The organism is Bacillus sp. 2CMS4F (assembly GCF_023161785.1).
In the GTDB taxonomy this organism is placed as follows: domain Bacteria; phylum Bacillota; class Bacilli; order Bacillales; family Bacillaceae; genus Bacillus; species Bacillus halotolerans.
In genome coordinates this window covers 518722-712692 of record NZ_JALNTO010000001.1, presented here as the reverse complement: position 1 = coordinate 712692, position 193971 = coordinate 518722, and the positions used below count along the sequence as shown (strand labels likewise).

Annotated in this window: 195 protein-coding genes, 8 pseudogenes and 3 riboswitches (1 of these 206 only partly in view); of the genes and pseudogenes, 148 read left to right on the top strand and 55 right to left on the bottom strand. The window is 42.4% G+C overall.

The window, feature by feature from the left end; genetic code table 11:
* Positions 1–94 precede the first annotated feature (94 nt).
* From MTN95_RS03305 to MTN95_RS03295, 3 genes and pseudogenes are all read right to left on the bottom strand, one after another.
* Positions 95–1930 carry a DNA ligase D gene (locus MTN95_RS03305; RefSeq protein WP_248336908.1) on the bottom strand — a complete coding sequence of 612 codons (1836 nt, stop codon included), beginning with the start codon at positions 1928–1930 and terminating at the stop codon, positions 95–97.
* A 3-nt stretch (positions 1931–1933) separates the two neighbouring features.
* Positions 1934–2818 carry a non-homologous end joining protein Ku gene (gene ku / locus MTN95_RS03300; RefSeq protein ID WP_483861562.1) on the bottom strand — a complete coding sequence of 295 codons (885 nt, stop codon included), beginning with the start codon at positions 2816–2818 and terminating at the stop codon, positions 1934–1936.
* 89 nt (positions 2819–2907) lie between these two features.
* Positions 2908–5309 (bottom strand): annotated as a pseudogene (locus MTN95_RS03295) (bifunctional diguanylate cyclase/phosphodiesterase).
* Between the two features lie 189 nt (positions 5310–5498).
* Here MTN95_RS03295 and MTN95_RS03290 point away from each other — a divergent pair.
* From MTN95_RS03290 to MTN95_RS03275, 4 genes are all read left to right on the top strand, one after another.
* Positions 5499–6167, top strand: coding sequence for a DedA family protein (locus tag MTN95_RS03290; RefSeq protein WP_059335905.1), 669 nt, complete (start codon positions 5499–5501; stop codon positions 6165–6167).
* Between the two features lie 256 nt (positions 6168–6423).
* A complete protein-coding gene (locus tag MTN95_RS03285; protein WP_044156151.1) occupies positions 6424–7218 on the top strand; it encodes a TerC family protein in 795 nt (264 codons plus the stop codon).
* A gap of 263 nt (positions 7219–7481) precedes the next feature.
* Positions 7482–8237: an RNA polymerase sigma factor SigI gene (gene sigI / locus MTN95_RS03280; RefSeq protein WP_024121148.1), complete on the top strand. Its 756-nt coding sequence runs from the start codon at positions 7482–7484 to the stop codon at positions 8235–8237.
* Entirely contained in the window at positions 8234–9379 is a 1146-nt protein-coding gene (locus MTN95_RS03275) for an anti-sigma-I factor RsgI family protein (RefSeq protein ID WP_105955517.1), read from the top strand. The genes sigI and MTN95_RS03275 overlap by 4 nt, the downstream gene beginning before the upstream one ends.
* A 10-nt stretch (positions 9380–9389) precedes the next feature.
* Here MTN95_RS03275 and sspD read toward each other — a convergent pair whose 3' ends face one another.
* Together sspD and MTN95_RS03265 are read right to left on the bottom strand one after the other, a co-directional pair.
* Entirely contained in the window at positions 9390–9584 is a 195-nt protein-coding gene (gene sspD / locus MTN95_RS03270) for an acid-soluble spore protein SspD (protein ID WP_010333988.1), read from the bottom strand.
* Positions 9585–9717: 133 nt separating this feature from the next.
* Positions 9718–10419: a DUF1836 domain-containing protein gene (locus MTN95_RS03265; RefSeq protein ID WP_105990701.1), complete on the bottom strand. Its 702-nt coding sequence runs from the start codon at positions 10417–10419 to the stop codon at positions 9718–9720.
* A gap of 171 nt (positions 10420–10590) precedes the next feature.
* Between MTN95_RS03265 and htpX the strand changes: the two genes are divergently transcribed.
* The 4 genes from htpX (at position 10591) to MTN95_RS03245 (ending at position 13496) form a co-directional block, all read left to right on the top strand.
* The gene (htpX, locus tag MTN95_RS03260; protein ID WP_248336904.1) at positions 10591–11487 is read left to right on the top strand and encodes a protease HtpX; all 897 of its coding nucleotides are present in this window, start codon (positions 10591–10593) and stop codon (positions 11485–11487) included.
* A 174-nt stretch (positions 11488–11661) separates the two neighbouring features.
* Positions 11662–13011, top strand: a complete 1350-nt coding sequence (gene ktrD / locus MTN95_RS03255) for a Ktr system potassium transporter KtrD (protein WP_024121152.1) — start codon at positions 11662–11664, stop codon at positions 13009–13011.
* Between the two features lie 156 nt (positions 13012–13167).
* The gene (locus tag MTN95_RS03250; protein WP_024121153.1) at positions 13168–13323 is read left to right on the top strand and encodes a hypothetical protein; all 156 of its coding nucleotides are present in this window, start codon (positions 13168–13170) and stop codon (positions 13321–13323) included.
* A 2-nt stretch (positions 13324–13325) separates the two neighbouring features.
* Positions 13326–13496: a hypothetical protein gene (locus MTN95_RS03245; RefSeq protein ID WP_024121154.1), complete on the top strand. Its 171-nt coding sequence runs from the start codon at positions 13326–13328 to the stop codon at positions 13494–13496.
* Positions 13497–13537: 41 nt separating this feature from the next.
* On the opposite strand, the gene MTN95_RS03240 is transcribed toward MTN95_RS03245, so the two are convergent.
* Positions 13538–14560, bottom strand: a complete 1023-nt coding sequence (locus MTN95_RS03240; RefSeq protein ID WP_059292898.1) for an acyltransferase family protein — start codon at positions 14558–14560, stop codon at positions 13538–13540.
* Positions 14561–14813: 253 nt separating this feature from the next.
* Between MTN95_RS03240 and MTN95_RS03235 the strand changes: the two genes are divergently transcribed.
* The 3 genes from MTN95_RS03235 to MTN95_RS03225 all read left to right on the top strand — a co-directional run bounded on the left by MTN95_RS03235 (position 14814) and on the right by MTN95_RS03225 (position 17739).
* The gene (locus MTN95_RS03235; protein WP_105955520.1) at positions 14814–17030 is read left to right on the top strand and encodes a PAS domain-containing sensor histidine kinase; all 2217 of its coding nucleotides are present in this window, start codon (positions 14814–14816) and stop codon (positions 17028–17030) included.
* The gene (locus MTN95_RS03230; protein WP_105955521.1) at positions 17027–17524 is read left to right on the top strand and encodes a methylated-DNA--[protein]-cysteine S-methyltransferase; all 498 of its coding nucleotides are present in this window, start codon (positions 17027–17029) and stop codon (positions 17522–17524) included. Before MTN95_RS03235 ends, MTN95_RS03230 begins: the two co-directional genes overlap by 4 nt.
* An 89-nt stretch (positions 17525–17613) precedes the next feature.
* Positions 17614–17739, top strand: coding sequence for a hypothetical protein (locus MTN95_RS03225; protein WP_142391714.1), 126 nt, complete (start codon positions 17614–17616; stop codon positions 17737–17739).
* Positions 17740–17774: 35 nt separating this feature from the next.
* Here the strand turns inward: MTN95_RS03225 and mtnA are convergent, their stop codons facing one another.
* The 3 genes from mtnA to MTN95_RS03210 all read right to left on the bottom strand — a co-directional run bounded on the left by mtnA (position 17775) and on the right by MTN95_RS03210 (position 21159).
* The gene (gene mtnA / locus MTN95_RS03220; protein WP_105990705.1) at positions 17775–18836 is read right to left on the bottom strand and encodes an S-methyl-5-thioribose-1-phosphate isomerase; all 1062 of its coding nucleotides are present in this window, start codon (positions 18834–18836) and stop codon (positions 17775–17777) included.
* Positions 18837–18843: 7 nt separating this feature from the next.
* Positions 18844–20037 carry an S-methyl-5-thioribose kinase gene (gene mtnK / locus MTN95_RS03215; protein ID WP_142391656.1) on the bottom strand — a complete coding sequence of 398 codons (1194 nt, stop codon included), beginning with the start codon at positions 20035–20037 and terminating at the stop codon, positions 18844–18846.
* A 104-nt stretch (positions 20038–20141) separates the two neighbouring features.
* Positions 20142–20296, bottom strand: a riboswitch (SAM riboswitch).
* Between the two features lie 83 nt (positions 20297–20379).
* Positions 20380–21159, bottom strand: coding sequence for a carbon-nitrogen family hydrolase (locus MTN95_RS03210; RefSeq protein WP_105990707.1), 780 nt, complete (start codon positions 21157–21159; stop codon positions 20380–20382).
* 93 nt (positions 21160–21252) lie between these two features.
* Between MTN95_RS03210 and MTN95_RS03205 the strand changes: the two genes are divergently transcribed.
* From MTN95_RS03205 to mtnD, 5 genes are all read left to right on the top strand, one after another.
* The gene (locus tag MTN95_RS03205; protein ID WP_248336902.1) at positions 21253–22449 is read left to right on the top strand and encodes a pyridoxal phosphate-dependent aminotransferase; all 1197 of its coding nucleotides are present in this window, start codon (positions 21253–21255) and stop codon (positions 22447–22449) included.
* 38 nt (positions 22450–22487) lie between these two features.
* Positions 22488–22588, top strand: a riboswitch (SAM riboswitch).
* Positions 22589–22672: 84 nt separating this feature from the next.
* On the top strand, positions 22673–23890 hold the full coding sequence (mtnW, locus tag MTN95_RS03200; protein WP_248336900.1) for a 2,3-diketo-5-methylthiopentyl-1-phosphate enolase: 1218 nt from the start codon (positions 22673–22675) through the stop codon (positions 23888–23890).
* The gene (gene mtnX, locus MTN95_RS03195) at positions 23887–24594 is read left to right on the top strand and encodes a 2-hydroxy-3-keto-5-methylthiopentenyl-1-phosphate phosphatase (RefSeq protein WP_202853570.1); all 708 of its coding nucleotides are present in this window, start codon (positions 23887–23889) and stop codon (positions 24592–24594) included. Before mtnW ends, mtnX begins: the two co-directional genes overlap by 4 nt.
* Entirely contained in the window at positions 24552–25181 is a 630-nt protein-coding gene (locus tag MTN95_RS03190; RefSeq protein ID WP_105990711.1) for a methylthioribulose 1-phosphate dehydratase, read from the top strand. Before mtnX ends, MTN95_RS03190 begins: the two co-directional genes overlap by 43 nt.
* A 15-nt stretch (positions 25182–25196) precedes the next feature.
* The gene (gene mtnD / locus MTN95_RS03185; protein WP_044156131.1) at positions 25197–25733 is read left to right on the top strand and encodes an acireductone dioxygenase; all 537 of its coding nucleotides are present in this window, start codon (positions 25197–25199) and stop codon (positions 25731–25733) included.
* A gap of 40 nt (positions 25734–25773) precedes the next feature.
* Here the strand turns inward: mtnD and MTN95_RS03180 are convergent, their stop codons facing one another.
* The gene (locus MTN95_RS03180) at positions 25774–26094 is read right to left on the bottom strand and encodes a YkvA family protein (protein ID WP_202853568.1); all 321 of its coding nucleotides are present in this window, start codon (positions 26092–26094) and stop codon (positions 25774–25776) included.
* 202 nt (positions 26095–26296) lie between these two features.
* On the opposite strand from MTN95_RS03180, the gene spo0E reads away from it, so the two are divergent.
* Together spo0E and MTN95_RS03170 are read left to right on the top strand one after the other, a co-directional pair.
* Positions 26297–26554 (top strand): aspartyl-phosphate phosphatase Spo0E, encoded by a 258-nt coding sequence (gene spo0E / locus MTN95_RS03175; protein ID WP_024121169.1) that lies wholly within the window; start codon positions 26297–26299, stop codon positions 26552–26554.
* Positions 26555–26640: 86 nt separating this feature from the next.
* Entirely contained in the window at positions 26641–27072 is a 432-nt protein-coding gene (locus tag MTN95_RS03170; protein WP_188323702.1) for a hypothetical protein, read from the top strand.
* A gap of 27 nt (positions 27073–27099) precedes the next feature.
* Here the strand turns inward: MTN95_RS03170 and MTN95_RS03165 are convergent, their stop codons facing one another.
* Positions 27100–28620: a sporulation kinase KinD gene (locus tag MTN95_RS03165; protein ID WP_105955529.1), complete on the bottom strand. Its 1521-nt coding sequence runs from the start codon at positions 28618–28620 to the stop codon at positions 27100–27102.
* A gap of 192 nt (positions 28621–28812) precedes the next feature.
* Between MTN95_RS03165 and mhqR the strand changes: the two genes are divergently transcribed.
* A complete protein-coding gene (gene mhqR / locus MTN95_RS03160) occupies positions 28813–29250 on the top strand; it encodes a MarR family transcriptional regulator MhqR (protein WP_024121172.1) in 438 nt (145 codons plus the stop codon).
* A 39-nt stretch (positions 29251–29289) separates the two neighbouring features.
* On the opposite strand, the gene motB is transcribed toward mhqR, so the two are convergent.
* The 3 genes from motB to clpE all read right to left on the bottom strand — a co-directional run bounded on the left by motB (position 29290) and on the right by clpE (position 33323).
* On the bottom strand, positions 29290–30075 hold the full coding sequence (motB, locus tag MTN95_RS03155) for a flagellar motor protein MotB (RefSeq protein WP_105955530.1): 786 nt from the start codon (positions 30073–30075) through the stop codon (positions 29290–29292).
* Positions 30047–30862: a flagellar motor stator protein MotA gene (motA, locus tag MTN95_RS03150; protein ID WP_024121174.1), complete on the bottom strand. Its 816-nt coding sequence runs from the start codon at positions 30860–30862 to the stop codon at positions 30047–30049. Before motA ends, motB begins: the two co-directional genes overlap by 29 nt.
* Before the next feature lie 361 nt (positions 30863–31223).
* On the bottom strand, positions 31224–33323 hold the full coding sequence (gene clpE, locus MTN95_RS03145; RefSeq protein WP_248336898.1) for an ATP-dependent Clp protease ATP-binding subunit: 2100 nt from the start codon (positions 33321–33323) through the stop codon (positions 31224–31226).
* A 365-nt stretch (positions 33324–33688) separates the two neighbouring features.
* Between clpE and MTN95_RS03140 the strand changes: the two genes are divergently transcribed.
* The 9 genes from MTN95_RS03140 to MTN95_RS03100 all read left to right on the top strand — a co-directional run bounded on the left by MTN95_RS03140 (position 33689) and on the right by MTN95_RS03100 (position 40861).
* Positions 33689–34729, top strand: a complete 1041-nt coding sequence (locus MTN95_RS03140; RefSeq protein ID WP_101865223.1) for a YkvI family membrane protein — start codon at positions 33689–33691, stop codon at positions 34727–34729.
* Between the two features lie 213 nt (positions 34730–34942).
* A riboswitch (PreQ1 riboswitch) is annotated at positions 34943–34987 on the top strand.
* Positions 34988–35115: 128 nt separating this feature from the next.
* Entirely contained in the window at positions 35116–35775 is a 660-nt protein-coding gene (gene queC / locus MTN95_RS03135) for a 7-cyano-7-deazaguanine synthase QueC (protein WP_024121180.1), read from the top strand.
* 1 nt (position 35776) lies between these two features.
* Positions 35777–36217 carry a 6-carboxytetrahydropterin synthase QueD gene (gene queD, locus MTN95_RS03130; protein ID WP_101860649.1) on the top strand — a complete coding sequence of 147 codons (441 nt, stop codon included), beginning with the start codon at positions 35777–35779 and terminating at the stop codon, positions 36215–36217.
* On the top strand, positions 36210–36941 hold the full coding sequence (queE, locus tag MTN95_RS03125; RefSeq protein ID WP_024121182.1) for a 7-carboxy-7-deazaguanine synthase QueE: 732 nt from the start codon (positions 36210–36212) through the stop codon (positions 36939–36941). Before queD ends, queE begins: the two co-directional genes overlap by 8 nt.
* 17 nt (positions 36942–36958) lie before the next feature.
* The gene (queF, locus tag MTN95_RS03120) at positions 36959–37456 is read left to right on the top strand and encodes a preQ(1) synthase (protein ID WP_003218613.1); all 498 of its coding nucleotides are present in this window, start codon (positions 36959–36961) and stop codon (positions 37454–37456) included.
* A gap of 489 nt (positions 37457–37945) precedes the next feature.
* Positions 37946–39145 carry a DUF3880 domain-containing protein gene (locus tag MTN95_RS03115; protein WP_248336896.1) on the top strand — a complete coding sequence of 400 codons (1200 nt, stop codon included), beginning with the start codon at positions 37946–37948 and terminating at the stop codon, positions 39143–39145.
* A gap of 11 nt (positions 39146–39156) precedes the next feature.
* Positions 39157–39324: a LysM peptidoglycan-binding domain-containing protein gene (locus MTN95_RS03110; protein WP_105955535.1), complete on the top strand. Its 168-nt coding sequence runs from the start codon at positions 39157–39159 to the stop codon at positions 39322–39324.
* Between the two features lie 27 nt (positions 39325–39351).
* On the top strand, positions 39352–40287 hold the full coding sequence (locus MTN95_RS03105; RefSeq protein WP_248336894.1) for a glycosyl hydrolase family 18 protein: 936 nt from the start codon (positions 39352–39354) through the stop codon (positions 40285–40287).
* A 283-nt stretch (positions 40288–40570) separates the two neighbouring features.
* Positions 40571–40861 carry a DUF3219 family protein gene (locus tag MTN95_RS03100; RefSeq protein WP_202853747.1) on the top strand — a complete coding sequence of 97 codons (291 nt, stop codon included), beginning with the start codon at positions 40571–40573 and terminating at the stop codon, positions 40859–40861.
* 120 nt (positions 40862–40981) lie between these two features.
* Here the strand turns inward: MTN95_RS03100 and MTN95_RS03095 are convergent, their stop codons facing one another.
* Positions 40982–41167 (bottom strand): YkvS family protein, encoded by a 186-nt coding sequence (locus tag MTN95_RS03095; protein ID WP_003232446.1) that lies wholly within the window; start codon positions 41165–41167, stop codon positions 40982–40984.
* 163 nt (positions 41168–41330) lie between these two features.
* Here MTN95_RS03095 and MTN95_RS03090 point away from each other — a divergent pair, with 163 nt between their 5' ends.
* The 5 genes from MTN95_RS03090 to MTN95_RS03070 all read left to right on the top strand — a co-directional run bounded on the left by MTN95_RS03090 (position 41331) and on the right by MTN95_RS03070 (position 46609).
* Entirely contained in the window at positions 41331–41525 is a 195-nt protein-coding gene (locus MTN95_RS03090) for a hypothetical protein (RefSeq protein ID WP_202853748.1), read from the top strand.
* A gap of 297 nt (positions 41526–41822) precedes the next feature.
* Complete coding sequence (locus MTN95_RS03085; protein ID WP_105955539.1) at positions 41823–42452, top strand: cell wall hydrolase; 630 nt, start codon at positions 41823–41825, stop codon at positions 42450–42452.
* A 117-nt stretch (positions 42453–42569) separates the two neighbouring features.
* A complete protein-coding gene (gene ykvU / locus MTN95_RS03080) occupies positions 42570–43907 on the top strand; it encodes a sporulation protein YkvU (protein WP_024121188.1) in 1338 nt (445 codons plus the stop codon).
* A gap of 49 nt (positions 43908–43956) precedes the next feature.
* Entirely contained in the window at positions 43957–44457 is a 501-nt protein-coding gene (stoA, locus tag MTN95_RS03075; protein ID WP_202853749.1) for an endospore biogenesis thiol-disulfide oxidoreductase StoA, read from the top strand.
* 238 nt (positions 44458–44695) lie between these two features.
* The gene (locus tag MTN95_RS03070; protein WP_202853421.1) at positions 44696–46609 is read left to right on the top strand and encodes a heavy metal translocating P-type ATPase; all 1914 of its coding nucleotides are present in this window, start codon (positions 44696–44698) and stop codon (positions 46607–46609) included.
* Between the two features lie 31 nt (positions 46610–46640).
* Here the strand turns inward: MTN95_RS03070 and MTN95_RS03065 are convergent, their stop codons facing one another.
* Positions 46641–46856, bottom strand: a complete 216-nt coding sequence (locus tag MTN95_RS03065; protein WP_044156111.1) for a hypothetical protein — start codon at positions 46854–46856, stop codon at positions 46641–46643.
* Positions 46857–47019: 163 nt separating this feature from the next.
* Between MTN95_RS03065 and MTN95_RS03060 the strand changes: the two genes are divergently transcribed.
* Positions 47020–48114, top strand: a complete 1095-nt coding sequence (locus tag MTN95_RS03060; RefSeq protein ID WP_248336892.1) for a M24 family metallopeptidase — start codon at positions 47020–47022, stop codon at positions 48112–48114.
* 53 nt (positions 48115–48167) lie between these two features.
* On the opposite strand, the gene MTN95_RS21490 is transcribed toward MTN95_RS03060, so the two are convergent.
* On the bottom strand, positions 48168–48293 hold the full coding sequence (locus MTN95_RS21490; RefSeq protein WP_010334030.1) for a hypothetical protein: 126 nt from the start codon (positions 48291–48293) through the stop codon (positions 48168–48170).
* A gap of 106 nt (positions 48294–48399) precedes the next feature.
* Between MTN95_RS21490 and MTN95_RS03055 the strand changes: the two genes are divergently transcribed.
* The 7 genes from MTN95_RS03055 to splB all read left to right on the top strand — a co-directional run bounded on the left by MTN95_RS03055 (position 48400) and on the right by splB (position 56137).
* The gene (locus MTN95_RS03055) at positions 48400–49365 is read left to right on the top strand and encodes a LacI family DNA-binding transcriptional regulator (RefSeq protein ID WP_101865214.1); all 966 of its coding nucleotides are present in this window, start codon (positions 48400–48402) and stop codon (positions 49363–49365) included.
* A gap of 61 nt (positions 49366–49426) precedes the next feature.
* Positions 49427–50293 (top strand): glucose PTS transporter transcription antiterminator GlcT, encoded by an 867-nt coding sequence (gene glcT, locus MTN95_RS03050; protein ID WP_248336889.1) that lies wholly within the window; start codon positions 49427–49429, stop codon positions 50291–50293.
* Between the two features lie 231 nt (positions 50294–50524).
* A complete protein-coding gene (ptsG, locus tag MTN95_RS03045) occupies positions 50525–52624 on the top strand; it encodes a PTS glucose transporter subunit IIABC (protein ID WP_044156106.1) in 2100 nt (699 codons plus the stop codon).
* Between the two features lie 98 nt (positions 52625–52722).
* Positions 52723–52989, top strand: coding sequence for a phosphocarrier protein HPr (locus MTN95_RS03040; protein ID WP_010334034.1), 267 nt, complete (start codon positions 52723–52725; stop codon positions 52987–52989).
* Positions 52989–54701 carry a phosphoenolpyruvate--protein phosphotransferase gene (gene ptsP / locus MTN95_RS03035; protein ID WP_059292877.1) on the top strand — a complete coding sequence of 571 codons (1713 nt, stop codon included), beginning with the start codon at positions 52989–52991 and terminating at the stop codon, positions 54699–54701. The genes MTN95_RS03040 and ptsP overlap by 1 nt, the downstream gene beginning before the upstream one ends.
* A 90-nt stretch (positions 54702–54791) precedes the next feature.
* Entirely contained in the window at positions 54792–55031 is a 240-nt protein-coding gene (gene splA, locus MTN95_RS03030; RefSeq protein WP_248336887.1) for a splAB operon transcriptional regulator SplA, read from the top strand.
* Between the two features lie 77 nt (positions 55032–55108).
* The gene (gene splB, locus MTN95_RS03025; protein ID WP_024121198.1) at positions 55109–56137 is read left to right on the top strand and encodes a spore photoproduct lyase; all 1029 of its coding nucleotides are present in this window, start codon (positions 55109–55111) and stop codon (positions 56135–56137) included.
* Here splB and MTN95_RS03020 read toward each other — a convergent pair.
* Positions 56130–56831 carry a GNAT family N-acetyltransferase gene (locus MTN95_RS03020; protein ID WP_105955559.1) on the bottom strand — a complete coding sequence of 234 codons (702 nt, stop codon included), beginning with the start codon at positions 56829–56831 and terminating at the stop codon, positions 56130–56132. The two genes, splB and MTN95_RS03020, sit on opposite strands and share 8 nt — an antisense overlap.
* A 157-nt stretch (positions 56832–56988) precedes the next feature.
* Here MTN95_RS03020 and MTN95_RS03015 point away from each other — a divergent pair, with 157 nt between their 5' ends.
* The 3 genes from MTN95_RS03015 to MTN95_RS03005 all read left to right on the top strand — a co-directional run bounded on the left by MTN95_RS03015 (position 56989) and on the right by MTN95_RS03005 (position 60341).
* Positions 56989–58956, top strand: coding sequence for a methyl-accepting chemotaxis protein (locus MTN95_RS03015; protein WP_202853419.1), 1968 nt, complete (start codon positions 56989–56991; stop codon positions 58954–58956).
* 136 nt (positions 58957–59092) lie between these two features.
* Complete coding sequence (locus tag MTN95_RS03010; RefSeq protein WP_248336885.1) at positions 59093–59959, top strand: NAD(P)-dependent oxidoreductase; 867 nt, start codon at positions 59093–59095, stop codon at positions 59957–59959.
* 205 nt (positions 59960–60164) lie between these two features.
* Entirely contained in the window at positions 60165–60341 is a 177-nt protein-coding gene (locus tag MTN95_RS03005) for a transposase (RefSeq protein WP_396022359.1), read from the top strand.
* An 8-nt stretch (positions 60342–60349) separates the two neighbouring features.
* On the opposite strand, the gene MTN95_RS03000 is transcribed toward MTN95_RS03005, so the two are convergent.
* Complete coding sequence (locus MTN95_RS03000) at positions 60350–60454, bottom strand: hypothetical protein (RefSeq protein ID WP_445817418.1); 105 nt, start codon at positions 60452–60454, stop codon at positions 60350–60352.
* Positions 60455–60467: 13 nt separating this feature from the next.
* Here MTN95_RS03000 and MTN95_RS02995 point away from each other — a divergent pair.
* Both MTN95_RS02995 and MTN95_RS02990 read left to right on the top strand, forming a co-directional pair.
* Positions 60468–61300 (top strand): annotated as a pseudogene (locus MTN95_RS02995) (transposase); the annotation flags it as partial.
* Between the two features lie 477 nt (positions 61301–61777).
* Positions 61778–62341, top strand: a pseudogene (locus MTN95_RS02990) (ATP-dependent Clp protease proteolytic subunit).
* A gap of 469 nt (positions 62342–62810) precedes the next feature.
* Here the strand turns inward: MTN95_RS02990 and MTN95_RS02985 are convergent.
* The 3 genes and pseudogenes from MTN95_RS02985 to MTN95_RS02970 all read right to left on the bottom strand — a co-directional run bounded on the left by MTN95_RS02985 (position 62811) and on the right by MTN95_RS02970 (position 64961).
* A complete protein-coding gene (locus MTN95_RS02985) occupies positions 62811–63206 on the bottom strand; it encodes a hypothetical protein (protein ID WP_101865211.1) in 396 nt (131 codons plus the stop codon).
* Positions 63207–63394: 188 nt separating this feature from the next.
* Positions 63395–64069 (bottom strand): annotated as a pseudogene (locus MTN95_RS21630) (transposase); the annotation flags it as partial.
* 115 nt (positions 64070–64184) lie between these two features.
* Positions 64185–64961, bottom strand: a complete 777-nt coding sequence (locus MTN95_RS02970; protein ID WP_029441230.1) for a CAP domain-containing protein — start codon at positions 64959–64961, stop codon at positions 64185–64187.
* A 338-nt stretch (positions 64962–65299) separates the two neighbouring features.
* Between MTN95_RS02970 and MTN95_RS02965 the strand changes: the two genes are divergently transcribed.
* Entirely contained in the window at positions 65300–67417 is a 2118-nt protein-coding gene (locus MTN95_RS02965) for a peptidoglycan D,D-transpeptidase FtsI family protein (RefSeq protein WP_142367350.1), read from the top strand.
* Positions 67418–67579: 162 nt separating this feature from the next.
* Complete coding sequence (kinA, locus tag MTN95_RS02960; protein ID WP_044156088.1) at positions 67580–69400, top strand: sporulation histidine kinase KinA; 1821 nt, start codon at positions 67580–67582, stop codon at positions 69398–69400.
* Between the two features lie 9 nt (positions 69401–69409).
* Here the strand turns inward: kinA and MTN95_RS02955 are convergent.
* Both MTN95_RS02955 and MTN95_RS02950 read right to left on the bottom strand, forming a co-directional pair.
* Positions 69410–70593 (bottom strand): annotated as a pseudogene (locus MTN95_RS02955) (aminotransferase A).
* Positions 70594–70794: 201 nt separating this feature from the next.
* Complete coding sequence (locus MTN95_RS02950; RefSeq protein ID WP_229148095.1) at positions 70795–70956, bottom strand: hypothetical protein; 162 nt, start codon at positions 70954–70956, stop codon at positions 70795–70797.
* A 207-nt stretch (positions 70957–71163) separates the two neighbouring features.
* On the opposite strand from MTN95_RS02950, the gene cheV reads away from it, so the two are divergent.
* Positions 71164–72075, top strand: a complete 912-nt coding sequence (gene cheV / locus MTN95_RS02945) for a chemotaxis protein CheV (RefSeq protein WP_248336883.1) — start codon at positions 71164–71166, stop codon at positions 72073–72075.
* Positions 72076–72117: 42 nt separating this feature from the next.
* On the opposite strand, the gene MTN95_RS02940 is transcribed toward cheV, so the two are convergent.
* The 4 genes from MTN95_RS02940 to MTN95_RS02925 form a co-directional block, all read right to left on the bottom strand.
* A complete protein-coding gene (locus MTN95_RS02940; protein WP_024121211.1) occupies positions 72118–72582 on the bottom strand; it encodes a YkyB family protein in 465 nt (154 codons plus the stop codon).
* Positions 72583–72707: 125 nt separating this feature from the next.
* On the bottom strand, positions 72708–74000 hold the full coding sequence (locus MTN95_RS02935) for an MFS transporter (RefSeq protein WP_248336881.1): 1293 nt from the start codon (positions 73998–74000) through the stop codon (positions 72708–72710).
* A gap of 75 nt (positions 74001–74075) precedes the next feature.
* Positions 74076–74570, bottom strand: coding sequence for a L,D-transpeptidase family protein (locus MTN95_RS02930; RefSeq protein WP_081638296.1), 495 nt, complete (start codon positions 74568–74570; stop codon positions 74076–74078).
* Between the two features lie 57 nt (positions 74571–74627).
* Positions 74628–75488: a metallophosphoesterase gene (locus MTN95_RS02925; RefSeq protein WP_248336879.1), complete on the bottom strand. Its 861-nt coding sequence runs from the start codon at positions 75486–75488 to the stop codon at positions 74628–74630.
* A 144-nt stretch (positions 75489–75632) separates the two neighbouring features.
* On the opposite strand from MTN95_RS02925, the gene fadH reads away from it, so the two are divergent.
* The 17 genes and pseudogenes from fadH (at position 75633) to MTN95_RS02840 (ending at position 89459) form a co-directional block, all read left to right on the top strand.
* On the top strand, positions 75633–76397 hold the full coding sequence (gene fadH, locus MTN95_RS02920) for a 2,4-dienoyl-CoA reductase (protein ID WP_248336877.1): 765 nt from the start codon (positions 75633–75635) through the stop codon (positions 76395–76397).
* A gap of 312 nt (positions 76398–76709) precedes the next feature.
* Positions 76710–78434: pseudogene (locus MTN95_RS02915) on the top strand (glycoside hydrolase domain-containing protein); the annotation flags it as partial.
* A gap of 72 nt (positions 78435–78506) precedes the next feature.
* Positions 78507–79025, top strand: a complete 519-nt coding sequence (locus MTN95_RS02910) for a hypothetical protein (RefSeq protein ID WP_248336928.1) — start codon at positions 78507–78509, stop codon at positions 79023–79025.
* Between the two features lie 94 nt (positions 79026–79119).
* Complete coding sequence (locus MTN95_RS02905; RefSeq protein WP_024121217.1) at positions 79120–79668, top strand: hypothetical protein; 549 nt, start codon at positions 79120–79122, stop codon at positions 79666–79668.
* A 152-nt stretch (positions 79669–79820) separates the two neighbouring features.
* Positions 79821–81044: an EAL domain-containing protein gene (locus tag MTN95_RS02900; RefSeq protein WP_248336875.1), complete on the top strand. Its 1224-nt coding sequence runs from the start codon at positions 79821–79823 to the stop codon at positions 81042–81044.
* A 247-nt stretch (positions 81045–81291) separates the two neighbouring features.
* The gene (locus tag MTN95_RS02895) at positions 81292–82200 is read left to right on the top strand and encodes a manganese catalase family protein (protein ID WP_248336873.1); all 909 of its coding nucleotides are present in this window, start codon (positions 81292–81294) and stop codon (positions 82198–82200) included.
* A gap of 190 nt (positions 82201–82390) precedes the next feature.
* The gene (locus MTN95_RS02890) at positions 82391–82630 is read left to right on the top strand and encodes a YkuJ family protein (RefSeq protein ID WP_003218671.1); all 240 of its coding nucleotides are present in this window, start codon (positions 82391–82393) and stop codon (positions 82628–82630) included.
* Between the two features lie 109 nt (positions 82631–82739).
* Complete coding sequence (locus MTN95_RS02885) at positions 82740–83258, top strand: ribonuclease H-like YkuK family protein (protein WP_024121220.1); 519 nt, start codon at positions 82740–82742, stop codon at positions 83256–83258.
* 139 nt (positions 83259–83397) lie between these two features.
* Complete coding sequence (gene abbA / locus MTN95_RS02880; protein ID WP_003218673.1) at positions 83398–83589, top strand: AbrB antirepressor AbbA; 192 nt, start codon at positions 83398–83400, stop codon at positions 83587–83589.
* A gap of 138 nt (positions 83590–83727) precedes the next feature.
* Positions 83728–84171, top strand: coding sequence for a cyclic-di-AMP-binding protein CbpB (gene cbpB, locus MTN95_RS02875; RefSeq protein WP_248336871.1), 444 nt, complete (start codon positions 83728–83730; stop codon positions 84169–84171).
* Positions 84172–84317: 146 nt separating this feature from the next.
* Positions 84318–85199 carry a transcriptional regulator CcpC gene (ccpC, locus tag MTN95_RS02870; RefSeq protein ID WP_044156069.1) on the top strand — a complete coding sequence of 294 codons (882 nt, stop codon included), beginning with the start codon at positions 84318–84320 and terminating at the stop codon, positions 85197–85199.
* A gap of 115 nt (positions 85200–85314) precedes the next feature.
* Positions 85315–85791, top strand: coding sequence for a flavodoxin (locus MTN95_RS02865; protein WP_105955554.1), 477 nt, complete (start codon positions 85315–85317; stop codon positions 85789–85791).
* Positions 85781–86674: a WD40/YVTN/BNR-like repeat-containing protein gene (locus MTN95_RS02860; RefSeq protein ID WP_248336868.1), complete on the top strand. Its 894-nt coding sequence runs from the start codon at positions 85781–85783 to the stop codon at positions 86672–86674. The genes MTN95_RS02865 and MTN95_RS02860 overlap by 11 nt, the downstream gene beginning before the upstream one ends.
* Positions 86675–86689: 15 nt before the next feature.
* Positions 86690–87142 carry a flavodoxin gene (locus tag MTN95_RS02855; protein ID WP_248336866.1) on the top strand — a complete coding sequence of 151 codons (453 nt, stop codon included), beginning with the start codon at positions 86690–86692 and terminating at the stop codon, positions 87140–87142.
* Positions 87143–87247: 105 nt separating this feature from the next.
* A complete protein-coding gene (gene dapD, locus MTN95_RS02850; protein ID WP_024121226.1) occupies positions 87248–87958 on the top strand; it encodes a 2,3,4,5-tetrahydropyridine-2,6-dicarboxylate N-acetyltransferase in 711 nt (236 codons plus the stop codon).
* 70 nt (positions 87959–88028) lie between these two features.
* Positions 88029–89153: an N-acetyldiaminopimelate deacetylase gene (locus tag MTN95_RS02845; protein ID WP_248336864.1), complete on the top strand. Its 1125-nt coding sequence runs from the start codon at positions 88029–88031 to the stop codon at positions 89151–89153.
* Between the two features lie 60 nt (positions 89154–89213).
* Positions 89214–89459: a YkuS family protein gene (locus tag MTN95_RS02840; RefSeq protein WP_010334064.1), complete on the top strand. Its 246-nt coding sequence runs from the start codon at positions 89214–89216 to the stop codon at positions 89457–89459.
* 34 nt (positions 89460–89493) lie between these two features.
* Here MTN95_RS02840 and MTN95_RS02835 read toward each other — a convergent pair whose 3' ends face one another.
* Positions 89494–90297, bottom strand: coding sequence for a mechanosensitive ion channel family protein (locus MTN95_RS02835; protein WP_105990728.1), 804 nt, complete (start codon positions 90295–90297; stop codon positions 89494–89496).
* Between the two features lie 244 nt (positions 90298–90541).
* Here MTN95_RS02835 and ahpA point away from each other — a divergent pair, with 244 nt between their 5' ends.
* The 3 genes from ahpA to rok all read left to right on the top strand — a co-directional run bounded on the left by ahpA (position 90542) and on the right by rok (position 92651).
* Entirely contained in the window at positions 90542–91084 is a 543-nt protein-coding gene (gene ahpA, locus MTN95_RS02830; protein ID WP_010334066.1) for a biofilm-specific peroxidase AhpA, read from the top strand.
* Positions 91085–91165: 81 nt separating this feature from the next.
* Positions 91166–91624, top strand: coding sequence for a thiol-disulfide oxidoreductase YkuV (ykuV, locus tag MTN95_RS02825; RefSeq protein ID WP_059292859.1), 459 nt, complete (start codon positions 91166–91168; stop codon positions 91622–91624).
* Between the two features lie 451 nt (positions 91625–92075).
* The gene (gene rok, locus MTN95_RS02820) at positions 92076–92651 is read left to right on the top strand and encodes a transcriptional regulator Rok (protein ID WP_024121230.1); all 576 of its coding nucleotides are present in this window, start codon (positions 92076–92078) and stop codon (positions 92649–92651) included.
* Positions 92652–92692: 41 nt separating this feature from the next.
* Here the strand turns inward: rok and MTN95_RS02815 are convergent, their stop codons facing one another.
* Positions 92693–93658: a coiled-coil domain-containing protein gene (locus tag MTN95_RS02815; RefSeq protein WP_024121231.1), complete on the bottom strand. Its 966-nt coding sequence runs from the start codon at positions 93656–93658 to the stop codon at positions 92693–92695.
* Between the two features lie 132 nt (positions 93659–93790).
* On the opposite strand from MTN95_RS02815, the gene MTN95_RS02810 reads away from it, so the two are divergent.
* The 16 genes from MTN95_RS02810 (at position 93791) to sipT (ending at position 110196) form a co-directional block, all read left to right on the top strand.
* Complete coding sequence (locus MTN95_RS02810) at positions 93791–94390, top strand: molybdenum cofactor guanylyltransferase (protein ID WP_248336862.1); 600 nt, start codon at positions 93791–93793, stop codon at positions 94388–94390.
* 51 nt (positions 94391–94441) lie between these two features.
* Positions 94442–95461 carry a MoeB/ThiF family adenylyltransferase gene (locus MTN95_RS02805; RefSeq protein ID WP_248336860.1) on the top strand — a complete coding sequence of 340 codons (1020 nt, stop codon included), beginning with the start codon at positions 94442–94444 and terminating at the stop codon, positions 95459–95461.
* Positions 95462–95478: 17 nt separating this feature from the next.
* Entirely contained in the window at positions 95479–96771 is a 1293-nt protein-coding gene (locus MTN95_RS02800) for a molybdopterin molybdotransferase MoeA (RefSeq protein WP_248336858.1), read from the top strand.
* The gene (mobB, locus tag MTN95_RS02795; RefSeq protein ID WP_202852478.1) at positions 96732–97253 is read left to right on the top strand and encodes a molybdopterin-guanine dinucleotide biosynthesis protein B; all 522 of its coding nucleotides are present in this window, start codon (positions 96732–96734) and stop codon (positions 97251–97253) included. Before MTN95_RS02800 ends, mobB begins: the two co-directional genes overlap by 40 nt.
* Positions 97253–97726, top strand: a complete 474-nt coding sequence (locus MTN95_RS02790) for a molybdenum cofactor biosynthesis protein MoaE (RefSeq protein ID WP_105954146.1) — start codon at positions 97253–97255, stop codon at positions 97724–97726. Before mobB ends, MTN95_RS02790 begins: the two co-directional genes overlap by 1 nt.
* Positions 97719–97952: a molybdopterin converting factor subunit 1 gene (gene moaD / locus MTN95_RS02785; RefSeq protein ID WP_105990735.1), complete on the top strand. Its 234-nt coding sequence runs from the start codon at positions 97719–97721 to the stop codon at positions 97950–97952. The genes MTN95_RS02790 and moaD overlap by 8 nt, the downstream gene beginning before the upstream one ends.
* A 238-nt stretch (positions 97953–98190) precedes the next feature.
* Complete coding sequence (locus MTN95_RS02780) at positions 98191–99948, top strand: ABC transporter ATP-binding protein (protein ID WP_248336856.1); 1758 nt, start codon at positions 98191–98193, stop codon at positions 99946–99948.
* Positions 99949–99958: 10 nt separating this feature from the next.
* A complete protein-coding gene (locus MTN95_RS02775) occupies positions 99959–101773 on the top strand; it encodes an ABC transporter ATP-binding protein (protein WP_248336854.1) in 1815 nt (604 codons plus the stop codon).
* 121 nt (positions 101774–101894) lie between these two features.
* Positions 101895–102590, top strand: coding sequence for a YknW family membrane protein (yknW, locus tag MTN95_RS02770; RefSeq protein ID WP_024121240.1), 696 nt, complete (start codon positions 101895–101897; stop codon positions 102588–102590).
* A 4-nt stretch (positions 102591–102594) separates the two neighbouring features.
* Positions 102595–103731: an efflux RND transporter periplasmic adaptor subunit gene (locus MTN95_RS02765; RefSeq protein ID WP_248336852.1), complete on the top strand. Its 1137-nt coding sequence runs from the start codon at positions 102595–102597 to the stop codon at positions 103729–103731.
* A complete protein-coding gene (gene yknY, locus MTN95_RS02760) occupies positions 103732–104424 on the top strand; it encodes an ABC transporter ATP-binding protein YknY (RefSeq protein WP_101860675.1) in 693 nt (230 codons plus the stop codon).
* A complete protein-coding gene (locus MTN95_RS02755; protein WP_248336850.1) occupies positions 104421–105614 on the top strand; it encodes an ABC transporter permease in 1194 nt (397 codons plus the stop codon). The genes yknY and MTN95_RS02755 overlap by 4 nt, the downstream gene beginning before the upstream one ends.
* 278 nt (positions 105615–105892) lie before the next feature.
* Positions 105893–106648 carry a DeoR/GlpR family DNA-binding transcription regulator gene (locus MTN95_RS02750; protein WP_044156039.1) on the top strand — a complete coding sequence of 252 codons (756 nt, stop codon included), beginning with the start codon at positions 105893–105895 and terminating at the stop codon, positions 106646–106648.
* Positions 106645–107556 (top strand): 1-phosphofructokinase, encoded by a 912-nt coding sequence (gene pfkB, locus MTN95_RS02745; protein ID WP_227598126.1) that lies wholly within the window; start codon positions 106645–106647, stop codon positions 107554–107556. The genes MTN95_RS02750 and pfkB overlap by 4 nt, the downstream gene beginning before the upstream one ends.
* Positions 107557–107570: 14 nt before the next feature.
* Complete coding sequence (locus MTN95_RS02740; RefSeq protein ID WP_248336848.1) at positions 107571–109472, top strand: PTS fructose transporter subunit IIABC; 1902 nt, start codon at positions 107571–107573, stop codon at positions 109470–109472.
* Positions 109473–109614: 142 nt separating this feature from the next.
* Positions 109615–110196: a signal peptidase I sipT gene (gene sipT / locus MTN95_RS02735; RefSeq protein WP_044156035.1), complete on the top strand. Its 582-nt coding sequence runs from the start codon at positions 109615–109617 to the stop codon at positions 110194–110196.
* 35 nt (positions 110197–110231) lie between these two features.
* Here sipT and MTN95_RS02730 read toward each other — a convergent pair whose 3' ends face one another.
* Positions 110232–110501, bottom strand: a complete 270-nt coding sequence (locus MTN95_RS02730; protein ID WP_010334087.1) for a hypothetical protein — start codon at positions 110499–110501, stop codon at positions 110232–110234.
* 184 nt (positions 110502–110685) lie between these two features.
* Here MTN95_RS02730 and MTN95_RS02725 point away from each other — a divergent pair, with 184 nt between their 5' ends.
* The gene (locus MTN95_RS02725; RefSeq protein ID WP_024121248.1) at positions 110686–112305 is read left to right on the top strand and encodes an ABC-F family ATP-binding cassette domain-containing protein; all 1620 of its coding nucleotides are present in this window, start codon (positions 110686–110688) and stop codon (positions 112303–112305) included.
* 59 nt (positions 112306–112364) lie between these two features.
* Positions 112365–113276 carry a ketopantoate reductase family protein gene (locus tag MTN95_RS02720; protein WP_105954156.1) on the top strand — a complete coding sequence of 304 codons (912 nt, stop codon included), beginning with the start codon at positions 112365–112367 and terminating at the stop codon, positions 113274–113276.
* A gap of 27 nt (positions 113277–113303) precedes the next feature.
* Here the strand turns inward: MTN95_RS02720 and MTN95_RS02715 are convergent, their stop codons facing one another.
* The 3 genes from MTN95_RS02715 to mreBH form a co-directional block, all read right to left on the bottom strand.
* A complete protein-coding gene (locus MTN95_RS02715; RefSeq protein WP_248336846.1) occupies positions 113304–114536 on the bottom strand; it encodes an aminopeptidase in 1233 nt (410 codons plus the stop codon).
* A gap of 113 nt (positions 114537–114649) precedes the next feature.
* A complete protein-coding gene (locus MTN95_RS02710) occupies positions 114650–114781 on the bottom strand; it encodes a protein YkpC (RefSeq protein WP_105954157.1) in 132 nt (43 codons plus the stop codon).
* A gap of 102 nt (positions 114782–114883) precedes the next feature.
* Positions 114884–115891 (bottom strand): cell shape-determining protein MreBH, encoded by a 1008-nt coding sequence (gene mreBH / locus MTN95_RS02705; protein WP_024121252.1) that lies wholly within the window; start codon positions 115889–115891, stop codon positions 114884–114886.
* A gap of 281 nt (positions 115892–116172) precedes the next feature.
* On the opposite strand from mreBH, the gene abhA reads away from it, so the two are divergent.
* From abhA to ade, 5 genes are all read left to right on the top strand, one after another.
* Positions 116173–116451 carry a transcriptional regulator AbhA gene (gene abhA / locus MTN95_RS02700; protein WP_024121253.1) on the top strand — a complete coding sequence of 93 codons (279 nt, stop codon included), beginning with the start codon at positions 116173–116175 and terminating at the stop codon, positions 116449–116451.
* A 189-nt stretch (positions 116452–116640) separates the two neighbouring features.
* Positions 116641–117927, top strand: a complete 1287-nt coding sequence (kinC, locus tag MTN95_RS02695; RefSeq protein WP_024121254.1) for a two-component sensor histidine kinase KinC — start codon at positions 116641–116643, stop codon at positions 117925–117927.
* A 15-nt stretch (positions 117928–117942) separates the two neighbouring features.
* Positions 117943–118773 (top strand): gamma-glutamylcyclotransferase family protein, encoded by an 831-nt coding sequence (locus tag MTN95_RS02690; protein ID WP_105990745.1) that lies wholly within the window; start codon positions 117943–117945, stop codon positions 118771–118773.
* Between the two features lie 71 nt (positions 118774–118844).
* Positions 118845–119510 carry a Ktr system potassium transporter KtrC gene (gene ktrC / locus MTN95_RS02685; protein ID WP_010334094.1) on the top strand — a complete coding sequence of 222 codons (666 nt, stop codon included), beginning with the start codon at positions 118845–118847 and terminating at the stop codon, positions 119508–119510.
* A gap of 156 nt (positions 119511–119666) precedes the next feature.
* On the top strand, positions 119667–121400 hold the full coding sequence (ade, locus tag MTN95_RS02680) for an adenine deaminase (RefSeq protein WP_248336844.1): 1734 nt from the start codon (positions 119667–119669) through the stop codon (positions 121398–121400).
* A 33-nt stretch (positions 121401–121433) separates the two neighbouring features.
* Here the strand turns inward: ade and rnjA are convergent, their stop codons facing one another.
* On the bottom strand, positions 121434–123101 hold the full coding sequence (rnjA, locus tag MTN95_RS02675) for a ribonuclease J1 (RefSeq protein ID WP_010334096.1): 1668 nt from the start codon (positions 123099–123101) through the stop codon (positions 121434–121436).
* 5 nt (positions 123102–123106) lie between these two features.
* Positions 123107–123316 carry an RNA polymerase subunit omega 1 gene (gene rnpZA / locus MTN95_RS02670; RefSeq protein WP_010334097.1) on the bottom strand — a complete coding sequence of 70 codons (210 nt, stop codon included), beginning with the start codon at positions 123314–123316 and terminating at the stop codon, positions 123107–123109.
* 381 nt (positions 123317–123697) lie between these two features.
* On the opposite strand from rnpZA, the gene MTN95_RS02665 reads away from it, so the two are divergent.
* Positions 123698–124471, top strand: coding sequence for a Cof-type HAD-IIB family hydrolase (locus MTN95_RS02665; RefSeq protein ID WP_248336842.1), 774 nt, complete (start codon positions 123698–123700; stop codon positions 124469–124471).
* Positions 124472–124512: 41 nt separating this feature from the next.
* Here the strand turns inward: MTN95_RS02665 and def are convergent, their stop codons facing one another.
* Both def and MTN95_RS02655 read right to left on the bottom strand, forming a co-directional pair.
* The gene (gene def, locus MTN95_RS02660; RefSeq protein WP_202852486.1) at positions 124513–125067 is read right to left on the bottom strand and encodes a peptide deformylase; all 555 of its coding nucleotides are present in this window, start codon (positions 125065–125067) and stop codon (positions 124513–124515) included.
* Between the two features lie 109 nt (positions 125068–125176).
* The gene (locus tag MTN95_RS02655) at positions 125177–125332 is read right to left on the bottom strand and encodes a YjcZ family sporulation protein (protein WP_024121259.1); all 156 of its coding nucleotides are present in this window, start codon (positions 125330–125332) and stop codon (positions 125177–125179) included.
* A 217-nt stretch (positions 125333–125549) separates the two neighbouring features.
* Here MTN95_RS02655 and MTN95_RS02650 point away from each other — a divergent pair, with 217 nt between their 5' ends.
* The 5 genes from MTN95_RS02650 to lpdA all read left to right on the top strand — a co-directional run bounded on the left by MTN95_RS02650 (position 125550) and on the right by lpdA (position 131586).
* Positions 125550–126221 (top strand): YkyA family protein, encoded by a 672-nt coding sequence (locus MTN95_RS02650; RefSeq protein ID WP_248336840.1) that lies wholly within the window; start codon positions 125550–125552, stop codon positions 126219–126221.
* Between the two features lie 408 nt (positions 126222–126629).
* Positions 126630–127745: a pyruvate dehydrogenase (acetyl-transferring) E1 component subunit alpha gene (gene pdhA, locus MTN95_RS02645; RefSeq protein WP_024121261.1), complete on the top strand. Its 1116-nt coding sequence runs from the start codon at positions 126630–126632 to the stop codon at positions 127743–127745.
* Positions 127746–127748: 3 nt separating this feature from the next.
* Entirely contained in the window at positions 127749–128726 is a 978-nt protein-coding gene (gene pdhB / locus MTN95_RS02640; protein ID WP_014113660.1) for a pyruvate dehydrogenase complex E1 component subunit beta, read from the top strand.
* Positions 128727–128840: 114 nt separating this feature from the next.
* Positions 128841–130169, top strand: a complete 1329-nt coding sequence (pdhC, locus tag MTN95_RS02635; protein ID WP_024121262.1) for a pyruvate dehydrogenase complex dihydrolipoyllysine-residue acetyltransferase — start codon at positions 128841–128843, stop codon at positions 130167–130169.
* 4 nt (positions 130170–130173) lie between these two features.
* Positions 130174–131586, top strand: coding sequence for a dihydrolipoyl dehydrogenase (lpdA, locus tag MTN95_RS02630; protein ID WP_105954163.1), 1413 nt, complete (start codon positions 130174–130176; stop codon positions 131584–131586).
* Between the two features lie 45 nt (positions 131587–131631).
* On the opposite strand, the gene slp is transcribed toward lpdA, so the two are convergent.
* Complete coding sequence (gene slp / locus MTN95_RS02625) at positions 131632–132006, bottom strand: peptidoglycan-associated lipoprotein Slp (protein WP_024121264.1); 375 nt, start codon at positions 132004–132006, stop codon at positions 131632–131634.
* Between the two features lie 432 nt (positions 132007–132438).
* Here slp and MTN95_RS02620 point away from each other — a divergent pair, with 432 nt between their 5' ends.
* Positions 132439–132558 (top strand): GapA-binding peptide SR1P, encoded by a 120-nt coding sequence (locus tag MTN95_RS02620; RefSeq protein WP_010334106.1) that lies wholly within the window; start codon positions 132439–132441, stop codon positions 132556–132558.
* Between the two features lie 36 nt (positions 132559–132594).
* Here MTN95_RS02620 and speA read toward each other — a convergent pair whose 3' ends face one another.
* A complete protein-coding gene (gene speA, locus MTN95_RS02615) occupies positions 132595–134067 on the bottom strand; it encodes an arginine decarboxylase (protein WP_105954164.1) in 1473 nt (490 codons plus the stop codon).
* A gap of 185 nt (positions 134068–134252) precedes the next feature.
* Between speA and MTN95_RS02610 the strand changes: the two genes are divergently transcribed.
* Positions 134253–134519, top strand: a complete 267-nt coding sequence (locus MTN95_RS02610) for a UPF0223 family protein (RefSeq protein ID WP_024121266.1) — start codon at positions 134253–134255, stop codon at positions 134517–134519.
* Positions 134520–134554: 35 nt separating this feature from the next.
* Here MTN95_RS02610 and MTN95_RS02605 read toward each other — a convergent pair whose 3' ends face one another.
* Positions 134555–135193: a YktB family protein gene (locus MTN95_RS02605; protein WP_105992126.1), complete on the bottom strand. Its 639-nt coding sequence runs from the start codon at positions 135191–135193 to the stop codon at positions 134555–134557.
* 238 nt (positions 135194–135431) lie between these two features.
* Here MTN95_RS02605 and MTN95_RS02600 point away from each other — a divergent pair, with 238 nt between their 5' ends.
* The 3 genes from MTN95_RS02600 (at position 135432) to MTN95_RS02590 (ending at position 136997) form a co-directional block, all read left to right on the top strand.
* Positions 135432–135620, top strand: coding sequence for a hypothetical protein (locus MTN95_RS02600; RefSeq protein ID WP_010334110.1), 189 nt, complete (start codon positions 135432–135434; stop codon positions 135618–135620).
* Between the two features lie 137 nt (positions 135621–135757).
* Positions 135758–136555 (top strand): inositol-1-monophosphatase, encoded by a 798-nt coding sequence (suhB, locus tag MTN95_RS02595; RefSeq protein ID WP_105954165.1) that lies wholly within the window; start codon positions 135758–135760, stop codon positions 136553–136555.
* Between the two features lie 25 nt (positions 136556–136580).
* Positions 136581–136997, top strand: a complete 417-nt coding sequence (locus tag MTN95_RS02590; RefSeq protein ID WP_248336926.1) for a GNAT family N-acetyltransferase — start codon at positions 136581–136583, stop codon at positions 136995–136997.
* A 99-nt stretch (positions 136998–137096) separates the two neighbouring features.
* Here MTN95_RS02590 and MTN95_RS02585 read toward each other — a convergent pair whose 3' ends face one another.
* The 3 genes and pseudogenes from MTN95_RS02585 to MTN95_RS02580 all read right to left on the bottom strand — a co-directional run bounded on the left by MTN95_RS02585 (position 137097) and on the right by MTN95_RS02580 (position 140238).
* Entirely contained in the window at positions 137097–138011 is a 915-nt protein-coding gene (locus tag MTN95_RS02585; RefSeq protein ID WP_248336838.1) for a class I SAM-dependent methyltransferase, read from the bottom strand.
* A 377-nt stretch (positions 138012–138388) separates the two neighbouring features.
* Positions 138389–138649, bottom strand: a pseudogene (locus MTN95_RS21625) (Rrf2 family transcriptional regulator); the annotation flags it as partial.
* Positions 138650–138672: 23 nt separating this feature from the next.
* Positions 138673–140238, bottom strand: coding sequence for a M4 family metallopeptidase (locus MTN95_RS02580; protein ID WP_248336836.1), 1566 nt, complete (start codon positions 140236–140238; stop codon positions 138673–138675).
* Between the two features lie 289 nt (positions 140239–140527).
* On the opposite strand from MTN95_RS02580, the gene MTN95_RS02575 reads away from it, so the two are divergent.
* From MTN95_RS02575 to MTN95_RS02560, 4 genes are read left to right on the top strand one after another with little or no spacing between them, the layout of a single operon-like run.
* A complete protein-coding gene (locus tag MTN95_RS02575) occupies positions 140528–142468 on the top strand; it encodes a hypothetical protein (RefSeq protein WP_248336834.1) in 1941 nt (646 codons plus the stop codon).
* Positions 142458–142718: a hypothetical protein gene (locus MTN95_RS02570; protein WP_248336832.1), complete on the top strand. Its 261-nt coding sequence runs from the start codon at positions 142458–142460 to the stop codon at positions 142716–142718. The genes MTN95_RS02575 and MTN95_RS02570 overlap by 11 nt, the downstream gene beginning before the upstream one ends.
* On the top strand, positions 142718–143239 hold the full coding sequence (locus MTN95_RS02565) for a sigma-70 family RNA polymerase sigma factor (protein WP_248336924.1): 522 nt from the start codon (positions 142718–142720) through the stop codon (positions 143237–143239). Before MTN95_RS02570 ends, MTN95_RS02565 begins: the two co-directional genes overlap by 1 nt.
* A complete protein-coding gene (locus tag MTN95_RS02560; RefSeq protein ID WP_044156016.1) occupies positions 143236–143529 on the top strand; it encodes an anti-sigma factor family protein in 294 nt (97 codons plus the stop codon). Before MTN95_RS02565 ends, MTN95_RS02560 begins: the two co-directional genes overlap by 4 nt.
* A 44-nt stretch (positions 143530–143573) precedes the next feature.
* Here MTN95_RS02560 and MTN95_RS02555 read toward each other — a convergent pair whose 3' ends face one another.
* Positions 143574–144179: a hypothetical protein gene (locus MTN95_RS02555; RefSeq protein ID WP_193660477.1), complete on the bottom strand. Its 606-nt coding sequence runs from the start codon at positions 144177–144179 to the stop codon at positions 143574–143576.
* 272 nt (positions 144180–144451) lie between these two features.
* Positions 144452–144640: a YlaF family protein gene (locus MTN95_RS02550; protein WP_010334117.1), complete on the bottom strand. Its 189-nt coding sequence runs from the start codon at positions 144638–144640 to the stop codon at positions 144452–144454.
* A gap of 111 nt (positions 144641–144751) precedes the next feature.
* Here MTN95_RS02550 and typA point away from each other — a divergent pair, with 111 nt between their 5' ends.
* Positions 144752–146590, top strand: a complete 1839-nt coding sequence (typA, locus tag MTN95_RS02545; RefSeq protein ID WP_010334118.1) for a translational GTPase TypA — start codon at positions 144752–144754, stop codon at positions 146588–146590.
* A 55-nt stretch (positions 146591–146645) separates the two neighbouring features.
* A complete protein-coding gene (locus MTN95_RS02540) occupies positions 146646–146963 on the top strand; it encodes a YlaH-like family protein (RefSeq protein WP_024121276.1) in 318 nt (105 codons plus the stop codon).
* Between the two features lie 59 nt (positions 146964–147022).
* Here the strand turns inward: MTN95_RS02540 and MTN95_RS02535 are convergent, their stop codons facing one another.
* Positions 147023–147232, bottom strand: a complete 210-nt coding sequence (locus MTN95_RS02535) for a YlaI family protein (protein ID WP_081638297.1) — start codon at positions 147230–147232, stop codon at positions 147023–147025.
* An 86-nt stretch (positions 147233–147318) separates the two neighbouring features.
* Positions 147319–147948, bottom strand: a complete 630-nt coding sequence (locus MTN95_RS02530) for a YhcN/YlaJ family sporulation lipoprotein (RefSeq protein WP_024121277.1) — start codon at positions 147946–147948, stop codon at positions 147319–147321.
* Positions 147949–148105: 157 nt separating this feature from the next.
* Between MTN95_RS02530 and MTN95_RS02525 the strand changes: the two genes are divergently transcribed.
* Positions 148106–149434, top strand: coding sequence for a PhoH family protein (locus MTN95_RS02525; RefSeq protein ID WP_024121278.1), 1329 nt, complete (start codon positions 148106–148108; stop codon positions 149432–149434).
* 4 nt (positions 149435–149438) lie between these two features.
* On the opposite strand, the gene MTN95_RS02520 is transcribed toward MTN95_RS02525, so the two are convergent.
* A complete protein-coding gene (locus MTN95_RS02520) occupies positions 149439–149924 on the bottom strand; it encodes a hypothetical protein (protein ID WP_059292838.1) in 486 nt (161 codons plus the stop codon).
* Positions 149925–150027: 103 nt separating this feature from the next.
* Between MTN95_RS02520 and glsA the strand changes: the two genes are divergently transcribed.
* From glsA to pyc, 4 genes are all read left to right on the top strand, one after another.
* Positions 150028–150957 (top strand): glutaminase A, encoded by a 930-nt coding sequence (gene glsA / locus MTN95_RS02515; RefSeq protein ID WP_248336830.1) that lies wholly within the window; start codon positions 150028–150030, stop codon positions 150955–150957.
* 97 nt (positions 150958–151054) lie between these two features.
* Positions 151055–151336: an Fpa/YlaN family protein gene (locus tag MTN95_RS02510; protein WP_003221339.1), complete on the top strand. Its 282-nt coding sequence runs from the start codon at positions 151055–151057 to the stop codon at positions 151334–151336.
* Positions 151337–151539: 203 nt separating this feature from the next.
* The gene (locus MTN95_RS02505) at positions 151540–152751 is read left to right on the top strand and encodes an FtsW/RodA/SpoVE family cell cycle protein (protein ID WP_106020361.1); all 1212 of its coding nucleotides are present in this window, start codon (positions 151540–151542) and stop codon (positions 152749–152751) included.
* A 74-nt stretch (positions 152752–152825) separates the two neighbouring features.
* The gene (pyc, locus tag MTN95_RS02500; RefSeq protein WP_248336828.1) at positions 152826–156272 is read left to right on the top strand and encodes a pyruvate carboxylase; all 3447 of its coding nucleotides are present in this window, start codon (positions 152826–152828) and stop codon (positions 156270–156272) included.
* A gap of 410 nt (positions 156273–156682) precedes the next feature.
* On the opposite strand, the gene ctaA is transcribed toward pyc, so the two are convergent.
* Positions 156683–157603, bottom strand: a complete 921-nt coding sequence (gene ctaA, locus MTN95_RS02495; protein ID WP_105954175.1) for a heme A synthase CtaA — start codon at positions 157601–157603, stop codon at positions 156683–156685.
* A 351-nt stretch (positions 157604–157954) separates the two neighbouring features.
* Here ctaA and cyoE point away from each other — a divergent pair, with 351 nt between their 5' ends.
* From cyoE to ctaG, 6 genes are all read left to right on the top strand, one after another.
* Positions 157955–158872 carry a heme o synthase gene (cyoE, locus tag MTN95_RS02490; protein WP_044156005.1) on the top strand — a complete coding sequence of 306 codons (918 nt, stop codon included), beginning with the start codon at positions 157955–157957 and terminating at the stop codon, positions 158870–158872.
* Positions 158873–159112: 240 nt separating this feature from the next.
* On the top strand, positions 159113–160183 hold the full coding sequence (gene coxB / locus MTN95_RS02485; protein WP_044156004.1) for a cytochrome c oxidase subunit II: 1071 nt from the start codon (positions 159113–159115) through the stop codon (positions 160181–160183).
* A 32-nt stretch (positions 160184–160215) separates the two neighbouring features.
* Positions 160216–162084 carry a cytochrome c oxidase subunit I gene (gene ctaD / locus MTN95_RS02480; protein WP_105954176.1) on the top strand — a complete coding sequence of 623 codons (1869 nt, stop codon included), beginning with the start codon at positions 160216–160218 and terminating at the stop codon, positions 162082–162084.
* Complete coding sequence (ctaE, locus tag MTN95_RS02475; RefSeq protein WP_010334132.1) at positions 162084–162707, top strand: cytochrome c oxidase subunit III; 624 nt, start codon at positions 162084–162086, stop codon at positions 162705–162707. The genes ctaD and ctaE overlap by 1 nt, the downstream gene beginning before the upstream one ends.
* Positions 162708–162709: 2 nt before the next feature.
* Entirely contained in the window at positions 162710–163042 is a 333-nt protein-coding gene (ctaF, locus tag MTN95_RS02470) for a cytochrome c oxidase subunit IVB (RefSeq protein WP_105954177.1), read from the top strand.
* 26 nt (positions 163043–163068) lie between these two features.
* Positions 163069–163962 carry a cytochrome c oxidase assembly factor CtaG gene (gene ctaG, locus MTN95_RS02465; protein ID WP_227599206.1) on the top strand — a complete coding sequence of 298 codons (894 nt, stop codon included), beginning with the start codon at positions 163069–163071 and terminating at the stop codon, positions 163960–163962.
* Between the two features lie 32 nt (positions 163963–163994).
* On the opposite strand, the gene MTN95_RS02460 is transcribed toward ctaG, so the two are convergent.
* Complete coding sequence (locus tag MTN95_RS02460; RefSeq protein WP_105954179.1) at positions 163995–164357, bottom strand: YugN family protein; 363 nt, start codon at positions 164355–164357, stop codon at positions 163995–163997.
* A gap of 139 nt (positions 164358–164496) precedes the next feature.
* On the opposite strand from MTN95_RS02460, the gene MTN95_RS02455 reads away from it, so the two are divergent.
* The 8 genes from MTN95_RS02455 to coaD all read left to right on the top strand — a co-directional run bounded on the left by MTN95_RS02455 (position 164497) and on the right by coaD (position 169430).
* Positions 164497–164943: a CBS domain-containing protein gene (locus MTN95_RS02455; RefSeq protein ID WP_010334136.1), complete on the top strand. Its 447-nt coding sequence runs from the start codon at positions 164497–164499 to the stop codon at positions 164941–164943.
* 85 nt (positions 164944–165028) lie between these two features.
* Entirely contained in the window at positions 165029–166066 is a 1038-nt protein-coding gene (locus MTN95_RS02450) for a CAP domain-containing protein (protein ID WP_248336826.1), read from the top strand.
* A 438-nt stretch (positions 166067–166504) separates the two neighbouring features.
* Positions 166505–166903 carry a YlbD family protein gene (ylbD, locus tag MTN95_RS02445; RefSeq protein ID WP_101860695.1) on the top strand — a complete coding sequence of 133 codons (399 nt, stop codon included), beginning with the start codon at positions 166505–166507 and terminating at the stop codon, positions 166901–166903.
* A 15-nt stretch (positions 166904–166918) separates the two neighbouring features.
* Positions 166919–167158 (top strand): YlbE-like family protein, encoded by a 240-nt coding sequence (locus MTN95_RS02440; protein ID WP_024121292.1) that lies wholly within the window; start codon positions 166919–166921, stop codon positions 167156–167158.
* 127 nt (positions 167159–167285) lie between these two features.
* Complete coding sequence (gene ricF, locus MTN95_RS02435) at positions 167286–167735, top strand: regulatory iron-sulfur-containing complex subunit RicF (protein ID WP_010334140.1); 450 nt, start codon at positions 167286–167288, stop codon at positions 167733–167735.
* A 54-nt stretch (positions 167736–167789) separates the two neighbouring features.
* The gene (locus MTN95_RS02430) at positions 167790–168062 is read left to right on the top strand and encodes a YlbG family protein (RefSeq protein ID WP_024121293.1); all 273 of its coding nucleotides are present in this window, start codon (positions 167790–167792) and stop codon (positions 168060–168062) included.
* A gap of 323 nt (positions 168063–168385) precedes the next feature.
* The gene (rsmD, locus tag MTN95_RS02425; protein WP_105954181.1) at positions 168386–168943 is read left to right on the top strand and encodes a 16S rRNA (guanine(966)-N(2))-methyltransferase RsmD; all 558 of its coding nucleotides are present in this window, start codon (positions 168386–168388) and stop codon (positions 168941–168943) included.
* A 1-nt stretch (position 168944) separates the two neighbouring features.
* Entirely contained in the window at positions 168945–169430 is a 486-nt protein-coding gene (gene coaD, locus MTN95_RS02420) for a pantetheine-phosphate adenylyltransferase (RefSeq protein WP_024121295.1), read from the top strand.
* Between the two features lie 12 nt (positions 169431–169442).
* On the opposite strand, the gene ylbJ is transcribed toward coaD, so the two are convergent.
* A complete protein-coding gene (gene ylbJ, locus MTN95_RS02415; RefSeq protein WP_024121296.1) occupies positions 169443–170669 on the bottom strand; it encodes a sporulation integral membrane protein YlbJ in 1227 nt (408 codons plus the stop codon).
* 180 nt (positions 170670–170849) lie between these two features.
* On the opposite strand from ylbJ, the gene MTN95_RS02410 reads away from it, so the two are divergent.
* Together MTN95_RS02410 and ddcP are read left to right on the top strand one after the other, a co-directional pair.
* Positions 170850–171629, top strand: a complete 780-nt coding sequence (locus tag MTN95_RS02410) for a patatin-like phospholipase family protein (RefSeq protein ID WP_105991250.1) — start codon at positions 170850–170852, stop codon at positions 171627–171629.
* Between the two features lie 4 nt (positions 171630–171633).
* Positions 171634–172659, top strand: a complete 1026-nt coding sequence (gene ddcP, locus MTN95_RS02405) for a protease DdcP (protein WP_105954183.1) — start codon at positions 171634–171636, stop codon at positions 172657–172659.
* 15 nt (positions 172660–172674) lie between these two features.
* Here ddcP and MTN95_RS02400 read toward each other — a convergent pair whose 3' ends face one another.
* Both MTN95_RS02400 and MTN95_RS02395 read right to left on the bottom strand, forming a co-directional pair.
* Positions 172675–173922, bottom strand: a complete 1248-nt coding sequence (locus MTN95_RS02400; RefSeq protein ID WP_248336824.1) for a nucleotidyltransferase — start codon at positions 173920–173922, stop codon at positions 172675–172677.
* A pseudogene (locus tag MTN95_RS02395) lies at positions 173919–174102 on the bottom strand (hypothetical protein). Before MTN95_RS02395 ends, MTN95_RS02400 begins: the two are co-directional and overlap by 4 nt.
* Before the next feature lie 27 nt (positions 174103–174129).
* Between MTN95_RS02395 and MTN95_RS02390 the strand changes: the two are divergent.
* From MTN95_RS02390 to gerR, 3 genes are all read left to right on the top strand, one after another.
* The gene (locus tag MTN95_RS02390) at positions 174130–174648 is read left to right on the top strand and encodes a YceD family protein (RefSeq protein WP_024121301.1); all 519 of its coding nucleotides are present in this window, start codon (positions 174130–174132) and stop codon (positions 174646–174648) included.
* Between the two features lie 21 nt (positions 174649–174669).
* Positions 174670–174849 (top strand): 50S ribosomal protein L32, encoded by a 180-nt coding sequence (gene rpmF / locus MTN95_RS02385; RefSeq protein ID WP_003154457.1) that lies wholly within the window; start codon positions 174670–174672, stop codon positions 174847–174849.
* 144 nt (positions 174850–174993) lie between these two features.
* Positions 174994–175575 (top strand): sporulation-specific transcriptional regulator GerR, encoded by a 582-nt coding sequence (gene gerR / locus MTN95_RS02380; RefSeq protein ID WP_103671375.1) that lies wholly within the window; start codon positions 174994–174996, stop codon positions 175573–175575.
* A gap of 53 nt (positions 175576–175628) precedes the next feature.
* On the opposite strand, the gene MTN95_RS02375 is transcribed toward gerR, so the two are convergent.
* Positions 175629–176111 (bottom strand): N-acetyltransferase, encoded by a 483-nt coding sequence (locus tag MTN95_RS02375; RefSeq protein WP_024121303.1) that lies wholly within the window; start codon positions 176109–176111, stop codon positions 175629–175631.
* 160 nt (positions 176112–176271) lie between these two features.
* Here MTN95_RS02375 and MTN95_RS02370 point away from each other — a divergent pair, with 160 nt between their 5' ends.
* The 15 genes from MTN95_RS02370 to MTN95_RS02300 form a co-directional block, all read left to right on the top strand.
* Complete coding sequence (locus MTN95_RS02370) at positions 176272–177168, top strand: 2-dehydropantoate 2-reductase (RefSeq protein ID WP_105954185.1); 897 nt, start codon at positions 176272–176274, stop codon at positions 177166–177168.
* A 70-nt stretch (positions 177169–177238) separates the two neighbouring features.
* On the top strand, positions 177239–178858 hold the full coding sequence (gene bshC / locus MTN95_RS02365) for a bacillithiol biosynthesis cysteine-adding enzyme BshC (RefSeq protein ID WP_248336821.1): 1620 nt from the start codon (positions 177239–177241) through the stop codon (positions 178856–178858).
* A 125-nt stretch (positions 178859–178983) separates the two neighbouring features.
* Positions 178984–179415, top strand: a complete 432-nt coding sequence (gene mraZ / locus MTN95_RS02360; RefSeq protein WP_003221402.1) for a division/cell wall cluster transcriptional repressor MraZ — start codon at positions 178984–178986, stop codon at positions 179413–179415.
* A gap of 68 nt (positions 179416–179483) precedes the next feature.
* A complete protein-coding gene (gene rsmH / locus MTN95_RS02355) occupies positions 179484–180419 on the top strand; it encodes a 16S rRNA (cytosine(1402)-N(4))-methyltransferase RsmH (RefSeq protein WP_248336818.1) in 936 nt (311 codons plus the stop codon).
* Between the two features lie 39 nt (positions 180420–180458).
* Positions 180459–180812, top strand: a complete 354-nt coding sequence (gene ftsL / locus MTN95_RS02350) for a cell division protein FtsL (RefSeq protein WP_003232200.1) — start codon at positions 180459–180461, stop codon at positions 180810–180812.
* Positions 180813–180817: 5 nt separating this feature from the next.
* Positions 180818–182962: a penicillin-binding protein 2B gene (gene pbpB, locus MTN95_RS02345; protein WP_433961230.1), complete on the top strand. Its 2145-nt coding sequence runs from the start codon at positions 180818–180820 to the stop codon at positions 182960–182962.
* A gap of 125 nt (positions 182963–183087) precedes the next feature.
* The gene (locus MTN95_RS02340) at positions 183088–185028 is read left to right on the top strand and encodes a stage V sporulation protein D (protein ID WP_105991237.1); all 1941 of its coding nucleotides are present in this window, start codon (positions 183088–183090) and stop codon (positions 185026–185028) included.
* Between the two features lie 174 nt (positions 185029–185202).
* Positions 185203–186687, top strand: coding sequence for a UDP-N-acetylmuramoyl-L-alanyl-D-glutamate--2,6-diaminopimelate ligase (locus MTN95_RS02335; RefSeq protein WP_248336813.1), 1485 nt, complete (start codon positions 185203–185205; stop codon positions 186685–186687).
* Positions 186688–186798: 111 nt separating this feature from the next.
* The gene (mraY, locus tag MTN95_RS02330) at positions 186799–187773 is read left to right on the top strand and encodes a phospho-N-acetylmuramoyl-pentapeptide-transferase (RefSeq protein WP_024121314.1); all 975 of its coding nucleotides are present in this window, start codon (positions 186799–186801) and stop codon (positions 187771–187773) included.
* Entirely contained in the window at positions 187774–189129 is a 1356-nt protein-coding gene (gene murD / locus MTN95_RS02325) for a UDP-N-acetylmuramoyl-L-alanine--D-glutamate ligase (protein ID WP_227599198.1), read from the top strand. It begins immediately after the preceding gene.
* Between the two features lie 59 nt (positions 189130–189188).
* Positions 189189–190289 (top strand): stage V sporulation protein E, encoded by a 1101-nt coding sequence (gene spoVE / locus MTN95_RS02320; protein ID WP_003221421.1) that lies wholly within the window; start codon positions 189189–189191, stop codon positions 190287–190289.
* 123 nt (positions 190290–190412) lie between these two features.
* Entirely contained in the window at positions 190413–191504 is a 1092-nt protein-coding gene (murG, locus tag MTN95_RS02315) for an undecaprenyldiphospho-muramoylpentapeptide beta-N-acetylglucosaminyltransferase (protein WP_044155976.1), read from the top strand.
* A 31-nt stretch (positions 191505–191535) separates the two neighbouring features.
* Positions 191536–192447, top strand: coding sequence for a UDP-N-acetylmuramate dehydrogenase (gene murB, locus MTN95_RS02310; protein WP_024121317.1), 912 nt, complete (start codon positions 191536–191538; stop codon positions 192445–192447).
* 129 nt (positions 192448–192576) lie between these two features.
* On the top strand, positions 192577–193368 hold the full coding sequence (locus MTN95_RS02305) for a cell division protein FtsQ/DivIB (RefSeq protein ID WP_024121318.1): 792 nt from the start codon (positions 192577–192579) through the stop codon (positions 193366–193368).
* On the top strand, positions 193365–193971 hold the 5' portion of the coding sequence (locus tag MTN95_RS02300) for a DUF881 domain-containing protein (RefSeq protein WP_059292825.1). Its footprint extends 89 nt past the window's final position; 607 of the gene's 696 nt are visible here — the first part of the coding sequence; it begins with the start codon at positions 193365–193367; its stop codon lies beyond the right edge, outside the window. The genes MTN95_RS02305 and MTN95_RS02300 overlap by 4 nt, the downstream gene beginning before the upstream one ends.

Below are 193971 nucleotides of genomic sequence, written 5' to 3'. Positions count from 1 at the left end.
TCTTTCTTTTATTTTATTACATGAGAATGGATATTTTAAGAAAAAATAAAGGCTGTCGAGATTTTCTCGACAGCCTGAGAGCTGACTGGATAAGTCAGCTCTTTTTCTTCAGCTGATTCAAAATAGCGGCAAGAGGTTCATCCTGCGGATTGCGGTAAAATTCATAAAACGGGCATCCGTGTTTCTTGACCCGGTCAACGACGGTATCGATTGTATACATTGCCGGTGTCAAAGATGGCTGCACCTCGTGCCAATACAGCGGCGCCGCTACGGTGCCAAGCTCGTTTCCCCTGGTGGAATAGGGGCAGATAATCGTTTTTCCTTCAGCATGCTGCAAATAATCGAGATACAATTTTCCATGCCTGTTTTTGATCAGGCGTTCGGTAGTAAATAGATCCGGAAATGCATTGGTACAATATTCGGCAATCAGCTGTGTAAATTGGCGTGTGTCCTCGTACGTAAATGCTTCTGGTGACAAGGGAATGTAAAGCTGAATCCCCTTGTTGCCGGAAAGCTTCGGATACGATGTGATGCCGAAGGATTCAAAGAGCCGTTTGAGTTCATTTGCTGCCTGAACAGCCATCAGAAAGTCATCTCGGGACGGGGGATCTAAATCAATGACAATCTCTGCGGGCCTTCTGCTTGTAATCGTTTGAAAAGGAACATGAAACTCTAAAGCGAGCTGATTGGCAAGCCACAATAAGGTGGACAGGTCCTTACAGACAACATGTTCATGGCTACCGTCAAAAAAGGATTGGACAAAGTCCGGTGTATAATCCGGCTTATTTTTTTGGAAAAAGGATTCGCCCCTTGATCCGTGCGGATAGCGAATAACCGTGACAGCACGGTCTTTGAGAAACGGGAACAGGTAGTCGCTGATTTCAATCATATACTGGATGAAATCTTCTTTTGTTTTTTTATGCTTTTCAAATATGATTTTATCCAGGCTTGTAAACTGCAGTTTTGGATGAACCGGCTTTGAGCGGCGCACAAGCTGTGCAAAGGTGCAGTCGGTCCAGTCCATTTGAAATTGAAATTTGACAAACGAAACCTCTCTTAGCGTGCCTTGTAAAATCGTTAAGTACTGGACAGTAGCGCAGATCGATGGTTCGAGCGTATATTCACCTGATGCTGTTTTATGTCCGTGCTGTTCCATAATCGCGCGTATTGCATTTTTTTCTTCCTCGCTCATCCCATGTGATACAGAGGCGACAGGCGTCATTACACCGTTTTTTAACACAGAAACCGTCAGAAATCCATTGTGAGGATTAAATCCTGTGATACAAACATCGGCATGTTTAAAGTTTTTATATTTCAGCCAATCAGATGACCGTTTTTTTTCGAGCCATTTGCTGTTGATTTTTTTTGCTACAATTCCCTCTCCGTCATACTTTATTACCTTCTCCCAAATCGGATCGAAGTGCTGGTAGGAGGGGATATACTGAATGGTTTCCTTTGCATAAAGATTTGGCTCAGCTGGGAGCTTTGCAGCAGACATCAGCTCATGCAGCGATGTTTTTCGGTCAATATAGGAATAAGTCGATACATCTTCTCCGCTTCGTTCCAAAAGGTCAAATGCGAGAAAGCAGCAAGGCCGAGAGTTTGCGGATTCCTGTATCTTGTCCGGCCGTTTCAAACGTCCCCGCACTTGAATATGTTCAAAATCTGAACGGAATGGATTCGCCAAAAACACGATTTCTCCGTCAAGTGTTAACGGAAGTTCCTTTTCTATATGCTGAAAAGCAGTTTCGGCAAAGTTAGCAATTTCAGGGAAGGTGCTGTTAAGTTCTAAGCCATTTCTGCTCGTTAATGTCACGCCTGACGGATGAATGCGGAGAATACAGCGAAACCCGTCATATTTTACTTCGTAACGCCATTCCGCTCCTTTTGGAGGTGACGCAGTAAGGACGGGCTGCATGGTAAACGCCATTGGTTATGATGTGCCGGAGACTTTTTTTCTAGTGGTTTTCTGCTTTTTTTCTCCGGCTCCTTTCGGTTCTCCGTCTTCGGCAGGTGCTGCCGCTGGTTTTTCCCGGTTCGGCCTTTTGGTTCGATCGATGCTGGCTTGAAGTGCGCTGACCAGGTCGATCACATCCTCACGAGGAGGCGCTTTGTCAGGAGTGACGGCTGTTTCTTTATTTTCCAGCTTATCATTGACTCTTTGCAGCAAGGCTTTTCGATACGTGTCCTCATATTGTTCCGGCTGAAATTCAGTTGTCAGCTCATCTATCAGTGTAATGGCGGTTTGCAATTCTTTATCATTTACATTTGTTTGATCAGGCACTCCGGGTACGTGGGCAGCACTACGGACCTCATCGGGATAATGGATGGATTCCATTACGATGCAATTTTCATATACGCGGAGAATGGCAAGCTGCTGTTTCGACCTGATCGTCATATTGGCGATCCCGATCTTTCCGGTGGATCGAAGCGCCTCGCGAAGAAGAGTATAGGCTTTCGTGCCGTTATCTCCGGGTCCGACAAAGTAGGAGCGGTTAAAATATATCGGGTCAATTTCCTGCAGCTGAACAAAATCGACAATTTCAACCGCTTTCTCTTCATGCTCCTGCTTTAAGCTTTTTAAATCTTCATCAGTCAGTACGACATATTTTCCTTTTACGTATTCATATCCCTTCACAATTTCGTCAGGGCTGAGCGTTTTTTCGCAGTTGGTGCACATTTTTTCATATTTAATTGGCGCATGATCTTCTTTATGAAGGCTTCTCAGTTTGATGTCTTTGTCTTCTGTGGCGGCATAAAGCTTGATGGGGATATTCACCAAACCAAAGCTGATGGATCCCTTCCACATTGTATGCATATCGATGAACCCCTTTTTTTCATTATTGTGGAGATGAGAGGGGTGATTCATGTGTAGTAACTTATGGGTATAAAAAACAGCCGGCGCTGTTAACGCGGCGGCTGGTTCAATATCAAGTGTTCAAGCTGTTCGGGCGGTATCGGCCTGCTGAAAAAGAAGCCCTGTAAATGGTCACAGCCTTTTTCGTCAAGCAGCTGTTTTTGGCCGGAGTTTTCCACGCCTTCGGCAATGACTTGTAAAGACAGCTGATGGCCCATGGCAATAATGGCGCCGGTAATTTGTTCTGATTTCGGGTGTGTCTGAATATCATCGATGAATGATTTATCGATTTTCAGCCTGTGGATCGGAAAGTCCTTTAAATAGCTTAGAGAACTATGCCCCGTGCCAAAATCGTCAATGCTGATCCTGATGCCTAATTTGGTTAAAGAAGATAGAACCTTTTTGGAGTGGTCAAGATTATCCATGGTCATGCTTTCTGTTACTTCAACTTCAAGAAGGCGAGGGGGAAGCATGTATTTAGAAAGTGTATTCTTGATGAGCGGAATCAGTTCCTCCGATTGAAACTGTCTGGCGGAAATATTAATGGCGACAGAAAGATCAAATCCTTTGTCGTGCCAGACTTTTGCCTGCCTGCACGCCTCATCAATAATCCACTTTCCAATATCAATAATAAGGCCGGTTTCTTCGGCAACACCGATGAATTCTCCAGGCGGACGCAGATTGCCGTCGGGAGTGACAAGGCGTATGAGCGCTTCAGCACCTGTCATTTTTTGATCTCTTGTACTGAATTGCGGCTGATAATGCAAGACAAATCTTTTGTTATCAATCGCTTCCCTCAGCTCCATTTCTTGATTAAGCTTGACGGTTTCTTTATTGCCGATTGAGAAAGAGTAGTATCTGTATTTGCTTTTGTTTCGCTCTTTGGCTGCATACATTGCCATATCTGCTTTTTTCATCAATTCAGGGCCGTCTGTTCCGTCTTTAGGAGAAATCGCAATTCCGATGCTGACGGATGTAATAAGGGTGTGTTCCTGAATTTTAAATGGCTTTTTGAATTGCTGAATGATTTTTTTAGCCAAAACATCGGCTTCGCCTGTTCCAGTATTGGCGTCAGTCAAAATAATAATGAATTCGTCACCCCCAAGCCGTGCGATAAATCCATTATCAGGTATAACGGATGAAAGCCGTTTAGCCGCGAGCTGGAGCAGCTGATCGCCGACATTATGGCCTAATGCGTCATTTATCACCTTAAACCGGTTCAAATCTAAGAAAAATACCACGGTGTTATAATCCAAGGCATGCTCGCGATTCAAGACCTTTGTTAAATGGGAGATCGCATGTCTTCTGTTGGGTAAATCTGTAAGAGAGTCGTAATGAGCCATTCTATGGATTTTTTTTCGGCTCTGTACTGTTTTGTCACATCTTTACAGATGACATATATGCTGTCCAATTCTTGGTTCACCTCAACAGGGATAAACGTAATATTTAAATGAAACTGGCCTTTGTCCGTCATGAGATTGGTATCGCTGTTAATGGCTTGCTTTTCGCCTTTGACCTGCTTAAAAAGCGCATTGATTTTTGGCGACATATAATGATTCCAATTTTGATGGTTTAGGCCGAAATTATTCATCATATCCTCACCAGCATGATTAGAAGAAATAATATCTCCTTTTAATGACAGGATAAAGATCGCATCAATATTATGAATGATTAAAGATTGAAACCGCTGTTCGTTATCCTTCATGCGTTCATTTTGTTTCATAAATTTTCGATCAGCATGAGAACTGAATAATAATAACGTTTGAATACAGAAGACGATTAAGGCAATCAGAATAGACCAATCGAATGTATGGACTTCCATATGATGGTCGGGAGGTGCAACATCCTCATAAAATGTAGCAGCCAACATTCCTGTATAATGCATTCCCGATATGCCAATTCCCATTATTAAGGCACTGATTATTTTATAAATCAGCAAATGGTCTGCAGGTTTTTTCATGGACAAGTCAAAGAAAATCTTTAGTGAGACGAAAGATGCTCCAATGGCAATGACAATGGATAATGTAAAAAGCAGCGGTTCATACATCATCATTACCCGGGAAATGGAAGACATTCCGATATAATGCATAGACGAAATCGATGCACCCAGCACCACCGATCCTGTAAGCAGTCTGTAAAAGGTTAGGATATAACGGCTGACGATATATAAAGAAACAAATGATCCAGAAACAGCAGCTGCAATCGAGGCAACTAAAGGCGCCAGTTCATAATGCATCGGCATCTCCGTATGAACAGCCATCATGCCGATAAAATGCATGGACCAAATCCCAAATCCCATAATGATAGAGCCTGCAATCAGCCACACCTTGCTTTTTAATCCTGTATGAATGGTGACTTTTCTTGAAAGTTCAAGGGAAGTGAACGATGCTGCACAAGCAATAAGAATAGATAAACATATGAGTGTTGTATTATACGTTGCGTGTAATTCCATATGGAGATTCCTCCGTGTGTTCCAGTCTTGTTGACTCTCCTTAATATCGGCTGTCAGCTAAAGAATTTCAGTCTATATGCCTGGAGAAATTGTCAGAAAAACGCTTGAAATGAAGATTCTCTGTTTTTAGTTCTGCTGACCGTCAAAAATATGTTAAAATCATTTTGATGTTTTGAGTGAAAAACAAAAATGTGTATACATAGATCAGGGAAAAGGGAAGTGAAGATGATCGAAGAATTGGTTATGTCCTGGATAGAAGCATTTAAAAGCTTATCTTATTTCGGAATTTTTCTGGCGCTCTGTATTGAATTTATTCCGGCCGAAATTGTCCTTCCGCTTGCAGGGTATTGGGTATCGAAAGGTGACATGACGCTTGCCGGCGCTGTTCTGGCAGGATCATTAGGAGGAGTCGCCGGTCCGCTCACCCTGTATTGGATCGGGCGTTATGGAGGCAGGCCGTTTCTTGAACGTTTCGGAAAGTACCTCTTTATAAAGCCTGAGGCTCTTGACAAATCGGATGAATTTTTTAAAAAACATGGCGGTTTTGTCGCTTTCAGCGGCCGCTTCCTGCCGGGGATCCGCACACTGATTTCCATACCATGCGGCATCGCAAAAATGAATGTCTGGGTGTTTTCTCTTTACACGTTTATCGCCATGCTGCCGATCACATTTGTTTATGTATATCTCGGTGTGAAGCTCGGGGAAAATTGGAAAGACGTTGGCTCTATTCTAGACCAATATATGCTTCCGATCGGGATCGCTATTTTGATCTTGTTTGTTCTTTATTTACTGATAAAGAAGAGAAAAAAACGAATTCAGTCTGAACATTTTTCAGTTTTTTTAAAAAATAAGCGTTGACAAATAAGCTCTCTCCGCATATCATTGACATATAATATGATATTTCTTGAAATCCCAAAGGGGAGTAGCGTCCGGAATGTTCCGGAAACAAAGTCGTCATTTCATGGATAGTGATATCCATCGGCTTTGTTGGCATGCCTGAATTCATGTCTAGCAAGACCTTTGCCTTATGTCGGCAAAGGTCTTTTTTGCATGTCCGGCCGGCATAAGATCGGATGAAGAGAAAGAAAACAACTTTTTTGGGAGGGTATCATTTATGGATGCAGCATTATTATTGGAGTATGGTTGGGTTCTTCTCGTCTTGATCGGGCTGGAAGGTATTTTAGCCGCTGATAACGCTTTAGTGATGGCGGTTATGGTAAAACATTTGCCGGAGGAGCAAAGAAAGAAGGCATTGTTTTATGGGCTGGCAGGTGCCTTTGTTCTGCGATTTGGCTCTTTATTCGCTATTTCTTTTTTGGTGAACGTATGGCAGGTTCAAGCCATTGGCGCGATCTACTTGCTGTATATTGCAGCAAGCCACTTGCTCAAAAGATATGTATTTAAGAAAGAAGACAATCATAAGGTGACGAAGCAAAGCGGATTTTGGCCGACTGTATTAAAGGTTGAGCTGGCAGATATCGCTTTTGCTGTTGACTCCATCTTAGCGGCCGTCGCTCTGGCCGTTACGCTGCCGGGAACTTCACTTCCAAAGATCGGCGGACTTGATGGAGGACAATTCTTCGTTATTTTGGCCGGAGGCATTATCGGACTGGTGATTATGCGGTTTGCGGCATCGATGTTTGTTAAGCTTTTAAAGGAACGTCCAAGCCTAGAAACAGCAGCTTTTGTTATTGTCGGATGGGTCGGGGTAAAGCTTGCTTTATATACACTCGCACATGATGACATCGCCATAGTGTCCTCGCACTTTATCCACTCAGGGACATGGAAGCTGATTTTCTGGGGTGTCTTAGCGGCGATCGCAGTTTGCGGCTGGTTTATGTCAGGCTCAAAAAAACAGGCGGAAGACGCACAAAACGAACAAAATGACAGAAGCCAAGAAAGGGCTTAATCAAAAAGACTCTGCTGAAAAGCAGAGTCTTTTCATGTTTGAAGCGTTTTCACAGACGAAATAAAATAACATTTTTATAACAGCTTTGTTACAAAAACCTCTTTTAAAACCCCCAAAATTCTCTTTAAAGGCACGAAATCCTGTATAGTACGTGAGAATGGATTGTCATAATTGAGACATTGGAAATCAATATTTCTTTTTCTCCTTTGCGATTCCCTATCAAATTAGCTATCATTAATGAGTAGTTATAGGGAGGAACTGAGGTGAAACCAGTGCTTAGCCTTTTGTTTAAATTGGGAAAAAAGAAGCAAACGCTTGAAAAATCTGTTGAAAGCATACAAAAAGGCAATAAAGATCTGCAAAACGAGTTGATACAGCAATATAAGCCATTTATCGCAAAGACGGTTTCATCCGTTTGTAAACGATATATAGATGAAAAAGACGATGAATTCAGCATCGGACTGATTGCATTTAACGAAGCTATTGAAAAGTACTCACCTGAAAAAGGAAATTCGCTGCTCGCATTCGCAGAGCTTATTATAAAAAGAAAAGTCATTGATTACATTAGAAAAGAAGCAAGAACCGCTCAAAATATTAATATGGATTTACAGGAGGGTGACGATCAGGAATCCTCACAAAGCCTGATTGAAGCCGAGCTTTCTATTGATGAATACCGCCGCCAGATAGAACAGGAACAGAGGCGGGAGGAAATTCTGTATTTTCAAAAGCAGCTCAGAGACTACGGTCTTTCATTTCAAGAGCTGCTTGAACATTCTCCAAAGCATGCGGACGCAAGGCAAAACGCCATAAAGGTGGCGCTCACCCTTGTCGAGCATGAAGAATTAGCTGCGATTCTTTATACGAAGAAACAGCTTCCTGTTAAACAGCTCGAACAGCTCGTTTCAGTAAGCAGAAAAACGATTGAGCGAAACAGAAAATATATCATTGCAATGTGCATTATCATTACCGGTGATTATATTTATTTAAAAGATTATCTTAAAGGGGTGCTGCACTCATGAGAAGAGGGATCATAGTAGAGAAAAATAAAAAATTCGTCACGTTGCTGACCCCTGACGGACAATTTTTAAAAGCAAAAAATGATCGCCAAACATATGAAATCGGAGAAGAAATCATGCTTCCGAGTGAGACACGCATGGGCAGAAGGGCCAGCTTTTTTGATGTTTTAAGACTGCGCCCTTTCAAAATGGGGATTTTTTCGATGACTGCTATTATGCTTTTTATTTTTATTATCCTCCCCGTTTTCTCTAATGACAAGGCCTATGCGTATATGACAATAGATATCAATCCAAGCTTCGAAATGGCGATAAACAGCGATTACGAAGTGATCGAACTGACGCCCTTAAATGATGACGGCAAGAAGGTTATCAGTGACATCGATGATTGGGAGGAGACTGATTTTAAAAAGGTGATAGACGATATTATTACGGATTGCAGCGAGCATGGATATGTAAAGGAATCGAAAGAAATATTGATTTCCACTGTTTATGAAAATACGGATGACGATACATATAAATCAGGAGTAAAAAAGCAGCTGAATGATGTAACGGAAAAATATAAAACGACATACCGCATGGAATCTCTCGAAACAGATATGAAAACGAGAGAAAAAGCAAAAAAAGAAGGCGTATCAACAGGCAGCTACATAAAATCGAATGAAAAGAATAACATGAAAGATCCAAATGAAGATTCTCAAAAATCCGGGGAAGAGGATCAAAAAAATACCGGCAGCGAGGAAGAAAACACGGATCAGACAGACGATCAGGACAGCAAACAAGGAGAAAATGAACAGCTGGATGATACGGATTCACAGAAAGAAGATACAACTGACACGCAGAATGATGATAGTGAACAGAATAAAGATGTAAAGGAATCAGATGAAAACACGAAAGTTGAAAAAGATGGGGATACTGAGCAAACCCCTACACAAGTTCCTCAAGATAACGGAAATGAAGAAGAAGACAATGGTGAACAGAATAGCAAGAATAGCAAAAATCGCAAAAATTGGAATAACGGTGAAAAAGGAAAGGATCATTCCTCATCTAATCGGGATAATGCTTCTTACCACCGTAATCCAAATGGCTACAGCAGCAATAATGAATCAGCTCAAACAGAAGATTCGCCGAGTGCCCCCGGCGAATAGAGTCCTGAGTTTATTTATTTGTGCCATTTAGCTGTGATTGTGCCTGCTGAACCAGACGCTTTGTCATTTCCCCGCCTACAGAGCCGTTAGCGCGTGAAACTGTATCAGAACCAAGGTTCACACCGAATTCTTGAGCCACTTCAAGTTTAAATTGGTCTAGTGCCTGCTCCACCCCTGGAACAACGAGTTTATTTCTGCTCGCCATCTTTTTTCATCTCCTTTTTCTATTAAGAAATTCTTAACGCGTATTTAGTTTGAAATGTACGGGGTTTATTTATGCTGGCAATTGTTGTGGGGGAATAAGAAACCCCCGGCAATTTGCCGGGGGTACATCCTGATTACAGTATGTCAGCGGTCATTTTGTTCGCGGTCGCCTGAATATGGAACGTCAAAATGGAGAGAACTGTAATGGCAATAATCTGCCTGATTTTGAGCCATTGGGCGTCACTCAGCTCTTCAAAATGGTGACGAAAAAGATCTGTTTCCTGTTCGACAATCTGCTGGAGATTTGATTCCTTCATGGAAGGAGTATCTTGGTGATAAATGGCATGCAGCACATGCGCGCAGCTTTCATAGTACGCTAACGGGCTGATGACATCATCAGATCTGTCTGAGATGGTGTTAAAAGCAACTTTTAAGATAGCTCGTATGTGTTCAAAGTCATAAATGGATTTTAGGTCACGTACAATTAAAAGAATCACTGCCTGTTCAACTGAATACTTTTTACCCAGCTCAGGATGGCCAATGAGATCTTTGATATCGCGTTTCACCCAATTTTGAATCGCGGTTGACTTTAACGAAGTCAGCTCGCATAAATTGCCAAGCTCAACGATTTCGTTGGTTGACAGGCCGTATTCTTTTTTCTGTTTTTTTCGTTCATATCTTGTAAGAAATTCTGGAATTTGAAGATGGCTTGCAGCTTCTTCCGCTGACATATTCGCCGATTTAACGAGAATGTCGAGCGGGCTAATGTCTCCCAGGCCTTTAAGGGAATAGAGCAGCCGTACCATCTCAATACGAGTGAGTTTAAAAATAGTCATTGTTCACCTCTTCAAGACAATTTGACGCGGATATAATCTCTATGTATAAATGCACTATTAAAGCGTCAGTAATACATTAACATCATACGTCTAAATCCTTGCATTTTCAAACAGATGTTTTATAATTTAAATATACAGGTTCATTTGATCTTAAAAATAACGGAGGTTATTATGGCGAAAAGAATTTTTCTGTTTATTTTAACGAATATTTTGGTGCTTACAACGATCGGAATTGTTTTATCTGTCATAAGCTCTGTCACTGGAGTTGGGACGTACTTTACAGCTGATGGCGGTATAGATCTTATTGCGCTTCTTGTATTCAGTTTAGTCGTCGGTTTTGTCGGTTCCTTTATGTCTCTTGCGATGTCCAGATGGATGGCAAAGACAATGATGGGTGTCAGAGTGCTGAATCCGGAGAAACATACACTTAGCCATGAAGAGCAGCAATTGGTTGACCGTGTTTATAGATTATGCCGCTCTGCCGGCTTAACGAAGATGCCGGAGGTCGGAATTTACCGCTCTTCCGAAGTGAACGCGTTTGCGACTGGCCCTTCAAAACGCCGCTCTCTTGTCGCTGTGTCGTCAGGCCTGCTTGATCAAATGGATGATGCTGCGGTTGAAGGTGTGCTTGCCCATGAGGTCGCTCATATTGCAAATGGTGATATGGTGACAATGACGCTTTTACAAGGTATTGTGAATACCTTTGTCGTCTTTTTATCACGGATTGCTGCATGGATAGCGAGCCGCTTTGTTAAGGAAGATCTTGCTCCGATTGTTCATTTTATCGCAATGATTGTGTTTCAGATTGTCTTTTCAATTCTCGGAAGCCTCGTTGTTTTTGCGTATTCACGCCACCGTGAATTCCATGCTGACCGGGGAGGAGCGGATCTTGCCGGCAAGGATAAGATGATTCATGCTCTTCGGACGCTTAAGAGCTATTCTTCCCGCATCATGGAAGAAGATCAGACAGCTGTCCAAACACTAAAGATTAATGGCAAGAAGCGGTCATCGCTTTTCTCTACTCACCCTGATTTAGATGAAAGAATCAGACGATTAGAAGCTAAATAAAATGAAAAACATCCTTCCTCTGAGAACCCTCAGAGGTTTTTTTTCTGTTTCACTTTGACTAAAATAATAAAAAAATATGCAAGTTAAGAAAATGTTTCGCAAAAGCCTTTAAAAATGGATCTAATATCTTTAGAATAATTACCGTACTTTAAAAGAGAGGCAGAAGGATTTCACATGAGATTAAAGCTTGGAAAATTGATACAGGCATTATCTCCGGCCCAGCTGATTGCATTATATTACTTTCTCGCAGTAACTGTGGCCCTGATATTGCTGAGTCTGCCGGCTGCCCATAAGCAGGGAGCGGATTGGACTTTTATTGACGCGCTTTTTACGGCTGTCAGTTCAGTCAGCGTCACGGGGCTGACGGTTGTGGATACAGCTGATACATTCAGCACTACAGGCATTTTTATTTTGGCATTTGTTCTGCAATTTGGCGGAATCGGGATTATGACGCTCGGAACGTTTATTTGGCTGATCATGGGAAAAAGAATCGGCCTTAAAGAACGGAAATTGATTATGGTAGACCAAAACCAATCCCAGTTTTCGGGTATTGTCAATTTAATGAAGCAGGTTCTTTTTCTTATATTGTGGATTGAATTTTTTGGAGGAATCATACTTGGCACTTATTTTTTAACCTACTATGATTCCTTTCAGGAAGCTTATTTACACGGGTTTTTTGCAAGTGTCAGCGCAACCACAAATGGCGGGTTTGATATAACAGGAAATTCCATGGTTCCATTCCGCCATGATTATTTTGTGCAGTTTATTACGATGCTTTTGATCATATTCGGAGCGATCGGCTTTCCGGTGCTTGTCGAAGTAAAGGACTTCTTGTTTTCAAAGCATCGGAGATATCCGTTTACGCTTTTTACAAAAATCACGACCATTATGTTTGGCTCACTCGTAGTGTTTGGCGCCATCGGCATCTATGCGCTGGAAGCGAGCCACTCATTTGCAGGAAAGGCATGGCATGATATTTTGTTTCTATCCTTGTTTCAATCAACAGCTACCCGAAGCGGCGGGCTTGCAACAATTGATATCAGCCAGCTGTCGGATCCTACGTTGTTTTTTATGTGCGCGCTGATGTTTATCGGTGCGTCACCAAGCTCAGTCGGGGGAGGCATAAGGACAACAACTTTTGCCTTGAATCTGCTTGCGCTGTTTCATTTTGCACGCGGCAATAAAGCGGTAAAAGTATTCAAACGGGAGCTGCACCCAGCAGATCTGATGAAGTCTCTTGTGGTCACAATGATGGCGATTTTGCTCGTTTTTGGAGCGACACTGATCCTTACAGTGACAGAAAAGCATTCTCTGCTGGAGCTTTTGTTTGAGGTATGTTCTGCCTTTGGAACGACTGGTCTGTCCCTTGGCATTACCGCTGATTTGAGCAACGTAGGAAAATGTGTCATTATGATCGTCATGTTTATCGGGCGGATCGGAATATTGACGTTCCTTTATCTGATCGGAAGAAAAGAAATTGAAGCAAATTACCATTATCCGAAGGAAAGAGTGATTATCGGATAATGAAACACCGCATCTGCGGTGTTTTTTTATTGCCAAAAAAAAGATGTGTGACCCGGCAACAGTTGGAGAACCTAACATAAACAGCTGCAGTGTTAATCAGCTGGCCTGCATTTTGAAGCGAAATAAAAATTAGAAATACTGACGAGGAGGATTTCTATGAAACGTAAGGCCGAGGTCGATGAAGCCATAAAAAATAACAATACACCGACTGAGAGTATGGACAGAAATGCATATAAGACTCAATATCACGACGACCCGAATTTCCGAGGGGCCAATCGCAATTCCAAACAAGGTCAGCAAGGAGGCGCGTGAACATGAAAAAGAACCAGCACAGCAAAGACATGCAAAATCATAAAAAGCCGATGAATAAGAAGGTGCTTGAGGAAGAATTCTCAAGTGAGCTTGGGGATTACAACGCCGGGAAAATCATTGAAACCCTTGAAGTAACAAAGCCGAAAAAGAAAAAAGAGAAAAAACAAAAATAAAAAACACCTCTTAGGCGGCATGCCGCTTAAGAGGTGTTATGTTATTTTAAATAGGCATTTTTGCTGCTTCCTCTGACTAGCTGCAGCAAGCCTGTCATTCTCAGTTCAATGAACGGCTGAGCAACCGTTTTGACGAAATTGCTTGAGAGAATGGAGGTAAGGGCTGCAGTTAAGAGCAGCAGGATGACTAAGTTTTGATAGTCAGTGAGTCCATCCTCAAGCCCGACCTGCCTGAGTGTTTTAATGATAAATCCGTGGAGCAGGTATACGTAAAATGTCCTTGTTCCCCACTTAGTAAAGAAATAGCGTTTTTGCGGAACAAGCGCTAAAAAGCTAAAGGTTGCCGCAAAGGCAAGTACATACCAGCCGATTCGGGAGAGGCCGCTTGCCAAGGTGACATCGCCAAATGATGAGTACGGCTTAGAGCCGAACAGCCATGAATAGTCAAAATCGATGCCCCAGCAGATGACAAATACGGCGGCGAGCACACCGAGCGCAATCTGTTTGCCTCGTTTTGATCTCAGTAAATCAAAGTGATGTTTATTCGAGTAAAATCCGACAAGGAACATCGGCAAGAATACAAATGTCCGGGACAGGCTCAGTGTGCTGCTGACAAAGTCGAGATAACCGATCAGCACGGCGATGCCGCAGCTGACAAACAGCGCCCAATGCTTAGAAAGCTTTGAAAAAGGATAGAGCAGGATATTCCAGAAAAATAAGCTTACCAGAAACCATAACGACCATTGCGGGTCAATCGGATTCACATTTGTCATGCTTTCGTCTTGAATAATGTAATAAAAGACGGAATAGATGCTTTGGAAAATCAAATATGGAATAATCAGCTTGACCGCCAGCTTTTTCACATATCCGGCGCGTTTAAAACCTTTGGCGAAATAACCGGATACAAGAATAAAGGCAGGCATGTGGAACGTGTAAATGAACTTGTAGAGGTAGAGCATAAAATTGTTATCATGAATAAAAGATCGAAGAATATGACCGAAAACAACAAGGAATATCAATAAGAATTTTGCATTGTCAAAATAACTGTCTCGCGATTTACTCATAGCATCACCTTCTCTTTAAATCAGTCACTAAAAGATTATTCCCTGTTGGTATTTATTTTAAAATAAAAGATCAAAAAGGATTTGAAAAAACGTCTGATTGTTAGGACGATGTAAAGTGACGGTAAGGATCGTTGAAAATGTCTTCTTTATGTAATCACGCTGAAATTTTCTGAAATGTATAGGGCGAATGAAGGAAGTTCATGCAATATGTAGAAATATTGAGGGATAGGTTTTGAAGAAGGAGTGTTTACGCATGGAAACTCTCGATGTCGAGACAAATTCAGATCTGAAAGAGGAACTGAAGCGCCTCAAACAAGAAAATGATCGGCTGAAAAAGGAATTACATCAGCATCAAGTGATTGTGAACAATACGCTCGATGCTATTTTTATATGTGATAATGATATGAAAATCGTGCAGGCAAATGAAGCAACAGCGAGGATGCTTCAAGTAGATGCGGAAGGTTTGAAAAAGCGTTCCGTTTTTGATTTTTTGTTTTCTATTCCAAAGGATGAGCTGGACCTTTCCGTGAAGAAGTTTTTTAAGAAAGGTTTTCTGTGGAAGGAGGTTCCGATCAGGCTGGACAGCGGAGCGACAAAATATATTGAGTTTCTTGCCAAAAGAGGGATTGGCGAGGATTTCTTTTTTGTCGTTATGAGAGACATTTCTTCAAAGAAAATTTTGGAGCGGGAATTTTCCATGAATGAACAGCTTTTTAAGGACTTGTTTGACAGAGCTGTCGACGGAATCGTTTTATTTGATAAAGACGGCGGCTTTATTGATGCCAATCTGTCCTTTTGCAAAAGCTTTGAAATCGACCAGAATGAGCTGTCGCATTTGTCGCTGTATCAATTCATTGACAGCGGATCGCGAAAAGATTTCGATAACATTTGGCACACGCTTTATCGAAAGGGAAAAGCAAAAGGCGAGCTGCCTGTCAGGCTTCGTTCAGGAGATCAGAAGCTGTTTGAATTTACGATTACGTCTAACATCATCAGCGGTTTTTATATGTCGATTATGCGGGATATCACGGAGAAGAGGTCCATGGAGCTCCAGCTATTTAAAAGTGAGGAGCGCTTCAGAGAAATTTTTGAAAACGCCATGGACGCTATTATCATCTGGTCGAATGACGGAAGAATCGTTAAGGCCAATCAGTCAGCTTGTAAAATTTTTGAGCTGCCGATGAATTTGCTGTTAAAAAGAAAGCTGTGTGATTTTCTCGTAGACTCTCAGCAGAAATACAGCTGGACGAAGAGGAAATATGCAAAATACGGTGAGATCAGAGAAGAGATGCTGTTTCAAATGGGCAACGGGCAGTTCAAAGAGCTTGAATTTACTTCAAAGCGGACTATACTTGAAAACCAGCACTTAACAATTTTAAGAAATGTCAGTGACCGAAAGCGGATGGAAAAGGAGCTTCGGGAAAGCGAGCTCAAATTCAGAAAAGTGTTCAACGGCTCAATGGACGGCAACGTATTATTCGACAATCAGTACCGAATCATCGACGCCAACCCGTTAGCGAGCAATATTTTGGGACTGCCGCATGAAGAACTAAAAAAACACAGCCTGCTTGATATTATTTCTTCCTATGAAATAGAAAATCTGGCATCACCGGCAAGGCAGATTAATTTCGATGAAATGGACAATGAGATCCCATTTTTGCTGAGCAGCAATGATAATCGAAAACTAGAATTTTCGTTTAAACGAAATATTATTCAAAATATGAACCTGGCTATTTTTAAAGATGTCACAGAGCGAAAAGAACTGGAAGAGCGTCTTCGCAAATCTGATACTCTCCATGTCGTTGGAGAACTCGCTGCCGGCATCGCTCACGAAATCAGAAATCCAATGACAGCTCTTAAAGGCTTCATTCAGCTCCTGAAAGGGAGTGTAGAGGGAGACTATTCTCTTTACTTCAACGTCATCACCTCAGAATTAAAGCGCATCGAATCCATCATCACAGAGTTTTTAATTTTAGCCAAGCCCCAGGCTATCATGTATGAGGAAAAACATGTGACACAAATTATGAAAGACACATTAGACCTTCTTAACGCGCAAGCCAATCTCAGCAACGTACAAATGCATCTGGATTTAGTCGGCGACATTCCGCCGATATACTGTGAACCGAATCAGCTGAAACAGGTTTTTATCAATATATTAAAGAACGCCATCGAAGTCATGCCTGATGGCGGAAATATTTATGTGACGATCAAAAAAGCTGATCAGGATCATATTCTTATATCTTTGAAAGACGAAGGAGTCGGAATCACAGAGGATAAATTAAAGCGTCTCGGAGAACCGTTTTATACAACAAAGGAACGGGGAACTGGACTCGGGCTTATGGTAAGCTATAAAATTATTGAAGAACATCAAGGCAAAATAATGGTGGAAAGTGAAGAAGGAAAGGGGACTGTTTTTCATCTTACACTTCCCGTCAGGCAGAATTTTGAAGAAAGAAGGTTAGACGAATGAATTACTATACGACAGCGGAAACGCCGCTCGGGGAGCTCGCAATTGTCGAGGAAGAAGGCAGCATCACCCGTCTCTTCCTCAGTAAGGAAGATTTGAGGCAGTGGAAAGAATCTGTTGAGAATACGGAGCAGGTGGAGACGGCTTTTTTAGCAGAAGCGAAAAAGCAGCTTCACGAATATTTTGCGGGAGAAAGAAAGATATTCTCACTGCCATTGAGCCAAAAGGGCACGCCTTTTCAGCAAAAAGTATGGGAGGCGCTTGCCATGATTCCGTATGGCGAATCACGAAGCTATGCTGACATTGCCGTAGCGGTCGGAAGTCCGAAAGCGGTACGCGCTGTCGGACAGGCAAATAAACGAAATGACCTGCCGATATTTGTTCCGTGCCACAGAGTGATCGGCAAAAACAGCACGTTAACAGGGTATGCCGGAAGTAAAACTGACATCAAAGCTTATTTGCTTAGCATCGAGCAAATCTCCTATAAAGAAAAATAAAACATATGGCACGTTCCCTTTTTTCGCCGCCGACATATGATTTTACTAAGTTAAAAAAGTTGGTCTGATGAAAGAGGAGGACAAAGCAATTGAAGCCGAGCCGCTCTGAGAAAATTGCCGTTTTTGCCGAGCTGCTTGTAAAACTGCATATCTTATCCAGCGCTCAAAAAGATGAAATAATCGATATGAATGTGAGCAAACAAAAAAACCGCTGACTCGGCCGAATATGAGCAAAGTCTTCAGCGGTTTTTTAATGAACCTTTTCGCCTGTAAACAGCTGTTCAATTTCTTCTTCATAGGAACCGGTCATAATCCCTTTTTCAGTGATGATCCCAGAAATAAGATGGTGTGGTGTAATATCAAAAGCAGGATTAAAGACAGGCACTTCAGCCGGAGCGGTTCGGACGCCGGAAATGTTCCTGACTTCTTCGGGGTCCCGTTCCTCTATCGGGATATCAGCCCCGCTTTTTACTTTTGTGTCAAAAGTAGATAAAGGTGCTGCTACAAAAAACGGAATATCGAAGGCGTTTGCTAAAATAGCAAGTCCGTAAGTGCCAATTTTATTCGCGGTATCTCCGTTCTTTGCAATTCGGTCCGCGCCAACGATGACGGCAGAAATTTGTTTTTCTTTCATTGTATGGGCTGCCATGCTGTCCGTAATCAGCGTGACATCAATACCGCCCTGCATCAGTTCCCAAGCAGTAAGCCGTGAACCTTGAAGAACCGGTCTGGTTTCACAAGCATAAATATGAAGCCCCAAATCCTTTTGTTTCGCCAAATAAAACGGGGCAAGCGCGGTTCCATAGCGGCTTGTCGCGATAGAACCGGCATTGCAGATTGTCATAATCTTGTCGCCTTTTTTGAAAAGCTGAAGCGCGTTTTGGCCAATCATACGGCACGTTTCTTCATCCTCGACTTGAATCTGAATCGCTTCATGGACAAGATTGGTTTTTGCTTCATTTACAGAAATGGCGTTTTGAATTGAATGGCTCAGTCTTTCGAGCGCCCATGATAAATTGATTGCTGTCGGCCTTGAACTGTTCAAATAATTTTTGATGTTATCCAATTGGAAGCGGAATTCCGCCACATTATCAGTTTCGATGTTTTTTGCCGCCAGCGCGAGCCCAAATGCTGCCGTAATGCCGATCGCCGGGGCTCCTCTAACTTTAAGTGAGACAATCGCGTCAAATACTTCTTCTTTCGTTGTCAGCTCCAAATATTCCGTAACATCAGGAAGCTTTTGCTGATTTAAAATCTTAATGGCTGTTTCTTTCCATTCAACAGAACGCGGAACAGCAAATGAATTGGTCATGGGTGAATCATTCCTTTACAAGTAACTTAAAACATTCAATAACATCCGTTATGGTTTTTAATTGTGAACGTTTTTCGATGAAGGCAGTACCGGTTTCCAGCGCCAGCCGTTTTCTTTCGATTCGTTTATCAAACGGTACGATTGTATCCAGATCTGCCACATGGGCAAGGCCGATGGTGCGGCGTATCAGTTCGCAGCCGGCAAACCCAATTGTCTCTTCAAAAATATGGCTGAGCGTATCAGCGAGATAACCGTCGATTTTGGCATACACCTCGAGACTGTTTTTCTCCCAGGCTTCACTGAATGTTGTTTGAAACGTGTCCCAAACTTGTTTTACATGTTCATATAATGGCTCTCGATCAGCACCGTCACGGCTGAGTGCATTTAACAATAAGTTGGCGATAAATTGGCCAACATCAAAACCGATTGGTCCGTAAAAAGCGAATTCAGGATCAATCACCTTTGTCTCAAGCTCGCTGGCAAAAATGCTTCCTGTATGCAGATCGCCATGAATCAGCGTCTCGGCAGATGTTAAAAATGACTTTTTCAGCTTAGCCGCTTCAACTTTGACCTTGTCATTTTTCCAAAGCTTTTCAACATATGGACGAAGCTCTTCCTCAAATTCATTTGTATCATGATCAAAGAAAGGATCTGTAAATACGAGTCTTTCGGTAATATCGCAGAGCTCAGGATTTGTAAATTGTTTAACAAGCTGTTTTTTCACCTTAGGTTCAAGTGCGTAATCAGAAGAGTAAAAAAGCGTTTTCCCTAAAAATTCGCCAATGTCTCGGGACAGATTTGGATAATTTTCACCTTCAAGAAGTCCTTTTCTAGCGATCTTCAGATGTGAAAGATCCTCCATGACCGTAACCGCCAATTCAGTATCTGAATAGTAAACTCTCGGTACGAGGTGAGGGACGTGTTCACCCTGACGGATCAGTGCGCTGCTTTCGATTCTTGCCCGATCGATTGTCAGCGGCCAGCTTTCCCCGACAACTTTTGCATAAGGAACCGCCTGTTTAATGATCAAAGCCCTGTCATTTTCTTGGTCATAAATATGAAAGACGTAGTTTAAATTTCCGTCGCCGATCTCCTGGCATGTCAGTGTGCTTTTGCTTTGAAATAAGCCGAGTTTCACCGCGAGTGCGACAGCGGAGCTTTCATTTAACGTTTCGTATAAAGGTGTTTTTGTGACTGCCATCGTCATTACCTCCAATTATGTAATTTCTTGATATGTGTGCCGCAAATGGCCGTAAAAAAGCCTCCTTCTCAGAGAGAAGGAGGCTTAACAATCATGTCCCGCCTCTCTTATCTCTCAGATCAAATCTGATGGAATTAGCACCGTGCCTTACGAGACCTCAGTCTCGGCGCCAAGAAGATGCGCCCCATTTCACAATGGAATTACGGTCGGTTGCTGTTGGGGTCAAAAGGCCAATCCCTCGCCCAACTCTCGATAAGAGAATATATTCACTTGTTAAACAATTCTAATTTATCAGTTGATGAACATAGTAACAGGTGTGTGATTGAATTGTCAATATATTTTTTAATATAAATCTTTTCTGATATCATCGAAAACAGGAATTTTCCCCCGCACCTCAACACTTTCTTGAAGGTCAATTTCCGCTCTGACACTGCCTTCTTCACGGCCGCCCTCGGCCAATATGCGTCCCCAAGGGTCTATAATCATGCTGTGCCCGGCGAATTCATTATCGGGATTAGATCCTGTGCAATTGCAGGCAGCGACAAAGCATTGATTCTCAATGGCCCTCGCAATAAGCAGGCTTTTCCAATGATCAAGGCGGGGCAGAGGCCATTCCGCAGAAATGAACAGCACGTTAGCGCCTTTTGTCGTATGTTTTCTGATCCATTCCGGAAAACGGATATCATAACAGATCAGTCCTGAGCTTTTGACGCCCTCAAGCTCGAAGTATCCGTCCTCGGAACCGGCTGATAAATACACATGCTCATCCATCAGCTGAAAAAGATGGGCTTTGCTGTACTCTTTAATGATTCGTCCTTCCTTATCTGCGATGAACATTGTATTATAAACATCAGAACCCTTTCTGACAGCAACAGATCCTGCGACAATATGAACCCCGTGTTTTTTTGCGGTTTTTTGCAGCCAGCTTTGAGCAGTGAGCCCGTCTTCATCAGCAAGCTGATCAAGATTGGCAAGGTCGTAACCGGTCGTCCATAATTCAGGGAGAACAAGAACATCAGCATTTTTACTCTCTTTTTCGATTAAAGATTCAGCCTTTTTTATATTTTCTGAAGGTTTTCCGTATGAAATATCAAATTGAAGACAAGATATGGTCCATTTCATTTTTTAACACCCCATATTTTTCTTTACTTTTTTCATTTAACCATATATGATACTGGACTATCATTTCAAGATTTTTTTAGAAGGTGAAAACAGATGAAATTTGAACATTCTCAAGTGCTGCAGGAACTGCCTAAACAATTCTTTGCTTCTCTTGTGCAGAAAGTGAACCGAAAGCTGAAGGAAGGACATGATGTCATCAATTTGGGGCAGGGGAATCCGGATCAGCCGACGCCCGAGCATATTGTGGAGGAAATGCAGCGAGCCGTTGCTCAGCCTGAAAATCATAAATACTCCTCATTTCGAGGTTCGCACAGTCTGAAATCAGCAGCGGCAGCATTTTATAACAGAGAATACGGCGTTCAGCTTGATCCGGAAACTGAAGTAGCCGTATTATTCGGCGGGAAAGCCGGTCTTGTCGAGCTGCCGCAATGCCTGTTAAATCCGGGGGATACGATTTTGGTTCCTGACCCTGGCTATCCAGATTATTGGTCCGGTGTCACGCTTGCGAAAGCGAAAATGGAAATGATGCCGCTCACTAAGGAAAATGCGTTTCTTCCTGAATACGCAAGCATTTCCCCTGACGTAAGAGAACAAGCGAAATTGATGTACTTGAATTATCCGAATAATCCGACTGGAGCCGTCGCTACCGAAGAGTTTTTTGGAGAAACGGTGAGTTTTGCGAAAGAAAACGAAATCTGTGTGGTCCATGATTTTGCTTACGGTGCAGTCGGCTTTGACGGACACAAGCCTTTAAGCTTTTTGCAGACTGAAGGCGCTAAGGATATCGGAATAGAAATTTACACGCTGTCCAAAACATATAATATGGCGGGCTGGCGGGTCGGTTTTGCAGTTGGTAACGCCTCGGTCATAGAAGCGATCAATCTTTATCAAGACCATATGTTTGTCAGTCTTTTCAAAGCAACCCAGCAGGCTGCCGAGGCGGCACTCTTATCTGAGCAGACATGCGTAGCGGAGCAAAATGCCCGATATGAAAGCAGGCGCAACGCTTGGATAGCGGCATGCCGGGAAATTGGCTGGGATGTAACAGCGCCTGCGGGTTCATTTTTTGCGTGGCTGCCGGTGCCTGAAGGCTATAGCTCTGAGCAATTCTCAGATCTCTTGCTTGAAAAAGCGAATGTGGCGGTTGCAGCAGGAAACGGCTTTGGTGATTATGGCGAGGGGTATGTCAGAGTGGGGCTCTTAACGAGTGAAGCTAGGCTTAAAGAAGCAGCTCATCGAATTGGCAAACTAAACCTGTTTACCCAAAAAGGCATTGACAAGATTCTTTAACGGTGGGATAATTCAAAATAATTTATAAAATCTATATTTTCTTATCAAGAGCAGGCAGAGGGACGAGCCCGATGAAGCCCGGCAACCGACTTGTAAAGCACGGTGCTAATTCTTGCAGCTGGCGGCTGAGAGATAAGATTCGGACGAGAAACGAAACCTCTTTAGACGCATTGCTGTTTGAAGAGGTTTTTTATATGGGTTAAAAAATGAAAGGAGCTCTGGCATGAGTGAATTATTAGCAACATATCTCCTGACCGAGCCGGGAGCCGACACGGAGAAAAAAGCAGAACAAATCGCAACTGGATTGACGGTGGGCTCTTGGACTGATCTGCCTCTGGTAAAGCAGGAGCAGATGCAAAAGCATAAGGGACGGGTTGTAAATGTCGAGGAGAGAGAGGGACATCTTGCATCAGGGAAACAAGCGGTTATCACAATTGCCTATCCCGAGGTAAATTTCTCACAGGATATTCCGGCATTGCTGACAACTGTGTTTGGCAAGCTGTCGCTGGACGGAAAAATCAAGTTAATAGATCTCGAATTTTCTGAAGCGTTTAAGCGGACACTCCCGGGCCCGAAGTTTGGCGTATACGGCATCCGGAAGATGCTTGGAGAGTTTGAAAGACCGCTGTTAATGAGCATTTTTAAAGGGGTCATCGGCAGGGACCTGAGTGATATTAAAGAACAGCTCAGGCAGCAGGCGCTAGGCGGGGTTGACGTAATCAAAGACGATGAAATTTTCTTTGAGACAGGTTTAGCACCTTTTGAAACAAGAATTACAGAGGGAAAACAAATTTTGAAAGAAACATACGAGCAGACCGGCCATAAAACGCTGTATGCAGTGAATTTGACTGGTAGAACGGCTGAGCTTAAAGATAAAGCAAGACGCGCTGCTGAATTGGGAGCGGATGCGCTTTTATTGAATGTTTTCGCTTACAGTTTGGACGTCATGCAAAGCCTTGCGGAAGATCCGGACGTATCAATCCCCATTATGGCGCATCCGGCAGTCAGCGGGGCATTTACATCCTCACCGTTGTACGGGTTTTCCCATGCCCTTTTGCTCGGAAAATTAAACCGATATTGCGGCGCTGACTTCAGTCTGTTTCCTTCTCCATATGGCTCAGTTGCGCTTCCGAAAGAAGACGCGCTGGCGATTCATGAAGAATGCGTAAGAGAAGATGCCTTTAACCAGACATTTGCCGTTCCGTCTGCCGGTATTCACCCTGGTATGGTTCCGCTTCTCATGCGTGATTTTGGCATTGATCATATTATTAACGCCGGAGGAGGCATACACGGACATCCAAACGGCGCCCAAGGCGGGGGCAAAGCGTTCAGAGCTATTATTGATGCGGTTTTGGAGGCGCAGCCGATTGAAGAAAAAGCCGGTCAATGCGAAGATTTGAAGCTTGCGCTTGATAAATGGGGAAAGGCTGAAGCCGTATGACGACTCAAAAACCGTTAATGATATGTGATTTTGATGGAACCATCACGATGAACGACAACATTATAAACATTATGAAAACATTCGCTCCGCCGGAGTGGACGGCGTTAAAAGACGGCGTGCTCTCCAGAACGATGTCGATCCAAGAAGGCGTCGGACGAATGTTCGGCCTTCTGCCGAGCAGCTTAAAAGAGGAGATTACGAGATTCGTATTAGAAGACGCAAAAATCCGGGACGGCTTTCGGGAATTTGTTGCATTTGTTAACAAGCATGAACTCCCGTTTTATGTCGTAAGCGGGGGGATGGACTTTTTTGTCTATCCGCTGCTTGAAGGAATTGTTGAGAAAGATCATATTTATTGCAACCGTGCGTCATTTGAGAACGAATTCATTCATATTGATTGGCCTCATTCTTGCAAAGGCACATGCACAAATCAATGCGGGTGCTGCAAGCCGACTGTTATTAAAGAGCTTTCTGAGCCTGATCAATATATCATCATGATCGGTGACTCCGTTACCGATGTAGAGGCGGCAAAGCTGTCTGATCTTTGCTTTGCAAGGGATTATTTATTAAATGAATGCAAGGAGCATCATCTCAATCATATCCCATACCATGATTTTCACGAAATAAAGAAAGCAATTGAAGACGTAACGGAGGTAAAGAAATGGCTGCAAAACAAGAGCGCTGGCTCGAGCTTGCCGAAGTAAAACGGGAATTGGCAGAAAGAGATTGGTTTCCGGCGACCAGCGGCAACCTGTCCATCAAGGTTTCTGATGAGCCATTGCAATTTCTCGTAACGGCGAGCGGAAAAGATAAACGAAAAGAAACGGATGAAGACTTCCTGTTGGTAGATCAGAACGGAGAGCCTGCCGAAAGCGGACATCATCTGAAACCGTCAGCAGAAACGCTTTTGCATACACATCTGTACAATAAAACAAATGCCGGATGCTGTCTTCATGTTCATACGGTCAACAATAACGTCATCTCAGAGCTGTATGGAGATCAAAACCAAATCACTTTTAAAGGGCAAGAAATTATAAAAGCGCTCGGCCTGTGGGAAGAGAATGCAGAAGTGTCCATTCCAATTATAGAAAATCCGGCTCATATTCCGACTCTCGCAGCGCTTTTCGCGGATCAGGTTACTGGAGATTCAGGTGCTGTCCTGATCCGGAACCATGGCATTACTGCTTGGGGAAGAACAGCATTTGAAGCGAAAAGAGTGCTTGAAGCATATGAATTTTTATTCAGCTATCATTTGAAGCTGAAAACACTCCAGCATCAGCTGGTTAAATAAAAGGGGGAACCGCAAATGGCAACAATTCGAATTCATGATGAGGCAAATACAACGATTGAAAATCAAGAGGAAGTGGCAAGCTTTCTGGACAGCCAAGAGGTGATCTATGAGCAATGGGATATCGCCAAGCTCCCTGAACAGCTTTCAGAAAAATATGACCTGTCTGAAGAAGAAAAACAGCAAATTCTTGACACTTTCGACGCTGAAATTAAAGATATCTCAGCCCGCCGCGGCTACAAAGCCCAAGATGTTATTTCTCTGTCTGACGCTAATCCGAAACTGGATGAACTGCTTGAAAATTTTAAAAGAGAACATCACCATACAGACGATGAAGTCCGTTTTATTGTAAGCGGACACGGAATTTTCGTCATTCAAGGCAAGGACGGCACATTTTTTGATGTCCGTTTAAACCCTGGAGATTTAATCTCGGTACCTGAAAATATCCGCCATTATTTCACGCTTCAAGAGGATCGAAAAGTTGTGGCGGTGCGGATCTTTGTTACATCTGAAGGCTGGGTTCCGATTTATGAAAAAGACAGCGTAAACCAATAAGAAGAAAAAGCCCCGTCCATAAAGGCGGGGCTTTTTTTGCTTATTGTAAACACCATTCTTCGTATTGGGACATTTCTTTTTTGATCAGCGTCCAAATCAAACTGAGAACGGCAGCATCGTCAAGAATTCCTAAACCGAGCACGAAGTCCGGAATCATATCAATCGGCATGATGATATAAAAGACAGCAGCTGTCAGAAGCAACAGTGTTTTAATCTGTGAACGGGGATAGTCACCGTTTCGCCAATCGCGAAGCATGTGACAAAAGATCGTGATATGATTGATTAATTTTTTGCGGGTTTTCCTTTTCAGAATAGCTTTTCCGCCTGCCGCACCGAGCATTATCGCTTTTTTTTTCTTCATTTAGCATTCCTCCTGCCTGCCGGTGTGTTTAAGATGGTCTTCGTCTGGGTATTGTTCTTCTAATCCTATCAATATATCTATTATAAATGAAAAATTAAGTTATTTAATAAAAATATGTTTACAAATAAAGTATAATCTGTAATAATGCACAATAACCCAATCAAACTTGTTTCCTATTTCTTAGCGGCGAGGGGTGAATTGAATGGGCTGTTCTTCTGAACAAGAAAGATTGCTGGTGTCTATTGATGAAAAAAGAAAGTTAATGATAGACGCCGCTAGTAAGCAGGGATTTACAGGGCATGACACAATCAGGCACAGTCAGGAGCTGGATTCTTTAATGAACGAATACCACCAGCTCATGCAAGAAAACGAACATTCCAAAGGAATTCAAGGCCTTGTGAAGAAATTAGGCTTGTGGCCCCGAAGAGACGTCATGCCTGCATATGATGCACATAAATAGCGGCGCTATCTGATGCATATATAAAGAGAGAGCTTTTCAGAAGCGCTCTTTTTTTCTGGGAAAATTTCATACGAAAGAGGGAACTGATGAAAGAACTGGCGGTAGTCATTACTGAAATGATAAACCAATTTCATGATGCTTTTATTTCGATATGCGGGATGCTTGGCATTCAATTAACCGACAAAGAAATGCATTTTTGGGTAATTGGAATATTTGGCATCTTCTTTTTCGCTGTCACTCACGCTGTATTTACATGGCTTTCTAAATGGAGCTTGACGGCTTTGTCCTTTATCTATACCATAACGATCATCATTGTTATCGTATTTGCAATTGAGATTCAGCAAAAAGTGACCGGACGGGGAAATATGGAGTTTTTAGATGCAACGGAAGGGTTAAAAGGCTTTTTGGTGTTCTTTTTCATCTTTTTGCTTTTGAAAATGCTTTTGCGTTTGATCCGATTCTTCTTTTCAGGAGGAGCAGTAAGCAAGGAGAATGAAAATACCCGTTCACGAAAATAAATAAGCCCTCCTGAGACTGTCAGGGGGCTAGGAAGAGGAGACGGGGAGAGTAATGGTAACCTCGGTTCCTCTTCGTACTTCACTTTCTATATGAATGGAACCTCCGTACATCAGCACGATCCGTTTACATACGACAAGCCCGAGGCCGGTTCCTTTTTCTTTAGAAGTGACAAATGGAAGAAAGATATGATCCAGCATTTCCTGTGATATCCCTTCACCGTTATCCATCACTTTTATAATGGCCTTTTTATCAACTGCTCCTAAGGAAATTGTGAGTTTGCCGCCTTCCGGCATAGACTCAAGGCCATTTTTCGCAACATTCAAAATGACTTGTTTAATATGATCTTTTGTACATTTTACTTTTAGAGGTTTATCAGTTAAAAATTTTAACTCTACCTCCACATTATATAAATTTCCTTCAGAATAGATGATCGGCATAATTTCTCCGATAATATCCTGAAGCGAGTTAAGCTCCCACTTCTCAGCTGTCGGTTTTCCGAGAACTAAAAACTCACTCACAATTTGGTTGATACGTTTAATCTCCTGATCGATAATTGAAAAATAAAGCTGGTCTTCTTCACCTTTATATTTCTTTTGCAGCAGCTGAATAAAACCGCTTATGCCGGTGAGCGGATTGCGGATTTCGTGAGCCGTGCTGGCAGCAAGCGTTCCGATCAGCTCTAATTTTTGCTGCTCATTTTCCGTGCGCTCCAGCTGGGTCCGCCGCTTCAGCAAATAATAAAGTACAAGAATAAAAAGAATATTCAGCAAGACTATAATACAGGAAAGAGGGAGCACAAGGCTTTTACTCAGCTCCTCTATTGTGACAGGATTCGGATATACTTTCATATTCCAGCTGATATCATCAAGATAACCGCTGACAGGTTTTTGATCTCTTGCGTAAGAAGCCTGTCCGCTTGAGAAAATCATTTTGTTATTTTCGTTCACAACCTCAATATAGACATCAGGGCTCAGCAAGTTAATCAGGTTTTGCAGATAGTCAATTTGTATAGCTGCCACAAGATAATCTGTGACATTTTTCTTTTCATCCAGCACGGGAACACAAATTGTAAAAATCGGCTGGCCTGTGATCCTGCTTGAATAGCTGTCTGTAATGACAGTCTTTTTTGTTTTTTTCGCTTTTGTAAAAAAGGATCTGTCGGCCAGATTGACTTTAGTTTTTAATTCTGTTGCGCTGGCAGTGACATCTCCTTTAGCATTGAGAAAATAAAGACCGGAAAACCTTGGTTCGGAATCAAACGTTTTTTCCAAAACAGTTTTCATTTTATTCATATCTATCGGTCTGTCGATAGCGATAGACAAGGACGTCATTCTCGCTTTTGTTTCCCCGATTAAATAATTTATTTTGTTGCGGTGAAGGTTCAGCATAACACTGGCTTCTTGCTTATGTTCTGCAGCTATTGTTTCTTTTTCCTTTTCATAGACGAAAAAGCTTATGACGAGTGCCGGAATCACTACTAGTGCAATATAAAGCTTAATTCTCCCGCAGGCGCCTTTTAGTATTTTCAATTTGCATCGCTCCAACATACACCTGATTAGAGGTATTATATCATTGTTTCTTCTTGTTTAATAAGAAAAAATAACCAAAATAATTAAGAAAAATATGTTGTTCACATGAATAATAAAAAAGAAGAGAAATATTGGAAAGATTTTTATTGACATTTCGGTATTTGTTTATTAATGTTTCTCTGTAACGGTTTCTAAAAGGATGATTGAGACATGACAGAAAAATCACTGAAGTTATTTATCGTGCTGTCACGCGCGTATCGGTCTATTAATGATCATATGAATAAGCATATTCATAAGCATGGACTGAATCCTACTGAATTTGCTGTGCTGGAGCTGTTATATCATAAAGGTGATCAGCCGCTGCAGCAGATAGGGGATAAAATTCTCTTGGCCAGCGGGAGCATCACCTACGTCGTAGATAAGCTTGAGCAAAAAGAGCTCCTTATTCGGAAAGCGTCGCCTACAGACAGACGAGTAACATTTGCACAAATTACCGAAAAAGGCATCAGTCTTTTGGATGATATTTTCCCTGATCATGCAGCTGAAATTGATGAAATGATCAGCGTATTAAGCGAAGAAGAAGTTGAAATGTGCACTGAAATGTTAAAAAGAGTAGGATTAAACGCAAAACAGTTTCATAATAAGTAAAAAAAGGAAGCCTTGTGATAGATCAGGCTTCCTTTTTTACTATTTTTCATTTGTTTCCGCTGCGCCTCTTGGCAAGATGAGAACCTCAACCCGCCTGTTTTTGCTTCGGCCTTCCGCAGTTTTGTTGGAGGCCACCGGTTTATACTCACCATAGCCTTTGGCACTGAACACTTTGGCATCAAGCTTAGGGTTCTCAATCAGAAGCCCCATGAAGTTTACGGCTCTCATCACACTTAAATGCCAGTTTGACTGAAATTCTGAATTTCTAATCGGCATATTGTCTGTATGTCCGCTGATAATGATGTTTCTCGGCGGATTAATCACAAGAAGGTTTGAAATCTCTTTTGCTAGGGGAATGTCTTCCTGGCGGATGGTCGCTTTTCCTGAATCAAAGAAGATGCTGTCTTTAATCGTGATCAGCAGGCCTTCCTTAGTCATCTTTGTTTCCAGCTGATGCTCCAGCTTTTTATTTTTAATGAACTTTTCCACCTGGCTCTGCACACTTTTAAGTTCTTCTTGATCAGCTGCTTTTTCCTTTTCTTTCTTGTTTTCCTTTTTCTCTTCTTTTTCCTTTTCCACTTTGTCGATTCCGTCTGACTCATTTTTAGGAGGGGTGACGCTGGAATAATCCAATACGCCGGTCCCGCCTGTAAAGACTTCATTAAATGATTTTGAAAGCATTTGAAATTTAGCTGCGTCAATCGAGCTGCTCGCATACAGCACAATAAACAATGCTAGGAGAAGGGTAAGGATATCGGCGTAAGGAACCAGCCATGATTCATCAACGTGCTCGTCCTCATGCTTCTTCTTCTTTTTTCTCGCCATTTTGCGCCTCTCCTTCTCGTTCTGCAAATTTCAAACGGTCCTTCGCAGGAAGGTACATTAAAAGTTTCTGCTCGATCACTTTCGGTGCCTGTCCTTCTAAAACGGACAGGACGCCTTCAATCATAATTTCACGGAGCTTGACTTCCTGTTTTGACTTGCGTTTTAATTTGTTTGCAAAAGGATGCCATAATACATATCCCGTAAAGATACCGAGAAGGGTGGCTACAAAGGCTGCACTGATGGCGTGACCAAGCTCATCTGTATTGTCCATATGAGAAAGTGCGGCGATCAGTCCGATAACAGCACCGAGCACCCCAAGTGTCGGCGCGTAAGTTCCCGCCTGTGTAAAAATAGCGGCTCCGGCCTGGTGTCTTTCCTCCATCGCTTCAACTTCTTCAGTCATGATATCTCTGATAAATTCTGCGCTTTGCCCGTCAACAGCCATGCTGAGACCGTTTTTCAGAAACGCGTCATCTACATTTTCAATACTTGCTTCCAAAGCCAGCAGGCCTTCACGGCGTGCAAGCTGAGCCCATTCAGAGAACATAGGAATGAGTTCTTCTATTGTCAGCTGTTTGTTTTCTTTAAATAGCACACGGAACAGCACAGGCACTTTTTTGATTTCTTTCGTTGGGAACGCAATGACTACCGCTGATATCGTTCCGGCGATGATAATTAAAATGGCAGCGGGATTTGCAAGAGCGGCGAAACTGACGCCTTTCAGAACCATTCCCACACTCAATGCAACAAAAGCAAGAATAATACCGATAATCGAAGTTTTATCCATAATTTTCACCAAATCCTTTTTTACTAGCTTGTCTATGGTTAATATCGGTATCAGTGTCTGGAACTTTAGGGACATTGTGAAATTGTTCATGAAATATTCAAGGAAGATACATAGAAGGGAGAAATAAACAAACGCGGGCTTTTCAGCAGGGGAAAGGCCGCGGGTTTTAACGTGCGTATCTGATTCTCTAAAGTGCTTTCGTATAACAATAGAAATAAATATTCATCATGTTCCATCTCTCTTTATGAAAAGTGTAAAGAAAGAAGAAGATGAGCGCGTCAGGGGATGGAATGACATGTTCTCGGACGAGAGAAGGATTTCACATAAAAAGCGGCTTCCCTGAAAAGGAAGCCGCTGATTTTTATTTTGCCTGAACTTTGATGTTATTATTTTCTGCTGTGACGTGAAAACTTGCAATCTCGTTATTGTCAAGCAGCAGATCAGTCATTTCGTCCTCAACCCATTCCTGGATCGTTCTTCTGAGCGGGCGCGCACCGAATGAAGGATGGTAACCCAGCTCAGCGATTTTTTCTTTCGCTTCATCTGAAACACTCAAGCTGATGCCGCGTTCTGCCAATGTTTCTTCCAATTCTCCAAGAAGAAGGCTGACGATTTTGACCAGATGCTCTTTTTCAAGGGAACGGAATTCGATGATGCTGTCAAATCGGTTGAGAAACTCAGGTTTAAAGAACATGCTGAGTGAATCAATTAATGTTTGTTCTTCAATCACGCTGTCTTCTGATTGGAAACCGACTTTCGTTTGTTTTTCACCAGTGCCTGCATTGCTTGTCATTATGATGACGGTGTCTTTAAAGCTTACAGTTCTGCCTTGGCTGTCCGTTAAGCGGCCGTCCTCCATAATTTGCAGGAACATATGCTGAACATCTGGGTGCGCTTTTTCAATCTCATCAAGCAGCACGATGCTGTATGGATTGCGGCGCACTTTTTCCGTTAATTGTCCAGCTTCCTCATGGCCGACGTATCCAGGCGGCGAACCAATGATTTTAGATACGGCATGTTTCTCCATGTATTCACTCATATCGAGGCGGATAATGGCATCTTTCGTACCGAATAATTCATCCGCCAGGGTTTTAGAAAGCTCTGTTTTCCCTACGCCGGTTGGTCCGACAAAGAGGAAGGAGCCGACTGGTCTGTTTTTTGATTTTAAGCCGGCGCGGCTGCGTCTGATCGCTTTTGCCACTTTTTGAACAGCCGCTTCTTGTCCGATGACGCGTTCACGAAGCTTTACTTCAAGCTCTTTCATTTTTGTTTGCTCATCTGCCTGCAGTTTCCCCACAGGAATGCCTGTTTTTTGTTCGACGATATCCTGAATGTGCTCAGCTTCCACTGTGACTGCGGAATGTGAAGAAGAGCTGTTCAGTTTTTTCTCCAGTGCGATTTCTTCATCACGGAGTTTTGCTGCCAATTCGTAATTCTCTTCTTCCAGCGCTTTTGTTTTTTCTGCTTCAATTGCAGTCAGCCGTTCAGCTGCATCTTCATCATTCAAATCATCAATTAACAGGTTGGCTTTAGATCCAGCTTCGTCTAATAAATCAATCGCTTTGTCCGGCAGATGTCTGTCCTGAATGTAGCGAGATGATAAAGTGACACAGGCTTTCAGTGCTTCATCGCTGAATGTCACGCCATGGTATGCTTCGTATTTGTCTTTAATTCCTTGCAGAATGCTGATCGCTTGATCAATTGTAGGCTCCTGCACCATGACAGGCTGAAAACGTCTTTCCAGCGCAGCATCTTTTTCAATTTGGCGGTATTCTTTCAGTGTTGTCGCTCCGATAACCTGCAGCTCGCCTCTGGCAAGAGCGGGTTTGAGAATGTTACCTGCATCCATTGAGCCTTCTGCAGAGCCTGCCCCAACGAGAAGGTGAATTTCATCAATGAAAAGAATGACATTTTTGCGCTCTTTCAGCTCAGTGATCAGCTGTTTCATTCTTTCTTCAAATTGACCTCTGATGCCAGTGTTTGCAACAAGGGATGCGACATCAAGCAAGTAAAGCTCTTTGTTTTTCAATTTATTTGGAACATCGCCTTCAGCGATTTTTAAAGCGAGCCCTTCTGCAATTGCTGTTTTCCCTACACCAGGTTCTCCAATCAGAACCGGATTGTTTTTGTTGCGGCGGTTAAGAATCTCGATCACACGCGCAACTTCTTCATCACGGCCGATGACGGGATCAATCAGACCGGCTTTTGCGCCGTTTGTAATATTTTGCGCCAGTTCATCAAGCAATCCTTTTTTCTCGCTTTGCTTAGCTGCGCTTTGTTCTTTCGGCTGGAATGCTTGTTCAAACGGAAAACCGAAAGATTGAGGACCCATGCTCATTGAAGGTTTACGAGTCAGTTCGTGATAGCAAGTTTCACATAAAACCATTTGTTTATGAACAGAATTTATTTGCATGTTAAGGCGAATCGTCGCCTCGTTTTGATGACAGTGTTGACAACGCATTTGCCAAAACCTCCTTATAAAATTTGATCATCTTTGACCAATCGGTTTAGAAAAAAAGGTCGACTTATTTGACCTTCTTTGACTATTAGTATACGCCAGATTCACTGGCTTTCAAAACCATTTGCTCAAAGCGGTCTTGTTTTTGACTAACTTTGACCAATGAAGCAATATAAAAAGACGGCTGGTTTGACCTTCTTTGATGAATAGTATACTCTGACCTTTTTTGACTTTCAAGGCTTTTGCTCAAAAATATTTTTGAATTGTTTACACAGTAAAACATGTTTTGTTCGTCTTTTCAAGGAACTTGTCTCATAGGCTATAAAAAGGCTAAAAGGACAATACTGCGGTTGGTTCGGAGGGGAGAAATGGAACAATCAAAAGGGTCTGCACATCAGCTCGCTTTTGTGTATGTAGGCACAGTAGTCGGAGCGGGATTTGCAACTGGCAGGGAAATTGTTGAGTTTTTTCTGAAGTTCGGCTGGTTCGGATTGCTTGGTATTATTATAAGCGGCGGGATGTTCACGTTTTTAGGCGCAAAGCTGATGATCATTTCAAAGCGAATCAATGCCAAGTCCTATCAGGAAATGAATATATACTTGTTCGGGGCGGCTGCCGGACGGATTATCAATGTCTTTATGCTGTTCGTTCTCCTCGGTGTCACATCTGTCATGCTGTCGGGGGCAGGGGCGCTTTTTGAGGAACAGCTTGGGATGTCCGCTCAGATTGGAATGCTGATCACAATTGGATTAAGTTTGATTGTGATGACAAGAGGAGTAAAAGGCATTTTCGGTGTAAATGTGTTTGTTGTACCGCTTTTGATTATCTTTTCTATGATTGTGGTGGCCGATTCATTTATTTTCAGTGAGACGCGGAATACAGCTCAGTGGGTGTGGCCGCATCGATGGGACTGGCTATTATCAGCAGTGTCATACGGAGCCTTGAATTTATCGCTTGCCCAGGCTGTTTTGGTGCCGCTGGCGAATGAAATGTCTTCAGAACAGGTGATAAAAAAAGGCGCTTTCATCGGCGGTACAATGCTGACAATTGTGCTTTCCGCAAGTTTTTTGTCTTTGTCGATGCTCCCGGATGTATTTTTGTACGATATTCCGATGGCTCAAGTGGTTTACCTCTTCGCGCGATCTGTACATTTGATTTATTTGTTAATTATATTCGGCGAAGTGTTCACATCGGTGATCGGAAACCTTTATGGGCTGGAAAAACAAGTGAAGAGCTTTCTTCCTATTAAAAGTAAATATATTTTTGCGGCCATAATGATTACGGCTTATATCACGAGTCAAATCGGCTACGGCAAGCTCATTTCAACCATTTACCCACTGTTTGGCTATGTGAGCTTGGCTTTCATAGGCGCTTTGGTCTGTAAAAAGCTCCCCCGGCGCAGTTTGTAATCACAATATTGAAACATATATAATAATGAAGCAAATGTTTATGTTAGACCCTGCGCCAGCCCGAAACGGATCTTAATTAGGTATTTTCGCTGTGTAAAAGGATCAAGGCGGAAAACATGAGACAGGCTTTTCGGCTATCATTTTTATTGTCAAGAAAAACAACATTATGGTAAGATAGCAGAAGTGAAAAATTGAAGAAAATCCGTTCGATATGCGGGAGAGGTTCTAGCTACACCCTCTATAAAAAACTAAGGACGTGCTGTATCCTTGGATACGGCCTTTTTTATGTTTTTCTAGAGCACCTTTCCGAAAAGGTGTTTTTTTATATTTAACAGTTGTAGCGATGTCTCTCGCCGAGATTTTTATAGCGGAGAAGGAGAGGAATCATGAAAAAGGAAAAAGCAATTGTCGTATTCAGCGGCGGCCAAGACAGTACCACATGTTTACTGTGGGCGTTAAAGGAATTTGAAGAGGTGGAAACTGTAACATTTCATTATAATCAGCGTCATTCGCAGGAAGTTGAAGTGGCGAAGGGGATTGCGGATAAGCTTGGCGTGAAAAATCATTTGCTTGATATGTCACTTTTGAACCAGCTTGCGCCTAATGCCCTGACGAGAAATGATATAGAAATTGAAGCAAAAGACGGCGAGCTGCCATCAACATTTGTTCCAGGCCGTAACTTAGTATTCTTATCTTTTGCGTCTATCCTTGCGTACCAAATTGGCGCCCGCCATATTATCACGGGCGTTTGCGAAACGGATTTCAGCGGCTATCCTGACTGCCGTGATGAATTCGTTAAATCTTGCAATGTGACGGTTAACCTGGCCATGGAGAAGCCATTTGTGATTCATACACCGCTCATGTGGCTGAATAAGGCGGAAACGTGGAAGCTTGCAGATGAGCTTGGCGCGCTTGATTTTGTGAAAAACAACACGCTTACATGCTATAACGGCATCATCGCAGACGGCTGCGGCGAATGTCCGGCATGTCATCTTCGCTCCAGAGGCTATGAAGAATATATGGCGATGAAAGGAGAGCGGGCATAAATTGTTATCTCAAATATATCCACAGGTCCAGCATCCATATTCATTTGAATTGAATAAGGACATGCAAATCTCTGCTGCTCATTTTATTCCGCGGGAAAGTGCGGGAGCATGCAGCAGGGTTCACGGGCATACGTATACCGTAAATATTACCGTTGCCGGTGATGAGCTTGACAATTCCGGCTTTCTCGTGAATTTCAGTGTGCTCAAAAAGCTGGTTCACGGCTCCTATGACCATACGCTTTTAAATGATCATGAAGAATTTTCTAAGGAAGACCGGTATTCACTGCCGACAACTGAAGTCGTGGCGAAAACGATCTATGACAAAGTGCAGGCTTATTTAAACACACTTGAGAATAAACCAAGCTGTGTGCAGGTGTTTGTCCGTGAAACACCGACCAGTTATTGTGTATACCGTCCAAAAAAGGGTGGTTTGAATGGCTAAAGGAATTCCTGTATTAGAAATTTTCGGCCCGACGATTCAAGGAGAAGGCATGGTGATCGGACAGAAGACAATGTTTGTCCGCACGGCCGGCTGTGATTACTCCTGCAGCTGGTGTGACTCCGCCTTCACTTGGGACGGATCTGCTAAAAAAGATATTCGCTGGATGACAGCCGAGGAGATTTTTTCAGAGCTTAAGGAGATTGGGGGAGACGCGTTTTCCCACGTAACAATCTCCGGCGGAAACCCGGCGCTGTTAAAACAGCTGGATGCTTTGATAGAACTGCTGAAGGAAAACAATATCCGTGCAGCTCTCGAGACACAGGGGACAGTCTATCAGGATTGGTTTACACTGATCGATGATCTGACGATTTCACCAAAACCGCCAAGCTCGAAAATGGTGACGAACTTTGATAAGCTGGATCACATTTTGACATCATTGAAAGAGAATAACAGACAGCATGCTGTCAGCTTGAAGGTTGTCATTTTTAATGATGAAGATCTCGAGTTTGCCAAAACTGTACACAAACGCTACCCGGGAATACCGTTTTATCTGCAAGTCGGTAACGATGATGTGCATACGGCAGACGACAAATCACTCATTGCACATTTGCTTGGAAAATATGAAGCGCTAGTTGATCAGGTAGCTGCCGATGCGGAGCTGAATCTTGTCAGAGTGCTTCCGCAGCTGCATACCCTGTTATGGGGCAACAAACGAGGAGTTTAATAGAAAGGAAGATAAACATGACGACAAGAAAAGAATCAGAATTAGAAGGTGTAACACTGCTTGGCAACCAAGGAACAAACTATTTATTCGAATATGCGCCGGACGTGCTCGAATCCTTCCCGAATAAACATGTAAACCGTGATTACTTTGTAAAATTCAACTGCCCTGAATTTACATCTTTATGTCCGAAAACAGGACAGCCAGACTTTGCAACAATTTACATCAGCTATATTCCTGATGAAAAAATGGTGGAGAGCAAATCACTCAAACTGTACTTGTTCAGCTTCAGAAACCATGGAGACTTCCACGAAGACTGCATGAATATCATCATGAATGACTTGATTGAATTAATGGACCCGCGCTACATTGAAGTATGGGGCAAATTCACGCCAAGAGGCGGAATTTCCATTGATCCGTACACAAACTACGGAAAACCTGGCACGAAGTACGAGAAAATGGCCGAGTACCGCATGATGAATCATGACTTGTATCCGGAGACGATTGATAATCGTTAATGAGAACCCACACTAAGTCCAATAAAAGTGTGACCTAGCGTGACTTTTATGCAGTGAAAAGTTGATATTGCAGAGGTAATTTAAGACGTACAAATGTGTACGTCTTTTTCTTTTATGCAAAAAACAATATATTAACGTAAGTTTTTTGGCAGAAAGACTAGCGAAATCAAAGGAAAGTATTTTGTAGATCGCTTTCTTTTCTGTGGGGCATCCGCACAAGCCTATTAAATGATGATTATAATTTTTATTTCTCATTATATATGGATGGCGTATCCGGCAATACCGAAAGTATTCTTCAGCTTCTGTTATATTTTTTCGTGTCGACGAGAGAAACGATTATTTTTCATTCCCTTCGAATGTAATTTTTCAGGAAGCTATTACGTCATCTCACATCTGAACGTTTTGTATAGACTAGTACCGTCACAAGTTATATTACAAATACATACCAATAAGTAGACATTAAAAAAGTGAAAGAGAGGACGAACATGTGTGAAAATTCTTTTTCTCGAGAGTCATCCTATGTGGCTCTATGGTTTACCGAATGGGTTTAGTGAAGCAGGCCATACCGTAATGATTTCAGGCCCTGTAAGTCGGGAAAATGTTACTGAAATGATAGAAGAATTCAAACCAGATCTAATCGTATCTATGGGTTGGACACCAGAGCATTCTAGGGAGAAGCAGGCCTGGATCCGCAATGCTACTAAAAAGGTGAAGATCCCCCTCGTTTATTGGGCAACTGAAGACCCGTTGCACACTCAAAACTTTACTATCCCGTTAATTAAAAAGATGAAACCGGATTTTGTTTTCACCGTTACACCTTCTCTGTGTAAAACTTATGAAAGAATGGGGGTAAAAGCGGCTCATTTAGACTTTGCATATCACGAAAGTATACATCATCAGATTAAACCATTGGACAAATATAGCTGTGATATAGCGGTGGTGGCTAATGCTTACCCTAATTTTCTTGAAGAACATCCGGAAGTGTTCCGCTCGTCCTCTTTAAAAACGCTTATTCGTCCTCTCATACAAAATGGTATTCGCATTGATTTTTGGGGGAAAAATTGGGAGAAAATGAGCAAACATATAGGAAGAGAAATTCCCCGGAATTGGATTCATGGATACCTTGATTATACTGAAGCATATAAAGTTTACAGTTCAGCAAAAATCATTCTCGGTTTGCAAAACTGTGAAAGCCAGCTTACGCAGCGCACCTATGAGATTCTTGGTTCCGGAGGGGTTTTATTGACATCGGATACACCAGCAGTTCGAGGTAAATTCAAACCTGGCCGCGATCTCATCGTTTCATCTTCCCCAAAAGAAACATTTGAAAAGGTTAAATACTATTTGAATCATGATAGCGAGAGAAAGAAGATTCGGATAAACGGTAAAAAGGCTGTAAAGAATGATTCCTATCGGCATAGAGCTGAGAGAATGCTTGAGGTGCTAAAAAGCAGAGGAATCTTAAGAAACCTAGAGGAAACCATTCATTATGTTGATGTTCTCAAAGAAAATTACGTGATCCATCATGTTGCTCCCGGTGAAACATTAACGAAAATCGCCATAAAGTATAAAGTTTCCCTTCAGCAAATCATGGAGCTAAATCATTTCAAATCAGATCAGATATATGCGGGACAAATCATTAAGATTAGAAAGAAACGGTCTAGAGATGTTAAAAATAATTTTTTCTAAAGGAGAGTAATATGAATGAACGGAAAAAAACCAAAACAGAAGTGAAAAGAACGCCTCGTTATATGGAATTTCCCGTGACTTATGAAGTATATTGTGTGGAATCCGGCGATACATTATGGACGATTTCAAAATCCTTTAATATTCCGGTACAACAACTTATGAATATTGTTAAAACTTGATATCTTTGAGAATGAAGGGGTTATGAGATGTTTCAAATGAGCTATTTCTATTCTGGATTAGGTTGTGATATTATTCAGCACGTTGATCAAACGAACGGAGTATTAAAAGTCGTGTCTCCTGACTTTTTCTATATCAGAAAAAATGGATCACTACTTCTCCGTTCAGCTAATCCTGATGTGATTAAAGCTCTTCATAGAAGAAAATTAAAAGTAGTTCCTTTTTTAAGCAATCATTGGAATCAGGATTTGGGTCGAGTTGCGTTAAAAAAACGAGTGGTTTTGGCTAAACAAATTTCTAATGCGATAGAAGAACTGAATCTAGACGGGGTCAATATCGATATAGAAAACCTTACAGAGAAAGATCGGCAGGCATTTACGGATTTCGTTAGATTAGTAAGAAAAGGTATTCCTAGGCACAAAGAGGTATCAGTTGCAGTGGCAGCAAATCCTTTTGGCTGGATGAAGGGCTGGCACGGATTATATGATTATGAGAATTTAGCTAAACATGCGGACTATCTAATGGTTATGGCCTATGATGAAAGCCAACTTGCTGGGCCTACTGCAAGTGTAGGATGGGTGGAAAAGTCCATTCAATATGCTCTAGCCCAAAAAATCTCTCCCAAAAAACTGGTTTTAGGATTGCCTTTCTATGGCCGTTGCTGGATGCAAGACCAAGCTAACTCACAAGCTATGTCACTTTACCTTGTTAACTCATTAGTAAAAAGGCATAACGGTACAATTATTTTTGACATAAAGAGTCAATCTCCAAAAGCTGTTTTTACGATCAAACACGATAAGAAGGATCTATTACCTCCAGGAACATATACATTATGGTTCGAAAATGAACAGTCACTCAGAGCAAAAATAAAACTCGTTCAAAAATATAACCTAAAAGGTCTTGGCAGCTGGAGTCTTGGACAGGAAGATTCGTCAGTCTGGAATAGAGTGTTTAAAAATATATAAGCGGAGGCGGTTAATAATCGTTAATATAGTTTCTCCTGCGGAATGCAGGGGATTTTATACATAAAAAAGACGAGTGAATCCGGGGGGGATGCCACTCGTCACCTTCTAATGAAAAGACGGGATGCTGGATGGCAGCTCGTCTGTTTTATTATAAAATATCGAACGTATGTTTGTAAAGACGTCTTTTTTTAAAGAAATGGTTAAAATAATGCTCAGAACAGATTCATTGTAAACGTTAACGGCGTTATGTTAAGATGCATGAACTGATAAGGAGTGATACCAAGTGAAAACATTGCGTTTAAACGATGTCACGTTAGAAATGTCAACATACCAAGAAGAGAGCGAGCCGAAGCGGAAAATTGCCTTTACCTTACATGTTACCAGTGAGACTTATCATGATATCGCTGTGCTGTTATATGAAAAGGCATTTAACGTCGAAGTTCCGGAACGAAATCTTGCCTTCCGCGGTGAAATCACAAATTATTCAACGTCATTGACCAACCTGTACGAAGCGGGGGCCGTGAGTGAATTTTATATCGAAATAACGGAAACAGACACGAACGCCGATTCATAATCGGTGTTTTTTATGTAAAAAAGCTGCCGGCCGGCAGCTTTTGAGAAAGCTAATTTGATATGTAAGGTGTTTAATTGTTCGTCTTGCAGTTTTTGCGAATGCGTGTGGTTGAAGGAGGATTTAATAGGAGTCTCTGATGATCTTGTAATTTTTATGATTAACAACAGTCAGTGAATCTAGCTCAAGATCCCGATAGTTATCCATAATGGTAACATCTACGATAACAGAATTCTCATTAACTTTTTCAACAACACCGGTTAATCCGTTTTTAAATTCAATGACGTTTCCGACCTTAGCGATTTTCACAAGCTTCCTCTCCTTTAAACATAATAATCCCTTTTGAAAGTATTAAACAGTATTTTTATTGAGAAGTAAAGCGATAAGGAGTTTTATCGTCCTAAGGAATTGTCCTGGCGCAGGAAAAATGATATATTGATTTTCGTTAAAGATTGAAAAGGGGGAGTTTTGATTGCGTCCCGAAGACATAACAGAACAGATTGCACAGCTTCGTACTGGTGAAATAAAAGAACTGAGAGTCCAAAAAGAACACTTTCTTGATTTCAGGGCCGTTTTATCGAAACAGGACGATTTTAAGCATTTCCGGGGCATTGCCCAGCAAGGCGGAGATGTGGTGTTTCAATATTTAGAACAGCCAAGAAGCTAAAAGGTTTCTCATAAGTGAGAAGCCTTTTTATCATATATGACAGAACGCCAGCCTTTTATTACAAATGATGTAACAGGCGTAAATAAAATGTAAAATTACAAAAATGGATAAATATGCTTTGAAATGACAAGATTTATAGAAAATCAGGCTGTTTTTTTGCCATTAATCAGTGCGTCACCCGGTATATTCCATCCTGATACCTGTTTGGGAGAGTTGGAAAATCTTTTTCCGTGAAATTGATTTGATCTCTTGTTAAGGTTATGAAGTGTTTTTTGAGCACTTTAAGGAGGAAACTGTATGACGACAAAATTTACTGCGCTAGCTGTTTTTCTTCTTTGTTTCATGCCTGCTTCGAAAATTGAACATACACAAGCTTCACTACTGAACACAAAGAAGACAAAACATGAAGAAGCTAAGCTGCTTACTCATATAAATCATGACACAGACACATCTTTCTCTTCACTGTCTGCTGATGAGGACAAGAAAAAAATAAAGCCGATCAAGCTATCAGCGAACACTGAAAAGAAAGAAAAAGAACAATCAGAGAAAACGAATGAGAAGAAAGAAACTTATTCTGAGTCTGAAAAAGAATTGCTTTCCCGACTCGTTCACGCAGAGGCGAAGGGCGAATCCTATGAAGGCAAGGTCGCTGTTGCAAGCGTTGTGCTGAACAGGACGGATAAGAAGGGCTTTCCCGATACAATCAGAGGGGTTATTTATCAGAAAAATGCCTTTGAACCTGTCGCAAACGGAAGCATTAATCAAGAGCCAGACAAAGAATCAATTGAGGCTGTTGAAGAAGCGTTGTCATCTAAAGACAGAGAAACAGAAGCCCTTTACTTTTATAACCCGAAAACGGCGTCAGATGACTGGATTCGCTCAAGGAAAATCATCGAAAAAATCGGCAGGCATGTCTTTGCCATATAAGCATAGAAGAGACCATTCGTCTCAGCTGTGCTTTTTTTTATAGAAAGAGTAAAAATAAAATAATTTTTGAACTTGTCTCATATGATGTTGGTAGTACAAGAGACAAGGAGAGACATCATGAATCGATTTGTAAAAGGGATTATTCTTTTATCCATTGCCGCCTTTTTCGCCGAATGCCTTGAATTTGTCGTGAATATGATTTTGGCGCGCGAGCTTGGCGAGCACGGGATGGGGCTTTACATGAGTATTTTGCCTACCATCTTTTTAATTATTGTCATCGCAAGCTTGGAGCTGCCAATATCAATTTCTAAATTTATCGCTGAATCAAATCCAAAGCTCCATGAAAGCATGCTGAGGCACGCCTTTCGAATGACAGCTGTTTTCACAGCCTTTTCCACCGCTGCCGCCAGTATTGCGCTTCCTTTTATTCCGGTGTTTGATACATATCACCCGTTTATCAAAGGAATTGTCATCGGCTTGATTCCTATTGTCGCCTTTACGTCAATTGCCAGAGGCTACTTTATGGGTGTGCAAAAAATGGGGAAGATCGCAATCGCTAATGTACTGAAAAAAATCATTCAGCTGTTGTGCTTGTTCATCTTCTTTCAATGGTACTCGTTTGAGCTGGACATGGCTGTGCTGATTTCGCTGTTTGTCCTTGTCGTGAGCGATGTGATCGTGCTTGTTTACTTGTATTCACAGTTTATCCTGGCGAGACGTGCGGTATCGGTTCAGCAGCATATCCATTTGCGCGGAAAAGATGTTAGAAAAAGACTGCTTGCCGTATCGATTCCGACAACCGGACTGCGCATTTTCCACGCCGTAGTCAACGCCATTGAGCCCTTTTTAGTAAAAGGAGCGCTTTTGGCAGCGGGCGTTGCCGGGACAACTGCCATCGATCAATACGGCATGCTTGCCGGAGTGGCTGTGACGATAGGGTCGTTTCCTGCTTTTATCGCCCATTCGTTAATGGTCGTCATGATTCCCAGTATTTCTGAAGCTTATTCTCTCTCACAATATGACATCGTATTAAAAAGGCTGAAGCAGTCGATCTTTATCACGTTGGGATATGGTATACCGGCTGTCTGGATCATGTTTCAGTTTGCAGAGCCCCTGACCCATCTGTTTTTTCACTCTCCTGAAGCACAGTATTATTTGCAGCTTTTGTGGCCGTACTTTCTCTTTCATTTATTTGTGATGCCCCTTCAGGCATGTTTAATCGGGATGGGCTTTGTCAAAGAAGCTTTTTATCACAACGTGTGGAGCCATCTCGTTGCGCTGAGTATGATGTATGTGCTGGGTTCAATGGAAAACCTGCAAATGCTCGGGATTATCCTTGGGATGAATACAGGCATGATTTTGCTGACGAGCCTACACTATACAACGATTTGCAAAGCGCTGCGTGTATCTGTTTTTCTGACGGGAGGAAACCGAACGCCGCGGATTGAAGGATGATAAATCTCTAGCGGGGCAAGCTATTTGAAAAGCATGAAAGGAAGATTCCATGTTGACAAAACGCTTGCCCCTCGCTATTTGCCTGATCTTATTTGCTATGATTTCATGGATGCCTCTATCGGCACAGGCTGCCACTAAACAGCCTGCTGTTCCTGCGGTTTTCCTCATGAAAACGATAGAAGGGGAGGATATCTCCATCCCAAATAAAGGACAGAAAACGATCCTGCATTTTTGGACTTCATGGTGTCCGCCCTGCAAAAAGGAACTTCCTCAGTTCCAATCATTTTACGAGGCTCATCGATCTGACAGTGTGAAGCTGGTAACGGTCAATTTAGTGAATTCAGAACAAAATCAGCAAGTCGTTGAAGACTTTATCAAAGCAAACCATCTGACCTTTCCGATTGTTCTCGACACAAAAGGGGATTTAATGAAGGAATATCATATTATAACGATTCCCACCTCGTTTTTGCTGAATGAAAAGGGTGAAATAGAAGAAACAAAAGTGGGGCCGATGACGGCTGAACAATTGAAAGAATGGACGAAAGAATAAGCTGAGAGCGTAGCCTTTCAGCTTTTTTGTCATATAATGAAAGGTGAACAGATATTAATGATAATTATTATCAAAAAGAAATTAAAATAATTATAATTGAAATTCTTTTTCTGCATGCTATAATTAAGAAAGACATCATGAAATAACCAACGATGAAGCTGCCTTCTGGGCGGCGGTTTTGTTTTTTATAAGAGAAATGAAGATGATTTGCGTTCTCAATTAGGGAGGAGAATTCGATATGAATGAACAAGTGATGCTTCAACATGATCAGCATCAGCCAATAAAGACAGAACAGCCAGAAAAAAGCTGGACCCAGCATGCGGAGCTTATCGCAGCCCTTGTGTCAGGTGCTCTTATTTTAGCAGGCTGGCTCCTTTCCTCACATCAGTTGTTATCGGTAACGCTATATTTGCTGGCCTTTGTCATCGGCGGATTTGCTAAAGCGAAAGAAGGAATCGAAGAAACGCTCGAATCCAAAACGCTGAATGTTGAGCTTTTAATGATTTTCGCTGCCGTGGGTTCCGCGTTGATTGGGTACTGGGCAGAGGGTGCTGTTTTAATCTTTATTTTTTCCTTAAGCGGAGCTTTAGAAACATACACGATGAATAAAAGCAGCAGGGATTTAACTTCTTTAATGAAGCTTGAACCTGAAGAAGCAACGCTGATTGTAAACGGTGAAACCAAAAGAGTATCGGTTGCAGATATAAAGGCTGGTGATACGATTGTTATCAAACCTGGAGAACGGGTGGCAGCTGACGGAATCATTGAATCTGGTTCTACAAGCCTTGACGAGTCAGCGTTAACGGGCGAATCGATGCCCGTAGAAAAAAACACCGGCGACGCTGTGTATACGGGAACTGTTAATCGAAACGGCTCCTTGACCGTCCGTGTTACAAAAGCAAGTGAAGATTCTTTGTTCCGAAAGATTATCAAGTTGGTGGAATCTGCGCAAAACAGTGTGTCACCTGCGCAAGCTTTTATCGAACGATTTGAAAATGCATATGTAAAAGGCGTTCTGATCGTGGTGGGGCTGCTGTTGTTTGTGCCGCACTTTGCACTTGGCTGGAGCTGGAGTGAAACCTTTTATCGCGCGATGGTATTTATGGTGGTGGCGTCACCTTGCGCACTTGTCGCGTCCATCATGCCGGCAGCGCTGTCCTTGATTTCAAATGGCGCCCGCAATGGCATGCTAGTGAAAGGAAGTGTATTTCTTGAACAGCTGGGATCTGTGCAAATGATCGCTTTTGACAAAACGGGGACTGTAACAAAAGGCCAGCCTGCGGTTGAGACGGTCAGACTGGCGGAAGGGTATGAAGAAACAGAAGTGCTTGAAGCTGTCTATGCGATTGAGAAGCAGTCCAGCCATCCGCTCGCGCAAGCCATTGCCGGCTACGCTGAAAGCCGCGGCATCAACAAGTCCGGCTACATATCAATCGAAGAAACGTCAGGCTTTGGTGTAATGGCTGAAGTGGCGGGTGCCAAATGGAAAGTCGGAAAGGCAGGATTTATTGGGGAAGAATTGTCAGCACAATTTTTGAAACAATCTGCATCAGATATCATTCAAAACGGCCAAACCATAGTGTTTGTGAAAAAGGAAGATCAAATTGCCGGCTGTATCGCTTTGAAAGATCAAATCAGACCTGAAGCAAAAGAAGTCATGGATGAACTGAGCCGTCTGGGGGTTAAAACGGCCATGCTGACGGGAGATCACGAGGACACGGCTCAAGCGATAGCGAAGGAAGCGGGAATGACAACAGTTGCAGCAGAATGTCTGCCTGACCAAAAAGTAAATGAAGTGAAACGATTAAAAGAAGAATTCGGGACGATTGCAATGGTCGGAGACGGAATCAACGATGCGCCGGCACTAAAAGCGGCGGATGTCGGCATTGCAATGGGCGGCGGAACAGACGTGGCCCTTGAAACTGCTGATATGGTGCTCATGCAAAACGATTTGAAAAAACTCGTAAAAATGTGCCGTTTATCACGGAAAATGAACAGGATTGTAAAGCAGAATATCGTATTTTCTCTCGCGGTCATTTGCCTGCTTATTTGCGCAAACTTTTTACAGGTGATGGAATTGCCGTTTGGCGTTATAGGCCACGAAGGAAGTACGATCTTGGTGATTCTAAACGGTTTAAGGCTTTTAAAATAAAAAACAGCGGTCCAAATGGGCTGCTGTTTTTTTATGGATCAAGTTTTACCTTCCTTTGCTTTTTCTCTTGATCCGGCCTTTTCATCACAATGATGAGAGCCAGGATGCAGCAAAGGAAGCCGGCTGCACAGCCTATGATAGAGCTGTAATAATAAAAATCCACCAGCTTCATACCGACAAAAGGAGCGGAAATTCCCGCAACTGTTAATAGAACAACTGCCTTACGTCTGAAAAAATTCATCAGCAAACGGAACAACTCCCTGCGATTTAACTCTCCTCTCAGTATACAAGATGACCGGCAGGAAATAAAATGATGGAAAACGGAAAGTCGCCGTGAAAGGCAAACACCCGTAAAACCTGTTACAATATATAAAGAACAATGCATGGCAAAAGGCAGGGAGGAACAAGAAATGAATAGAATACAACGCGTCTCTTCATGGCTGAAGGAAGCGGGGCATACTACCGCATTTATTCATACGAAAGAAAATGTATTTTACTTAACCGGTTTTTATACAGAGCCGCATGAACGTGTAATGGGTTTGTTTATCTTTCAAGAGGAGGAGCCATTTTTCGTTTGTCCGGGAATGGAGGCAGACCAGGCCCGAAATGCCGGATGGAATCACGAAATTATTGGCTATGCCGATCACGAAAATCCATGGGAGCTCATTGAAAAAGCACTCAAAAAACGAAATGTCAGCATACATACGCTTGCCGTAGAAAAGGATTCAATCTCGCTTTCGTGTGCCGAACAACTGAAGCATTCAGCTGGAGGGGCTCAATTTGTATCAGCAGAAGAAACACTTAACCAGTTTCGTCTGATTAAAGAGGAGCATGAAATTAAATTGCTGAAAGAGGCGGCGAAGCTTGCCGATTTTGGTGTTGAAGTCGGGACAGCTGCTTTGCGTGAAGGCATCAGTGAGGTGGAAGTTCTCGCTCAGATTGAGTATGAGCTGAAGAAAAAAGGAATTCAGGGCATGTCTTTCTCGACAATGGTGCTATTCGGGAAAAAATCAGGTCAGCCTCACGGAAATCCGGGAACAGCCACATTAAAGAAAGGCGATTTTGTCTTGTTTGACCTGGGTGTTATTATGGACGGCTATTGCTCTGATATCACGCGAACCTTTGCTTACAAAACCATCAATCCGAAGCAGGAAGAAATTTATGAGACGGTGCTCCAAGCGGAAAAAGCCGCGATAGAAGCAAGCAAACCAGGCGTGAGAATCGGAGATCTGGACTTAACTGCCCGCGGAATCATTGAAAAAGCCGGATACGGAGAATATTTCCCTCACCGGCTGGGCCATGGTCTCGGCATTTCAGTGCATGAGTACCCGTCGATGAGCAAAGCCAATGACACGCTGCTGCAGGAAGGAATGGTTTACACAATCGAACCGGGCATTTATGTGCCGGATGTTGGCGGCGTACGCATTGAAGATGACGTTCACGTAACAAAAGACGGAGCGGTTGCGCTAACTCAATATCCGAAGGAATTAACGATATTGCCGTAACAGGCAGAGATAAAAAAGGACTTTGTTCTCGACATCGTCCTTTTTTATCTGTTTTAAATAAAAAAATCATCAAACGTCCGAAATGGTTTCACTTCATGTTTTTGATTGAGCGGTCTTACGGCCAGGCAGCTTCCGCCCAGAACGGCCAGACATAATCCAATTAAAATGAAGAAACCCATTTATATCTTCTCCTTTCAGCAAAAAAACATCTAATCTGTCGGTACGTTCTTATCGTATTGTATGAAACGCATTCCAGATCAAGGGAAATCAGAAAGAAGGGATTTTATGGCTAATATTAAAGACATTGCAGACAAAGCTGGTGTCTCCGTTACGACGGTTTCCAGAGTCATAAACAATCATCCTTATGTAAGTGAAGAGAAAAGAAAAAGAGTGCTTGAAGCAATGGAAGTGTTGGAGTACACAAGAAATGTCCACGCTGTTCATTTGTCGAAGGGGTTTTCAAACATGATCGGTGTTGTGATGCCGACGATCGGCCTTCCTTATTTTGCGGAACTGATGGCGGGAATCTCAGACGCTGCCGCAGAATCAGGCATTCACCTCTCTTTATTCCAGACAAATTATGACGTGAAGAAAGAAATCTTTGCGCTGTCCCAATTAAAACAGCGCCAGGTTGACGGTTTGATTTTTTGCTCGAAGGCGCTGTCTGATGACAAGCTCAAGGAGTGGGAAGGGCCGATATTGCTTTGTCAGAATTCAAACAAGGGCGGGTTTTCCACAATCAGCATTCCTCATCAAGCTGCCTTCCGGGACGGACTCGACTATTTAATCGCCAAAGGGCACAAAAAAATAGCGATTTGCTTAGCGAGAAAAAAAGGCATGAACAGTCATTTTCGCATCAAAGCATATAAAGAAGCATTGGAAGAGATCGGAGAAACATTCAATGAAGAATGGGTGATTGAGAAAGCGATTACAATGAACGATGGAAAAGCGCTTTTTCATAAATGGAACAACTGGAGAGAAAGGCCGACGGCTATTTTTGTCGCGAATGACCAGGTATCGGCAGGGCTTTTACTCGAAGCGAAAGCTCAGAAAGTGTCTGTTCCGGATGAACTTGCGATCTTAAGCTTTGATAACCATGAAATCAGCCAATTGCTTGGGATATCAACCATTGATATTCAAGCGAAGGAAATGGGCAAGCAGGCGTTTGCCATGCTGGAAAAAAGGATTCAAGGTCAGCCGATTGAAAGCAGAGTTCTTGATTACCGTCTCATTGAAAGATCGACTGTTTAGTGAAAGCATGAAAAAAGGTTTGACGCGCATTCCGTTCGTTATGTACGATATGAGGTATTGAATGACAAAGGAGCTGAGGATCGTGAATGGGTCCTTTACAGTGAAAAAGGTACTGAATAATAACGTATTAATTGCTTCTCATCATAACTACAGTGAAGTAGTTTTGATCGGAAAAGGAATTGGTTTCGGAAAAAAACAAGATGATGTGATTGAAGATAAAGGGTACGATAAAATGTTCATTTTAAAGGACGAAAAGGAACAGAAGCAGTTTAAAAAGCTCCTCGACTATGTTGATGAAAAGCTCGTTGATATTTCAAACGATGTCATATACCACATCAGCAATCGGACAAACCGCTCACTAAATGAACATATTCATATCGCACTGACTGACCATATTGCATTTGCAATCAAAAGGCAGCAGCAGGGCTTTGATATGAAAAATCCTTTTTTAATGGAGACGCAGTCACTTTATCCGGATGAATATCAGATTGCCAAAGAAGTCATTGATATGATCAATGAAAAAGCAGGTATCTGCCTTCCGGAAGGGGAGATCGGTTTTATCGCCTTGCATATTCATTCAGCCCTGACGAATCGCCCGCTGTCTGAAGTCAATAAGCATTCTCAGCTGATGGCGCAGCTTGTCGAGGTGATTGAAGACTCGTTTCAAATGAAAGTAAATAAGGAAAGCGTCAACTATTTACGGCTTATCCGGCACATCAGATTTACGATAGAAAGAATTAAAAAAGAGGAACCGACTAAAGAACCAGAAAAATTAATGTTGTTATTGAAAAATGAATATCCGCTATGCTACAATACAGCTTGGAAATTGATTAAAATCTTGCAGCAAACATTGAAGAAACCAGTTCATGAGGCGGAAGCGGTTTATCTCACGCTTCATCTGTACCGATTAACCAATAAAATTTCATAAATTCAGTTTATCCTTTAAAAACGTGTTACTGATCCGATCAGGCATGAGTGATTGAGGGGAAAAAACGGGAAGGTCATTCTCGTTCTTTTGCGCACCCTATTTTGCTCATGCCTTTTTTGTTGTGTAAAAGGGCAAATGTAAACGGTTAAACTGGAAGACTTACGCCTGTGAATTCGTTGTCATGATTTTTAGCTGTAAGGTCAGACTAGTAAAAAGAGGAGGTCAATTCTTATGTTTAAAGCATTATTCGGCGTTCTCCAAAAAATCGGGCGTGCGCTTATGCTTCCAGTTGCGATTCTTCCTGCGGCGGGTATTTTGCTTGCGATCGGGAATGCAATGCAAAACAAGGACATGATTCAAGTCCTGCATTTCCTAAGCAATGACAATGTTCAGCTCGTAGCGGGTGTGATGGAAAGCGCTGGGCAGATTGTTTTCGATAACCTTCCGCTTCTTTTCGCAGTAGGTGTAGCCATCGGGCTTGCCAACGGAGATGGAGTTGCCGGGATAGCAGCAATTATCGGTTATCTGGTGATGAATGTATCCATGAGTGCGGTTCTTCTTGCAAACGGAACCATTCCTTCCGATTCAATCGAAAGAGCCAAGTTCTTCACGGAAAACCACCCGGCATATGTAAACATGCTCGGCATACCTACCTTGGCGACAGGGGTATTCGGCGGTATTATCGTCGGTGTGCTGGCGGCATTGTTGTTTAACAAATTTTATACAATTGAATTGCCGCAATATCTTGGTTTCTTTGCGGGTAAACGTTTCGTACCGATTATTACGTCAATTTCCGCACTGATTCTGGGTCTTATTATGTTAGTGATCTGGCCTCCGATCCAGCATGGATTGAATGCCTTTTCAACTGGATTAGTGGAAGCGAATCCAACCCTTGCTGCATTTATCTTCGGGGTCATTGAACGTTCGCTTATTCCATTTGGTCTGCATCATATTTTCTACTCGCCGTTCTGGTATGAATTCTTCAGCTACAAAAGTGCAGCCGGAGAGATCATCCGCGGGGATCAGCGCATCTTTATGGCGCAGATTAAAGACGGTGTACAATTAACAGCAGGTACGTTTATGACAGGTAAATATCCATTTATGATGTTTGGTCTTCCTGCTGCGGCACTTGCGATTTATCATGAAGCAAAACCGCAAAACAAAAAACTTGTTGCAGGTATTATGGGTTCAGCAGCACTGACATCCTTCTTGACAGGGATCACAGAGCCATTGGAATTCTCATTCCTATTCGTTGCCCCTGTCCTGTTTGCGATTCACTGTTTGTTTGCAGGGCTTTCATTCATGGTCATGCAGCTGTTGAATGTTAAGATTGGTATGACATTCTCCGGCGGTTTAATTGACTACTTCCTTTTCGGCATTTTACCGAACCGGACGGCATGGTGGCTTGTCATCCCTGTTGGTTTAGGGATTGCGCTTATTTACTACTTCGGATTCCGATTTGCGATCCGCAAATTTAATCTGAAAACACCAGGCCGTGAGGATGCTTCAGCTGAAACAGCAGCATCTGGGAAAACAGGAGAAGCAGGCGACCTTCCTTACGAGATCCTGCAGGCAATGGGTGACCAGGAAAACATCAAACACCTTGATGCTTGTATCACTCGTCTGCGTGTGACAGTAAACGATCAGAAAAAGGTTGATAAAGACCGTCTGAAGCAGCTTGGCGCCTCCGGGGTTCTGGAAGTGGGCAACAATATTCAGGCGATTTTCGGACCGCGTTCTGACGGATTAAAAACACAAATGCAGGACATCATCGCGGGACGCAAACCAAGACCTGAACCGAAAACATCCGCTGAGGAAGAAGTAGGGCAGCAGGTTGAGGAAGTCATTGCAGAACCGCTGCAAAATGAAATTGGCGAGGAAGTCTTTGTTTCTCCGATTGCTGGAGAAATTCACCCGATTACTGATGTTCCTGACCAAGTCTTCTCAGGAAAAATGATGGGTGACGGCTTTGCGATCCTTCCTTCTGAAGGCATCGTCGTTTCTCCTGTGCGAGGAAAAATATTAAATGTGTTCCCGACAAAACATGCAATCGGCCTGCAATCCGACGGTGGAAAAGAAATTTTGATCCACTTCGGCATTGATACGGTCAGCCTCAAGGGCGAAGGGTTTACGTCTTTCGTATCAGAAGGGGACCGCGTTGAGCCTGGACAAAAGCTTCTTGAAGTTGATTTGGACGCAGTAAAACCGAATGTACCGTCTCTGATGACACCGATCGTATTTACGAACCTTGCTGAAGGAGAAACAGTCAGCATTAAGGCAAGCGGATCAGTTAACAGAGAGCAAGAAGACATTGTGAAGATTGAAAAATAAGGGTATATAGTACGCTGTGCTTGTCAGATGACAAGTACGGCTGTATGATATAATATTGTGAAGTAATATAGCTTTAAGTTAAAAGGAGAATGATAAAAATGGCACAAAAAACATTCAAAGTAACTGCAGATTCTGGAATTCACGCTCGTCCTGCAACAGTTCTTGTACAAACTGCAAGCAAATACGACGCTGATGTTAATTTGGAATATAACGGCAAAACTGTAAACCTTAAATCAATCATGGGTGTTATGTCTCTTGGAATCGCTAAAGGCGCTGAAATCACAATTTCTGCTGCTGGCGCTGACGAAAACGATGCTCTTAACGCTTTAGAAGAAACAATGAAAAGCGAAGGACTCGGCGAGTAATGCAAGAATTAAAAGGGATTGGTGCTTCAGCCGGCATCGCGATTGCAAAAGCGTACCGGCTTGAAGAGCCAGATTTAACGGTTGAAAAGAAAAACATCTCTGATTCTGAAGCGGAAGTAAGCCGTTTTGATGAAGCGATTGCACGTTCTAAAGAAGAGCTCGAAAAAATCAAAGAGCATGCTTTGAAAGAACTGGGTCAGGATAAAGCTGATATTTTTTCTGCTCACCTTTTAGTTCTCAGTGACCCTGAGCTTCTGAATCCTGTGAAAGAAAAAATCAGCTCTGATTCTGTAAACGCTGAATTCGCTCTAAAAGAAACGTCTTCTATGTTCGTTACCATGTTTGAATCTATGGATAATGAATACATGAAAGAGCGTGCGGCAGATATCCGCGACGTAACAAAACGCGTAACGGGCCACCTGCTTGGCGTTGAAATTCCAAACCCAAGCATGATTTCAGAAGAAGTTATTATTGTAGCTGAAGACTTAACACCGTCTGACACGGCTCAATTAAACCGTGAGTTCGTAAAAGGATTCACAACTGATATCGGCGGACGCACATCTCACTCTGCCATCATGGCGCGTTCTCTTGAGATTCCTGCAGTTGTCGGAACGAAAGCGGCTACAGGCACGATCCAAAACGGCGTGACTGTTATCGTTGACGGTATTAATGGCGATGTCATTATCGATCCTTCTGCGGAAACTGTAAAAGAGTATGAAGAAAAACATAACGCTTATTTAGCTCAAAAAGCTGAGTGGGCGAAGCTGGTCAATGAACCGACTGTATCAAAAGACGGTCATCATGTAGAGCTTGCAGCGAATATCGGTACTCCTGATGATGTGAAGGGTGTTCTTGAAAACGGCGGAGAAGCAGTTGGTCTTTACCGTACAGAATTCCTTTACATGGGAAGAGATCAGCTGCCTACAGAAGATGAGCAGTTTGACGCTTACAAAACGGTTCTTGAGCGTATGGAAGGAAAATCAGTTGTCGTTCGGACACTTGATATCGGCGGAGACAAAGAGCTTCCTTACCTACAGCTTCCTAAAGAAATGAACCCGTTCTTGGGCTACAGAGCGATTCGTCTTTGCCTTGAAGAGCAAGAAATCTTCAGAACACAGCTTCGCGCGCTGCTTCGTGCAAGTACATACGGAAACTTGAAAATCATGTTCCCTATGATTGCGACAGTTAACGAATTCAAAGAAGCGAAAGCGATCCTTCTTGAAGAGAAAGAAAAGCTTGTCAAAGCGGGACAAACTGTATCTGACGACATCGAAGTCGGTATGATGGTTGAGATTCCGTCAACTGCAGTTATCGCTGATCAGTTTGCTAAAGAAGTTGACTTCTTCAGTATCGGAACAAATGATTTGATCCAATACACAATGGCAGCTGACCGTATGAATGAACGTGTATCTTACCTGTATCAGCCATACAACCCTGCAATCCTTCGCTTAATTACACTTGTAATTGAAGCGGCACATAAAGAAGGAAAATGGGTCGGCATGTGCGGAGAAATGGCAGGGGACGAAATTGCGATTCCGATTCTTCTTGGCTTAGGCTTAGATGAGTTCTCAATGAGCGCAACTTCTATCCTTCCGGCAAGAACACAAATCAGCAAATTGTCTAAACAAGAAGCTGAGTCATTCAAAGAGAAAATCTTATCTATGAGCACGACAGAAGAAGTTGTCGCGTTCGTAAAAGAAACATTCAAGTAATTCACAAAAACCAGACGGCCTCCGGCCTGTCTGGTTTTTTTCATAATCAGGGATGCAGCGGGGCACAATAACATGGCTAGGAGGGATAGAATGTCAAACGAATTTAACGCAGGAGATACAGTCTACGTCATCTACAGAAATCCGCACGCCGCCAATGTTGCTCATATAAAAGAAGCTGAAATTGTGTATCACCCATACCATGAGGGTGAGCTTTCCCTGTTTATATTTGAAACCTATCATCCGTTTGCTGAGGATGATGCTGTTTTTGCAAGCTATGAAGAAGCAAAAACGCTTTACAAAGAATTATTTGATATCGATCCGTACGAGTAACAAGGAAAACATTACAACTCATATCCTTTCCGCCTTATGAGAAAAGTAACGGTAGAAAAGGAAAAGGATGTGGCACCATGCAGAACCCATTTGTTCCGCAGCTCGTTTATATTGAACCGAGAGCAATGGAATATCCATTGGCACAGGAATTACATGATAAATTTGAAAAAATGGGCATCGAAATCAGAGAAACGACGTCCCATAACCAAGTGCGCAATATTCCTGGTAAAAACCATCTTCAGCAATACCGTAATGCAAAATCAACTTTAGTAATCGGCGTCCGAAAAACATTAAAGTTTGATTCTTCAAAACCGTCAGCTGAATATGCGATCCCGTTTGCGACAGGCTGTATGGGGCATTGCCATTACTGCTATTTACAAACCACAATGGGAACAAAACCCTATATCAGAACCTATGTAAATGTCGAAGAAATCTTGGACCAGGCGGATCAGTATATGAAAGAACGTGCACCGGAGTTTACAAGGTTTGAAGCTTCATGTACCTCAGATATTGTGGGCATCGACCATTTGACACATACGCTCAAGCACGCCATTGAACATTTTGGACAGAGTGAGCTTGGCAAGCTCAGATTTGTCACGAAGTTTCACCATGTTGATCACCTTTTGGATGCGAAACATAACGGGAAAACAAGATTCAGATTCAGCATAAATGCTGACTATGTGATTAAGAATTTTGAGCCGGGAACCTCTCCTCTCGATAAACGGATTGAAGCGGCTGTAAAAGTAGCGAAAGCAGGCTACCCGTTAGGCTTTATTGTTGCGCCGATTTACATCCATGAAGGCTGGGAGGAAGGATACAGGCATCTGTTTGAAAAACTTGATGCCGCTTTGCCGCAGGATGTCAGACATGATATTACCTTTGAATTGATTCAGCATCGATTTACGAAGCCGGCGAAACGAGTCATTGAGAAGAATTATCCAAAAACAAAGCTGGAGTTAGATGAAGAAAAGCGGCGCTATAAATGGGGACGCTACGGGATCGGAAAATATATTTATCAGAAAGATGAAGAGCATGTGCTTCGGGAAACGCTTGAATCTTATATCGATACGTATTTTCCTAATGCAAAAATTGAATATTTCACGTAAACGGGCTGTCAGCTTTACAGCTCGTTTTTTCATAAAAGGGATTTTTCCACTCCATCAACACCCCGTAATTCAAGGATTCTTCATCGTCCAAATAATTACTGACGATGCAGAGCGGTGAACGGCCGCAATGGAGGAGAAATGACAGTACAGGATCTTTCTTTTTTCCTTCTATAACATCCTCTACATATTGTGAAGCACTGATCTCATGTGCGTACTTATGATAAAAAGGAATACGTCCGCCGCCGAGTAACCGTTCCATTCGCTTTTCAACCGCTAATTCATACATCGTATTCATCAGCCATTTTCCTATTCCAAGCTTCCGGTAATGCGGTGAAACCGAAATATCCACTACATATAACGTATTTGCCTGCGGATCATGACATGTAATATAGCCGTTATCTGTTGTCTCCGCCCATGTATGCTCGGGAGCATTGGGATCAAAATGCACGATAAGAGAAGTCACCGAACCGACGATCTCACCATTAACCAGCGCGCATAAGGCGCCTTCCGGAAAGGTGTTGATATGGCTGGCGAGCTGTTCTTCTGACCATAGCAATTCCTGCGGAAATGGAGGGGGAAAACACTCTTTCTGAAGAGAAAGCAAGCCCTCTATGTCTGTTCTCAAATAATTTCTGATCGTCAGCCGCTCAAATTTAATGCCATTATGGACATACATCTGTTTAAAAATGACAATCACTCTCCTTGTGCTGTTTATTATATCGTAATCCAAACTGCTGAAACACAGCCAGTTAGAATTTTCAGTAAATATCTTGTGATTTCAATATAATTTATTTTATGATTATTCATTTTTTGGGTGAAAAGGCCGATATAGAAAATAGGAGGGGATTGGTTTGTTTAAAAAACTTCACATGAAGATTGCTGTTTTCGTTTCTATCATGTTAATCGTCACAGTTGTTCTTTTGATGCTTTCTTCTTACCTGACGTTAAAACCGATGATTACAGAGGATGGGAAAAACACGACACAAAACGTAACAAACTCGCTTGAACAAAATATCGAACTGCAATTAAAGAGTTATGACATCTCGCTGTTAAGATTGGCAAATGGAGAATTAACACGTGCGTTTGTGACAAACTCAAGTAAAGAAGCTGCCAGGCTGTTTAATAATGACATTAAACAAATTAAAGAAAACGATGATTATGTGGCGATGGCCTATATAGGCACCGCAAAAAAAGAAATGTTTACATATCCGAAAGCAGAATTTGCAGAAGATTATGATCCGGTTTCTAGACCATGGTATATGCGCGCGGCTGAAACACCGGATAAAGTCGTCTGGACGGAACCCTATAAAGATGTCGTGACGGGAGAAATGATCGTCACAGCCTCAAAAGCAATTCTTGACGGGCAGAAGGTGATAGGCGTTGCCAGTTATGATCTGAAACTTTCTTCCATCCAGACCATGGTAAATAAGCAAAAGGTGCCATACAATGGCTTTGCTTTTTTAGCTGATGCAAGCGGCAATCTTTTAGCACATCCGTCAAACCAAGGAAAAAATATCTCCAAGGACCAAACATTAAAAACCATTGCATCTGACAAAAACGGGATACAAGATGCAAAGGGAAAAATGATTGTGTATCAAACGGTTGGAGAAACGGGATGGAAAGTCGGAACACAATTTGACACAAATAAATTAATGTGGATTTCAGATAAAATGAATCGGGCGAACCTTTTCATCTCACTCATCGCGCTGGCGGTGACGATTATTCTCAGCTACTTCCTCGCCAAAACAATAACCGGGCCGATCCAGCAGCTGATTGCAAAAACAAAGGCCGTCTCTGCAGGCGATTTGACAGTGCATGCAGAGTCAAAGACCAAGGATGAAGTCGGCATGTTAACAAGAGACTTTAATCAGATGGTTGAAAACATGAAGGAAATGGTGGAACAAGTCAGACATTCTTCAGGAAAAGTGTCTGACACCTCTGAACAATTAACAGCTATCTCCGCTGAAACCAATGAAACGAGCGGACAAATTGCAAAAGCGATCGAAGAAGTGGCAGCAGGGGCAACGGAACAGGCTTCAGAAGTTGAGACCATTAACGAAAAATCAGAAAACCTGTCTGCTAAAATCAGACGGATAGCTGATCAGGCAGGCGGCATGAAAGCACGTTCAAAATCCTCAGAGGATGCAAGCTATAAAGGGCTTGACGCGCTCGGCCAGCTGCTGATGAAATCAAACGAAGCCAATACGGAAACAAAGAAAGTCGAAACGATGTTGCTGGATTTGGAAAATCAAACGAAGAATATTGAAGAAGTGGTTACTGCGATTTCAAATATTTCGGATCAAACCAATTTACTTGCCTTAAATGCGAGTATTGAAGCAGCCAGAGCCGGTGAAAGCGGACGCGGATTTGCAGTCGTGGCTGAAGAGGTGCGGAAGCTTGCCGAGCAGTCAGCGCTTTCCACCAAGCATATCAGTGAGACAGTGAAGTTGATTCAGCTTGAAACAAAAGAGGCTTCCCATGCAATGGTCGAAGCAAGTAAAATGAATGATGAACAAAACAGCGCAATTCATGAGACTGGCGAAGTATTAAACACCATCACCGCGGAAATGCAGTCACTTGTTCAAGGTATTGATCAAATTTACGAAGAAATACAAAGAATGAGTGAAGAACAGCTTGCCATTTCTGAAGCGATTCAAAGTATCTCAGCTATATCACAGGAATCGGCTGCTGCAGCGGAGGAAGTCAACGCCTCAACCGATGAACAGCTGATCACGCTTGAGAAAGTCAAACACTCAACTGATACATTAAAACATGCAAGCCAAGAGCTTATGAACGCTATTGCTAAATTTACATTATAATCAACATTGGATACCCAGGACTTTTTCAAGTTTTGGGTTTTTTTATTTTTTAGACTCTACTATATGATTACTAGATATGGTAGTCTAGAAAATGATAAATTTTAACTAAATGAAATTAACGTCTGGGGGAATTTACTTGAAAAAAACAGTCGGTTTTATCGGTCTTGGAGTAATGGGAAACAGTATGGCTTCACATATCCTTAAAGATGGACATCACGTATTGGTGTATACCCGGACAAAAGCAAAAGCGGACAGCATACTGGAAAAAGGCGCGGTGTGGAAAGACACTGTAAAAGAACTATCGAAAGAAGCGGATATCATTATTACAATGGTAGGCTATCCCAGTGATGTAGAAGAAGTGTATTTCGGCAGCAGCGGAATTATTGAACATGCTAAAAAAGGCGCGTATCTCATTGATATGACGACTTCCAAACCGTCGTTAGCCAAAAAAATTGCGGAGACAGCCAAAGAAAAATTATTATTTGCCTTAGACGCACCTGTTTCAGGAGGTGACATTGGCGCACAAAACGGAACACTGGCGATTATGGTTGGAGGAGAAAAAGAAGCGTTTGAAGCTTGCCTGCCCATCTTCACTTTAATGGGAGAGAATATTCAATATCAAGGGCCGGCAGGAAGCGGACAGCACACAAAGATGTGTAATCAAATCGCGATTGCAGCAGGTATGATCGGTGTAGCCGAAGCGATGGCTTATGCCCAAAAATCAGGCCTTCAGCCGGAAAATGTCCTGAAGAGCATTACAACTGGAGCGGCAGGAAGCTGGTCATTGTCAAATCTCGCCCCGCGTATGCTGAAAGGTGATTTCGCACCCGGCTTCTACGTTAAACACTTTATTAAAGACATGGGAATTGCTCTTGAAGAAGCAGAGCTCATGGGAGAAGAGATGCCCGGATTGACGCTGGCCAAATCATTATACGACAAGCTTCCGGAACAAGGGGAAGAAAACAGCGGGACTCAAAGCATTTATAAGCTTTGGGTGAAATAAAAAAGATTGCCCGACGGGGCAATCTCAGCTTGTCGACAAAGTCACAAAAAGTGGCTTCATCGACAAGCTTTTTTTGTTAAAATGTAAATGAATCTAGTTTTTGGAGGTTTTACCATGTTGTCCAAGCACTCAAAAGATCAGCGTGAACAGCTCCGAAGTCGTTACCTTAAGTGAACTTGTCCCTGAAGATCATTTGGTCAGGAAGATGGAAGAAGCCATGGATTTTTCGTTTATTTATGGTAAAGTTACCCCTCTTTATTCTTCAAAAGGACGTCCAAGCATTGATCCTGTCGTATTGATCAAAATAGTCCTGATTCAATACGTGTTTGGCCATCGCTCCATGCGCGAAACCATTAAGCAAATTGAAACCGATGTGGCTTGACGCAAGATTTAATAAAAGATGGTTTCAAATAGATCGGTGTCATGAAAACGACGTTCATAGTTTTTACTGAAGGTTGAAAAATTAGGGATTTTTTCAGAGAATCCACATCCAATAAACCAACGAAAAGAAACGAGGGCTTATCAGGGGCTGCTAGATCAAGAAATTAACGCCAATCGTGAAGCGAACGGTAAAAAACCTTTGAAGCCCAGAACATGCTCAGAGAAACGAGAAATAAAAGAAAGTACGACAGACCCTGAAAGCGGATATTTTGTGAAGGGTGAACGGGAACGCCTTTTTGCTTATGGTTTTCATACAGCTTGTGATCGGAACGGGTTTGTATTGGGGACGGTTGTTGAGCCGACGAATATTCATGACAGTCAAGTGTTTGCGCCTTTGTTCCAACAAATAAAAGAACGTGTTGCCAAGCCTGATACAGTCGCAGTTGATGCTGGATATAAGACACCATTTATCGCGAAGTTTCTAAGTGATGAAAATGTTCGCCCTGTCATGCCCTACACCCGACCGCAAACGAAAAAAGGATTCTGAGAAAACACGAATATGTCTACGATGAATACTACGATGCTTACATTTGTCCTGAAAACCACGTTCTGACTTATCGCACAACCAACCGAGAAGGCTACCGGGTATATGCGTCAGATCCAAAACGATGTGAACTGCCCATTACTGAATCAATGTATGGAAAGTCGAAATCACCAAAAAATAATTAATCGGCATCTTTGGCAAGATCATTTAGATGAGGTCGATCATTTGCGGCACACGGACGAGAATAGGCAAATCTATGCCAAACGCAAAGAAACGATCGAACGGATTTTTGCGGATTTAAAGCACAAGCATGGTCGGCGCTGGACAACCCTGCGGGGAAAGAAAAAATTGTCCATGCAGGCGATGCTTGTTTTTGTTGCCATGAATCTAAAAAACTGGCGAATTGGACTTGGAAAGGACCAATACGCCAGCCTATTCGACGGAAAAATAGAATAAATTGGATAAAAACAGGTCGGATCATAGAGATCCGACCTGTTTTGTCAACGGTCTGAGATTGCCCGACGGGGCAATCTTCTGTCTGGTGAGTTAGCACTTGTAAATTCCCGCATTTTTGTCTAACCGCTTCAATGATAGCTTCGGAACCCAATGTTAAAAAGAGAGCTTCTTTTTTGAGCTGTTCTTCTTGTTCGGGGAAAAAATAAGTAAACTCAAATGACTCTTGTTCAGGGGTTTCAAATATTTGATAGTTTTTAGCTAACTCTTGTTTCAAGGTGACCAACTCGAGAGCGGCTCAGGACACGCCAGCCTTTTGATCGACGCGATTGTACTGCATGATCCGGACCGCCTGTTTGAATACGCGAAACGGAGCTCGCTTTCGAGCGCTTCACAGCCGTCCTGCATAAGCATTAGGAGGTTAAAAGGTATGAACACCAATTCCTTATGTAATTGAAAAAAAAGCGGCAGGAGAAAGATCCTACGATATTTTTCCACGGCTTTTGAAAGACCGTATCATAATGATCGGCTCTGAATTTACGGACGATCTCGCTAACCGTATAACCGCCCAATTGCTATTTTTGTCAGCAGAAGACAATGAAAAGGACATTTCGGTCTATATCAACAGTCCGGGTGGATCAACCTCTGCCGGATATGCAATCTTAGATACGATGGAATATGTAAAACTGGATATTCGCATAATCTGCGTCGGGATGGAGGATTCGATGGGAGTGATCATTCTCGCGGGCGGAACGAAAGGAAAGAGGTTTGCCTTTAAAAACAGCGAAATCATGATTCACCAGCCGCTTGGCGGTGTCAAAGGACAGGCGATGGACATGGAGATTTTTGCGAGACGGATCATTAAGCTGAAGGACAAAATCTAGCAATTTTTCCATGAACGGACGGGTCAGCCGCTGGAAAAACTAAAAGAAGACATGGAACGCGACTATTTTATGGATGTCGAGGAAGCGAAGGCTTACGGTATTGTTGATGGTGTTTTGTAAACAATGATCTGCAAACCTTGTATTCTTAGGGCCTTTAATGAAGACAGGAACTTGGCAGGATAATGTATTAACGTGTATCCATTTATAATGTTCTACTGTGAATAATTTTGAAAATTCCCCTCGTTTATTTGATGCAGACTGTCTATTATAAATCAAAAGGGGGATTGCCGAATAATCATTAGGATTAATACAACTTTACTACAGTAGGATTTATCATGTTTGATTCAAACTATGAATTCGAGTAACCCAAACATAGCAAAAAATCGAGTTCGTATTCCCGCAATTAAAACCTAATAATTTGGCATCCGAAATTGAAACTCTACAGATTAGCCTTCTAGCAAAACTGAAAATAAAAGAGGATGTATCGTAAAAATCTAAGAGATTTACGAAAACATCCTCGATTCAGAGATTTCATCATTACATGCTGTTTTTGAGAATTCCAGATGAAATCAACGTAATAATATGAATTTTAATGTTGTACAGTAATATAGTGCTTCAGTTCTCCTGTAAAGGTTTGATGTCCCCAAGTCGTTGATACCAGCACATCATACTTGCCTGCTGGAATATTTTTTGTTGAAAAGCTTACTCTAAAACTGCGAATATTACGGCGATCAACATCTATTCTTTTTACTAATTTTCCTTTTTTATTTATAAGAGCAACTACAACACCGTTGTTTAGCTCAGCATGCCTTCCGGACATAGTACCTGTTACGACAATAGAAGTAGCGTGTTTTGAGTAAGTATTGGCATCTGTTTGAAATTTAATTGCTCCTTTTGAAGTCATGGCTAACGCTTCTGAACTGTTTGAGAAAATCCCTAATGTCAAAAGAGCAGCTATGAATAGTGTCATTACAATTTTTTTCAATTTAAACTTCCTTTCTTCCTTTATTTAGAAACCTATTTACTATATTAATAAATTTTGAAGAAGTATTCAACGAAAAAATAGGTAAATTCTACTTTTTTGTTATAAAAAGTATTAAATAAAGATTTTGCCGTCTCCGGGTTCACTGGTTTTCAGCACTTTTTGCGCCGTCTCAGCCATTTTTTCAACAGGAGGTTTTTTCCTGAAACAAACAAGCGATTTTGTCTGACCTTTTCTTTATGGTCTTCCCATACATGCCGAGTAATAACTTTCTGATGGTTCTTTGATTTGTGCAGTTCTCAAGCAGCGGGCAGAAGGAACATATTTCAGGATTTGATTTATATGATGGGTAGCCTTTTCGGTCAGTTGTTAAGTATGTAAGGGTTTGCTGGTTCTGACAAATATATCTGTCTTGTTCACTGTCGTAATGAAATTTCCATTTTGGAAATAAGCCTCTGGCAGGATGGTAACGCCTATGTGCGATGACACCAAAGATATGACGGTCAGATAATCCTTTACAGATCGGAGTCGTTAAATATCCGGAATCAAGGGCGACGGCTTCTACTTGAAACCCAAATCGTGCGATTTGGTGGTCTAATCGGTCAAGATAAGGCACAGAATCATGGACATTTCCAGGTGTGACATAGGTATCTTGTGATAATGTTGTATTTCATATCTGTTGTGCGGTGATCTAAATAGAAAAAACCTTCTGGTTTGTTTTCGCTGTAGTAGTGTTTCACCTTTTCAATGATGAAAGAGAAGTCTATGTGTTTATCAATTTTTCGAAGCAGATGATCCTCTTCGAAAAGTTGGTCGAGAAGAACAAATTCGGCTGTGTTTTGAGAAGAATTTCTTGTGTGGAACATGAGAAAGACACTGTCCGTTTTAGTCTTTCTTTTATTTTATTACAGGAGAATGGATATTTTAAGGGAAAATAATAAAAAAGAGATTGCCTGTCCAAAACAGGCAATCTCTTTTTTATTATTTTCCGATGAATTGCTGTGTCCAGTAGCTGCCGGATTCAACATAACCGACACCGATGTGTGTAAAGTTAGGGTTAAGAATGTTTTTTCTGTGGCCCTCACTGTTCATCCAAGCTTTTACTACTTCTTCAGGTGTTTTTTGTCCTTTAGCAATGTTTTCACCAGCTGTTTTGTAGCTGATTCCGAAAGATTTCATCATATCAAACGGTGAGCCGTAAGTTGGGCTTTGGTGATCAAAATAGTTTTTGTCTTTCATATCCTGTGATTTTGCACGTGCAGATTTGCTTAATGTTTCATCAATTTGAAGCGGTTTTAAACCTTGTTTTTGTCTTTCAGCATTTGTCAGCTCAACAACTTTTTTCTCATATGCACTTACAGATGAAGGTGCAGCTGTTGTTGTATTATTGCTTGTTTTTTCAGCAGTAGCCGGTGCTTTAGCAGCAGTGCTTTGATCAGCGGCTTTTTCAGGAGCCTTTTGAGCTGGCTTTACTGCTTCCGGTTTTTGAACATCCTGAATCTTCATGTTGGATTGTTTCGCATGCTTTTGAAGGAGCTGCTCAAGCTCTTTTTCATTCGCCGCGTTTAGTGTTTTTATATTTGTTTTAATATGTAGCTTTTTCACTACATCCTTAAGCGTAAGGTTTTGCACTGTGTTCCCCGTTTTGACCGTTACCACAGGCTGGCAGGAGAGTTCTTTCGCTGATGCTTGCTGTACGCCTCCGAATGTGAATAATCCAACCGCAGCGGCAGCAGATAAAATAAATGCTTTTTTCATTAGTTCGTAACCTCCTAGAGTTGTTTGTTTTCTACAAAAAAATCATAACATAGCTTTTTTGTCATAAAGAATCCATCACTTTCCTTTGACAAATGATGATTGTCATTTTTGTAATCAAAACGCACTGAACCGCTGATGACAAGCGAGTCATGCGTATGTAGTGACTTTATCTCACAGTTACATAGCTTCCTATTTTTTGAATCGTTAGTTATATTTTAATGTATTTCATTATTGACAACTTTTTTTATCCCTTTTCGCTGTAACAACTATTACAAAGGTGTTACAATTAAAAACAGTATATGTAAATATATTGAATGATTTGAGAGGGGTAACCAGAAGTGACTGAAATAGGACGTGAACCAAAGAAAAAGCGAAAAGGAAGCAGAGCAATCAGAATGAATCTGTATTTCCTAGCGGTCTTTGTTCTATTTACTGCATTAATCTTTAAGCTTGGCGTTGTTCAAATTGTCGAAGGCGAACAGCATGAAGAAAACGCTGAGAAAGCTAATGCGAAAACAGCGTATTATCCAGCGCCTCGGGGAAAGATGTATGACAGAAACGAGAAAGTGGCTGTTGATAACCAGAGCGTTCCGGAAATTGTGTATGTCTCAACATCAAGCACAAAAACAAAGGACAAAATCAAAACAGCTAAACGGCTTGCCGCTTTGATCGATATTGATACCGAATTTTTAAAGGATAGAGATTTACGTGATTACTGGCTCGCTTCTCATCCGAAAAAAGCCGCCCGCCTGTTAAAGGAATCTGAAAGCAATCTGAAGGGGACACAGGCTTACAAGCTTCAAGTGGAACGCGTCCCGGCTAAAGAATTGAAGGCCATTCAGCGGGATGACGAAGCTATGCAAACCGCGGCCATATACACAAGATTTTCAAGCGGGAATGCGTATGAACCTCAGATTGTAAAAGCGATGGACCCAAATGACAGCAACGGCAACGGCAAAAGCGGATCATTGCTTGATGAAAAGAAAAACTCCTCGCAAAGACCGAAAAGTGATTTAACATATGATGAAATTTCTATTGTGTCTGAGCATTTAGAAGAGCTGCCGGGGATAGATGTCGTAAACGATTGGACACGAAAATACCCTTATGACAAAACACTTTATTCCGTTTTTGGAGGTGTCACAACACCTGATCAAGGGCTGCTCAGCGACCGGAAAGACTTTTATGTTACGAGAGGCTATGCGAGTAATGACAGAGTAGGCAAAAGTTATTTGGAGTATCAATATGAGGACTATTTAAATTCTCATAAAGAAAAAGTGGAATACGTGGAAGACAATAAAGGAAATGTCGTCAGCCAGAAAACAATCGACAAAGGCAGCCGGGGCTATGATCTTCGTCTTTCATTTGACATGGAGCTGCAGGCAAAGGTAGAAAAGATTGTGGAAGAAGAAGTGAGAAATAGCCGCGCACGCGGAAACTATATGCTTGACCGGGCCTTTGTTGTGATGATGGATCCGAATAACGGCGATATTCTGTCGATGGCAGGAAAAAAGATAGATTTAGAAACAAATAAGATTCAAGATTATGCGATCGGTGCTTTTACAACCCAATATGAAATGGGATCAGCAGTAAAGGGCGCAACCGTTCTCGCGGGCTATCAGGATGGGATTCCGCATTATAAATATTTCCATGATGCGCCGATGTATTTAGGAAGGAACCTCATAAAAAAATCTTACACAAATATGGGAACCATCAATGAATTAACGGCTTTGCAAAAAAGCTCAAACGTTTATATGTTTAATGTTGCTATGCATATTGCTGGGGTAACGTATAAGCCGCATGGACCGCTTCCTGCTGATCAGAAGGATCTGCTCAAAATGAGAAATTACTACAGCCAGTTTGGCCTTGGAGTCAAGACTGGTGTTGACCTGCCGCAGGAATCTGCAGGAATGCAAACGACACCTGATGTTGTAGGGGGCTTAATTTTAGACTTGGCAATTGGTCAATATGATACATATACACCGCTTCAGATGGCGCAGTACATTTCGGCAATCGCAAATGGCGGATACCGCATACAGCCTAGAATCGTCACAAGTATCCATAAACCCAGCAGTGAAGAGGAGCTTGGAAAAACAATTGAGCAAAGAAAGCCCAACATCCTGAATAAAATCAATAATACGGAAAGTGATATTCAGCAAGTAAAAACTGGAATGAAATTAGTTACAACTTCGGGGACCGCTAAAAATACTTTTACAGAAGACGTGTCTGGAAAAACGGGAACAGCGGAAACATTTTACTATGGCACAAATCAAAATTGGTGGGGAAAAAGCCCATACAATCTAACATTTGTCGGCTATTACCCATCGAAAAATCCAAAAGTTGCATTTAGTGTGGTTGTACCTTCAGTAGCAAACGATCACGATCCGATCAATAAGTTAATCGCCAAAAGAGCCATACACGCTTACGCAGAGCTCGAAAAGAAAAATAGCGAAAAATAAAAAACAGGGTGCACATCTGACAGATTGTGTGCCCTTTCTTTTACTCAAAAATTAGAGATCACTATAAGAATAGAAGGAGAATACTCATTTTCTAGCGAATCATACTAGGTAAAAGTCAATCTGTAAATGTCGAACATGATGATCATGCAAAGGAGGGATTCTGTGGAACAGGATACGCAGTATGTTAAGCCATTTCAAACGAAAACCGATATTCATGCAGTCTTGGCTTCTAATGGGCGCATCATTTATATATCAGCCAACTCCAAACTGTATCTGGGTTATCTCCAGGGAGAAATGATCGGATCATTCCTCAAGACATTTCTGCATGAGGAAGACCAATTTTTAGTTGAAAGCTATTTTTATAATGAACATCATCTGATGCCGTGCACCTTTCGTTTCATTAAAAAAGATCATACGATTGTATGGGTGGAGGCTGCAGTAGAAATTGTGACGACGAGAGCTGAGCGGACGGAACGGGAAATCATTTTGAAAATGAAGATTCTCGAAGAAGAGTCCGGGCATCAGCCTCTTAGCTGCGAAAAACATGAAATTGAGCCTGCGAACCCGGAATCAACTACATATATAACGGATGATTATGAGCGGCTAGTTGAAAATCTTCCAAGCCCGCTATGCATCAGTGTCAGCGGCAAAATCGTCTATGTGAACAGCGCAATGCTTTCCATGCTGGGAGCAAAAAGCAAGGATGCTGTTATTGGCAAATGGTCCTATGAATTTATTGAGGAAGAGTATCATGATATCGTGAAAAACAGAATTATACGAATGCAAAAAGGAATGGAAGTCGGAATGATTGAACAGACGTGGAAAAGGCTTGATGGCACACCTGTTCATTTAGAAGTGAAAGCGTCCCCGACCGTCTACAAAAACCAGCAGGCTGAACTGCTTCTGCTAATCGATATCTCTTCAAGGAAAAAATTCCAAACCATCCTGCAAAAAAGCCGTGAACGATATCAGCTGCTGATTCAAAATTCAATCGATACTATTGCTGTGATTCATAATGGGAAATGGGTGTTTATGAATGAGTCGGGAATTTCGCTGTTTGAAGCGGCGACCTATGAGGATTTAATCGGCAAAAATATATACGATCAGCTTCACCCATGCGATCATGAGGACGTGAAAGAGAGAATCCAAAATATTGCCGAGCAAAAAACAGAATCGGAAATCGTTAAGCAATCATGGTTTACCTTTCAGAACAGGGTCATCTACACGGAGATGGTCTGCATTCCGACGACCTTTTTCGGTGAAGCGGCTGTCCAAGTCATTCTGCGTGATATTTCTGAGAGAAAACAAACAGAGGAACTCATGCTTAAATCAGAAAAGTTATCTATCGCGGGACAGCTCGCAGCGGGAATCGCGCATGAGATCCGCAATCCGCTGACCGCGATCAAAGGGTTTTTACAGCTGATGAAACCGACGATGGAAGGAAATGAACATTATTTTGACATTGTATTCTCTGAGCTCAGCCGAATTGAATTAATACTCAGTGAACTGCTGATGCTGGCAAAGCCCCAGCAGAATGCCGTGAAAGAGCATTTGAACTTGAAAAAACTAATCGGTGAAGTCTCTGCGCTGCTGGAAACCCAGGCGAATTTAAACGGGATTTTCATCAGAACCCGTTATGAGAAAGACAGCATTTATATAAACGGGGACCAAAATCAGCTGAAGCAGGTATTCATTAATTTAATAAAAAATGCAGTAGAATCTATGCCTGACGGAGGCACTGTAGACATTATCGTAACAGAGGATAAGCATTCTGTTCATGTTACCGTCAAGGACGAAGGGGAGGGCATACCTGAAAAGGTGCTCAACCGTATTGGAGAACCATTTTTAACGACAAAAGAAAAGGGAACAGGGCTCGGGCTGATGGTAACATTTAATATCATTGAGAATCATCAAGGCGTTATCCATGTAGACAGCCAGCCGGATAAAGGCACAGCGTTTAAAATCTCATTTCCAAAAAAATAAAACAACGGCTTAAACGCCGTTGTTTATATCGTCTGCATCGATTCCCTTTTCTTTAGTACAAATAATTCTAAACGATCTAATCCTTCTCTTAATGTGTCCAGCGAGTATGCAAAAGACAGCCTTACATATCCTTCACCAAACGCTGAGAACGAGCTGCCGGGCACAAGCGCCACACCAGCATCCTCCAAAAGAGCCATACTAAAGTCAAACGAAGACATCCCAAAGGATTTAATAGAAGGAAAAATATAAAATGCGCCAGACGGTTTTACGACATCAAGCCCCATCGACACGAGGCGGTCATACACATAATCGAGCCGTTTTTTGTACTGCTCTCTCATGATCAGGGCGTCGTCAAATCCGTTAGTCACAGCTTCAAGCGCTGCCTTCTGAGAAATAGAGGACGCACATGACACATTGTATTGATGAACCTTTAAAATGTGTTTTGCTATGTCTTTCGGAGCGAATAAAAATCCGATTCTCCATCCCGTCATGCTGTGGGACTTTGACAAGCCGTTAATGACAATGGTTTGATCCCGCAAATGTGTTGCAATCGAATGGTGCGGTCTGTCATATGTTAATTCGCTGTATATTTCGTCTGACAATACGAAGACATTTCTGCCTTTTAATAGAGCCGCGATGCTTTTCAGCTCTTCTTCAGATAATGTCACACCGGTAGGGTTTGACGGATAAGGAAGCACGACACACTTGGTATTGGGAGTCAGAGCTTCTTCAATCAGCCGGGCTGTGAGTTTAAACCCGTGAGACGTCGTGTCAACAATGACAGGCTTGGCACCGCATAAATTGATAATAGGTTCATAACCCGGGTATATCGGACCTGGCATAATGACTTCATCGCCGGGAGACAGAATGGTGCGGAATGCTGCATCAATGGCTTGGCTTGCTCCCGTTGTGATCATTATTTCACTTTCAGCTTCATAGTTGAAGTCTGCTTTTTTCTTCATATAAAGCTGAACAGCTTGTCTCAATTCCAGGTAGCCGGCATTTGGAGTGTATGACGTAACGTTGTCATCAATGGCTTTTTTTGCGGCAGCTTTCACATGATGCGGCGTGAAAAAATCAGGCTGGCCGATCGTAAGTGAAATGACATTTTCGTGTTGAGATACAAGATTTGAGAATTTGCGTATTCCTGAAATTTCAATTTCTCTGGCTTTCGGATTCAGCAAATGTTCCATAATTCATCACCTTAATATATATAATGAGTTTCTCCTATTTTACCACTAGCTGGCCATTTGTCACCTTTTTAACCGATATATTTCGATTGTATGCGCCTATTTACTAAACATACCTTCCTTCTCAGAAAAAAAGAAGACAACCAGCGATTTGATTGTCTTTATTGTATCATGTTCTATTATTGTTTATATGTGCCAATTTCATCAATAACCATAGTCAAAATGAAGGTCTTCGTGCCAAATCATGTACGGGGGATGCTCTTGTTGAAGATCAGCAGATTCTTTCTTCATATGAAGATAAGTCTCTTCACTGATATCCTCTAAAACAGTCATTTCATCTTCTTTAAATATTACTAAAGTACCCATTATTTACACCCTTCTTTGGAAAAATCCTTGACTATTTTATCACTGTCAGTCGGAATGTCAATGGACATTAGGAAAAAAGTTTCTTTTTTTGAGATTGTCAGCATAACTATGGCCAGAATAGGATTTTGAAGAGCCTCACCATTCATTTTTTATAATTTGCGCCGATATATACAGTACAATACTGAATGCGAATAGCGAGGGATTGAATTGTCGTTACAACAATACGAAATTTTATTGGATTCTGGTACAAATGAATTAGAAATTGTGAAGTTTGGCGTTGGTGGCAATGCTTTCGGCATTAACGTCATGAAAGTGAGAGAGATTATTCAGCCTGTCGAGGTCACATCAGTGCCTCACTCCCACCAGCATGTAGAAGGAATGATTAAACTAAGAGGAGAAATTCTCCCAGTCATCAGCTTGTTTTCCTTTTTTGGGGTTGAGCCTGAGGGATCAAAAGACGAGAAGTATATCGTAACTGAATTTAACCAGCGAAAAATTGTTTTCCATGTCGGATCTGTTTCTCAAATTCACAGGGTTTCCTGGGAAGCGATTGAAAAGCCAACTTCCTTAAATCAAGGAATGGAGCGCCACCTCACAGGGATTATTAAACTGGAAGACATGATGATCTTTTTGCCTGATTATGAAAAAATCATCTATGATATCGAATCAGACTCAGGTGTTGATACGTATAATATGCATACCGAGGGCTTCGATGAAAGAAGAGCTGATAAAAAACTTATCATTGTGGAGGATTCACCGCTTCTGATGCGCCTCTTAAAGGATGAATTAACAGAAGCCGGATACAACAATATTACAGCGTTTGAGAATGGAAAAGATGCATATGACTATATCATGAACCTTACCGAAAGCGGCAATGATTTAACAGAACAAATCGATATGATCATCAGTGATATTGAAATGCCGAAAATGGACGGACACAGGCTGACAAAGCTGCTTAAAGACAATCCGAAGAGTTCTGATGTGCCGATAATGATTTTCTCATCATTAATTACAGATGATTTGCGTCACCGGGGAGAAGTGGTCGGCGCCGATGAGCAAATCAGCAAGCCGGAAATCAGCGATCTGATTAAAAAAGTGGATACGTATGTGATCGATTAATAAAAAAAAGCCGGATGCCATAAGTGGCATCGGCTTTTTTTATTAAAAATAACTCTCGCCGAGTTTCTTAAAGACAGGCTTATGATAAGCGGGCTGCTGGCGATTCGTCACAAGCGGCTTTTCTTTCATGCCGACGTATTTTTGCAATAGGTGTTTTGCTTTTGTTAAAGACATTTGAGCTTTTGGATTTCGGTACGACTGATTAAGTGTACCTAAATGCGGAAGATGTTCGAAGTCTTCTTTAGTTGGAGGCATGTGAAAATAGTAGTCTCCGATTGAGATAAGCACGTCCGATTGCTGTTGGCTGAACCTTGGATTTTTTGAAAAATGAAGCCCTATTTTTTTTCCTTTACCTTCTTTGACAAGCTTTTGCAAAGCCCGTTTTTTCAGCAGATATAGGTATTTAGGGTTGGGGGCGGTTTTTGCATGGCGGTTCACAGTGTAAACTGCTTTTGAAAGATTTTCTACGGTTGGCTGCAGATCTTTCGAGTATGCATGGTCGTCCATTATTTCTCTCCTTTGCTCTTATCAAATTTCTTATGATTAGATTATACTTTTTTAAGGTTGAAATGCAAATGTTGAATGCAAAAATGCGCTTTTTCTATGGAAAAAAAGCGCATTTTCAACTTATATTATACAGATTTTGCTTTCTTTTTCGGCTGAGCCTGAAATGTTTCCTCTACATTCACTTCTACAGCCTGCGCACTGTATTTTGGCAGTGCGACAAAATAGAAAATAAAAACAGCTAAGATGAAAACGCCCATGCCGTAATACAGATAATCGATGTTTGATACGAACTTAGGGAATAACAGCGCCACTAAGCCAAGTGTCAAAGACTGAGCAAACATCATAAAAGGATCTTGCCAGCCGCTTACACGTCCCATCAGCTTCGGATGGACAATCTTAGGCATCCATCCCCCTATGGCGATGTTTACCGGACCGATGCACATCCCCAGTACAAAAGTAGTCGCGTAGTACACCCATAAAACTTTGGTGTAGCCAAGGACAAAAATCAGCAAGCCTGCAATTAAAATCGGCACCGACATTAAAAAGTGAGGTTTCACTTTTTTAGAGATTAACGTGCCGATCACACTTCCTGCTAAAAGCCCAAACCCGATTGCGATCGTAAATACGGATGTATGCCATTCATAACGATCGGGGGACAGTCCATATTTCATTGTAAACATTGGCAATACAGCAAATCCTCCGTTCACAAAACCAAAAACAAAGAAACCGAAAATAAGAGAGGCCAGCAGCTTGTTTTTTAAAATGTAGACAATGCCTTCCTTAAAATCGTTTATCGAATCCTTGACGGAAGCTTGTCTCCAGTTAAATGTGCCGTTCGGCTGCCTAGCTTCTTTCGGAATCCGGCAGGTGCGGATAAGCAGGCCGGAAATAATAAAGCTGACAAAATCAAGAATAATCGCTCCATGAATTCCGATTGTGTTATACATAAAAGCACCGATTCCAACGCCAAATACCATAAAGATACTAAAAAGCATCTGATTAAGCCCGGCCGCTTTCGCATAATGCTCCTTCGGCAGGATGGCTTGTACTAAACTGTTTTCTGCAGGAAAGAAAAACTTGGTTACAGCGCTTCTGACAAACAAAATACAGAAAACAAGAGGAATATTGCCGGTAAATAAAGTGAAAAAAAGAACGACAGTCAGGGCGGCTCTGATCCAATCACAGTTTTCCGCGACTTTTTTTCTGTCAAACCTGTCCGCAACGACTCCCACAAGCAAAAACACAAATACTGTAGGAAGGGAATACATCAGTTCAGCCAAGGTTGTGTAAGAAGGCTGGCTGCTGAAGCGGTCCAGCAAGAAAAAAGCAAATGCCATGTTGCCTACTGTCGTGCCCATTTGAGAAGCGAGTGCTGCGAAAAATAGACGAACAAAATTACGATTTTTAAATATATCCATAAAAACGCTCCTTACCCTAAAGGTCCCACTTTATCATATTATAAACCGCCTGTTTTTGAAACAAATAAGAAAACATTACCGGTTAATCATGACTCTTGTTCCGTTTGGCACAATTGAAGCGAGTTCTAGAACATCTTTGTTATGCATGCGGATACAGCCTTTAGACACAGCCTTGCCAATCGAAGCGGGATTATTCGTTCCGTGTATTCCATAGTGCTGCCTTGAAAGGCTCAGCCAATAAGCGCCAAATGGGCCGCCGGGATTGCGTTGGCGGTTAATAATGTAGAACTCGCCAGTTGGTGTTTGTGTCAGTATTTTACCGACGGCGATCGGATAAGTTTTTATTACCTGATTATTTTGGTACAAAGTAAGGGTTTTAGCCCCAATAGAGACTGCAATATGATATGGGATCGTATTTGGGTCTGGCAGACCGGGGATGACAATGCGCTGTCCGGCGATAACTCCTGATTGCAGCGATGGGTTGGCTTGAATCAAAGCAGCAGTGCTGATTCTGAAATCGGCCGCGATGCTGGTGAGTGTATCGCCTTGTTTAATCTGGTACGTAAGCAGTTTCCTCATCCTCCCTTTTTTATTTATAAGTATTGATGAGGAACCCATTCTGCTACATTAAGTTGTGCTTTTTAATGTAAAGACCGTGATTTCAGGTTTAGCCAGAAATCGCAAAGGCAGTCTCGTCATCCCGAGGCCGCGGTTCACATAAATATGAGTGTCGCCTGTTTGGTACATTCCTTCGGTATAGACTTTTCCATACGGGGGCGTAATAAGCGGTCCGTAGAAGGGCAGCTGGATCTGCCCGCCGTGTGTGTGTCCGGATAGCTGCAGATTGACAGGATATGTTTTTGTATTCAAGGCAGCATCAGGCTCATGGACGAGCAGAATGGAAAAAAGCCTCTCGCTTAGTTTCGATAGGGTGCCTTCATAATCGGGCTTGCCGAGCATTAAATCATCGAGCGCAGCGATCTCAATTTCGCTGCCGTCTGTGAGCGTCAATTTTCGATAGGCGTTGCGGAATACCGTAAAACCTCCTGATGACATCAGGCTTTTATAAGCATCGGTTCCATAGCCGCCGTGATCATGATTGCCGTAAACACAAAACTTGCCGAAGGGTGCTTGAAGCTTTCTCAAAAAAGGAATCACTGCCTGATAATGTTGATACGTATCAGGGTTATCGATAATATCACCGGTAAAAACAATTAAATCAGGCTTAGTTTCATTGATCGTCAGGATGACAGTTCTAAAGTCTTCAAGCGTAAAATAATCGCTTAAATGTGTATCACTGAACTGCACGATTTTAAAACCGTCAAATCCATGGGGAATGAGAGAGCTTTTAATCGTGTGTTTAGTAGTCTCAATCATATGCGGTTCCAGATAGCGGGCATAGCCATATCCCCCGCTGGCCGTTAAAACTCCGGCCGCAAAAATGCCGAGCGTTCCTTTTAAAAATTGTCTTCTGGACATCTTTTTCATTTCAAACCAACCTTTAGTAGAGTTTTTCTATTATATCACCTGTAACTTGAAAAAATCTCATCTCAGCATGTGCTGACAGCAGCTGGCATATAATGATAGAATAATATTGAATGAATACTCATTCATAACAGGAGGGATCATACAATGGAAAAAAAGGTTGTTATTATTACCGGCGGGTCAAGCGGCATGGGAAAAGCAATGGCAAAAAAACAGGCCGAATTGGGCTGGAATGTCATGATAACAGGGCGGAACCATGAAGCACTTGAAGAAACAAAAAAAGAAATTGAAACCTTTGAGGGCCAAGTTGCCTGTTTTCAAATGGATGTCCGTTCTGATTCTGGGGCAGCACAAATGGTTGCAGAAGCGTTACATGTGTTTGGGCGTCTTGATGCACTTATTAATAATGCGGCCGGCAATTTTATTTGCCCGGCAGAAAAGCTCACGCCCAATGGATGGAAAGCGGTAATTGAGATTGTATTAAATGGTACGTTTTTTTGCAGCCAAGCCGCAGCCAAGCACTGGATTGAGCATCAGCAGAGGGGTGTTATTTTAAATATGGCCGCCACATATGCGTGGGGAGCGGGAGCGGGGGTAGTTCATTCCGCTGCGGCAAAAGCTGGCGTATTGTCGCTCACTAGAACTCTTGCCGTAGAGTGGGGCAGTCAATACGGAATCCGCACAAACGCGATTGCACCCGGTCCAATTGAACGAACAGGCGGTGCAGAGAAGCTATTTGAATCGGAAAAAGCGAAGGCCCGCACGCTGAACAGTGTGCCGCTCGGCCGGCTTGGCACACCCGAGGAAATCGCCGCTTTGGCCGCGTTTATGCTTTCTGATGAAGCGTCCTATATGAATGGGGAATGTGTCACTCTGGATGGGGGGCAATGGCTGAATCCTTATCCGTTTTAATTTCACAATAATATTTATCAGTAAATATTGAAATTATTAAGTGGAATTTTTATGTTTAAAAGTTTAACCTCCAAAATTAACCTTCTTCCTATCCAATTAAACCTATTAAGATAACACATAAAGCTCTAATTGTTTAAGAGGAATTGGTGTCATACGTAAGCCACCTAATATATGAAAGTTATATTTCAAAAGGGGAGGCGAAGTATGAAGAACTTAGATTAAAACATTCCTATAATTACCTCGTTAACTAAAAAGAGGAATTATAGGAATAAATTAATTAGGTTTATATTATTATGGGAGGAAGGTTAAATAATGGACGAAATGGTATTATTAACTCAGGAATGGCTCAATGAAACGTACAAGGGGAAAAGTGGCTATAATCCCATTGAGGAAAATGGGAAAACTGGCTGGGAAACAATGTATGCATTAACTAGAGCCTTACAACTAGAATTGGGAATTATACAGACTTCCGACAGCTTTGGTCCTACAACTTTGAGAAAGCTTGAAGAATTAGGCCCAATTTCTATGTCATCTAATTCGAAAAAAAATATTGTGAAAATTGTTCAAGGTGCCCTATATTGTAAAGGTTATGGTCCAGGTGGATTAACGGGTACATTTGGACAGGGAACGAAAGGCGCGATAGCAGAAATGCAAATGAATATGGGTCTTTCTAAAGCAGACGGTGTAGTAACGCCTAAAGTGTTTAAGGCTTTATTGAACATGGACTCTTATATCCTTTTAAGTGGAGCATCAGAGAAAGTTCGTTCAATACAGCAATGGCTAAATAATAAATTTAACCATAGAGAGAATTTCTATTTAATGCCCTGTGATGGTCAGTATTCAAGGGATACTCAAAAGTCTCTTGTTTATGCAATACAGTACGAGGAAGGATTAGATGATAGTATAGCTAATGGGAATTTTGGACCAACTACACAAAGATTGATTCCTGTATTGGGAATTGGATCCACGGATGAAAAAAATAGTTTTGTTCATTTATTTCAAGCTGCTCTAATTTTTAATGGGTACAATGTTCCTTTTGATGGAGTATACTCTGAATCCGTAAGATCAAAAGTAATGGATTTTCAATCTTTTGTAAAATTGCAACAGAGTGGTATCGCTGACTTTCAAACATGGTCTTCGCTTTTAGTAAGTACTGGAGACCCTAATCGAAAAGGAGTTGCTTGTGACTCAATTACTCAAATTACATCGGACAGGGCGGAGTCCCTTAAGAGGGCAGGTTATAAGATTGTAGGGCGATATCTAACAAATGCGCCGGGGAGTACACTAAATAAAAAAATACAACCAGGTGAATTAGAAACAATCTTAAAATCAGGTTTAAATGTTTTTCCGATTTATCAAACCTATGGGGGAGCAACAAATTATTTTAATAAAGAACAAGGAAAGAAAGATGCGTTTGCTGCTTATAAAGCAGCAAAAGAATACGGGTTTAAAAATAACACTGTAATATACTTTGCAGTAGATTATGATGCATATGGTAACGATTTAAACAACAATATTATTCCACACTTCGAAGGTATAAATGAAATAATGAACGGTTTTTTAGGTTCAACTTACAAAATTGGTATTTATGCCCCTAGGAATGTATGTACTATAGTTTCTAAAAAAGGTTTAGCATTTGCAAGTTTTGTAAGTGGTATGTCTACTGGCTTTAGCGGAAACTTAGGATATCCTTTGCCTTACAATTGGGCGTTTGACCAAATTTCAACAATTACTGTTGGAAATGGTTCTGGAATGATTGAAATTGATAATGATATTTGTTCAGGTTTGGATAATGGAGTTAATACCATAAATATAGTGTCTTCAGAGAATAAGAAGTTTTTTGATCAAATTGATGTTTTATATGAAACTGCTGAAAAATATGCTCAAATGCAAAGCGATTTAAATAATGGGGTAGAAAAAACACAATTAGCTAATGAGTTGGTTGCCCAGTATTTAAGAAAGGATGACTACAAAGGGTGGAAGTGGGTCCCTACCGCAGGCCAGATTGATCCTATTTATCGTGAATGGGCAGATAAAGCGCTAGGGGAAGACCTAGTAAATGGAATTGTTGATCCTATATCAAAAACTGTCATAGGAACGCAGCATCTTATGGCAACTTATAATGCCATTATTTATAGTGGTGGTTACTCTCAAACACTACGAGATTTTGCTGGTTGGACTGGAGATCTATTAACAACAATACAGGACATGAAATTACACGCTCAAGAATTTAATTCGCCTTATGATGCGGCTATGAAAATAATAGGTAATATGTATCAATTTAGCCTAGATGATTTATTTAGTGATGTAGATGCAATTAATCTAGCGAATAAAACATCAGTTGGTGCTAATGCACAACCTCTAAATATCGCAATTAGAGATTATTATAGTAATAATGACTGTATGAATAGGTTCACTCAATTTGTAAATAATAGATTTGATGGTTCGTTAGACAAAATTTTCTCTGAAGCAGAGTATTATTTAAATACAAACCTTGACCCAGTTGTTGTTCCAATTAGGTTAGCCTTTAAACGTGCTTTTGATGTTGAGGATTATAGTGAAGATATTGGAAAAATAACAGCACAAGCATTTAGAGATGTTATTGAGAAAAAAATGAGATCTGAATAAACTGCAAAACAAGCGAACCTAAAACTGGTCGTTCGCTTGTTTTATTTTTTATTCAAATTTATGATATAATTTTTAAAGATTAAGGAGTGATTCATTGAAGAAATTGTTAAAAAAGTTAGTTGTATTATTTTTAAGCAGTTTAGTTATCATCTTTAATATTTGGTACTTTATTATTTGTGCTTTTTCCCCAGAGTATTATCAAAATACAAATCTTACTTCTAATGAAATAATAAGATTTGAAAAACTATACCACATAGATTTTCCTGATGAAACAAAATTTATTAAAGCTAGAGAGTATTTGGCTGGGCCCGGAGGAGATACGTCAGCTGTATTATATGTGTCTCTGCCAACCAAGCGGGTAGAAAAAGTTTTATCTGATTACACGCATATGAAAATAAACTATACTGACAATGTCGGTTCAATGTATGGAGTTGACGTTTCAAAGAGTGTCGCCGGTTTAACAACTCTTACATTTGGCACTTACGATAAAAAAGGAACTTTCTATAATATGAAACATGATGATGATTGGATGTATAAAGGCACTGACTGGAATCTTTACTTTTGGACAGCTGCTAGTTATAATGCTGTTATTTTTGTATTTGTCTTGGTTATTGTGAAACAAATGAATAAAATTCTTAATTAACCAGTCTGTAGATTGATAATCTCAAAAAAATTTTCCTCTTCTTTTAACATACTCCATACGACCCGCTTTTCCATACTATGATTTTTTTGAAATTTGTGGTGTAGTTATAATTGTGCGTATAATCAGACAAAGATAGAGAAGCAGGTGATAACATGTTGGATCCACTTGATATTTTAACGAACATTGATGATGTCCTCCCATATTACCAGGCGATTTTCAGTGCCGAGGAGCAGAAAATCGTCGGGTATGAGGTGCTGGGGCGTATATTGGCAGATTCAGAAATTCAAAGTCTCGGACCCTTTTTTTTAGATGCGGGGATACCCGAAGAATATAAGTTAGAGGTTGATAACAGAATTATCCGCCAGGCTCTTGACCGCTTTTTAGAAGCGGATTCTGATCTGCTGATTTTTATGAATCAGGATGCCAATCTTTTAATGCTTGATCACGGCGAAAGCTTTCTTGAGCTTCTGAAAGAATATGAAGCGAGAGGGATCGAACTTCATCGTTTCGTGCTTGAAATTACGGAGCACAATTTTGAAGGGGATATTGAGCAGCTTTACCATATGCTTGCCTACTATCGTACATACGGAATCAAAATTGCAGTTGATAATATCGGAAAAGAAAGCAGCAATCTGGACAGAATTGCGTTACTATCGCCAGATTTGTTGAAAATCGATTTACAGGCGCTGAAAATCTCACAGCCATCTCCGTCTTATGAGCATGTGCTGTACAGCATTTCATTATTAGCAAGAAAAATTGGTGCGGCGCTGCTTTACGAAGATATTGAGGCGAATTTTCAGCTTCAATACGCATGGAGAAATGGCGGACGCTATTTTCAGGGCTATTATTTGGTGTCCCCGTCAGAAACGTTTTTAGAGAGAGATGTATTGAAGCGAAGACTTAAGACAGAATTTCACCAATTTATTACACATGAGAAAAAGAAACTAGAAACCGTCTATGAGCACTCTGAACAGTTTTACAAACGGGTGCACCAGGCTGTTACATCATTGCGAAAAAACAGCCAGTCTCCGGGTGATGATTTTATTAAAAAGCTGGCGGAAGAGCTGACGGATTGCAGCTTTAGAATTTACATCTGTGATGGAGAAGGTGATCAGCTGACTGGAAATGTTTTTAAACAAGACGGAGAATGGATTTACCAGCCGGAGTATACGGAGAAGAACTGGAGCTGGCGTCCTTATTTTCTGGAGAACATCATGAGAATGAGAAACCTCAGAAAAGGGTTTTTCAGTGATTTGTACAGCGATTTGGAAACAGGAGAAATGATCAGAACGTTTTCATATCCGATGGATGATCAAATATATTTATTTATAGACCTGCCGTATTCTTATTTATATGAGCAGGATGGATTGATTTAAACGGCTGAAGAGCCGTTTTTTTTATGAATTGAAAAAAATATCAAAAAACGATTGACATTGATACTGAGAATCATTATCATTTAATTATAGAGAGAAGCTACTCTCTGTTCCCCAACCCCTCTATCAGATCAAGATCCGAAAAGCTTGGCGCTACCCCCGCCAAGTTTTTTATTTGTCAACGCATAAGACAATCCATAGAAACAATAAACCTTATTAGTGGTAAACAACGGCACTAGGAGGTAAAAACATGTTCAAAAGGAGCAACAGACTGCTGATTGACCTTCCAACCCCAGAACATCCTGACCCAAATGCGGCAGCGGCGGTTCAAGAGCTGTTAGGCGGCAAATTTGGTGAAATGTCCACTCTCAATAATTATATGTTCCAGTCCTTTAACTTTCGCAGCAAGAAAAGATTAAAACCGTTTTACGATCTCGTATCAAGTATTACCGCTGAAGAATTCGGCCATGTTGAGCTTGTGTCTAATACGATATCCTTAATGCTGACAGGTTCGACATTTAAAGGTGATCCCGACGTTACACCGATGAGAGATGCAAAAAATAAACGAAATTCCCAGCATTTTATTGAAACGGCTCAAACGTCTTATCCGTTTGATTCGATGGGGAAAGCCTGGACCGGTGAAAATGTGTTTAACAGCGGAAATCTGGTGCTGGATTTGCTCCATAACTTTTTCTTGGAATGCGGCGCCCGAACTCACAAAATGAGAGTGTATGAAATGACTGATCACCCGGTGGCCAGAGAAATGATCGGTTATTTGCTCGTGCGCGGCGGCGTTCATATCGTGGCGTATGCCAAAGCGCTTGAGATTGCGACCGGCGTAAATATCGGCAAAATGCTTCCGATCCCGAACCTTGATAATAAACATTTTGATACAGCCAGAAAATTTGAAGAGCAGGGAATTCATACGAAGCTGTATACATTCAGTGATACGGATTACAAGGATATCAATAAAATCTGGAAAGGTGAGCATCCGATAGACGGCAGTAAGCTTCATGTCATTGAGGGGAGCCCTAAGGGAGCGCCCGTTCCTGATTTCAGAGAAGTGCCGGAGGAATTTGCTCCCGGGATTTCAAAAGAGGATTTTGACGAAATTGCAAAAAGGCTGTTGGATTCTGCCGGAATATCAAAAAAATCATAATTGTGTGTATGACATTCCAAAAAAAGCCTCAAACTACGTAAAAATAGTTTTTTCACTTTTTTTCTTTTCTTAAATTCAGCAGGGAAAATGCCATCCTGTCCGACTTTATGGTATGATGCTCAATAGAACTTGTATTATAATAAATACTTGTTGATTTGAAGTTGTTTTTTGAAAGGAGTCTTTTTTTAGAATGTCACAATTAATGGGTATCATCACACGGCTGCAAAGTCTGCAAGAAACGGCGGAAGCGGCTAACGAGCCAATGCAGCGCTACTTCGAAGTAAATGGTGAGAAAATATGCAGTGTTAAATATTTCGAAAAAAATCAAACGTTTGAACTGACGGTTTTCCAAAAAGGTGAAAAGCCGAACACATATCCGTTTGATAATATCGACATGGTTTCAATCGAAATCTTTGAACTTCTGCAGTAAGACTCTTGATATAGGGGAAACAAGCTTTCGCTTTGCAGTATGTAATCGAAATAAACGGTAAGGAACATACTTGTTTCATGGTTGTAAATCCTTGAAAAGGGGTGTCGTCATGGCCGATTCTTTTCTGTTTTATAATCTTTCAGAAGCACAGATGACCTTTCAAGATGTGATGGAGCGGCTTAAAGCCTTTATTCGAAGGGATCCCCGTTCTTCATATGTGTTATCGATCGGAACCGATTCACAGGTTTATCGTGATTACACAAAGTTTATTACTGCATTACATTTGCATCGTACAGGCAAGGGAGCTTGGGGCTGCTTGAAAAACCACGCAGTCGACAGACCCATACATAGCCTTCGTGAAAAGATTTCGTTAGAAACGGCGTACAGTCAAGAAACAGCCGCCTATATTCTGGATGGACACTTGATGGATATTACCGATCTGCTCCTGCCCTTTACAGGCGAAGGGGCGGATCTTACATTTGAGGTTCACTTGGATATTGGGAAAAAAGGGCTTACAAAAGAACTGATTCAAGAAATGACAGGGCGCATTACTTCAATGGGGATTGAGGCTAAAATCAAACCGGATTCATACACAGCCTTCAGCTATGCAAATCGTTTCACAAAATAATTCCGGCTCGCAAGCCGAGGGAAATGTCGAATTATGCGGTTGACGATTGTTTTCTGATTACTTATTCTAGCGGTAGAGCTGAAAGTAAGTTTTCTTGCTTTCAGAGGTATTCAGTATAAAACAGGGGGCCTGATTACGAATGAGTCTTATCGGTGAACGATTTACAGAAGAAGAACAAAAACTTCTGCTGAATATCCTGATCAACCATGAGTATGCTATCGAGCTTTTAAGCAGTGAGATCAACGATATAGAGACAGGAACCAAAAACGTTGACGGAACCACCTACAAAAAACTTGTAACGCTATACGACCGATTTCGATTTGAAAATTAATGGCACACCTTATAATTGATACTCCTCCAAAGAGTATCTTTTTTATTGAAGGAAACTTTTCGACAAATACTGATAAAGTTTATATTATTGTAGTATAGGGAATGTATGTGTTGATGAAAATGAAAAGGGGTCGAAAACATGATAAGCTTGCAATCAGATCAGCTTCTTGAGGCAACAGTCGGACAATTTATGATTGAGGCGGACAAAGTAGCGCACGTTCAAGTTGGGAACAACCTGGAGCACGCTTTATTAGTGCTGACAAAAACAGGGTACACAGCCATCCCGGTGCTGGATGCGTCATATCGTTTACACGGCTTAATAGGTACCAATATGATCATGAACAGCATTTTTGGTCTTGAAAGAATTGAATTTGAAAAGCTTGACCAAATTACCGTTGAGGAAGTTATGCTGACTGATATTCCGCGTCTTCATATAAATGATCCGATTATCAAAGGATTCAGCATGGTCATTGATAACGGGTTTGTTTGCGTTGAAAATGATGATCGGGTCTTTGAGGGGATTTTCACAAGAAGAGTGGTTTTGAAGGAATTGAATAAGCATATTCGCTCATTGAACAAGTAGGCTGCTCAGCCTATTTTTTATTCTATTTGCAGAGCAATAAAGAAAGCGCATACATAAATTGGGGTGAAAAGGACTTGAATCATAAACTAAGATTTTATTAGAATAGAAGATAAGAAAAACTTATTGATGATAAAAAGGAGGACGACATGCAGCTTCAAGAGCTTCATATGCTCGTAGTTTTAGCTGAGGAGTTAAATATGAGAAAGGCGGCGGAACGGCTTTTTGTATCCCAGCCGGCTTTATCTCAGCGTTTACAAACCATTGAAAAGGCGTGGGGGACAAAGATATTTTTAAGATCCCAAAAAGGATTGACGGTAACGCCGGCCGGAGAGAAAATCATTCAGTTTGCGAATGACGTTACGTTAGAGCAGGACAGAATTAGAGAAAATATCGATGAGCTCGAAGGAGAAATTCACGGCACACTGAAGCTTGCCGTCGCCTCCATCATCGGCCAGCATTGGCTTCCAAAAGTTCTAAAAACGTATGTGGAAAAGTATCCGAATGCAAAGGTCTCGCTCATTACCGGCTGGAGCAGCGAAATGCTGAAAAGCCTTTATGAGGATCAGGTTCATATTGGCATTATTAGAGGAAACCCCGAGTGGAAAGGCCGCAAAGACTATTTAATGACAGACCATCTGTATTTAGTCGACACTGAAATCTCTTGTATAGAAGATATTGCTCATACAGAACGGCCGTTTATCCAATTTAAAAGCGACAGCACTTATTTTCAGGAAATTCAGCATTGGTGGCATCAAAAATTTAAAACGTCGCCAAAACAGACTATATTGGTTGATCAGATTGAAACGTGCAAACAGATGGCACTGCACGGGATCGGATATGCGATTTTGCCGTCTGTTACCCTTCAGAACGAAGATAAAGTCAATAAAATGCCTCTGTTAGACGTGAAAGGCAATCCTATCGGGCGGGATACTTGGTTATTAGGCTATGAACCTGCTTTTGAACTGAAGCAAGTTCAAGCTTTTGTTTCAGTTGTAAAGGAGATGCTTGATCAAGAGCACCCATTTTAAGAGAAAAGACAGCAAAAGGCTGTCTTTTTTTATTTATATATTGACAATGAAAATCATTATCATTTAAAGTGATACATATGATATTGAAAATCATTATCAATTATGAGGTGATAACATGGCAAAAGCCTTGATTACATATGCCAGCATGTCAGGAAATACCGAAGACATTGCTGGAATTATAAAAGATACACTGCAGGAATATGGTCTAGACATTGATTGCATCGATATGGATGACGCGGAGGCATCGGCTCTGACTTCTTATGATTATGTGCTCATTGGCACCTACACATGGGGAGATGGCGATTTGCCTTACGAAGCAGAGGACTTTTTCGAAGAGGTTCAGCAGCTCCAGCTGAACGGTTTGAAAACAGCTTGCTTCGGCTCGGGGGATTACTCTTATCCAAAGTTTTGCGAAGCTGTCAATTTGTTCAGTGACATGCTGCAAGAGGCGGGAGCTGCTGTCTATCAAGAAACACTTAAAATTGAGCTTGCCCCTGAAACGGATGATGACGTGGAAAGCTGCAGAGAATTTGCAAGAGGTTTTCTTGCATGGGCAGACTTTGTGAACAAGGGAAAAAGCCATGTTTCATAAAGGGGCGACAGCTGTTGCGGCATCGGCGTTTTCTGGCTATTTTGTGGCAGTGAAAAGAGAAGGCATTTTTCATTATTCTTTGGAACAAGGCTGGAAAAAGCTTTTTCGTTTAAAAGCGAAAATACACTGCATCAGTTACATCGGTCCTTACTTATTCGGTGTCGGTGAAAAGGGAACGATCATTCGTTCATCTGACGAAGGGAAAAGCTGGACGATGTCGAGCTTCCCGACAAATGCGACAGTGTGGTCGATTACCGGCAGGAATGATGGATTTGTTTGCGCCCATGGCAAGCATTGCATTTATGTGTCAGAAGACTTCGGTATTTCGTGGCGGGTTGTCAAACCCTTTGCGGAATTTGAACATCCGCCTGTTATCCGTTCACTGTGTCTGCATGGCGGGAATCTTTATATTGGTACACAAATACACGAATGTTTCGGAGGGATTTGGGCTTACGATTTCAAACAAGGCGCTGTCCGGAGGGTAAAAAAAGAAGACAGCCGTATGACGGCATCCATGCTTGTGTTCGATGAAAAATGGCTGGTTGCTGCAATGGGCTCTGCAAAAGGAAAGCGCGGAGCCGTCACTGCACAACATATTTTAACCGCTGAAGAAGTCACGATACATTCCAGCATGATCAAAAAAGAAGAATCGTTTCTTGATATTTCAGAGGATGATGGCATTATTTATGTCACAACGGCTCAAGATGAAAATGGCTATTCGAGGATTTATCAGGCTGATCTTGAGGCCCGAGAGCTAAAATGGTTCGATACCATTAAAGGTCATGGATGGAGAGTCGCCAATCAAAGAGAAAATTTCTTTTGTGCAGGCTTGTATGAATGTAAATTTGTCCAGCCGTACGAAGTTTCAGCAATGATTCATTAGAGGAGGAATACGGAATTGGGGAAGATTTTGCTGGTTTACGCAACGATGTCAGGCAACACAGAAGCCATGGCTGATTTGATTGAAAAGGGGCTTCAGGAGGCGGAAGCGGAAGTAGATCGATTTGAAGCGATGGACATTGATGATGCCGAGCTGTTTAATGATTATGAACATATCATCTTAGGAACCTATACATGGGGAGACGGTGATCTGCCTGACGAATTTCTTGACCTTGCCGAAGAAATGGAAGCCCTTGACTTTACCGGGAAAACATGCGCCGTTTTCGGTTCCGGTGATACAGCATATGAATATTTCTGCGGTGCTGTAGATACGCTTGAAGAGAAAATAAAAGAACGAGGCGGCGAAATTGTGCTTCCTTCCGTAAAGGTTGAAATGAATCCTGAAGGGGAAGAAGAAGTATTAAAGGAATTCGGCAGACAATTTGCCAGAAAAAGCGGCTGTGCTGTCTGATAGATGCAAAGGGAACTGCCGAGCGGCTGTTTCCTTTTTTTCTTGTCTTTGTATCTTTCCTTTGATACAGTAATGAGGTAGAAAATCAGGAGGAGGACTATACATATGAAAATGATGGACGCAAATGAAATTATTTCATTTATTCAAAATAGCACAAAATCTACACCTGTAAAGGTTTATGTAAAAGGTGAGCTGGAAGGAATCAATTTCGGTGAATCTGCGAAAGCTTTTCTAAACGGAAACACTGGTGTTGTTTTCGGTGAATGGAGCGAAATCAAAACAGCAATTGAAGAAAACCAAAGCAAAATCGAAGATTACGTGGTAGAAAATGACCGCCGTAACTCAGCGATTCCTATGCTTGATCTTAAAGATGTCAAAGCGCGCATCGAGCCGGGTGCGATCATCCGCGACCAAGTTGAAATCGGCGATAACGCAGTCATCATGATGGGGGCTTCTATCAATATCGGATCAGTTATCGGAGAAGGCACAATGATCGATATGAACGTTGTTCTTGGCGGACGAGCTACTGTCGGTAAAAACTGTCACATCGGTGCGGGTTCTGTGCTTGCGGGCGTTATTGAGCCGCCATCCGCTAAACCGGTTGTCATTGAAGACGACGTTGTGATCGGTGCAAATGCTGTCGTACTCGAAGGTGTAACAGTCGGTAAAGGAGCTGTTGTCGCTGCGGGAGCGATCGTAGTGAACGATGTTGAGCCATACACAGTTGTTGCGGGAACACCTGCTAAGAAAATCAAAGATATCGATGAGAAAACAAAAGGCAAAACTGAAATCAAGCAGGAATTACGCCAGCTGTAAGGAATGATTTGATCAAAAAGGCGTGGATGATATATCCACGCCTTATTCGTATAGGCAGGAGGAAATGAAAATGAAGAAAGAGGAGCTCATTGCAATCCGCAGAGATCTGCACCGTATTCCTGAGCTTGGATTTCAGGAATTCAAAACACAGCAATATTTATTAAACGTCTTGGAGCAATATCCGAAAGACAGAATTGAAATTGAGAAATGGAGAACTGGGCTTTTTGTAAAAGTGAACGGAACAGCGCCGGACAAAATGCTCGGATACCGAGCGGACATTGACGCGCTTTCAATCGAAGAGCAGACAGGCCTGCCGTTTTCATCAGAGCATCACGGCAAAATGCACGCCTGCGGACATGATTTGCATATGACGATAGCGCTGGGCATCATCGACCACTTTGTTCATCACCCTGTTAAGCATGATCTGCTCTTTTTATTTCAGCCGGCAGAGGAAGGGCCAGGCGGAGCGGAACCGATGCTTGAGAGCGACGTCTTAAAAAAGTGGCAGCCTGATCTCATTACTGCGCTTCATATTGCTCCAGAGCTTCCGGTCGGCACCATCGCGACAAAAAGCGGTTTGCTTTTTGCGAATACATCAGAGCTTGTCATTGACCTGGAAGGCAAAGGGGGGCATGCCGCTTATCCGCACTTAGCTGAGGATATGGTTGTAGCGGCAAGCACTCTCGTTACTCAATTGCAAACAATCATCTCCAGAAACACAGACCCGCTGGACAGCGCTGTGATTACTATCGGTACGATTACGGGCGGCTCCGCGCAAAATATTATTGCGCAAACAGCTCACCTGGAAGGCACAATCCGCACGCTTTCTGAAGAATCCATGAAGCAGGTAAAGGAACGGATCGAAGATTTAGTGAAGGGAATTGAAATTGGCTTCCGCTGTAAAGGAAAAGTGACGTATCCGTCTGTGTATCACCAAGTTTACAATACAAGCGGGCTCACAGAGGAGTTTATGTCTTTTGTTGCTGAGCAAAAATTGGCACAAGTAATCGAAGCAAAAGAAGCGATGACCGGAGAGGATTTTGGCTACATGCTGAAAAAATACCCGGGTTTCATGTTCTGGCTCGGCGCTGATTCCGCGCACGGACTCCATCACGCAAAGCTGAATCCTAATGAAAATGCGATCGAAACAGCGGTTAACGTGATGACAGGTTATTTTTCTGTTTATGCCAATTAAGTACAATGGAAAGAATAAAATGCCATATGATGAGCACCCTATTTAACGGAGGTGTTCTTTATGACAAAAAAAATAGGAATTGAACAGTCGTTATCAGATGTAGAAGCTGCATTAAGAGAAAAAGGATATGACGTTGTCATGATGAAAAGTCCTGCAGATGCAAAAGGCTGTGACTGCTGTGTCGTAACAGGGCTAGACAACAATGTGCAAGGTATTGCCGATACAGTAACACAAGCACCAGTCATTACAGCTTCCGGGATGACTGCTGAAGAAATTTGCAGCGAAGTTGAAAGCAGAATTCAGTAAAGTAAAAACCGAAGCAAAAGCTTCGGTTCTTTTGTTATTCTGTTTCTTTAGGAAAAGCGCGGTCGAGTGCGGTTTTTATTTCTTTTCTCAGCACTCGTTCGACCCGCCACTGTTCCATATTTTCTGTTTTGGCAATGACTCTGATCACAAATTCAGAGGTTCCCAGCTCTTGAATGCCAATGACATTAGGACCCTCTTTTATTTGCGGAAGAGCAGCTGCCGTTTCGTCACATACATGTTGTAAGATGTGAATGGTTTCATCGAGGTTTCTTTCAGCCGGGACTTTAATATCAACCAGCGCCTGCATCGTTCCGCGGGAATGGTTGCTTACATTTGTGATGTTCCGGTTCGGAATGTAATGCAGTGTGCCGTCAAAGCTGCGGATTTGGGTTGTTCTTAAACCGACCTGCTCCACAATTCCGTCAAAAGTCGCAACGGTTATATAATCTCCGACATCCAATTGTTTTTCAAGCAGAATAAAAAAACCTGTCACGATGTCGCTGACAAGGCCTTGGGCGCCAAAACCGACCGCCAGACCTACGATTCCCGCACCTGCTAAAAGAGCGCTCGGGTCGTAATGAAACAAATCCAGAACCATAACGAAAAAAATAAAAATCAATATGTAAGCAAATACGTTAAGTGTCAGGCTTCGGAGCGTGTGAGCGCGTCCGATAGACAGGCTGTTTTGGGCTTCAAATTTTGCAAATAGATGTTTAATAATTCTCATGCCTACAGATCGAACGATAAAATAGAGGCAAATCATAATGACAAGCTTAATGAGTAAAACACCCGCACTGGTGACAAGACCTGCCCAATCATACTGTGTAATAAAATCCATGTTGGAGCTTCCTTTCTGAATGTGTTGCAGCATGTTAAAGTTTGTTTCCCTATACATGAACATGTTAAACTTTTTACCGTAAAATGTCGAAGGCAAAGACATGTATTCTTTGTTAAAAATTGACTGGGAAAATGCGGTTCGATATAATGGTCATTGTGAGGTTATTGACGAAATAAGGAATATTTTCCTTTATTTTCTTATCCATCTGGCTTTTAAAGCCAAACTATCAATTGGAGGGATACATATGGCAGAACGTATGGTAGGTAAACAAGCTCCTCGTTTTGAAATGGAAGCAGTCCTTGCAAATAAGGAATTTGGCAAAGTAAGTCTTGAAGAAAACATGAAAAACGACAAATGGACAGTTCTTTTCTTCTATCCAATGGACTTTACTTTTGTCTGTCCGACAGAAATTACAGCGATGTCTGACCGTTATGACGAATTCGAAGATCTTGATGCTGAAGTGATCGGCGTTTCAACTGATACAATCCATACTCACTTGGCGTGGATCAACACAGACCGTAAAGAAAATGGTCTTGGTCAGCTGAAATATCCGCTTGCTGCTGATACTAACCATGAAGTATCCCGTGAATATGGCGTTTTAATTGAAGAAGAAGGCGTTGCACTTCGCGGATTGTTTATTATCAATCCTGAAGGCGAGCTACAATATCAAACGGTTTTCCATAACAACATCGGCCGTGACGTTGATGAAACGCTTCGAGTACTTCAAGCACTTCAAACAGGCGGACTATGCCCGGCTAACTGGAAACCAGGTCAAAAAACACTTTAATTCTTTTTGAGAACGAAAGAAAAAGGTCTAACAATTCGTTAGGCCTTTTTGACTCTTACTGCTCACTAGGAGGGAAAAGCGATGAAATTACGTCAGCCAATGCCTGAATTGACAGGAGAAAAAGCTTGGTTCAATGGTGAAGTAACAAAAGAACAACTGATTGGAGAAAAACCGACACTTATTCATTTCTGGTCCATCAGCTGCCACCTGTGCAAAGAAGCAATGCCGCAGGTGAATGAATTCCGGGACAAATATCAAGACAAGCTGAACGTTGTAGCTGTTCATATGCCTCGCTCCGAAGATGACCTGGATCTCGACAAAATCAAAGAAGTAGCTGCTGAACATGACATTACTCAGCCTATTTTTGTTGACAGTGACCACGCCTTAACCGACGCATTTGAAAACGAGTATGTGCCTGCGTACTATGTGTTTGATAAAACCGGACAGCTTCGTCATTTTCAAGCCGGCGGCAGCGGCATGAAAATGCTTGAAAAACGTGTGAACCGCGTTCTGGCTGAAACAGAACAAGCAGCTGAATAATTGTGCGCAAATTAAAAACCTGATCCTAATCAGGTTTTTTTATTTGCGCAAAAAAGGAAAAGAGTAAGAAGCTTATTTTTCCATATTTGGGAATGAGAAAAACGTTTTTTAATGATTTATCTTCTAAAAACGAGACCTAATTTCTTATGTTTTTCTGCATATTTAGATATTTTTCATATCTCTGAACGCGAAAATTGTAGATATTACACTAAATTTCATTAAAGAAGTAATTAAAAGATATATTTTCAACTTTATTCCAAATGACTGACATAAGCTCTCGAACCCTTGTGAATAAAGAGTTCTGTTAAAAAATAAAACATTTTCAGAAAATAAGGAATTTTTCATAGAGTAAATATAATAGTAAAATGCTAAAATAATAGTTGATAAAATTACTTTTGTAATCTAATATCTTAATTAAAGATGTTAATTCTGATAGGGGGTACATTGAGGAATGTTTAATGAAAGAGAAGCTTTGCGCTTGCGATTAGAACAATTAAATGAAGCTGAAGTGAAAGTCATTCGTGAATATCAAATTGAACGCGATAAAATATACGCAAAATTAAGAGAGCTGGACAGAAATGGAAGCACTTCCGAAACGAAAAAGGAGTTCCGTTCTGAAAGAAAAACTGACTCTCTGCCAGTTCTCGCCGAGCTTGCAGCTCAGGAAATCAGAAGCTATCAGCCGCCATCACAGCAGCAGTCCGCCCAGCCTCAGCTTCAATCTATTTCCTCTCTTCCTGCCGGTATACCAGATGGAGCGACTAGAAGAAGAAGAGGAACGGCAAGACCGGGATCTAAAGCAGCTAAACTGCGTGAAGCGGCTATTAAAACATTAAAACGCCACAACGCGGCAATTAAGAGCTCCGAACTTCAAAAAGAGATTGAAAAGGAAAGCGGTCTTGAAATCCCTAATATGACAACGTTTATGCAAAGTTTAATTAAAATGTATCCGGAAGTGAAAAAACCGTATCGCGGCCAGTACATTTTAGAGGGTGACATCGAATCAGCTGAATCAGCAACAGAATAAGCACACAGAAAAACTGCTTGGGAGCTCAAGCAGTTTTTTTATTATTGGGTTTTTTTCGGTGAAGGTTTGTTTTCTTTTTCAAGATTAAGCTTATACACCCATTTTTGATAAGGTTTTTCTTCGGCGGCACGGCTCTTCAGCTCTTCAATTTTATGATTGATAAGCTGGTCAGATGATTGGGCTCTGGTCAGCTGTTTTTGAAGCTCATTTACTTGTTTTGTGACATCTTCAAGGATGGTCTCTACATGACTTGACGGTGCGTAAACGGTTTGAGCTTCTTCTGCCGTTTTTTCTTTCTGTTTCGCACCGCCATCAATATCGGCAAAATGAGAAGCAATCCAGGCATCACTTTCATCAAGCTGCCGTTTGTACGAAATAATAGTTTCTTGAAATAGTTTTTCTTTCGTTTTTTCTATTTCAAGCAGCCTTTCTTTCGTTTCTATGATTCGGTCTTTCATATGATCTATTTCTATTTTGATATGTTTTAGCTGGTATTCTTTTTCTATCATTTGCTCTTTCAAGCGTCCGTTTTCGGCTTTTATCGTTTCAGCTTGCTGCTTCGCTTGAAACAATTCGTTCTGTTCCCGCTGGATAGAGGTATTAAGATGAATAATTTGTTTATGCAAATTTTTATTTTCTTCCTCAATTTTGATTTTTTCGATATGAAGCTTATGTTTTTCTTCGATTTCGGTTTTGCGTTTGTAGGTTTCTGCGGAAAGAAGCTCCTGCAAGGTGACGATTTTATCGAGCAGTTCGGCTCTCATTTGATGCAGTGTATGGCTCGTATAGGAGGCGTGTTGTTCTTTCATTGACATTTGCTTTAGCTCAGCGGACAGCTGCTGAAGTTTTTCTTTCATATTGGTATTTTCTTTAAGCAGTTTGTTATTTTTCTGATGGAAGTAGCTTGCCTCAAGCTCGGAAATTAGTTTACGGCACCTTGACAGCTCTGATTTTAAATAAAGGTTCTCCTGTGACACGTCATGGAAAAAAGGACCTGTTCTTTTCAATCGAACCATCTCCCTCATGATGTTAACATTACAATATGCAAATACTGAACAGCTATTCCTCTTTAATAAACAGACAAGCATTGGCGTTGGGGCCTTGCTTTTGCTATGCTTTTGGTAACTAGAGGTGAGAGCATGAAACATATAAATGTACTTTTAGCAGGAGGAGCCTCACGCCGGTTTGGGGAGCCCAAGGCGTTTGTAAAATGGAGAGGCCGCATGTTTTACGAATGGGCTAAAAAGTCGCTGGGTGAGCAAGCGGTCATCATCAGCCGTCCCGAGTTTATCGATAGATTTCAAGAGAATGGCGAAACCGAAGTGTATCAAGACGCGGAGCCGTTCCAAGGAATGGGCCCATTGGCTGGTATCTATACTGCTTTTGAAAAGACAGACGGTGACCTTTATACGATTCTATCCTGTGACACACCACTGATACGAAAAAGGACGATGGCGGAGCTCAGGCGCATGGTAACTGCCGATACGGACGCAGTCATCCCGATATCAGGCGGACGAGTGCAGCCATTGATAGCACTGTATCATAAAAGGATTATGCCTATTCTATATGAACAGCTATCTGAGAAAAAATTAAAACTATCAGATTTCCTAGACCGTATTTCAGTTCGTTACGTACAGGCAGAGGAAATCGCGGCAGTGCCGGAAGAGTTTATGAATATTAATACACGACATGACTATAGGCGTTTGGAAGAACTCAAGACATTCTCCTGGTGGGACTGACGGGCCGAAATCATGGTATGATTGACATAAAAGATAAGGAGATCAGGTTTGATGGAAGAGCGTTATTCACGGCAAATCAGATTTAAGCAAATTGGAGAAGAGGGCCAGCAAAGACTGGCAGACAGCCGCGTGCTGATCGTAGGAGCAGGAGCGCTCGGAACAGCCGGAGCTGAAGGGCTATCGAGAGCGGGAGTTGGAACCGTCACCATCATTGACCGTGATTATGTAGAATGGAGCAATCTGCAAAGGCAGCAGCTCTATACAGAAAGCGATGCGGAACTCCGCATACCAAAAGCTATGGCTGCCAAAGAACATTTATCCGCTATTAACAGCGGCATACATATTGAGGCATACGTTACAGAGGGGACGGCTGAAACGCTTGAACCGCTGATTGAAAAAGCGGATGTTGTCATCGATGCAACAGATAATTTTGAAACACGCATGCTTATCAACGATCTAGCTCAGAAAACAAAGACACCGTGGATTTATGGCGCTTGTGTAAGCAGCCAAGGGATGTTCATGACAATTATTCCGGGGGAGACACCTTGTTTGTCTTGTTTGTTTGAGCAAATTCCTGTCGGCGGAGCGACGTGCGATACAGCGGGGATTATTCCGCCTGCTGTCCATATGGTTTCAGCCTATCAGCAGGCGGAGGCGCTGAAACTGTTAACGGGAAACACAGAAGCGATACAGCGCGGCTTTGTCACGTTTGATGTCTGGAACAATTCACATATGAAAATCAACGTTAGCAATGTACGAGTCGAAGATTGTCCGTCATGCGGCGCACACGCAGTTTATCCTTATCTTCAAGACTGGAACACGCCAAAAGCGGCTGTGCTGTGCGGCCGTGATACGGTTCAAGTCAGATCAGAGTCATTAAAAAGAATACCGAAGCAGGAGCTCGCCAGTCGGCTGAAAACAATCGGCAAGGTAGAGGGCAATGCATTTTTGCTTCATATCTATTATGAACATTTCAGAATCGTCATTTTTAATGACGGACGGGCTCTGATACACGGAACAAGTGATGTGAAAGAAGCCAATTCTGTGTTGGCAAGAGTAATCGGATTGTAACAACAGGAGGGTTCAGAATGCTGGAGAAAAGAACACCGATACCGGTAGATGAAGCTGTTCGGCGTCTCAGCCGATTTCAAAAACGAGGGGAAACAGAATGGGTGGCGCTTGAAAACAGCCTTCACCGATTTTTAGCTGAAGATGTAACGGCAGATCACCATGTGCCTGCATTTGACCGTTCGCCATATGATGGTTTTGCTGTCAGAGCATGTGATACGGCTGAAGCTTCACGCGAGCACCCTGTCCGCTTTGAGGTCATTGACCATATCGGAGCAGGAGCTGTATCTGAGAAAGAACTTGCTGCGTTTCAGGCAGTGCGGATCATGACAGGTGCGCAAATTCCAAAAGGCGCGGATGCCGTGGTCATGATTGAGCTGACTCAAACCTTTGAAGAGAATGGTCAGCCGTTTATGTCTTTAAAACGCCGCTTCCAGCCAGGGGACAATATTTCAAAAACAGGTGAAGATGCTCAAAAAGGGAGTGTTTTAGTCAGAAAGGGCACGCGAATTACCCCGGGGGTAACAGCTCTTCTGGCAACCTTTGGATACGCTTCTGTGCCTGTCGTGAGAAAGCCTGTTGTCGGGATTATCGCTACCGGCACTGAATTGCTGAATGTCAGTGACCCGCTGGAGCCGGGGAAAATCCGTAACAGCAACGCCAGTATGGTATATGCACAAGTTATCGAAGCGGGCGCTTCACCTCTTTACTTAGGGAAAATCTCCGATGATCTTGATCAAAGCTTTGCTGCGGTCGAGGAAGCAATGGAAAAGGTTGATTTTCTAATCACAACAGGCGGCGTGTCAGTGGGTGACTTTGACTTTTTGCCTGCAATCTATGAAAGGCTCGGAGCTGATGTGCTCTTTAATAAAGTTGCTATGCGCCCGGGAAGTGTAACGACTGTGGCTCATGCAAACGATATGCTGCTGTTTGGGCTGTCAGGAAACCCGTCGGCATGCTATGTCGGTTTTGAACTGTTTGTAAAACCGATGATCCGGTCATGGCTGCTTCATGATAAACCGCATCCAATTTGCGCAGAAGCTGTTTTGACTAAGGACTTTCCGAAGCCGAATCCCTTTACCCGATTTGTACGTGCTTATGTACACCATCAGGAAGGAAAGCTGTTAGCGGCTCCCGTTGGATTAGATAAGTCAAGCTCTGTCACTTCACTTGCAGAGGCGAATGCGTTTATCATCCTGCCGGGTGGTACGAGAGGTTACGAATCAGGCAGAACGGTCCACGTGCTGCTGATCAGAGAAGAGAATGGAAGTGAGTGGCCTTGGTCCGTCCTTTCCCGATCGTCCAAATTGTAGGATTCCAAAACAGCGGAAAAACAACGTTGATAGAGCATATTCTTAAAAAAGCCGCACAACAGGGACTGCATGCAGGCTGCCTGAAGCATCACGGTCATGGCGGCGAACCGGAAGCATTCACTGAAGGAAAAGACACTGACCGTTACCAAGCTGCGGGAGCTGATGTAACAGCAGTAGAAGGAGCGGGTGTTTTACAGCTTACGGCCCGCCGTAAATGGGATCTCCCGCAGCTGATCGAGTTATATCGCTTTCTCGATATGGATTGCCTGCTCATAGAAGGCTTTAAAAAAGCTCCTTATCCTAAAGTAGTAATAGTACGAGATAAGGATGATCTGGCTGAACTGCAGGCAGTAAATATAATCGCAATTATATACAGAGAAAAAGAACAAACGGCTGCACACCAAGGATTACCCGTTTTTCACGCGGATGATCCTGCAGCAGTTGATTTTGTGCTTTTACAGCTGAAAGGGGAATCTGTGTAATGGGACGGTTTGAGATTACGAAAACACCCATCGTTACTGAAGATATCATAAAAAAAGTAGAGAAACGGGAAGCCGGAGCTATTACCACGTTTATCGGGACAGTTCGGGAGTGGACAAACGAAAAAAAAACAATCCGGCTGGAATATGAGGCTTATGAACCGATGGCTGTGCAGATGCTGGCCCAAATCGGGGCTGAAATAGAAGAGAAATGGAAAGGGGCTTCGGCTGCTATCACACATCGGATCGGTGTACTGGATATCGGCGAAGCGGCAGTTGTCATCGCTGTGTCTTCTCCCCATCGAAAAGCCGCTTATGAAGCCAATGAGTATGCAATCGAACGCATTAAACAGATTGTGCCTATTTGGAAAAAAGAAATTTGGGAAGACGGAGAGCAATGGATCGGTGACCAGCTTGAGACAACAGCTTATCCGAATGGAAAACCAGATGTAAGTGAGGGGGAGCAGCGTGATTAACATTCTTTTGTTTGCGGGACTTGCTGAAAAGGCCGGCACGTCAACGCTTGAAATTGATATGGAACAAGCAACAACCGATGATATAAAAGCGGTATTAAAGGAACAATACGGACTTGAATCAATTGATACGGCTATGATTGCTGTAAATGAAAACTACGTCAAAGAAAATACCTCAGTATCTTCCGGTGACAAGGTGGCTGTTATTCCACCTGTCAGCGGGGGATGAAAACCGGACGGCGATAAAGCCGTCCGGTTTTTGCGTTAAAAGCCATATCTCTCCGTTTTTTGCATATCCTGCTCATCATCCTGCATACAATGATTTTCTGTAAGCATTTATTTTACATAAGTCCCACCATATAAAGTTAGAGACCATCTCCATCATTAGATTGAATTTTCGAAAAAAGATAGAAATTTATTTCGGGAATCGATATAGTAAGGGTGAAAAAACTGGAAGGGTGCTGGGTATGGAGACATTTAAAAGATTAAAAGCATTTTATTGGCCGTACAGAAAGGTGTTTATGTGGTCGCTTCTGGCGATGCTTTTGATGACAGCCATTACGGTCGTTTATCCGATCATTCTGCAAATTACAATCGATGAGATCGTACTGGGGAGGCAGTATCAGCTTGCAGCATGGATCAGTCTGGGATTTATTGCGGTTATGGCTGTAAAAGGAACCGCCACTTTTTTTCATCAGTATTTAGGTGATATGTTTGGCATCAAATCTGTTTACCGGCTGAGAAATGGCCTGTATGCAAAACTGCAGAGGCTTTCTTTTTCTTACTATGACAACGCAAAAACAGGTGATTTGATGTCCAGGCTGACAGCCGATGTTGAAGGGCTCAGGTTTTTTTTATCCTACGGGCTTGCTGAGTTTATTCGATTCGGCTTGCTGGTTGCGATCAGTTTATCGGTCATGTTTTACTATTCGGTTCCGCTTACGCTGGTAACAATCGCTGCTTTGCCTTTTCTGGCGGTCGCAGTATATCAGTTTGACAAAAGAGTACACCCCGCCTTCCGAGGCATCAGAAAATCGTTTGCGAAACTCAATACAAAGGTGCAGGAAAATATCAGCGGCATCAACACAGTTAAGTCACTATCAAGAGAAGATTTTCAAATCAGCGCCTTTAATAAGGCAAATGCGGCCTACAGAACAAAATATTTACAAACGTCATCCATCTGGTCTGCGTATTTTCCGCTGATGGAGTTTATCGGCAATATTTGTATTGTGGCTCTTCTTTCATACGGCGGCTATTTGGTCATGCAAAATCAGCTGAATCCGGGTGAGCTTGTCGCTTTCTTCAGTCTGGTCAATTATATGATGTGGCCAATCATGAACTTAGGTTTTGTGATTAATATGTTTTCTCAGGCAAAAGCCTCAGGAGAGCGTCTGTTAGACATTCTTGATGAAGAGGAAGAGATTAAAGACCACGTTCATGCTTTACATCAGCCAAAGTTAACCGGAGATGTCTCATTCAAAGATGTAACTCTCACATACAGAAATGAACAAACGAACGCGCTTTCCGATGTAAGCTTTGAAGCAAAAAGCGGAAAGATGATCGGACTTTTGGGCCCTACGGGATCTGGAAAAAGCTCTGTCACACAGCTTCTCACTAGATTTTACAGTCCTGCAGGCGGAATCATCACGATTGATCATAAACCTATCACAAATTATTCATTAAAAACCCTTCGCTCAAATATTGGAGTTGTACTTCAAGAATCATTCCTATTTTCATCTACTATTCGATCAAATATTTCATACGGGAAGCCGGATGCTTCGATGGACGACATTATAAATGCGGCAAAAAGAGCTCAGGCCCACGATTTTATTATGGAACTGCCTGACGGATATGACACCATGCTTGGAGAAAGGGGGCTGGGGCTTTCTGGAGGCCAGAAGCAGCGCATTGCTATTGCCAGAGCCATCTGTTTAAACCCGAGCATTTTAATATTAGATGACGCCACAAGTGCAGTAGATATGCAAACTGAGCACAGCATACAGCTTGCGTTAAAAGAAGTCATGAAAAACCGCACAACCTTTATCATCGCTCACCGCATTTCTTCACTGAAACACGCAGACGAAATTCTCGTCTTTGATAAAGGTAGCATTCGTGAAAGAGGCAATCATCACGAGCTGCTTGCCAAAAACGGCTATTACAAAAAGATATACGATTTGCAGTATCGGGATGTCAATATGATAAATGAGCCGCATCAGGTCGGATAGGGAGGAACATATGAAACAAGCAAAAAAACAGGGGATTTTGGAGCGTTTCTATTATTCTTCAGATGAAATCATTGAAAAACCGTTTAACTGGGCTCAAATGTGGCGGCTGTTAAGCTATGTCAAACCATACCGAAAAACAATTCTGCCGCTTTCTTTTCTCACCGTTTTGATTGGGACAGCTGTGAAGCTTGTCATTCCCATTCTGATCGGTGTTTATGTTCTCGATCAAGCCATTACAGCAAAGAATTCGGAATTGCTGATGCAACTGATTATTTTGATCAGCGTTTTATACGCTGTTAATTATGCAGCCAATATGCTAAGGATCAGATGGATGAACCAGCTTGGCCAGCATGTCATTTACGATTTGCGCCAGCATTTATTTACGCATGTGCAGCGCTTGTCCCACCGATTTTTTGATCAGAGATCGGCAGGGTCTATTCTCGTCAGAATTATGAATGACATTAACTCCCTTCAGGAGCTTTTCACAAGCGGCGTGATTAACTTATTAACAGATTTATTGCTTTTGGCGGGAGTCGTCATCATTTTATTCACGCTGAGTCCTGAACTGACCATAGCCATCATGGTGACTCTGCCGATTATGTTTTTTATTTCAACAAGTCTCAGAAAAAAAATCCGCCGTTCATGGCAAACGGTGCGTCTGAAGCAATCAAAGCTGAACTCCCATTTAAACGAAAGCATACAAGGTATCCGCGTAACGCAGGCTTTCACGCAGGAACAAGAAAACATGGCGTATTTTGACGGAGTCAATCAGGAGAACTATCAATCATGGCGGGAAGCAACAAGAAAAAATGCTGTGTTCCGTCCGCTGGTAGAAATGACAAATGCGATAGGAACGGCTGTATTAATTTGGTATGGCGCCACACTCATCATGAACCAAACTATTACTATAGGTGTCTTCGTATCTTTCGCCTTCTATTTAGGCATGTTTTGGGAGCCTATTTCAAGATTAGGCCAGGTTTATAACCAATTGTTAATGGGGATGGCCTCGTCAGAACGGATTTTCGAGTTTTTAGACGAACAGCCGAACGTCAAGGAAAAGCGGGATGCCATTCACAAGAAAAATATTAAAGGCCATATCAGCTTTGAAGAGGTTGAATTTTCTTATGATGAAAAACGAAAGGCACTTCATGCCGTTTCCTTTTCTATTCCTGCAGGCTCGATACTTGCACTTGTCGGACACACGGGGAGCGGGAAAACAACGATTGCCAATTTAATCAGCCGATTTTATGATGCAACAGGAGGAACCATTAAAATAGACGGCATTCCCATAAAAGACCTGTCCATTGCCAGTTTACGCTCTCAAATCAGCATTGTGCTTCAAGATACGTTTATTTTCTCCGGAACGATTATGGAAAATATTCGTTTCGGAAGGCCTGATGCGTCAGACGAAGAAGTGATAAAAGCTGCTCAAGCAGTCGGAGCGGATGAGTTTATTTCTGGTTTAGCAGAAGGATACGAAACAGAAGTGGAAGAAAGGGGCAGCGTATTATCCGCCGGTCAGCGCCAGCTCATTTCCTTCGCAAGAGCGCTGCTCGCAGATCCTGCTATTATCATTCTTGACGAAGCCACGGCAAGCATTGATACAGAGACAGAAGTCAAAATCCAGCAGGCTTTAAAAACTTTGCTGAAAGGCCGTACAGCCGTCATGATTGCCCATAGACTGTCCACGATCCGCGACGCCGACCATATCATCGTTCTTGATCACGGCAGGAAAATGGAAGAGGGCAGCCACGAACAGCTGCTTGCGAAAGGAGGTATTTATGCAGGACTGGTGAAAGCGCAATACAGCATAGCTGCCGAATAAAAGCCTTCAGCTTGAAAATCTGAAGGCCTGTTGAATGATTTGGATATTTTTTAAAAAAATATGAAACTTTTTTTAGATCCTTTCGTATTATCAGCTAGATATGTTCAAGGAGGTTTTATATATGGAAGCAAATGTAGAAAAAAACGGCGGAGTGTCAACTGAAAAGCCATCCCTTTTTGGAGTGATCACAAGTCCTGGAACTCAATTTGAGAGAATAAGAGAAAGGCCGGTTGTATGGGGCCCGCTCTTAATTGTTGCGGCAATCATCATAGTTGGTGCTGTATTGCAGGGTCTCGGAACAGATTATAGCGAGCTTCTTAAAGCGACGGATACTGAAGGTTTATCGCCTGAGCAGATTTCAACTGTCGCCACTATTACCAAGTTTGGAGCAATGGCAGGTTCGATTCTCGGCGGAATTGCAGCTTTATTTATTGCACCTCTCATTTATTGGCTCTGTGTGAAAATATCAGGAGGCGTAACGACGTATAAGAAAATGCTTTCTCTCGGTCTGTTTGTCTCCTTAATCAGCAGCTTAGGATTATTAATCAACGGAATTGTTGCTTTTACAACTGACACAAGTTCACTTTACAGCATGACGTCACTTGCGGGAATTATTCCTTCAGACATGCCTTTAGCCAATGTATTAAATACATTTGAAATCTTCAGCATTTGGAGCTATGTATTATTAGCGATCGGTCTTCACAAAACGGGAGGCATCTCCAAAAAAGCAGGGTGGATATCTGTTATTATTCTTTTCGTCCTTTTGGTCGCATTTTCGTTTGTTTCAGGGGCGATAAACTCTGTGGCAGGTGCATAAATAGATGAAAAAAGTCTGGGTCGGAATTGGAATTGCAGCATTAGTCGCTCTTTTTATAGGAATTAATATTTACCGGTCTGCCGCTCCGACAAGCGGCAGCGCCGGCCAGAAGGTGGAGACGGGCAGTCTAGAAGAAAAAAAGATATCGTCAACGGTTATGGTTCCAGGCACACTTAAATTTTCAAATGAACAATATGTGTTTTATGAAGCCGATAAAGGAACTTTGAACGACATTAAAGTGAAGGAAGGCGACAAAGTTAAAAAGGGTACGCCGTTAGTCACTTATACGAATGAGCAGCTTAGTCTGGAAAAAGAACAGAATCAATTGACCGCTGAATCGAACCGGCTGCAAATCGATCAGATTCAAGAAAAGCTACAAGCGTTGGACAGTAAAGAAAAAGAACTGACAAAACAGCTTGGAAAGAAAGAAGCAGAAAAACAAGTTGACTCTGAGCGCACAGAGCTTGAAATGCAGGAAAAAACGGCTCAGATAGAATTAAAGCAAACAGAGCTTCAGCGGCAGTCGCTTGCCAATCAAGTGTCAGATCTTCAAGTGAAAAGCGAGATCGAAGGCACTGTGATTTCTGTCAACCAGGAAGCGGCATCAAAAAAGTCAGATATTCAAGAGCCCGTCATACATATCGGCAATCCTAAAGACCTTGTCGTTTCAGGGAAATTGTCTGAATACGATACACTTAAAGTCAAAAAAGGCCAAAAGGTCACACTCACTTCAGATGTCATTCAGGATAAAACATGGAAAGGTACAGTTTCAGCTGTCGGACTAGTGCCGGATCAGCAGGATAACGCCGCGGCAGCAGCTGGCACAGATCAGGCGGTTCAATACCCGCTTCAAGTCAAAATAAAAGGTGATCTTCCTGAAGGAAAGCCAGGTTTTAAATTCATTATGAATATCGAAACGGATAAGCGGAAAACCAATACGCTTCCTTCTAAGGCAGTTAAAAAAGAAGATGATCAATATTATGTGTATACAGTAAAGGACGGTAAAGCAAAGCGAGTCGACGTCAAAATCGGTGAAGTAACAGATGATGTAACGGAAATAAAAGAAGGAATTTCTAAGGATGATCAAGTCATTTTAAATCCTGCTGATGATTTGGCTGACGGAACGGAAGTGAAAGCATAAATGATTCAGCTTTCAAATGTGCGAAAAAGCTACCAGATCGGCAGAGAAACGTTTGATGTTCTTCATTCGATTGATTTGAACATCAATCAAGGGGAATACGTTTCGATCATGGGGCCGTCAGGATCGGGAAAATCAACGATTATGAATATTATCGGCTGTCTAGACCGTCCGACTTCCGGTATATATAAGCTGGACGGTGAAGACATCTCATCTTATAAAGACAAAGAACTGGCCGCAGTCCGCAACAAATCCATCGGTTTTGTCTTTCAGCAATTCCAGCTTCTCCCGCGGCTGAACGCTAAAAAAAATGTCGAGCTGCCGATGATTTATTCCGGCATTGGAAAAAAAGAACGCCAAGAGAGAGCCGAAAGAGCTTTAGAAAAGGTCGGATTAGCCGATCGAATGCTTCATATGCCGAATGAGTTATCCGGCGGTCAGAAGCAGCGTGTGGCCATTGCGAGGGCAATCGTCAATGAACCAAAATTAATTTTGGCGGATGAACCGACTGGCGCGTTGGATACGAAAACAAGTGCAGCGATTATGGACCAATTTACAGCGTTAAACGACGAGGGAACAACGATTGTACTTGTCACCCACGAGCCGGAAGTTGCAGATTGCACGAACCGGGTCATTATGGTGCGAGACGGAGAAATTGTTCCTCCAGGCTCCGGACAAAGGAGCGTGGGGGAATGAGTCTGTTAGAAAACGTCAGAATGGCTTTGAGCTCTGTTCTTGCACATAAAATGCGTTCCATTTTAACGATGCTCGGAATCATAATCGGTGTTGGCTCTGTTATTGTTGTCGTTGCTGTAGGACAGGGCGGCGAGCAGATGCTTAAGCAGTCCATCAGCGGTCCGGGGAATACGGTGGAACTATACTACATGCCGAGTGACGAAGAGCTTGCAAGCAATCCGAACGCCGTAACGGAGTCAACTTTTACAGAAAACGATATTAGCGGATTAAAAGATATAGAAGGGATAAAACAAGTGGTTGCATCGACTTCTGAAAGCATGAAGGCGCGTTATCATGAGGAAGAAATTGATGTAACCATTAACGGAATCAACGACGGATATATGAATGTGAATTCCTTACAAATAGAAAGCGGGAGAACCTTTACTGATAATGACTTTCTTGCGGGAAAAAGGGCGGGCATTATATCACAAAAAATGGCCGAAGAGCTGTTTGATAAATCCTCTCCTCTCGGTGAAGTTGTCTGGGTAAACGGACAGCCTGTGGAAATTATCGGTGTGCTGAAGAAAGAAACAGGTTTGCTGTCTTTCGGACTAAGTGAAATGTATGTGCCGTTTAATATGATGAAATCGTCTTTCGGTACAAGTGACTTCAGTAATGTGTCATTGCAGGTCGAATCGGCTGATGATATCAAATCTATCGGAAAAGAAGCGGCACAGCTGGTGAATGACCATCATGGCACTGAGGATTCATATCAAGTCATGAACATGGAAGAGATTGCAGCAGGAATTGGAAAGATCACAACAATCATGACCACGATTATCGGCTCAATTGCAGGCATTTCGCTTGTAGTCGGCGGAATCGGTGTCATGAATATTATGCTCGTGTCAGTGACAGAACGAACGCGGGAAATTGGGATTCGAAAGTCTCTCGGAGCGACGAGAGGACAGATTCTGACCCAGTTTTTAATCGAATCAGTCGTATTAACGCTTATCGGCGGACTGATTGGGATCGGGATCGGATACGGAGGGGCCGCGCTGGTTTCTGCCATTGCCGGCTGGCCGTCATTAGTATCCTGGCAGGTCGTATGCGGAGGCGTGCTGTTCAGTATGCTTATTGGCGTTGTCTTTGGAATGCTTCCTGCAAATAAAGCTGCCAAGCTCGATCCGATTGAAGCGCTGCGTTACGAGTAACCTCATGCATATGCATGAGGTTTTTTTATGTTTGGTGCTTTTTACTATGAATATAAAAAACTTTTTACATTAAGATAAGAAGAAAAAGTCATACAATTGTCCTTATTTTTGTCGAATTTACAGTTTACAAACCCTATATACATACGTTAATATGGAGAAACGTGAAAGATTTTGATAGTTATTGAATGAATTTGAATGATTTTAGTTGCCTATTGTAAAAAAAGCGTTTACAATGAAATTGTATTCAAAATGAATACGTTTTCATTAGGAGGTGAAGCATGCTAACTCCTGAAAGATATCAGTTGATTATTGATCAAATAGAAAAGCATGATGTGGTAAAGATTCAAGAGCTCATAAATCTTACAAATGCTTCTGAATCTACAATCAGAAGAGATTTATCGACGCTTGAAGAACGCGGTTTTTTAAAGCGTGTTCACGGGGGAGCTGCCAAGCTTTCCGATATCAGACTTGAACCTGATATGCTTGAAAAATCATCCAAAAACCTTCAAGATAAATTGAAGATTGCTGAAAAAGCCGCTTCACTTTTGGAGGAAGGGGATTGCATTTATCTCGATGCGGGCACGACGACTTTGCACATGATTGATTTTATGGATAAAAGCAAAGATATCGTTGTGGTCACGAACGGGGTTATGCACATCGATGCATTGATAAGGAAAGAAATATCTTTTTATCTGCTTGGAGGATATGTAAAGCACAGAACGGGTGCGGTTATCGGAGGCGCTTCACTGATTGCCATGGATCAGTACAGATTCGATAAGAGTTTTCTGGGGGCAAACGGTGTGCATACAGAGGCTGGCTTCACAACGCCTGACCCTGATGAAGCCCTATTGAAAACGAAGGCTGTCAAACAGGCAAAACACGCTTACGTCTTAGCGGACCCTTCGAAATTTGGAGAAATTTCATTTTCGGCATTTGCCGGCATAGGCGACGCAACAATCATTACGACTGACGCTGAAGAGCTTACATTCGATAATTACCAAGAAAAAACTGTCGTAAAGGTAGTGAAACCATGATTTATACTGTAACACTTAATCCATCTGTCGATTATATTGTTCACGTTGAAGATTTTACTGTAGGAGGCCTGAACCGTTCCGCATACGATACAAAGTATCCAGGGGGAAAAGGCATCAACGTATCGAGACTGCTGAAAAGACATCATGTTCAGTCAAAAGCGCTCGGATTTGTCGGCGGATTTACCGGAGAATATATCAAAACATTTTTGCGCGAAGAAAACCTGGAAACGGCTTTTTCTGAAGTAAAAGAAGATACCCGCATCAATGTGAAATTGAAAACTGGTGATGAAACGGAAATTAACGGTCAGGGACCAACGATTTCAGACGAAGATTTCAATGCCTTTTTAGAACAGTTTACATCTTTGCAAGAGGGGGATATTGTCGTTCTTGCTGGAAGCATTCCATCTTCACTGCCTCAAGATACCTATGAAAAAATCGCAGAGGCTTGCAAACAGCAGAACGCGCGTGTTGTGTTAGATATCTCTGGCGAAGCGCTTATGAAAGCAACAGAAATGAAACCGTTTTTGATGAAGCCAAACCATCACGAGCTTGGTGAAATGTTCGGAACGACGATTTCATCTGTTGAAGAAGCTGTTCCTTATGGGAAAAAGCTTGTAGAACAAGGCGCTGAGCATGTAATCGTATCCATGGCCGGTGACGGAGCGCTTCTGTTTACGAAGGATGCCGTTTACTTTGCAAACGTACCAAAGGGGAAATTGGTAAACTCAGTAGGAGCAGGAGATTCTGTCGTTGCAGGTTTTCTTGCCGGTGTTTCCAAGCAGCTGCCGCTTGAAGAGGCTTTCCGCTTAGGAGTTACATCAGGCAGCGCTACCGCGTTTTCTGAGGAACTTGGTACAGAAGAATTTGTCCAGCAGCTTCTTCCTGAAGTTAAGGTCACACGTCTATAGAGGAGGAAACAAAAGTGAAAATAACTGAGCTTTTAACGAAGCATACGATAAAGCTTAATATTGAAAGCAAAGAAAAAGAAAACGTTATTGACGAAATGGTCACAGTTCTTGATAAGGCTGGAAAATTAAATGACAGACAAGCCTACAAAGAAGCCATTTTAAATCGTGAAAGCCAAAGTTCAACGGGTATCGGTGAAGGAATTGCTATTCCGCATGCGAAAACGGCAAGCGTTATCAACCCGGCGATTGCGTTTGGGCGTTCAAAAGACGGTGTCGATTATGAATCACTAGACGGCCAGCCGGCACACTTGGTCTTCATGATTGCAGCGACTGAAGGTGCAAACAACACTCACCTTGAAGCACTGTCAAGACTGTCTACGCTGTTAATGCGTGAAGAAATTCGCAAACAGCTGCTTGAAGCTGAATCAGAAGACGCGATTATTGACATTATCAATCAGCATGATAAAGATGATGACGAAGAGGAAGAAGAAGAAACGGCACCAGCACCAGCCGGAAAAGGTAAAATCCTAGCGGTTACAGCTTGTCCGACAGGTATCGCCCATACTTTCATGGCAGCGGATGCCCTTAAAGAAAAAGCGAAAGAGCTTGGTGTTAAGATTAAGGTTGAAACAAATGGTTCAAGCGGTATTAAGCACAAGTTAACTGCTCAAGAAATTGAAGATGCACCTGCAATCATTGTCGCAGCGGACAAGCAGGTTGAAATGGAGCGCTTTAAAGGCAAACGCGTGCTTCAGGTTCCAGTAACGGCAGGTATCAGACGTCCGCAAGAGCTTATCGAAAAAGCGGTGAACCAAGACGCACCGATTTATCAAGGCAGCGGCGGCGGTTCTTCTGCACAAAGTGATGAAAATGAACCAAAAGCCAAATCTGGCGGCATTGGAAACGCGTTTTATAAGCACCTTATGAGCGGTGTCAGCAACATGCTTCCATTCGTAGTGGGCGGCGGTATACTCGTTGCAATTTCATTCTTCTGGGGTATCCATTCTTCAGATCCGAATGATCCTAGCTACAATACGTTTGCTGCAGCATTGAACTTTATCGGCGGCGACAACGCATTAAAACTGATTGTTGCAGTTCTGGCCGGCTTTATCGCGATGAGTATTGCAGATCGTCCGGGATTTGCCCCTGGTATGGTCGGCGGGTTTATGGCCACTCAAGCGAATGCTGGATTCTTAGGCGGTTTGATTGCCGGATTCCTTGCTGGTTATGTCGTGATTTTATTGAAAAAAGTATTTGTGTTTATCCCTCAGTCACTTGATGGATTGAAGCCTGTGTTGATTTATCCGCTGTTTGGTATTTTTATCACTGGTGTATTAATGCAATTTGTAATCAATACACCTGTAGCAGCATTCATGAATTTCTTAACAGACTGGCTTCAAAGCCTTGGTACTGGAAACTTAGTGTTAATGGGTATTATTTTAGGCGGTATGATGGCGATCGACATGGGCGGTCCGCTTAATAAAGCAGCCTTCACGTTCGGTATCGCGATGATTGATGCAGGCAACTATGCGCCTCATGCAGCGATCATGGCCGGCGGTATGGTTCCTCCATTAGGTATCGCACTTGCAACAACAATTTTCAGAAACAAGTTCTCTCAGCGTGACCGTGAAGCAGGTATTACATGCTACTTCATGGGTGCGGCTTTCGTAACAGAAGGCGCAATCCCGTTTGCTGCGGCTGATCCGCTCCGCGTAATTCCAGCTGCTGTGGTCGGTGCAGCGGTTGCCGGCGGATTAACTGAATTCTTCCGTGTAACCCTTCCTGCACCTCACGGAGGCATATTCGTAGCCTTTATTACAAACCATCCGCTCCTTTACTTATTAAGTATTGTAATTGGTGCTGTGGTTATGGCGATGATCCTAGGTATCGTGAAAAAACCTGTAACTGAAAAATAAGGAAAAAAGCGTCCTGTTACTAAAGGACGCTTTTTCTCTATCTTCTCGCGGCAGCGCGGTTAAGTTATGTATTTTATAATAAATTATGATAAAGTAAAAGAAGGGAAACAACTGACATAGCAATCGTCTAGGAGGAAACACTTTGACCGAAGAAAATCAAACAAAAACTGAAAAAGCGGGGAAGAAAAAAACCAATACGTATTGGGAATGGGGAAAAGCAATTGTCATTGCTGTCCTGCTGGCACTCATTATCCGCCACTTCCTATTTGAACCGTATTTAGTCGAAGGTTCATCTATGTACCCCACTTTACATGACGGCGAAAGACTGTTTGTCAATAAAACGGTACACTATATCGGTGACCTGGAGCGGGGAGATATCGTCATTATCAATGGTGAGACTTCGAAAATCCATTACGTCAAACGATTGATCGGTAAGCCTGGAGAAACCGTGGAAATGAAGGATGACACGCTTTATATAAACGGAAAAAAAGTTGCCGAGCCTTATTTGTCTAAAAACAAAAAAGAGGCAGAAAAGCTTGGTGTCAGTCTTACAGGCGACTTTGGCCCGGTGAAAGTACCGAAAGGCAAATATTTCGTCATGGGGGATAACCGGCTAAACTCCATGGACAGCAGAAATGGCCTCGGACTGATTGCGGAAGATCGGATTGTGGGTACGTCGAAGTTTGTATTTTTCCCGTTTAATGAGATGCGCCAAACCAAATAAAAACGCCTTGCTGGCCTTTGGACAGCAGGCGTTTTTTAATTGGAAAAAGAAGCGACCAATGCAATGCATAATACAGTGACAAATACTGAACCGATAATGGCCAGCACACTGAAGAAAAGATGCACTTGCTTGTTCTCTTTGCCGCGTTTTTCTAATAACCGTTTAGAGAAGATATGTGAGAAGATATAAATCAGGGCGATCCCGATATATAAGCCGATATCTTTGGCGGTAAAGCCAGTTACGGCAAGGTAAAAGCCTGTAAAAAAGATCAATAAGCAATATTCAGTCAGTGTTAAAAGCCTCAATGTGTTCCTCCGAGTAAGAATGTATGATTTTCCATCTGGATGCATCCTCTTTGCCTTCAATTGTATCACAGCTTCGCCCTTTTAGTGTAGAAGTGTTTCTGCCTGCTTTTATCAGGGAAGCATTTCTCTTGTCTTCCATTCATGGTATACTTTTAATGATGATAGACATGATGGAGGATATTAAATGATTGCTGTAAATAATGTGAGCTTGCGCTTTGCGGATCGCAAGTTATTTGAAGATGTAAATATTAAATTTACCCCAGGCAACTGCTACGGGTTAATTGGTGCCAATGGTGCTGGTAAATCAACGTTTCTGAAAGTGTTATCAGGAGAAATTGAGCCTCAGACAGGCGATGTTCATATGAGTCCTGGCGAGCGTCTTGCCATCCTGAAACAGAACCACTTTGAGTACGAAGAGTATGAAGTGCTAAAAGTTGTGATTATGGGACATAAGCGTTTATACGAGGTCATGCAGGAGAAAGACGCAATTTACATGAAGCCTGATTTCTCGGATGAAGACGGAATTCGTGCGGCAGAGCTCGAAGGTGAATTTGCAGAGCTGAACGGATGGGAAGCAGAAAGTGAAGCTGCGATCCTTCTAAAAGGTCTCGGCATCTCAGAAGATCTTCACACGAAGAAGATGGAAGACCTTGGCGGTTCCGAAAAAGTGAAGGTTCTCTTGGCTCAGGCATTATTCGGCAAGCCCGATGTCCTGCTTCTCGATGAGCCGACGAACCACTTGGACCTTCAGGCAATTCAGTGGCTGGAAGAGTTTCTGATTAACTTTGAAAACACTGTGATTGTTGTATCCCATGACCGTCACTTTTTAAATAAAGTGTGTACACATATTGCTGACCTTGATTTTAACAAAATCCAAATCTACGTCGGAAACTATGATTTCTGGTATGAATCAAGCCAGCTTGCTTTGAAGCTTTCTCAAGAAGCGAACAAGAAAAAAGAAGAGCAAATTAAACAGCTTCAAGAGTTTGTGGCCAGATTCAGCGCAAATGCGTCTAAATCAAAACAGGCGACTTCAAGAAAGAAACTTCTTGATAAAATTTCTCTTGATGATATTAAACCGTCTTCACGCCGTTATCCTTACGTCAACTTCACACCGGAACGAGAAATCGGTAATGATGTTCTCCGGGTAGAAGGATTAACGAAAACAATTGACGGTGTAAAAGTTCTCGACAATGTCAGCTTTATTATGAATAGAGAAGATAAAATTGCTTTTACAGGACGTAATGAACTGGCTGTTACTACTTTGTTCAAAATCATTTCCGGGGAAATGGAAGCTGACAGCGGAACGTTTAAATGGGGTGTGACGACATCTCAAGCGTACTTCCCTAAAGACAACAGCGAATATTTTGAAGGCAGTGATTTAAATCTTGTAGACTGGCTTCGCCAATATTCTCCTCATGACCAAAGTGAGAGCTTTTTACGCGGCTTCTTAGGACGCATGCTGTTTTCCGGTGAAGAAGTACACAAAAAAGCAAATGTTTTATCCGGGGGAGAAAAGGTTCGCTGCATGCTTTCGAAAGCAATGCTTTCTGGCGCCAATATTTTAATTTTGGATGAACCGACCAACCACTTAGACCTAGAATCTATTACAGCGCTCAATAATGGCTTAATCAGCTTTAAAGGCGCTATGCTGTTTACATCACATGACCACCAGTTTGTACAGACGATTGCCAACAGAATCATAGAGATTACACCTAATGGCATTGTTGACAAGCAAATGAGCTATGACGAGTTCCTTGAAAATGCTGATGTGCAGAAAAAACTGGCTGAACTATACGCGTAATAAAAAAAGCAGAGAATTCTCTGCTTTTTTTGTACATAGAAAAGAAAGGGGACATTAACTTGAAATTTTTAATTGTCGGAGCAGGTGGAGTAGGCGGTTATATTGGCGGACGGCTTGCAGAGAAAGGGAATGCGGTGACGTTTCTTGTCCGCCAAAAAAGAGCTGAACAGTTAAAACAAACGGGACTAGTTATTCATAGTGAAAAGGGTGATGTGTCCTTTCAGCCCGCAGTAATCACTGCAGGAGAAAAAGAACAGTTTGATGTGATCATCATCGCTTCTAAAGCATATTCACTCGGTCAGGTGATCAGCGATGTCAAACCTTTTGTCCACAGTGAATCAGTCATTATTCCTTTCTTAAACGGTTATCGTCACTACGAGCAGCTATTTACGGCATTTTCGAAAGATCAGGTGCTGGGCGGGCTGTGTTTCATAGAAAGTGCTTTAAACAAGCAGGGAGAAATCAACCATACAAGTGCATCGCATCGTTTTGTGTTCGGTGAATGGAACGGTGAGCGCACGGAACGGATAAAAGAGCTTGAGGAAGCATTTGCAGGAGTGAAGGCAGAGGTCATCATTAGCGGGCATATTGAGAAAGACATCTGGAAAAAATATCTGTTTATTGCAGCACAAGCAGGAATGACAACCTTATTTCAAAGACCGCTTGGACCAATCCTTGAAACAGAGAGCGGGCGGCATACTGCGCGAACACTCATTGGGGAAATCGGCATGATCTTGCGCAAGGAAGGAGTTCCCGCTGATCCAGAGCTTGAAGAAGACAGCTTCCGCACAATGACAAGCATGTCTTATCATATGAAATCCTCCATGCTCCGTGATATGGAAAATGGCCAAACGACTGAAGGAGATCATCTGCACGGCTTTTTGCTTGATAAAGCAAAGCGTTTGTCTCTTTCAACACCAATATTAGAAACAGTTTATGCCAATCTGCAAATGTATGAAGCAAAAAAATAAGAAGGAGGCGAAAGCCTCCTTCTTTATTTAAAAAGCCCAATTTCCATTTCTAAAGATAGGCTCTCTTTTTCCGTCTTCAGTAATTCCATCAATGTTCATATCCTTAGAACCAACCATAAAGTCTACGTGGGTAATGCTTTCATTTAAGCCTTCTTTGACAAGCTCTTCGCGAGACATCTGTTTCCCGCCCTCAATGTTAAAAGCATAGGCACTGCCGATCGCCAGGTGATTTGACGCATTTTCATCAAATAAAGTGTTGTAAAAAAGAATATTTGACTGTGAAATAGCCGAATCGTACGGAACAAGAGCTACCTCACCAAGATAGTGAGAGCCTTCATCTGTTTCGACCAATTCTTTTAAAATGTCTTCTCCTTTTTCGGCTTTAATGTCAACAATACGGCCGTTTTTGAATGTGAGCGTGAAGTTTTCGATAATGTTCCCGCCGTAGCTGAGCGGTTTTGTGCTCGATACAAACCCGTCTACCCCGTCTTTTTGCGGCAGTGTGAATACTTCTTCTGTCGGCATATTGGCCATAAATTCATGGCCGCTTTCATTTACGCTTCCGGCACCTGCCCAAACGTGTTTTTTCGGCAGCTTGATTGTTAAATCAGTTCCTTCAGCTTGGTAATGTAAAGCGGCATAATGTTTTTGGTTCAAATGATCAACTTTTTCATGAAGGTTTTGATCATGATTGATCCACGCTTGAACCGGATTTTCTTCGTTTACGCGTGTGGCTTTAAAAATTTCTTCCCACAGGAGCTGTGTCGCTTCCTCTTCTGATTTGCCAGGGAATACTTTCTGAGCCCAACCTGCTGATGCAGCACCGACGACAGTCCAGCTCACTTTATCAGATTGAATGTATTGTCTGTATGTATGTAACGCTTTGCCTGCAGCTTTTTGGAAGGCGGCAATCCGTTTGGAATCTACCCCTTGCAGTAAATCTGGGTTTGAGGATACGACTGAAATGAAAGCAGCTCCTTTCTTGGCAAGCTCTTCTCTGCCTTTCGCTTCCCATTCAGGATACTCTTCAAAGGCTTCAAACGGCGCCAGTTCATATTTTAATTTGGCCACTTCGTCATCCTGCCAATTCACTGTTACATTTTTTGCGCCTTTTTCATATGCATGTTTTACAATCAGACGGACGAAATCGCGCACCTCCATCGAAGCATTTACCACCACATACTGGCCTTTTTGGACATTAACGCCGACCTCAACCGCCAGCTGGGCATATGTATTTAGTTTCTCTGAAAATGTATCCATCAATCTTTCCTCCTCGTGCTTTTTTCTCATCATATCAAATAATCTCCTATAAAGAAAAGAAAGGAGTGCAAAGAGAAAAACCCAAAACAAAATGGTCTTGGGCTTTTCAACACTTATGGATGATTTATTTTTACAGTGCCTTCAGGCGCATGAGGCATGTTTGCCAGTGAAATGCTCATGCCCCCAAGAATGATTCCGCTCAAAATGGCTGCAATCGCTACCCGTCTTCCTAAATCTCTAAGCATCTGTTTCCTCCTTATCGTTTCTCCATTTCCCACAATATGAAGCGAGAGAGGAAAAAAGAAGCAGGAATTTCAATTACTTTATGAGATTTTGCGAGAAAAGGATTATTTAACCGCTTTTTGGAGCTTATCAATCACCTCTAAAGAACGGCCGGTGCCGATTGCCACGGATTCAAGAGGGTTTGGCGCCACGTGTACAGGTACTACGATTTCTTCTGACAGCCATTCTTTGATCCCGTTAAGAAGCGCCCCGCCGCCTGTTAAAATTACGCCGCGATCGACAATGTCTCCGCTTAATTCAGGAGGACAGTCCTCAAGTGTGGCTCTAATCGCTTCAAGAATATGAAGGAGAGATTCACGCATCGCGTTTTGAATTTCATTTGATTGAAGCATAATGGTTTTCGGTAGCCCAGTTACAAGGTCACGTCCGCGAATTTCCATTGCATCCGGCACATGCTCAATCAATGCATGGCCAATTTCCATTTTAACCTGCTCAGCTGTGCGTTCACCGATCAGCAAATTGTACTTTTTCCGCACAAAAGCAACGATATCCTCATCAAGCTGGTCTCCTCCAATTCTGATTGAATGGCAGGAGACAACGCCTCCAAAGGAAATAATCGCGACTTCCGTCGTCCCGCCGCCGATATCTACCACCACGTTAGCAACCGGCTCGTCAACCGGCAAATCCGCTCCGATTGCAGCTGCCACCGGTTCTTCAATTAAATGGACGTTTTTCGCTCCGCAATTTTTCACCGCGTCACTGATGGCGCGGCGTTCTACTGCGGTTGAGCCTGATGGTGTGCACACAACGACATTCGGCTTTCTGAACGACATGCCGATGCTCTTTCCGGCTTTTTTCATGATGTGCTTTAACAAATCAGTTGTCATGTCGTAGTCAGCGATAACGCCGTCTTTCATCGGTCTGACAGCGACAATTTTTCCCGGTGTTTTACCGATCATATTTTTCGCGTCAGTCCCGATCGCAAGCACTGCTTTAGTCGTTGTATCTACTGCGACAACAGAAGGTTCATTTAAGATGATTCCTTTATTTTTGCTGTAAACAAGTATATTAGCTGTTCCTAAGTCAATTCCAATTTCAGTTGATTGAAACATGTTTTCACCCAATCTTTATCCTGATTTTATATGATTCTACATTTAAAGTTTCTAAGAAAAGAAGCGATTTTTGGGGGTGTGCGTCGGGAAAGAAATGTTTTTGTAAAAAACTGCGGAAGGGTGTAACAGAAGTAATACATTTTTCGGTTTTATGGAAAAAATATCTTGCGATTCTTCAAGAAAGCGGGAAACTTTTTCTAAGTTTCGTACGTCTACGATATATTGAGGTACAACCTTGAATATTACATGAAAAAAGAAACATTTAAGGAAGAAGGGTTTTTATGAAATCAATAGGTGTTGTAAGAAAAGTAGATGAATTAGGCCGTATTGTTATGCCGATAGAGTTAAGACGGGCACTGGATATTGCTATCAAAGACAGCATTGAGTTTTTTGTCGAGGGCGATAAAATTATTTTGAAAAAGTACAAACCTCATGGCATTTGTTTAATGACTGGGGAAATCACTTCAGAAAATAAAGAATACGGCAACGGTAAAATTACGTTAAGCCCTGAAGGCGCACAGCTGCTTCTCGAAGAAATTCAAGCCGCTTTAAAAGAATAATATATGTTGAAAAAGGCGGAATGGTGTAATCTCCGCCTTTTTTTGCGTGCCGATTCTGATTACCGCCGCCTAAGATATGACATCATGAACAAAAGGTAATGAATGATTTGGGATACTTTACATATTTTACTCAATTATTTGTCGAAGAATGGTACAATAAACAGAGAAACACAGGCGGCAGGTGGTCATATGAGAAAATATCAAGCACGTATCATTTCCATTATTTTGGCGATGATTTTTATTATGTTTTGGGATTATTTATTTTATTTTATAGGCAAAAACCCGATTAATTGGCCTGTTGACATTGTGTATACAGCAGTAACGATTTTCAGTGTCTGGATGCTGGCGTATTATGTCGATGAGAAAAAACAGCTGGTCAAGAAAATGAAAGATAATGAATGGAAGTATAAACAGCTTTCTGATGAGAAGAACCGCATCATGGATAATTTACAGGAGATCGTTTTTCAAACCAATGCAAAAGGCGAAATTACATACTTAAATCAAGCGTGGGCAGCCATCACAGGTTTTTCGATCAGTGAATGCATGGGGACAATGTATAATGATTACTTCATAAAAGAAAAGCATGTAGCTGATCACATTAATACTCAAATCAAAAACAAAGCGTCCTCGGGCATGTTTACGGCAAAGTATGTGACAAAGAACGGGACGATTTTTTGGGGCGAGGTTCACTATAAACTTTACTATGACCGAGATGAGCAATTTACCGGAAGCCTGGGTACAATGTCAGACATCACTGAGCGAAAAGAGGCTGAAGATGAGCTTCTGGAAATCAATGAACGGCTTGCGAGGGAGTCGCAGAAACTGTCAATTACGAGTGAACTGGCTGCCGGCATTGCACATGAAGTCAGAAATCCTTTAACGTCCGTCAGCGGATTCCTTCAAATTATGAAAACATCATATCCGGATAGAAAAGATTATTTTGATATCATCTTTTCAGAGATTAAAAGAATTGATCTGGTGCTCGGCGAGCTGCTGCTGTTGGCGAAGCCGCAGGAAATTACATTTAAAACGCACCCAATCAATGAAATTTTGAAACAAGTCACAACATTGCTTGATACGAATGCCATATTGTCCAATATTGCTATAGAAAAGAATTTTGGTGAGACGGAAGCCTGTATGATTAAAGGGGACGAAAACCAGCTGAAGCAGGTTTTTATCAATATTATTAAAAATGGAATCGAAGCAATGCCAAAGGGCGGTGTCGTAACGATTTCCACTGCTAAAACAGCTTCACACGCCGTAATAAGCGTAAAAGATGAAGGGAACGGCATGTCACAGGAAAAGCTTGAGCAAATCGGAAAACCTTTTTATTCAACAAAGGAGAAAGGCACAGGGCTGGGGCTCGCCATTTGTTTGAGAATATTAAAGGAACATAACGGGGAATTGAAGATTGAAAGTGAAGCTGGAAAAGGCAGCATCTTTCAAGTTGTTTTGCCTTTGAAATCTGACAGCTGAGAGGGGAAAAACAAGATGAACTCGCTTCTGTTTGTATATGGGACCTTAAGGAAGCATGAAAAAAATCATCATTTGTTATCACAGTCGGCTTGTATCAGTGAGCAGGCGCGGACAAAGGGAAGTCTTTTTAATACGGCAGCCGAGGAACCTGCGGCCGTGTTTGGGGCTGATGGCTATATTTGCGGTGAGATATATGAAGCAGATGCATCGTGTATACATAAGCTTGATCTTTTGTATCAAGGCTACCACAAGAAATCTGTACATGTCGAAACTGATGCTGGAATCAAGGAAGCACTTGTATATTATATGAAAAAAGATGATAATGCTGACTTTGTGAAAATAGGCAGCGGTGACTGGAAAGAACATCAGATGATCAGCAAATCTAAAGATCCCGTGTACTATTTTGCCTACGGATCTTGTATGGACAATGCCCGTTTTCAAAAAGCAGGGGTTAATCATTATTTTCAAGATCCAGTGGGAGGAGCTGTATTAAAAGGGTATACAACCCGCTTTACGTTAAAAAGACCAGACGGCTCAAGAGCGGATATCACTGAAGACGGAGGCACGACAGAAGGGGTGTTATATCGTCTTCCTTTTTCAGCTGTCGCCTATTTGTATAAAAGGGAAGGGGTTGAATCTCTTACCTATCGGCCGGCATTTGTAGACGTTGAAGCAGGGGGAAAGCTCTATACCGATTGTTTAACCTTTCTCGTCCTCCGAAAAGAAGCAGAAACAGCACCTCCTCAGCATTATCAAATCGAGATTGAACGGGGAGCGGAGCTTTATTTGACCCCAGGCTTTACTGAACGGCTTAAGCAGCATATGAATTCGCTGCCACAAGGTTGATGAAATTAACACTGTCTCAAAAGAATATGTTAAAATTTGATCAATATGATGTTAGGTAAAGGAGCACCACTATGAAAAAAGAATTTGCCGTAATTGGACTCGGCCGTTTTGGTGGAAGTATATGCAAAGCATTGAGTGAAGAGGGCGTCGAGGTCATGGCGATGGATATTGATGAAGATAAAGTCAACGAGTATGCCAAGATTGCATCACATGCCGTCATCGGAGACTCGACCGATGAATCTGTTCTGAAAAATTTAGGTTTGAGGAATTTTGACCACGTCATTGTTGCGATCGGTGAAAATATTCAGGCGAGTATATTAACAACTCTGATTCTCAAAGAACTGGGTGTCAATACGATTACAGTTAAGGCTCAGAACGATTACCATGAAAAAGTGCTGTCCAAAATCGGCGCGGATCACATTGTCCACCCGGAACGTGATATGGCAAAAAGAATTGCGCATAATATCGTTTCCAACAATGTACTTGATTATTTGGAGCTGTCAGAAGAGCATAGTCTTGTCGAGATCGTGGCCAACAGCCGTCTTGCCGGAAATACTCTTCTCGATTTAGATATACGGGCGAAATACGGGATTAATATTGTAGCGATTAAAAGGGGCAAGGAAGTCATCGTGTCGCCGCTTGCGACTGAAGTGATACATCAAGAAGATATTCTCATCGTCATTGGATCGGTTACGGATATTTCACGTTTTGAGAAAAGAGTTCTTCATACGAAATAGAAGAAATATAAGCCGTCCTTAGGGGCGGTTTTTTAATATTATCAGAATATAACAACTTTAATGAACTGAGCGCCAATTTACTAAAATTTTATTGACTACGGATAAGCGTTCCGATAGCATATTGTACCATATAAATAAAAAAGAGGAGGGGGCCATTTGAATAAAGAAGCGCTGGTCAAAAGGCTGAATGCTTCAGCCCGCAGACAAAAAGCTGACATCGTCATTAAGAACGGGAAAATCATGGACGTATATAATCATGAGTGGATTTATGAAGATATTGCGATAACAGACGGAGTTATTGTAGGCCTCGGCCAGTATGAAGGTGAAGAAACCATTGATGCAGAGGGGCAAGTCATTGTGCCGGGATTTATTGATGGTCATGTACATATTGAGTCATCAATGGTGACACCGATCGAGTTTGCAAAAGCCATATTGCCGAATGGCGTGACGACCATCATTACCGATCCGCATGAAATAGCGAACGTGTCCGGTCAGGAAGGGATCAAATTTATGATTGAACAGGCTCGCCAAACACCGCTGAATATCCATTTTATGCTTCCCTCCAGTGTGCCTGCCGCCAGCTTTGAGCGATCCGGTGCGGTACTTCGGGCGGCCGATTTGAATCCATTTTACGAAGAGAAAGAGGTATTGGGTCTGGCTGAAGTGATGGATTATGTATCGGTTGAGCAGGGTGAAGCAGACATGGTTAATAAGCTGTTTGATGCCCGGAGCGCGGGGAAACGGATTGACGGACATTTAGCAGGCTTGTCAACTGATCTCATCAATATTTACAGAACCGCTTTTGTCTTGACCGATCATGAGGTAACGACGAAGGAAGAAGCGCTGGATCGTATCAGAAGAGGAATGTACGTCATGATGCGAGAAGGGTCAGTCGCCAAAAATACAATGAAAGTGCTGCCGGCTGTTAATGAAAAGAATGCGCGCCGTTTCTTCTTCTGTACTGATGATAAACACGTAGATGATTTATTGTCAGAGGGAAGTGTGAATCATCAGGTGAAAATGGCTATTCAAGCAGGTCTCGATCCGTTTTTGGCATACCAATTGGGAAGCCTGAATGCAGCGGAATGCTACGGTCTAGATACAAAGGGAGCGATTGCTCCGGGATTTGACGCCGATTTGCTCTTTATTTCAGATGTGGAAAATGTCACTGTCACAAAGACGTTGGTAAAAGGACAAACTGTTGCTGAAGATAATAAAGCAGTCTGTCAGGCGCAAGCTCATACGCTAACACCAGACCCGGCGCTGCTTCATTCCGTTAACCTTGCTGCTCCTCTTTCCGAACAGGATTTTCATATGCCAATTGATCCCCAGCAGAAGATGAATGTCATTCAAATCATACCAAATCAGCTTGAAACACGCCTGGTGAGTGTTCCGGCTCCGGAAGCACCCATTTTTCAGCCTGATATCGATCTTGACTTGTTAAAGATTGCAGTCGTGGAACGGCATAAGGGATTAAAAGAAACGGGACTTGGTATTGTGAAAGGATTTGGTTTGAAAAGCGGGGCGATTGCAACAACGATTTCACACGATTCGCATAATATCATTGCCGTGGGGACAAATGACACCGATATCGCAGCCGCAGTTAATAAGCTGCAGGAAATTGGCGGCGGATTAACAGTTATAAAAGATGGGGAAGAACTTCACTCGGTTCCTCTGCCGATTGCGGGGTTATTATCCGACCAATCTGCAGAATTAGTGAATCAAAGCTTAATGACGCTTCATGAAAAGCTCTCATTCATCGGTTTCAAAGACCGGTTTAACCCATTTTTGACGCTTTCATTTTTGGCTTTGCCTGTCATTCCTGACATCAAAATGACGACAACAGGGTTGTTTGATGTAAAGTCATTTCAGCATATAGCACTGCAATAAAAAAGATGCACTCCTAAGTGAGTGCATCTTTTTTTAAACCTCCATAATGATCGGGAGGATCATTGGGCGGCGTTTCGTTTTTTCATATAAGAACGGAGCAAGCGTGTCCGTGATCTCATTTTTGATTTCTGACCATTGAGTGGTTTTTCGTTCCATGACTTTTTGCAAGTGGTTTGAAATGAGCTCCTGGGCGTCATTGATCAAATCACCTGATTCTCTCATGTAAACAAACCCTCTGGAAATCAAGTCAGGGCCCGCTGAAATCTTAAAGTCATCCATATCTATGCTGACAACGACGATCACAAGACCTTCTTCAGAAAGAATTCTGCGGTCGCGAAGCACGATATTTCCAATATCACCGATACCGCTACCGTCGATGTATACTGAACCGGATGGGATTTTACCGGCAACTGAAGCTTCATCGCCTTTAAGCGCCAATACTTCACCGTTATCCATGATAAAGCAGTTTTCTTCAGGGATGCCGCAATCTGTCGCAAGCTTGACATGCATCTTTTGCATTCTGTACTCACCGTGAATCGGCATGAAGAATTTAGGCTTGATTAAACGAAGCATCAGCTTTTGTTCTTCCTGTCCGCCGTGACCGGATGTATGGATATCATTAAGAGGTCCGTGAATAACCTCGGCCCCCGCGCGATACAGCTGGTTAATTGTGCGGCTCACGCTGATTGTGTTGCCCGGGATAGGGGATGAAGAAAATACGACTGTATCTCCAGGATTGATTGAAATCTGCCGGTGTGTGCCGTTTGCAATTCTGGATAAAGCCGCCATCGGTTCCCCTTGGCTTCCTGTACACAGGATTGTTACTTTATTGGCAGGAATGCGATTGATTTCGTTATGTTCAATAAACGTATTTTTAGGACAGTTAATATAGCCGAGAGTTTGTCCGATTTCGATAGCCGATTCCATACTGCGTCCAAATACGGCAACTTTTCTTCCATTTAATACAGCAGCCTCAATTACCTGCTGCAAGCGGTGAATATTCGACGCAAATGTAGCGAAGATAACTCGGCCGTCCACCTTGCGGAAAATGTCATGAATGCTTTCTCCGACACGGCGTTCAGACATAGTGAACTCCGGGTTTTCACTGTTTGTGCTGTCTGAAAGGAGGCACAGAACGCCTTCTTTGCCGATTTCGGCCATTTTCGTTAAGTTTGCCGGCTCGCCGACTGGAGTAAAGTCGAATTTGAAATCTCCAGTATGTACGATGTTTCCGGGCGGCGTTTTTACAACAATACCGTAGGAATCCGGAATACTGTGTGTTGTTCTAAAGAATGACACAGCCGTTTTGCGAAATTTTACGATATCATCCTCACCGATGATGTTAAGCTTAGTCTGTCTTAATAATCCGTGCTCTTCAAGTTTATTCCGAAGTAAGCCGATCGCGAGTTTACCGCCGTAAACGGGAATATTGACTTGTCTAAGCAGGTACGGGATGCCGCCGATATGGTCTTCGTGCCCGTGAGTGATAAAAAGCCCTTTAATTTTATCTTCGTTTTTAACTAAATACGTGTAATCGGGAATGACGTAATCAATACCGAGCAGTTCGTCCTCGGGAAACTTGATCCCCGCATCAATCAGCACAATTTCATCCTGAAACTGCACCGCATACGTATTTTTACCGATTTCACCCAGTCCTCCGAGGGCGAAAACAGCAGTCTGATCGTTTTTTACAAATTTCATACCGCTCATAACTCCAATACTTTAAAATTTTCACTCTGTTGCTCATATTCTAAAAAAGCACCGTCAACAGGTGTGATAAATTCAATATTAAATTTCTTGTCTTTCAGTTTCGTTCTGACGTCACGCTCTGATACGCCTTCAATATAAAGTGAATCTGTTTTTTCCCGAACAGGTACTTCCTCAGCTTTTTTTTGATAAAATACCTTATAAATCATCCAAATCTCTCCTTAAATGCCGTATGTTAGACTCGCTTATTCTATTATATTCGAAAACGGAATATAAGGAAAGTCTTGAGCAAAATAAGGACCTTTCAAAAAGTGACAGATCCCTTATCAGGCAATGGCTCTCCTGCGGAGCATTCCGTTCCATTGTCTTCTGAGTTTCTTTTTTAATTTCCGAAGCATAACGCGGTCCCTCCTTCGATTGATACTTGTCCAAGGCTGTTTTATACAAATAGTATACGGAGTTTAGCACGGACTTTTCGTGGATATTAATGGAATTTTATTTTGTTTTTGAGGGAAATGGTTTGCTGAACTGAAATCTTTTTGTATGATGAGTGTGGGAATTGCAGATTTAGACGATAAAGGGGAATAACGATGGACACAAAATTAATTTTTTTCGATATTGACGGCACGATATATGATCACGACAAAAAGATACCGGAAAGCACAAGAAAAACGGTAGCGGAGCTTCAGAGGCAGGGACACCATGTGTTTATCGCCAGCGGGCGGTCCCCGTTTCTGGTGAAGCCGATTTTAGAGGAGTTAGGCATTCACTCATTTATTTCCTACAACGGTCAGTATGTCGTCTTTGAAAATGAAGTGATTTATAAGAATCCGCTGCCTGAAGAGGCAATCAGAAGATTGTTAAAGCAGGCAGGAGAAGGAAGCCACCCGGTTGTGTTTATGGCTGAAGATACAATGAAAGCAACTGTTGCTGACCATCCTCATGTCTTGGAGGGAATCGGTAGCCTGAAAACCGACTATCCTGAAACCGATGACCTCTTTTATGAAGGAAAAGAAATTTTTCAGCTTCTGTTGTTTTGCCAGGATGAAGAAGAAAAAATTTATGGGGCTTTTCCAGAATTCGATCTTGTGCGCTGGCATGAGCTTTCGACTGATGTGCTGCCGCGCGGCGGATCAAAGGCGAAGGGGATTAAAAAAGTAATCGAGCGCCTTCCGTTTGATATCAGCGATACATATGCCTTCGGTGACGGATTAAATGATCTGCAAATGATTCAGTTTGTCGGAACAGGCGTTGCCATGGGGAATGCCGTTCCTGAATTAAAAGAAGTTGCGGATTTTGTAACAAAGCCTGTAGACGAGGATGGAATTGCTTATGCTGTCAAAGAATTAGGCCTGCTAAAATAAAAAAGCGGCTGGCACTTATAGTGTCAGCCGCATATTTTCTTTTAGCGGTCAATCGCCATCGCATTTTCAGGTTCTTTAAATGGATTTTCTTTATCGATATGATCATAAAACATAACGCCATTTAAATGGTCGATTTCATGCTGAAATACAATCGCCGGAAATCCTTTTAAACGAATGTCTATTTGTTCTCCCTCCAGTGTTGTTCCTTTCACTCTGATACGAGCGTAGCGCGGAACATAGCCGGGAATTGCCTCATCAACTGACAGGCAGCCTTCACCGCTTGTTAAATAGCTTCTTTCAACGGAATGGCTGACGATCTTCGGGTTAAACAATGCATAGCTGTATAACTTCCCGGAAGCATCTTCTGCATGGACTGCGATCATCCGTTTATTAATATTAATTTGAGGTGCCGCAAGTCCTACGCCGGGGCGCAGATTGTATTTTTCAGCTAATTCCGGATTTTGGCTGTTTTTTACGAATTCAATCATACCTGCCAGCTGCTGTTTTTCTTCTTCTGTGGCAGGCAGCCCGACAGGCTCTGCTGTCTCTCTTAAGGCAGGGTGGCCGTCGCGCACGATGTTTTCCATAGTAATCAAGAAACTTCACTCCTAAAGCTTAATATGTAAATTATATCGGATTTCTTCGTAAAGGTGCAACGAAACGAATGACCAGCCGTAAATGGCTGGTCAGTGTTTTACTGTGTAATTAGCAACAGCCTCCGCCTAAATAAGCAGCTCCAACAATGATTAACAGAATGAATAAAACAACGATTAACGCAAATGTGCGGCCATATCCTGCTCCGCCATATCCGTAACCATAACTGCAGCAGCCTCCGCCGTAACCATATCCATAACCGTACATGAACATAACCTCCTCTTTTAATTACGCAGAGCCTTGTAGTAGGCATAGCGTCTACAATAACCTATGTAAAAACAAAAAAGTTGTATGGTCATCTGTCCTGATTTTTGACGATTTAGATTTGATTTTTTGCTCAGCAAGCCATGCGATAACCATCTGGCTATTGTCAAATATCTCTATGGATTCTATAGTAGAAATTGTCAAGATTGGGGGATTTAACGTGAAAGACGGAATAAAACGGCGCCACGGTGTGAAAATCGGAGCCTTTTGCGCTGTGACTTTACTATTAACAGGGTGCGTGGGACAGGATCCGCTGGATTCACTTCATGACTCATTAGAAAAAGTCGCTGATCTAGAAAAACCGTTTCAAGAAGAACAGAAAACGCTCGAGGAATTAGAGAAAAAAGAACATACTCTCTACAATGATGTCATCAAGCTCAATATGGATGATTATAAAAAAATCGTTTCATTATCAGACGAAGCGCTAGAGAATGTAAATAAACGCGAAGAACATCTGAAGCTTGAAAATGAGAGCATCGAAAAATCCGAATCAGAATTTGAGGAAGCTAAAAAATCCGCAGAAAATGTTAAGGATAAACACATCAAGGCAAAAGCCGAGACTGCGGCAGATCATATGAAAAAAAGATATGCTGCATACAGCTCTATGTCTGAAGAATATGAAAAAGCCATTAAACTTGATAAAAAACTGTATAAGCTGCTGAAAGACAAAGACTTGACGCTGGATAAGCTTGATCAGCAGATTGAAAAAGCGAATGCATCTTATAAAAAAGTCCTTAAACAAAGCGGAGAATTTGATGTGCAAACGGAGAAATATAATAAAGCCCGCGAAGATTTATATGACGCCGCAGGCTATCATATAAAAAAGAGCTGACTATGATCAGCTCTTTTTTTAAATTCTATTCAAAATTTAAATTTCTATTGTAGTACAGTGTGATAGGTTATACTAGTACAGTTTGAGGTACAGGCTGCATCTGTTTTTTTATAGAAAATGTAAAGCGAATACATTTATTGAAAATCAGCGATGAAAACGATTGACGGTTCTTCTTTATATGGTGTAAACTAATCCATGTTAAGCGGTGTTGTATTAGTTTTTTACAACTTCGAAATAATACAGTTCAAAGCAGAGTGTAACTATCCTACATAAATGGTTTCGGCAAACTGGGGATCGGCTAAAATATATACGACTTACTGCTGATACTTTAGGGTACCCTAAGTTTGTATGTATAAAAGGAATGCACGTCTAATGACTGTTTAAAAGAAAGGAAGAGGTGACTTTAGTATGGCTGCAAAAACGAAAAAAGTAATCGTTGATAGTAAGAAGCAATTTGATGCCATTAAAAAGCAGTTCGAAACGTTCCAAATTTTAAATGAAAAGGGAGAAGTCGTGAATGAAGCGGCGATGCCTGATTTAACTGATGATCAATTGAAAGAGCTTATGCGCCGCATGGTATTTACACGTGTGCTTGATCAGCGCTCTATCTCATTAAACCGTCAAGGACGTCTCGGATTCTACGCTCCTACTGCGGGCCAAGAAGCTTCTCAGATTGCTACACATTTCGCGCTTGAAAAAGAAGACTTCGTTCTTCCGGGATACCGTGATGTGCCTCAGTTAATCTGGCACGGCCTTCCATTATATCAAGCGTTCCTGTTCTCTCGCGGACATTTCCGAGGAAACCAAATGCCTGATGATGTGAATGCCCTTTCTCCACAAATCATTATCGGTGCTCAATACATTCAAACGGCCGGTGTTGCGCTAGGTCTTAAAAAACGCGGTAAGAAAGCTGTCGCAATCACTTACACTGGTGACGGCGGAGCTTCACAAGGGGACTTCTACGAAGGAATTAACTTTGCCGGCGCTTATAAAGCACCTGCGATCTTCGTTGTACAAAACAACCGTTACGCGATTTCAACTCCAGTTGAAAAACAATCTGCAGCAGGCACAATTGCACAAAAAGCAGTAGCTGCCGGTATTGTGGGTGTACAAGTAGACGGAATGGATCCGCTTGCTGTATACGCTGCAACTGCTGAAGCACGCGAACGGGCGATTAACGGCGAAGGCCCGACACTGATTGAAACACTGACATTCCGTTATGGCCCGCACACAATGGCTGGTGACGATCCGACTAAATATCGCACAAAAGAAATCGAAAACGAGTGGGAGCAAAAAGATCCGCTTGTACGCTTCCGTGCGTTCCTTGAAAACAAAGGCTTATGGTCTGAAGAAGAAGAAACAAAAGTAATCGAGGATGCAAAAGAAGAAATTAAGCAGGCGATCAAAAAAGCGGATGCTGAGCCTAAGCAAAAAGTAACTGATTTAATGAAAATCATGTTCGAAAAAATGCCTCATAACCTTGAGGAGCAATTTGAAATTTATACACAGAAGGAGTCGAAGTAAGCCATGGCGCAAATGACAATGATTCAAGCAATCACGGATGCGTTACGCACAGAACTGAAAAATGACGAAAATGTCTTAGTTTTCGGAGAAGACGTTGGTGTTAACGGCGGCGTATTCCGTGCGACAGAAGGATTGCAAAAAGAATTCGGTGAAGACCGTGTGTTTGACACGCCACTTGCTGAATCTGGTATCGGCGGTCTTGCCCTTGGTTTAGGCTTAAACGGCTTCCGTCCGGTAATGGAAATTCAATTCTTTGGATTTGTTTACGAAGTAATGGATTCAGTTTCTGGCCAAATGGCTCGTATGCGTTACCGTTCTGGCGGACGCTGGACTTCACCTGTAACCATTCGTTCTCCGTTCGGCGGCGGTGTTCATACTCCTGAGCTTCACGCTGACAGCTTAGAAGGTCTTGTTGCACAACAGCCTGGTATCAAAGTTGTTATTCCATCAACTCCTTACGATGCCAAAGGACTTTTGATTTCTGCGATCAGAGACAACGATCCTGTTGTTTTCTTAGAGCACATGAAGCTTTACCGTTCTTTCCGTCAGGAAGTTCCTGAAGAAGAATACACAATTGAGCTTGGCAAAGCTGACGTAAAACGTGAAGGTACTGACCTTTCAATCATCACTTACGGCGCAATGGTTCATGAATCATTAAAAGCTGCCGAGGAGCTTGAAAAAGACGGCATTTCTGCTGAAGTTGTCGACCTTCGCACTGTAAGCCCGCTTGACATTGATACAATCATCGCATCTGTAGAAAAAACAGGACGCGCGATTGTTGTTCAAGAGGCACAAAAACAAGCCGGTATTGCTGCAAACGTAGTAGCAGAGATTAATGACCGTGCGATCTTGAGCTTGGAAGCACCTGTACTTCGCGTGGCTGCGCCTGATACAGTATTTCCTTTCTCTCAAGCGGAGAGTGTATGGCTTCCAAACCATAAAGATGTTCTTGAAACAGCAAGAAAAGTACTTGAATTTTAATCAAACTGCATAATCGAGAGGGAAGATGAACGTTTTCCCTCTATTATATATCTGTTTTCAATGCTTACGATGTAAACTTTAAAATTGCTTAATCAAACTAGGAGGTCGAGAACTGTGGCATTTGAATTTAAACTTCCAGATATCGGGGAAGGTATCCACGAAGGCGAAATCGTAAAATGGTTTGTCAAGCCTAACGATGAGGTTGACGAAGATGATGTACTGGCGGAAGTCCAAAATGATAAAGCAGTAGTAGAAATTCCTTCACCTGTTAAAGGAAAAGTATTAGAATTAAAAGTTGAAGAGGGAACGGTTGCAACTGTTGGACAAACGATCATTACGTTTGATGCACCTGGTTACGAAGACCTTCAATTTAAAGGCAGCGATGAGTCTGGCGACGCAAAAACTGAAGCACAAGTTCAGTCTACTGGTGAAGCTGGACAAGATGTTGCGAAAGAAGAGCGTGCTGAAGAGCCTGCTAAAGAAACTGGCGCAGGACAGCAGGATCAAGCTGAAGTTGACCCGAACAAACGCGTGATCGCTATGCCTTCTGTACGTAAATACGCTCGTGAAAAAGGCGTAGATATCCGTAAAGTAACAGGTTCAGGCAACAACGGACGTGTTGTGAAAGAAGATATCGACAGCTTTGTAAACGGAGGAGCGCAAGAAGCTGCGCCGCAAGAAACGGCTGCACCTCAAGAAACAGCTGCTAAACCGGCTGCTGCACCGGCTCCAGAGGGTGAATTCCCAGAAACTCGCGAAAAAATGAGCGGTATCCGTAAAGCAATTGCAAAAGCGATGGTTAACTCTAAACATACTGCTCCTCACGTAACACTAATGGACGAAGTGGACGTAACAAACCTTGTTGCACATCGTAAACAGTTCAAACAGGTTGCTGCTGATCAAGGCATCAAGCTGACATACTTGCCTTACGTTGTAAAAGCTCTTACATCTGCACTGAAAAAATTCCCTGTTTTAAACACGTCAATTGACGATAAAACAGATGAAGTAATCCAAAAACATTACTTCAACATCGGTATTGCTGCTGACACTGAAAAAGGCTTGCTTGTGCCAGTTGTAAAAAATGCAGACCGTAAAGCGATCTTTGAAATTTCTGATGAGATCAACAGCCTTGCAACAAAAGCTCGTGAAGGCAAGCTTGCTCCGGCTGAAATGAAAGGCGCATCTTGCACAATTACAAACATCGGTTCAGCCGGCGGACAATGGTTCACTCCGGTTATCAACCATCCAGAAGTTGCGATTCTTGGTATCGGACGCATTGCAGAAAAAGCGATTGTTCGTGATGGCGAAATCGTAGCAGCTCCAGTCTTAGCTCTTTCTCTCAGCTTCGACCACCGTATGATCGACGGAGCGACTGCGCAAAATGCACTAAATCACATCAAGCGTTTACTGAACGATCCACAATTAATTTTAATGGAGGCGTAATGTTATGGTAGTAGGAGATTTCCCTATTGAAACAGATACTCTTGTAATTGGTGCGGGACCTGGCGGCTATGTAGCTGCCATCCGCGCTGCACAGCTTGGACAAAAAGTAACAGTCGTTGAAAAAGCAACTCTTGGAGGCGTTTGTCTAAACGTTGGATGTATCCCTTCAAAAGCGCTGATCAATGCTGGCCACCGTTATGAGAATGCTAAGCATTCTGATGACATGGGAATCACTGCTGAGAACGTAACAGTTGATTTCACAAAAGTTCAAGAGTGGAAAACTTCTGTTGTTAACAAGCTTACTGGCGGTGTAGCAGGTCTTCTTAAAGGCAACAAAGTAGATGTAGTAAAAGGCGAAGCTTACTTTGTAGACAGCAATTCAGTTCGTGTAATGGATGAGAATTCTGCTCAAACATACACGTTCAAAAACGCAATCATTGCGACTGGTTCTCGTCCTATCGAATTGCCAAACTTCAAATATACTGAGCGTGTCCTAAATTCAACAGGTGCTTTGGCTCTTAAAGAAATTCCTAAAAAGCTTGTTGTTATCGGCGGCGGATACATCGGAACTGAGCTTGGAACTGCGTATGCAAACTTCGGCACTGAGCTTGTTATTCTTGAAGGCGGAGATGAAATTCTTCCAGGCTTCGAAAAACAAATGAGTTCCCTTGTAACTCGCAGACTGAAGAAAAAAGGCAACGTTGAAATCCATACAAACGCGATGGCTAAAGGCGTTGAAGAAAAAGCTGACGGCGTAACAGTCACTTTCGAAGTAAAAGGTGAAGAAAAAACCGTTGATGCTGATTACGTACTGATTACTGTCGGACGCCGTCCAAATACTGATGAACTTGGTCTTGAGCAAGTCGGTATTGAAATGACTGACCGCGGTGTTATCAAAACTGACAAACAGTGCCGCACGAACGTATCTAACATCTATGCAATCGGTGATATCATTGAAGGACCGCCGCTTGCTCACAAAGCATCTTACGAAGGTAAGATTGCTGCAGAAGCGATCGCTGGAGAGCCTGCAGAAATCGATTACCTTGGTATTCCTGCGGTTGTCTTCTCTGAGCCTGAGCTTGCATCAGTCGGTTACACTGAAGCACAAGCGAAAGAAGAAGGCCTTGACATTGTTGCTGCTAAATTCCCATTTGCAGCAAACGGCCGCGCGCTTTCACTTAACGAAACAGACGGCTTCATGAAGCTGATCACTCGTAAAGAGGACGGCCTTGTAATCGGTGCGCAAATCGCCGGCGCAAGCGCTTCTGACATGATTTCTGAATTAAGTTTAGCTATTGAAGGCGGCATGACTGCTGAAGATATCGCTATGACAATTCATGCGCATCCAACATTGGGTGAAATCACAATGGAAGCTGCTGAAGTGGCAATCGGAAGCCCGATTCACATCGTAAAATAATAGAGATGACATAAAAAACAGCCCCGTAAGCGGGGGCTGTTTTATTTATTTAGACAGTACATGCTGTAATGGTTTAATGATGTCTTCTTTCTTTTTCACACATCCCTCTATTTTCACAACGACATGCCGCTGATCAACTACCATGAGAGTAGGGACGGTTTCGATTTCATCTTCCCAGCCTTTTCTGTTATCGTATACCTTCATTTTATCTATTTGGTCAGGATAATCCTTTTCTAAATCAAGCAGAGCATCATAATATGACGCTTCTTGATCAATTTGATTTTCATCAGAAAAAAATAGGATTTGAGTATGATGAATGCTGTCAATTCGGCTTTTTTTTATTGGATTGATTGTGGAAAGGGTGCAGCCCGATAAAGCAAATACTATCATCAGTATGGGAAATACCGCGCGATATCGCATCTATCTTCTCCTCTGTATAAACCATAGTAAACTAGTTTTAGTTTATCACGAGTAACCGCGTCATCTGCTTCTTGTTACCTAATTGTTATATAATTGAAACCGTTTTTAAAGAGAGATAACATCTCTTTAAAACCCAATACTCTGAACGCACACATTATTCATCGCGAATCATTTGCAATTTCGTTACACTATTCAAAAAAAGTTCGCGAAAACATGAAATCACAATGTCTTTTCAGCATAAGTATCGAATGAAAGCGTTTGTTAAGAAGATGATAATGCATGTAACCGAAAAGAAAAAACATGTTACATTAAAAGTTTTCGAAATAAATGTGTTATACAATTTGTTGTTGACATTTTAAATGTGACATATTAATATAATACCAACAAAAGAAATTAAGCGTTTTCAAAATTAAAAGAAATGGGGAATGAGAGATGGGTACGATTGTTTGCCAAGATTGTAACGAAGCCATTCATTACTTCGAGGATGAGAAGGTTACAACGTTATACGGAACATGCTGCGGACAATGTCAGTGTCCTCTTGATGAAGAGTAAGAAAAAGCATGCGGCTTAGCCGCATGCTTTTTGTATTTATTGAATAGCTTTTTGCTCTTTTATGACTCGAATCATGCTCAAAGTAGAATCCTCCGGTCCTTGAACTGGAAGTCCGGCATCAATGTTTTTGAAGATGTAGCTGATGTTTTCTTCTGTAATAATCTCGCCCGGGATAAAGATAGGAATTCCAGGAGGATACACCATCACAAATTCAGCGATAATCCGTCCTGCTGCTTCTTTTAATGGAACAATTTCTGTATTTGCATAGAATGCGTCACGCGGCGTCATCGCCAGTAACGGGATTTCTGGAAGCAGTACCTTTGTCTGTTTATGCGTAACATCATTTGCTGACATTTGACGCGCTATCTCTTGTAGAGCTTCCACAAGGCGATCTGCATCGTTCTGGCTGTCACCAGGTGTGAAGATACACAAAATGTTGTACAGATCTGAAAGCTCTACTTCGATATTAAAGGATTCCCGCAGCCACTTCTCGACATCATGTCCTGTGAGCCCGAGGTTTTTAACTGAAATAATTAATTTTGTCGGATCATAATTGTAAGCCGCTTTAGAACCGAGAATTTCAGAACCGACACAGTAAATGCCGTCAATTTGGTTCAGACGTTCTCTCGTCTGATTAGCAAGCTTCAACGTTTCTTCAGCAAGCTGATAGCCTTCTGTCGCAAGCCGTTTTCTGGCCACGTCCAAAGAGGCTAGAAGCAAATAAGAAGTAGACGTGGTTGTCAGCATGCTGAGTATCGATTGCACTCTGTCTTTAGAAACAAGGCCTTCTTTCATGTTTAGAATAGAGCTTTGTGTCAGTGATCCGCCTAGCTTATGCACACTTGTCGCAGCCATGTCTGCACCTGCCTGCATCGCTGAAAGCGGAAATTGGTCGTGAAAATGAATATGAACGCCGTGTGCTTCATCGACCAGAACCGGCACATCAAAGGAGTGGGCTAGTTCTACGATGCTTTTTAAATCAGCAGCTACTCCGAAATATGTCGGGTTGATCACAAGAAGCCCTTTGGCATCAGGATGTTCATGCAGCGCCCGTTTAGCGGATTCAAGTGTAATGCCGTGAGAGATGCCCAGTTCATTGTCAATTTCAGGATGAATAAAGATTGGGACAGCTCCGGAAAATACAATAGCTGACATAATGGATTTGTGCACATTTCTTGGAATGATGATTTTATCTCCAGGTCCGCAGACAGCCATCACCATTGTCATGATTGCGCCGCTTGTTCCCTGAACAGAAAAAAAGGTGTGATCCGCGCCGAAAGCTTCGGCCGCCAAATCCTGCGCTTCTTTAATAATGCCTTTAGGCGCATGCAGGTCATCTAATGGTTCAATATTAATCAAATCTATACTTAACGCGTTTTCACCGATAAATTGTCTGAACTCTGGATCCATTCCTGCCCCTTTTTTATGGCCGGGAATGTGGAATTGAACAGGCTGTCTGCTTGCGTGCTTTTTCAGGCCTGTGAATAAGGGTGTTTCATGTTGCGACAATTGTTTTCCCACCTTTGTAGTAATACCTATGCATATTAGTGTGTATTAAAATCAGTTTCTCAACCGTTTTTTAGACGTAAAACAAATGAATTATATTATGAACTTGAAAGAATGTAAAGAACAATTTATGATCAAATGAAGATGCTTTTTGTAAAAGGAAAGCGAATCTATAAGGAGTGAAGAAAATGGAATACCAATATCCGATGAATGAAGATTGGACAACCGAAGAAGCAGTGGATGTGATTGCATTTTTCCAGCAGGTTGAGCTGGCTTATGAAAAGGGAGCAGACCGTGAAGAGCTGCTAAAGACGTATCGGCGATTCAAAGAAATTGTGCCGGGAAAAGCTGAAGAAAAAAAGCTGTGCGGCGAGTTTGAGGAACAAAGTACATACTCTCCTTATCGTACGGTCAAGCAGGCGAAGGAATCTGACCAGGCAAAGATTAAGATGTAAAAGGAAAAGAGCCGGATGAGGTCCCGGCTCTTTTTTTATGCTTGTGATACTTTTTGGGTTAAGCGGTACAGAAATGCAAGCTGCTGGAAGGCATCATCGATTCGCTGAAGGAATTCTTGGTTATTCATATTCAGCACCTCTTCTTTTTGAAGCTGAATGCCGCATAACAGCTCGGCTTTCTTTATTGTCTGCAACCGTTCGAACATTGTCTTGAGCTGTTCCTTGCCCATTTCTGACTGCTTATGGACCCCTGGTTTTGTGTGATCCGCAGACCAAACAAAGCTGTCTGGAATGTGATTTGTAACGCTGTCTTGATTCGCTTCAAGCAATTTGCCGTATTCTTCTTTTATAGGGGACTCATAAATGATCGCGAACCATACAAAAACATGGCTCTCCCACAAGCCGATTTGAAAATGCGGCAGTTTTTTATAGCCTCTTTTGCTGTTTGCGAATGCCACCCAGCTGTCTGCAGGAGGGTTGACTGATCTCCTTGCATGCTTGGCCACATGGGGAAACATTTCATCTCCGGTTAAAGCGGATAATGTCGGGGCAAAGTGCTCGCCTAAAGCAGTCAGCTTCGGACGAACCCGTTCTTTTAACACCTCCATGCGCGCGTCTAAGCCGTCTATTGTAAATGTGTTAAAGTCTTCTTCAGTAAAACGCATTTGTGTCATGATTTTCCTCCTTCATGCTAAGTATACATATTTTATCACAGTTAGAACGCGCAGCAAAAAGATGAGCACGCGTTTGAAGAGAGGGGGAATGTGGTAATAAACGAATAGGTAAACACACAATTTTCAGAATCATGTTACAGGTAAATAGAAGAATCATAGGATATAAGAAGTATCATTGTTGAATGGCAAAATGGGATGCTTTTTTAAAACAAATGATCTCTGGAAGGGGCGAAAGACAATGAGGCAAGTTGTGAAAGAGGGATTTAGGGAAGAGAAAAACAACCGTGTAGCTGTCTGGAGACTAGAGGTTGATTATGAATTGGCAACCCTTTATGAGGCAATGCAAAAGGAAAATGACGAACAAATTGAGCTAAGCAAAAACAAACTTGAACGTCTCAGAAAAGAATGGATTCGCCTCAACGGGTAAAAAGCTATAGTGAAAACGAACCGCGTGAATGGTTCGTTTTTACGTGAGAAGGCATATTTTTCATTTTCCTTGCTTTTTCACCGCCGTTATCAGTATCCTATAAAATAAAGGTCTACATAGAAAAGAGGTACGCATGAATGACAAATTGGACGGAAATTGATGAGACTGCAAAGAAATGGATAAAAGAAGCAGGCGCAAGAATTAAACGGTCGATGCACGAAAGCCTGACAATTGAAACAAAATCAAATCCGAATGATTTAGTCACCAATATTGACAAGGAAACGGAAAAGTTTTTTATTGACCGCATCCAAGAAACCTTTCCGGGGCATCGCATACTCGGAGAAGAAGGACAAGGAGACAAACTTCACTCATTGGAAGGTGTCGTCTGGATTATCGATCCGATTGACGGCACGATGAATTTTGTGCACCAGCAAAGAAATTTTGCAATCTCAATCGGTATTTTTGAAAATGGAATTGGCAAAATCGGTTTAATTTACGATGTGGTGCATGATGAACTGTATCACGCGTTTAGCGGTAAAGGTGCTTATATGAATGAAACGAAGCTGTCTCCTTTAAAGGAAACCGTTATTGAAGAAGCGATTCTAGCCATTAATGCGACATGGGTGACGGAAAACAGAAGAATTGACCCGGGTGTGCTGGCACCGCTTGTGAAAAGGGTGAGAGGAACACGCTCCTATGGATCTGCCGCTCTAGAACTGGCAAACGTCGCTGCGGGAAGAATTGACGCTTACATTACGATGCGGCTTGCTCCTTGGGATTACGCAGCCGGCTGTGTGCTGTTAAACGAAGTAGGGGGCATTTATACAACGACTGAAGGCGAACCGTTCACCTTTTTAGAAAATCACTGTGTGCTGGCCGGAAACCCATCTATACATAAAACAATATTTGAAGAGTATCTTCATGCTGGAAAGTAGGCCATTTGAGCAGGACGACCTCTGCTTGTTGGAGATGCTCGCGGAGGCTCATCCTGTATGGAAAGAGGAGGAGTTTGGGGAGAAAGATGCAGAAAGCTATATGATCTCCTACTCGATGTATAACGGATCATGGCTTGTTTGGGAAAAAAACGGTCTGCCTGTTGCCATCAGTTATCATCTTGAATGGGCTCCTTCCAACGGAAAGCCATGGCTGGGAACAGTGCTGGTTGATCCTGTTGAAGAAAGAAAGGGACATGCCAGGAAGATCATTGAACAGATCGGCCAATCACTTCAAGACAAACATAGAGCACTATTTACAGCGGTTCCGATTGACCGGAATGAATGGATCCTGTTTTTGAGCCAATGCGGCTTTGAACAGCTCAAGACGGAGAAAGATGAGGGTGACAAGCTGTACATAATCATGGTAAAGCCTTTAGTTTAAGCTGCCGTATACATGACGGCAGCTTATTTTCATGTGCAAAAAAACCTCCCAATCCTTCACCGTCGATTGAGAGGCGAGCCTGGTGAAGAACCAGGGGGGTTATTTTTTTACGGCATGTATATAATGAATGGTTTCAAACGCTGACAAATAATCCGTTCGTTTCTTGAAGAAAAGGTCATTGATTTCGGCTGGTGATACATGTTCATAGATGAGTAAACCAGCTGAATCTAATGCTTTTTCGATTTCAAGATAAGTAAAACACGATTTCATCGGTTCACCGCTTGCTGAAGCCATTTTCACCATATGTTCAACTCTATTAGACTTTCCTTTTGTTTCAAAGAGCGTTTCGTCTGCGTAATCAAAAACGATAGAGCTTCCGGAGGGGACATGGGCAAATAATTGGTTAAGCAGGCTTTTATTCTCTTCTTTCGTCAAATAATAAGAAACGCCTAAAAGGCTGAAGAACGTTTTTTGGTTATCAAAGCCTTCATTTAAGAGAGGCTGATATGAAAACGTTTTGGTAAAGTCCATAGGAACCAAATGAAGATTCGCTGGAATAGTAAGCCTTGCATCATCCAGTCTTTTCTTTTTCAATTGCTGTGTAGCCGGGTAATCAATTTCAAATATGTCTAAGCTGTCTTCCAGCTCTGGATGCCGGAAGCAGAATGTATCTAACCCGGCGCCAAGAATGACATACTGTTTTGCTCCCAGCACCACTTCGTTGCGAAATACTTTCTCACAATATGCTGCTCGAGCTAAGGGCGTAGGGGAAAGCTGGACTTGTGTAATCCACTTTAGTATCTCTTCTGGGTCATCTTGAAACTTTCGGGCAATATCTTTATTGAAAAACTGTATGCCTTGTATCATATTTTGACTAATATCAGAAAACTCTTTTTCAGAAATAAGGTCTTTGGCGAGATAATCGTCAAAAATTTCAGGTGTATCATATTGACTGTGATAGGCTCGGCTAAATGCTGATATCAAAGCTGTTAAACTGGACTCATTTTCCCTCATATCATGTCCTCCTGATAAACAAAAATAAGATTCCCCTGGCCAGGAGAATCTTATTATACACACAAAAATATTAATAGTAAATTATAGCATAAATAAAAATTTTTGTCAATGTATTTGAGGCTGGAAGAGTAAGATTCTTCTATTCAATTTTTGGCTGTTTAAATGAGAATGAAAGAATGTTTTTACAATACGAAGTGTTTGGTCTTGGGTAAACCGATATGTCCGGCACCTTTTACTTTATACATAATTCACCATGACCTGCTTTTGTAAGTGCTCTGTATAAATCAGCGCTTTGCTTATACAGAACAACGTCATTCTGATCACCGTACATTATGAGAAGCGGAGTCGCCTCGCGATGAACATAAGCGGCTTGTGCCTAGCTCTAGAACCTGAAGTATATTTGTTCCGGTCCAGCAGTCGGGATGAGAGTTTTCATGAGTGTGGAAAAGCTCACCTTCTTCAACAATCTCTTTTGACATCAATGAAGCCCGATTTTTTTAACAATCGGCTGATTTGGCGGATAATGACCGAGTTTGTATTTACACTGTCTGCGATTTGTTCAGAGGCAAGGTGGTCATATGTACGGCTATCGTGAAACAGCTGCTGATTTTTAAACAAACTTGAAAAAAGCCTGAGATATCTCAGGCTTTTCATTTAGACATTACAAACCGACGGCTTTCCAGGCTGCTTCAACTTTTGCGGCATCAGTTGAGCCATAAAGGTCACGGGCAGACTGAATGAGGGCGGCCTTCGCATCTTTGAAAGTGGAATAAGGCGTAAGGTACGTTGTTAACGCACGGTAATAAATCTGCTGTGATTTAGATATGCCTAGGCTTGTAATAGTATTGTAAGCGGCTTTGTTTGGAATTCCGCTGTTTATGTGTACACCGCCGTAATCGCCTTCATCTGTATTCGGAAGGTTTTGATAGTTGGCGTAATTGTCAGGCTGGTCATATTTTGTCGGATTGGATAAGCTGCGGAGAGCCGGCTGGCTGACCGTAATGTCTTCACCGATATCCCAGTCTTCTGTATCAGTGAAATAACCGAATACATCAGAGAACGACTCGTTTAATGCCCCAGGCTGATTTTCATAGACAAGGTTGGCTGTTTCTTGAGTGACACCGTGTGTCATTTCATGCGCCGTCACATCCAATGAGCCGGAAAGCGGGGAGAAGAAGGATCCGTCTCCATCACCGTAAATCATTTGATCCCCTGTCCAAGCGGCGTTATTATAACGGCTGCCGTAGTGAACAGAAGAAACGATTTTACTGCCTTTGTTGTCATAGCTATTTCGTTTAAATGTCGAGTAAAAATAATCGTACACTTTACCCAGGTTATAGTGGGCATCTACAGCTGCGCGCTGTGATGAAGTTGTGAATTTATTTGTTGTGCTTGAGACAAGTGTTCCCGGAAGGCGGCTTTGTCTGTTTTGTAAATCATATGTGATAATTTGAGTGCCGGTTGGTTTTGACAGATCTCTTAAAACATATTTGCCGCTTTCATAAGAAATATTCAGAGGAACTGTTGCGCCTTTTAGTGTTGTCCCTGATCCTGTTGCGGCTGCATGCTCTACTTTATTTTGCTGTTTTAAAATGCTGCCTGATTCGGCATCCACTAAGACTTCCCAGTTAGCAGGTTCAGGTTCGATATAGCGAATCGTGACATCGTAAGCCAGACGATAGCCGCCGTCCTCTGTTTCTACCGCTTTTAACTCTGCTTTATCGCTGTTTTTTGCGCTTCCGTTAGAAACGGCGTCAGGTGATTTGCCAATGGCTTTAAAAGCGAGTGCCAGTGCTTTGTCAGAGGATACCTTTTGGCTGTTTTCTGTTTTTGAAGCAGACTGATTGTGCAATTCTCCATTAATCGCATAGACATTGTCAGATTTATCGACGTGAACGATCACTTGCGAATCTTTAATAGGCACTCCGTTAATGACAGGCACGTATCGAAAGTGCTTGTACCCAAGAGCGTCAGTTGTGCTTTCCACAAGTTTCAGTCTTTTGGCGGGATCGCCTTTAAACACTTTGCTGTTCTTTTTCAAAAACTGTTTGACAGCTTTGTCATTTGGAGCAGAGAGCTCTGTTTGTGCAATGGCGCTTTTAGGGAGAAAGTTTGTTTGATTCTCCTTAAGCTGGTCATTCTCAGCAGCCTGAACACCCGGAAGGCCGATTGATAAACTCATAAACGAAGCAGCGACAACGACGGACAATTTCTTACCTAAACCCACAATAAATCCCCCTTTTTGAAAATACTGAAAAATCTTTATATCGTTATATTAAACGAGCAATCTGGTATTCTCAACAAAAACTAACATAACTAGACAAAATTGATAGAATTGTCCTGTGTTTATTTTTGTTGAATAATATCAAGATGAGTCAAGTGTCATGTGATGGATGAATTGCAAGAGTTATGTCGTCTTTATATCGAAGGGGGAGATGAGAAATTTTTGGTTTTTATTGAAACTTTTTAACAAGCGGCTTGTCTAACCGGATGAGGCCTTAATAAGAAGTAAAGGATTGTTGTTCGTGTTTGATTTATTCAGTCATTATGTATTGCATTTTGAACGTTATTTTATTTTGAGCAGGCAAAGCACTTTGCTGATTCAATGGTCAATTGTTGCCCTTGCAGCACTGTATATATTGGCATATCACCCGAAAATCAATCGGCGCCATACATTGTTTTTTGCTGGAGTATTATTACGGGTTATTTTGCTGGCGGGCGTGTCTGTTGAACTTGTTCATCAGGTGCAGGTAACGAACTTTACCAGCGCTTATTTAAGGGATGAGGGGAACGAACTGCTGCCGCTGCTGCATTTTTTCTTATACGGGTATGTGCTGCTGACGGCTTTTCATTATATGTTAATGCTTCGTGATCATGGCGGAAAAGGGATGTTTTTTACGTTTGATCTGGCTGTTGTCAGCTTGCCGATTGTGCAGATGGTATTCAGTCTCTTTTCGTATTGGAAGCAATATCCTGATGAGATCGAGCCGATTGTATACGGTTCTCTTTTTTTAATGATCATTCTTCCTATTGTATTGAATGTGCTTTTTTTCAAACTGTATTGGAGAACAAATAAGATTTTACTAGGTTTATATTATTCGCTGATTGTCGGACTCCTTGTACTGCTGCTTGTGCCATATTCCGAGCACATTTCAATTGACTATGGTGCTGCAATGCCGTATACGATTTATTTGACAATGGCGGGGTTTTTGATGAGTTATCATCTCTTCCAAAAGTCAGGTAAAGCTTATGTGCGTATTAAGAAGGGGCTGACGATCGCTGTCATTGTGATGTTTATTTTGCTCTTAAATCCGATATATAACTTAGGAACGGTTGCTTTCGCTATATCAAAGCCAGCAAATGTCACCGATACATTCAATTTTGTAGGAGAGCATATTTCATCTGAAAAAGCGGAACAGATTTTAAAGTCATTTTTTCCGACGGATGAGACATTATTTTTACACAACACAAATATGGATGTGCATTATTTCTACTCATTTGAAAGCATGAGTTATGAGGCAGAGGTTGATGAAATATCCCAGATGATACGTAATTATCAGTACTTGAAAAAGGCACATGGGAAAACGCTGGCTGATCAGGAATACGTACGGAAGTCAATCGCTTTTCTTGAGCGACACGGACGAGTGTTAAGTAAGGATCATATCGAAACAAAAGTATCTAAAGAAGACGGTCAGACAGCCGTTCGTATATTCCTCAAAAATCAATTTCATAAAAAAGATAACGATGATGATGGCACAGTATTTTATTGGGAAAAGGAAACCTTAATGGGCTTTAGTGAAGACCCTTCAATTTATCAGCTTGATTCCCTTCGGCATGTTCATATCACAGAACAAGACATACACAACAAAGTGAAGGAAATGTTTACAGCTTTGAAAATACCTCAACAGCCTTATCAAATTACAGATATTGAAAGTAACAGCCTGCTTGGAAGCCTGGTGCGGGTTGAAACAAAAGAAGGAATGGTTTTGTCCTTCGAGGCTGAAACCGGCAGTTTGCAAAGTCTTTCACTTCCAATTAAAAGAAAAAATTCACTGACAAATAGTCAGCTGCAACAGCAGATGTTATCGGTCTTCGAAGCGGATGTATCAGAAATAAAGAAAAAAAGCAGGCAGAGTGATAAGGTGGTGTATTCTGATTCCGCTAAAACATATGAGTTTTTTGAAGATCAAGGGTTGCTAAACGTTTATGTTTACAACGGTACACCCGATAATTCATTCCCGTATACGTATCGTGATGGCAAATTGGCTTATGAAAAAGTAGCTTCTGTATATAAGGATGTCATTTACAAAAAACGCATGCGTCCGATTATCGTTCAAAGAGGGAATGAACGTCATTATGCATGGCTGATCATTATTCAGCCGTTCGGATCAAACCGTCATGATGCTTATGTGGTGGATGGAGAAACTCAAGAGGTGAAAAGTCTTTATGAATCATAGAGAAAAAGAGTCTGTGTTTTTAGATTTATACGACCTATATAAAGAAAGAGAGCTAGAGGATGAATCAATGGAATGGATGAAACAGCATGAGCCGTTATATCAAAAAAATGCGGAAGGCTTAAAAAGTGAAACTTGTTCAAAGAGAACTGAAGATGAGAGCCAAATCAGACATATGAAAGTATATATGTCTTCCATGTATATCTGTTTCATTTTATTGGCCATTTGGATGACGGTGTGGTTTTATTTTTAATGAAACAGAAGGATTCGATTGAGAATTTGTATCGACAGTATTACCACGAGATTTTGAATTATCTATTTCGGAGAACTCATCAACTCGAAACAGCCAAGGATTTAGCTCAGGACACTTTTGTGAAAGCCTTTAACGGGCTTGCTTCGTTTAAAGGGCACTCCTCCATCAGAACGTGGCTGTATACGATTGCACACCATACATTTATTAATTGGTACCGAAGGGAAGTTAAATACCAATTTACTGATATCAGCTTAAATGAAGGACTGAAGCAAACCACTTATGAACAGCCGGAACAGTATCTTTCGCGGACGGTTAAAAGTGATACGTTGCGGCAAGAGCTCCTGCAGCTAAAGGATCAGCACCAATCCGTTTTGATTTTAAGAGAATTTCAAGAGCTTTCTTATGAGGAAATCGCCGAAATCTTAGGCTGGAGCCTTTCGAAAGTGAAAACCACACTTCACCGTGCTAGATTAGAGCTCAAGAAAAACATGACGAAAAGAAGAGGGGAGGAGCGGATATGACCTGCTTTCTAGTAAGAGACCTTCTCCCTCTGTATATTGAAGGTGATTGCAAAAAAGAAACGGAAAACTTCATTGAAAAGCATATGAACACCTGCCGCAGCTGCAGAGAAATGTTTGAACAGATGTCTGAGCCTTTTGAGTTTAAAGATGAACAGCCCCCTCAAGATGCTTTTCTGCCTGAAGAAGAAATCCGTTTTAAACAAAGATACTATGGTTTGCTGATTATTAAAGCAGCCTTCTGGTTTGGCGCTGTGTTTGCTGTGATGCTGATCATCAAACTGCTGATATAAAGGAAAAGCGCTTGCCGGATTTACGGACAAGCGCTTTTATTACATTAAGCTTGCGGATGAAGCATTTGGTAGATGGCTGCAAGCTGTTCTTGAGACAGTGCACCGAAGAGCTTTTCATAAAAATCAGCCTGCTCCGGTGTCGCACCAGCTTCTAAAGCTGCATCTTTATCAAAGCTGTACGCTCCATCTTCTGAAACAATGGATGCCTGCAGAATATGAATTTTAAGGGAAACAGCGGCGAAAAATTGGTCAAGCGCGAGTGCTTCTTTTTCTGTGAAGCCGAGCTCAACAGCTTTTTCTGTATCAAATTTGTAGCTGCCGTCTTCAACATACACACATTGTGAAACAATATCGAAAAATTCAGATGTCGATTCCCACAATTTCGCAATGATTTGAGCCTCTTCTTGTGTCATTCCTAACTCGACAGCTTTTTCACTGTCGAAATAATAAACTCCGTCTTCTTCATATATACATTGATTTAATAAATCGAAAAATGTATTCAGGTCTTCATTTGTGATTGTCTCCTGCAAAGCAGGTGTGCTGTGACTAACTGTTTTTGCGCTTGCGGCATCAGGACCGAAAGTAAGCAGGGTGGCTGAGGTCAGTGCGGCAGTTGTAAGTATGGCTTTTTTTACAAATGGTTTCTTCATGTTTCGTCTCTCCCTTTTGTGAATTGTGGTACAAATCCCATTATAGGGAGAGGCTGGTGTGAGGAAAATAGGCTTTATGGTAGTTTGTGTATATCAATGTCGAACCACTTTCGTTTGGTTAAAAGTGTCATATTTAGAACGATTGTCTATAAATGGATGTTGTTTTGCTTCTTCCCGCCTAGGAAACAGGGGAGATAAGCCTTACGCAACGAAAAAACACCGCATTCATTTGCGGTGTTTTTGATTACAATGTCTTTAGCAAGGATAAGCTTTTAATCGAGCAATCCTTGCTCGCGCATTTTCTTTTTTAACGTAAATCCGCTTCCCATAACGGCGCAAACGAGCACAATGCTGGCGATAATGCCCCACGCGCTTTTTTCGGCGATAAAGACGCCGATCAGCATTATGCTGAAAACCGCTGCAAATGCAAATAATAATAAAAGCCAATTCATTTTTTTCATATTTCCATCCCCTTTTACGTCTTATAATAAGTTTACAGAAAAACGTGACGCTTTTAAAGAGGATGTGTGGTATAATATGAAAGTTATCTAATTTTTTTAGGAGATGAAAAAGTGAAACTTCGAAATGATCTTCGCAACATCGCGATTATTGCCCACGTTGACCATGGGAAAACGACTCTAGTCGATCAGCTTTTACACCAGGCTGGTACATTCCGTGCCAACGAACAAGTTGCTGAACGCGCAATGGACTCAAACGATCTTGAACGCGAACGCGGCATTACAATTTTGGCGAAAAATACTGCGATTAACTATAAAGATACACGCATTAATATTTTGGATACCCCTGGACACGCAGACTTTGGGGGAGAGGTAGAACGGATTATGAAAATGGTTGACGGCGTACTGCTTGTCGTTGACGCATATGAAGGCTGCATGCCTCAAACTCGTTTCGTTCTGAAGAAAGCTCTTGAGCAAAATTTGAACCCGGTTGTTGTTGTGAACAAAATCGACCGTGATTTCGCACGTCCTGAAGAAGTTATCGATGAGGTTCTTGACCTGTTCATCGAGCTTGACGCAAATGAAGAACAGCTCGAATTCCCGGTGGTATATGCTTCCGCGATTAATGGAACAGCGAGCCTTGACCCTAAGCAGCAAGATGAAAACATGGAAGCTTTATATGAAACGATTATTAAGCATGTTCCGGCACCTGTTGAGAATGCAGATGAGCCGCTTCAATTCCAAGTTGCACTTCTTGATTATAACGACTATGTAGGCCGTATCGGAATCGGACGTGTTTTCCGCGGTACGATGAAAGTCGGTCAGCAGGTTTCTCTTATGAAGCTTGACGGTACAGCTAAATCATTCCGTGTGACAAAAATCTTTGGTTTCCAAGGCTTAAAACGGGTGGAAATTGAAGAAGCAAAAGCGGGAGACCTCGTTGCGGTTTCCGGTATGGAAGATATCAACGTCGGTGAAACAGTCTGTCCTGTTGAGCATCAAGAACCGCTTCCGGTGCTTCGCATTGATGAACCGACACTTCAAATGACATTTGTCGTGAATAACAGCCCGTTTGCCGGCCGTGAAGGGAAATATGTAACAGCCCGTAAAATTGAAGAGCGCCTTCAGTCACAGCTGCAGACTGATGTCAGCTTGCGTGTCGAGCCTACAGCTTCTCCAGATGCTTGGGTGGTTTCCGGCCGCGGTGAGCTTCACCTGTCTATTTTAATTGAAAACATGCGCCGTGAAGGCTATGAGCTTCAAGTGTCAAAACCTGAAGTTATCATCAAAGAAATTGACGGTGTACGCTGTGAGCCTGTAGAGCGCGTGCAAATTGATGTTCCGGAAGAGCATACAGGCTCTGTAATGGAATCAATGGGAGCGCGTAAAGGTGAAATGATCGATATGATTAACAACGGTAACGGTCAAGTCCGTTTAATCTTTACAGTGCCTTCCCGCGGATTGATCGGTTACTCAACAGAGTTCCTGTCATTAACACGCGGCTTCGGTATCCTGAACCATACGTTTGACAGTTACCAGCCGATGCAGGCGGGCCAAGTCGGCGGACGCCGTCAAGGTGTGCTTGTGTCAATGGAAAACGGAAAAGCGACATCTTACGGAATTCAAGGGATTGAAGACCGCGGTGTGATCTTTGTTGAACCTGGTACTGAAGTTTATGAAGGAATGATTGTTGGAGAGCATAACCGTGACAACGACCTTGTTGTCAATGTCAGCAAAATGAAACAGCAGACAAACGTCCGCTCTGCAACGAAAGATCAAACAACAACAATTAAAAAAGCGCGCATCATGTCTCTTGAAGAATCTTTAGAGTACTTAAACGAAGATGAATACTGCGAAGTAACGCCTGAATCCATCCGTTTAAGAAAGAAAATCCTTAATAAAAACGAACGTGAAAAAGCGGCTAAAAAGAAAAAAACAGCAGGATTGTCTTAATCCCTTGCAGAATTTGAAAAGATAGAACCCGTACGCTGCAGGGGAGGGAATCTTTTTGAATGACGTAAGCGAACGCCTGTCGTTCTTCGCCGCTCTATATCAAGTGGACCGGCAGCCAGCAGCAGGCATGTGGCTGCTGTATGGCACCATTTTTGTTTTAGCTGTTATTGTGTTTAAGCTTGGATTTGCAAAACGGCTTCCGGTATTAAAATCAGCAGTGGTGTACTTATTTCTGGCTTTAGGCTGCACTGTTTTGACTTTTCTCGGTGTATTTTTGCCTGTGGCAGAGGGATTGGTCGTCGCTGCATTGATTTTAATCATTTACAAAATTCGGCTGTATCAGTCGAAAAAGGAACAGTCCGCAAAATCATGAAAAAAGACTCAGCATCTTGCTGAGTCTTTTTTTTGTATTCTGTATGAATAGCTGACGCTTTATTTTTTAACTTTTTCTTTCTTCTGCTGTCCCGGGTGAAATGTGAACTTTCCGGTTTTCAGCCGTTCTTCTGTTTTTTTGGCAATTCGGTCATGGCATTCCTGGCACATATATGTATGGATCGGACGGTTTCTCAGCCGTTTCGCGATCAGGGTTTCATCATCAATCGTTTCAATTTTATCGCAAATGGAACATTGGACCCTCATCATATCACCTCTTTCACTCTAATATGCATTATATCATGGATCAGATGCTGTCCAAAATAAGAAAAAGCTAAAGCCTTAAGGGCTTTAGCTTAATCATTATTGTTCTTTTTCATATGATGATCAGATTGATCGTTTTGTTCCGTTTCCATTTCCTTCTCTTGCTTTCTGTTTAATTGATCGTTTTGCTGCTTGGTTTGCGGTTCATCCTCATCGTCAATCACATCGTTAGGCACTTCCGGAAGCACCCGGCCGACAATCGCGGCCAGTTCATCTAAAATCCCCGTAACAGGACGGCCTTCACTGATCTCTCTTCCCATTTCATTGAGACGGCTGACGGTATCAGGATCAGCAACCACAACTGCATTGGCGCCGTGCCGATCATTTTTTAAAGCCTGTGCCACAGAGTATTTGATGGTTTCGACTTTGCTTCTATCTAGGTTATCGTCTACGTCAATTCCTACTACAGCATATCCTCCAAGCACAACAGCTGTCGCATCCTTAACATCCGGCACTTTTTCTGCAACGCCGACAAGATGCTTGGCAATATCAGTTCTAGTTCCATTGTCTTTTGTTTCCTGAGATGTGTCCTTTACGTGAATCGGTTTTGTTTCCTGCTGTCTTGTTGATTCTTTTTCAATATTTTGCTCCTGTCTTCCCTGTTGAACAGCGCATGCGGACAAAATGAGTGTGAGCTGTATGATAATGAAAAGAATTCGCACTTGCGGTTTCCCTCCTTGAAATGCATTCATTAATTTTATTGTTGAATTAACCTTCTATCTTTATTCACAAAAACATATATTTTAGCAGGCATTCACCTTTTTCATCGTAAGAGAAGCAGGAAGAACTTTGACCACCCTTATATCAGGAGGCTGAGACTTGAGTAAAATTTATGTGTTAGATACGAATGTGTTATTACAGGATCCTAACGCTATTTTTTCTTTTGAAGAAAATGAAGTTGTCATCCCTGCTGTCGTTTTAGAAGAGGTTGATTCCAAGAAACGATATATGGACGAAGTTGGGAGGAATGCGAGGCACGTATCTAAGCTGATAGACGCGCTAAGACTGAAGGGGAGGCTGCATGAGAAGGTTCCGCTTGATACGGGGGGAACGCTGCGGATTGAATTGAACCACCGCTCCTTTCACCAGCTTCAAGAAATCTTTATCGAAAAAACGAATGATAATCGTATATTAGCCGTTGCTAAAAACTTAAGCCTTGAAGAAGAGACGAAGGAAGACGGTAGGCCTGTGATCCTTGTCAGCAAGGATGTATTAGTCAGAGTCAAAGCGGATGCCATCGGCCTTCTTGCTGAAGATTTCTTAAATGACAGGGTTGTGGACAATGATGAAATGTACAGCGGATATAAGGATTTATATATAAACCAGCAGCTATTTAGCTCTTTTTACGGAAAAAAACAAATTTCAGTTCAGGATATGAAGCAGCATGCATTTTACCCAAACCAGTTTGCCTTAATGAAGGATGAATTAGGAGGGTCGTCCTCTGCCGTCGGTATTGCGGATAAAACGGGCACGGTCCTAAAAAGACTTGTGTTTGATGATGAACACGTATGGGGAATCAGGCCGAGAAATGTTCAGCAGACAATGGCGTTAGAGCTTTTGCTGCGAGAAGATATTCCGCTGGTGACGCTGATCGGAAAAGCCGGAACCGGGAAAACGTTGCTTGCTTTGGCAGCGGGGCTTTTACAGACAGAAGATTTAGGGATATATAAAAAGCTGGTCGTGGCAAGGCCGATTGTTCCTGTCGGAAAGGATATCGGATACTTGCCGGGTGAAAAAGAGGAGAAGCTAAAGCCTTGGATGCAGCCGATTTTTGATAACTTAGAGTTCCTGTTTAATGCCAAGAAACCGGGAGAGCTCGAGGCGATTTTGGCGGGGATCGGTTCGATCCAGGTAGAGGCGCTGACGTATATCAGAGGGAGAAGCATTCCTGATCAATTTATAATCATTGATGAAGCGCAAAATTTGACCAGGCATGAAGTGAAAACACTTCTTACAAGAGTGGGAGAAGGCAGTAAAATTGTCTTAATGGGCGATCCTGAACAGATTGATCACCCATATTTAGACAGTCTGAATAATGGTCTGGCATATGTCGTTGAGCGGTTTAAAGGACAACCCATCTCCGGCAGTGTGAAGCTTTTAAAAGGTGAGAGATCCGGGCTTGCCCAGCTTGCCGCTGACTTGCTGTGACGATTTAAATGATGTCGATCTCTTTTATATTGGTGATTGGCTGTTTGTGATCAACTGGATCTTCAAAATAAATATGAACCGGGCCGCCTTCCTGAATCGGCTTGCCTGCCTGGCTGAAATGGACAATACTGTTCAGCGCGGTTTCAAGAGGAACGGCGGCTTTACCGGAACTTGTAATAAATACACATTGTGATGCAGAGCTGAGCGGCTCGGCATTTTTCAGCACATTTCCCAATTTCATTGCGAAGCTGCCGTTCATCAGTTTTTGTTTCTCAAATTGTTTTTCCGTCTTTAATGTAGGCGGCGCAATCCGTCCTTCTCTAATAACACGTTCAGTATCAAGGCCAGATTCATTCTCAGCCGTATGAAAATTGACTTCTTGGCCGTCCCCTTTACGGTCAAATGAAAATTTGCGATCATCAAAAATCCATACGCTCGGATCAATCGTAATCGGATATGTAACATTGCCTTTTACTTGTATAACGCTCATGGTATAACCCCCTTCTCTCAAAATTATAAAAGTTTTCGCATGAATTGTCACTTTGTGTAACAAATTATATGTATTGAGATGCTCAGGGAGCGAGGGTGGTCGCATGGTATGCCGGCATAATGACGAGCTGGAAGCGTTAGTGAAAGAAGCGAAAAAGGTGACAGACAAGGGAGAGGTGGCCAGCTACATTCCCGCTTTAGCAAAAGCTGATCAGCACGATCTCTCGGTAGCGATTTATTATTCCAATAATACTTGTCTGTCAGCGGGTGACGAAGAAAAAACATTTACTCTTCAAAGTATATCGAAAGTGCTCTCGCTTGCCCTTGTGTTAATGGAATACGGCAAGGACAGAGTCTTCAGTTATGTCGGACAGGAGCCGACCGGTGATCCGTTTAATTCAATCATTAAGCTTGAAACCGTGAATCCGAGCAAACCGCTAAATCCTATGATAAATGCCGGAGCATTGGTTGTCACCAGCTTGTTGAAAGGACAAACGTCTAAAGAGAGACTCGATTATCTCCTTTCTTTCATCAGAAAACTGACAAACAACCAAGGCATCACCTACTGCCGGGACGTAGCAGAGTCTGAATACAGCACATCTATGATTAATCGGGCGATGTGTTATTATATGAAGCAGTACGGGATTTTTGAGGATGATGTTGAAGCAGTAATGGATTTATATACGAAGCAATGTGCGATTGAGATGAACAGTCTTGATTTAGCAAAAATCGGGGCTGTGTTTGCGCTCAACGGCAGGCACCCAGAAACAGGAGAACAAGTCATTTCAAAAGATGTCGCGAGAATTTGCAAGACGTTTATGGTCACCTGCGGAATGTATAATGCAAGCGGAGAATTTGCGATTAAGGTCGGAATTCCTGCGAAAAGCGGAGTATCAGGAGGGATTATGGGCATTTCACCCTATGATTTTGGCATCGGCATTTTCGGCCCGGCTTTGGATGAAAAAGGGAACAGCATTGCAGGTGTAAAGCTTTTGAAAATAATGTCTGAAACGTACAAGCTGAGTATTTTTTAATTTATGTCATCTGTTTAAATCCTCTTGCATTTTCTGCTGATACCCTTTATGATAAATAGAAGAATTAGGTACTCGCCTGGGGAACGGAGGGATACTTTTGGCTTCAGAGATGATAGTTGACCATCGGCAAAAAGCTTTTGAGCTACTGAAAGTTGACGCTGAGAAGATTTTGAAGCTGATCCGAGTACAAATGGATAACTTAACGATGCCTCAATGTCCTCTATATGAAGAGGTATTAGATACTCAAATGTTCGGACTTTCGAGGGAAATCGATTTTGCTGTCCGCCTGGGATTGGTTGACGAAAAAGATGGAAAAGACCTTTTATACACATTAGAACGCGAATTGTCTGCTTTGCACGACGCGTTTACAGGTAAATAAATGATAAAACTCAAACTAATTAACAGTTTGGGTTTTTTTATAACCGCTTGCTTTTTTCACCGTATCATGACGGTCTCTTTTTGTGCATTTCATCCGAATCGTATAGAGAATCTTCGTGTCATTTGATAAATTGTAGTAAAATAAAAAATATAAATACATAAAAACCATAGGTAATGGAAGTTGGAAGCAGGGAAGAGGATGTTATGTTAAAAAAAATGCTAAAATCTTATGATTACTCACTGATATTCGCAATTGTTTTACTATGCGGATTCGGTTTAGTGATGGTGTACAGCTCTAGTATGATTACGGCTGTTTCTCGGTATGGGGTGAGCAGTAATTATTTTTTCATGCGGCAGCTGTTTGCTTTAATTGCAGGAGGAATCCTTTTTATTGTTATGGCCGTGTTTCCTTACAAAGCACTGGCTCATCAAAAGTTTCAAAAAGTAATGCTGCTTGCTTCTGTGTTTGCGCTTATCTCACTGTTTGTATTCGGGCATGTTGCCGGAAATGCGCAAAGCTGGTTTAAAATCGGCGGAATGAGTATCCAGCCGGGTGAATTTGTCAAGCTGGTGGTCATTTTATATCTAGCAGCTGTATATGCAAAAAAACAAAGCTATATTGATCACCTGTTAACGGGAGTTGCGCCTCCTGTGGTGATGACGGTTATTATTTGCGGTTTAATTGCCATGCAGCCTGATTTTGGTACAGCGATGATTATCGCCATAATAGCAACGTGTATGATTTTGTGCTCTGGTTTCAGCGGAAAGACGCTGGCAAGGCTAGTTTTGCTGGGCGGAATTGTTTTAATCCTGGTCAGCCCGCTTATTTATTTAAATAAGGATGACATTTTAACTAAAGGGCGTTTAGCTCGTTTTGAGAGTCTGGAAGATCCCTTTAAATATGCGGATTCATCTGGTTTGCAAGTGATCAATTCTTATTATGCGATTGGGTCGGGCGGTATTTTCGGTCTCGGACTCGGTGAAAGTATCCAAAAATACGGGTATCTTCCAGAGTCCCATACTGACTTTATCATGGCCGTGATTGCTGAAGAACTTGGCATTTTTGGGGTATTGTTTGTTGTTTTCCTGCTGGGCTTTATCGTATTAAAAGGTTTCTATATTGCGAGAAAATGCGAGGACCCGTTTGGAAGTCTTCTGGCAATCGGCATTTCTAGCATGATTGCCGTACAATCGTTTATTAACCTTGGCGGTGTCAGCGGACTAATTCCGATTACGGGTGTTACGCTGCCATTTATCAGTTACGGAGGATCTTCTTTACTGCTATTATTGGGAAGCATGGGGATATTAATCAACATCAGCATGTTTGTGAAATACTCAGAGAATAAGAAAAAGAGAGAGTCCTTGGCGCCAAAGGGAATGAAAAAGAAGCAGCTTGAAAAAACTGTTTATCTGTAAAAAACAAGTGTGTACACGTGAAGGATATTCCGATATGATAGATTATATTCCATTCGGGTAAGGGGGAAAAAAGTTTGTCACAGCAATCGATACAAAAAGTGTTAGTAGCAAACAGGGGAGAAATTGCAATCCGTATATTCCGCGCTTGTACAGAATTGAATGTTCGTACAGTTGCGGTTTATTCAAAAGAAGATTCCGGTTCTTATCATCGTTACAAAGCCGATGAAGCGTACCTGGTTGGCGAAGGGAAAAAACCAATTGATGCCTACCTGGATATTGAAGGTATTATTGATATTGCGAAAAGAAACAAGGTGGATGCGATCCACCCGGGATATGGTTTCTTATCTGAAAATATACATTTCGCAAGGCGCTGTGAAGAAGAAGGCATCGTGTTCATTGGTCCGACTTCTGAACATTTAGATATGTTTGGTGATAAGGTAAAAGCGCGTGAGCAGGCGGAAAAAGCCGGAATTCCTGTTATACCAGGAAGCGACGGCCCTGCAGAAACGCTTGAAGCAGTCGAACAATTCGGACAAACTCACGGTTATCCGATTATTATTAAAGCTTCTCTTGGCGGCGGCGGCCGCGGCATGAGAATTGTCAGAAGCGAAAGTGAAGTCAAAGAAGCATATGAACGTGCGAAATCAGAGGCAAAAGCAGCCTTTGGCAATGATGAAGTATATGTAGAGAAACTGATTGAAAACCCTAAGCATATTGAGGTCCAGGTTATTGGAGACAATCAGGGAAACGTGATTCATCTATTTGAACGGGATTGTTCTGTTCAAAGACGCCACCAAAAGGTAATCGAAGTAGCACCGAGCGTTTCGCTGTCAACTGAATTGAGAGACCAAATTTGTGAAGCTGCTGTTGCGCTTGCTAAAAACGTGAACTATATAAATGCTGGTACGGTTGAATTCCTTGTCGCGAACAACGAGTTTTATTTTATAGAAGTAAATCCGCGTGTCCAAGTTGAGCATACAATTACGGAAATGATTACCGGTGTTGATATTGTGCAGACACAGATACTTGTTGCCCAAGGCCACAGCCTACATAGCAAAAAAGTCAACATTCCGGAGCAGAAGGACATTTTTACAATCGGCTATGCGATTCAGTCACGGGTAACGACTGAAGATCCGCAAAATGATTTTATGCCTGACACAGGGAAAATCATGGCTTACCGTTCAGGCGGAGGCTTTGGTGTTCGTCTTGATACAGGAAACAGCTTCCAAGGCGCCGTTATTACGCCATATTACGATTCACTGCTCGTTAAGCTTTCAACTTGGGCTTTGACGTTTGAACAGGCAGCGGCCAAAATGGTTCGAAACCTTCAGGAGTTTAGAATCAGAGGAATTAAAACAAACATTCCGTTCCTTGAAAATGTCGCAAAGCATGAAAAGTTTCTGACAGGACAATATGATACGTCTTTCATTGATACAACGCCTGAGTTGTTTAATTTCCCTAAGCAGAAAGACCGCGGAACAAAAATGCTTACTTATATCGGGAATGTGACCGTGAATGGTTTCCCTGGAATCGGCAAAAAAGAAAAACCGGCGTTTGACAAGCCGTTAGCTGTAAAAGTCGACGTTGATCAGCAGCCTGCAAGAGGAACAAAACAGATTCTAGATGAAAAAGGCGCTGAAGGGCTTGCAAATTGGGTTAAGGAACAGAAAACTGTTCTATTAACTGATACAACATTCCGGGATGCCCATCAGTCTTTACTGGCGACTAGATTCAGATCACATGATTTGAAAAAAATCGCTAATCCGACGGCTGCGTTATGGCCGGAGCTGTTCAGCATGGAAATGTGGGGAGGCGCGACCTTCGATGTAGCCTACCGCTTCCTGAAGGAAGATCCATGGAAGCGTCTGGAGGACCTCCGCAAGGAAGTGCCGAATACGCTGTTCCAGATGCTGCTTCGCTCCTCAAACGCTGTCGGCTATACGAATTATCCGGATAATGTGATTAAGGAATTTGTGAAGCAATCTGCTCAATCTGGTATTGATGTTTTCCGTATTTTCGACAGCTTAAACTGGGTAAAAGGGATGACGTTAGCCATCGATGCCGTTCGGGATTCAGGTAAAGTGGCTGAAGCGGCAATTTGTTATACAGGTGATATTCTTGATAAAACCCGTACAAAATATGATCTCGCTTATTATACCTCTATGGCGAAGGAGCTTGAGGCTGCAGGGGCCCATATTCTCGGAATTAAAGATATGGCAGGCCTGTTAAAACCGCAAGCTGCATATGAGCTGGTGTCTGCGCTGAAAGAAACGATCAATATTCCGGTTCACCTTCATACGCATGATACGAGCGGCAACGGAATTTATATGTATGCAAAAGCAGTAGAAGCAGGCGTTGATATCGTGGACGTGGCGGTCAGCTCAATGGCGGGCTTAACATCGCAGCCTAGCGCGAGCGGATTTTACCATGCGATGGAAGGCAACTCCCGCCGTCCGGAAATGAACGTGCAAGGCGTGGAATTACTATCCCAGTATTGGGAATCAGTTCGTAAATATTATAGTGAATTTGAAAGCGGGATGAAGTCTCCGCATACTGAAATTTATGAGCATGAAATGCCTGGAGGCCAATACAGTAACCTGCAGCAGCAGGCGAAGGGAGTAGGCCTGGGCGATCGCTGGAACGAAGTCAAAGAGATGTACAGGCGAGTAAATGATATGTTCGGTGATATCGTGAAGGTTACGCCTTCCTCTAAAGTAGTCGGGGATATGGCGCTGTACATGGTGCAAAATAACCTGACTGAAAAGGACATTTACGAAAAAGGCGAATCATTAGATTTCCCTGATTCTGTTATTGAGCTTTTCAAAGGAAATATTGGACAGCCTCATGGCGGATTCCCGGAAAAACTTCAAAAGCTCATTTTAAAAGGGCAGGAGCCGATCACAGTGAGACCGGGAGAACTGCTTGAGCCGGTATCCTTTGAAGCGATCAAACAGGAGTTTAAAGAGCAGCATAATCTGGAGATCTCAGACCAGGATGCTTTGGCGTACGCCCTTTATCCTAAAGTCTTCTCTGATTATGTAAAAACTGCTGAAAGCTATGGAAATATTTCGGTATTAGATACTCCGACCTTCTTCTATGGCATGACATTAGGCGAAGAAATAGAAGTGGAAATTGAACGCGGGAAAACGCTGATCGTCAAACTGATTTCAATCGGTGAACCTCAGCCGGATGCAACTCGTGTGATCTATTTCGAACTGAACGGCCAGCCGCGTGAAGTGGTCATAAAGGACGAAAGCATTAAGTCTTCCGTTCAGGAAAGATTAAAAGCAGACCGTACAAATCCAAGTCATATTGCAGCTTCTATGCCTGGAACTGTCATCAAGGTACTGACAGAAGCGGGTGCCAAAGTTGATAAAGGTGATCATTTGATGATCAACGAAGCCATGAAAATGGAAACAACGGTTCAGGCGCCATTCTCAGGAACAATCAAACAGATTCATGTGAAAAATGGAGAGCCGATCCAAACGGGAGATCTGCTTCTCGAAATTGAAAAAGCATAATCAAAAAAGAGTGTATATCATTTGATATACACTCTTTTTTAGTGAAAAACGAGATATGAACGTGCAGCTGCTGCAACGAGCGGGGGCTGTTTCAAATGTGTGTGAAGGGCGCATTGGTTGTCTGCTCGCGGGTGCAGGAATGAGAAAAGCTGATGCTTAATAAGCTTCGTATAATTACGGCTTCTTTTCTGGTGAGAATGAATTGACTTCTTGGGGGAAAGTTAATTTAATTAAAATCCTGTCCCTAACATCGATTGAGCAGCGTGTTTAGAATACATCATCGCCCGAGATTATCCAAACCTTATATAAATCATCAAGTTCAGTATGCAAACCGAAAGTTGAAATATATGAAGCTGCCGAAATGGAATCATAAAAAAGACCAAAGCGTATAAGAGCTTTGGTCTTGTGTCTTATGCCCGTCTTGATTCGTAACGAAAGCGTGCAATCAATAATAAGAAGTAGCATAAAACCCCAAACAGGCAGGCAATAAAAAATGAGTGCGCAAGCGCAAAGCCCAGCGCCAGTTCAGAATACACGATCATAATGCCGGATAGTGCCTGTAACGTGATAAAAATAAGACACGAAATCCAGCCCCAAAAGATTTGCTTTTGTTCTTTATAGGAAGTAATCGCATGAACAGCGGCAACGATAATCCATACAAACAGGAGCAAGGCTGCAGTTCTGTGCCCCATTTGCACCCATTCGTGGAATTGGGTCGGAAGTCCATTGTTCAGCGGGCTGCACAGCGGCACATCAGGACACGCCAGACTGGATTCTGTATGTCTTACGTATGCGCCAGTATACACAACGATATAGGAATATATCAAAATACCTATCATGTGAAATTGCATTTTCTTGCCGATTTGAAGCGGTTTGACCAGTTTTCTGGCTGATTTATCAGCTTCAAATATAAGCAAAGTTAATATTAAAACAGACGCAAAAGAAATGAGTGAAATCCCAAAATGTAGCGCCATAATAAGCGCGTTTGAACCGAACACGACAGCCAACGCGCCAAGCAGTGCCTGAAGAAACAAAAAGATAATGGACATGATGGCGAGAAACGTTGTTTCACGGAAAACAGGTGTGATTTTTCTCCATGACCAAAAGGCAAGGCTTAATACAAGAATAATTGAGATGCCGCTTGCGAATCTGTGGCTCCATTCAATAATAGAAGCGGGATTCAGTTCAGGGAAGAAACGCCCGTGGCACAGCGGCCACTGTCTGCCGCATCCTTGGCCTGAACCTGTTTTAGTAACGAGGGCTCCCCCGATTAAAACAATAAGCATCACAAATGTTGTCAAAACACCGAGAGCTTTTAATGCTTTATTCATACAATATTCACCTTCTTAACAAACTGCTGCAATTTTTTATACGTACCAAGTGTAAGCGAATATGTGTTTTGTGGCAATTCTTAGAGCCCTTTGTTCACAAAAATATAATAGAATCACGACTTCTGGAAATGTATACTTGATTATTCATGCCGGGTCTGATAGAAATAAGGTAAACGCATTATCGAATTGGCGTTTGCCTTCATCTTTGGTAAAATTCATAAAAAGTTCACAAATAAATTCCTGTTTCTCGTTTAATATTTAATAGGATGTTTTTTTACAAGTTGTTATCTTGTATGATAGAGTTGCAGGTTATTATAAACCTGCGTTAGGTTTGTAAGGGAGGTTTACGTTATGGCTAACTCCAGAATCTTAAATGATACAGCTATAGACGGACAAATTGAAGAAACAACGGCATGGAAAGATTTTCTGTCCCTCATTAAAATAGGGATCGTAAATTCTAATCTCATCACAACTTTTACTGGAATGTGGCTTGCTTTTCATATTTCCGGTTTAAGCTTTTTAGGCAATATAAACACCGTTCTTCTTACTTTATTTGGATCATCTTTGATTATTGCGGGGTCCTGTGCGATCAATAACTGGTATGACCGGGACATTGACCATATCATGGAGCGTACAAAAGTAAGACCGACGGTTACGGGTAAAATTCAGCCGAATCAGGCATTATGGTCTGGAATTTTGCTTGTTGCTTTAGGATTGATCATGCTGCTCATGACCACTGTGATGGCTGCTGTTATTGGTTTTATCGGAGTATTTACTTATGTTGTCCTGTACACAATGTGGACGAAACGCCGCTATACGATTAACACAGTAGTAGGAAGTGTTTCCGGAGCGGTGCCGCCTCTGATTGGATGGACGGCAGTAGAAGGAAATATCGGCGTCGTGGCATGGGTATTATTTATGATTTTATTCATTTGGCAGATTCCTCACTTCTTATCGCTTGCCATTAAGAAAACTGAGGACTACAGAGCCGCGAATATCCCAATGCTTCCTGTTGTATACGGATTTGAAGTAACGAAAAGACAAATTATTGTATGGGTTGCGTGCCTGATGCCGCTTCCATTCTTTTTAGGAAGCCTCGGTCTTCCGATTGTGATTCTCGGCTTGCTGTTAAATATCGGCTGGCTGATTCTTGGCTTGATGGGCTTCCGTTCAAAAAATATCATGAAGTGGGCGACGCTGATGTTCGTTTACTCACTGAATTACATGACAATCTATTTCGTTGCAATGGTTGTCTTTACGCTTTTCTAAAAAATAGATACATTGCTTGTTTTATCGCTTCAAAATAAACGATGACAACTAGTAAATGCCGCCTTGACCTTTTGTTTAATCAGGCGGCTTTACTTTTATACATAGATGGCATTTTGAGTAAAAAAACTCATAATTTAAGAGAAGAGGAAATGTAAGTGCTTTATTTCGAGGCGGGCTGGATTGCGTTAAGAATCAATCTATTCTCCGCCGTTGTATTGACCAGAAAAGGGGTTGGGTGAAATGGTAAAGCATTGGCGTCTTATCTCATTATTAGCCTTAGTGCCGCTTCTGTTAAGCGGATGTGGAAAACCTTTTTTATCCACGCTCAAGCCTGCTGGCGAGGTGGCTGATAAACAGTATGACCTGACAGTGCTCAGTACATTGATTATGGTTGTTGTCGTAGCAGTCGTATCTGTTATCTTCTTTTATGTGATTGTGAGATTCAGAAGGTCGCGGGTTGGGGAGAACACGATACCAAAACAGGTGGAAGGGAATAAATTTTTAGAAATCACATGGACAGTGATCCCTATTTTGCTGCTCATCATTCTTGTTATCCCTGTCGTATTATATACGCTTGAACTCGCAGATACATCACCTATGGATAAGAAAAACCGCAAAGCCGAGGATGCTCTCGTTGTCAATGTCAGAGCAAATTTGTATTGGTGGGAGTTCGAGTATCCTGATTACGGCATTATCACAAGCCAGGAGCTGATCGTACCGACAGACCAGCGGGTTTATTTCAGTTTAAAAGCCTCTGATGTAAAACATTCTTTCTGGATCCCTTCAGCAGGAGGAAAAATCGATACCAATACTGATAACGAAAATACGTTCTTCTTAACCTTCGATTCAAAACGCAGCAAAGAGGCGGGAGATACGTTCTTTGGAAAGTGCGCTGAGCTTTGCGGGCCTTCACACGCACTCATGGATTTTAAAGTAAAGGCGCTTTCTGCGAAAGAATTCCAGTCATGGACAAAAGATATGAAAAACTATAAGACGGCAGCAGAAAGTGATTTGGCTAAGCAGGGGGAAGAGCTGTTCAAAGAGAAGAACTGCCTGAGCTGCCATGCGGTGGAGCCAAATGATAAGCGTGCAGAGGCAGCAAGAACGGCGCCAAACCTTGCTACTTTCGGTGAAAGGACAAAAGTGGCAGGGGTGAAGGATGCGAATAAAGAAAATGTGAAAGCCTGGCTGAAAGACCCTGAGAGCATAAAGCCGGGGAACAAAATGACAGGAACATATCCGAAGCTTTCAGACAGTGAAATGGACGCGCTTTATGAATACTTAAAAGGCTTGAAAGCAGAAAGCAAGTAGGGAAGAAAGGGAGATATTGGGGGAGGTCACATATGTTGAATGCGCTTACAGAAAAACGGACGCGCGGATCTATGCTTTGGGATTATTTGACGACGGTGGACCATAAAAAAATCGCGATACTTTATTTAATCGCAGGGGGATTCTTCTTTCTTGTCGGGGGAATTGAAGCGATGTTTATCAGAATCCAGCTTGCAAAGCCGGAAAATGCTTTTCTCAGTGCTCAAGCGTACAATGAAGTAATGACGATGCACGGGACGACAATGATCTTTTTGGCTGCGATGCCGCTTTTATTTGCTTTGATGAATGCGGTTGTCCCATTGCAGATCGGGGCGCGGGATGTTTCGTTTCCATTTTTAAACGCGCTTGGTTTTTGGCTCTTCTTTTTCGGCGGTATTTTCTTAAACTTAAGCTGGTTTTTGGGAGGAGCGCCAGATGCAGGATGGACGTCATATGCCTCGCTTTCGCTTCATTCCAAAGGGCACGGCATAGACTTTTTCGTCCTTGGCCTGCAAATATCCGGACTGGGGACGCTGATAGCCGGGATTAACTTTTTGGCCACGATTATTAACATGAGGGCTCCCGGCATGACGTACATGAGGCTGCCTTTGTTTACATGGACGACATTTGTGGCGTCGGCATTGATTTTGTTTGCGTTTCCGCCGCTTACGGTTGGTTTGGCTCTTATGATGCTGGATCGGCTGTTCGGCACAAATTTCTTTAATCCAGAGCTTGGCGGTAACACGATTATTTGGGAACATTTATTTTGGATATTCGGACATCCGGAAGTTTATATTCTAATTTTGCCTGCTTTCGGCATTTTCTCAGAGGTCATCCCTGTGTTTTCCAGAAAGCGATTGTTTGGATATTCTTCAATGGTTTTTGCGATCGTGCTTATTGGTTTTCTTGGCTTTATGGTTTGGGTGCACCACATGTTTACGACAGGTCTCGGACCGATTGCGAACGCAATCTTTGCAGTTGCTACAATGGCAATCGCGATTCCGACCGGGATTAAGATATTTAACTGGCTGCTGACGATTTGGGGAGGAAATGTGAAGTACACGACGGCCATGCTGTATGCCGTCTCATTTATCCCGTCCTTTGTGCTTGGTGGTGTGACAGGTGTCATGCTGGCTGCGGCAGCTGCAGATTACCAGTTCCATGATACGTATTTTGTTGTGGCGCACTTTCACTATGTCATTATAGGCGGAGTCGTATTCGGGCTATTAGCCGGTGTTCATTTCTGGTGGCCGAAAATGTTCGGTAAAATTCTGCATGAAACAATGGGGAAAATTTCATTTGTTTTGTTTTTTATCGGTTTCCATCTTACTTTTTTCATCCAGCACTTTGTCGGTTTAATGGGAATGCCGCGCCGTGTGTATACCTTCTTGCCAGGCCAGGGCCTTGAAACCGGCAACTTGATCAGTACAATCGGGGCGTTTTTTATGGCAGCAGCAGTTATCCTCCTGCTTGTCAATGTCATATGGACTTCGGTGAAGGGCGAATATGTCGGAGATGATCCATGGCATGACGGACGTACGCTTGAATGGGCTGTTTCGTCACCGCCGCCTGAATATAATTTTAAACAGCTTCCATTTGTCAGAGGGCTTGACCCGCTGTGGATCGAGAAGCAGGCGGGACACAAATCTATGACGCCGGCTGAACCGGTTGATGATATCCATATGCCAAACGGTTCAATTCTGCCGCTGATCATTTCCTTCGGTCTCTTTGTCGCTGCCTTTGGTCTCTTGTATAGAACCGAGCACGCTTGGGGCCTGCCGGTAATCTTTATCGGACTTGGCATTACATTTTTTACAATGCTGCTCCGTTCATTGATTGATGATCACGGCTATCATATTCACAAAGAGGAACTGCCGAACGATGATAAAGGGGTGAAGGCGTAATGCAAATTGAAGAAAAATTCACCGCAGAGACCTTTCCAGCTTCTCCCGAAAAAGCAACACTGGAAGGGAAAAATAAATTTTTAGGATTTTGGCTTTTTCTTGGGGGAGAGACTGTTTTGTTCGCGTCTCTCTTCGCCACTTTTCTTGCACTACGGAATTCAAACGCCGGTGACCCGCCTACGACAGAAATGTTTGATGTCACACTCGTTTTTATCGCCACAATGCTCTTATTAACGAGCAGTTTAACGAGTGTGTATGCGATGTACCATATGAAAAACTTTTCATTTGGCAAAATGCAGCTCTGGCTGGGAATTACCTTGTTATTGGGTGCGGGATTTTTAGGCTTGGAAATTTATGAATTTAAGCATTACACACATGAGTTTGGCTTTACCATCACAAGCTCGGCGCTTGGCTCATCGTTTTATACGCTTGTCGGCACACATGGTGCACACGTGGCGTTTGGCCTTTTGTGGATCAGTACGCTGATGATCCGCAATGCAAAAAGGGGCTTAAGCTTATATACAGCGCCTAAGTTTTACGTGGCCAGTCTTTACTGGCATTTTATTGATGTCGTGTGGGTCTTTATCTTTACCGTTGTATATTTAATGGGGATGGTGGGATAAACATGGTCGATAAAAAAAGCAGAGGACATATCAGCAGCGACCTTGAATATAAGAAAAAGAAGCATGCTCAGGAGATGAAATATCAAGTCATGTCTTTTGGCCTGATGATCGGTCTTACGCTCGTTGCATTTCTGACTGTGGCAACAGACGGCATCGGCAGCTGGTTTACGATTCCTTTCATTATACTGCTTGCGGCTGTTCAAGTGATATTTCAGCTGTATTACTTCATGCATATGAATCAGAAAGGGCATGAAGCGCCGGCATTGTTTCTGTATTCAGGCATGTTTGTCGCGTTCATTACGGTGCTTGCGTTTGTTACAATTATATGGTGGTAATTTGAGCAGCCGCCGGAGGTGAAGACATGAATCAGTTAGACGTGTTTGGGTTTCGCGCCATGTGGAGCCCTTATCTTTTTTGTATCCTTTTAGGCATCACGGTGCTTTACATCTTTTTTTACAGACGGTTGACTTCAAAGCCTAACCGTATCACGGGTAAAGAAATGGCCTGTTTTCTGTCGGCGATGCTGTTTTTATATGCAGCCGAAGGAAGCCCGGTTGATCTGCTCGGACATATTATGTTCAGCGCCCATATGGTGCAGATGGCTGTTTTGTATTTAGTGGTTCCGCCTTTATTAATCGCAGGGATTCCCGCATGGGCCTGGGAAAAAATGATTTTTCGGCCTGCCATTAAACCGTTTTTTACATTTTTCTCTACACCTTTAATTGCATTGCTTTTATTTAACGGCATTTTTTCTCTATATCATGTGCCGCTAATATTTGATACTGTCAAAACGGATACGCTTTACCATGCGTTAATGACTTGGCTCATCTTCGTGTTAGCGTTTTTTATGTGGTGGCCGCTCGTACACAAGGTGGCTCGGCTCCCGCAGCTCAGCGGTTTGATGAAGCTGGGCTATATTATGGCGGACGGTATGCTGCTCACGCCTGCTTGTGCACTGATCATGTTTAGCGGCACGCCGTTATATGCCACTTATACCGATCCGTCTGCCTGGGCGGAAGCCATGAAGCTTTGTGTTCCTGCGGATATGCTGGGACAGGTTCCGTTAACAGGACCGGAAATGTTTAACACACTTCCTTTGTTAGAGGATCAGCAGCTCGGGGCAGTTATGATGAAAATCATTCAGGAAATTGTGTACGGGGCTTTTTTGGCTATTGTCTTTTTCCAATGGGTGAAGAAGGAAAGGGAAAAGGATGGACAGGAGGAGCCCCCTTATATTCAGCAGACGATATCATAAAAGGTACAGCGGCAATGGCTGTACCTTTTTTATTACATTTGAACTGTTTTCAGCATGTCGGAGATGTCCTGGATGAGTGCCTTGCTTTTGGTCACAACCTGCACTGGGAATTCTTCTGTTTCTCCGTATTCCACTCCGTGCGGGTAATAGTGTTTTCCTAATAGAGGGGGCATTAATTGAATAACGGCGCGGCCGCTTCCGACATCGCCCTCTGTCGCAATGCCTTGAACCCGCAGGTAAAACGTTCCCTCAATCGTCGAAAACTTTCTGTCATAGGTCACTCTTTCATAATCCCATTGACCGGCTCTGATGAGTCCCTTGCTTTCCATCAAATCGTCCAAGAGGCTGAGTTCAGCCTTTACCCCTTCAAGTTCGCTATCAGTAAACTTCAACACTGACCCCTCCTTATAAAAATTACCTTTCCTGACAATCATAGTATGAAAGCGTTAAACTTTCAATGAATCTTCTTCTTTTGAAAGTATGCAATAATGAAAATTTGACGAAAATATCACTAGATAAAAGGAGGTTTTACGGATGACAAAAATAAAAGATCTGATGACAGCTGACTTGCAATATTGCACGGTATTAGATAATGTATATGAAGCTGCGGTAAAGATGAAAGACGCGGATGTAGGAGCCATTCCGGTAGTTGATGAGGATGGAGAAACACTGGTCGGCATCGTAACCGATCGTGATCTGGTGTTAAGAGGCATCGCCTCAAAAAGGCCAAACTCGCAAAAAATCACTGACGCTATGACTGAAAAACCTGTCAGTGTTGAAGAGGACGCGCCAGTTGATGAGGTTCTTCATTTAATGGCATCCCATCAGCTCAGGCGCATACCTGTAACCAAAAACAACAAGCTGACTGGTATTGTCACGCTTGGCGATCTTTCCTTATCTGAACAAACAAATGAACGTGCCGGCAGTGCTTTATCAGATATTTCAGAGGACGAAAACAGAGAGCAAGGCTTTTTGCATTAACACATAAATCTTTGACATGTTAAATAGGCTGTATTGTAATGAAAAATAAGGCAAGACATGCAATTCACATCACGGGGGTGATAGATTGAAAAATATATTAAGAGCCATGGTTATCCTCTTGATTATTTGCGGAACTTATGTTCTGTTTATTCAATATGGATCTGTTCCTGAAAAAAAATCAAATGACAGTGAGCCTCAAGTGTCTAATGAGGAAGCGCAAAGCGGCAAACGAATACATATGCCGACTTCAGGGTTATTGTCCTTTATGGGCAAGTCCGCCGATGATGTAAAGAAAAAACTTGGGGAACCGGAACGTATTGACCCCTCGGCTTATGATTACGAATGGTGGGTTTACAATCAGGGAAAAGACCAGTATGTGCAAATCGGGATGCTGCACAATAAAGTGGTCACATTATTTGCGTCGGGAAATGATATTAACGCAAAGCCCTTCAAAATCGGTGAGTCAACGGGAGAAGTATTTAAGACAACCCAGGTGGCTCCGTTTGTAAATGTAGAGTATAAAGGAAATTCCTATCGGTTTGAGTTTTCGGAAGAGGACATCAACACCAGACCGACTGTAAAAGTGGGGAAGATGTACGTCCAGCTGTATATGGACAAATTTGAAGGAAAGCTATCCAGCATCAGGGCGTTTGATGCGCAAACCTTTGTCAAGCAAAGACCTTATGAGGTAGTGTACCGCGGTGAGTTAGTAGAACCGCAAACCGTTACGGAAGATAAGTGGAAAGAGATCCAATCAACGAGTGAAAAGCAAATACTCGATTTGACCAATGTTATTCGTGTCAAACATGGGTTAGCTAAGCTTGAGTGGGATCAGCCGACGGCCGAAGTGGCTTTTGGCCACAGTGAGGACATGAAAGAAAACAACTATTTCTCCCATGTATCAAAGAAATACGGCACGCTGAAGGACCGCTTAGAAAAAGGGGATGTCGACTTTGAGCAAGCGGGAGAAAATATCGCGTACAATTATGTGGACGGTCCGGCTGCTGTAGAAGGCTGGCTGAATAGTGAAGGCCATCGAAAAGCGCTTCTACATTCAGACTACACGCACCTTGGCGTCGGTGTAGACCGGAAGTATTACACTCAAAACTTTATTAAACGCTGAAATCAGCCGCGGACAACAGGTTCTGCGGCTTTTTATTGTTTCTGCAAAGGCTTTAGAACAAGGCGATTGCAGCAGACGAAGCTTTCTCAATGGATACTGTGAGTGACATTACCAAAAAAATGAACTTTTAAGGAGCTGAAGCTGGATCAACGTGTTGCTGCCCGGCTCTTTTTTGATGAGGAGACTTTAAGACCGGCCGGTGTCGATTAAGGATCTTGTTCTGACGGGCTTTGGAATGCGGCATCCCAAACATTTGCAAAGGCAGGAATCTTGATTTCAGGAACAATTAAAGCCCCAGCTTTATCGGGGGAGGAAGCTTCTGTTAATCTGCGCTTCTTGTTTTACGAGAAAATGATTTTTCGATGAATATTAGGCGAACACAATGGCTTACAAACCGATACATTGTAGTAGGTATATTTTTCGGAGGGGGTGAGGATTGTGGCGAATCAACATGCCAATCATTCAATTAATGACTTTAAACAATTCGTTAAAAAACATCCCAAGCTGATCAAAGAAGTGCGCAAAGAACAAAGAAGCTGGCAGGACGTGTACGAAAATTGGGTCCTTTTCGGAGAGAAAGACCCAATTTGGGACCCGTACAGAGAACCGGAGGAAGCCGCAGAAGCGGTACCCGAAACATCAGAAAAAAATGATTTTGTTTCTAAAATGGTTACAGCTGTGAAAAAGATGGATGTCAATCAAATGAATGAACAGATCAATAAAATGAGCCAATCGATCTCATCGTTGCAAAGCCTTCTCAACACATTTTCCGGAAGCGGACAGAAGCAATCTCAGCCAGGACCCGGACAGCATCCTTTTTCTTTTCGGAAGGATTAATAAAGGAGAGCTTATATGCGCAAAGACGTTCAGGAATTTATTTTAGCAGATAAAGAACGAAAACGATTCTTAAGAGAACAGCCGATATGGTACCGGAGGCTTGCGAGAAAGCCGGATGACCTGGCTTCATTTCAGCTTGAGATGATGAATTTTTACGAAAAAACCATTCCGCATCGGGTGAATCAATTTACGAACGGGATTCAAATGGCGCAAATGATGATGCAAATGTTCCAAGCGATGCGGACAAAAGATTAAAAGACCCGAAAATGGGTCTTTTTCATTGTGTAAACTAGGGAGGCTTTTACAACTCCATTTTTAAGTGCGGCTAAGCATTTTCCAATTGGCTGGTTTCATGGTAAACTAACAACTGGAGGTGCGTGCTATGTATGCGACGATGGAATCCGTGCGGCTTCAAAGTGAAGCTCAGCAGCTTGCCGAGATGATTCTGCAGTCGGAGACGGCTGAGAACTACCGCAATTGTTACAAGCGTCTCCAGGAAGATGAAGAGGCAGGGCGGATTATTCGTTCTTTTATCAAAATAAAAGAGCAATATGAGGATGTGCAGCGTTTTGGCAAATATCATCCTGACTATAGAGAAATATCCCGAAAAATGAGGGAGATCAAACGGGAGCTCGACCTGAACGATAAGGTGGCCGACTTCAAAAAAGCAGAGACGGAACTGCAGTCTATTCTTGATGAAATCAGCGTTGAAATTGGGACAGCTGTATCAGAGCATATTAAAGTTCCGACTGGGAATCCTTATTTTGACGGTTTGTCTTCATGCGGAGGCGGCTGCGGATCAGGCGGCGGCTGCGGATGCAAAGTGTCATGACGAGACTGGCCGTCTCGTCTTTTACATATAAGAGAAATCAGGCAGGTGAATGTATTGGAGAATAGACGCCAGGGCATGATTGTGTATCTTCATTCTTTAAAGCAAAGCAAAATGCTGAGAAAGTTCGGAAATGTGCATTATGTGTCAAAACGCTTAAAATATGTCGTGCTGTATTGTGATATGGGCCAAATTGAAAAAACAATGGACAAGATCTCATCTTATTCTTTTGTTAAGAAAGTTGAGCCTTCATATAAACCGTTTTTAAAATTGGAATTTGAGTCAAAGCTTGATAAAGCAAAAGAATATGATTATAAAATCGGAATATAGCTGTATAAAAAAATCCCCGCAGGTTTCTGCGGGGTCCTTCTATTCCTTAACAAGTTAAGGAGAAGGCAAAGGGAGAGGAGAAACCGGAGGAAGAACTTATGGGGAAACGTAAGTCTTCTCCGCGGTTGGCAACAACATCCTCTGGATGCTGTTGCTTATAGTATGGACAATGATCATTCCGCTTATACACTTGTATATGAAGATTAGCGCTCATTGTTTGAAAGAATGCTTTATGATAAGATAGGATTGGCTTTTTTCTTATACATAACGGCGTCCGGCCGAACAAGGAAACAAAATAGCTTTTAGAAAAAGTGGTGTGGAACATGAGAGTAATTTCTGGATCAAAAAAAGGCCGTTCACTAAAGGCAGTGCCGGGAACATCAACGAGACCGACAACCGATAAAGTGAAGGAATCCATTTTCAATATGATTGGCCCTTATTTTGATGGGGGCAGGGGGCTTGACTTATTCGCAGGAAGCGGAGGTCTTGGTATTGAAGCGCTTTCACGAGGGTTTGAGCATTGTGTATTTGTTGACCGTGATTTTAAAGCGATTCAAACGGTGAAATCGAACTTGAAAACATTAGAGCTTACAGCATATGCAGATGTGTACCGTAATGATGCGGAACGTGCTTTGCACGCAGCTGCGAAAAGAGAAGCGGGCTTTCACGGGATTTTTCTTGATCCTCCGTATAAGGAACAAAAACTGAAGGCGCTCTTAAGTGTGATAGACGAACAACAAATGCTGGAGGATGGCGGCTTTATCGTCGCAGAGCATGACAAAGACGTCGAGCTTCCCGAAGCAGTAGGTGATCTAGTGATAACAAGAAAAGAAACCTACGGCCTGACAGGGGTGGCGATCTATAAAAAGAGGGGGTTGTGATGTGACGAGTATAGCTGTCTGTCCCGGCAGTTTTGATCCGGTGACCTACGGGCATCTGGATATCATTAAACGCGGGGCCAATATATTTGATCAAGTGTATGTGTGTGTGCTGAACAATTCTTCAAAAAAGCCGCTATTCAGTGTAGAAGAACGCTGTGAGCTTTTGAGAGAAGTGACAAAAGACATTCCGAACATAACAGTTGAAACGTCACAAGGGCTGTTAATTGATTATGCAAAAAGAAAAAATGCAAAAGCCATTTTAAGAGGCTTGAGAGCGGTGTCTGATTTTGAGTACGAGATGCAGGGAACATCCGTAAACCGTGTGCTTGATGAATCAATTGAAACCTTTTTTATGATGACAAATAACCAATATTCTTTCTTAAGCTCAAGCATAGTAAAAGAAGTGGCAAAGTATAAAGGCGCGGTGTCAGAATTTGTACCGCCGGAAGTCGAGAAGGCGCTTCAGGAAAAATTCAGGCAAGGATGAGTGTTTTTAAGCTCATCCTTTTTTTGTACCGTTTGTCAGTCTGTAAGAAAAAATGAAAATGTACGTAAACAGTGCACATAACGTGACAGCAGGGCCAATCTGCACAAGCAGATTCCATCCGCTGATAAGAGCTGTCGGCAGCTCACCTGTATCAAGAGATTTAAAAACGTACTGATCATGGTCATTCCACGCGGTGTAAAGAGGTTTCCATAACAGAATGACAAAAACGGCGGCATAAATGCCTTGCAGCACACGCGCGATAAAGAATGGTTTAAATCTGATGTCCGTCTCTGATAAAATGCCTGCCACCTGAGCCTGAACGGAAAAGCCGCTGAATCCGAGGATAAAGCTGACAACAACAGCTTTTTGCAAAAGGGAGACATCTGTCTCGCTGACAAGCTTGCTTCCTAATGTGATTTCAAACATTCCTGATAATAGAGGAATGTCCAATTGAGCTGGAAGCTGAAACAAGGTCAGTGCGCCTTTTGTAACAATAGAGAGAATATCGGTCAGCTGTACGACGGATAACAAACGATTAAAGACAGAAAACAAAATAATAAAGCCGCCTACCATTAGAAGCGTTTGAACGGATGAGGTTACAGCGTCGCCCAAAATTTTTCCTAAAGGCCGTTTTTCCGCAAGCCTTGCGGTGTGAAGCGCATGTAAAGCATCTTTGATAGAAGGCAAAGATATGGTTTTGTTTCTCATGAGCTGGCGCTCTTCTTTACGCCCGTAGGAGCGCATCGTTAAACCGACAGCCAAATTGCCCAAATAGTGTGCAGATGCTAATAAAATACCTAATGATGCATTCTGAAAAAAGCCGACGGCGACAGCTCCAAAAATAAAGAGCGGGTTGGATGAATTGGTGAAGGAAGCAAGCCGTTCTGCTTCTACTCTTGAAATCTGTTTTTCCTGCCGCAGCCTTGCCGTCAGTTTTGCGCCCGCGGGGTTCCCTGATGCCATGCCCATGGCCAGAACGAAGCCGCCGACACCCGGCACGCGGAAAATAGGGCGCATAAAAGGCTCAAGGAGAACACCGACAAACCTTACAATACCAAAGCCAATTAATAGCTCAGACAGTATGAAAAACGGCAGCAAAGACGGAAATACGACCTCCCACCACATGGACAGCCCGGTTTTAGAGGCTTCGAATGAGGCCTGCGGATGTGAGATGACAGTCGCTGTTAAAAAAATAAAAAACGCAGCAATCAAAAGTGTATGAATCTTCGACAAGTTCATTCTTACCTCCCCGACGCTAAAAATGCACAATGACATGTATATCATGATAAAATATGGTATGACTCGAAACGGCCAAGCAGTACCTGTCCTCTTGACCCTTTGTACTAATATACGAGCATAGGGGTTCAGTTTAGACCATAGAATTCCGTATACAGGGAATTCGGGCAGGAGGTTAACATGTTGGCCAAACCTAAAATCGGGTTAGCGTTAGGATCGGGAGGCGCCAGAGGACTTGCTCATCTCGGCGTGCTTTCCAGTTTACATAAGCACCAAATTGATGTGGATATGATTGCGGGGAGCAGTATGGGCGCTTTGGTCGGCAGCTTCTATGCCGCGGGGCATGACGTGGAAACGATGAAAAAAGTCGCCAAGGCTTTCAAACGGCGGCTCTATGCTGATTATACGGTACCGAAACTCGGTTTTTTGAGAGGTGACCGTGTCAGGCAGCTCGTGCATGCTTATACATTCGGCAAACCGATTGAGGAACTCAAAATCCCTCTTGGAATTGTCGCATGTGATCTGCAGACAGGAGAAAAGATTGTTTTCCGCAAAGGATCAGTGTCAGATGCGGTTCGGGCAAGCATCAGCATACCAGGCATTTTTATTCCGCAGAAGCTGGAAGGACGGCTTCTCGTAGACGGCGCGGTGGTCGACCGTATTCCGGTTTCTGTTGTAAAAGATATGGGGGCTGACATTATCATCGCTTCAGATGTCTCCAGGGTTCGGAAAACCGAAAAGGCGGCGCATATTTTTGATGTAATCATGCAAAGTATGGATATACTGCAAAATGAATTGGTACGACATCAAACGATTGCCGCTGATATCATGATTCGCCCTTCTCTTGAAACATACAGCTCCAGCTCGTTTGCCAATATTGATGAAATGATATCGGCAGGCGAGGAGGCAACAAACCGAAGGATCAGCCAGATAAAAAAAGAAATAGAGAATTGGGAGGGCTAATAACTTGCTACGTAAAAAACATTTCAGCTGGATGCTTGTCATCCTCATACTGATTGCCGTTGCATCTTTTATAAAACTGCCATACTATATTACAAAACCGGGAGAAGCGACAGAGCTCGGCTCACTGATAAAAGTGGAGGGGGGCTACTCGGAAACAGGGAGTCTGTCCTTAATGACTGTCAAAGTGGGACCGGCTAATCCATTTACATACGCATGGGCTAAGATGCACCCCTATTATGAAATTGTTCCTGATGAAAGCATCAAGGAAGAAGGCGAATCAGATAAGGAATATATGAAACGGCAGCTGCAAATGATGAAAAGCTCACAGGAAAATGCCGTCATCGCCGCATATCAAAAGGCAGGAAAAAAAGTAAGCTATTCCTTTAACGGCATCTACGCAAGCTCAGTTGTCGAAAACATGCCGGCGAAAGGGAAAATAGAAGTCGGCGATAAAATCATCAGTGCGGACGGAAAAAACTATCAGTCTGCTGAAAAGCTGATCGATTATATCAGCAGCAAAAAAGCCGGGGATAAAGTAAAGTTAAAAATCGAAAGAGAAGAAAAAGATAAGACGGTCACCCTTGCGTTAAAACAATTTCCTGATGAGCCTGGCCGTGCCGGAATCGGGGTTTCGCTGTATACGGACAGAAACGTCAAGGTAAAGCCTGATATTGATTTCGAAATCGAAAATATCGGCGGCCCGTCAGCGGGATTAATGATGTCGCTTGAAATCTATAATCAGCTGACAAAAACAGATGAAACAAAAGGCTACGACATTGCAGGCACCGGAACGATTGATGTTGACGGGAAAGTCGGCCCGATCGGCGGCATTGACCAAAAAGTTGTTGCCGCAGACAAAGCCGGCAAAGACATTTTCTTCGCTCCGAATCAAAACGGCGCCAGCAATTCTGATTACAAAAACGCAGTAAAAACAGCGAAAGACATTGATTCGGACATGAAAATCGTGCCTGTTGATACGATGCAGGATGCGATTGATTATTTGAATAAGCTGAAAGCGAAAAGCACCTGATATCCAGGTGCTTTTTTATATGCTCAAAAAACGGCGTTCATCCTCGTCATATCGTATTGGGGCATGTCCGTATTCTTGTAAATCAAACTCGGTTCTAAGGGGCTCTTCTATCGCAAGGCTGTAGATTCTGCTTGCTTTAATATCCAGATCGAGAGCGGGGTGGGAAAAGGAGGCCAGCTTGCTGACAAGCGGAACGGACAGCTCCTTTTTCTTTTCTGATAAAAAGGCCTGTCCTTTTTTCGTCATCCCAAGTAGTCTGATATAAGGCACCTCTTCGACATTGAGCAGACGGTGAATCTCCTGTTTTTTCGTTCTCGTTAAAATGTGTGTACTCATCCGCTGAAGCCTCGTCCACGTATATCGCTTTGTTTTCAGAAACTCCATAAATTCCTGATAGGAGCTGGCTTTTCTGATTGAACGGAGGATTCTGTTCTCCAGCCCTTCCTCAACCTCGTATATTTGCTGTAATTCTAAGGCTGTGAGAGTCGAAAGACTATATTTCAAGTAAGAAAAATAGCTTTCTGGTGTATGCCACAGCCCGAAAGACTTGCGGTAATTCGCTAATTCCCGTGCAGCTGCTGCGGGAAGAAACGTAACGCAGTCTTCAAAAGGCTTTTCAATCAGGGCTTTTCTGATGCTGGTTGCGCTGGCGATATGGCTGTCTTCATCAGGAAGGTCGGCATCATGATAATCCGAGGAGATTCTCGATGTCGTATAGGGTTTCATTTCATATCTGCCGGAAAGAATCGATTTCACATAATGGTACCCCAAAATATTGTTCGGCTTCGACATATCAAGTCCGTTTTCTGTATGTAAAATCGATTTGAAGGCGATAGCAGCAGCTGATGGATAACTGGCACCCTTTTTAAGCTCTTCTTTAATACATTGATCAAACGAATCTTTATGCTCATCCATTACCTTTGCGGTTTCTAAAAACGGCTCAATCTGTCCGTTCTCACTCCCGAAAAACAGTGCCTCGCACCCCAGTTTGTTCAAAGTGGAGACGCTGCCGTGTGCAAAAATCTCCGCTTTTTGCACTGCGTAAAGATAAGGCAGTTCGATTACGAGGTCGACTCCGCTTTGAAGCGCCATTTTTGTGCGGGCCCATTTGGATACAACAGCAGGCTCCCCGCGCTGCAGAAAATGTCCGCTCATCACCGCAACAGCCGTGTCACATCCGGTTTGCCGCTTGGCTGTTTGGACATGATAAAGATGTCCGTTATGAAAGGGATTATACTCAACCACCAATCCGACAGCTTTCATATTTTTTCCGCCTTTCTTGCTATGTTTAAAAACGTATGGTACATTTGCAATTGAAAACTCTTACGTCTTTTTTGATTTAAGTGTATGCATAGTATATTCAGCTGTCAACGATGCTTGGCTGGCAGCATTATGCTGTAAAGAAAAAATATTGACAAAAACATTCTTAAAAGCTATAATCATGTTTGTTGCTTTCCTGAGGTGATACAAATGAAATGGACGATTTATCAGTTGCATCAAATGAAAAAACCGAGTTTTGAGTTTGATGAGACAGTTGAGTTACATGAGCTGACAAAGCTGAATTCTGACATTCGCCGCATTTCTCCTGTAAGGGTGAAAGGCAGAGCGGATATCAAATCTAAGCAGGTTTCGTTTGATTTTACGATCTCAGGCGAAATGATTTTGCCATGCTCAAGAACACTCGTTGATGTTCCGTATCCATTTACAATTTCGACAAAAGAACTGTTTATATTTCATCAGACGGATGATATAGAAGATGATGACGTTCACACTGTTGAGGACGATACTATCGACTTAACTCCGATCGTGAAAGAAGAAATTCTTTTAGAAATCCCTATGCAAATCTTTTGTGAATCTGAACAAGAAAAAGGAGCTGCTCCTCAAGAAGGAAAGGACTGGCAAGTCATTTCAGAGGAAGACAAGAAGAACAAAGTCGATCCGAGACTTGCAGCCCTTGAAAAGCTCTTAAAACAAGATGATGAATCTTAACTCTTTAAGGAGGTGGGAATAATGGCTGTACCTTTTAGAAGAACTTCTAAAATGAAAAAAAGATTGCGCCGTACACATTTCAAACTTAATGTACCTGGTATGACAGAATGTCCGTCATGCGGAGAGATGAAATTGTCTCACCGTGTATGCAAAGCATGCGGATCATACAACGGCAAAGACATAAATGTAAAAAGTAACTAATAAGAAAAGCGCAGGGTGAAAACCCTGCGCTTTTTCTTTTTTTCTTCCTGTCAGCTTGCAGAAAATTTGTGAGTGCAAATAGTCTATCTAATCTATTACCGGCATATGTATGAGATAAATAAGCTGACATGGAGGGAGATTGATTTGACCATTACAAGACAAGATGCTTGGACACAGGATGAGGATTTGCTGCTGGCAGAAGTAGTGCTTCGTCATATTCGTGAGGGCGGAACACAGCTTTCTGCCTTTGAGGAGGTCGGAAGGGCACTGACCAGAACAGCCGCTGCCTGCGGATTCAGGTGGAACTCTTATGTGAGAAAGCAATATCAATCAGGCATAGAACTGGCAAAAAAACAGCGGAAAGAACTAAGGAAACAAATCGGGGTTCATTCCGTCAATATGCCGAATTCCGTCAAGCAGGCTGCCCCGGCAGCTTCAGAGAGGAAAAGAGATTTGTCCATTCAGGATGTGATTGAGTTTCTCGAACAGTTTAAAGAAGCGCCGTCCGCGCAAGAATTCCACATTGAAAAGGAAAAAATGAAGGAGCAAATTCAGTCGCTGCAAAAAGAACTCGAGGATTTACGGAGTGAAAACCAAACATTGAGAAACCAGCTGGAGATGACAGAAGAGGACTACAAGGCACTGATCGATATTATGGATCGAGCCAGAAAAATGGTTGTTTCGAAGGAAGACGGAAGACTGAAAAAAACAGCTCAAGAAACGTAATGAACCCTCAAATGAACCGGCCCTAGAGTCATCAAAGGCCGGTTGTTTCATGTTTATGCTGATTCACCCGGTGTCATTTCGCCATCCATATCCGGATGCCAGATGAGCGGGTTTTCCCCTTTGTCCCGCGCCATGTCATATTTGACTGGTTCAAAGTTCATTTTACTAAAAAACTCTGCTGATTTAATCCGAGAATTTGTTCGAATCGGCATTCTGAATGATTTGGCGAATTCAACCAATGCTGTACCGTAGCCCCTGTTTTGATAACCTGGAAGGACCTCAAGCTTCCAAAGCTCTAAGTAATCCTGATGTTGGTCGAAGTAAGGATTTGATTTGCCATTAACTTGATACAGACTCATTCGCGCTACCAGTTTATCCCCGAAATAAATCCCATAAAAAGGCGAAGTGCTGTCATTTTCAATGATATTATCTTGAAGATCTTCAAGCATTGAGAGCTCTTGTATACCGTATTCTTTGAATTTCTTGAATTCTTCAAGCGTTTTATAGTTGACGAGCAGACGTTCTACCTTAATCAAATTAATCTCCCCCTTTGTTGTTCTCTACATATATTGTAAACGCTTTATTTAAAAAATCCAAATATTTAAACTTTAATTTAAGTGTTTTGAAATCTCTGTGAAGTATTTTTTTCATACTTCTGCTATGATAATACGTAAATGTTAAATTGGGTGTGACATCATGAAAATTGGAATTATCGGCGGGGGCTCCGTCGGTCTTTTATGTGCCTATTATTTATCTTTGGATCATGAGGTGACTGTTTTGACAAGGCGGGTTGAACAGGCCGCAGCGATTCAAACGGAAGGGATTCAGCTTTATAAAGCCGGAAAAGTGTTCAATGCTCATTGCAGCGCGGGCGCAGCTATTGATTCATGTTTTGACCTTCTTGTCGTGACAGTGAAACAGCATCAGCTTCAGACTGTTTTCCCGATGCTTGAACGAATCAAAAAAACAAATATTTTATTTTTGCAAAACGGTATGGGCCATATTCACGACCTTAAAGACTGGGGTGCTGACCATTCCGTTTATGTTGGGGTTGTTGAGCACGGAGCTGTAAGGAAATCGGATACAGCCGTTGAACATACAGGCATTGGTGCGATAAAATGGAGCGCATTCAAGCATGCTGAACCAGATCGTCTGAACGCGGTGCTTCAGCATAACCATTCCGAATTTCCAATTCGCTATGAGATGGATTGGTATCGCCTGCTGACGGGCAAACTGATCGTAAACGCCTGCATCAATCCGTTAACCGCGCTGCTGCGTGTGAAAAATGGAGAGCTGTTGACTGTGCCTGCTTATTTTTCTTATATGAAGCTCGTTTTTCAAGAGGCGTGCAGCATTTTGCGGCTGGAAGATGAAGAGGCGGCCTGGGAGCGTGTACGTGCAGTTTGTGAGCAAACGAAAGACAATCGCTCTTCCATGCTGGTCGATGTGGCCGGCGGACGGCAGACGGAGGCTGACGCCATTCTCGGATATTTGCTGAAAGAAGCACAGCTTCAAGGCCGCGACGCTGTTCACCTTGCGTTTTTACATGGCAGCATCAAAGCTTTGGAGCGAAACCCAAACAAAGTCTTTTGAGCTTTTCTGGTAACATGCTATACTCATTTCGGATAACTAACTATTTATTGGAGAAAGGAAGTTCTAGAAGATGCAGCTAACTGAACTTTCCATCAAAAATCAGAATGTGTTTGTACAGCACTATATAGATGGTAAAGAAGAAATGTCTTCTTTTTTTGATTACAGCATTCATCATAAGGATATGTGGCAAGAAAGACTGAAAGATTTATCCTCGCGGGTTTTCGCAAGAGAGGAATTGACAGCCTATTTATCCTCTTATCACAACAAATTCGGCTCAAGCGCCATGCAGCATTCTATTGAGAAGCTGAAGGATCCGTCAAGTGTTTCTGTTGTCGGCGGACAGCAGGCAGGGCTTTTAACAGGACCGCTTTACACCATACATAAAATCATCTCAATTATTGTTTTAGCAAAGGAAAAGGAAGAACAGCTGCAAGTGCCTGTTGTACCGATCTTTTGGGTTGCCGGAGAAGACCATGATTTGGATGAAATTAATTTTGTCCACACGTCAGAAGAAAGCGGTCCGGTGAAAAAAAAGCTACCGCAGTCTTACTGGAAAAAGTCATCTGCCGCCAACACACCGCTTGACCAAGAAAAATGCGCCGCATGGATAGACGATGTGTTTGCGGCTTTTGAAGAAACAGACCATACGAACACACTTCTAGAAGATGTGAAACGATGTTTAAGGGAATCTGTTACGTTTACTGATTTCTTTGAACAGCTGATTGCGGATCTGTTTCAAGAGGAAGGCTTAGTATTGTTAAATTCAGGAGACCCGGGAATTAAAAAGCTGGAAACCGCCATGTTCCAAAAGATCCTCCGTGACAATGATGAACTTGCACACGCTGTTTCTAAACAGCAGGACTTCATGCGCGGAGCGGGCTACAAGCCGATTATCGAGTCTGGAAAAGAGCAGGCAAATCTGTTTTATGAATATGAAGAGGAACGCTTTTTAATTGAGAAGGACAACGGCCGCTTTGTGATTAAGGAGCTTGATCTGGCATGGTCGATGGATGAACTTTATACGCATATAGAAGAACATCCTGAACGCTTCAGCAATAATGTTGTAACGAGACCGTTAATGCAGGAATTTTTGATTCCTACCTTGGCATTTATCGCGGGCCCCGGTGAAATCAACTATTGGGGTGAGCTCAAACAGGCTTTTGCAGTGATGGGCTTTACAATGCCTCCTGTTATGCCGAGGCTGAACATCACGATAGTCGAGCGCCATATTGAGAAAAAACTGGTTGAACGAAAGATATCATTACAAGAGGCGATAGAAGGCGGGACGGAAAACCAAAAAGAAAAATACTTTGAACACCAGATTCCGGAAGAGTTTACCGCGGTGATTGAGCAAGCAAAAAACCAGATTGAAGCAATTCATAAAACCGTCCGGCAGGAGGCGCTTAAGGTTGATGAGAGCATGGAGCCTTTGCTCCTGAAGAACGCGGCGTTTATTCAGGATCAGCTTCAGTTTTTAGAGCGTACAGTGACAAAGCGAATTGAAGAAAAAGAAGGCTATGTCTTAAGGGATTATGAGAGAATCCAAAATAGCATTAAACCGCTGCTCGCGCCGCAAGAGCGAATTTGGAATATCATGTATTATTTAAACAGGTACGGTCCAAAATTCTTCACATCATTCAAGAATCTGCCATTTTCTTTTCAAAATCAACATCAAGTTGTCAAACTTTGAAATAAAGTTTTAAAGAACCCTGAATAGTTCAGGGTTTTTTTTTATGTATAAACAGTGTAAAATGAAGTTGTGGAGAGAAGTGGTGGATAGTGGTGAGTTAAGGAGAGAAAGTGGGGCAAAAGATCATGTTTATGGGTGAATACCAGCATACAATCGATGCGAAAGGCCGCATGATCGTACCCGCTAAATTCAGAGAAGGCCTCGGTGAGCAGTTTGTGCTGACAAGAGGACTTGATCAATGTCTCTTCGGCTACCCTATGCACGAGTGGAAACAGATTGAAGAAAAACTAAAAGCTCTTCCTCTCACAAAAAAAGATGCCCGCGCATTTACCCGTTTTTTCTTTTCAGGGGCGACAGAATGCGAACTGGACAAGCAGGGCAGGGTGAATATCGCATCATCTCTATTGAATTACGCAAAACTGGAAAAAGAATGTGTTGTTATCGGGGTTTCGAATCGAATTGAATTGTGGAGTAAAGTAATTTGGGAACAATACACAGAAGAGCAAGAAGATTCATTCGCTGAAATTGCTGAAAACATGATTGGGTTTGATATATAATGAATCTTCGTGTATAACACTCTAAAAACAATTTCAATTCATCCTGATAAAAGGTGGGACCAACACAAATGTTTCAACACAAGACAGTACTTCTTCGTGAAACCGTTGACGGCCTAAATATTAAACCGGACGGTACATATGTAGACTGCACACTCGGCGGAGCTGGGCACAGTACATATTTATTACAGCAGTTATCAGAGAAAGGGCGTTTAATCGCTTTTGACCAAGATGACACGGCATTACAGCATGCAGAAGAAACGTTGTCCGATTATCAAGGACAGCTTATTCTGATTAAAAGCAACTTTAGGTATTTAAAAGAATGTTTACATGAACACAGCATTACGGAAGTAGACGGTATTTTATTTGATTTAGGGGTGTCTTCCCCGCAGCTGGATACACCGGAAAGAGGATTCAGTTACCATCATGACGCACCTTTAGACATGAGGATGGACCAGTCGGCCACGCTTACGGCGAAAGAGGTCGTAAATGAGTGGCGCTATGAGGATCTTGTCCGTATTTTCTTTAAATACGGTGAAGAGAAGTTCAGCAAACAGATCGCCAGAAAAATTGAGGAGGCAAGAAGCAAATCTCCTATTCAAACTACGGGCCAACTGGTCGATCTAATAAAAGACGCGATTCCCGCTCCGGCCAGAAGGAGCGGAGGACATCCCGCAAAACGCGTGTTTCAGGCAATCAGAATTGCTGTGAACGATGAACTGAAGGTTTTTGAAGAGGCTTTGGAGCAAGCGATTGACGTGTTAAAGCCGGGGGGAAGGGTATCAGTGATTACCTTCCACTCACTTGAGGACAGAATTTGTAAATCTACGTTTAAAGAGAAGTCGTCACTTCCGGAACTTCCTCCGGGTCTTCCTGTTATACCGGAAGAGTTTGAACCGGAGCTCAAGCTTATCACAAGAAAACCGATCACGGCATCTGAAGAAGAGTTGGCAGAAAACAATCGTGCTCGTTCTGCGAAGCTTCGAATTGCTGAAAAAAGAAAATAACAATACGCGAACGCAAACTTAAAAGGAGGTCATCAGCCTATGAGCAATTTAGCTTATCAACCAGAGAAACAGCAACGGCATGCGATCAGTCCTGAGAAAAAAGTGATTGTCAAGAAAAGGGCTTCCATTACACTCGGAGAAAAGGTGCTTCTCGTCCTCTTCGCTGCGGCAGTGCTGAGCGTATCGCTTTTGATCGTATCGAAGGCATATGCGGCTTACCAAACAAATATAGAGGTGCAAAAGCTTGAGGAGCAAATTTCTTCCGAAAACAAGCAGATTGGTGACCTCGAAAAAAGCGTTGCTGATTTAAGTAAGCCGCAGCGCATTATGGATATTGCGAAAAAGAACGGCTTGAATTTAAAAGATAAAAAAGTGAAAAACATACAGGAATGATTCAAATGCCAAAAAAGAATAAATTTATGAACAGAGGAGCGGCGATTCTAAGTATTTGTTTCGCTCTCTTTTTCTTTGTCATCCTTGGGAGAATGGCATATATTCAAATAACCGGAAAAGCCGACGGTGAAGTGCTTGCGACAAAAGCGACAGAGCAGCATGAAAAGAAACGGACAATCGAAGCGAGCCGGGGCTCCATTTTAGACAGAAATGGAAAAGTGATTGCTGAGGATACAGCTACGTATAAGCTGATCGCTGTTCTTGATGAAAAAATGACAACTGACAAAAAGCATCCGCAGCATGTCCAGAACAAGGAAAAAACAGCGGAAGAACTGTCTAAAGTGATAGATTTGGACAAGGCTGAAATCCTTGATATCTTAAATAAGAAGGGTGCAAAACAAGTTGAGTTCGGATCAGCAGGCCGGGATATTACCTATTCCCAAAAACAGAAAATCGAAAAGCTGAAACTTCCGGGAATTTCATTTTTGCGTGATACAAAGCGGTACTATCCGAACGGCATATTTGCGTCCAACTTAATCGGCTATGCCGAGGTTGACCAAAAAACAAATGAAATTACGGGCGCGATGGGCTTAGAAAAAGTGCTGGATCAGTATTTGAAGGAGCGGGACGGATACGTAACATATGAAAGTGACAAATCCGGCTGGGAGCTCCCGAACAGCAAAAATAAAATTACAGCGCCAAAAAATGGTGACAATGTATATTTAACCATTGATCAGAAAATTCAAACCTTTTTAGAAGACAGTATGACAAAAGTGGCGGAAAAGTATAAACCGAAAAAAGTCATGGCAGCAGTTGTTGATCCGAAAACGGGCAAAGTGTTAGCAATGGGTCAGCGTCCAAGCTTTGACCCGAATATGCGCGATGTGACGAACTACTATAATGATTTAATTTCATATGCGTATGAGCCTGGATCAACGATGAAAATTTTTACACTTGCTGCTGCCATACAGGAGAATGTGTATAACGGCAATGAAAAGTACAAGTCCGGAACATATAAAGTAGGCGGAGAACCTGTAAAAGACCATAATGATGGTGTAGGCTGGGGGCCAACAACGTATCATGACGGTGTTGTAAGGTCTTCAAATGTTGCTTTTGCCAAACTGGCTAATGAAAAATTGGGCTATTCCCGGTTTAATGAGTATCTTCATAAGTTCAATTTCTATCAAAAAACAGGTATTGACTTGCCGGGTGAAGTATCAAGTAAAATGAATTTTAAATATGAATTTGACAAAGCATCGACTGCATATGGCCAAGCCTCTGCTGTTACACCAATTCAACAGTTGCAGGCTGCAACTGCAATAGCAAATGACGGTAAAATGATGAAACCCTATGTCATAGACCATATTGTTGATCCTGACAAGAAAAAAACCATTTATCAAAATAAACCTCAGTCCGCCGGTACCCCAATTTCTGCGGATACCGCTAAAAAGGTTCGTAATATTTTAGGTGATGTCGTTACATCTGATATCGGTACTGGACAGCCATATAAAATTGAAGGTTTTGATGTGGCTGTTAAAACCGGAACAGCGCAAATTGCCGGACAAAACGGTTATCTATCTGGACGCGATAATTACGTATTTTCCGTAATGGGAATGGCGCCTAAAGATGATCCTGAGCTGCTGATCTATGTTGCAGTACAGCAGCCGCAATTAGAAAATGATGAAACAGGTTCTAATCCAGTATCTGAAATTTTCAATCCGACAATGAAAAACAGTTTGCATTATCTGAACATTGAACCGACTGAAACGTCTGATTCAAATAAGGAAGAAACGAAAGCGCAGGCGATGCCTGACTTAACAGATCAAACTGTAACAGGTGCACAAAAGAAAGCAAAAGACGAAAACCTCACACCGATTGTGATCGGAAGTGATATTGCAGTAAAAGAGCAATATCCAACAGCGGGTGAGGAAGTTTTGACCAATCAGAAGGTCTTCCTGAAAACGGGGGGCAAAATCAAGATGCCTGATATGACAGGCTGGTCGAGAAGAGAGGTTCTTCAATACGGCGATTTGGCAGGAATTCATATTGAAGTGAGCGGACAAGGTTACGCTGTGAGCCAAAGCGTTAAGAAGGACAAAGAAATAAAAGACGGAACCGTGATCAAGGTGAAGTTTAAGAATCCTGATTAAATAGAAAGAAAGCTTACCCCGTCGGGTGAGCTTTCTTTTTTTATATCTCCAAAGAGGAGCGCCGTTCTACCTGTCCACACGCAGGCATAAAATGAAACAAGCCTAAATAAGGAGTGAACGGTGCCTTGCGCGTCTCGAATGTAACGGTTAGAAAACGTTTATTATTTGTTTTGCTTTTTGGAGTGATCGTATTTCTGATCATTGATACAAGGCTGGGGTATGTTCAGTTTGTCATGGGAGAGAAACTGACTTCTCTGGCGAAGGATTCCTGGAGCCGGAACCTGCCGTTTGAGCCGGAACGTGGAGAGATCCTTGATCGGAACGGCGTTAAGCTTGCCACAAATAAAAGTGCACCGACCGTATTTGTCGTGCCGCGCCAAGTCCAGAATCCGCTGAAAACGAGCAAACAGCTGGCTGCGGTGTTAAATATGTCTGAAGAAAAAGTATATAAGCACGTCACGAAAAAAGCATCGATAGAAAAGATTACGCCAGAAGGGAGAAAAATTTCAAATGAGAAGGCAAAAGAAATCAAATCGCTCGATTTAAAAGGGGTGTATGTAGCGGAGGATAGTATCCGCCATTATCCGTTCGGCAGCTTTTTATCTCATGTGCTTGGGTTTGCCGGTATTGATAACCAAGGACTTCTTGGGCTTGAAGCCTATTATGATGATGATTTAAAAGGAGAAAAAGGCTCTGTTAAGTTTTATACAGATGCCAAAGGGAAGAAAATGCCCGATGAAGCGGATGACTACACGCCTCCTAAGGATGGACTCGATATGAAGCTGACTGTGGATTCGAAGGTGCAAACCATAATGGAACGAGAGCTTGATAATGCTGAAGCTAAATATCATCCAGACGGTATGATTGCAGTCGCAATGAATCCGAAAAACGGAGAAATACTTGGGATGGCAAGCAGACCTGACTTTGATCCGGCTGATTACCAATCTGTTGACCCGTCCGTTTACAATCGGAATCTCCCTGTATGGAGCACATACGAGCCGGGTTCTACCTTTAAGATTATTACACTTGCGGCGGCTCTGGAGGAGCAAAAAGTCAACTTAAAACGCGACCAATTTTATGATAAAGGGCATGCAGAAGTAGACGGAGCAAGACTGCGCTGTTGGAAAAGGGGCGGCCACGGACTGCAAACGTACCTTGAAGTTGTGCAAAACTCCTGTAACCCCGGCTTCGTTGAATTGGGCGAGAGATTGGGCAAAGAAAAGCTATTCAAATATATAAAAGGCTTTGGATTTGGCCAAAAAACCGGGATTGACCTGCAAGGTGAAGGAACAGGGATTTTATTTCCGCTTGACAGAGTAGGCCCGGTTGAGCAAGCGACAACCGCCTTCGGACAGGGGGTATCCGTCACGCCGATTCAGCAGGTTGCAGCCGTTTCTGCCGCCGTTAACGGCGGCACGCTCTACACACCTTATATAGCAAAAGAGTGGATTGATCCGGTAACCAAAAAAACTGTCAAAAAACAATCGCCAATCGCCAAGAAACAAGTCATTTCTAAGGAAACATCAAAACAAATCCGCTATGCTTTAGAAAGCGTCGTTGCAGAAGGCACGGGACGCAATGCGTTTGTCGAAGGCTATCGTGTCGGCGGAAAAACAGGAACAGCACAAAAGGTTAAAGATGGAAAATACCTCGAAAACAACCATATTGTATCATTTATCGGTTTCGCGCCGGCTGACGACCCGAGTCTTGTCGTCTATGTCGCGGTGGATAACCCGAAAGGCACGATTCAGTTTGGCGGAACCGTTGCAGCGCCTATTGTGGGAAGTATTATGAGAGACAGCCTGCCGGAGCTTGGTGTTAAGCCTAGGAAAAATCAAATCGAAAAAAAATACCAATGGAACGACACAAAAACAATAGAAGTTCCGAATGTTGTAGGGATGTCTGTCTCAGATCTTGAGTCACTCTTGGTGAATCTGAATATAGATGCTTCCGGAAAAGGAAGCAAAATCGTCAAACAATCACCAGCTGCAGGAACAAAAGTAAAAGAGGGCTCTAAGATACGTGTTTATTTGACTGAAGAAGATGAAAAGGAGGCAGCCGATTGATTCGGGCTGCCTATTATTTTATTGCAGAAAAATGCTGATATCTTTCAAGATTAGCTGGATGTATCCTTTTTTTTACGCTAAAATATGAACTGTATGCTTAAAAGTCATTATCACATCATTTGATGTGACTTCAATGATAAAAAGAACGAATAGAATGTTGAGAGGTTTGATACGATGAAACTTACAAAGCTGCTTACATACTTAACAACCGAACCTTCTGTAAATGACTCACAAGACCCTGAAATAACTTCAATTGAGATGGACTCCAGGGAAGTAAAGAAAGGGAGTCTTTTTGTATGTGTAAAAGGGTATACGGTAGATGGCCATGATTTTGCGCAAAAAGCAGTTGAAAACGGCGCAGCGGCTATTGTGGCTGAAAAGGAGCTCGATGTGGATGTGCCTGTCATCATTGTCCGGCAGTCACTGCGGGCGCTCAGCGTTTTGTCTGATGCGTTTTACGGACAGCCGACAAAGAAACTGCAGCTGATCGGAATAACGGGCACAAACGGAAAAACATCTACGACCCATATGGTTGATGAGATTCTCAAAAAAGCGGGGAAACGAACAGGCTTAATCGGCACGATGTACATTAAAATCGATGACGAAACACTTCCCGTTAAAAACACGACACCGGAAAGCGTCACGTTGCAGCAAACATTTAAAAAAATGAATGACAAGCATGTCGACACGGCCATCATGGAGGTTTCTTCTCACGCTTTGTCACTGGGACGGGTTCACGGCTGTGATTATGACATTGCCGTGTTTACGAACTTAACACAGGATCACCTTGACTATCACAAAACGATGGATCAGTACCGACAGGCAAAAAGCCTGCTGTTTTCTCAGCTTGGCGGGGCATTCAACCATGAAAATCCAAAACGGGCTGTGTTAAACGCGGATGATGAGGCAAGCGCTTATTTTGAAAAGGTCACTGCGGCACATATTTCTACATATGGAATTAAAAACAATGCTGATGTAATGGCGAAAGATATCAAAACCACTGCACAGGGCACGAGTTTTGAACTGGTGACGAACAAAGGCACTAAGCACATCACGATGTCGCTCGTTGGACAGTTTAACGTGTATAACGTGCTCGCTGCTGTTGCGACTTGTATTGCGGCAGGCATTCCGTTTGAAACCATTACAGAAGCCGTGGAAGAATTGCATGGCGTAAGAGGCCGTTTTGAACTGGTTAATCAGCAGCAGGAATTTCCGGTTATAGTTGATTACGCGCATACGCCGGACAGTCTTGAAAACGTGCTGAAGACATGCAGAGACATGGCGGAAGGAAAGCTTTTTGTTGTTGTCGGCTGCGGCGGAGACAGAGATAAGACGAAACGCCCGAAAATGGCGAAAATCGCTGTTGAGCTGGCTGACGAACCGATTTTCACTTCAGATAATCCAAGAAGCGAAGATCCGCGTGCCATTTTAAGAGATATGGAAGCAGGGGTAGAGAACGAATACTACCACAGCATCGCAAATCGCGAGCAGGCGATCTTCTTTGCCATTGCCAACGCCAAAAAAGGCGACGTTGTCCTCATTGCCGGGAAAGGCCATGAAACCTATCAGCAGATTGGGAACGAAACCTTTGACTTTGACGATGCCGAAGTGGCGGCAAGAGCGATTGTCGAACTGAATAAAAATAAGACGAATTCATAGGAAAGAGATGTTATTGAATGATGGAGCTTGAAAAGATTTTTCATATGGAAAAAAATCATGAATATGATAACTACGTATGTCGTTTGAAAGAAACAGGAGGAGAAAAGGACAATGCTTGAGCAAGTCATTCTGTTTACAATTTTAATGGGTTTTTTAATCAGTGTTCTGCTCTCTCCGATTCTTATTCCGTTTTTAAGAAGATTAAAATTCGGCCAGAGTATTAGAGAAGAAGGACCGAAATCACACCAGAAAAAATCAGGGACGCCGACAATGGGCGGAGTCATGATCATACTGTCTATCATTGTGACAACTATTGTGATGACACAGAAGTTTTCAGAAATAAGTCCGGAAATGTTTCTGCTGCTGTTTGTCACGATCGGTTACGGTTTACTCGGCTTTTTGGATGATTACATCAAAGTCGTAATGAAACGAAATCTCGGTCTGACGTCAAAGCAAAAACTGATCGGACAAATTATCATCGCAATTGTGTTTTATGCGGTGTATCATTACTACAATTTTGCGACGGATATCCGCATTCCTGGGACTGATCTGTCATTTGATCTTGGATGGGCTTACTTTATCCTTGTGCTATTTATGCTTGTCGGCGGATCAAACGCCGTCAACCTGACTGACGGTCTTGACGGTTTATTATCAGGTACGGCAGCTATTGCTTTTGGCGCCTTTGCCATCCTGGCTTGGAATCAATCCCAATATGATGTTGCTATTTTCTCAGTCGCGGTTGTCGGAGCGGTGCTGGGCTTCCTGGTATTCAATGCGCATCCAGCCAAAGTGTTTATGGGAGATACAGGATCACTTGCATTGGGAGGAGCAATCGTCACCATTGCCATTTTAACGAAATTAGAAATCCTGCTGGTCATTATCGGCGGTGTATTCGTCATTGAGACATTATCCGTTATTCTGCAGGTCATCAGCTTTAAAACGACAGGTAAACGAATCTTTAAAATGAGTCCGCTTCACCACCATTATGAGCTTGTCGGGTGGTCTGAATGGAGAGTGGTTGTAACATTTTGGGCTGCGGGACTTTTGCTTGCCGTATTAGGAATTTACATCGAGGTGTGGTTATAAGTGGAAAACGATCTATTTTTGCAAAATCAGCATTTTTTAGTCCTTGGGCTCGCGAAAAGCGGGTTTGCGGCGGCGTCTATTCTTCATGAAAAAGGTGTTTATGTTACAGTCAACGACCAAAAGCCTTTTGATGAGAACGAACCAGCCCAGAAACTTTCTGAAAAAGGGGTCGAAGTTGTCTGCGGAGAGCACCCTGTTTCTCTGTTCGATCAGCATCAGATTACTGTACTGATCAAAAACCCAGGAATTCCATATGAAAATATTATGGTTCAGGAAGCAGAAAAAAGAGGCATCCCGATTTGGACGGAAATTGAGCTTGCCTACCATCTGACTAATGCCAAATTTATCGGGATTACCGGATCGAATGGAAAAACGACAACAACGACGCTGATTTATGAAATGCTGAAGGCAGACTCTCAAAAGGCGCTGATCGCCGGAAACATCGGTACAGTCGCAAGTGAGGTTGCCTATCACGCTGATGGAGATGAATGGATCGTAACGGAACTTTCGTCATTTCAGCTGATGGGAACGCACGACTTCAGGCCTGAAATCAGCCTGATTTTAAACGTGTTTGATGCCCATCTGGATTATCATCATACGAGAGAAAACTATGAAAAAGCGAAACAGAAAGTGTATCTGCATCAGAAAGCTTCAGATAAAGCAATTGTCAATCAGGATGATGAAACAGTCGTGCGCCTGGCTGAAGCCGGAGAAGCCGGAATTGTTCCTTTTTCAGTACGCAAACAGCTTGAACGCGGCGCTTATGTAAAAGACGGCATGATTATGTACAGCGGCGAAGCTATTCTTCCTCTGGAAGAGGTTGTGCTGCCAGGTGCGCATAATCTGGAGAACATTTTAGCCGCGATTGCAGCAGTGAAAACGGCTGGAGCGTCCAACGAGGCCATCAAAAAAGTGCTGACAAGCTTTACCGGCGTCAAGCACCGTCTCCAGTATGTCACAACGGTGAAGAACCGTAAGTTTTATAATGACAGCAAAGCAACAAACGTTTTGGCGACGAGCAAGGCGCTTTCGGCTTTTGAAAAACCTGTCATCCTGCTTGCAGGCGGACTGGATCGCGGAAACGGCTTTGACGACTTAAAGCCTTACATGAAGCATGTCAAAGCGGTGCTTACATTCGGACAGACAGCACCGAAACTTGAACAGCTCGGAAATGAGCTGGGAATACAACATGTCAAACGTGTCGATAATGTTGAACAAGCAGTATCTGCGGCGTTTGCGCTCTCAAATGAAGGAGATGTCATTCTGCTCTCACCTGCGTGTGCGAGCTGGGATCAATTCAAAACATTTGAAGAACGCGGTGACATGTTTATAGACGCCGTGCATATGCTTAAGTAAGGGCTTGTCTTGGAGAAATCGGCAGCCCTAATGACTTTAAGCTTGGGGTGTCGATTGATTTGACTACTAAAAAAACATCGCCTGATTTGTTATTGGTCATCATTACGTTATTATTATTAACTATTGGATTAATTATGGTGTACAGTGCGAGTGCGGTATGGGCGGATTATAAATTTGACGACTCATTCTTTTTCGCGAAACGGCAGCTGCTGTTTGCGGGCATCGGAGTTATTGCCATGTTCTTTATTATGAATGTTGATTATTGGACATGGCGGACATGGTCTAAATTGCTGATGGTTATCTGTTTTTTCTTGCTGGTGCTTGTTTTAATACCAGGCGTAGGCATGGTGCGGAACGGCTCAAGAAGCTGGATCGGAGTCGGCGCATTCAGCATACAGCCTTCAGAGTTTATGAAGCTTGCGATGATAGCATTCCTTGCTAAATTTCTCTCTGAAAAGCAAAAAAACATTACATCGTTCAGACGTGGATTTGTCCCGGCGCTCGGCATCGTGTTTTCCGCATTTTTGATTATTATGTGCCAGCCTGACCTCGGAACAGGAACGGTAATGGTCGGTACTTGTATTGTCATGATTTTTGTAGCCGGTGCGCGAATCGCCCATTTCGTCTTTCTCGGGCTGATCGGCCTGAGCGGATTTGTCGGGCTGGTACTGTCGGCTCCATACCGGATTAAACGAATTACCTCTTACTTAAATCCGTGGGAAGATCCGCTCGGCAGCGGCTTTCAAATCATTCAGTCGCTATATGCGGTAGGGCCTGGCGGATTGTTCGGAATGGGGCTTGGCCAAAGCAGACAGAAATTCTTTTATCTGCCTGAGCCGCAAACGGACTTTATTTTCGCCATCTTATCAGAGGAGCTTGGGTTTATCGGCGGATCGCTTATTTTGCTTCTGTTCAGCGTGCTGCTGTGGAGAGGAATCAGGATCGCGCTCGGTGCACCAGATCTATATGGCAGCTTTGTCGCTGTGGGGATTATTTCAATGATCGCGATCCAAGTTATGATCAATATCGGCGTTGTGACAGGCCTTATTCCGGTAACTGGCATCACGCTGCCGTTTCTTAGCTACGGAGGTTCATCGTTGACCCTGATGCTGATGGCTGTCGGCGTGCTGCTGAACGTGAGCCGGTACTCGAGGTATTAATGAATTTTATTAGTGAAGCGATCCTATGAAACAGGAAGCTGGGAAACAATTGATGCGATAACCCTGTCCATAAAAACAGGGTTATCGTTATGTTATAGAGAAACTGAGACTGGGGGAAGAGTTATGCGAATTGCAATAAGCGGAGGCGGCACAGGGGGACACATTTATCCTGCCCTTGCCTTTATCAAAGAGGTGCAGCGCCGCCATCCTGATACGGAATTTTTATATATCGGAACAGAAAACGGATTAGAGAAAAAAATTGTAGAACGGGAAAATATACCGTTTCGTTCCATTGAAATTACAGGTTTTAAAAGAAAGCTTTCATTTGAAAACGTAAAAACGGTGATGCGTTTTCTAAAGGGCGTTAAAAAAAGCAAATCGTATTTAGCGGAATTTAAGCCGGATGCCGTGATTGGAACGGGCGGTTATGTGTGCGGGCCGGTTGTATACGCTGCTGCAAAAATGGGGATTCCGAGTATCGTTCATGAACAAAACAGCCTGCCGGGCATCACCAATAAGTTTCTTTCAAAATATGTTAATAAAGTAGCAATATGTTTTGAGGAAGCAAAATCACATTTTCCAAGTGAGAAAGTTGTATTTACGGGAAACCCGAGAGCCTCTGAGGTCGTCTCAATAAAGACGGGCCGCTCAATGGCTGAATTCGGACTCTCTGAAGAGAAAAAAACCGTATTAATCTTCGGCGGAAGCAGAGGCGCCGCACCGATTAACCGAGCGGTCATTGATATGCAGGATGCGCTGAAATCAAGAGCGTATCAAGTACTGTATATTACGGGCGAGGTTCACTATGAGAAAGTAATGACTGAGCTGAAAAACAAGGGTGCAGCTGACAATATGGTCACAAAACCGTTTCTTCATCAGATGCCAGAATATTTAAAGGCAATTGATGTGATTGTAGCAAGAGCGGGTGCGACGACCATTGCGGAAATTACGGCACTAGGAATCCCGAGTGTGCTGATTCCAAGTCCGTACGTAACGGCGAATCACCAGGAGGTCAATGCGCGATCTCTCGGTCAGCATGATGCTGCGATTGTGTTGAAAGAAACAGAACTCAGCGGGGAAAAGCTGATTGAAGCGCTTGACCGGATTGTACTCGATGAACAAACATTAAAGGATATGAGCGAACGGACAAAGTCACTCGGTGTTCCTGATGCGGCTGCCCGTTTATACAGCGTACTCGAAGATTTGAAAAAATAATAGAAAAGCAAATGGAATGCGGAGGTTTACGATGGAGAAAGTGATACAAGAATTAAAAGAACGCGAAGTCGGCAAGGTGCTTGCAAATGAACCGCTCGCAAATCATACGACAATGAAAATCGGCGGTCCTGCGGATGTATTGGTCATTCCAAGCAGTGTAGATGCTGTTAAGGACATCATGGATGTTGTGAAAAAATACGAAGTAAAGTGGACAGTCATCGGCCGCGGGTCAAACCTTCTTGTATTAGATGAAGGAATCAGAGGCGTGGTCATCAAGCTGGGCGCGGGTCTTGACCACTTGGAGCTTGACGGGGAACAAGTCACTGTCGGTGGCGGTTATTCAGTCGTGCGTCTTGCTACATCGTTGAGCAAAAAAGGCTTGTCGGGATTAGAATTCGCTGCCGGAATTCCGGGATCCGTCGGAGGAGCTGTCTATATGAATGCAGGCGCTCACGGGTCTGATATGAGTAAGATCCTTGTCAAAGCGCATATTTTATTTGAAGACGGCACGATCGAGTGGCTGACAAATGAGGAGATGGAATTCACCTACAGAACGTCCGTATTGCAAAAGAAACGCCCTGGTGTTTGTCTTGAAGCCGTTCTGCAGCTTGAGCAAAAGGATAAAGAATCAATCGTTCAGCAAATGCAAAGCAATAAAGACTACAGAAAGAATACACAGCCGTATTCAAGCCCTTGTGCAGGAAGCATATTCAGAAACCCGCTTCCGAACCATGCCGGCAATCTAGTGGAAAAAGCAGGCTTAAAAGGATATCAAATCGGCGGTGCGAAAATATCGGAAATGCACGGGAACTTTATCGTCAATGCGGGCGGAGCATCAGCAAAAGATGTGCTTGATCTGATCGACCATGTGAAAAAGACGATTCGTGAAAAATACGAGATTGAGATGCACACAGAGGTTGAAATCATCGGTGAAAATCGCTGATTCAAGTTCTGAACTGAAGCTGTTCATATGATATACTGTAAGCAAACGACAAACGGCATCATAGTATGCCGTTTGTTTTGGAATAGGCAGACTTTTAAGGCTGTTTCATTTGAATGAGGTGAACAGGCAATGAATCCGGGGCATGACCGAGAAAAAATCGTAAATATTGAAGAGCGGATCCCTAAAATTAAAGAGCAGAGAAAACAGAAGGCAAACCGCCGGCTTATTTCATTTATTATGCTCTTTTTTATGATGGTGCTGATCATCGTGTATCTGCAGACACCGATCAGTAAAATTTCATCAATCTCTGTTACCGGCAATGAGAATGTTTCCAAAAAGGAGATTATTGATCTTTCCGATATCAAAAGCGGAGATACTGAATTTTGGAGTCTGGATAAGAAAAAAACAGCAAAAAAGATTCAGCAAAATAAATTAGTAAAAAAAGCAGAAATCAGCAAATCCCTTCCTAATAAAATCAACATTGCGATCGAAGAATATAAAGCGATTGCTTATTTAGAAAAAGACAATGTGTATTATGAAGTCCTTGAAAACGGTTCAGTTTTGCCAGACGAAGTAACGCCTGATGATGCGGGACCGATTTTGGTGAATTGGACAGACGCTAAAAAACGTGTTCAGATGGCCAAGCAGCTCGATGCTTTGTCAAATTCTATAAAACAATCGATTTCAGAAGTGTATTATACTCCTGTCAAAATGGATCAAAACCGGATTAAATTATATATGAACGACGGGTATGTCGTCACTGCATCCATCAAAACCTTTGCAGACCGAATGAAAACGTATCCTTCTATTATTTCACAGCTCAGCGGCAGTAAAAAAGGGATTATTCATTTAGAAGTTGCAACCTATTTTGAGGAGTTTGGAAAAAGCGATTCGTCTGCCAAAAAGGAAGATGAAAATTGAGGGGCAAATCAGCCGTCCTTCTTTCTTTAATTATGCTTATCGCCGGCTTTTTAATTTCTTTTTCTTTTCAGACGACAAGAGAAAACCACAAAAGCATGACAGAGACGGAAGAATGGAAAAAAGAATATGCCCTGCGGGATGAACTGCTGAAACAAGAGAAAGAAAACAAGGACCTTGAAAAAGAACTGTATCAAAAGCAGAACAAAGTCCGTCAGACTGAAAATAAGCTGAAGAACGAAAAAACAGAATACTATAACGTCCTGGAAGATGTAGAAAAGTACAGAATGTATATTGGGGAAGTCGGTGTACAAGGAGAGGGCGTTCAAGTGACTTTGGAAGATGCTTCTTACATACCGGAAGGAGAGAACGTGAACAGCTACATCGTTCACGAAAGCCATCTCTTTCAAGTCATAAATGAACTGTATATATCTGGTGCGGCAGCCGTCTCCGTCAACGGCCAGCGGCTGACCCATGATTCCTACATCAAGTGCAACGGGCCGGTCGTAACGGTAGACGGGGTGCAGCACCCCGCTCCGTTTGTCGTTTCTGCCATCGGAGATCCTGATGTCCTGCTTCCTTCGTTAAATATAGCAGGAGGCCTGA

Coding starts and splice junctions, on each gene's coding strand:
- MTN95_RS03305 (WP_248336908.1), bottom strand. CDS start 1,930: ATGGCGTTTACCATGCAGCCCGTCCTTACTGCGTCACCTCCAAAAGGA.
- ku (WP_483861562.1), bottom strand. CDS start 2,818: ATGCATACAATGTGGAAGGGATCCATCAGCTTTGGTTTGGTGAATATC.
- MTN95_RS03290 (WP_059335905.1), top strand. CDS start 5,499: ATGTGTATACATAGATCAGGGAAAAGGGAAGTGAAGATGATCGAAGAA.
- MTN95_RS03285 (WP_044156151.1), top strand. CDS start 6,424: ATGGATGCAGCATTATTATTGGAGTATGGTTGGGTTCTTCTCGTCTTG.
- MTN95_RS03275 (WP_105955517.1), top strand. CDS start 8,234: ATGAGAAGAGGGATCATAGTAGAGAAAAATAAAAAATTCGTCACGTTG.
- sspD (WP_010333988.1), bottom strand. CDS start 9,584: ATGGCGAGCAGAAATAAACTCGTTGTTCCAGGGGTGGAGCAGGCACTA.
- MTN95_RS03265 (WP_105990701.1), bottom strand. CDS start 10,419: ATGACTATTTTTAAACTCACTCGTATTGAGATGGTACGGCTGCTCTAT.
- htpX (WP_248336904.1), top strand. CDS start 10,591: ATGGCGAAAAGAATTTTTCTGTTTATTTTAACGAATATTTTGGTGCTT.
- ktrD (WP_024121152.1), top strand. CDS start 11,662: ATGAGATTAAAGCTTGGAAAATTGATACAGGCATTATCTCCGGCCCAG.
- MTN95_RS03250 (WP_024121153.1), top strand. CDS start 13,168: ATGAAACGTAAGGCCGAGGTCGATGAAGCCATAAAAAATAACAATACA.
- MTN95_RS03245 (WP_024121154.1), top strand. CDS start 13,326: ATGAAAAAGAACCAGCACAGCAAAGACATGCAAAATCATAAAAAGCCG.
- MTN95_RS03240 (WP_059292898.1), bottom strand. CDS start 14,560: ATGAGTAAATCGCGAGACAGTTATTTTGACAATGCAAAATTCTTATTG.
- MTN95_RS03235 (WP_105955520.1), top strand. CDS start 14,814: ATGGAAACTCTCGATGTCGAGACAAATTCAGATCTGAAAGAGGAACTG.
- MTN95_RS03230 (WP_105955521.1), top strand. CDS start 17,027: ATGAATTACTATACGACAGCGGAAACGCCGCTCGGGGAGCTCGCAATT.
- mtnA (WP_105990705.1), bottom strand. CDS start 18,836: ATGACCAATTCATTTGCTGTTCCGCGTTCTGTTGAATGGAAAGAAACA.
- mtnK (WP_142391656.1), bottom strand. CDS start 20,037: ATGGCAGTCACAAAAACACCTTTATACGAAACGTTAAATGAAAGCTCC.
- MTN95_RS03210 (WP_105990707.1), bottom strand. CDS start 21,159: ATGAAATGGACCATATCTTGTCTTCAATTTGATATTTCATACGGAAAA.
- MTN95_RS03205 (WP_248336902.1), top strand. CDS start 21,253: ATGAAATTTGAACATTCTCAAGTGCTGCAGGAACTGCCTAAACAATTC.
- mtnW (WP_248336900.1), top strand. CDS start 22,673: ATGAGTGAATTATTAGCAACATATCTCCTGACCGAGCCGGGAGCCGAC.
- mtnX (WP_202853570.1), top strand. CDS start 23,887: ATGACGACTCAAAAACCGTTAATGATATGTGATTTTGATGGAACCATC.
- MTN95_RS03190 (WP_105990711.1), top strand. CDS start 24,552: ATGGCTGCAAAACAAGAGCGCTGGCTCGAGCTTGCCGAAGTAAAACGG.
- mtnD (WP_044156131.1), top strand. CDS start 25,197: ATGGCAACAATTCGAATTCATGATGAGGCAAATACAACGATTGAAAAT.
- MTN95_RS03180 (WP_202853568.1), bottom strand. CDS start 26,094: ATGAAGAAAAAAAAAGCGATAATGCTCGGTGCGGCAGGCGGAAAAGCT.
- spo0E (WP_024121169.1), top strand. CDS start 26,297: ATGGGCTGTTCTTCTGAACAAGAAAGATTGCTGGTGTCTATTGATGAA.
- MTN95_RS03170 (WP_188323702.1), top strand. CDS start 26,641: ATGAAAGAACTGGCGGTAGTCATTACTGAAATGATAAACCAATTTCAT.
- MTN95_RS03165 (WP_105955529.1), bottom strand. CDS start 28,620: ATGTTGGAGCGATGCAAATTGAAAATACTAAAAGGCGCCTGCGGGAGA.
- mhqR (WP_024121172.1), top strand. CDS start 28,813: ATGACAGAAAAATCACTGAAGTTATTTATCGTGCTGTCACGCGCGTAT.
- motB (WP_105955530.1), bottom strand. CDS start 30,075: ATGGCGAGAAAAAAGAAGAAGAAGCATGAGGACGAGCACGTTGATGAA.
- motA (WP_024121174.1), bottom strand. CDS start 30,862: ATGGATAAAACTTCGATTATCGGTATTATTCTTGCTTTTGTTGCATTG.
- clpE (WP_248336898.1), bottom strand. CDS start 33,323: ATGCGTTGTCAACACTGTCATCAAAACGAGGCGACGATTCGCCTTAAC.
- MTN95_RS03140 (WP_101865223.1), top strand. CDS start 33,689: ATGGAACAATCAAAAGGGTCTGCACATCAGCTCGCTTTTGTGTATGTA.
- queC (WP_024121180.1), top strand. CDS start 35,116: ATGAAAAAGGAAAAAGCAATTGTCGTATTCAGCGGCGGCCAAGACAGT.
- queE (WP_024121182.1), top strand. CDS start 36,210: ATGGCTAAAGGAATTCCTGTATTAGAAATTTTCGGCCCGACGATTCAA.
- queF (WP_003218613.1), top strand. CDS start 36,959: ATGACGACAAGAAAAGAATCAGAATTAGAAGGTGTAACACTGCTTGGC.
- MTN95_RS03110 (WP_105955535.1), top strand. CDS start 39,157: ATGAATGAACGGAAAAAAACCAAAACAGAAGTGAAAAGAACGCCTCGT.
- MTN95_RS03105 (WP_248336894.1), top strand. CDS start 39,352: ATGTTTCAAATGAGCTATTTCTATTCTGGATTAGGTTGTGATATTATT.
- MTN95_RS03085 (WP_105955539.1), top strand. CDS start 41,823: ATGACGACAAAATTTACTGCGCTAGCTGTTTTTCTTCTTTGTTTCATG.
- ykvU (WP_024121188.1), top strand. CDS start 42,570: ATGAATCGATTTGTAAAAGGGATTATTCTTTTATCCATTGCCGCCTTT.
- stoA (WP_202853749.1), top strand. CDS start 43,957: ATGTTGACAAAACGCTTGCCCCTCGCTATTTGCCTGATCTTATTTGCT.
- MTN95_RS03070 (WP_202853421.1), top strand. CDS start 44,696: ATGAATGAACAAGTGATGCTTCAACATGATCAGCATCAGCCAATAAAG.
- MTN95_RS03060 (WP_248336892.1), top strand. CDS start 47,020: ATGAATAGAATACAACGCGTCTCTTCATGGCTGAAGGAAGCGGGGCAT.
- MTN95_RS21490 (WP_010334030.1), bottom strand. CDS start 48,293: ATGGGTTTCTTCATTTTAATTGGATTATGTCTGGCCGTTCTGGGCGGA.
- MTN95_RS03055 (WP_101865214.1), top strand. CDS start 48,400: ATGGCTAATATTAAAGACATTGCAGACAAAGCTGGTGTCTCCGTTACG.
- glcT (WP_248336889.1), top strand. CDS start 49,427: ATGACAAAGGAGCTGAGGATCGTGAATGGGTCCTTTACAGTGAAAAAG.
- ptsG (WP_044156106.1), top strand. CDS start 50,525: ATGTTTAAAGCATTATTCGGCGTTCTCCAAAAAATCGGGCGTGCGCTT.
- MTN95_RS03040 (WP_010334034.1), top strand. CDS start 52,723: ATGGCACAAAAAACATTCAAAGTAACTGCAGATTCTGGAATTCACGCT.
- ptsP (WP_059292877.1), top strand. CDS start 52,989: ATGCAAGAATTAAAAGGGATTGGTGCTTCAGCCGGCATCGCGATTGCA.
- splA (WP_248336887.1), top strand. CDS start 54,792: ATGTCAAACGAATTTAACGCAGGAGATACAGTCTACGTCATCTACAGA.
- splB (WP_024121198.1), top strand. CDS start 55,109: ATGCAGAACCCATTTGTTCCGCAGCTCGTTTATATTGAACCGAGAGCA.
- MTN95_RS03005 (WP_396022359.1), top strand. CDS start 60,165: ATGGAAGAAGCCATGGATTTTTCGTTTATTTATGGTAAAGTTACCCCT.
- MTN95_RS02970 (WP_029441230.1), bottom strand. CDS start 64,961: ATGAAAAAAGCATTTATTTTATCTGCTGCCGCTGCGGTTGGATTATTC.
- MTN95_RS02950 (WP_229148095.1), bottom strand. CDS start 70,956: ATGGGTACTTTAGTAATATTTAAAGAAGATGAAATGACTGTTTTAGAG.
- MTN95_RS02940 (WP_024121211.1), bottom strand. CDS start 72,582: ATGGACGACCATGCATACTCGAAAGATCTGCAGCCAACCGTAGAAAAT.
- MTN95_RS02935 (WP_248336881.1), bottom strand. CDS start 74,000: ATGGATATATTTAAAAATCGTAATTTTGTTCGTCTATTTTTCGCAGCA.
- MTN95_RS02925 (WP_248336879.1), bottom strand. CDS start 75,488: ATGAAAAAGATGTCCAGAAGACAATTTTTAAAAGGAACGCTCGGCATT.
- fadH (WP_248336877.1), top strand. CDS start 75,633: ATGGAAAAAAAGGTTGTTATTATTACCGGCGGGTCAAGCGGCATGGGA.
- MTN95_RS02910 (WP_248336928.1), top strand. CDS start 78,507: ATGGCAACTTATAATGCCATTATTTATAGTGGTGGTTACTCTCAAACA.
- MTN95_RS02900 (WP_248336875.1), top strand. CDS start 79,821: ATGTTGGATCCACTTGATATTTTAACGAACATTGATGATGTCCTCCCA.
- MTN95_RS02895 (WP_248336873.1), top strand. CDS start 81,292: ATGTTCAAAAGGAGCAACAGACTGCTGATTGACCTTCCAACCCCAGAA.
- MTN95_RS02890 (WP_003218671.1), top strand. CDS start 82,391: ATGTCACAATTAATGGGTATCATCACACGGCTGCAAAGTCTGCAAGAA.
- MTN95_RS02885 (WP_024121220.1), top strand. CDS start 82,740: ATGGCCGATTCTTTTCTGTTTTATAATCTTTCAGAAGCACAGATGACC.
- abbA (WP_003218673.1), top strand. CDS start 83,398: ATGAGTCTTATCGGTGAACGATTTACAGAAGAAGAACAAAAACTTCTG.
- cbpB (WP_248336871.1), top strand. CDS start 83,728: ATGATAAGCTTGCAATCAGATCAGCTTCTTGAGGCAACAGTCGGACAA.
- ccpC (WP_044156069.1), top strand. CDS start 84,318: ATGCAGCTTCAAGAGCTTCATATGCTCGTAGTTTTAGCTGAGGAGTTA.
- MTN95_RS02865 (WP_105955554.1), top strand. CDS start 85,315: ATGGCAAAAGCCTTGATTACATATGCCAGCATGTCAGGAAATACCGAA.
- MTN95_RS02860 (WP_248336868.1), top strand. CDS start 85,781: ATGTTTCATAAAGGGGCGACAGCTGTTGCGGCATCGGCGTTTTCTGGC.
- dapD (WP_024121226.1), top strand. CDS start 87,248: ATGAAAATGATGGACGCAAATGAAATTATTTCATTTATTCAAAATAGC.
- MTN95_RS02845 (WP_248336864.1), top strand. CDS start 88,029: ATGAAGAAAGAGGAGCTCATTGCAATCCGCAGAGATCTGCACCGTATT.
- MTN95_RS02840 (WP_010334064.1), top strand. CDS start 89,214: ATGACAAAAAAAATAGGAATTGAACAGTCGTTATCAGATGTAGAAGCT.
- MTN95_RS02835 (WP_105990728.1), bottom strand. CDS start 90,297: ATGGATTTTATTACACAGTATGATTGGGCAGGTCTTGTCACCAGTGCG.
- ahpA (WP_010334066.1), top strand. CDS start 90,542: ATGGCAGAACGTATGGTAGGTAAACAAGCTCCTCGTTTTGAAATGGAA.
- ykuV (WP_059292859.1), top strand. CDS start 91,166: ATGAAATTACGTCAGCCAATGCCTGAATTGACAGGAGAAAAAGCTTGG.
- rok (WP_024121230.1), top strand. CDS start 92,076: ATGTTTAATGAAAGAGAAGCTTTGCGCTTGCGATTAGAACAATTAAAT.
- MTN95_RS02810 (WP_248336862.1), top strand. CDS start 93,791: ATGAAACATATAAATGTACTTTTAGCAGGAGGAGCCTCACGCCGGTTT.
- MTN95_RS02805 (WP_248336860.1), top strand. CDS start 94,442: ATGGAAGAGCGTTATTCACGGCAAATCAGATTTAAGCAAATTGGAGAA.
- MTN95_RS02800 (WP_248336858.1), top strand. CDS start 95,479: ATGCTGGAGAAAAGAACACCGATACCGGTAGATGAAGCTGTTCGGCGT.
- MTN95_RS02790 (WP_105954146.1), top strand. CDS start 97,253: ATGGGACGGTTTGAGATTACGAAAACACCCATCGTTACTGAAGATATC.
- MTN95_RS02780 (WP_248336856.1), top strand. CDS start 98,191: ATGGAGACATTTAAAAGATTAAAAGCATTTTATTGGCCGTACAGAAAG.
- MTN95_RS02775 (WP_248336854.1), top strand. CDS start 99,959: ATGAAACAAGCAAAAAAACAGGGGATTTTGGAGCGTTTCTATTATTCT.
- yknW (WP_024121240.1), top strand. CDS start 101,895: ATGGAAGCAAATGTAGAAAAAAACGGCGGAGTGTCAACTGAAAAGCCA.
- MTN95_RS02765 (WP_248336852.1), top strand. CDS start 102,595: ATGAAAAAAGTCTGGGTCGGAATTGGAATTGCAGCATTAGTCGCTCTT.
- yknY (WP_101860675.1), top strand. CDS start 103,732: ATGATTCAGCTTTCAAATGTGCGAAAAAGCTACCAGATCGGCAGAGAA.
- MTN95_RS02755 (WP_248336850.1), top strand. CDS start 104,421: ATGAGTCTGTTAGAAAACGTCAGAATGGCTTTGAGCTCTGTTCTTGCA.
- MTN95_RS02750 (WP_044156039.1), top strand. CDS start 105,893: ATGCTAACTCCTGAAAGATATCAGTTGATTATTGATCAAATAGAAAAG.
- pfkB (WP_227598126.1), top strand. CDS start 106,645: ATGATTTATACTGTAACACTTAATCCATCTGTCGATTATATTGTTCAC.
- MTN95_RS02725 (WP_024121248.1), top strand. CDS start 110,686: ATGATTGCTGTAAATAATGTGAGCTTGCGCTTTGCGGATCGCAAGTTA.
- MTN95_RS02715 (WP_248336846.1), bottom strand. CDS start 114,536: ATGGATACATTTTCAGAGAAACTAAATACATATGCCCAGCTGGCGGTT.
- MTN95_RS02710 (WP_105954157.1), bottom strand. CDS start 114,781: ATGCTTAGAGATTTAGGAAGACGGGTAGCGATTGCAGCCATTTTGAGC.
- mreBH (WP_024121252.1), bottom strand. CDS start 115,891: ATGTTTCAATCAACTGAAATTGGAATTGACTTAGGAACAGCTAATATA.
- abhA (WP_024121253.1), top strand. CDS start 116,173: ATGAAATCAATAGGTGTTGTAAGAAAAGTAGATGAATTAGGCCGTATT.
- kinC (WP_024121254.1), top strand. CDS start 116,641: ATGAGAAAATATCAAGCACGTATCATTTCCATTATTTTGGCGATGATT.
- MTN95_RS02690 (WP_105990745.1), top strand. CDS start 117,943: ATGAACTCGCTTCTGTTTGTATATGGGACCTTAAGGAAGCATGAAAAA.
- ktrC (WP_010334094.1), top strand. CDS start 118,845: ATGAAAAAAGAATTTGCCGTAATTGGACTCGGCCGTTTTGGTGGAAGT.
- rnjA (WP_010334096.1), bottom strand. CDS start 123,101: ATGAAATTTGTAAAAAACGATCAGACTGCTGTTTTCGCCCTCGGAGGA.
- rnpZA (WP_010334097.1), bottom strand. CDS start 123,316: ATGATTTATAAGGTATTTTATCAAAAAAAAGCTGAGGAAGTACCTGTT.
- MTN95_RS02665 (WP_248336842.1), top strand. CDS start 123,698: ATGGACACAAAATTAATTTTTTTCGATATTGACGGCACGATATATGAT.
- MTN95_RS02655 (WP_024121259.1), bottom strand. CDS start 125,332: ATGTACGGTTATGGATATGGTTACGGCGGAGGCTGCTGCAGTTATGGT.
- pdhA (WP_024121261.1), top strand. CDS start 126,630: ATGGCTGCAAAAACGAAAAAAGTAATCGTTGATAGTAAGAAGCAATTT.
- pdhB (WP_014113660.1), top strand. CDS start 127,749: ATGGCGCAAATGACAATGATTCAAGCAATCACGGATGCGTTACGCACA.
- lpdA (WP_105954163.1), top strand. CDS start 130,174: ATGGTAGTAGGAGATTTCCCTATTGAAACAGATACTCTTGTAATTGGT.
- slp (WP_024121264.1), bottom strand. CDS start 132,006: ATGCGATATCGCGCGGTATTTCCCATACTGATGATAGTATTTGCTTTA.
- MTN95_RS02620 (WP_010334106.1), top strand. CDS start 132,439: ATGGGTACGATTGTTTGCCAAGATTGTAACGAAGCCATTCATTACTTC.
- MTN95_RS02610 (WP_024121266.1), top strand. CDS start 134,253: ATGGAATACCAATATCCGATGAATGAAGATTGGACAACCGAAGAAGCA.
- MTN95_RS02605 (WP_105992126.1), bottom strand. CDS start 135,193: ATGACACAAATGCGTTTTACTGAAGAAGACTTTAACACATTTACAATA.
- MTN95_RS02600 (WP_010334110.1), top strand. CDS start 135,432: ATGAGGCAAGTTGTGAAAGAGGGATTTAGGGAAGAGAAAAACAACCGT.
- suhB (WP_105954165.1), top strand. CDS start 135,758: ATGACAAATTGGACGGAAATTGATGAGACTGCAAAGAAATGGATAAAA.
- MTN95_RS02585 (WP_248336838.1), bottom strand. CDS start 138,011: ATGAGGGAAAATGAGTCCAGTTTAACAGCTTTGATATCAGCATTTAGC.
- MTN95_RS02570 (WP_248336832.1), top strand. CDS start 142,458: ATGAATCATAGAGAAAAAGAGTCTGTGTTTTTAGATTTATACGACCTA.
- MTN95_RS02565 (WP_248336924.1), top strand. CDS start 142,718: ATGAAACAGAAGGATTCGATTGAGAATTTGTATCGACAGTATTACCAC.
- MTN95_RS02560 (WP_044156016.1), top strand. CDS start 143,236: ATGACCTGCTTTCTAGTAAGAGACCTTCTCCCTCTGTATATTGAAGGT.
- MTN95_RS02555 (WP_193660477.1), bottom strand. CDS start 144,179: ATGAAGAAACCATTTGTAAAAAAAGCCATACTTACAACTGCCGCACTG.
- MTN95_RS02550 (WP_010334117.1), bottom strand. CDS start 144,640: ATGAAAAAAATGAATTGGCTTTTATTATTATTTGCATTTGCAGCGGTT.
- MTN95_RS02535 (WP_081638297.1), bottom strand. CDS start 147,232: ATGATGAGGGTCCAATGTTCCATTTGCGATAAAATTGAAACGATTGAT.
- MTN95_RS02520 (WP_059292838.1), bottom strand. CDS start 149,924: ATGAGCGTTATACAAGTAAAAGGCAATGTTACATATCCGATTACGATT.
- glsA (WP_248336830.1), top strand. CDS start 150,028: ATGGTATGCCGGCATAATGACGAGCTGGAAGCGTTAGTGAAAGAAGCG.
- MTN95_RS02505 (WP_106020361.1), top strand. CDS start 151,540: ATGTTAAAAAAAATGCTAAAATCTTATGATTACTCACTGATATTCGCA.
- ctaA (WP_105954175.1), bottom strand. CDS start 157,603: ATGAATAAAGCATTAAAAGCTCTCGGTGTTTTGACAACATTTGTGATG.
- cyoE (WP_044156005.1), top strand. CDS start 157,955: ATGGCTAACTCCAGAATCTTAAATGATACAGCTATAGACGGACAAATT.
- coxB (WP_044156004.1), top strand. CDS start 159,113: ATGGTAAAGCATTGGCGTCTTATCTCATTATTAGCCTTAGTGCCGCTT.
- ctaD (WP_105954176.1), top strand. CDS start 160,216: ATGTTGAATGCGCTTACAGAAAAACGGACGCGCGGATCTATGCTTTGG.
- ctaE (WP_010334132.1), top strand. CDS start 162,084: ATGCAAATTGAAGAAAAATTCACCGCAGAGACCTTTCCAGCTTCTCCC.
- ctaF (WP_105954177.1), top strand. CDS start 162,710: ATGGTCGATAAAAAAAGCAGAGGACATATCAGCAGCGACCTTGAATAT.
- ctaG (WP_227599206.1), top strand. CDS start 163,069: ATGAATCAGTTAGACGTGTTTGGGTTTCGCGCCATGTGGAGCCCTTAT.
- MTN95_RS02455 (WP_010334136.1), top strand. CDS start 164,497: ATGACAAAAATAAAAGATCTGATGACAGCTGACTTGCAATATTGCACG.
- MTN95_RS02440 (WP_024121292.1), top strand. CDS start 166,919: ATGCGCAAAGACGTTCAGGAATTTATTTTAGCAGATAAAGAACGAAAA.
- ricF (WP_010334140.1), top strand. CDS start 167,286: ATGTATGCGACGATGGAATCCGTGCGGCTTCAAAGTGAAGCTCAGCAG.
- rsmD (WP_105954181.1), top strand. CDS start 168,386: ATGAGAGTAATTTCTGGATCAAAAAAAGGCCGTTCACTAAAGGCAGTG.
- ylbJ (WP_024121296.1), bottom strand. CDS start 170,669: ATGAACTTGTCGAAGATTCATACACTTTTGATTGCTGCGTTTTTTATT.
- MTN95_RS02400 (WP_248336824.1), bottom strand. CDS start 173,922: ATGAAAGCTGTCGGATTGGTGGTTGAGTATAATCCCTTTCATAACGGA.
- MTN95_RS02390 (WP_024121301.1), top strand. CDS start 174,130: ATGAAATGGACGATTTATCAGTTGCATCAAATGAAAAAACCGAGTTTT.
- rpmF (WP_003154457.1), top strand. CDS start 174,670: ATGGCTGTACCTTTTAGAAGAACTTCTAAAATGAAAAAAAGATTGCGC.
- MTN95_RS02370 (WP_105954185.1), top strand. CDS start 176,272: ATGAAAATTGGAATTATCGGCGGGGGCTCCGTCGGTCTTTTATGTGCC.
- bshC (WP_248336821.1), top strand. CDS start 177,239: ATGCAGCTAACTGAACTTTCCATCAAAAATCAGAATGTGTTTGTACAG.
- mraZ (WP_003221402.1), top strand. CDS start 178,984: ATGTTTATGGGTGAATACCAGCATACAATCGATGCGAAAGGCCGCATG.
- rsmH (WP_248336818.1), top strand. CDS start 179,484: ATGTTTCAACACAAGACAGTACTTCTTCGTGAAACCGTTGACGGCCTA.
- ftsL (WP_003232200.1), top strand. CDS start 180,459: ATGAGCAATTTAGCTTATCAACCAGAGAAACAGCAACGGCATGCGATC.
- pbpB (WP_433961230.1), top strand. CDS start 180,818: ATGCCAAAAAAGAATAAATTTATGAACAGAGGAGCGGCGATTCTAAGT.
- MTN95_RS02335 (WP_248336813.1), top strand. CDS start 185,203: ATGAAACTTACAAAGCTGCTTACATACTTAACAACCGAACCTTCTGTA.
- mraY (WP_024121314.1), top strand. CDS start 186,799: ATGCTTGAGCAAGTCATTCTGTTTACAATTTTAATGGGTTTTTTAATC.
- murG (WP_044155976.1), top strand. CDS start 190,413: ATGCGAATTGCAATAAGCGGAGGCGGCACAGGGGGACACATTTATCCT.
- murB (WP_024121317.1), top strand. CDS start 191,536: ATGGAGAAAGTGATACAAGAATTAAAAGAACGCGAAGTCGGCAAGGTG.
- MTN95_RS02305 (WP_024121318.1), top strand. CDS start 192,577: ATGAATCCGGGGCATGACCGAGAAAAAATCGTAAATATTGAAGAGCGG.